Source organism: Nocardia sp. NPDC050713 (assembly GCF_040654315.1).
Taxonomy (GTDB): Bacteria; Actinomycetota; Actinomycetes; order Mycobacteriales; family Mycobacteriaceae; genus Nocardia.
Window position 1 is genome coordinate 229030 of the sequence record NZ_JBFAHS010000003.1, and the last position, 225730, is coordinate 454759.

Sequence of the window (225730 nt, forward strand, 5' to 3'; positions counted from 1 at the left end):
CGGGCCCACCAGACCGCTGCCGAGCGCCGACCCGCTCGAGCCAGGACCCAGCGGACCACTGCCTGTCGCGCTCCCCAGCGCCGAGCCGAGCGCGAGTGCCGCGCTGCCGGTACAGGCCGTGCGGACGCTCCCGGCGTCGAGGCCGAGGGTTTCGGCGGGAGTGGCGGCTGGTTCGAGAGCCAGGTCGGTATCCGTGACGGGAATCGGCTCCGGCTCGTAGCCCAGGGAGCCTGCGACTGTCGCAGGCTCGCGCATCGGCGAGCCATTCGACGGCACGAGAGCCAAAGGAAGTGCGGCGAACGCACTTCCGGTATCGATCGCTGTCAGATCCGTGATGGCGCTACCGGAGTCGGGATGTTCGCCGACGAGAAGCGCCCCGCCCGCACTGCCGGTGGCGATGCCGGGTGGCGTTAGCGGCTCGGCGAATGCCGGGATCGGTTGCGTCAACAGGGCTGCCGCCACCGGCAGAGCGACGAATCCGGCTCTCGCGCAACGACTCTTCGAGCCGGGATCGTTCCCTCGCGCACCGGCGCGGCCGGGCTTACCGGTGCGGAACATCGCCTGCGCCGATCGCCGTGGCCGGTGCGGACTTCGCCGATCGGTCACCGATCTGCTCGAAGCGAGACTGCGCGTATTCGTAGGCGTCCCTCGGGACGACGTTGCCGCCGGAGAAGGGTCGGTCCAGATTGTGGATGGCGAGCACGGCGGCGCCGACCACCACGCCGAGCAGCGCGGTCATCGCGACGCTGCGTTTGGTCACCCGCAGGCCGGACAGCACCGGGCTGAGCAGCAGGAGAACCGTGCCGAAGAACAGTGCGAGATAAAGGAATCGGGGGACGCCACGGTCGGCGTCGACGGCTCGATCGTGCCGGGCCTGGGCGACCTGGTCGAGTCCGGCGAGCGCTTCGGCGCGCGTATCGTTCGTCGCGGTGTCACTCGAGGACACCGCGGTGACGCTGGCGCGCAGCGTGTCGAAAGTGTCCTGGGTGACCGGGCTCAGCTTGCGTTCGGCGTCCATCACCGCCCACTCGCCGCCGACGACCTGCTCGGTGTACGCGCGAACCAGACCCTGGACGCGCTGCCGGTCGGTGTCGGGCAGCCCCTCCGCGGCAAGGTAGGTGTCCACCAGCGCTTTCGATTCCGCGACGGTGTGGTTGTGCGCGTTCTGATATTGCTGCCAGCAGATCACCACGACGAACGCGACGACCGCGGTGAAGAAGGTCTTGATGAGGTCGAGCACGAGGGTTCCGGACGCCTCGTCGCTGGTCTGCCGCCAGGACTCCGGGCGAAGCCGGTCACCCACCACGAACACCGTCAGCGCCAAGACCGCCGCGGCAACCGGAAAGATGAATTCCAAAGCCATATCGAGCACCGCCTTCCGCACAACTGGGCCGCCGGGGTGACACCCCGGCGGGTGGCGTGATCGCGGACAGCAGCGATCATCAGTGATTCGGGGCGGCGCAACGGGCGGATGAGATCCCTTGGCGTGTCGCGCATTCGGTGAGTCGCGGTGCGGCGGCCGGGATTTCGGATGTCGTCGGCCCCTGCCGTCCAGGCCGAGCGGTCGGTACTGTGGCCTCATGAGAATTGGGGGAATCGATTGGCGGCGTGGGGCGCCGAGGTGGTGGGTCGGCTGGACGCTGGGCACCGCGGTACTCGCGGCGGCATGCTCACTCGGTCTGATCGTTCAGGAGGTGACCCAGGACGACAGCGACGACCGCACGATACTTCTACTGTTGGGGCTGCTCACGGCCGGAGTGTTGTGGCTGGTCTGCGGCGTGATCGGTTTGATCGCCTACGACAACGCACGATTGAGTGCGGTCGCGCCGCTGGTCGTCGTCGTCGCGGTCGCGCTGTTCACGTGGGAGCTACCGGAACGCCTCGGGTGGTGGCTGTCGAAGGGCAGCCTCGACCGGGCGGCCGTCGACTGTGTCCCCTCCGAAACGAGCACGCGCTATGGCGCCTACACGATCTTCGAGGTCGAGCCGTACGAGGGCGGGTGTCTGTTCAGCACGGGGCGTGGTTTGTATACGAGGGAGGGCTTCGCCTACATGCCGAACGGAGCGCCGCAGCCGAAACACCGATACGACTATCACTTCGACCCGTACGACGGTCCTTGGTACCGCTACTGAATCGGTGCGGACCGTCCTCGGCCCTTCCGGAGCGGCGGGTCGTTCAGCGGTATTCCGCCGCGAGCTCCGGGTAGTCGGCCCAGTTCGGAAGCGGCTGGAACTCCAGGTAGGCGGTGAGCCGGTCCAACAGGTACTGCCAGCGCGGACCGACGGAGCTCGCTTCAGGATGGCAGAGGTGGCGGCGGACGAGTTCCAGATTGGTGACGACGCCGACCTGGGTCAGGCGCAGCTCGACGATGCAGCCGTCGACGTGCACGACCAGTTCGTGCGGCGCGACGCAGTGCTCGACACGGACCGCGATCGGACCCGCGACCGGACCGTCCACCGGCTCGATCGTGTAGTTGCCGCTGCCGCCCGTCACCGCGCCCAGCCAGCGTTCGAGTTGGCTCCGTGACGTGCACGCCGACCAGACGTCCAGCACCGGCTGACGGTAGGACCGCAGGTAGTGCAGCAGCACGCGAGCGTCGCCCTCGGTCGCGTCGTGCTCGGGTCGCACCTCGCCCAGGATGGACATCGTGGTCATCGTCCTGCCCTTTCGCCGCTGGTCACCATTGCCTGTCCAGGGTATTTCCCGCCGCCGCCCATCGAACCGCGAACACGCGGATCCGCGCCGACGCGTACCTCCGCTTCACTCCGACGGACTTCGTCCGCCAGCGCCGGTCAGGAGAGCAACTCCGCCGCGGCCTTCTCGATACCGGTCTCGTCCAACAGCACGGTGTCCGCCGCGGGCCCGAGCGGGACGAAGCTGTCCGTGCTGGTCACCCGCGCGACGCGACCGGCGAAACCGGCATCGATCAGCGCGGTGCACACCGATTCGGAAACGCCGCCGCTGTGGCGGGTTTCGTCGGCGACGAGGACACGGCCGGTGGCACGAGCGTGCGCGAGCAGATCGGCGACCGGCAGCGGATTGAGCCAACGCAGGTCGAGCACGCGGGCGCGGACACCGCGCGCCGCGAGCCGGTCCGCCACCCGCAGGCTCATCGGGACGCCGTTGCCGAAGCTCACGATCGTGAGGTCGCCGCCGTCGCCGTAGACGCGGGCGCGGCCGATTTCCACGTGCGGCCCGGCGGCGGGGGCCAACCACGCGCCGTCGCCGGGATGCAGGTCCTTGGTGTGGTACAGGGCGATGGGTTCGAGGTAGACGCATACCCGTCCGTCCACCCGCGCCGCCGAGACGCAGGTGCGCAGCAGCGCCGCCGCGTCGTCGGCGCGGGACGGCACCGCGATCACCAGCCCGGGGATGTCACGAAGCGCCGCAACGGAATTGTCGTTGTGGAAGTGCCCGCCGAAGCCCTTCTGGTAGGCCAGCCCCGCGATCCGCACCACCATCGGATTGCGGTAGCGGCCGTGCGAGAAGAACTGGAGGGTGGCCGCCTCGCCGCGCAACTGGTCGGCGGCGTTGTGCAGGTAGGCGAGGTACTGGATCTCCGGAATCGGGACGAAACCGGCGAGCCCCGCGCCGAGTGCGGTGCCGAGCACGCTCTGTTCATCGAGCAGCGTGTCGAAGACGCGGCGCGCGCCGAAACGCTTCTGCAAACCCTTGGTGACGCCGTACACGCCGCCTTTGCGGCCGACGTCCTCGCCGAAGACCAGCACGTCGGGGTCGCGCGCGAGCAGGTCCGCCAGGGTGTGGTTGATCGCCTGCGCGACGGTCGTCCCGGGGTCGCTCGCGGGCGCGGTGGTGCGGGTCGTGCGACGGTCCGGACCCGTGAGGCGCGCGCCGTACCGGGATGCCGTGCCGCGTGCCTCGGACCGCGAATCCGCCTGCTCGTGCGGCGCCGTCCGCCCAGGGGGCGCGCCGACCGCATCGGAAGCATGCCCCGGCCCCTCAGAGGGCGGCGCGTCGCGCAGCACGTCGGCCCGCACCGCCTCGGGACGAGCGGGCGCCAAGGGCGCGGTGACGGCCGCCGTGGACGTCAATTTCGGTTCCCGCCAGACCAATTCGGCCATGGCGGTCACCCGGTGCCCGATCTCGTCGTAGAACGCGACCACCTCGTCGGGCTTGGACAGGCCCCGTTCGACGAGCAGCCGGGCCGTCGCGACGACCGGGTCGCGCACCAGATCGGCCGCGATGTCGGCGGGACGGCGGTACGCGGCCTCCATGTCCGAACCGGCATGACCGAGCAACCGCACCGTGCGCAGCCGCAGGAACGCGGGCTTGCGCTGCTCGCGCACCCAGCGGACGGCGCGTTCGGACACGGTGAGCGCGTCGATCGGATCGCAGCCGTCGGCGTCGAAATAGGCCAGCCCCGGCCGTGTTCCGTACGCGTTCTCGATCCAGTCCGGAGGGGTCGGCACGCTGATGCCGATGCCGTTGTCCTCGCAGACGAACAGGATCGGCACCGGAATCCCTTGGTGCGCGGTGTGAATCGCGGCATTGACGGCACCCGCCGCCGTCGAGTGGTTGGCCGAGGCATCGCCGAAAGTGCACAGCACCACCGAGTCTCGCGGCCATTCCGACGGGATGCGGAGCCGCCCCGCCCGTTCGATCGCGAAGGCCAGCCCGACCGCTCGCGGCAGGTGCGAGGCGATGGTGGAGGTCTGCGGTATCACGTGCGCCGATTTGCTGCCGAAGACCTTGTGCCTGCCGCCGGAGATGGGGTCGACCGCCGCGGCGACCACGCCGAGCAGCACGTCGCGAATCGGATCCAGCCCCGGCACCCGGCGCGCGCGGTGCACGAAGAACGCGCCCGACCGATAGTGCAGCAGCGCCGGGTCGGTGGCCCGCGTCGCGACCGAGAGCGCCGCGTTGCCTTCGTGACCGGACGAGCCGATGCTGTAGTAGCCGCGCTTGGCCACGCCGAGCGCGCGCGCCGCCAGATCGAGATGCCTGCTGGTGGCCTGCGCGTCGAAGACCTCCCACAGCGTGTCAGGGGAGAGGCCGGGGCCGAGGTTGTCGTCGCGAATATGTCGCGGCGCCAGCGTGCCGATCTCGGCGCGGAACCGCTCGTCCAGTGCCCGCGCCGGATCCGCGCCGGATACCGGCGCCGCCCCGCTCATCGCTGCCCCGCGCGCGGCGAGCACGGCGGATCGGCGTGGGCCGCGCGACCATGCCGCCGGTCCATCGAGCGACCGGTGGGGTTGTCGACGAGCAGGTGCGGCACCCGACCTCCGTTGTCAGCGCAGCGCGCTCGCGGCTTCTCGATCCAGCAACCAGATGGTGGATTCCCGACCCGCCGCGCCCGCGGCCGGGATGTCGACCGGCTCGGCGCCGCCGACCGCCGCGGCGACCGCTTCGGCCTTGCCCGCCCCGGCGACGACCAGCATCACGTGTCGCGAGCGCCGCACCGCGGGCAGCGTCAGCGTGACGCGGACCGGCGGCGGCTTGGGGGAATTCGTCACGGCCACAACGAGTTCGTGCTCCTCGCGCACCGCGTCGGTGTCCGGGAACAGCGAGTTGATGTGCGCGTCGGGGCCCATGCCGAGCAGGTGCAGGTCGAACGCGCCGTGCTCGGCGAGGTGGGCGTGCACCGCCGCCGAGTACTCGGCCGCGGCCTCGACCGGATCGGGGTACTCGCCGTCGGACGTCGCCACCGGATGCACCCTGGCGTGATCGACCGGCACATGGTCGAGCAGCGCCTGCCTGGCCTGCAGCTCGTTGCGCTCGGGATCGCCAGCGGGGACAAAACGCTCGTCCCCCCAGAAGATGTCGAGCCGCGACCAGTCGATGTCGCCGGGCGCCTTGCGCACCTGCTCGAGCATCGCGATGCCGGTGCCGCCACCGGTCAGCACCACCGACGCCGAGCCGCGCTCGGCCTGGGCGGCCGTGACCACCTGCACGAAGCGGGCGGCCGCCGCGGCGACGAGCGCGTCGGCGTCGGGGTGGACCTCTACGGTGTCGCGGGGAGTCTCACTCATAGGTCACCTTCTCGATTCCGGCGAGGGCTTCGTGATAGATCTCGTCGGCGTCGAGCCGACGCAGTTCCTCGGCGAGGCAGTCGCGAGTCTCCCTCCGCGCCAAAGCGATTCGCTGATCGGGATCACCGGTGCGGGTGAGCGTCGCGGTGCGCCCGGTCTGCGGGCGTTCGATGGACATGGACGCCGACGGGCGGTTCACCTCCACCCGCAGCGCGCCCGAGCGTCTGCGCACCGGGCAGCCCAGCCGGGCGGCCAGCCAGCCGGCGAGCATGTCCAGCGCGGGCTCGTCGCGCAGCCCCGACACGGTCACCGACTCGACCGGTTCGAAGGGCGGCTCGTCCAGCGAGGCGGCCAGCAGTGCCCGCCAGTAGGTGATCCGGCTCCACGCCAGGTCGGTGTCGCCCGAGGCGTAGGAGGCGCGCCGCTTCTTGATCGTCGCCTGCGGGTCGGCGGCGAAGGTGGCATCGGTGATGCGCCGGGTCGCCAGGCGTCCCACCGAGTCCTTGGACGGGAACTCCGGCGCGCCACGCGGCCACCACGCCACCACCGGGGTGTCGGGCAGCAGGAACGGGATGACGACGCTGCTCTCGTGGCTCACCAGCTCGCCCTGCAGGCGCAGCACGATCACCTCGGCCGCGCCCGCGTCGCCGCCCACCCGGATCTGCGCGTCCAGCTTGGTCTCCGCCTCGCGGTCGCCGCGCGCGAGAACCACTACGCGACAGGGATGTTCGCGGCTGGCGTCGTTGGCCGCGTCGATGGCGTCCTCGGCTTCGGAGCTGTCCAGCGTGCACACCACCAGGGTGAGCACCCGGCCCATGGTGATGACGCCGTTGCTCTCGCGCAGCTGCACCAGGCGCTTGGTGACCGCGCCGGTCGTGGTGTCGGGCATGTCGATGATCACGGGCGCCGCCATTCCCGGCCGGTGCGCTCGAGCATCTCGTCGGCCGAGGCCGGACCCCACGTGCCCGCGGGATACGGATCGGGCTTGCCGTCCGCCGCCCACCGCTCGAGCACCGGATCCAGGATGCGCCAGGACAATTCGACCTCCGCGTTCACCGGGAACAGCGACGGCACCCCGAGCAGCACGTCGAGGATCAGGCGTTCGTAGGCCTCGGGGGAGGACTCGGTGAACGCCTCGCCGTAACTGAAATCCATGTTGACGTCACGCACTTCCATGCCCGAGCCCGGCACCTTCGAACCGAAGCGCATGGTGATGCCTTCGTCCGGCTGCACCCGGATGACCAGCGCGTTCTGACCGAGCTCCTCGGTCATGGTCTGGTCGAAGGGCAGGTGCGGCGCCCGCTTGAAGACGACCGCGATCTCGGTCACCCTGCGGCCCAAGCGTTTTCCGGTACGCAGGTAGAACGGCACGCCCGCCCAGCGCCGGGTGTCGACCTCGAGGGTGATCGCCGCGTAGGTCTCGGTCTTGGACTCCGGGTCGAAACCCTCCTCGTCGAGCAGGCCGACGACGTGCTCGCCGCCCTGCCAGCCCTCCGAATACTGCCCGCGCGCCGTGGTCTCTTCCAGCGGCTCCACCAGCTTGGTCGCCGAGAGCACCTTGATCTTCTCGGTCTGCAACTGCTTGGGCTCGAAGCTGATCGGCTCCTCCATGGCGGTGAGCGCGAGCAGCTGCAGCAGATGGTTCTGGATGACGTCGCGCGCCGCGCCGATGCCGTCGTAGTAGCCCGCACGTCCGCCGAGGCCGATGTCCTCGGCCATGGTGATCTGGACGTGGTCGACGTAGTTGGCGTTCCAGATCGGGTCGAACAACTGGTTGGCGAAGCGCAGCGCCAGGATGTTCTGCACCGTCTCCTTGCCGAGATAGTGATCGATGCGGAACACCGTCTCCTCCGGGAACACCCGGTTGACCAGCTCGTTGAGCTCGACGGCGCTGTCCAGGTCGTGCCCGAACGGCTTCTCGATCACCACCCGCCGCCACGGCCTGCGCCCGGCGATATCGGTGGTGCTCGGCTGCGCGAGCTTGTGCTCGGAGAGCTGGTCGAGCACCACCGGGAACATGTCCGGCGGAATGGACAGGTAGAAGGCGTGATTGCCGCCGGTGCCGCGCTCCTTGTCCAGCCTGCCGAGGGTGTCGGCGAGCCTGGCGAAGGCGGCGTCGTCGTCGAAGGTGCCCTGCACGAACCGGATTCCCTCCGCCAGGTGGTCCCAGACCTCCTGACGGAAGGGCGTGCGGGCGTGCGCCTTCACCGCGTCGAGCACGACCGCGGCGAAGTCCTCGTCCGCGTAATCGCGCCGCGCGAAACCGACCAGCGCGAAACCCGGGGGCAGCAGCCCCCGGTTCGCCAGGTCGTAGATGGCGGGCATCAGTTTCTTGCGGGACAGGTCACCGGTGACACCGAAGATGACCATGCTGCACGGTCCCGCGATCCGCGGTACCCGCTTGTCCCGCTCGTCGCGGAGTGGGTTCTTCCAGACTGTCGACGTTTTGGCCGAGCCTGCCATGGGATTCAGTTGCCCCCGGCCGACGACGCTGCGCCCAACTCCTCGGCGGTGGCGGAAAGCAGTTCCTCCCAGGACTTCTCGAACTTGTCGACGCCCTCGCGCTCGAGCACGTCGAACACGTCGTCCAGGTCGATGCCCACCGCGGCGAGCTTGTCGAAGACCTCCTTGGCCTCCGCAGCGGTGCCGCGGACGGTGTCGCCGCGGACCTCGCCGTGGTCGGCGACCGCCTCGAGCGTCTTCTCCGGCAACGTGTTCACGGTGTTCGGGGCGACCAGCTCGGTGACGTAGAGGGTGTCGGAGTAGTCCGGGTTCTTGACGCCGGTCGACGCCCACAGCGGCCGCTGCCGGTTCGCGCCGACCGAGGCCAGGTGCGCGTAGGTGGAGGTGTGCTTGCCGCCGTCGAACACGTCCTGGTACTCGGCGTAGGCGAGGCGGGCGTTGGCCACACCGGCCTTGCCGCGCAGCGCGAGCGCCTCGTCGGAGCCGATCGCCTCCAGCCGCTTGTCGATCTCGGTGTCCACCCGGGACACGAAGAACGAAGCGACGGAATGGATCTTGGCCAGGTCGTAGCCCGCGGCCTTGGCCCGGCGCAGACCGTCCAGGTAGGCGCCCATCACCGAGCGGTAGCGCGCCACCGAGAAGATCAGGGTGACGTTCACGCTGATGCCCTCGGCGATCACCGCGGTGATGGCGGGCAGGCCCGCCTCGGTCGCGGGGATCTTGATGAACAGGTTGGGGCGGTCCACCGTCTTCCACAGGTCGATGGCCTGCGCGACGGTCTTCTCGGCGTCGAAGGCCAGCCGCGGGTCGACCTCGATGGAGACCCGGCCGTCCACGCCGCCGGAGGACTCGTACACCCCGGCCAGCACGTCGCAGGCCGCGCGCACGTCGTCGGTGGTGATGGTGCGGATCGCCGCGTCGGCGTCCGCCCCTTGCGCGGCAAGCGCTTTCACCTGCGCGTCGTAGGCGTGACCCTTGCTGAGCGCGCCCTGGAAGATCGTCGGGTTGGTGGTCACGCCGACGACGCTGCGGGTCGCGACCAGCTCGGCCAGGTTGCCGGACTGGATCCGGTCCCGCGACAGATCGTCGAGCCACACCGAGACGCCCGCCGCGGCGAGTGCGGCGAGGTTTTCGTTCTGTGCCATGAGGTCTTATCCCTTCACGTTGTCCAGCGTGCGCTGCGCGGCGGCAACGACCGCGTCTTCGGTGATGCCGAACTCGCGGAACAGGGTCTTGTAATCGGCCGAGGCGCCGAAGTGCTCGATGGACACGATCTCGCCCGCGTCACCGGCGAACCGGTGCCACGGCATCGCGATACCGGCCTCGACGACGACGCGCGCGCGGATCGCGGGCGGAAGCACCTCGTCCCGGTAAGCCTTGTCCTGCGCGTCGAACCACTCCACACACGGCATCGAGACCACCCGGGTGCCGATGCCCTGCGCCTCCAGCGTAGTGCGCGCGGCCACGGCGAGCTGCAGCTCCGAGCCCGTGGCGATCAGGATCACCTGCGGGGTTCCGGTGGACGCCTCGGCCAGGACGTAGCCGCCCTTGGCGACGCCCTCGTAGCTGGTGCCCTCCTGGATCGGCAGATCCTGGCGGGTCAGCGCCAGCGCGGAAGGGCCGTCCTGGTGCGGCATCTCCGACACCGAGAAGTGCGAGGCGTTCTCGGCCGATTCACGCTCGAGGATGGTGCGCCAGGCGTAGGTGGTCTCGTTGGCGTCACCGGGACGCACCACGTTCAGGCCCGGGATCGCGCGCAGCGCGGCCAAGTGCTCGATCGGCTGGTGGGTCGGGCCGTCCTCGCCGAGGCCGATGGAGTCGTGGGTCCAGACGTAGATCGCGGGCACCCGCATCAGCGCCGCGAGGCGGACCGCCGGGCGCATGTAGTCGCTGAACACCAGGAAGGTGCCGCCGTACGGCCGGGTCGGACCGTGCAGCGCGATGCCGTTGAGAATCGAGCCCATCGCGTGCTCGCGCACACCGAAGTGCAGGGTGCGGCCGAACGGGTTGGCCTTCCACATGCCGGTCGAGATCGACTCGGGGCCGAAGCTGGGCTGGCCGGGCATGGTGGTGTTGTTGGACTCGGCGAGGTCGGCCGAGCCGCCCCACAGCTCGGGGAGCACCTCGGCGAGCGCGGCGAGCACCTTGCCGGACGCCTTGCGCGTGGCCATGCCCTTGGGGTCGGGCTCGTGCACCGGCAGGTTGTCGGTCCAGCCCTCCGGCAGCCTGCGCTCGACGAGCCGGTCGAACAGCGCCTTGTTCTCCGGGTTGGCCGCGGCCCACGCGTCGAACTGCCGCTGCCATTCCGCGTGCGCCGCCTTGCCACGCTCGACGGCCTTGCGGGTGTGCGCGATGACGGCGTCGTCGACTTGGAAGCTCTGCTCGGGATCGAAGCCGAGGATCTTCTTGGTGGCGGCCACCTCGTCGGCGCCGAGCGCCGCGCCGTGCGAGGCTCCGGTGTTCATCTTGTTCGGGGCCGGGTAGCCGATCACGGTGCGCAGCACGATGATCGACGGCTTGCCCGTCTCGGCCTTGGCGGCCTCGACGGCGGCCTCGATCGCGACGACGTCCTCGCCGCCCTGCACGGTCTGCACGTGCCAGCCGTAGGCCTCGTAGCGCGCGGCCACGTCCTCGGTGAAGGCGATGGTGGTGTCGTCCTCGATGGAGATCCGGTTGTCGTCGTAGAAGACGATCAGGTTGCCCAGCTGCTGGGTGCCCGCGAGCGAGGACGCCTCGGAGGTGACGCCTTCCTCGAGGTCGCCGTCGGAGGCCACCACGTAGACGAAGTGGTCGAAGGGGCTGGCGCCCGGCGCGGCGGCCGGGTCGAACAGGCCGCGCTCGCGGCGCGCCGCCATCGCCATGCCGACCGCGGAGGCCAGACCCTGGCCCAGCGGGCCGGTGGTGATCTCGACGCCGTCGGTGTGCCGGAACTCCGGGTGGCCGGGGGTGAGCGAGCCCCACTTGCGCAGGTTCTTCAGGTCGTCCAGTTCCAGACCGAAGCCGGTCAGGTAGAGCTGGATGTACTGGGTGAGGCTGGAGTGGCCGCACGACAGCACGAAACGGTCCCGGCCGACCCAGCTCGGGTCGCTCGGATCGTGGCGCAGCACCCGCTGGTAGAGGGTGTAGGCCAGCGGAGCCAGGCTCATGGCGGTGCCCGGGTGGCCGTTGCCCGCGTTCTGCACCGCGTCGGCGGCTAGGACGCGGACAGTGTCGACGGCCTTGGTGTCCAGATCCGTCCAGTCGTCCGGGTAGTTCGGCTGAGTGAGGGCGCGGATGTCGTCTGTGACTGACACGACCGAGATTCTCCTGACATTGGTCTCGTCGACGGCGGTGTGCTTGGTAACGGCGGTGGGAACGCACGGCAGCTGTGGCATGCATACCGGTTGTGTATCCAACCACCCTAGATGTGCCCGCTGAGCGCCATGCCGGGAACCCGCTTTAACGGCGCATCTTCGCCTCCGATCCGGCCGTGCGCGGGCTGATGGAGGACCGCATCCGGCTGCGTCCCTCGGGCGCGTCTCGGCCTCGGCCGGGACCGTGCGCGGAGTGTGTCGGGGCGCACTGATCGGGCGTCGGGGCCTCGCGCCGGGCGGGGCTCGCGGCGGAGCGATGTCGGCGGGGGTCTACCATCCTCTGTAGTAGTAGCCGCGCCGCATTCGGCTGTAGGGCGCCGAGGCGGACGGACGTCCGGCTCTCGCGCATCCGTGACAGCGGGTCCGAGCGAGCTGCTCGTTCCATTGCCGGATGCGATGCACAGCGTGCGAGGAGAGACAGTGCGGATTGGGCAACAGCCGGGTGGCGATGGCGCACACGGCTCCTCCGCGACGGTGCTTGCCGACCGTTTCACTGGTCCCGGCCTACCGTCCCGGCTCATGCGACGGGTGCTCGCCTACATCGCGTTGACCAAGCCGCGCGTCATCGAGCTGCTGCTCGTCGCCACGATCCCGACCATGCTGCTCGCCGACCGCGGCAGCGACGTGGACATGCCGCTGATCCTGGCCACCCTGTTCGGCGGCTGGATGGGCGCCGCGAGCGCCAACACGCTCAACTGCGTGGCCGACGCGGACATCGACAAGGTGATGAAGCGCACCGCCAAGCGCCCGCTGGCCAGGGAGGCGGTGCCGACCCGCAACGCGTTCGTCTTCGGCGTCGCGCTCGGCATCGGATCCTTCGCCTGGCTGTGGTGGCAGGCGAACCTGCTCGCCGGCGCGCTCGTCGTCGCGACCATCCTGTTCTACGTCTTCGTCTACACCCTCGGCCTGAAGCGGCGCACCTCGCAGAACGTCGTCTGGGGCGGCGCGGCGGGCTGCATGCCCGCGCTGGTCGGCTGGTCGGCGGTCACCGGCGGCATCGGCTGGCCCGCGATCGCGCTGTTCGGCGTCATCTTCTTCTGGACGCCGCCGCACACCTGGGCGCTGGCCATGCGCTACAAGGAGGACTACCGCGCGGCGGGCGTGCCGATGCTGCCGGTGGTCGCCACCGAGCGCACGGTGACCAAGCAGATCGTCATCTACACCTGGCTCACCGTGCTCACCACGCTGGCGCTGGTGCCGGCCACCGGCGTGCTCTACGCCGCGGTGGCGCTGGTGGCGGGCGCGTGGTTCCTGCTCATGGCGCACCAGCTGTACGCGGGCGTGCGGCGCGGGGAGTCGGTCAAGCCGCTGCGGCTGTTCCTCCAGTCGAACAACTACCTGGCCGTGGTGTTCTGCGGTCTGGCGGTGGACTCGGTGCTCGGCTGGGAGACCATCGGAAGCTTCTTCGGGTAGTCGCCCGGATTCGAGAAAGGCCGACGCGTCGCGCGTCGGCCTTTTCGTCGGTGCGATCAGTCGCGGCGGCCGAGGTGTCCGTCGGGACGCACTAGGACTCGTTCGCCATCGACGGCGGCGTACGCCGAGAACGCGTGCCCGTCGACATCGACAACGTACGGTTCGGCGGTCGTCACGCCGGGGCGCAGCACGGCGTAACTCCGCGCGCCCGGTTCGGCGGGCAGCGGACCCGTCGCGCCGAAGCAGAGCAGCGTCGCGTGCGGTCCGCGGAACAGGTCGAACAGCCGCACCTGGCGTCCGTCGGCGTCCTTCACCGGCGCGTCGGGCGCGCGGTCGCCCACCGCCAATGCCCGGTGATCGCCGGGCGCCCGGTAGCTGATGTCCAGCTGGCGGGTCTCCTCGCCGCGTTCGAGCGCGTCCTCGTCGCCCTGGGTCAGCTTGTCCAGCAGCGCGGTGCTGAGGCCGAGCACTCGCGCCGCCACCGCCCGTCGCTCGGATTCGTAGCTGTCGAGCGCGGATTCGTCGCCCTGGAGCGCGGCGGCGAGCTTCCAGCCGAGGTTGTAGGCGTCCTGAATGCCGGTGTTCATGCCCTGGCCGCCGGTGGGCGGGTGCGTGTGCGCGGCGTCCCCGGCGAGGAACACCCGGCCGTCCCGAAAGCGCTGGGCCAGCCGGATGTTCGGCCGCCAGACGGTGACCCAGGCCAGATCGGTGAGCACGATGTCGGAGCGGCCGCTGTGGTGGTCGACGTAGCGCTGCAGCAGCGTGAGCGTCGGCGCGGCGTTCTCGGTCAGCGGCGCGGCGACCTGGAAGTGCGCGCCGCCGGGCAACGGCGCCAGCACGATGCCGTCCATCGGACGTTCGGCGTCGGCGGCGAACCAGTAGCCGTACTCGTGGTCGAGGGCGTCGGCGCGCACGTCGCCGAGCAGCATGCGGAGGGAGTCGTCCGTGCTGCCTTCGAACGGGATGCCCAAGCCCTTGCGCACCGTGCTGCGACCGCCGTCCGCGCCGACCAGGTACGCCGCCCGCACGGTCTCCCGCGCACCGTCGCGGTCCAGGATCGCGGTGACGCCGTCGTCGTCCTGCTCGAACGACACCAGGGCGGTGCCGGTCTGCACGCGTACGCCGAACTCGGCGAGCCGGTCGCGCAGGATCGCCTCGGTGCGTGACTGCCCGAGCGTCCACCCATTGGGGTAGGGGACCGCGGGCGTCGGCGCGACGGGTTCGGCCATCCGGCGTTCCCCGACGAACTCGCCACCGAGGTAGGCGCGTAGCACCGGGATGGGCGCGCCCGCCGCGAGCACCGCGTCGAGCACACCGAGATCGTCGAACACCTCGAGCGTGCGCGGCTGGATGCCGTCGCCGCGTGACCCCGCGAAGAATTCGGCGGCCTGGTCGACGATGCGCACCGGCACGCCGCGGCGGGCCAGATCGATGGCGAGGGTGAGGCCGGTCGGTCCGGCTCCCGCGATGAGTACTTGCACGATGACTCCAATACTGAATTTCAATTCACTGAATCCGAATTCAGTATTGGAGTTGGTACCTTGTCCTGTCAAGGAGGTGGCGCGGTGGCGACGAGCCGCAAGGAGAGATCGGTCGAGACGGAGCAGGCGCTCAAGGCGGCCGCACTGCGGGTCTTCGCCGAACGCGGGTATCTGAACACCAAGATCACCGACATCACCGCGGCCGCCGGACGGGCGGCGGGCTCCTTCTACAACCACTTCGCGAGCAAGGAGGCCCTGCTCACGGCGCTGTTGCGCGATATGGCCGACGCGGGTGACGTACGCGCCGAAGGGGAGGACCACGACCCGGATTTCAGCCGTCCCGAGGCGGTCCGGTACCACATCGAGGGCTACTGGCGTTTCGCGCGCGAGCACGTCGCGGTGCTGCGCGCGGTCGAGCAGGCGGCCTTGGTCGATGTCGAATTCGGCCGCAGCGCAGGACAATTCGCCAAGGATCAGCGCGCCGACATCGCCGATCACCTGGCCGGTTTCGCCGCCGCCGGTTTACGGTTGCCGAGCACGCCGGACGCGAGCCTCGCCATGATGTTCCTGCTCACGCAGGGGCTGCTGGGTGCGGTGGCGGACGGCAACGTCGAGCTGGACGACGACGAAGCCGTGGAAGGGCTGACCCGCTTCATCTATCGCGGGTTGACCGGCCGGGACTACTGAACCGGAAGTCGTTGCGGGCGGACGGGCCGGAAATGCTGAACCGGCCACGCCACCAACGATCGACGACTCAGGGCAGCAGCACGATCGACCCCGTGGTCTTCCGGCCTTCCAGATCACGGTGCGCCCGTTCGGCTTCCGCGAGCGGATAGGTCGCACCGACCCGGACGCGCAGCGTGCCCTTCGCCAGCGCCGCGAGGATATCGCCAGCGCGCCAGAGCAATTCGGCCCGATCGCGGGTGTAGTGCGCCAGCGACGGACGGGTCAGGAACAGCGAGCCACCGGCGTTCAACCGCTGCGGGTCGAACGGCGGGACCGGGCCGCTCGCCGCGCCGAACAGGGCCACCGTGCCGCGCACGCGCACCGAGGCGAGGCTCGCGTCGAAGGTGGACTTGCCGACGCCGTCGTAGACCGCCGCCACACCGACCCCATCGGTCAGCTTGCGGACCTGGTCGGCGAGGTCGTCGCCGTAGCGAAGCACCTCCGCCGCGCCCGCCTCGCGGGAGAGCGTCTCCTTCTCGTCGGAGGACACGGTCGTGATGACCCGCGCGCCCCGCGCCGCGGCCAGCTGCGTCAGGATCAGGCCGACACCGCCCGCGCCCGCGTGCACCAGCACCGTCTCGCCGGGTTCCGGCGTGTAGATCGACTCGATCAGATAGTGCGCCGTCATGCCCTGGAGCAGCGCCGACGCGGCGACCGGGGGATCGACGCCGTCCGGCACCGGGATCGCGACGGCGGCGGGGACCACGACCCGCTCGGCGTAGCTGCCCGGCGCGGCCGCCCACGCGACCCGATCGCCCACCGCGAACTCGGTGACGCCGGAGCCGACCGCGGACACCACGCCGGTGCCCTCGGAGCCGGGCACGTAGGGGACCGGCTGCGGGTAGGTCCCCGTGCGGATGTAGGTATCGATGTAATTGACGCCGATCGCCTCGGTGGTCACCAGCAGCTGGTCCGGCCCGATGCTCGGCTCCTCGACCTCCGTGTACCGCAGGACCTCGGGACCACCGTGTTCGGAAACCTGAATGGCGCGCATGAGATTCAGTTCTACACCCGCCGGGTCTGGACCACCTCCTACCGGTCGGTAAACTCGCCAGCATGAGCGTTGAGACCGCCCCGCCCCCGGTGAAGGTGTCGAGTTCCCTCGTCGACTCGGTGAAGGGATTCCTCGCCGATCACGGTGGTTCGGCCACGGCCGTCCTGCAGCCGATCGGCCGCATCGGCGTGCGTGTCACCCTGGTCGGCGCCGACGGCATCCTCGGCGACCGCGTCGTCGCCGATCTGCCCACCGCCAAGCGGCTGGTCGAGGTCGTCGACGGTCTGACCGAGGCCGACGAGTGGGACCGTGAGCTCACCTCCGTCGTCACCCCGCGCAAGAGCCACTGGGCGCAGATGGCGGGCTGGGTAGCTCGGCAGACCCGCTTCCCCAAGGCGCGCAACGAGAAGTGATGCGGCGGCCCGGCCGGTCTCAGGCCCTGCGCGTCTAGGATTCGGCGCGGGCCACCAGCACCGGGCATGGCGCGTGGTGCAGCAGGTTCTGGCTCGTCGAGCCGAGCAGCAAGCCGGTGAACCGGTTGCGTCCGTGGCTGCCCGTGACGATCATCTGAGCGTCCGCTCCGTGGTCGAGTAGCGCGCGCGTCGCCGGGCTCTGCAGTACCAGCTTCTCGACCTGCAGGTCCGGGTATTGGCTCGACCATCCGGCGAGCCGCTCGCTCAACAACTCTCGCTCCTGCTGCGCCAAGATCTCCCACGCATCGGGTACCGGCGTCCATTGCAGCAGGTCGGGATCGTTCCATGCGTGTAGCGCGATGACGCGCACGCCGAGCCGTGCGGCCATTTCCAATGCGTGGCCGACCGCGGCGTTGCTGGCGGGACTACCGTCGACACCGACCAGGATCGGGCGCTCATCGGGCAGCGGATTGTCGACGTCGCCGCGCCACACCACCACGGGACAGTGCGCTTTGTTCGCGACCCGCAGCGCGGTCGAACCGAGCAGCAGGGTGGTGATCCGGTCGTCGGTGGTGGCGGCCACCACCAGCAGCAGCGCCGTCTCGCTCGCCTCGACGAGTTCGTCGCCAGGAACGCCCTCCACCACCGTTTGGGTGATCTCCAGGTCGGGCTGGTCGGCGCGCACCGCGTCGACCGCGGCGGCGACGTGTTTCTTGGCCACGAAGCGCAGCGTCGGAAGGATGTCGGCGTCGGCGACGATGGCGGCGGTGATCCGGTAGTCGATGGTCGGCACGATGCTGAGGACGACCAGCCGCACCCCTTCGCGCGCGGCGACGGCGCCCGCCCAGCGCGCGGCAGCCAGCGCGGAGCGGCTGCCGTCGACGCCGACGACAATGGACTGCTGGTTGGCGAACCTGGTCATCTCGCTACCCTCCGGTGGTCTCGACGCTGTGTCATTCCTCGGAGCTGTGTCATCACTCGGAGCTGTGTCATTCCTCGGAGCCGAGTCTTCGCTCGGCGCGGCCGTTGTCTCGGCTCGGTCTCCGTTTCTCTCTTACCCATCGTGGCAGTCGCCACCGGATCGCCGATCGAGGCACGCGGCGCGGTTTTGCCGCACGTCTCGGTCCGTGGGTAGCGTCGCGGCGTGACTGAAATGGACGAACTGGACATCCATGAGCGGTACGAGGCCCAGATGTGGGCGCTGCACGACGATGTCTGGAACGCGTGGGGGCGACTCGATCAGGAAGTGTCGGCCCCGCGCTACCAATCGAGATTCCTTCCGACCGAGCTCTGGGCCAACATGGGCATCGACGAGCCGGAGCCGCCCAGCATCGACCACCCGAGCTACCGGGTGGTGCGTCGCCAGTACGGGCTGGTGGTGACCAGCCTCGGCCTGTCGTTCCCCACCGCCTGGTCGGACGCCGAGCCGACCAACGGTATCGAGGTCGAGGTCTACGCGGCCGCCACCGACATTCCGGCGGACGCGCCGTTCGCGGACGTGATGGGTTCCTGGCTGGGGCAGGTGGTGATGTCGGTCGCGCAGACCGCCTCGCAGCACGGATTCCGTTTCACCAGGAATCTGGAACACTATGGGACGCTGTCGATCTCGCTCCCGGGGTTGGACTTTCCCCCGGAGGCGGCGAGTAGCTATGTCGACGAGGACGGGCTCGTCACCGTGCTGCTGGGCATGAACGGCGAAGGTTTCCCCGACGCGGTCACCGGTCCGCTGTCGGAGATTCGCATGGTCAACATCAAGCTGCTCACCGTCGCCGAGACCGCGTTCTGTGTCTCGGGTACCAGCGGCGTCACCGACGCGCGCGCCGAGCTCGCGAACAGGCTTGCCGCCCAGGGTGAGCCGCTCTGGTCGAGCCTGACGCGGCCGTCGGTGGTCTGACCCACGCCCATTCCGCGCGGTTCCGCCGCGAACCGCGCGGGATCAGGCCGACTGAATCGCCGGGTCGGGCGCGACGGCGGGCACCGGTTCGCGGGTGCGCAGCGCGGCCCACAGGGCGGCGGTCGCCGCGGTGCACGCGGCGGCCCCGGCCACGTGGGTGACGACCAGCGCGGCGGGAACATCGGTGAAGTACTGGACGACGCCGACCAGCGCCTGCGCGCAGACCACGCCGAGCAGGACGAACAGGCGGGTGCGCACCGTGCGGGAGATGCCGACGGCGAACAGTCCGAAGCCGAGGCCGACCAGTAGCGCCAGGTAGCCGACCAGCAGCTGTGAGTGCAGGTGCACCAGCGTGACGATCTCGATCTGCAACCGCTCGACCGGCCGTTCGATGCTCTTGTCGCCCGCGTGCGGTCCGGCGGCGGTGACCAGGGTGCCCGCGATCAGGACGCCGGCCAGCGCGACACCGCTCAACGCGGTCAGCCAGCGCAGCGGCGCGGGCGCCTGGACGGTCTGGACGCCGTCGTCCGGCTCGCAGATTCGCGCGTAGAGCACCGTGGCCAGCCACACCATCAGCATCGACGCCAGCAGGTGCACCGCGACTGTCCACCACAGCAGACCGGTGCGGACGGTGATGCCGCCGATGATCGCCTGCACCACGGTGCCGCCCGGCATCAGCCAGGCGTAGAGGAGCACTTCGTTTCTGCGCCGCGCGCGCGTCACCGCGAGCACGATCAGCCCGGCGAACAGGGAGACCACGAAGGTCAGCAGCCGGTTGCCGAATTCGACGGCCTGGTGCACGACCGCCACCTCGGACACGCCGATCGGGGTGAAGCTGCCGGGGAAGCACTGCGGCCAGGTCGGGCAGCCGAGGCCGGAGGCGGTGACCCGGACGACCGAGCCGGTCACCGCGATGCCCGCCTGGGTCAGCACGACCGCGAGCGCGATCAGCCGCTGCGTCCGCAGCGAGGGGAGCGGGAGCTTGTCGACGAGTCGCAGGAATGCGCGATACAGCACGCAACGATGGTAGCGACCGGCGATCGGGCCGCCGCACCCGGACTACTACATACCGTCGTTTGTACCGACGCTCACTCGAAACGGAACCAGCGCGCGGCCAGCGCGCCGCAGGCCACGCCCCACACCCCGAGCACCGCAAGGCCGAACCAGTCGACGCTGCTGCGCAGCGCGTGCTCCAGGGTGACCGCCAGCGCGCCGGAGGGCACCAGCCTGGCGAGCACGTCGACGGCGGTCGGCAGCTCGTCGGAGGCGAACACCACGCTGGCGATGCCGAGCATGACGAACCAGAGGATGTTCGCCAGCGCCAGCACGATCTCCGCCTTCAGCGTGCCGCCGAGCAGCAGGCCCATCGCGGCGAACGTGGCGGTGCCGAGTGCGATCACCACCGCGCCGAGCAGCAGCCCGGCCGGACCCGGCCGCCAGCCGAGCGCGAAACCGATGGCGCCCAACAGGATCGCCTGCAGGACCACGACGATCAGCACCGCGGCGCTCTTGCCCGCGATGATGCCCCACCGCGGCAGCGCGGTGGCCCCGAGGCGCTTCAGCGCGCCGTAGCGGCGATCGAAACCGACGGCGATGGCCTGTCCGGTGAAGGCGGTGGACATGACCGCCACCATCATCACGGCGGGCACGATCTTGTCCACCCGGTCCTGGCCGAGACCGCCGAACGGCAGCAGCGTCAACCCGACCAGCAGCGTGATCGGGATGAACATGGTCAGCAGCAGCTGTTCGCCGTTGCGCAGCAACAGGATCAGCTCGAGCCGGGTCTGCGCGGCGAGCATGGCGGCGCGGGTGGTGGGACGCGGATCGGGAGCGAAGGTGCCCGGCGCGAAGCGGTTGGGTTCTGGCTGAGTCATCCGCGTAGGTCCCGTCCGGTCAGCTCCAGGAAGACGTCCTCGAGGCGGCGCTGGTCGATCCGGATGTCGGTGGCCAGCACGTTCAGCCGCGCGCACCACGCGGTCACGGTGGCCAGCACCTGCGGGTCGATCTCGCCCTCCACCAGGTACGAGCCCGGCGACGTCTCCCGCGGCGAGAAGCCCTCGGGGAGCGCGGTTTTCAACAGTTTCAGGTCCAGCTTGGGCGGTGCGGTGAAGCGCAGCTGCCCGGCGGCGCCGTGCGCGGTCACCTCGGCGGGCGTGCCGGAGGCGACGATGCGTCCGTGATCGATGATGACGAGCTGATCCGCGAGTTGCTCGGCCTCGTCCATCATGTGCGTGGTCAGCACCACGGTGACGCCGTCACGGCGCAGCGCGTCGATCAGCTCCCACACGATCAGCCGGGCCTGCGCGTCGAGGCCCGCGGTGGGTTCGTCGAGGAACACGATCTCCGGTCGTCCGACCAGCGCGCAGGCCAGCGCCAAGCGCTGCTGCTGGCCGCCGGAGAGCCGCCGGTACGGTGTGCGGCGATTGTCCTGGAGCCCGAGGGTGCGCAGCAGCCACTGCGGGTCGAGCGGATCGGCGGAGTACGCGGCCACCAGGTCGAGCATCTCGCCCGCCCGCGCGCCGGGATAGGAGCCGCCGCCCTGCAACATGACGCCGATGCGGGAACGCAGGCGGTCCGAATCGGCGATCGGGTCGAGTCCGAGCACCCGCACCGAACCCGCGTCGGGACGGACGAAGCCCTCGCACATCTCGACGGTCGTCGTCTTCCCCGCGCCGTTGGGCCCGAGCAGCGCGAGCACCTGCGCCCGTTCGACATCGAAGGTCAGGCCGTCGACCGCGGTGGTCTCGCCATAACGCTTGACGACGCCGTCGACGCTAACGGCGGGTCCGGAGGCAGCGGTCACGAAGAGACACCGTAAGACGTCGGCTGCTGTGACGGAGCCGACACCCCCGCCTGAGCGCGCCACGGCAGTGAGTTACGCGTGATCACGATGAACAGCACGCCGACGATGACGGTGGCGATGGCGGCGCCGACGATCTGGAACACCTCGAGATCGGCGCCGCGCGGCATCTGCAACACGCTCACCACAGTGGAGAACGCCACCGCTGGAACACGGAATACGGGCCGGGTCGCCCAGGCCGCGAGCGGCACGATCGCCCATAGCAGATACCACGGCTGCACCACCGGGAACAGCAGCACGATGGCGCCGAGGGAGACCCCGAGCGCGCCGACCGGATGCAGTCGTCCGGTGCTGGTGGCGATGAGCATGCGCACCGTCACGAACGCGGCGACACTGATGGCGATCGGGCGGGTGATGCTGAGCAGTGCGGTGGTGTGATCGCCGAGACCGAGCAGCACGCCGCCGAAGCCGGTGATGATGCCGAGCGCGGTGGGTAACGACATCCAGCTGCGCACCGCGCTCGCGGTGTTGAGCGTGTAGATCCACCCGAATCCGAGCCCGCTCGCGGAGCTGACCACCAAAGTCGTGCCGAGCGCTATCGCGCCGAGCATCGCGGCCGCAGTCAGGACGGGCCGCCAGCCGCCGCCCCAGCGGCGGGCGAGCGCCATTCCGACGAAACCCATCGCGATGATCGAAGTGATCTTGATCGTCGACGACAGCGCGATGAGCAGCGCACCGGTGATCAGCAGCGCGTAGGCCCGTCCGTCGAACGGGTGGGTGTCCTCGATCGCCCGCAGCGCGAACTCGAGTCCGGCCAGCATCAGACCGATCATCAGCGCGTCGTTGTGCACGCCGCCCACCAAATGGAACAGCACCAGCGGATTCGCCGCGCCGAGCCACAGCGCGCTCACCCCGGCGACACCGCAGCGGACGGACAACCGCGGCAGCGCCCAGACGATCAAGGCCACACCCGCCAGCGCGAGCACCCGGTGCACCCAGACGCCGAGAATGATGTTGTCCCCGGTCAATTCGGCGATGCCACGGCCCATCCACAAGAACAGCGGCCCGTACGGGGCGGGCGTATCCCGCCAGATGGTCGGGACGTTGTTGGTGAGGACGTTGTCGATTCCGAGACCGGCGACGGGGCCTTCTTTGTAGGGATCGATGCCGCGCGCCGCGATCTCGCTCTGCGCCAGGTACGAGTACACGTCGTTGCTGAACAGCGGCGGGGCCACGCTGAGCGGGATGATCCACAGCAGCAGGGTGCGGTCGAGCTGCGAGCGGGTCAGCCGGTGCCGCGGGGAGCCGCCGAGGCCGCCGACCGCGAAACGGCCGAGCAGCAGCCAGGCGAGCACCACGACGACGGCGCCGATCATGCACATCGCCAGCGAGCCGGTGTGCGCCCTGGCGAAGATACCGAGCACGCGCAGGCCGGACGTCGGGTTCTGCTGCACCGGCTGCGCGCCGATGCCCAGCGCGCTGATCGCCATCAGGACCGTGCCGGTCGCGCCCATGAGCCGGATGCGGTCGAGCTGGACCAGCTCTCTGCGGTCGAGTTCGGGCACCTCGGATTCGTCGCGGTGCAACACCGCGATAGTGTGATCGGCCGCGGGCACGTCCAGACCGAGCGCCCGGCGCCCGAATACCACTGCCTTGCGCCGCGCGCCCTCCAGTACCGCCACGAGACGCAGCCTAGTGGGCGCTGCCGGACAGAGTCCGTCAACAGCCCGCGCACGGCCGAAGGGTAGGGCGGAGGTACCGCTAGCGGGCGTCGTTGGACAGAGTCCGTCGACAGCCCGCGCCCGGCCGGGCGTCGGTCTCGTACCGCACCGAGTGGCCGACGGGATCGAGCATCGCGACTCGTCCGTAGATATTTACGAACGATATTCATGTGTACTCACCCGAGTCTCTCGAGCGAGTGTGGCCAATGTCGCAGCAGGTCCGGATCTCGCATCGCCCGGGTGTGCCAGCGGCACGAAAAGGTGCGGGACTCGGCCCGGGACGGAAGGGGGCGGACGCGGGTCGCAGCGGAAAGCTCCAGGTTGGAGCCGCGCGAACCGTGTGGAGGCGGAGGGGCGGTTGTCCGGTTTGCTGAATCGCGCCCTTGTTGCCCGAAGGAACGGGCGCTGCCACCGCCCCGGTCACGCAGGTCGAGCCCTGTTCTACTCAGGGCACCCTTATTAGATTTCGGGAACGAATTCCGCCACACTGATGTTGTGAAAACCGTGGGTTTGCGGAAGAACGACGAGAGGTCCGGTCGCAAGACCGGTGCCGCGCCGTCCGCTGCCGTCGCCACGGTCGGGGCCGAGGGGCATCACACCCGTGCCGCCATCGTCCAGCTGCTGCTGGAGGAGGGGCCGATCACCGCGACGGCGATCGGCAACCGGCTGGGGCTCGCCCCGGCGGGCGTGCGCCGCCACCTGGACGCCCTCATCGATTCGGGGCAGGCCAGGGCCAGCCGGTCCGCGCCGTGGCAGCAGAAGGGGCGCGGCCGTCCGGCCAAGCAGTATCAGCTGACCGCTGCGGGTCGCGGCAAGCTCGGGCACGCCTACGACGACCTCGCGGGCGCGGCGATCCGCCAGCTCGGCGAGATCGGCGGCGACCAGGCCATCACCGAGTTCGCGCGTAAACGGGCACGCACTATCGTGGCCGGGATCGAACCCGTCGGGGAGCACACCCCGGAGACCACCGAGGCCAAGGCCGAGGAGATCGCCGAGGCGTTCACCGACGCCGGGTTCGCCGCGTCCACCCGCAAAGTGGGCGCGGGCGTGCAGATCTGCCAGCATCACTGCCCGGTCGCGCACGTCGCCGAGGAATTCCCGCAACTGTGCGAGGCCGAACTCGAGGCGTTCCGCGATCTGCTCGGCACCCATGTGCAACGGCTCGCGACGATCGCCAACGGCGACTGCGCGTGCACCACGCACGTTCCGCTGCTCGTATTACCGATTACCAATTCCCAAGACGCACAACCAGCCGCCGCACAGCCCGCGACGGTACGAACGAACGACTCCGGAAGGAGTGCCGAATGACGACGACCACCGACCAGGTGCAACCGCTCACTCAGGAAGAGACCATCGCTTCGCTGGGCAAATACGGTTACGGCTGGGCCGATTCGGATGTGGCCGGTGCCAGCGCGCAACGAGGCCTGTCCGAGGCTGTCGTCCGCGACATCTCGGCCAAGAAGAACGAAGAGCCGTGGATGCTCGAGCAGCGGCTCAAGGCGCTGCGCATCTTCGACCGCAAGCCCATGCCGAACTGGGGCTCCAACCTCGACGGCATCGACTTCGACAACATCAAGTACTTCGTGCGCTCGACCGAGAAGCAGGCCGAGAGCTGGGAAGACCTGCCCGAGGACATCAAGAACACCTACGACAAGCTCGGCATCCCGGAGGCGGAGAAGCAGCGGCTGGTCGCCGGTGTCGCCGCGCAGTACGAGTCCGAGGTCGTCTACCACCAGATCCGCGAGGACCTGGAGGCCCAGGGCGTGATCTTCCTGGACACCGACACCGGTCTGCGCGAGCACCCGGAGATCTTCCAGGAGTACTTCGGCTCGGTGATCCCCGCCGGTGACAACAAGTTCTCCGCGCTGAACACCGCCGTGTGGTCGGGTGGCTCGTTCATCTACGTGCCGCCGGGCGTGCACGTCGACATCCCGCTGCAGGCCTACTTCCGCATCAACACCGAGAACATGGGCCAGTTCGAGCGGACCCTGATCATCGTCGACGAGGGCGCCTACGTGCACTACGTCGAGGGCTGCACCGCGCCGATCTACAAGTCCGACTCGCTGCACTCCGCGGTCGTCGAGATCATCGTGAAGAAGGGCGGCCGCTGCCGCTACACCACCATCCAGAACTGGTCGAACAACGTCTACAACCTGGTCACCAAGCGGGCCAAGGCCGAGGCGGGCGCGACCATGGAGTGGATCGACGGCAACATCGGCTCCAAGGTCACCATGAAGTACCCGGCGGTCTGGATGACCGGCGAGTACGCCAAGGGCGAAGTCCTCTCGGTCGCGTTCGCGGGCGAGGGCCAGCACCAGGACACCGGCGCGAAGATGCTGCACCTGGCGCCGCACACCTCCTCGACCATCGTGTCGAAGTCGGTGGCGCGCGGCGGTGGCCGGGCGTCCTACCGCGGCCTCGTCCAGGTCAACAAGGGCGCGCACGGCTCGAAGTCGACCGTGAAGTGCGACGCGCTGCTGGTCGACACGATCAGCCGCTCGGACACCTACCCCTACGTCGACATCCGCGAGGACGACGTGACCATGGGCCACGAGGCGACCGTCTCGAAGGTCTCCGAGGACCAGCTGTTCTACCTGATGAGCCGCGGCCTCACCGAGGACGAGGCGATGGCGATGGTGGTGCGCGGCTTCGTCGAGCCGATCGCCAAGGAACTCCCGATGGAGTACGCGCTGGAACTCAACCGCCTGATCGAACTGCAGATGGAAGGAGCCGTCGGCTGATGGCCGTCGAGAACGTTGCCGAAGCCGCTGAGGCTCGTACCCCGGCGATCAATAAAGGCGAGGTTTTCACGTCGTTCGACGTGAACGCCTTCGAGGTTCCGCACGCCAAGGACGAGGCGTGGCGGTTCACCCCGCTGCGCCGCCTGCGCGGCCTGCACGACGGCACCGCGACCCGGGACGGCAAGGCGCAGGTCGAGGTCGCGCCGGCCGAGGGCGTCACCGTGGAGACGGTGGACCGCACCGACGCGCGCCTCGGCCAGGCCGGTGTGCCCGCGGATCGCGTCGCGGCGCAGGCGTACTCCGGTTTCGAGCAGGCCACCATCGTGTCGGTCGGCTCGGAAGTCGAAGTGGCCGAACCGGTCACCATCACCATCACCGGCCCTGGCGAGGACAAGACCGCCTACGGTCACTTGCAGATCCGGCTCGGGAACTTCGCCGTCGCCACCGTCGTCATCGACCAGCGTGGCAGCGGAACCTACGCGGAGAACGTGGAATTCGTGCTCGGCGACAGCGCCAAGCTGGTCGTCGTCGCGGTCCAGGACTGGGCCGACGACGCCGTGCACACCACCGCCCACCACGCCATGCTGGGCCGCGACGCCACCCTGCGGCACACCGCGGTGACCCTGGGCGGCGACCTGGTTCGCCTCACCGGCACCGTCAAGTACGACGGCCCCGGCGGCGACGCCGAACTGCTCGGCCTCTACTTCGCCGACGCGGGACAGCATTTCGAGCAGCGCCTGCTCGTCGATCACGCGGTGCCCAACTGCAAGTCGAGGGTGCTGTACAAGGGTGCGCTGCAAGGCGACCCGGCTGGGTTCGATGGGCGCTCCGCAAGCTCCGCGCACGTACCCAAGGGCGACGCCCGCACGGTCTGGGTCGGCGACGTGCTGATCCGCGCGGCCGCCGAGGGCACCGACACCTTCGAGGTGAATCGCAACCTGGTGCTCACCGACGGCGCGCGCGCCGACTCGGTGCCGAACCTCGAGATCGAGACCGGCGAGATCCTGGGCGCCGGACACGCCTCGGCCACCGGCCGTTTCGACGACGAGCAGCTGTTCTACCTGCGCGCCCGCGGCATCCCCGAGGACGCCGCCCGCCGCCTGGTGGTGCGCGGCTTCTTCCACGAGATCATCCAGAAGATCGCGGTCCACGAGGTCCGGGAGCGGCTCGAGACGGCCATCGAGGCCGAGCTCGCCGCGATCGGCGTCTGATCACCGAAACTCTTACCCCGCAAAGGAACTCCATGACCACCCTGGAAATCAAGGACCTGCACGTCGAGGTCGCCAACCCCGACGAGACCGGCGAGCCCATCAAGATCCTCAAGGGCGTGAACCTGACCGTGAAGTCGGGCGAGACGCACGCGATCATGGGCCCCAACGGCTCCGGTAAGTCGACCCTGTCCTACGCGATCGCCGGCCACCCGAAGTACACGGTGACCTCCGGCTCGATCACCCTCGACGGCGAGGACGTGCTCGAGATGTCGGTCGACGAGCGCGCGCGTGCGGGCCTGTTCCTGGCCATGCAGTACCCGGTCGAGGTGCCCGGCGTCTCGATGTCGAACTTCCTGCGCACCGCCGCCACCGCGGTCCGCGGCGAGGCTCCCAAGCTGCGCACCTGGGTCAAGGAGGTGAAGGAGTCGATGAACGAGCTCGAGATCGACGCCGCCTTCGCCGACCGCAGCGTGAACGAGGGCTTCTCCGGCGGTGAGAAGAAGCGCCACGAGATCCTGCAGCTCGGCCTGCTCAAGCCGAAGATCGCCATCCTGGACGAGACCGACTCCGGCCTGGACGTCGACGCGCTGCGCATCGTCTCCGAGGGTGTCAACCGCTACAAGGAGCGCGAGGACGGCGGCGTCCTGCTGATCACGCACTACACCCGCATCCTGCGCTACATCCAGCCGCAGTTCGTGCACGTCTTCGTCGGCGGTCGCATCGTCGCCGAGGGCGGCCCCGAGCTGGCCGAGGAACTCGACGCCAACGGCTACGTCCGCTTCACGACCGCTGCTACCGCTGGAGCCTGACATGACCGCTACGGTCCGCACCCTCGACGTCGCCCGCATCCGGGCCGACTTCCCGATCCTGAGCCGCACGGTTCGGGACGGGAAACCGTTGGTGTACCTGGACTCCGGCGCGACATCGCAGCGGCCCCTCGCGGTGCTCGACGCGGAACGGCGATTCCTGACCGAGAGCAACTCGGCGGTGCACCGCGGCGCGCACCAGCTGGCCGAGGAGGCGACCGACGCCTACGAGGGCGCCAGGGCCGACATCGGCCGGTTCGTCGGCGTCGACGCCGACGAGATCGTGTTCACCAAGAACGCGACCGAATCGCTGAACCTGGTGACCTACTCGTTCGCCGACGACCGGTTCCCGTACCACGTCGGCCCCGGCGACGAGATCGTCATCACCGAGCTGGAGCATCACGCGAATCTCGTTCCGTGGCAGGAACTCGCGCGGCGCACCGGCGCGACACTGAAGTGGTACGGCATCACCGCGGACGGCCGGATCGACCTCGATTCGCTCGAATTGTCGCCCGCCACCAAGGTCGTCGCGTTCACGCACCAGTCGAACGTCACGGGCGCGGTCGCCGACGTGGCCGAGATGGTGCGCCGGGCAAAGGAAGTCGGCGCTCTGGTGGTGCTGGACGCCTGCCAGTCGGTGCCGCACATGCCGGTGAACTTCCGCGAACTCGGCGTCGACTTCGCCGCGTTCTCCGGGCACAAGATGCTCGGCCCGTCCGGTGTCGGCGTCCTCTACGGCCGTCGCGCGTTGCTCGCGGAGACCCCGCCGTTCATCACCGGTGGCTCGATGATCGAGACGGTCACCATGGAGGCAAGCACCTACGCCCCGCCGCCGCAGCGGTTCGAGGCGGGCGTGCCGATGACCTCGCAGGTGGTCGGATTGGGCGCGGCGGTGCGGTATCTCGACGAGATCGGCATGGAAGCCGTTGCGGCCCATGAGCACATGCTGGTCGGCGCCACCCTCGAGGGTCTCGGCGCGATCGACGGCGTGCGCATCGTCGGCCCGACCGAGAATGTGGATCGCGGCGGCGCGGTGTCGTTCGTCGTCGACGGCATCCACGCTCACGACGTCGGACAGATTCTGGACGACGAAGGCGTCGCGATCCGGGTCGGCCACCACTGTGCCTGGCCGCTGATGCGCAGGATGGGCATTCCGGCCACCGCCCGGGCCTCGTTCGCGGTCTACAACACGCTCGACGAGGTCGACGCGTTGGTCGCCGCGGTGCGGAAGGCTCAGAGCTTCTTCGGAGTTGCATAAGACATGCGCATGGAGCAGATGTACCAGGAAGTGATCCTGGACCACTACAAGCACCCGCACCACCGCGGGCTGCGGGAACCGTACGGCGCCGAGGTGCACCACGTGAACCCGACCTGCGGTGACGAGGTGACCCTGCGCGTCCAGCTGGACGACAACGGCGATGTCGCCGACGTCTCCTACGACGGCCAGGGCTGTTCGATCAGCCAAGCCGCCACCTCGATCCTCACCGATCAGGTCATCGGGTTGCCGGTGCAGCAGGCGCTGAAGGTCGTCGACGCCTACAACGAGATGATCTCCAGCCGCGGCACGGTCGAGGGCGACGAGGACATGATCGGCGACGGCATCGCGCTGGCCGGTGTGTCCAAGTACCCGGCGCGGGTCAAATGCGCACTGCTGGGCTGGATGGCGTTCAAGGACGCCGTGGTCCGGATAACCTCCGCGGAAGAGACCAAGCGCACGATGGGCAGCGCCCTGCCGAAGAATGGGGAACGTCATGAGTGAGTCGACGCCGACGACGGAAACGGCCGAGCAGGTCGAACTCTCGGCCGAGGAGATCAAGCACCTCGAGGACATCGAGGAGGCCATGCGCGACGTCGTCGACCCCGAGCTGGGCATCAACGTCGTCGATCTCGGCCTGGTCTACGGCATCAAGGTCGAGAACGAGGTCGCCAAGCTGGACATGACGCTGACCTCGGCGGCGTGCCCGCTCACCGATGTCATCGAGGACCAGTCCCGCAACGCCCTGGTGCGCAGTGGTCTGGTCGAGGATCTCGAGATCAACTGGGTCTGGATGCCGCCGTGGGGGCCGGACAAGATCACCGAGGACGGCCGCGAACAACTGCGCGCCCTCGGTTTCACCGTATAACGCTCTTCGATATCGGGCCCGGATCGCGATGATCCGGGCCCGATTCGTTTCTAGCCCCGAGAAGGGTCGACTTTCGAACTTCCATGCCGTCGGCAATGATTGCGGGGGCTCCGATTCCGGGGCCGATCCGAACAGGAAGATAAATCGATGAGATTGATGGGTAAGGTCGGCTTCGCCGTCGCGGTGAGCAGCCTTGCGGTGGGGTCGGTGCTGGGTGCCGGTTCCGCGAACGCGGCGAGCTTGCACGCGGCGATCGCGGTGAACCCCAACACGTTGGTGTACGGGTTGAGTGTCAACGCGGCGAGCACCGCCGACGCCGACGCCGCGGCGATCGCCGACTGCGGCACGGACGGTTGCGAGGTGGCTGCCTCGTGGGCGAACGGCTGCGGTGTGCTGATGGAGAGCAACGACGCCGCCGTCGTGGCGACCGGCGCGACCAGGGCGGATGCCGAGCGCGCCGGCTACCAGAAGATCGCGGAGGTCACTCCGACGGCGTTTCTGGCCAACGTCGGCTCCGCCAATCTGAGCGGCGTGCGGATCGTCGAGGTCGTCTGCACGGCGAACGCGCGCTGATTCGCTTCGCCCGTGATCGTCCCCGACGTCCAGATCTGCTGGGGCCGTTGACGTTCGCGATCCGCTGAATATCTGGACAAACCGGGCACGCTCGGCAAGGATCTCCCCGTTATCGCTTCTGAAACGGGGAGATCCTGTTGTCTGTGCTGCGCAAGTCGGCTCTTGCCGTCGCCGTGTCCTCCACCGCCGCCCTCGGGGTCGTCGCCGCCGGTGCGGCCGAGGCGGCGCCCAAGCTCTACGGAACGCTGGCGTTCTCGCCGAGCACCGGCCGGGTGGTTGCCGCGATGGACCATCCCAGCCGCGTGCAGGCCGACGCCGCGGCCATCCGCGAGTGCAACGTCTACGACTGCGACCTGGTGCTGAACGTCGTCGACGGCTGCGGCGCCATCGCCCGCGGCGCCGACGGCCGGTTCGACTGGGCCGCCGCGGGTTCCCGCGAGGAGGCCGAGCGGATCGCGGTGACCTCGCTCGGCCAGAGCGCGCCGCCCTTCCCCGATCTCGGCAGCGCGTCCCCGCGGGCCGCGCAGGTTGCGGTGTCGGCCTGCACGAAGAATGTCGGCTGAGAGCGGTTCACATCGCTCGCGCGGCGCGGGACGTTCTCGAAATGAAATACTCACAGCGAGGGAACAATTCGTAGCCGAGCGCGCCACGACCGCGTTCCCGCGGCAAATTTGGACATTTACGAATTCGTGGACAATGATCTGACCCGAATCGTTTCTGAAACGGGGAGGAAATTCAATGTCGTTGTCGCGCAGTATCTTCGTGGGCGCGATCGCCGCGGGCGCGGTGGTCGCCGGTGCGGGGCCCGCCGCTGCCGAGCAGGCCGAGCCGTGGGAGACCCGGATCGGTGATCTCTACGGTGCCATGGCCATTTCGCGCAGCACCGGTGCGGTGTCCTACGCGGTGAACTACAACAGCCTCGCCGCGGCCGACGCCAACGCGATCGATGAGTGCGGCGCCCGCGACTGCCAGGTCGTCGTGCACTTCCGCAACGCCTGCGGCGCGGTGGCGCAGGGCGCCGACGGTCGCGTCGGCTGGGCCTGGGACCACACCAAGAGCGGCGCCGAGCGCGCGGCGATCCAGGTGCTCGGCCTCAGCGCGCCGCCGTTCCCGGACCTCGGCAGTGCCTCGCCACGCCCGGCGAGCACGGTGCTCTCCGCCTGCACATCCAACGTCGGCTGAGGTCCGCTGCCCGCTTTGTGGCGAAATCTCCGGGATGTCGGTTGCCGAATCGTGATCTTGTTGACGATTATGGAGTGGTGCAGCTATCCGACGGCGTGATCGCGCTGCGACCGATCACGGTGGCCGATGCCGAGGCGCATCTGGCCGCCGCGGAGCCCGAGCGGGTCCGCGGGCTCGACGGCGGTCCCGGCACGCTCGAGAGCGTGACGGCCCACTTCGAGAAGTGCGTGGCGGACTGGGCCGCGGAGGGACCCGAGCGGATGTTCGCGATCACGGCGGAGAACGGGGCGGCCCTCGTCGGCACCCTGGATATCCGGACCGATCGGATCTACTTGGCGGCGGGCCAGGCCGACCTGTGGTTCGACATCTACCCGGCCTGGCGCGGCCGCCGTCTGGCCACCAGGGCGGTCATCCTCGGTTGCCGGTACCTGGCCAGCACAGGTCTGGCCGACGAGGTGGTGCTGCGGATCGATCCCACGCACGCCGCCTCGGTCGGCGTGGCCCGCCGGGCCAGGTTCCACTACCTGCGCAGCAGCGACGAACCCGGCGTCGGCCCGCTCGACTGGTACATCCAGGCCCTCTGACCGGTTACCTGCGCAGCACCTTGCGCGCCAGCCAGTTGCCGAGGAACTGGATGCCCTGCACGCCCGCGATGATGATCAGGGTGGCGACCAGGGTGACCTGCCAGTCGAAGCGCTGGTACCCGTACACCAGGGCGAAATCGCCGAGCCCGCCGCCGCCCACGATGCCCGCCATCGCGGACATGTCGACGATCGCGATCACCACGAAGGTGTAGCCGAGAATCAGCGGACCGAGCGCCTCCGGGACGAGCAGCGTCAGAATGATCCGCAATGGTCCCGCCCCGACCGCCCGCGCCGCCTCGATCACGCCGGGATCGACGGTGACCAGGTTCTGTTCCACGATCCGGGCGATCCCGAACGAGGCCGCCACGATCATCACGAAGGCGGCCGCCTCGGTGCCGATCGTGGTGCCGACCACCTCCAGCGTCACCGGCCCCAGCGCGGCGAGCAGGATGAGGAACGGGATCGGCCGCACGATGTTGACCACCACGTTGAGCAACACGTTGACCGGCGCGTTGGCCAGCAGTCCGCCCTTGCGCGTGGTGTACAGGGCGGTGCCGAGAAAGAGCCCGATCAGCCCGCCCACCACGAAAGTGATCAGCACGAGGTAGACGGTGGTGCCGATCGCCTCGGTCAGCACCGGCCGCAGGCGCTCCCAATCCGTGTGCACGGTCCGCTCACCTCCGTTCCAGTTCGTCGATCACCTTCGCCACCGCGTCGTCCGGCCCGTGCAGGGCCAGCGTGACGCTGCCGAAGGTCTTGTCCTGCAGCGTGCTCACCCCGCCGTACACGACCTCGAACCGCACGTCGGCGTGCGCCGCGCCGGTCAGTGCCGCGCCGAGGCCGCGCTCGTCGTCGACGTCGACGGTGACCAGGGTGCCGCCGTGGCGTTCGCGCAGCCGGGCCAGTTCGCCGGAATCGGGCCGGTTGTGCAGCACGGTGCCGACGAACGACTTGGTAGGCGTGGCTCGCGGCGCCGCGAAAACATCGAAGGTCTCGGCCAATTCGACGATCCGGCCCTCGGCGAGCACCGCGACCCGGTCGGCCACCGCGCGGATGACATCCATCTCGTGGGTGATCACCACGATGGTGACGCCGAGTTCGCGATTGACCTTCTTCAGCAGGCGCAGCACCTCGCCGGTGGTCTCCGGGTCCAGCGCCGAGGTGGCCTCGTCGGCCAGCAGCAGCGCGGGCGAAGTCGCCAACGCCCGCGCGATGCCGACCCGCTGCTTCTGCCCGCCCGAGAGCTGGTCCGGATAGCTGCGCGCCTTCTCCGAAAGGCCGACGAACTCGAGCAGTTCGGCGACGCGCGCCTTGCGCTCGGCCCGCCGCCACCCGGCGATCTTCAGCGGGTACTCGACGTTGCCCGCGACCGTGCGCGAGCGGAACAGGTTGAACTGCTGGAACACCATGCCGATATCGCGCCGGATCCGCCGGACCCGGGCTTCCGGTACATCGGTGATCGGTGTGCCGGAAACCAGGACGGTGCCGCTCGTCGGCTTCTCCAGCGCGTTGATCAGACGCACCAGCGTGCTCTTGCCCGCGCCGGAATAGCCGATGACGCCGAAGATCTCGCCACGCTCGATCCGCAGATCTATGCCGTCGAGTGCGACATGGCGGTCGGCGCCCTTACCGAAAACCTTGGCGACGCCGCGGAATTCGACTGCGGCCGCGCGCTCGTCTGGCTCGGTCGCCGAACTCACTTGCCGTCGCGGATGGTCTGCTGCACCCGCTGCAGGATCTGTTCCAGCTCCGGTGCGGGGCGGGTCACCTCGACCGCGGTGTTCTTGGTCGACTCCGCGTGCGCCGCTTGCACTTCCGGGTCCTTCCAGACGTCGACCACCTGCTTGTAGAGCGGGTTGTTTTTGTCCTCGGCCCTGGTGACGATGACATTGATGTACGGCTCGGCCGCCGGATTCTTCGGATCGTCCTTGTATAGCGCCGAATTCGGGTCGATGCCGGAGCGCTCCAGGAAAGTGTTGTTGATGACCGAGCCATCCGTCGAGGCCAGCGACAGCGCCGTCTGCGCCGCGTCGACCGGCGTCACGGTGACCTTGGACGCGGCCTTGTCGATGTCGGCGGGGGAGGGCTGGCGGCTGTCGCCGGACAGCTTCAGCAGTCCGGCGGCCTGCAGCACGAACAGCGCCCTGGCCTGATTGGTCGGGTCGTTCGGGATGGCGATCTGGCCGCCCTGCGGGATGTCGGCCAGCGATCGGTGCTTCTTCGAGTACAGACCGAGCGGCACGATGTAGGTGGAGCCGATCGGGGTCAGCGTGTCGTTGTTGGACACGTTGTACTGGCCGAGGAACTGCAGGTGCTGAAACAGGTTGACATCGATCTGCCCCTGCGCGAGCGCGAGATTCGGCTGCTGGTAGTCGGAGAAGTTGGTGATCCGCAGGGTGATGCCCTGGTCTTTCGCCTTGCGCTCGAAGACGTCCCAGACCTGATCCCGGTCGGTGGTGCCGATGCGCACCACTGTCCCGGAGGACGCGTCGTCGGTGCCGCACGCCGTCAGGGTGAGGGCCGCGGTGGCTACCAGGACCGGGATCGCCAGTACCCGATGGAATTTCACTCGTGCTCCCGAATGCTCGTCGCAAGGTGGCGGGGCAGCGCGTCGTCGCCGTCCCGCCTTTTCTGAACCCGGCAATCCAAGCGGCGCGGCACGGTGACCGACAAGGATTTCGCTAGTGGTGAGCGGAACCCTCGCGCAAAGTTGGACAGTCGTCTAGTTTGACTGTCAACCGAACCTCGCGCGTCGGGTGCGGGCGGCGGACCGCCGTGAGGGGGCGGTCCGCATCGGCCGCGGGACCGGTGACGTGCTGTGTTTGCCCGGGGACTCGTCGGGTAGGCGGTCGGGGAAGCGCACCGGGGATTCCGGCTCTCGACCCGCAGACCGCTCGAAGGGACGTCCCATGCACTACGTCGACACGGCCAAGGGGCAACTGACCGAACTCGTCGAGAAATTCCTCGAATCCGCCAGCCGGACCGGACCCAGCCGGACGGTGACGATCTCCCGGTCGCGGGCCGAGGTCGAACGGTTCTGCCGCGACGCGGACAACCTGTCCCGGGTGCTCGGCGATCTCGGCGACGTCCGCGCGACCGGCCCCGCCGCCTACGAATGGACGCTGCTGCGCGGTGACGACGAGGCGCTGACCTGGCAGACCACACTGGTGACCGAGGCGGACGGCCTGCGTTTCGTCGGCGCCGCCCCCGACGGCTCCGCTCGCGAGCGTGGACCCGAGATCGGCTTGTTCTTCGCCGACGCGCCGCACGGCCTGGGCACCGAGGTGACGATGCGCGCGTCGGCGCCGGTCCCCGGTTTCCTGATCGGACCCGCGGCGTTCAAGGCGCTCTACCGTGCGCGCGCACTGCTGCAAACCGGTGAGCTGCCCACCCTCGAACACAACCCCAGCGCTCGCTGACCGAGGAGACGACATGCGCGCACTCTGCTGGAACGGCGTCGACGACCTGGCGGTGGAGACCGTCGACGAGCCGAGGCTGGTCAATCCGCACGACGCCATCGTGCGAGTCCGGTTGACCACCACCTGCGGTTCGGACCTGCACTTCATCGACGGCTACCTGCCGGGCATGCGCGAAGGCGATGTGTTCGGTCACGAGTTCATGGGCGAGATCGTGGAGGTCGGCAAGGAGGTCGTCGCGCGTTCGGTCGGCGAGCGGGTCGTCGTACCGTCCTTCATCGGCTGCGGCTCGTGCTGGTACTGCGACAACGACCTCTACTCGCTGTGCGACACGACGAACCCGAACGCCGAGCTGCAACAGCCGATCTTCGGCTATCCGACCGGCGGCATCTACGGGTACACCCACCCGTTCGGCGGCTATCAGGGCTCGCACGCGCAGTACATCCGGGTGCCGTTCGCCGACGTCAACTGTTTCACCGTCCCCTTCGGGGTGACCGACGAGCAGGCGCTGTTCCTGTCCGACGCGGTGCCCACCGGGTTCATGGGCGCCGACTTCTGCGACATCTCGCCCGGCGACACGGTCGCGGTCTGGGGGAGCGGCGGCGTCGGGCTGATGGCCGCGCACAGCGCCCGGCTGCTCGGTGCGGAGCGCGTCATCGTCATCGATCGGCTCCCCGAACGGCTCACCCTGGCGCGCGAGAACATCGGCGCGGAGACCATCGACTACACGGCGGTGGGCAGCGTGCTCGACGCGCTGCGCGAAGGCACCGGCGGGCGAGGACCGGACGCCTGCATCGACGCCGTCGGGATGGAAGGGCACGGCACGGGTCTGCAACAGATCTACGACCGCGCCAAACAACTGCTGCGCATGGAGACCGATCGCGCGACGCCGCTGCGCGAGGCGATCCTCGCCTGCCGCAAGGGCGGGACCGTCGCCGTGCTCGGCGTCTACGGCCTCACCGACAAGTTCCCGATGGGCGCCGTGACCAACAAGAACCTGACCATCCGCACTGCGCAGCAGCACGGGCAGCGGTACGTGCCGCGATTGCTCGACTACGTTCAGCGCGGAGAACTCGACCCGACATATCTCATCACCCACGACATGCCGCTCGAGGATGCGGTGACCGGATACGACCTGTTCAAGAACAAGCGGGACGGCTGTGTCCGAGCGGTCTTCCGTCCGTGAGTTCGGCACGCCGGCACGTTGTCACACCGGTGGTCCGGCGGACGAGTAGAAATCGAGCCTCGGGCAGGAAATAGCCCCCTGGTTGCCGCACGCGAGTAGCTCGCCGCGTGCATTCAGCCGTGAAAGAGCGCATTCTGTGTTATGGGTCGGGTGCTCGTAGTCATGACGTACTTCGGAACGGGAACTACGCATCATGTCCACGCCACAGGGACAAAAAGCGCTGGGTAATGGATCGTACTCGGCAGCATACGAGCGTGCGCGGCGACAGCCGGCCGGTTGTGCCACGCTGTCCCATCGGGACCGGCACGGGGGCTGGCGTGAGATTCCACTCGATCACGGCGCGACCCGGATGACGATCGGGCGGTCGGACGCCGCGGACATCATCGTGGCGGCCGACGCGACGGTTTCGCGCCTGCACGCCATCATCGAGCGAGTGGGCGGCTGCTGGGTCGTGATCGACAACGGTCTGTCGATGAACGGGACTTTCGTCAACGGCGAGCGCGTCGGCGGATTTCGGAAGCTCGAGTCCGGCGATTCGGTGCGCCTCGGGAAATCGGTGTTCGTCTTCACCGACGGCCAACCGTCCGACGACGGGAAAACGGTCGTCCAGATGCGGCTGCCGACCCGGAATGCACTGACCGAGGCACAGTATTCGATTCTGGCGGCGCTGTGTCGCCCATATGATTCCGAGACCGCGTTCACCTACCCCGCGTCGAACTGTCAGATCGCCCAGGATCTGTGTCTCAGCGTCGCCACGGTGAAAACCCATATGCGAGCGCTGTTCAAGATATTCGACGTCGAAGCCCTGCCGCCGAATCAGAAACGGGTGTTCCTTGTCGAACGTGCCATCGAGAGTGGCGTGATCGACTATCACGATCGGTAGGGCCGCGGAGTACCGGCGCCGCGTGCGCAGCGGCGACTCCTTTCGGCGCGGTGGACCTCAGATCGGGTCGAAGCCCGCGCCGACGCCACCGCGTGCGTCGATATCGGCGATGATGGCGGCCATGTTCCCGCCCAGCTGCGGTCCGAGGCACGGCACGTACAGGTAGCCGTTGACCATGCCGACCAGCGTTGTCCCGACCACGATCGGCCCGCCGGAGTCGCCGGGCAGGACGCAGATCTGGGTCCAAGCCCAGTTGTTGGTCTCGAACACGTCGCCGTAGGCCAGACCGCAGGTCTGGCCCGTGGTGTAGCCCTGCTTACAGGCGATTTCCGGGAACCGCACCGGCCCGCCCACCGCGGTGATCGTCGTATTTCCCACGCGATTCACGGGGACGACTCGGTCCGGATCGAACTCGATGACGGCGTAGTCCATATCCGGGTTCGTGAAGGCGAAGGTGCCGACTTCGCCGGCGTCACGGTTGGCCTCGGCGGTGATCGAGGTACCCGCCGCATCGCAGTGACCCGCGGTGAGACCGACCAGCCGACCCGCGGCGTCGTGCCCGATCGTGGTGAGCGTGCAGACGCCCTGGTCGCCGACGACGATGCCGGAGCCGCCGCCGAGCACCGCCGGGGCCGCGGCATGCGCGATGCCTGCTTGCGCCCCGGCCGGCAGCACGCCTGCCGCGAGTGCGAAGACGGCCACTGCGAGTTTCCTGAACATAGTCCATCCCATCGCTGGGGCCGCGATGCTCCCGTGCGGCGCTATTGACGTTGGCACCTCCTCGAGCACTACTGCTACAAGTCACCACACCACAGGAGTGTGTGACGCGCGGCGTTTTCGGCATTGTCGCGTTGCGATTACGTCATGCGAGGCAGATGCCCGTACCGAACGGGAAGATCGGCGGTACGAAGCAGACCCACCACAGGAATGGGTTCCACCACAGCAAAGCCGGCTCGACCTCAGCGGGAACTTGGTCGGAGGCGGGCGCCACCTGAACGGGCACAGGGGGTTCGACGGCCGGGGCCGAGGTCGCAACGCCTGAGCCGAGGGCGATCATAGGTGCGATCGCTACCGCTGCGACGGCTGCGCGCATTTTGGTTGATTTCATGATCTTTCCTTCAACTGAGCGCTTTTCGGGACACCCGGAAGGCGTCCCGGAATGACACCACCAACTCTTCTCGCAGACCGCGCGGAAGATCTTCCACCTGCGGGTTGGAAATGCTCAGACCTCGGGTTGGAGTGCGCGTCGCTGTTCGGAAACGGCTACGCCCTGTTCGTCACCGAACGGGGTGGTCGCGTCCGAGCGGTCTTCCGGCTGTGTGCGGGAGCGGGGGAGGGGAACGCCTGGGTCTGATGGGTGGGGTGCCCGAGTCGGGGTCGCGCGCGAGCGGGCGCGAGCGGCGGGCTGTCTCCGGTTCGGCGCGTGCGAAGTCCCTCGGCGAGTTCGGCGGCGACCGCATCGGCCGGGTGACGCGGTGCCCAGCCGAGTTCCCGGCGCGCCTTGGCCGTGTCGATCAGGCACGCCCTGTCGGCGAGCTCGAGCCAGCCCGGATGCAGCGGCTGTACGCCGAGTCGCCAGCTCGCCCACGCCGCGGCGGTCAGCGCGGGCAGCGGCACCGGAAGGCGAAATCCGCCGAAGGTGGCGGCCAGTTCGGCGGTTGTCAGCACCGGCTCGGCGGCCAGGTTGTACGGGCCGCTCGCCTGCCGGGTCAGGATCAGCCGGAGTGCCGCGGCGACGTCTTCGCTGTGTACGAGCTGCAACCGCAGGTCCTTCCACAGCGGGATCGGTAGCCAGCGGTGACCGATCAGGATGCGCGGCAGCCACGGACTCGACGCCCAGTCGGCGAGTTCGGCGGCCGCGGCGGCCTGCGTCACGCCGCACGGCCGGATCCGCGCGACCCGCACGCCGGGGTGCTCCACCGCGAAACCGTCGAGCAGCGCTTCGAGCACCGCTTTGCCCCGGCTGTAGGCGCTGCCGGGAACCCCGCTCGACGGCCACGCCTCGTCGACCCGCTGCCAGCGCGGCGCGGGCGCGTACGCCGCGACCGAGGACGCGCACGTCAGATGCCGCACGCCGCAGTCCGCAACGGCCCGTAGCACATTCGCGCTACCGGCCAGATTCGTCCGCTCCATCAGCGGCTCCCCGCTACGTGGATGGATCGCCCACGCCAGATGCACCACCGCGTCCGCGTCCGCGAACGCCTCGCGCAGCACCCCGACGGCCCCCGGCGCACCGATATCGCACCGCACCCAGCGGGCCCGCGCGTACGGTCCGCGCTCCGCGGGCGGTCGGCGAACGACACCGACGATCTCCCAGTCCTCGGCGCGCAGCGCCCGCAGCAACGCGGTCCCCACATTGCCGCTGGCCCCGGTGACGACAACCTTCACCAGCCGCGTCCTTCGAAGCTTCGTCCGGACATGCCCCCGCCATACCCGCAACCGCACGAGTCACACGATCGGCTCCGCGTCGACGGTGTCGCGGACCTCGGTCCGAGTCACGCGGAACTTTTTCGGGTGGAGTGTCCGAGAAATTCCGCCTCGAGCTGGGTCCACTTCTGGCTGTTCCTCTTCACCGCTGGAATCGGGAACATCGCCTACGCCTGGTATGCGATGGATTGGAACCGCAAGCGGGGACTGTAGCCATCAGCACCCGATCTGCGATAACGACCGGCGAGAGGTAGTCGCACAGGGCGGTGGAATCGAATTCCGCTGTTTCGCGGACCTTACCCGCGAGGTGAGCCAGGTCGGCGATGTCGAGGAACTGGTCGACGTGGGTGAGGATTAGGATCCTGCGGCATGGCCCGCGGACGATCCACCGGCATCGAAACCCGGCCAGCCACAACGAGATTGCCCGACGTGCCCGCTTGGAGAACGCATTGAACAGCCCGTACTCACCGGTCGACGAGCTCAACCTGCTGATGGAATTGCAGGACAGGATCGGTTACGAGAATTACGCCGACGGGTTCGGTCTCACGGACTTCGGTGACATCTCGGGCCTGGTGGCGGGCTGGTCGAAAGATCCGGAGTTCACCGACCGGCTGATTCCGTTCGCGCAGGCCAACGGTTCCGGTTCGTTCTACGCGCTGTGGCGCCTCGACGACCGGGCCGATCTGGCGACGCTGCCGGTAGTCGTCTTCGGAGACGAGGGCGGTCAGCACGTCGTCGCTCGCCACGTGCGGGAGTTGTTCCAACTCCTCGGCTTCGACTCGGAGATCCGAGTCGACTGGAAAGAGGTGTACTTCTATCGCGAGGAGGACGAGGCGCACCGCGATTGCCACGACGAGTTCGTGGCGTGGCTCGACGAGAACTTCGGCCTGCCCCCGGCGGAGGACCCGGCAGCCGTACTCGCAGCGGCGCAAGCGGAGCTGGGGGAGCGGTTCACCGACTGGGCGAAGCCGTTCCTCTCCTGAATCCTTCCTGGCCCCTGAGTGCTTGCGGCCGAAGGGCATTCGCGACGCTCCTGGACACCGTACGATTCGTCGAGGACTCCCGCTGAGCAGATCGGTAGCACCACAATGATTCTCGCGACCGCCATCGACGTTCTGGCGCAAGTCGGCAACCCCACTCCGGAGCCGCCGCCCGATTCGGACAGATACCTGCAACTCGTCCGGTATCTGATCTGGTTCGCCATCCTCGGCGCGGTCGCGCTGGTGGTGATCGGTATTCCGCTGATCGTCGTGTTGGTGACCCGCCGGTCCAACCGTCGCGCACCGGGTGGGCCGGGGGCGGGCCCGGGCTACGGCGGCCCGCACCAGCCGGGGCCGGGCGGTCCCGGCGGCAGTGGTCCGGCGGGTGGTGGATACGACGGCTACGGTGGCGGTGGTCCGAGGGTCTGAGCGCCAGCCGTCGTCGACCCTTCGAGAACGGTGCGACCAGCCCACCGCGATGTCCGACAGCGGTAGCCGGTCACGCCATCGCCGAACCGGTCGGCGGCCCGGCCGTGATGGCGACGGCGGATTCATGTCTCGAGCGCCTGTTCTGTAGTTTTACGGGGCAGCGGTTGGGCGTGACGGCCGAGGCGCACATATTCGGCCGGTCGGTCGCAATAGGGAGGAATTTCGAAACATGGCGCGCACCAAGGAATTCGACCCAGACGTCGTCTTGGACCTCGCCATGGATCTGTTCTGGCAGCGCGGGTTCGAAGCGACCTCGATGTCCGATCTGGTCGAGCATCTCGGCATAGGCAAGGCCAGTATCTACGCTGCCTTCGGCTGCAAGCGCTCACTGTTCATCAAGGCGCTGCAACGCTACCTGCAACTCGCCGACGAGCGGCTCACCGGCGCGCTCTCGCGACCGGGCCCGGCCGTACCCGCCCTTCGAGCGCTCATCGCTCACTTCGTCGCCGAAGCCCGCGACGAACACCGCTACCTGGGCTGCCTGGTGTCCAATACCGCCGTCGAACTCGCCGACCGAGACCCCGAAATCGCCGCGCTGATCGAATCGGGTTGGGCAAGCTGGGAAGATACGTTCACTTCGGCGTTCACGCGCGCCCATGCGCAGGGCGAACTGGCCGCCGACCGCGATCCACGTGCGCTGGGCCGTTTCCTGCTGGTCTTCCTCCAAGGCGTCTGGGTCTTCGAACGCACCCCCAACGCCGCCACCCGCCTGCAAGAGGCCAGCGAAATGGCCGCGGCGTACCTGTTCGATCACCCCGCACCAGCTCCACTGGCCCCGCACTAGCTCCATCGGCTCGGAGCGGAGCCGTCGCACCTTTCGAGTCCCGCGACGTGGAGCCAAACATCCCATCAATCAGCTGACCGCGGGAAATCCCGGTCGAACCCGGGTCGACGGCTCGGCGCCGTCGCGTCCGCATATTCGCGGCGATCGTGGGTAGGCGGCAACTGATCAGCGATTCGCGAGACCCGAGGAGGTGATCGCGATGCCCGGTATGTGCGAGCGGATGATGGACATGTTCATGGGTCTGCTCAACATGCTTCCCGGCATGCCGATGATGATGTGATCACTGGAAAAGTCGGCCTCCAGGGCGGATCAGCACCCTGGAGGTCGTTGCCCGACCGAATGCCCGATTCCCAAGTCGACAATCCCTTCCCGACTCACCTCGAGGAGCACATCATGGGTATCGCAGCACTGATCACCTGGCTGTTGACCGCAGGCGGCGGCGCGGTCCTGCTCGGCACCTGGATCGCCAAGGGCGGCGCGCGACAGCCAACCGCCAGCCATCTGCCGCCGCCGGTCGTTTTCGGTCACTTCCTGCTAGCCGCGGCTGGCCTCGTCGTCTGGATCATCTACCTGGTAGTGGACTCGACGGCGCTGGCCTGGATCGCGTTCGCCCTGCTGGTGCCCGTCGCCGCCCTCGGATTCGCCATGCTGTTGCGCTGGCTGCCGGTCTATCGCTCCCGCACCGCCGCCGCGGCCGAGGTCATCGACTCCGCTCCGCCGGAACGCCACTTCCCGGTCCCGATCGTGGCCGCGCACGGGGTACTGGCCGTCACCACGGTCGTCTTGGTCCTGCTCACCGCCCTGGGTGTCGGCTAGACATGAGTCGCGCCGCCCTCCGCTACCTGGCCAGCGCATCGTCGGGCTGTCCGAACTCGCCCGCGTCGTCGAGCACTTCTCCCGCGGCCCGCAGGTTCCTTCCGCTGGCGCCACGATCGCTCCCGACTCGCGCCGACCACGGCCGAGGTGCCGCGCGGGTGCGTCCCAGCGGCGCCGTCCATCGACGGAGGCGGGGCGAATCCGCCGACCTGCGGGTGCGTTCATGACGGAGGGCAACCGATCGAGGAGTGGTTACCTCGCGAGCCTGGTGATGTACGCGCTCACCGTGATCGCGGTGGCGATCCTCGGCAGGCTCACCCACCGGAGACTTCCGGAGGCCATGAGTGTGCAGGACCTGGTGACGACCGCGTTCGCGGCCCACAAGCTCTCCCGAACCGTCACCAAAGACGCTGTCGTCGCACCGCTTCGGGCCCCGTTCACGCGCCCGGCCGGCAACGGCGGCCCCGGCGAGGTGATGGAGCGCCCCAAAGCCGAGGACGGCGTCGCGCGCGGCATCGGTCAGCTGCTGACGTGCCCGTTCTGCTTGGACGTCTGGGTGGTGACGGGCTTCACCGTCGGCCACGTCTTCGCGCCGCGCGCGACCCGAATGATCGGTGAATCCCTGGCCGTACTCGCCGGTGCCGACTTCCTGCACCTCGCGTACGCGACCGCCCAGCAGATCGCCGAGCAGTAGACGCTCGATGGGGTCCAGCGGCTCGGCCGCGGCCTGGCGCCGCGGTGCCTGCCTCGGCGCTACGGTCGGACCGCGACAGCGGACAAGCCTGCAAGCGGCAGACACGCGGTGACTCGCGGCGACGGCGGCGTGTGTCCATTACTGTCCCCAGGGCACCCCGGCCCCTCGAGGAAGCAGGTCGATGGACACCGTGCGAAGGCTGCTCGTCTGTCTGGTTTCGGTCGCGCTCGGTCTCGGCGTTGTGGGCGGACCCGCCGCCGCCGAGCCGGTGCCCGGTGCCGCGCGGAACCCGGTCCTGGTGATCGGCGGGTTCGACGCGAACGTCGGCAAGCTCGAGACCCTGCGGGCCTGGTTGGGCTCGCGCGGCTACACCGCGTACGCGATGGTGCTGCCGGGCACGCCCGCCGCGACCGCGCCGCTGGTCGACTCGGCGCGCGCCGTGGCGGACAAGGTCGCCGAGATTCGTCGCGAAACAGGTTCGGCGCGAGTGGATCTCGTCGGCCACTCGATGGGTGGTCTGGCCCAGCGTCACTACGTGAAGTTTCTCGATGGGCGCGCGGCGGTGGGCATCTACCTCGACTTCGGCACGCCGGAAAACGGCGTGGCTCTCGCGGTGCTGTGCGCACCGTTCTACCCGGGCTGCCGCGACCTGACCCCTGGTTCACCGTTCCTCACCGCGCTCAACGCCGCACCGGCGATTCCCCCCGACCTCCCCGCCTACCACCTGTTCTCCGAGGACGCGGGCGAGGAACGCGAACCGCTGCCCGGCGCGACGAACGCGAGCGTGCAATCGTTGTGCCCGGGCCGCCGGGTGACGCACGCCGACGAACCGATCGACGGCGCCTTTCAAGAGTTGATCGACAGCGCACTGCGCGGCGAACCCCTGGCCACCGGCTGTCCCTGAGCCGTCGAAAGATGTCCGAAGCCGCTTCTACAATCCCCGCGTGACGCTTACCCTCGCCGACCTCGTCGGCTACACCGATCGTGACCTCGACGCCGACCTGGCGCGGTGGTTTCCCGATGCGACTCCCGTCCAGGTGCCGGAGGAAACCCCGCCGGTGGCAAGGTTTCTCGCGCGCCTCGCGCCCACGGACGCCGCGGCGCTGGCTGCGCTCGACCGCCGGGTGCGCTCGGGCCGCTTGCCGCAGTTCTTGGACATCTTCTCCTGGTCCTACGGTTTCGACTTCGGCGGAAACGATTGCGGGCTCCTCGATTCGGACTACACCACCGAGCTCACCGACGACGACGTCTACTCGATCGGCGCGGACGGCGGCGGCAATCTGTACGTCGTGCTCACCAATGGTCAAGTGGCCGTGTGGTTTCACGAAGAGGAGGTGCTCGAAGGCGGCACCCGCTTCGACAACCTCGATGTCTTCCTCTGGTCGTTCGTGCGCTACCGCGCCGTACGCGCGGGGAAACTCGCGCTCTCGGCTGTGGAGGCGGACTTCGTGGCGCTCGGCCAGGACGGCGCGCTCGAGCCGAACCTCGGCCTGCTGAAATACATGAAGTAGGTACGCCCGTTTGTGCGCAACGACCCGGTGAATCTATAGTGGTCGCAATCCGATTGGTGCTCCCAAGAAGTACAGCCGCAGAACGGGAGACCACGCCTCGATGATCCAGGCGATGGAGTGGGCGGTGCTGTTTGCCCACCCATTTTTCTGGAGGAATCCCATGCATATCGGACTCGGATTGCCGATCTCCGACCCCGTTCTTCTGCTCGATTGGGCGCGGCGTGCCGACGCGGGGCCGTTCTCGACGCTCGGCTTGCTCGACCGCCTCGTCTACGACAATCCCGAACCGTTGGTCGCTTTGTCGGTCCTCGCCGGAGCGACCAGCCGCGTCAAGGTACAGACCGAGGTGCTGCTGGCCCCGCTGCGGGATACCGCGCTGCTCGCCAAACAGGTTGCGACACTGGACCGTATGTCCGGCGGCAGGCTGGTGCTCGGGCTCGGCGTCGGTGGACGCGCCGACGACCATCTCGCCACCGGCGTCGAGCTGCGCACCCGCGGCCGTCGGATGAACGAACAACTCGCGCACCTGCGCGGCCTGTGGTCGGGAGAGCCGTTCGGCGCGGAGTGCGGTCCGATCGGCCCGGCTCCGGTGCGGCCGGGAGGTCCGCCGATCCTGTTCGGCGGCTTCAAGCCCGCCGCCCTGGAACGCGTCGCGCGCTGGGGCGACGGTTTCCTTTCCGCGGTCCCGCCGAACTGGGCGGGCGGGTTGTTCGACTCCGTCCGCAAGTCCTGGCACGACCACGGACGCGACGGCGACCCGCGGCTCGTCGCGCAGGTCAACGTCGCCCTCGGTCCGCAGTCAGTCGTCGACGAAGCCCGCACGGCGATCGGCGCCTACTACGAGTTCAGCGGCTGGGCCGACAACATGGTCGCGGGTCTACGCGCCACTCCCGACGAGATCCGCGCGACCATAAGGCAATTCGCCGACCTCGGCGCCGACGAGGTGATGCTCTACTGCTACGGCTCCGATCCCGGACAGGTCGACCGCATCGCCGATGTGATCGGCTGATCGAGCACCCGGGCCCGTCGGCGGTATTGTCGACGGGCCCGGAACGCCGCCGCCGGTCCCGGCTCCGGGCGCGGCGCCGTCTGTCAGAACATGCTGTAGCCGCCGTCGATCAGCAGGGTGTCGCCGGTGTGGTAAGCGCTGGCCGGGCTCGCGAGATAGACCGCGACCGCCTCGAAGTCCTCGGGCGAGCCCCAGCGCCGCACGGGAATTCGCGGCTGAACGCGTTCCCTGAAGCGGTCCCAGGCGAAGATGTGCTCGGTCATCGGGGTATCGATCCAACCGGGAAGCACGGCGTTGGCGCGGATGCCGTGCTTGCCGAGTTCGACGGCGATCGAGTTGATCACCGCGATGATGCCTGCCTTGCTCGCGGCGTAGGACTGGCCGCGAGGCACGCCTTGCCTGGCCGCCAGGCTGGCGGTGGCGACGAGGCTGCCGCCCGTGCCCTGGGCGACCATCACCTTCGCGGCCTCGCGCAGGGTGACGAAGGCGCCGTCCAGGTTGACCGAGGTGACGCGGCGGAACTCCGCCAAACCGGTGTCCAGGAAAGGCGTCATACCTTGCGCCACACCGGCATTGACGAAGCAGGAGTCGATGCGCCCGAGTTCGGCGGCGGCGCGCGCGACGGTGTCCACGATCTGCTGCTCCTCGGCGACGTCGCAGACGAGGGGAAGCACGCGGCCGCCGAACTCGCGCAACTCGGCGGCGGCCGTGGCGTTGCGTTCGCCATCGCGACCGACGATGCAAACGTCGGCTCCCGCGCGGGCCAGGCCGCGGGCGAAACCGAGCCCGATCCCGGAGTTGCCGCCGGTGACGACGGCGACCTGGCCGCTGAGATCGAAGGGGGAGGCGTCGGTCATGCGTGGGTCCTTCCGTCGGCGACACTGCCTGTGCTCGAAGGTACCGGTGGCCGACGGGACGGTGACGGCCCCGACGCGGTGCCGGGGCCGTGCGGTCGGTCAGGCGCCTACCGACGTCAGCAGCATGTTCAATGCGTTCTGCATCTGGGCGCGCCAGGCGGGCCAGTCGTGGCCGTCACCCTCGACGTAGCGCTCGTCGACGGTGGCGCCGAGTTGCTGGAGGCGGTCTACGAAGCGGTAGTTCTGTTGATAGACCGCTTCTTCCACGCCGCCGCTGCGGCCGTAGGAGACGAAGAGGGGCTTGCCGGTGAGTTTCGCGGCTTGGCTGTAAGGGTTGTTCTGCTCCCAGATCGCACGCTGGGCGGGGATGTTGTAGTCACCCCAGACGCGTTTCCAGTCGGCGGCGCAGCCCTGGCCGGGCTTGTCCGGGTCGCCGGGGGCGCCGGAGGCGTGCAGCGGGTCGACGTTGCCGCTGAAGGAGGCCGCGGAGCGGAACATGCCCTGGTACTCGGCCGCGAACTTCATCGCGCCGAGGCCGCCCATGGAGTTGCCCGCGATGGCGCGGGTGGTGTTGGCCTTGTAGGTGGATTCCAGGATGGTGCGCACGTCTTCCAAAAGGTACTTCTCCCAGGCGGGAGCGCCCCAAGCGCCGTTGTTGTACCAGTCGGAATAGGCGCTGCACCAACTGGTTTCGGGCAGCACGAAGATGGCGTTGGCGTCCTCGGTGAGCGCTTCGAGATCACCCTTGTCGGTCCAGGACTTGTGGTCGTCGAAGCCGCCGTGCAGCACCCAGACCGTCGGCCAGGTGCGATTGGCGTCCTTGGACCAGCCGGGCGGCAGCAGCAAGCGGACGACCTTGACCGACCAGTCGGGGCCTTCCAGGTTCGGGGAGGAGATGCCGATGTCGAGGATGCGGTCGCTCACGCGCGCCTCCCAGCGCACGATGCCCGCCGCGGCGGCGGGCGTTCGAGGGACGAAAGTCGATGCGACACCAGCCAATACGGCGACGACCGCGAGCGCGATCCGGATCGGTCGAGACACAGGGGATCCTTTCGGTACGAGCTGTCGCAGAGGAAGGTAGTCGAGTACCCGGTTCTGCGAATAGCAGTGTTCGTGAAACTGTGAACACTCACCAGACGCGAATTCCTCTGGGGGCTCAGCGCGCCACGCTCGGATGCCGACGAGTCGTCGGCACAAGTTCGCAATCCTCGCGCTGAGCAGAAACGCGGCAGTTGATCGGCGTGTCCGGGGGTCGTGCCGTCGAGTCGCTGGTGCCGTTCACTGGGCAGACGCCCGGACGGCGTGGTAAACGATGTCCATGCGTGGCGCGAAAAGCACGAAGCCGCAACGGGTTCAGAAGCTGCCATTGGTCATTGCGGCTGCGAGCATTCTGTTGATCGGCGGCGCTGCTGCTGTCACGGTGGTGTCGGTGACTTATAGCACCCGCGCCTTCTGGACTATTGCGGCGCAACCGCTCGCAACCGTCTTTACCGGCGCCGGTGCGGTCACTGCCGCCTGTCTCATCTTGCTCAATGGCCACCTCGTCCGCAGACAGGAAGACAAGCATCATCGCGAGACGGCTGCACGCGAAGGAGAGATCGCGTTACGGGATCGCTATACATCGATCGCGGGCCAGCTTGCCGACAACAGTCCCGCCGTCCGCATGGCGGGTGTGTACGCCCTCGTTGCGCTGTCCGATGATTGGCATGCGTTCGGAAACGATCAGGAACGTCGCGTCTGCGTCGATCTGCTTCGTGCTTACATACGGGTTCCGATGCTCGAACCGGTCGATGCGCCGGACGGCCTCAGCGGTGCAGGAGAACGCGAAGTGCGTCAATCGATCGTGCGGTCGATCGCCTACCGCCGACAGCTCGCTCAGGATGACGATCGGTCATGGTCATCGATCAAGACAACCTTTTGGAGGTCGATTCTCCCGGGGTGCGCCCTGCAGGACTGCAAGATGCCTGGATGGCAGCTCACCGGAGCCGTTCTTACCGAGGCCAGTTTGGCTGGTGCAGACCTATCCGCAGCGATATTGCGCAGTGCTCGACTGGAACGGGCGGATCTCACAAAAGCGAATCTGCAGGGCGCCGACCTTCGAAACGTGGCGGCGGCTGGGTCGAATTTCGAAAAGACCGATCTGAGTGGTGCGGACCTGTCGGAGGCAGATCTGTCAGGTGCCAATCTGACCGAAGCTCGATTGAGCACTGCGGCTCTGCCTGCGGCCAGGTTGGCTGGCGCAGACCTGACGAGTGCGGATTTGTCCGGAGCAGATCTGCGAGGCGCCGACCTCGCTGGAGTGATCTACTCGGCGGACACTCGGTGGCCGGATGGGTTTCGTCCTCCGCCGGGCGGCAGCAGCGGTTCCCCTAGCTCGACCGAAACGACAGTTGGTAGACAGCCGTTTGCTTTCGGTGGGTTGGATCGAGTGTGGCAGCGTCTCGACCGCCGCTGATCGCGCGGGCGGCGTCGATCAGCGCCCCACCTTGGAGGTCGGAGCGGGAAAACATTCTTCGCCGAACACGCTGGAAACACCACCTAGTCGCGGTCCTCGGGTTCGTAGCGCGGGCCGAGCAGGGCGATGGCGGTCTCTACGGCGACCTCGACGAGATCGGAGACGTCCTCGCCGTCCTCCACGGCGGAGGCGATGAGTTCACGGTAGCCGCCGTAGAGGATGGTGGCGGTTCTGCGAGTCGCTCGATGCACGCCCGGTGCGCCGAATTCCGGTGTGGCGGTGAGGTTCTGGATCAGGCCGACGAACGCGTCGGCGGCCTCGCGGTGCAGTCGCCGCGCGTCCTCACCGAGCGCCGGGGTGTCACGGATCCAGGCGAGGGTGATCGTCCGGTCGGTCTTCGACGCGTCGATCCACGCCTCGATGGCCTGGCGGACCTGCGTTCGCCAGGGCGCGCGAGGATCGACGGCGTCGTAGATCCGCTGAATGGTCTCGTTGTTCCGTTCGGTCAGCAGCGCGATGAAACAGTCCTGCTTGCTGGTGAAGTGCTCGTAGAAGGTGCGCCGCGAGGTGCGCGCGGCCCGGACCACGTCGGCCACCGTGGCGTCGCGGTATCCGCGCTCGCGAATCGCCTCCGCCATCGCGTCGAGCAGCCTGCGCCGGAAGCCGGATTCCGGCGCGGTTTCGGCGGCGGTGGTGGCGGGCTCGGCGCGGGTCACATCGACCAGATTAGTGACCGCCCGGCTCCGCGAGCACGTCGGACCCGGCGCGGTGCGGCGTCGCTCGGGCGAAGCGGAGGGTGCCGTCGTCGATCCGGCCGTGCCGCAGGGTGAGCACGTCTTGGGCGTAGTTCATGCCGAGCCGCCACGGCGCCCGCGTTCCCGCTTTCGGGAACCGGTCCAGCGAGCGCAGGACGTAACCGGCCTGGAAGTCCAGCAGCGGTCTGGCGTCCATCGCCGGGTCGGGCACCGGCACGCAGTGGTCGTAGCCGTGCGCGTCCATATGGCGCAACAGCCGACAGACGTATTCGGCGACCAGATCGGCCTTCAACGTCCACGAGGCGTTCGTGTAGCCGATGGTGAACGCGAAATTCGGCACCCCGCCGAGCATCATGCCTTTGTAGGCCATGGTCTGCGGCAACGGGACCTCCCGCCCGTCGACGGAGAGCCGGATGCCCCCGAGCGCGAGCAATCGCAGACCCGTCGCGGTCACCACGATGTCGGCCTCGATCTCCGTGCCGGAGGCCAGCCGCAGCCCGCGTTCGGTGAACCGGTCGATCCGGTCGGTGACCACCGACGCGCTCCCGTCGCCGATCACCCGGAACAGATCGGCGTCCGGAACCAGGCACAGCCGTTGGTCCCAGGGGCCGTAGCTGGGGTTGAAGTGGACGTCCACGTCGTAGCCAGCGGGCAGATGCTTGATCGTCTGCTCGCGGATGAACTTGCGCATCATCGCGGGCCGCCGCCGGCTGAGCTGGTAGATGAGCGTGCTGATGAGCACGTTCTTCCACCGGGTGACGGCGTAGGCGCGGCGCGGACCGAGCAGCGCGCGCAAGCGGGTGGCCACGGCGTCCACGGTCGGGGCGGGCAGGATATAGCTGGGCGAACGCTGCAGCATGGTGACGTGGGCGGCCTCCCGTGCCAGGGCCGGGACCAGCGTCACCGCCGTGGCGCCGCTGCCGATCACGACGACGCGCCGACCCGCGTGATCGAGGTCGTCGGGCCAGTGCTGCGGGTGCACCACCCGGCCGCCGAAATCCTCGACACCGTCGAACTCGGGGGTGTAGCCGCGGTCGTAGTGGTAGTAGCCGCCGCAGACGTACAGGTACGAGCACGTCATGGTGACCGTCGCGCCCGCGTGCTCTACGGTGAGGGTCCAGCGCGCCGTCCCGCTGTCCCAGGACGCGTCGACGACCTTGTGCCCGAAGCGGATTCGCCGATCGATGCCCGCCTCGGTCGCGGTCGCGCGCACGTAGTCGAGTATCGCAGGTCCGTCGGCGATCGCCTTGGCGTCGGTCCACGGCCGGAACCGGTAGCCGAGGGTGTGCATGTCCGAATCCGATCGCACGCCCGGATAGCGGAACAGGTCCCAGGTGCCGCCGATCGCCTCGCGCGCCTCCAGCACGAGGTAGGTCCGGTCGGGGAGAGCCGTCTGCAGGTGGTGGGCGGCGCCGATGCCGGACAGGCCCGCGCCGACGATCACCACGTCGAGATGTTCGGTCATGCCAGCGCCTCGCTCCGGCCCCTGGCCCGCAGCCGACGCTCCAGCATCGCGATCACGGCGTAGTAGTGGGTGGGCGTGATCCGTGCCAGCGCGTCGATGAGGTAGGCGTCCGGCCCGACCAAGATCCGCGCCTTGCCCTGTTCGACGCCTCGGGCGATGATGTCGGCGGCCTTCTCGGGCGACGTGAGGGTGGCCGCTTCGAACTCGGTCGCCAGCTGCTCCTTGCTGCGCCCGAGGCCTTCGGGATCCTTGCGCACCCTGGCATTTCGCGCGATGTTGGTGGTGATGCCGCCGGGGTGCACGTTCACCGCTGAGACGCCGGTGCCCCGAAGTTCTTGGCGCAGCGCGTCGGTGAAGCCGCGAACGGCGAATTTCGCGGCGCAGTAGGCGCTTTGGTTCGGCATGCCGACCAATCCGAACACGCTCGACATATTGACGATCACGCCGCTGTCCTGCTCGACGAGCAGCGGCAGGAAGGCGCGCGTGCCGTTGACCACCCCGTCGAAGTTGATCTGGCGCAACCACTCGTCGTCCTCGGCGTTCGCGTCGAGCACCGACGCGGACACCGCGACCCCCGCGTTGTTGAACACTGCCGCCAAGGGCGCGGTCAGCCAGGCCCGCACCTCGTCGGCGAACGCGCGCTGATCGGCCGCGTCGCGAACGTCGAGCACGCGGGTGAGCACGGGACCGGAGAGCGATGCGGCGGTCTCCTTCAGTCCCGCCGCGTCGATGTCGGCGATGGCGACCGGCGACCCCCGGCGGGAAAGATGCTGGGCGAGTGCGCGTCCGATGCCGGAGGCGGCGCCGGTGATCATCGCCGGGTGACCGGACAGGGGTCTAGCGGTTCGAGGCATCGGTGCTCCTGGTTACTGCGGTGCGAATGTGTTCGTCGATGAGGTCGGCGAGTGTCGGCCAGATGCCTTCGGGCAGGTCGTGACCCAAGCCGGTGAGCGTGCGCAGGCGCGCGCCCGCGATGGCGCGGGCGGTGACGGCGCCGCCGGTGGGCGCCACCATCAGATCGCGATCGCCGTGCAGCACCAGCGTCGGCGCGGTCACCGCGCGGAGTTCTCGAGTTCGGTCGCCGGACTTCAAGATTCCCGCGAGCTGGCGGCCGACGCCCGCCGCGGGCCGCGGGTCGCGATCCCACACGAGCGCCGCCGCCGCGCGCACGGCGGCCTCGTCGAACGGATAGCCCGCGGACCCGATGTGCCGGTACATGCGGACGGCGGCGTCCACGTGCTCGGCGCGGGTGCGCGGTGGTCTGCCGAACATGCGCCGCCACGTCGAGAGCGCGGGGCGGCCGACGCGCGGCGCACCGGTCGTGGACATGAGGGAGATCAGCGAGGCGACCCGCTCGGGATAACGCGCGGCGACGGTCTGCGCGACCATGCCGCCCATCGACATGCCGACCAGGTGTACGGAGCCGAGATCGAGCGCGTCGAGCAAGCCGACGGTGTCGGCGGCCAGATCGCCCAGCTCGTATTGCTCGGGATGCCACCGCTTGCGCAGGAAGTCGAGCGGACCCGGCGGTGGGAAGGTCAGATGCGTCGACTCGCCGACATCGCGATTGTCGAAGCGCAGCACCGGATGACCGCGTTCGGTGAGCAGGCGGCACAGGCCGTCGGGCCAGATGTGCAGCTGCTGGCCGAGTCCGGCGGTCAGGACGATCGGCGTCCCTTCCGAGTCGCCGAGCCGCTGGTAGGCGAGGTGGACGCCGCGACCGACGTCGACGCGACCCTCGATCATGCCGTCACCTCAGCGGCCTGCGTGTCGGCCGGGACCGCGGGGCGCGGCGGTCGCCTGCGCACGACCGCCCGGCCCTTCTTGGCGGGCACCAGCGCCACACCGCGGAAGTGCGCGCGCTCGTCCGGCGCGGTGGTCGTCTCCAGCGTGAAATCCCTGAGAAGCGTGCGCAATACGACGTTCATCTCCATCGTGGCGAAGGCCGCGCCGATGCAGCGGCGCGAACCGCCGCCGAACGGGATCCAGGTGAAGGTGCCCGGTCGCACCCCGAGGAACCGGTCGGGGTCGAAGGTGCGAGCTCTTGGGAAGAGCTCCTCGTTGTCGTGCATGAGCCGAATGCTCACCAGCACGTTCTGCCCTTTGGGCAGCGTCCAGCGTCCCAGTGTCATCGACTCGGCACGCACCTTGCGCGCGGTCGCGTCGATCACCGGCCGCACGCGCTGCACCTCGAGCAGTGTCGCTTCGCGCAGCTCCGAGCCGCCCGCGTCGACCTCGGCGACCAAGCGCCGCAAGATCTCCGGATGCCTGCGCAACCGCTCGACGGTCCAGGCCAGCGTCGTCGCGGTGGTCTCGTGCCCGGCGGTGAGCAGGGTGAGCAGTTCGTCGGCGATCTCGCCGTGCGTCATCGCGGAGCCGTCGTCGTAGCGGGCCTGCAACATCATCGACAGCACGTCGTCGCGATCACCCAGATCGGGGTCGGCGGCGGCGCGGGCGATGAGTCGCGCGACGATCTCGTCGTAGTGCTCGCGGTGCGCGGCGAATCTGGCCCATGGCCCGTAGCGGCCGAGGAACTTCCGCGGCACGGGCAAGGCCGCCAACGCCGATCCGACGAGAACCAGCCGGGGGAGCAGGACGCGCAGCTCCTCGAACTCCCGGCCTTCCGCGCCGAACACCGCGCGCAGGATCACGTTCAGGGTGATCCGCATCATCGAGTCCATCGTCGCGAACTCGACGCCCGAGGGCCAGGTCGCCAGCTCCCGCTCGGTTTCCTCTTCGATGAGCGCTTCGTACACCGCGAGCCGCTTGCCGTGGAAGGGCGGAGTGAGCAGCTTGCGCTGCTTGCGGTGTTCGGCCCCGCTCAATGCGAAAAGCGAACCGGGACCGAGGAATTGGCCGAGGTTGACATCCAGGTTGTCCGCGACGTCGCTGCCCGCGGTGAACAGCGCCTTGACCTCGGCGGGTTCGGAGATCACCACGGTGCGACCGAATCTGGGCATATAGACCGTGAACGCGGAGCCGTACTTGCGGCGCCAGTGCCGCCAAGCGCGGGTCCGGCCTGCCACGATCGCGAGGCTCTGGACGAGCGGTGGCGTGGAGGGTCCTTCGGGCAGTGTCACGGTGCTCATGCGCCATCTCCCAGCGTGGTACTTCGGCGTACCATTTGCACGGTACGCGCATGTACCAGCCTGTGGCAAGGGTCACATCGGTGCTCACCGTGCCCGACACGGCGTCGGCGGCACCTCGAATCGAAAATCAGCCCTGGCCGATGCTGACGACAGCGCCGGTGCGGGCGTCCACGTCGACCTCGACCTCCGAACCGTTGGCGCGGACCAGTTCGATCTGCCAGATCAGCAACCCGTCCCGGTTGGTGTCCAGCTCCATCTCGACCAGCTTCGCGCCGGGCTCGCGCTCCGCCGCGGCTTCCAGTGCGCGACCGGCGTCGAATGTCGCGGACTCGACCTTGGCCACGTCGTCGCTGGGCTCGTCGGACCGGCTCTGGGCGACGACTTGTTCGCCGAGTTGGTCGACGAGCACCTTCACCTCGTTGCCGTCGGAGGCCACTTTGACGTCGAAGACCTGTTTGCCGTTGCTGGTCTCGATCTCCACGTCGAAGGCGCGGCCGTTCGGCACGGCGTCGGCCGCGGTCCGCAGCGCGCGCTGCGCCGCCGAGATCGAGGCGGTCTCGGCGGAGCCCTGGCTCGCGGAATCCTGCGTGGTCGGGGTGGCCGGGGTCGCGATCGGAGTCGTCGGAGTGGTCGGGCTCGCGGTCGCGCCGGTATCGCTGTCGTTGTCACCGCATCCGGTGAGTCCGAGCGCGCACACCGCGACTCCCGCTCCCGCGATGATCTGTCGCCACTGACGCATCCCGCACCTCCCGGTCCACACGACCCGCTCGTTGTCGCCCGCGTACCCAGCGAAGGCGGCATCAAACGGGCGTCCGCGCTCCGGAGACGATGACCGGAGGCCGGTTCCGGACGGCGCGTCGCTGACGAATAGGACGGACTCCGGTGGGCACCATTGCTGGTATGGGAGATCCGAGGTCGGAGCTGACTTATGTGGTCGAGATCTCGCTACCGGGCCGATTGGAGGAACGGTGGTGGCGGGTCAGCAATTCCGGCACGCCCGCGCAGACGGCGGCGGCGCTGTCGGAGTTGGCGACGCGGATCTACCGTGATCTGCTCGGGCCGGGCGCGGGCGGTCTGCACCGAGGTCGGTGCTGGTATCACTGCCTGGTGTGCGGGCCGGACGGCACGGTGCTCGACGAGGTCGAGGGTTTGGTGCAGGCGTTCCTGCTGTCCGGGGAGTTGCGGACGGTGTCGGCGACGATCACCGCGCGGGCGCGCCGCCTGCGCGCCCAGCGGCGCGACGTCGGCTGACGCGCCGATCACCGCGCGAGTCGAGGAACCGGCACGGGCTCCCCATTCGGTTCCGGAGCATCGGCCGCAGTGGCCACCCACCCCGCGACCACGGCCATCCCGCTCGGGCGGTGGACGGCGAGGAAGCCGAACGGCCGGTCGAAGTCCACCTCCAACACGGTGGTGTGGCGCTGCTCGGGCAGGGCGGGCGGCCCGCCTGGCGCCACCATGAACGCGGTGACGGCCGCGGCCTCGAACCCCTCGCGATCGAACTTGGCGAGCACGTCCTGGGCGCCCTCCGCGATCGCCAGTGGCGCGGGCGACATTCGCGGGAAATGTCCGCTGCCCTTGTCGCTCGCCGCGCGCAAGCCGAACAGGGCGGCCTGCTTCATGAGGTCGTGCTCGGAGCGAATCGCGAAGGGCGGCAGGCGAACCTCGAGGCGGTCGCGCTGTTCGTAGCCGAACACCTGACGCGCGGTCAACCCCGGCGCGACGGGCCCCGGCTCGAGCCCGGTGCGGTAGGGCACCGACCCGCCGAGCGCGGCCAACCCGGTGGCGAGGACCTCGGCGGGACTGTCGGAGCCGATGAGCAGATGCACGTCGAGATCGGCCTTCCCGGCCACGACCAGCCGTGTCACCGGCCGTTCGTCGTCCAGCACGGCCACCTTGCGCAGGTCGTGGTCGGTGCGGGTGAGCGCGACGAGTCGGCGGCCCCGCCACGGACCGGCTTGCGGTGACATGACGGTGTCGCGGAACGGCAAGCGCCAGCTCGTTTTGGCGGCCAGCGCGGTGGCCAGGACCAGCAGCGTGTCGGAGGTGACGTTCAGCGGAAAGCGTTCGATCAAGCCGTTGGTGTGCCGCCGCGCCCACTCGTCCAGCTCGGGCTGACCGGTCAGCAGGTCGACCGTGCCGACCGGCAGCGCGGCCAGCCACTCGTCGCGCAGCGGAAGGTCTCGACGGACCCAGATACCCAGCGCCGCGGACAGGTCGACGGCGTCGGCGAGGATGTCGAGCGTCCGCAGTGCCGCCTGCAGCGCCGTGTCGGCGGGCAGGCCGATGGCGGCTTCCAGTTCCGATCGCGCGGGTTCGTCGGCGGCGTCGGCCAGCAGTGCGAGCAGTGGCCAGAGCCCGGCTCCGGAGACGACGAAATCGCCCTCGCCCGCGGCGGCGCACCACCGTGCGGTCAAATCGTTGACGGCGCCGACGTGTGGCGTCGAAAAGGTCTGCACCGCACCACGATACCGATTTCTCGCGGAGTCCCGTACGCGTCGCCTCGCGCCCGACCCAAGCGGCTCGTCGGGCGTCGCCGCAACTGCGCGCGACGGTCCGATGATCGCCGACCGCACCCGTTCGCCGACAGCGCGTCATATGCTGCCCGCGATCGCCGGGAAAAAAAGTTCGGCGCCGATGTCGATCCGTGGCGATCCCCGTTCGACCTATGGGCGAGAGGGTCCACGAGGGACCCGCACAGCACAGGGAGACAGACCATGAAGTACATGCTGATCATGCGCGCCACCGACGAGGCCTACAAGGCGATGGGCGAGATCGACTTCGACAAGATGCTCGAGACCATGGGGCGGTTCAACGACGAGCTGATCCGCGCGGGCGTGCTGCTGGCCGCGGAGGGCCTCGAGGACGCCGCCGAAGGCGTTGTCGTCGACCACTCCTCGGAGACGCCCGTGGTCACCGACGGCCCCTACGGCGAGACGAAGGAACTGTTCGGCGGCTTCTACATCCTCAACGTGGCGTCGAAGGAAGAGGCCATCGAGTGGGCCAAGCGGTTGCCGATCACCGGCCCCGGCTTCAAGACCGAGATTCGCCGTGTCCCGACGATCGACGAGTTCCCGCAGGACAACGTGTGGATCCAGAAGGAGCGGGCGTGGCGCGAAGCCACCGGCCAGCTCTGAGCGGGCCGACCGGCGATGGTCGACCACACCGGCCGTGAGGCCGTCGCCGCCGTCTGGCGGATCGAGTCCGCGCGGATCGTCGGCGCGCTCGCGCGCTACACCGGCGATTTCGCGCTGGCCGAGGACCTCGCCCAGGAGGCGCTGGCCGAAGCGCTGGTGACCTGGCCGCGCGAGGGCGTGCCGCGCAACCCCGCCGGATGGTTACTCACTGTCGGCAGACGTCGCGCCATCGACGCGTTCCGCAGGCGTTCCGCCCTCGACCAGAGGTACGCCGCCCTGGCCGGTGAGCTGGGCGAGGGCGGCGCCGCCTCGGGCGGCGCGCCCGCCGAGCAGGCCGGGGACGTGCTCTGGGACCCGGACCAGATCGATGACGACGTACTCGCGCTGATGTTCATCTCCTGCCACGAGGTGCTGCCGCGGGAGGCGCGAATAGCGCTCACGCTGCGGGTGGTCGGCGGTCTCACCAGCGACGAGATCGCCAAGGCGTTCCTCGTCCCGACCGCGACCGTGCAGGCGAGGATCACCAGGGCGAAGAAGACCCTGGCTGCCGCGCGAGTGCCGTTCGCGTTGCCCTCGGCCGAGGAGCGGCGCGCGCGGCTCGGATCGGTGCTCAGCGTGATCTACGTGATCTTCACCGAAGGGTCGACGGCCAGTTCCGGCGACGATCTGATCCGGCTCGACCTGGCGAGCGAGGCGCAGCGCCTCGCGCGGGTGCTCGCCAGGCTGGTGCCGAACGAACCCGAGACGCACGGCCTGCTCGCGCTGCTCGAACTGACCGCGGCGCGGTTCCCCGCCCGCACCGGCCCCGACGGGCAGCCGGTGCTGCTCGAGCACCAGGACCGCCGTCGCTGGGACCACGGCGCGATCCGGCGCGGCCGCGCCGCCCTAGCCCGTGCGGAGCGGCTCGGCCGCGGCCTCGGCGCCTACGGGTTGCAGGCGGCGATCGCGGAATGCCATGCCGTCGCGCCGTCGGTGAACGAAACGGATTGGGAACGTATCGTTCTCGTCTACGAGGCGCTCGGCAGACTCGCGCCGTCCCCGGTGGTCGACCTCAACCGGGCGGTCGCGGTCGCCATGGCGCAGGGGCCCGCCGCGGCGCTGCCGATCGTGGACGAACTGGTAGCCGCTGGGGCACTGGCGAATTCGCACCTGCTGCCGAGCGTGCGCGGCGAACTGCTCACGCGGCTCGGTCGGGCGGACGAGGCCCGCGACGAACTGAAGCGCGCGGTGCGGCTGTGCGCCAACGAACGGGAACGGTCGGTGCTGGAAGACAAACTCGCCGCCCTGGGGTGAACGAATTCCCGACGGGCGCGGCGGGATTCACTCCGGCAGCGGCGGCAGTTCCAGATTCGCGCGGAACGTGTCGCCGACGTAGTCGGTGCCGACGATGCCGCGGCGGCGCAGCTCGGGCAGCAGTCCGTTGCGGAGGAAGTCGCTGGTGCGCGGGTCGTCCAGGCCGCCGAGGGCGACGACGTCGAGGACGCCCGCGTCGTAGCGTTCCGCGATGGCGTCGGCGAGCTGCTCGGGGGTGCCCGCCGCGGCCCAGTGACCGGTGTCCTTGGCGGCGAGGATCAACTCCCGCAACGTCTTTCCGGACCTGGCGAAGCCGGTGAAGATCTCGACGCGTCCGCGTCGGCGGTGCACCGCGCCGACGTCGGGCAGCAGCCGCTCGGGGATCGGTTTGTCGAGCGGAAGCTCGGACAGGTCGATATCACCGCCGAGCATGTCGGCCAAGGCGATTCGCCCCGCCTCGAAGTCGGTGGCCTCTTCCCGCTCCTGGACCGCAGCGCGCGCCTCGGCGTCGGTGGCGCCGTAGGTGGCGTGGAAGGAGCTCATGACGAGCGGAAGCCCCTCCGCGCGACCGAGTTCGGCGGCGCGGGCCCGGATCCGCTTGGTGTAGGTGACGGCGTCTTCCAAGGTGGGTAACGAAGTGAAGACCACCTCCGCGAAGCGGGCGCCGAGCTCGACGCCGCCCTCGGATTGACCGGCCTGGAACTGCACCGGCCGTCGCTGCGGCAGCGGCGGAATGTTCAGCGGACCGCGCACGGTGAAGTACCGGCCCGCGTGGTCGACCGGTCGCACGAGTTCGGGACGCAGCACCGCGCCGCCGCGGCCGTCGGGAGTCAGCGCCCCCGGCGCCCAGCTGTCGAACAGGGCGTTGACCACCGCGAGCGATTCGGCCGCCCGCGCGTACCGTTCCTCCGGGCTCGGCAGCTCCTGGTCGCCGTAGTTCTCCTCGCCCACCGAGGAGGTCACCGCGTTCCATGCGGCGCGCCCGTTGCTGACGTGGTCGAGGGTGCCGAACAGGCGGGCCAGGTTGTACGGGTGGTGGAAGGTGGTCGTCACCGTCGCGATCAACCCGACGTGCGAGGTCACCGCCGCCAGCGCGGACACGAAGATCAGCGGTTCCTGCGCGCCGATCGCGCCCTGCGCGCCGAAGCTGAGCAGGTCCGCGGCGAACAGCGCGTCGAACTTCTCGGCCTCCGCGAGCTTCGCGATCTCGACCGCCTGCGCCAGCGTGGACCGTCGCGGATCCACCGCCGCGGCGTACACCTCGGGCGAGCCACTGACCCCGGTGACGAGTTTCAAAGGCCGTCGTCCGCGCACGCTCATGGGTCCGACGCTATTGTCGCGCACGCGCACGGGCACGGGTTCCGCTCATCGAGAGTCCAACCACCGCAACATAATCGGGTGTGTCAGTGCGGTCCCCGGTCGATGAGCGCGAACGCCTCGGCGCGCGTGCAGATCTCGGGCAGCTGGCGCAGCCACCAGGTGGCTCCGGCCCGCTCGTAGGCGTCGCGTTCCTTGTCGCGCTCCGGCAGGACGGCGATGGCCACCTCGTAGCCGGTGAGGTCGGTGCGGTAGTCCGCGATCACCGCGAGCATCTCGGTGAGTTCGCCGGGCGACGCTTCCGGGCACAGACCGTCGTAGCGCGCGGCCCGGCGCAGAGGCGCGCCGCGCACGGACTGCGCCGCCACCCAGATCGGAATGCGGGGGCGCCGCACCGGACGGGGCAGGAAACGCAGATCGTCGACGCGGTAGCGGGGACCGTCGTGCCGGATCTCGTCGCCGCTCCACAGCGCGGTGATCACGTGCAAACTTTCGTCGAGCAGCCGGGCCCGCTCGCGCGGCTCGGTGGCCTCACCGAGCTTGCTCAATTCGCCACCGGTATCCGCACCCGAGCCGACGCCGAGCACGAACCGGGCGTCGCTGAGCTGATCGAGCGCCACGGCCTGCCGGGCGACGTCGTGCGGCCGCCGCCGCGACAACGGCGTGACCCGCGGCCCGATCGTCACGCGACGGGTCGCCAGAGCCATGGCGGCCAGCGCGATCCACGCGTCGCACACCGCGAGTCCCGGCCGGTGCGGACGCACCACGTGATCCCAGACGAAGACGCCGTCGAACCCGGCCTGCTCCGCCTCCGCCGCGAGATCGGCCAGCACCCGCGGGTCGGCGAGCTCACCGAACGGCGGCAGATACACCCCGCACCGAAGGCTCATGGCGCCAGCATAGGCACCGGCGACCGCGCCGATCTCACCCGAAACGTGTGAAGCGCCGTGGCGTCGGCGGACTTAGCGTCGACCACGGCGGCGCATCGAAGAGCGGAGGAGCGCGCATGGCTGGACACCCGACCGCGATCGCGGGGGAGGTCGTCGCGAGTTGACCGAAGGCGGGCCAGGGGAGAAGCGATCGCCTCGAACCGGACAGCCGCGGAACGCCGAACCACCGGCAGGGACCGCGGGAGCCTGGGCGATCCCGCGCGGCCTCATCGTGCTGCTGGCCGCGGCGAGCGCCGTAGGCGCGATCGCGGGCATCAAGATCTTCGCGAGCATTCTCGCCCCGGTCTTCCTCGCGCTGATGCTGACCATCGCCGTCCAGCCCCTCCAGTCCTGGGCGCGGCGGCGTGGCTGGCGGCCCTGGGCCGGAATGATCGTGGCACTCATCGCTGTCTGGTCGATCCTGATCGTGCTGATCGGCGCGTTGGTGGTGTCGGCAGCGCAGCTGGCCACCGAACTGCCCAACTACACCGACCGGGTCGACGAGCTGCTGGACGGCGTACGCCGCGCGCTGGCCGACGCCGGGGTGAGCCCCGAGGAGATTCAGAACCTGCTGAGCTCGGTCGACATCGGCAAACTCGTCGAAGTGCTGGAGTCGGCACTGCGCGGTCTGCTCGCCGTCTTCTCCAACCTGTTCTTCGTACTCGCGTTACTGGTGTTCATGACGCTGGACGGCATGGCCATCGGCGCGAAGATGGCGGTCGTCGAGCGCGTCCGGCCCGAGATCGCCTACGCCATCGAGGCCTTCGCGCAGGGGACGAGGAAATATCTGATCGTCTCGACGGTGTTCGGTCTCATCGTCGCGGTGTTCGACGGCATCGGACTGTGGTTGCTCGGCGTGCCGCTACCGATCCTGTGGGCGCTGCTGTCGTTCATCACGAACTACATCCCGAACATCGGATTCATCGTCGGGTTGGTGCCGCCCGCGCTGCTCGCCCTGCTCGACGGCGGTGTCGGGCTGATGATCTGGGTGATCGTGCTGTACAGCGTGATCAATTTCGTCATCCAGTCGGTGATCCAGCCGAAGTTCGTCGGCGACGCCGTGGGGTTGAGCGTGACGGTGACGTTCCTGTCGCTGGTGTTCTGGTCCTGGGTGCTCGGCCCGCTCGGCGCGCTGCTGGCCATCCCGCTCACCCTGCTGGCCAAGGCCGCCCTGCTCGACATCGACCCCACCACGCGCTGGGCGAACGTGCTGATCGCCGAGAAGGCCCCCGACGTCGAGGATCCGGAAAGCGCCGAGGACCGGTCCACCTGACGTGCGATTTCACCCGCGACGTGTGACGAACAACCGGTGAAACGCCCTCAGCGTGGCCAGGATGGCCGAAGTCCTTGGCGATTTGCTTCCGCTGGCGACCGGAGTCGCGATCTCGCCGATTCCGATCATGGCCGCGATCCTCATGATCCTGTCGACCAACGCGGCGGGCGCGGGCAATGGATTCGCGATCGGATGGGTCGCGGGCATTGTGGTCGCGACATCGGTCGTCGCGCTCGCCGCGGGTTCGCTCGGCGCCTCCACCGAACGCGAGCCGTCGGCGGCTATGTCGTGGGTCAGAGTCGCCCTCGGCGTCCTGCTGCTGGTGCTCGCGGGGCAGCAGTGGCACAACCGGTTCGACACGGCGACGCCGGGCTGGATGCGGGCCATCGACCAGCTCACGATCGGGAAGGCGGCCGGGTTGGGCGCGGCACTGGCCGCCGTCAATCCGAAGAATCTCCTGCTGTGCCTGTCGGCGGGGGTCGCGATCGGCTCCAGCGGTCTCGGGTCGGGGGAGAAGGTGGTGGCCGTTGTCGTCTTCACCGTGCTCGCCGCCGCGAGCGTGCTTGTCGTGGTGCTCGGCTACGCCCTCGCCGCCGATCGGCTGCGCGGCGTGCTCGACGACACGCGCGTCTGGCTGCAATCCAACAACCACGCCGTGATGGCGATCGTGCTGCTGATCATGGGCGCCCTCGTGCTCGGGAAAGGCATCGGCGGAGTATGAGGGCGGCGAAGTCGGTTACGAAGAGCTGGCCGGTTTTCGAGGACCGATGAGATCGGGCGGCGGCTCAATCCTTCGCGACGCGGAAGCCGAGGTTGCCCGTCGAGGAGACCGGTTCGCTGCCCTGACGCGCGGAGACGCGGTACCGGCGGCAGTAGGAGAGGTGGCAGAGGTAGGAACCGCCGCGCATGACGCGTCCGGCTCCCCTGGTGGGTCCGGTCGGGTTCTCGCTCGGGCTGTGCCGGTAGTAGCCGGGGGCGAACCAGTCGGCGCACCACTCCCACACGTTGCCGGTGACGTTGTGCAGGCCGAAGTCGTTGGGCGCGAACGCGTCGACCGGCATGGTGCCCAGATGCGCTCCGGGGTCTGTGCGCGGGAAGCGGCCGTGGAAGACGTTCATCCTGTGCTCCCCGCCGGGCTCGAGGTCCGGTCCCCAGGGAAACGGATCGGCGGACCCGGCGCGCGCGGCGTACTCCCACTCGGCCTCCGTCGGCAGGCGCGTGCCCGACCACACGCAGAAGGCCTGGGCGTCGTCCCAGGAGGCGTGGACCACCGGGTGGTCCCCAATGTCATCGATGCCCGAATCCGGCCCGAAGGGGTGCCGCCAGTCCGCGCCCTCCACCTGCCGCCACCACGGCGCGCCGACGACGCTTCGCGTCGGCGGCGCGTCCTCCGGCAGCTGACCCGCGAAGACGAACGACCAGCCGTAGCGTTCGGCGTCGGTGCGGTAGCCGGTGGCGTCGGCGAACGCCGCGAAACCGGCATTGGTGACGGTGTATTTGTCGATGGCGAACGCGTCGACGGTCACTTCGTGGCGTGGCCCTTCGCCGTCGCCCGGATAGGCCCACGCGCTGTCGTCGCCCATGAGGAACGTCCCGCCGGGGAGGGGCGCGAGCGAGGCGGGAGGACGGCCACCTTCGTGCGCGGTGGGCGTGGCGGTCTCGGTCGACCGTCGAGCGGTCGGTGCGCAGCAGCCCGCGGTCTGGTTGTCGAAGCGGTGTTCCATGGCCGTCCTCTCCCGCTTTTCTGCGGACCAGACCGTCCCGTCACACTGTCGCGGGTCGGCGGCCGAGCCATGGAAGGCCGGTCCACACCGGGCGGAATCAGGTGAATCCCGTCGAAACAGCAACGTCGCCAGGATAGTAGCTCGGAGTGCGCTGCATAGGCGTATGCCGACGCTGTGCAGCAGGTTCTGGCGCGGTACCGCGAGAGCTGACCTTCGACACGACAGCACCCCGGGATGGTTGTCCCGAGGCGCTGCCGTTCCCTACCCGGCCCGAGTGTCCCTTCCGATGACCAAGTGGTAGCTGTGTTCGCGCACCGGCGAATCGGTCAGACGGCGGCGAAACCGGTGCGCAAGTCGGCGAGGATGTCGTCGATGTGCTCGATGCCGACGGCGAGCCGGACCAGGCCCGGGGTGACGCCAGCGGAGAGCTGCTCCTCGGGAGTCAGCTGGGAGTGGGTGGTCGAGGCCGGGTGGATCACCAGCGAGCGCACGTCGCCGATGTTGGCGACGTGGCTGTGCAACGTCAGCGCCTCCACGAAGCGCTTGCCCGCGTCCACTCCGCCCGCCAGTTCGAAGCCGACCACCGCGCCGACGCCCTTCGGCGCGAGCGCGCGGCCCCGCTCGTACCACGGCGAGGAGGGCAGACCCGCGTACGACACCGAGGTGACTTCGGGGCGCGCCACCACGAATTCGGCTACGGCTCGGGCGTTCTGGACGTGCCGTTCCACGCGCAAGCTCAGCGTCTCCAGCCCCTGGCTGATGAGGAACGCGTTGAACGGCGAGATGGCCGCGCCGAGATCGCGCAGCAGCTGCACGCGGGCTTTCAGCGCGTAGGCGGGCGCGCCGAGGTCGGCGTAGCGGACGCCGTGGTAGCTGGGGTCGGGTTCGGTGAAGCCGGGGAATCGGCCGCCGGTCCAGTCGAACGTGCCGCCGTCCACGATCACGCCGCCGATGGCCGTGCCGTGACCGCCGAGGTACTTGGTGGCCGAGTGCACCACGATGTCGGCGCCGTGCGCGAGCGGCTGAATCAGGTACGGCGTCGCGACCGTGTTGTCGACGATCAACGGGACGCCAGCGCCGTGCGCGACCACCGCGACGCCGGGGATGTCGAGGATGTGGTTCTGCGGGTTGGAGATCGTCTCGCCGTAGAGCGCCTTGGTGTTCGGCCGGATCGCCGCACGCCACTGGTCGAGATCGTCCGGATCCTCCACGAAGGACACCTCGATGCCGAGCTTGGGCAACGAGTACCGGAAGAGGTTGTACGTGCCGCCGTACAGGCGCGGGCTGGACACGATGTGGTCGCCCGCCGAGGCCAGGTTCAGGATCGCGAAGGTCTCCGCGGCCTGCCCGGAGGCCAGCAGCAGTGCGGCGACACCGCCTTCCAACGCCGCGATGCGCTGCTCCACCGCGTCCTGGGTCGGGTTCATGATGCGGGTGTAGATGTTGCCCGCTTCGGACAATCCGAACAGCGCGGCCGCGTGCTCGGTGTCGCGGAACGTGTACGAGGTGGTCTGGTAGATCGGCAGCGCCCGCGCGTTGGTCGTGCCGTCGGGCACCTGGCCGACGTGGATCTGCTTGGTTTCGAAGCTCCACGCCTGGGTGGGGTCGGCGGGCTGCGGGGATGCGGTCATCGAGTGCTCCAATGCGAGAAGGTCCGAATGCGGGCGGAAGGTCAGGCGGTGATGAGCGTGGTCTCGACCGGGGTCGGCGCGGTCGAGAGATCCAGGACCGGGCAGTGCGCGTCCACGGCTCGCTGGAGTTCGGCACCGCGTTCGGCGGTCTGCGGCCCGGTGCTGCGGACCGTGACGCGCACGGCCTGGAAGCCGCCGACCGTTCCTTCCGGCACACCCGACGCACGAAAGACCACCCGCGAGTCCTGCGCGACCGCCCGCGCGGTGGCTTCTTTGATGTCGTTCGACGACGTGCTCACATTCGCTGTCACGGCTACCGACGGTAGGAACCGGCCCGCGTCGTGGCGAGAGTTACATTCCCCGTGAGCTGAAAGGTAGCTGCCGGCGCTTCGCCGCGCCTTGCGCACGTCGTCGGCGAGTTGCCTTGCGAGCCAGGCGCTTTGCCGCAGCGCTCAGCGGTGCCCGCCGTGATCGTGGGAGCAGGTGTCGGTGCGACGACCGTCCGCGCCGGTGGCCGCCTGCCCCGCGCCGTGACCTTCCAGAGCCGCGAACGGCCCGCACTGGTGGGCGGTGATCCAGACATGGACCATCGGATTGCCCGCGCCGGGGTTGACCGAGTTGGGCGGGCAGTTGCCCTGGGCGTCGGTGACCCCGGCGACCTGCGGACCGTTGTCGCCCGCCCGCCAGCAGAGGTTGTCGTGGACGTGCCACTGCATCAGCGGCCCGCCGTAATCCACCAGCTCGGGGTCGTCGATCTTCTTCCCCTTGGCGATGTACATCGCCGAGACCAGGGTTCGATCGGCGCCGTCGACCCGGTAGACCAGCGACTCCGGGTAGGCGGCGTCGAGGAATCGGTCGTCGCGGATGTAGCCGGTGTTGATGTAGTGCTCGTAACCGGTGGCCGAGTCGCCGATGGAGCGGAAGCCCAGTGCGCCGATGGAATCGACGTCGGCGAACGCGGGCAGCTGGTCGAGGGTGCTGCGAATCAGGGCGGTCGCGCGCTGCTCCTGCGCGGCGGTCACGCCCGGCACGCCGGACACGTCGATCGGGGTCGCCGGATCCCACGGCCGCGGCCATGCGGCGCCTGTTCCGTGGTCGTGGTCGCTGTGCTCGCCGCCCGCGGCATGGGTGTGGTCGCCCTCGCCGTGGCTGTGCACGTGTCCGGCGCCGCCGAGCATCGCCGCGACGGCTAGGACACCGGCCAGACCGGCGGCGGTCGCGGTGGTTACCGCGGGCAATGTCGTCCCGGGGCGAACCAGGGCGACGGCCGCACCGGCGATCGCGAGCACCCCCAGCGCCGCGCACGTGCTGTCGAGGAACTGCGGCGCCTCCGCCGTGCCGAGACCGTCAGGCCACGGCAGCCCCGCGAACCGGGTGTACCCCCAGATCCCCACCGCGACGAGATTCACCCCGATCACCGTGAGCGGCACGGCCTTTCGCGCGCTCACCGACGCCAGCAGCCCGGCCGCGCACTGTGCCGCCGCCAGCACGACCATCAGCCGGGCGAGGGTGGCGTGCTCGGTGTGCAGTCCCGCGGCGAACAGGTGCAACGCACCCGCCCCGACCGACGCCACACCACCGAGCAGCAGGAATCCGTTCCGCCCACCAGCCATGCGCCTCTCCTCTCGTATTCCGCGGATGCTACTGCGCCGGATCGCGTTCTGGCTCCGAGAACTCGTGAGAGAACTCTGTGGTTTCCGAGCCTAGGCCGGGGAGGTTGCAGAACGTGGACTGCAGGCAGGGGCTTCCGGAGTGGGTGGTGACTGTCGATCGAATCGGTGCCGTCCTGTCGCGAAGGGGCGGCACCCGGGAGATGCCCGGATGCCGCCCCTGTCGGGAACAGGTTGGTGCTCAGTGCTGCAATGCTCGCACCTTGTCCTCGTTCCGATCGACCGTCGCTTCGGTGACCGGGGGAGTGTCCTCCGCGTTCGCACGCATCGGATCCAACGCCGGATCGATGTCGATCGTGTTGCGCAGCGGGCGATTCGGCAGCAGTGCGGTGGCGATCAGCGCGACGGCCGTCGCCAGCGCGGCGATCAGGAAGATGCGGCCGGTCGCGTCGCCGTAGGAGGTGCGCACGATCGTCGCGACGGGTCCGGGCAGCGCGTCGAGATTCAGGTTGCTGCCGCCGGAGGCGCCGGTGTGGATGCCCAGCTTGGCGAATCCCTCCGTGGACAGCTCGCTCACCCTGGTGGCCAGCACCGAACCCAGAACCGAGACGCCGATCGCACCGCCGAAGGTGCGGAATAACGCGACACTGCTGGACGCCGCGCCGATGTTCTGCACGCTCACCGTGTTCTGCACGGCGAGAACGAGATTCTGCATCATCATGCCGACGCCGAGACCGACGATGACGGTGTACGCGCCCACCAGCCACAGGTTCGTCGCGTGGTCGATGGTCGACAGCAGCGCGAACCCGACCACGAGCAGCGCGCCGCCCGCGACCACGAACCGCTTCCACTTGCCGAAGCGGGTGATCAGCTGTCCGGAGCCGACCGAGGCGATGAGCATGCCGATGACGAGCGGGATGCTCAGCACGCCCGCCGCGGTCGGTGAATAGCCGCGCGCCGTCTGGAAGTACTGGCCGAGGAAGGTAGTCGCGCCGAACATGCCGACACCGACCGCGATCGACGCGAGGATCGCCAGGCCGGTCGTGCGTTCGGTGACGATCGGCAGCGGGATGATCGGCGACTTCGCGCGGGCCTCCACCCACACGGTCGCCACGAGCAGCAGCACGCCCGCGCCGACATACAGCGCCGACTCCCGCGAGACCCACTCGTAGTAGCCCGCCTTGCCCGCGAACGACACCCAGATCAGCAGCACCGAGACGCCAGCTGTGAGCAGCGCGGCACCGAGCCAGTCGATCGAGACGTCCGTTTTGCGTTCGGTGGGCAGCCGCAGGGTCCGGTGCAGCAGCACCAGGGCGATCACGGCCAGCGGCACGCAGACGAAGAAGCACCAGCGCCAGCCGAGCGGGCTGTCGACGATGACGCCGCCGAGGATCGGGCCGCCGGACATCGACACCGCCATCACCGCGCCCATGTAGCCGGAGTACCTGCCGCGTTCGCGCGGCGCGACGATGGTGCCGATGATCGCGACGGCCAGCGCCGTCAGTCCGCCCATGCCGACGCCCTGGATCACCCTGGCGACCAGTAGCAGCGCCACATTGTGGGCGAATCCGGCGATGATCGAGCCGATCACGAAGATGACGATCGCCGACTGCACGAGCAGCTTCTTGTTGAACAGGTCGGAGAACTTGCCCCAGATCGGGGTGGATGCCGCGTTGGCCAGCAGGGCCGTGGTGATGACCCACGCGTATGCCGTCTGCGATCCCTCGAGATCGCCGATGATCGTGGGCAGCGCGGTGGCGACGATCGTGGTGCTCAGCAGAGCGGTGAACAGCGCGGCCAGCAGGCCGGTCATCGCCTCGAGGACCTCGCGATGGGTCATGGCGGCCGGATCGCGCCGCACGGGCGTCTCGACTGAACTAGACATCTGCTCCCTGACTCTCCTTCGAAACCGGCTGGGGGTGCGCCGTTCCCGCGTGCTGCGCGTGCGCGGCGAGCGAATTCCTGAGCTTGCGTACCGACTCGCAGGCCTGCTCGGCGTCGTCCTCGCTCCAGTCAGCGAGAGCGGTTTGCAGGCCGCGCGCCCGCGACGTCCGCACCCGGCCGAGCAGTTCGCGCCCCTCGTCGGTGACCTGGATGAGGGTGGCCCTGCCGTCGCTCGGGTCGGCGTGGCGGCTGATGTAGCCCGCTCCGACCAGCTCGGTGACGTGCCTGCTCAGCGCGGACGCACTGATGCACAGGTCCACGGCCAGGTCGACCTGGCGGCAGAGCCCCTTCGATTCGAGCGTGCCGAGCACGCCGATGCCGCCGGGTAGTAGTTGCCCTTCTTCCGGATGGAGTAGGGCGATCCGGATGGCCCTGCCGATGAGGTAGAGCTCCTTGATCAGGCTTTGCGCCGTATCGGGTGATACCGGCATGTTCGCTCCCCGCACGAGAAAGTTTGCTTGCAGTCAGCAACTATATTTCATTTGCTTGAGCTAAGCAACTAAATCTGTGACTTCGGGCCGGTGGGGGAGCCGGGCTACGGTGGGTACCGCACTCGTGCACCGATCGACCCTCGGGAGGCGTCTTGCGCACCATCGCCCGCGTACTGCTCGTTCTGCTGGCTCTCGCGTGCGGCATGCCGCCGACGCTGCCCGCGGCGGTGGGGGCGCCGAACATAGACGACGTCAGCGCGCGCAAGATCGATGAGCTGCTGACCTTGCGCGCGACTGTGCCCGGGGCGACCAAGGGGGAGCTGATCGAGTTGCTGTCTAGTCGCTTCCTCGGCACGCCGTATCAGGCGAACATGCTGGTCGGCTCCGCGACCCAACCGGAGCAGCTGGTCGTCGATCTGCGGCGGGTGGATTGCTTCACCTATCTCGACTACGTGGAGGCGCTGACCAGATCCGTCGATCGCGACCAGTTCGTGGCGAACCTGATCGAAACCCGCTACGCGGGTGGGCAAGTCGACTTCCGCAACCGCAAGCACTTCTTCACCGATTGGGCGCACACGCCGAGAATCGCCGCAGCCGACATCACCGCGACCCTGACTTCCGCCGCGGTCACCGTCGGCAAGCAGCTCAACGCGAAAGGCGATGGGGGGACGTATCTTCCCGGGTTGCCGGTAGTCGCCCGCGACATCACCTACATTCCGAGCGCGGCGGTGGACGAGCACGTCATCGGACAGCTCCGCACCGGCGACTACATCGGCGCGTACGCCGACCAGCCCGGTTTGGACGTCACCCATGTCGGCATCTTCGTGATGACGCCGAACGGTCCGGTCTTCCGGAACGCGTCCTCGCTCGCCGCGAACAACCAAGTGGTGGATTCACCGTTGATCGATTACGTGCGGTCTACGCCGGGAATCGTGGTGCTCCGGCCGCAGTGACGTTCGGCGACTCCGCCGCTCAGGTTCGGGGCGTGCGGTGGAGGCGGTGCAGTTCCCGCATCGCGCCCGCCAGTTGGGGTGCGGGGCCGTCGGTGGGGATCCCCGGCGCGACCTCGTTGATCGGGAGTGAACGAACGGGGGCGGGTGGAACTCCCAGGTCGCTGAGCCATTCGGTCAGCTGCGCCGCCGAGCTGGCGTAGACGATCCGACCCAGACCGGCCCAGGCGTGGGCGGCCGAGCACATCGGGCAGTGCTCGCCGGAGGTGTAGACGGTCGCGGCCGCGCGGGCGGCGGGGTCGAGGTTGGCGATCGCCCAGTGGGCGAGTGCGAGCTCGGGATGCCGCGTCGGGTCGCCGCCACCTTCCTCGTTCCTTGCCTCCGCGACGATCCGGCCCCTGCTGACGAGCAGTGAGCCGAACGGCGCGTTCCCGGTGTCGAGCGCCTCCCGCGCCAAGTCCACGCAGCGCCGCAGGTAGCGGAGATCAGCATCGTCGACCATGCTCCGAGCCTAAGCGTCCGCATTGTTTGCCGGTGGTGAACTGTGGCTGATCCACGCGCTGTAGCAACCGGGTTGTTGACGCCGGTAGCTACCGAGGACCGGTGCAGGCCTCGGCAGAGCCGCGCTTCATTGCACTATCTGGATATGCGCATCCATCGATGTTGGACCGCCGCCACGCCTTCGTCCTCATCGCCATCCGCCGGTAGTACTACGCAAGGAGGGGAGAGGTCAGTCCGACGTGCGCCGAGTGGCAGTAAGCGAGCCGAGCAACGCCAGCGCCTCGGCACTCGGCGACGACGGCTCGGCGTGGTAGACGACCAGCTCCTGCCCGGGGCTGGAGCGCACGTCGAAGGTCTGCATGGTCAACTCGAGCGGTCCGACGTCGGGGTGGTTGAACCGCTTGCGCGCCAACGCTTTCCCGCGCGCGTCGTGCCGGGCCCAGAGTTCGGTGAACTCGGGACTCGCGTCGAGCAGTTCGGTGAGCACTTGGCCGACGCGCGGATCATGCGGCGCCGCACCGTATCCCAAGCGGAAACCGGCGACGACGTTGCGGGTGACGGCGGACCAGTCGCGATAGAAGGTCCGCGCGGCCGGGTCGGTGAACACCAGCCGCAGCAGGTTGCGTGAATGACTCCAGCCGCAGAACAGTGCGTCGGCGATGGCGTTGGCGGCGAGGACGTCGTAGGCGCGGTTGTAGACGACCGCAGGATTGTGCGGCCAGGCGGCGACCAGTTCGAGCAGGCTCGGGTCGACGCGGTCGTCGTCGGCTTCTCGGGTCCGCGGGCTCAGTCCGGCGAGCCGGAATAGGTGCTTGCGAGCGTCCTCGCCCAATTGAAGCGCCGCGGCCAGTGCGTCGACGACCTGCGCCGACGGCCTGCGCTCCCGTCCTTGTTCGAGACGGGTGTAATAGTCAGCGCTCATCCCGGCGAGCAGCGCCACCTCCTCACGTCGCAGACCCGGTACGCGCCGATATCCGCCCGCCATTGGCAGGCCGGTTCGCGACGGTGCGACTTGTTCGCGCCTGGCCCGTAGATAGGCGCCGAGTTCGGTACCGGTCATATTCGCATCGTAGGGCGCGGACGTCCCGGGTTCGGGGGTGCGTTACTCCCAGGAACGTTTCGGTCTGCCAAAGGGTGATGCAGGGCGGTTCACGACGGTTCGGGTACGGGAAAGTCGTTGGCACCCATCCGATTACCGGCGATGACGTTCTTGACCGGTATGCGTTGCGGGAGACCGAGGTTGCTGTTCTGTGTGAAGGGCGGGATCGGATCGTCAACGGGGAGTCGCAGACCACGATCGTCACCGACTGGAACGCTCGGGGTATGACCACGTCCGAGGGCAAGCTGTGGCGGGTGGGCAAGCTCAGTGAATTGCTGCTGTTGGAGGCGTATGTCGTCTACGACCTGGGTGAGCACACCGACGCGAACGGGCAGCGGTGCGAGTGTCTGGACAACCCGGAGGGCAATGGGATTCGGGTGCATGAGCGTACCGGGACCCGGCATCGGGCGCGGTGGCCTGCTGTGTTCACCCGTGCCGAGCATGACGTCATGCGAGCGGCGATCAAGGCACACAGCCGGGCGAAGGATCCCGATCGCCCGCGTGCGCGCAACGGTCAGTATTGGCTGACCGGATTAGCCGAATGTGGCGGTGTGGCCAGAGGGCGGCGAGCGGGCCGGGCAGCGGTGCGGTAGCTGGTTGGTGGGTTCGCAGTTGGAGCGTGAACGCAAGAAGGGCACCGTTGTTCAGCGCCGGTATGTGTGTCGGGCGAAGGATTCGGCGAGGGTGGCGTGTGGGTGCGGGCGGGTGTTCCGGGATGCGGGTGCGTTGGAGATGTACGTCGCGCAGCAGGTGATCGCCGCCTACGAGCACCCGGAGATTCTGGCGCGGCTGGATCGCGGGAACGACAATGCCGGGCGCATCGCGGAACTGCAACAGCGTATCGAGACTACGGCGGGGAATCTGGATGCCGAAACCGACCGCCGCACCGAGGTGCTGACAGGTGTCGGTGACGCCGACGACTTGCGGGTGATCGAACGGACCATCGCGGGGCTGAAGCAGACGCTGAAAGCGCTTCGTGGGGGGTTTCGACATCTGGACTCGCCATCGCCACGATCGGCCGCATGCGACTATCGTTTGCCCCCGAACGTCTATGGCACGGAGTCGATCGCACCGTGTTCCGAGCCGAGGTAGCAGGGGGAACCGTGTCTGAAACCAACATTGAGCAATCACGGAAACTCGCGCCCGCATTGGATGAGGTGTCGGTCGCGATCGAGACCCGATCACGCCCACTGCTCCACATCGCACTCAGTCAAATACGGCTGCCTCTGTCCCGAGAGTTGAAGCGGACTCGGGTTGTGGTGGCGATGATTGCCCCCCTGCTCTCGGCGATGCTGGCGGGTTGCGGTCCGCCCGAAACAGCGAGCGGCGAAGCGCCGCAATGGGATCCCTGTGCAGCCTTCCCCGAATCGGCCATGCAGCAACTCGGGTTCGATTACAAGTCTCGAGTGCAATCACCTGGCAGAAAATGCGCCTGGGTGAACTCGGCAACGGGCTATGCGCCGGAAGTGCAGTACCAGACGAAGGATCGCCTCGATGACTGGAAGTCGGAGACCGATGCTCTTACCGAGGTCGACATCGGCACATACGCGGGCTACCGCTACCGCTTTGCAGGCGTCGAGCCTCAGTTCATGTGCGCTGTGCGTCTTGAGACAGAGAACTCGAATGTTGTATTCAACGTAATCAACCAACTTGCTGGAGAAGAAGATCCCTGCATCGTCGCCACTCATGTAGCGACCGCGCTGGTCAGCTACCTACCGCCTGCTGGATAGTGCCGCTTCCACTTGAAGCTAGATTTGGCATACTTTCCCCGTCATAGCCATCCGCCGCACTCGAGGTGGTCGGGCACCTCGTGGTTAAGCGTGTCACGGGCGCTCTGAGCTCAGAGCCACTCGATCGCCCTGGAATCGGCATTTGAGGAGTGTGCAACCGATATGTCACCCCGGCGGGCAGCGCGACCTCCTCACGTCGTAGACCCGGTACGCGCCGATATCCGCCCGCCATTGGCAGGCCGGTTCGCGACGGTGCGACTTGTTCGCGCCTGGCCCGTAGATAGGCGCCGAGTTCGGTACCGGTCATATTCGCATCGTAGGGCGCGGACGTCCCGGGTTCGGGGGTGCGTTACTCCCAGGAACGTTTCGGTCTGCCAAAGGGTGATGCAGGGCGGTTCACGACGGTTCGGGTACGGGAAAGTCGTTGGCACCCATCCGATTACCGGCGATGACGTTCTTGACCGGTATGCGTTGCGGGAGACCGAGGTTGCTGTTCTGTGTGAAGGGCGGGATCGGATCGTCAACGGGGAGTCGCAGACCACGATCGTCACCGACTGGAACGCTCGGGGAATCACCGCCTCCGAGGGCAAGCTGTGGCGGGTGGGCAAGCTCAGTGAATTGCTGCCGTTGGAGGCGTATGTCGTCTACGACCTGGGTGAGCACACCGGCGCGAACGGGCAGCGGTGCGAGTGTCTGGACAACCCGGAGGGCAACGGTATTCGGGTGTATGAGTGTCCGGCACCCGGCACCCGGCACCCGGCACCCGGCACCCGGCACCCGGCATCGGGCGCGGTGGCCTGCTGTGTCACCCGCGCCGAGCATGACGACATGCGAGCGACGATCGTACTGAAGCAGACACTGAAAGCGCTTCGTGCCGAACAGGATTCGTTGCATGGCGCGCAAGCTCTCGCGGTGCTGGCCGATATCGGGTCCACACCGGGCGAGTCGCGTCAGGCCGTGGGATACGAAGGGTTCGCGCTGGCGGCACGAGGCTGCTGCGCGGCTGGTCGAGAAGGTCATCGTCGAACCCGCGCGGGTGTATGCCGCGAAATGGGTCGATCAGAACGGCAAGGCGTGGCGGTTCGACACCTCCTCGGTCGAGATCGTGTGGCGGGATCATCGGTCAGGAGTCATCGGAAGCGGTGATCGATTACCTCGCGTGGAAGCTGTTCGGGGGTCGGGTAGGTGATCAGCACGCGGCAACCATCCGGGTCGACGCCGTCGACGAAACTGATCCCGTTCGCGGTGCTGGTATGGGTACTGGGGTAGTGCGCGCGCATTCGGTGTTCGATGCGATCCAGTTCTGCTTTGCTGTCGGTGGACCAGATGAGGTGCACGACGCCCAGGTCACCGACGTAGCGCCTGGCAGGCATCCCGCTCACCCGTAGATACAGCTGGAAGCCTTCGGGTGTCAAGAGCAGCGCGGCGTCCGGCTCGTGAATCGAGACATGGCATTCGAGCACGTCGCAGTAGAAGCGGATCGAACGATCCAAATTCGACACTTCCAGCAAACACGACGCGGCACGCACAGTACCCATCTGGTTACCTTTCAGTAGCCTCGCCCAATCCCTACGCTATCTGTGCTGTGCTGGGCAAGCTGCTTCACGTCATCGAGCGCCGATAGCTGACATGGCGTCAAGAACGCCCACATCTCTCGAGCAGTCGTACTCGCCGATCTCCTTGCGCGACCGGACAGATCCGCCGAACCGTGACCGGCCGAGACGAGACACAGGCGGGCCGCGGAAGCCTCTCGCCGAACACAGCGCACGCGTCTACGGCTCGAGTCCATTATGGAAGGCGGTCCGGCGTCTTGGTCCACGACCTTCCTGGTCGGGTCGGGTCGTCTGATCGTGCTGACGTCGATTCGACACAGGAGCGGCCGATGGTGACATTGGATCGGTTGGCGAACATTCTGGGTGGTTACGGGGTCCGTTTGAGGTTGGGTTCGGTTCCTCGATCCACCCCATTGCGCAGCGTGGTGATCCACGGTGCCGATGAGGACACCGCGGAAGTGGGTGATGTGCTGCTGGGGATCGGGGCACGCTCGGTCTCGGAGGTGGTGGACTGGGCAGTGTCGGCACGGGCTGTTGTCGCGCTTGTACGAGGGGGTGCGGAGACCGAGGACGAGCCGCGGGTCGAGGGTGTGGCGGTGATGGTGATCAGTCGCGAGGTGGCCTGGAGCGAGGTGGCCGCGGTGGTCTATGGGTTGGTGCTGGAAGGCCGTGAGACCGAGGCCGGGCGGGGCCCGACCGATCTGTTTGCCTTGGCCGACAATCTGGCCGACGCAGTCGAGGGGGCAGTGACGATCGAGGATCGTCAATCTCGGGTCCTGGCCTATTCCAGGGGGCCTCAGCAGCATCTCGACCCCGCATGGGTCGAGACGATCCTGGGCCGGGAGATGCCGCCGTGGTTGCGGGCTCTGTTGGATGCTCACGGTGTTTTCGCGCATTTGGCAGCCTCGGTAGAACCGTTGTTCGTTCCCGCGCAGGCGGAACGCGGTCTCACGGGGCGGATGGTCGTGGCGGTACGTGTGGGTCGGCAACTGCTGGGCTCGGTATGGGTGTCGTGCCCAGCACCGTTGCGGGGGGCTCGGCGCGCGGCTTTGGTCGATGGGGCGCGCACGGTGGCGCTGCACCTGTTGCGGTCGCGGGCCAGCGCGGACCTGGAGCGTCAGGTGGAATCCGACCTGGTGATCGGTTTGCTGGAGGGTGCCGCGGACGCGGCGACGGTGGCCAGCAGGCTGGGGTTGGCGTTGGAGAGTTTGCGGGTGATCGCGCTGCGAGCTCGGATCGGCGACGAGCAGCATGCCGCACTGCTGCAGGTCTTCGAACGCGCGACAACAGGATTCGGCTGGTCACGTCCGAGTCGCAGCGCCCTGGTCGGCGACACTATCTACACCGTGCTGCCCGCTGATCAAGCGGTGACGGCGCGCCGCTGGATGAGCGAGCTACAGACGGCGCTGCCCGAGCGGATGACAGTGCTGGCCGGTATCAGCGGTGTTGCCCGGGCCACGGAGTTGGCGTTGGCGCGTCAAGAGGCTGAGGAATGCCTGGCGCTGCACGAGGCACGCTCGGCGGATACCGCACCGCCTGCTTATGACGAGTCGTGGGACGAAATCTTGCTGCAACGCCTTCGTACCGCAGGGCTTTCCGGGCGCACCCCCGCACGGGGGCCGGTGTCGGAGTTGCAGCGCCACGACCGCGCGAACTCCACCCAGTATGTGGCGACTCTGCGCGCCTGGTTGCAGTCCCAAGGCGACCCCGCCGAGGCGGGCGCCCTACTCGGCGTGCACGAGAACACCATCCGTAACCGGCTGCGCAAGATGGCCGAGGTGACCACCCTCGACCTGGACGATCCCCGCAAACGCCTGGCGATGATGATCGAACTCGCCGCCACCGACAACGTCTGACAACCCTGCGTTGTGCCCTCGCCACAATCTCGACGCCTCGATTGTCGGAATAGCGCAACTGATCACCTCGGCAGCCACGCCATCATTGGAGGTGTGAGCAGAAGTCGCAGGTAGGAGCAGCGAAATGGTGGGCATCGATCAGATCGACAACCGACCGTGGCCAGCCATCGTCGTCAACACACCCTACGGACCTGACGCGCCGCGCGAATCCGATCGCTGATTCGGCACTGACCCGCGTAGCCGTGGGTCCGAGCGACTGAAAAACCCGGCCCGCTCTCAGAGCCCGCGCGTTGTCAGGGGCGGTACGCCGCCCTGGCCCGCCCGCCCCTGCCGATACCTCCCGGCCCCAGCAGGAAGGAAACCTACATGACCAGCACCGCAGGCGTCTGGATGACCCCTCGAGCCTATGACCGGCTTCGGACCGAATTACTCGAGCTCCACGCGCAACGCGACGCCGAAATGTCTGATGAGGGCAGTGACGACTACGCACTGGGCCAGGCTCTGCGTTCCGCGCGCCAAGCACGTATCCGCCGGATCCACCAGCTGCTGAGCAACGCCCTCATCGGTCAGAACCCGCCCGACGACGGAGTAGCCGAACCCGGCATGGTCTTGACCGTCCGCTACGACGACACCGGAGAGGTCGAAACGTTCCTGCTCGCGGTACGCGAGGCCCAAGACAGCGAGATGGAGGTCTACTCCACGCACTCGCCACTGGGCAGCGCCATCGCCGGAGCGCGACCGGGCGAACGCCGCACCTACCGCGCCCCCACCGGCGCCACCATGGCAGTGACGCTGCTACGCGCGGTCCCCTACCTGCTGACCGACCCAGCCTCCGGCGAGCACGAGGACAGCCCAACCATGGATCTGTCCTCTCGCGCCGAGCTAGCAGCCAGTTGAACGGAGTTGAACGGAATGAAGGACATGCAGGTGAGCGAGGTGATGCAACGACCGATCATCGCCTTGCGGCACAACAACACAGCACGCGAGGCGGCGCTGATGCTTGCCGAACTGGGTTACGCGGCGTTGCCTGTTCTCGACCAGAACGATCGCCTCGTTGGGATACTCAACAGCGGTGACCTCTTGCGGGCCGGTGAACTCGATGACACCGTCGCCGCGGTGATGACCACGCCGGCGGTGTCGGTGCCCGGTGGCGCGGCACTGGTCGAGGCCTTGAACAGGCTGATTGCGCACGGACTTCGCAGTCTGCCGGTCGTCGATGCCGACAGCCGCGTGGTCGGCATGTTCAGCCGCGGCGACGCGTTGCGAATCATGCTCACTCCCGACGACACACTCGCTGCCGAGGCACAGAATCGCCTCGATCAATACACCGGCGCACGGCGCTGGCGTGTCACCGTCGATGAAGCCGACGCCACCGTCTGCGGCCGGTTCGCCGACGAATCCGAACGGCGCATCGCCATCGCCCTGACCCGCACAGTGCCCGGCATCCGCACCGCAACTATCGCGACCACACCGGCCGCTGCGGTCACATCCGTGCATTGACCTGACAATCACAACAGCGGACAAGCGGTTCAGCATGAGCGTAATCCCTGTCCGCCTGATCGGATCCACGCCCGCGCGGCTGCTGCGCCGTGCCCGCTGCCCGGTCACCGTCGTGCCTTGACAGCGGGGCCGTCGACCTCGTGAGCCGATCGGGTGGAGCACCCACGGCTGGCGGCGCCGATAAGTGCCTGGGCGCTACACGGGGGACGTTCCGCGGATCGTGTCACTCGGCCTACGACCCTGCCTTGGGCGACATCTTGCTGCAGCGTCTGAAGACGGCGCGCGGGCAAGCAGGACCCCCGGAGCGTGGAGAAATCGGACAAGTTACGCACCGACAATTGGCGCAGCCGGACAGGCGCAGCCATCCGGTGTAAACGATCCTGGGGTTGTCAGCGAATATTCCGATCGCGTGGAGGTGGTTATGCACCGGGCGCCGCCAGGGCGGTCCCTTCCTTCTCACGTGACCACATCTCGAACAACTTTCCAAACCATCAGCCCCGGAGATCCGGATGACCTACGCACACCCCATCTCACCCGCACGCCTCAACGATCACCTGCCCGCCCTGCACGCCAGACTGAACCAGCAACGCCGCTTCCGCCTGCAGCAGTTGGCAGAACTCGAAGCCGAACTCGACCGCGCCGCACCCACGAACGCGGCTGATGCCGCCAGGCGTGATGTCACCATCAAGTTGGCCAAGGCAGCACTACAAGCGTTGGCCGACATCGAGAACACGCTCACGCTCATCGCTACAGGCCGTTACGGCCGTTGCCGCCGCTGTCACGCCGAGATACCGATTCACCTGCTGCAGACCATCCCTGCTACCCAGTGGTGCCTGGATTGCCGAAGGCATGTCCCTGCCTCCGACGGTTCCCGCCCGATACGCCGCCAGCCGCCCCGCGCAGCCGTCCGAACGCCGCGACGCGACTTGCTCGTACACGCCCGAGGCCACACCCGACCATTGAGCAAGCGCCTCAGCCAGACCGCTCTCGAGTAGATCCTGTATTGCCGCTGAGCGCTCGGCTGCGCTAACGGGCCGACGTCGCGCTGGGAGGCCCCTCATGCCGGTGAGCGCGCCCGATCATCGGTTGCTCTGGCGCGCCGAGAAGGGCAGGCGCCGTTTATAAGTCGGAGTCGACCTGGTCAGCTTCCGTCGACTACCTCGTCCAGCGCCGCACGTGCCACATCAATGAACTCGTGACGCGCGGCCATGTAGCTCAGTCCAGTCGCTTCGGCCGCCCAGGCTCGTTCATGAGCGTCTTCTGCCGCAGCCGCGTGTGCCTGGCCGAATTCTCGAACCTCTCGGACCAAGTCGGCCTGCACTTCGATCAGTTTGCGAGCTGCCTCAGCCACGCCCGATGGGCCTTCGAGCAAGACCCTGTTGCCGCGTTGTTCCGCGTCTTCGAACAGATGCCGGACCTCCGCTACCCGCGCTTGCTGAACAGGTACAGGTTCGGTCGCGGCGGCCCGGCGGTCGCGGAAGTACAGCTGAATGGCTCGGTCTGCGGCGTCGACGGCATCGAGGAAGTCGAGGTAGGCGGATTGGCGGCGTTCACGTCGCCGATTCACTCAGCGCCCAGGAGGTATTTCGAGTGCCAGACAGGCTGTCCGACCGCGCGATAGGCGGCTAGCGGACGTTCATTGTGGATGAAGAAGATCGCTGTCGTCAGAACTGCTGGAGCGCACCGTTTGCGGTCGAGGCCGCTCGACCCGACCAGTCGGCCCGGATGGTTTGTCAGGACCTACTCGGCTTTCGCTGCCGCTCGCCTGCCGAGGTTCATCTCCCGTCACATCGCATGGAAACTCGATCCGCTGTTACTGCGACTCACGCGTGGCCGCATGGCAACAACCCTCATCTTCCCGACTGCGATCCTCGAGACCGAGGGCGCCAGGACGAAAGCTCCGCGACGCAACGCCCTCATCTACTTCCTGGACGGTGATCGCCTTGTCATCGCGGCGTCCAACGCGGGCAGCGCGACCAATCCCGGTTGGTACTACAACCTTCTGTCCAATCCCGACGTCGTATTCGCTGGGGCCCCGATGCGGGCGACCGTGATCCACGACGAGGCCGAGCGCCAACGACTCTGGACCATCGCCGATCGGGTCTTCCCGGCGTACATCTCATACCGCCGGGAGGCGGACCAGGCGGGCCGAACCATCCCGATCATTCAACTGACCTCGACGAGACCTGGTCGACCCGCCTTCTGAAAGACTGCCGCAACCCGACACCGAAGTCTCTGTCCAGCTGGTGCAGATGCTCGCTCATCGGCATGGTGGTGCATTCGGCCGGCCCAGGTGGGCGATCCGAACTTGTAAGCGGCTATTACAGGATGGCCGCCCCAGGGCCGTGCTGCAACGCTCTTTGGCAAAGTTATCGTCTGCCGTCGGCAAGCGCGCGCGGTTCACCACCGAGCAGCGGATCGCCATGGCCCGCAAGGTCACTGGCGAATATTTCGAGCGTTCGTGCAAGCATCCGCGGCTTGATCAGGCGGTGCCGGTGTCGTAGCTGGCTCGGTTGTCGAGCACGTCGTCCATGTGTATCTCGGCCCAGCTCTTCACCCCACGCATCATCTGGCGCAGTGAGAGACCGAGTTCGGTCAACTCGTAGCAGACCGTGACGGGCACAGTCGGCGTCACGGTGCGGGTGATCAGACCGTCTCGTTCCAAGGAGCGCAGTGTCTGGGTGAGCATCTTCTGGCTGACGCCGGCCAGTTGGCGGGACAGCTCCGAATAGCGCATCGAACCACCGTCACCGCCGAGCGCACACAGGATCAGCGTGACCCATTTGTTGGAGATCCGGTCGAGCAGTTGGCGGCTCGGGCATGCCGCCAGGAATGCGTCGTATTGCGCCTTGGTCTGTGCCCGTTTCTGCGCCGCTGTCTGTGTTGCCATCGACCGCTCCTGTGATCCGCGAGTGCATTACGCACTTCGAAGTGCGTACTTCCTATCGGAGAGTTACACCTCCATTCTGGAGCAACGTTCAGTTGTGCACCACCAACCAGCTCGATACGAAAGGAACAGTCATGGGCATGCAGTCCACCGCGCTTCCCGGCGGTACTTGGTCCCTGGGGGATCTGACCGTCAGCAGATTCGGTTACGGCGCAATGCAATTGGCCGGTCCGGGGGTCTTGGGGCCACCGGCCGACCACGACGGCGCACTCGCGGTCCTTCGCGAGGCGGTGGACCTGGGCATCACCCACATCGACACCGCCGATGCCTACGGACCGCATGTCACCAACCGGCTGATCCGGCAGGCGCTGCACCCCTACCCCGAGTCACTGCACATCGTGACCAAGGTCGGCGCGATCCGTGACCGGCAGGGCGGCTGGCCCCCGGCCCGAGAGCCCGACGATCTGCGCCGCGCCATCGACGACAACCTCGAAACCCTCGGCGTCGAGGCGCTCGACCTGGTCAACCTCCGACTCGGCGATGCCCAGGGGCCCCAAGCCGGCTCGCTCGCCGCGGCGTTCGAGACGCTCGTCGAACTCCAGCAACAGGGGCTGATCCGGCACCTCGGGGTCAGCAACGCGACCACCGAGCAGGTCGCACAGGCGCAGTCGATCGCCCCGATCGTGTGCGTGCAGAACATGTACAACCTGGCCTACCGCCACGACGACGAGCTGATCGACCGGCTCGCCGACGAAGGCATCGCCTACGTTCCCTTCTTCCCGCTCGGCGGATTCAGTCCCCTTCAGTCCTCGGCACTTTCGGCCGTAGCCGCCAGGCTGGACGCGACGCCGATGGCAATCGCTCTGGCCTGGCTGCTACAGCGGTCGCCGAACATCCTGTTGATCCCGGGTACCTCCTCGGTCGCGCATCTGCGCGAGAATGTCGTCGGCGCGAAATTGCCGCTCTCCGATGAGGAGCTCGTCGAACTGGACAAGATCGGCCACTAGCCACCGATCCGCTTTCACCGCAGCCAAACAACAAGGCAGGAAAAGCGTCCCATCGCCGACAGCCGACTACACACCATTCGGCTAGTTGGAGGCTGGTGCCAGGGTCAACCGAGATTTCACCCCGGCGAGCAGGGCCGACTGCGCACTCCTACAGGCCCGGAACAGCCCGCGCGATCAGCGGCTTTACCGAGCGTCCGGGCTGCTACCTATGGGTTTTGGTATTGGCCGTCGGCGGCCGCGGTGAGTCGGCGGGCCAGGGCGCGTACGGCGTCGTTGAGTGTGTCGGGGTGCTCGATGATGAACGGGCGGTTCAGGCCGGCGAGCAGGGCGGGAATCCAGTCGAGTTGTTCGGCGCGGATTCGGATCCGGACCCACGGTTCGGTGTCAGCGGGCTGCGAGTCGATCTTATGCACGGTCGCGATCGTCGCAGGGAGCAGCGGGCGGACCTGAGTGAGTGTCCCCATGACTCGGATCGATACCTCGTGCCGATAGGGCGCGTTGGCCAATGCGGACAGCAGATGAGCGGCTGGCTCGAATCCGGCAGGCGGAGCGAACGTTCCGGGCTGTGTGCTCACCGCGGTGATGCGGTCCAGCCGGAACTGGCGTAGTTCGTCACTGCTGCTGTCCTCTCCCGTCAGGTACCACCGGCCGGAGTGCTCGACGAGCCCGTACGGGTGCACGGTCCGCTGGCTGGACCGCCCGTTTCGGTCGGTGTACCCGATTGCGACCGGTCGGTGCTCGCGGGTGGCCTCGGCGAGCCGGAGCAGGACGGGGGTCTCGACAGCCACTTCCGGGCGCGCGTCGGCGGTGAATTCGACGGTGTCGATCAGTGCGTCCAGCCGGGCCGTCAGACGTGGGGGTAGGACGCGGCGCAGTTTGGCCGTCGCGCTGTCGGCCGCGAAGGTGGCAGTTGTCGACCGGCTGGTGAGAAGTCCGAGCAATACGGCCACCGCCTCGTCGTCGGTCAGCATCAGCGGTGGCATTCGGTATCCGGGAGCGAGCCGGTATCCCCCGTAGCGGCCCCGCACCGATCGGACCGGGATATCCAGGTCGGTGAGATGGGTGACGTATCGCCTGACGGTGCGTTCATCGACGCCGAGCCGTCCGGCGAGTTCGCCGACGGTATGAGTACCGCCGGTCTGCAACAGCTCGAGCAAGGCCAGGACTCGGGCGGTGGGGCGCGTCATCGGGAAATTCTCGCATCCATACTGGGCGGAAACTGTCCGGTATCGGCTCTACCGTGGCGTGCGGCGGTGGAACCCCCGCCTCATCCGACAGCAGGAGCACACAATGAAGCTCGTCTCGATCCGTCTGATCACTGACGACATCCAGCGGCTGGTCAGTTTCTATCACCACGTGACCGGCGTCGAAGCACACTGGGCTACACCGGATTTCGCCGAAATCGTCACACCGGCCGGCACCCTCGCGATCGGAAGCACCCGCACCGTGGCGCTGTTCGCGGCAGGCAGCGCGCACCCAGCCGACAATCACACGGCGATCATCGAATTCCTGGTCCCCGACGTCGATGCCGATTACCGGCGGTTGCGAGATACGGTCGAGGATTTCGTCAACGAGCCCACGACGATGCCGTGGGGGAACCGGTCTTTGCTGCTTCGCGATCCAGACGGCAATCTGATCAACCTCTTCACCCCGGTCACCGCGCAGGCCGCCGCGAAGTTCGCCGGTTGACATCGGGGCTGCGGCACGAACAGGGGACAGTGGTGACCTGGCGCGCCGATTGGGTTCCGGTCGAGGTGGCAGCGGTGATGGGTGTCTCTGATCGACTCATCGAGAGTGACCCGGTCGGCGGGATCATCCGGGGTGGAACTGTCTCGCCATTCCGACCGGCTCGGTGCCGGCTCTGGAATCCATTCGCCCACGTACACCTGACATTCCGGACGGCTGTGTCGTCGGAAGGTCGTGACACTGTCAGCAAAGCAGGAGTTCTGAAAATGATCAGAATCGGCATCATCCTCGGCAGGAGTTGACCATGGCCATGACCAACGTTTTCCAGCGTGCAACCGATGAGAAGTCAGCCACCGTCGCACGAAACAACCGGAACTCGAGCCGGATCCGATCCATCGCCTTTTGGGTCACCACGCTCGTCATCGTCTTCGAATTGGTTGCGGGATCGGTGTGGAACCTTGTGCCGATCGAATGGATAGAAATCCAGTTGCAGCATCTGGGATACCCGCACTTTCTCGCCTACGTGCTGGGTGCGTGGCAGGTCGGCGCCGCCGTCGCGATCATCGCGCCCGGGCTCCCCCTGATCAAGGAATGGGCGTACGCGGGCGCTTTTTTCCTGTGGTCGGGTGCCGTTGCGTCCCATCTGGCAGTCGGTGACGGTATCGAGTCGTGGTCGGGGGCAATGATGTTCGCGATCTGCGCCATCGCGTCGTGGATGCTGAGACCGGCCGACCGGCGGCTCCCGCGGACGCGCCTACGTCCGGACCGCACTGCTGACGCTGGACAGGACGGGGCGCGTTTGCCGGAATCCAGTGTTCGAGGTTGGGCCGTTGCGATCGGGGTCCTCGTTGTTCTGTATGCGGTTTCGTTCCTCACGCTGCCCGTAGTCGAAGACGTCATGCACGAGAACGCGATTCAGCTCGGCTGGATCGAGGACTAGCGTTGCCCGCCGTAGCGGACGTCACCAGCGAGTGAGCAGTCGAGCACGGCTGGTTCGAGGGCAGCGGCCGGCAATGTGGCCGCTGCCCAGGGTGTTCACGTTTCCGTAGCCTGAACCGGTTGGAGTTGTGAATATCGGCTGCGGACCCGGTTCGAGGTGGGATTTCGCGGGTCGGTCCGCCGCGCCGTCGGTTGCTGCGATCATCGGATACCGCGATGTGGGTGGCGCTGGGTTGGGCTTGCGGGTTGCCGCGACGACGGCGGTCGCCCTGGTGATCGAGTTCGGGGGTCGCGAACTGATTGCCGACGACGCTGGCGAAATCGTCTCTGGCGCAGTGTGACAGGTCGACGCGGACGCCGGATCCCGAGGTGATCGCCGCCTGGCATCGCATACTCGCCTCCGGTGGCCAGGCGAAGGTCGGCGAGCTCGCCGAATCCTCGGATGGAGCCGTAAACGGCTATGGGGTACCGGGCCTGGGGAACATTTTTCCAATCCCCGGCCTGACCGATCGGTCGATAGTGGTGTTCTCCTCGGGTGCGGTCGGCGAGCCGAACGCAACTCGAACCCCCACACTGATCGACGACAAAAGGACACGTGTCGTGACCGACACCCTCAGCCCTGAAACCACAGCACGAAATACCGGACAGCAGTCAGCGGCAACGCGAATACTGCTGGCCTGTGGAATCATCGCTCCACTGCTCAACATCAGTGTCGTTCTCGTCCTCGGGGCGATACGCCCTGACTACAACGCCTTGGTGGTCCCCGACAGCAACCTCGAACTGGGGCCTGGTGGGTGGATGCAGATAACCAACTACATCGTCACCGGAGCGCTCCTGCTCGCTTTCACCGTCGGAGTGAGGCGGCTGCTGCGTAGCGGACGTGGAAACACCTGGGTCCCCATCCTGCTCGGCATCTATGGCCTCACCTTCGTCGCCATCGGGCCTGTCCTGCCCGACCCTTCGCTGGGGTACCCACCGGGAGCGTCGGAGGAGCTGACCATTCACGGCGCCATCCATAGTCTCCTCGGTCTGGTTCAGTTCACTTCGCTGACCGCGGCTTGCTTCGTGCTCGCACGACGCGACGAGGCACTCGGAAGCCGCGGCTGGTCCCGATATTCGAAAGCCACCGGCCTTCTGGTCGCCACCTCATACGTCGCCTTCGCCCTCACCGCCAAATTGGTGGACGGGGGACCCGCAGGGCTCATTGAACGGATCGGGATCATCGCCTGCGGCATTTGGATCGCTCTGTTGGCGATCCGCCTGAGATACGCACCGAGTTCGGCACCGGTCATATCCGCATCGTAGGGCGCGGACGCCCCGGGTTTCCGGGTGCGTTACTCCCAGGAACGTTTCGGTCTGCCGGGGGCGGTCGAGGGCTTCGAGAGTGGAAGTCGCGTCGACCGATTGGCGATGCCGGTGTCTCGCCGATGTGGCGGTCACCGTGACCGACCCAAGGGAGAGAACATGACCGACTCCGTCGCCTTCGTCACCGGTGCGAGCAGCGGCATCGGACGCGCCATTGCCCGTCGGCTCGCCGCCGACGGTATGCGCGTTGTCGCCGCGGCGCGGCGTGTGGACTTATTGCACGCGCTCGCCGACGAGAGCGGAGGCGCGATCGAGCCGTGCGAACTCGACGTCACCGATCGGGAGGCCGTTCGTTCCGCCGTCGACGACGTTGTGGCGCGGCACGGCCGACTCGATGTCCTGGTCGCCAACGCAGGTGTGATGCCGCTGTCGCGGCTGGACGCGGGCCTCGTCGATGAATGGGATCGGATGATCGACGTCAACATCCGCGGTCTGCTGCACGGCATCGCGGCCGCGCTGCCGCATTTCCTCGCCCGAGACAGCGGCCATCTGGTGACGGTGGCGTCGATCGGCGCGCACGCGGTCAGTCCGACCGCGGCCGTGTATTGCGGGACCAAATACGCCGCGTGGGCGATCACCGAGGGTCTGCGGCTGGAGGCGCCGCCCGGAATCCGGGTCACCACGATCTCGCCGGGTGTGGTGACCACCGAACTGGCCGAGTCCATCAGCGACCCGCAGGCCAAGGCGTTCATGGCCGAGTACCGTCGCGACGCGATCGCACCCGAGTCGATCGCCGATGCGGTCGCCTACGCGGTCGGCCAAGCGCCGGACGTCGACGTCAACGAGATCGTCGTCCGGCCGGTTCGCCAGCGCTGAGGCGTCAACTCTGCGGTCGCCGTCTACCGGGCCAGTAACGGGCCTGCACCCGAACACGATTCGACCGGTAGACATCGGCGCGCGGAGGGGACGAGCATGATGATCGACCCGCGATGCGGTGGGGCCTCGCCTCGGTGCGGCTCCACCTCGCGCTCGCTTTCCGCGTTCAGCACATGATCAGCGCGCGGTCGGCATCCGGGATCCAGCTGGAGTCCCCTCACCGCGCAAGTGTGCGACTCGGCGTGCATATCCGCGCCGGAACCTGGTCCTGAGCTCGCCTCAGACCGGAGGTTTCGTGTTCGGCTCGGCCAGCTATCAACGTGCGATCTTCGAGCCGGTCGTCCACCTGGTCAACGGCATCGAGCTGCTCGAATCCCAGGGCTGGGAGCTGGTCAGCGTGGTCGAACGGAACATCGAGAACGTCTACTACATGCTGGCGTTTCATGCGCCGGGCCTGATGTAGGTCGTTCGAGGGAGGGTGTCTTCCGGCTGGGCTATCGCCGATGCGAAGGTGCTGTCGCGCTCGACGGCGCGTGATGGATCAGTCCCGGTAGATCGTCACGTAGGCGTTCGTCGCGGTCCCGATGCTCAGCGGGCCCATGCACGAGGCCGTGCCCCGGCCGGACGGGCCGAAGGAGCCACTCCACGAACCCTGGTAAGGGCCGATGGCCATGAGCGGAAAGGCGTTGGGCACACCGTGCAGGCCGAAACACTCGACGATCAGGGCGTACTCCCGCCCGGCGGGTCCGTCGTCGTGGCACGTCGCCGTCGCGCCGACCAGGTCCCGCGTGACAACGCAGTCCTGCGGCGCGGCGTGGGCCGCACCGGATCCGAGCGTGGTAGCGAAACCCGAAACAACGGCGGCGGCAACGACAGTTGTCGTCCTTCTCATGCGAAATCCTCTCTGCCACATTGCTTCGCTGTCACCTGACCATCGATTGCCCACCGTGCGGCGTTACGGAGCACAGGGAGCGCCGGGTCTCCGGGCTGACGCGTTACCGGCGGCACGTCAACCCATGACTTCAGGTCGATGTTCGAGGTCTCGGTGACCGGCACACGCCGTTATGGTGGACCGATGGCATCGGTCAAGCAGGTCCAAATCACTTTCGACTGTGCGGAACCCGAGCGCGTCGCTCGTTTCTGGTGCGAGGTGTTGGGCTACGTCGTACCGCCGCCGCCGGAGGGGTTCGCTACGTGGGACGAAGTCGATCGCTCGCGTCCGCCTGAGCGTCAGGGTTCGTCGTTCGCCTGCGTCGATCCCTCGGGAGCGGGCCCGCGACTGTACTTCCAGCGTGTTCCCGAAGGCAAGGTCGTCAAGAATCGGGTGCATCTCGATGTCCGGGTCGGCACCGGCCTCGTGGGTGAGAAGCGCCTCGCCGCACTGGAAGCCGAGTGCGCACGACTGGTCGCCCTCGGCGCGGTACGCGTGCGGCTACTGTCCGCCGATGGCTACGACGAGTCGTGCATCGTGATGCAAGACATCGAGGGCAACGAGTTCTGTCTCGACTGAGGTGGCCGCCTCACAGGCTGTCGATGAATTTCATGAAGCGCGGAATCACCTGGTCCGGATTGGCCCACAGCAGATCGTGTCCAACGCCCGGGTAGGTTTCGACCTCGACGGTCGGGATGCAAGCGTGGGCACGAGCGGCCCCGTGCACCGGATCGCTGACGATTGTCTCGGCGCCGTAGAGGATCAGGCTCGGCGCGGCGATGGCGGCCAGCTGTTCGTCGGTGAACGGCCGATCCCACGGCACTCCCGACCGGAACTTCGTCGTCGCCATGGCTACCGCGAATTCTTCGTCGGTGTGCTCGAGTCCTGGCATCAACCACTTGGTGAGCTTTCGCATGCGTTCGGGAGTCGGCCGCATGCCCGCCATCAGGAATTTGACCAGCAGCCCCACCCTCGGCCTGGCGAAGGTGGCTCCACTGGGCTCGATCATGGTGAGACTGGCCAGGCGTTCGGAGTGGTACACCGCGACCACGCCGGCCAGCCAGGCGCCGTAGGAATTTCCTGCGAGGTGCACTCGATCCGCACCGAGACCGTCGAGGACCGCGACCAGCCAAGTCGCGATGTCCTCCGCATCGCGCAGCGGCGCGGTCTGCTCACACCGCCCGGCCCATCCGATGACGTCCGGCGTGTAGACCACACGGTCGCGCGACAGATCGCCGATGAATCGGTGCCACGCCATGCCGTTGCCCCCGATGCCGGGCAGCAGCACGATCGGCGCGCCCTCGGCGGCTCCTGATTTGCGGACTCGTGTTGTGCCGAAAGGTGTTTCGACATCGATGTCGATCGAGGGCACTGGCCATCGCGCTGCCACGGTGTCGTAAGCGCGAAAGAAATCCGCCTTCGCTTCGGCGCTGGTGAATCGCCCGATCTTCGGCACGAGCCTCCCCTTCGTCCTCGTTGTGGTATGTACGTATCATTTAATGCGGTACGAAGGTACCATGGATGCGATATGTGCGTACCATTTAGATCCGTTGGGGCCGTCCGCGACTCGGGTGCCGCGCCCCGACGAAGCCCTCTGGGCGGTATCGACCGAACTTTGCCGCTCGACGATCAGCGCGGAGGAAAGCTCTTGTGCTCGGGCCTTCGGCTGGGCGGCCGTTATCGATGGATCGGCGTGGTGGGCGGTTCGGTGTCGGTCGAGATGGCTCGGGGCGGGTGTGGGGGCCGAAGTCGGGACACCCGCCGTGGTGACGGCGCGGGGTCGGGACCGAACACCGCGGGCAGCTGTGTGGTGACCGGATCGGTGACCGGTGTGGTGCGGATCAGATCGACCGGGTTGGCGTTACGAGGATGCGCGTCATCGAGGACTGGTTCGCCGAGGCCGACCTTCTGCTGAATGCGTTTCAGCCATTTCGGCGCCCACCAGCAGTCGTCGCCGAGCAGTTTCATGGTCGCTGGGACCAGCAGCATGCGCAGGACCGTGGCGTCGATGACCAGCGCCGCGATCATGCCGACGGCGATGTACTGCATCATCACCAGGTCCGAGAACGCGAACGCGCCGACGACCACCAGCAGGATCAAGGCGGCGGCGGTGATGATGCGGCCGGTGTGCGCGGTGCCGATGCGCACCGCCTCGGTGGTCGAGGCGCCTTGGGCGCGGGCTTCGACCATGCGGGAGAGCAGGAAGACCTCGTAGTCGGTGGAGAGACCGTAGATGATGGCCATGATGACCACCAGCACCGGCGAGGTGATCGGTTGCGGGGTGAAGTTCAGCAGCGTCGCGCCGTGGCCGTCGATGAAGATCCAGGTCAGGATTCCGAGGGTGGAACCGAGGCCGAGCGCGCTCATCAGTGCGGCCTTGATCGGCAGCACCAGCGATCCGAAAGTCAGGAACATCAGCACCGTCGTGACCAGCACGACCAGGGCGACCATCCACGGTATCCGCGACAGCAGAGTGTCGACACTGTCCTTCTGCAGGGCGGGCATACCGCCGACGAGCATGCGCACGGACTCGGGCTGTGGCAGGTCACGCAGGTAATCGATGGAGGGCCCGGCGTCGCTGGAGTCGGTGAGCGCGGCGGTGGTGCGGAAGACCTCGGGTTGTGTGGTCGATGGGGTCGGCACGCCGAAGGGCGCGGCCAGGCCGGGTGCGGTGTTGGCTTGTTTCCACAGCGCGCCGACCGCGTTGGTGTCGTCGGAGACGAAGACCAGTTCGAGGGGATCGGATTTGCGGAGCGGGAACAGCCGGTCGAATTCCTGTTGGGCCAGGCGTGTCGGATTGTCCGGCGGCAGGTACTTCTCGCTGAGTCCGCCGAATGCCAGATTGCCGATGGGCAGGATCAGCAGCACGAGCCCGAGCACCAGTGGGACCAATACCTCGACCGGGTGGCGCGTGACCCAGCGGGTGCTGCGACCCCAGAACCCGTTCTCGACCTCCTCGGCGGGTCTGGTCCGGCGAAACCGCTTGATACCCAGCATGTCCACGCGCGGACCGAGGACCGCCAGCATCGCGGGCAGGATCGTGATGGCGGTCAGGGCCGCCATCGATACCGTGGCGATCGCGCCGTAGGCGAAGGATTTCAGGAATCCTTGGGGGAACAGCAGCATTCCGCCGACGCTGGCGACGATCATCGTCGCGGAGAAGACAACGGTGCGCCCCGCGGTCATCACGGTGCGCCGCACGGCGGCGGGAGTGTCGTAGCCTTCGGCGAGTTCTTCGCGGAACCGGCTGACGATGAACAGTCCGTAATCGATGGCGAGGCCGAACCCGATCATCGAAACCACCGCGGAGACAAACGAGTTGACCTCGGTGAACTCGGTGAGGAACTTGACGATGCCGAAGGCGCCGAAGACCGTCAGCCCGCCCACGACCAACGGCAGCGCCGCGGCGACGAGACCGCCGAAGACGAAGAACAACAGCAGCCCGACGACGGGAAAGGCCAGCAGCTCCATCCGGTGGATGTCGTCGGCGATGGTGTCGTTGAGTGCGCCGGCGACCGGCTGCAACCCGCTCACCCGCACATCGACGCCTGCGATGTCGAAGGCGCCTTTGACAGCTCGGTAGTTGCGGATCATCGTCGTGTCGTCGTCGCCGCGCAGGGCGATGGCCGCGAAGGCGTGCCCGCGATCGTCGGTCGCGAGCCGGGGGCCACTGATCTTGCCGGTTTCGGTACGCCAGTAGGCGGCGGTGATGCCGGAGATCTGCTCCGGGTATCGCCGCGGTAGGTCGTTGAGGCTTGCGACGACCTTGGCCGCGAACTCGGGGTCGTCGACGGTCGTTCCCGGGGGCGCGGTGTAGCGGACGAGCACATCACCTTCGTGGTTGCGCCCGAACGCCGCATCGGCCAGCCGCGCGGCTTCCGAGGACTCCGAGGTCGGGTCGAACATTCCGCCCGAACTCAGATGATCCGTGAGCCCGGCCCCGTAACCGGCCAAACCGAGCATGCCCGCGGCCACCACCCCGATGACCACGAACCGGATCCGCGAGACCAAGCCACCCCACCACGCGAACACTCAGACCACCGCCACAATGCGCGCGGTAAGCACTCGTTCGATGCGTTCTGCAACGGCGATACCCCCGAAACGCACCTTTTCGATCGTGCCTATCCGCATGAGGCCAGCACCCTTCCCGCCGTTGAACCCACCCGATGTGCTTCCCCGCCAACGGCTCTCACAATTTTCGAGTTCCCAGGAGGCCTGCATTCTCAGGAAAGAATCAGGGTTACCGGCCGCATGGACAGGCGCTCACGAGGCTCGCCGCAGGAGCGCTGCGGACACCGCTGAAGGCGACTTCGAAACATCGACCGCCGATCGTGCGGTGGGAAATCGCGGACCGGAGGGGGCTACCTCGAGCGCTCGACATGAGGGAGGCTGGGGGTGGGACTTCGGACGTTCGAGAACTGTTCGCTCTGTATCCGATCCCTGTGATCGCCGGATTCACGTCGGTGATCGCGGTGGGGTCGGGGGAGAGGGGAGATCATGCGCTGGTTCGTGGTGGCGGTCGTTCTGGTCGCGTCGATGGTGTGGGCGGGGCCGAGTCCCGTCGGGGCGGAACCGGGGGTCGAGGCGAATTGGCAGTCGGAGCTGGATCGGGTCGTGGTCGCCTCGGGTGTGCCGGGCGCGCAGCTGGTGGTGAGCGGCGACTCGGGCGAGACGCGGCTCAACAGCGGGGTGGGCGATCTCGGCACCGGGGCCCCGTTCCCCGACGACGCGCGGGTGCGCGTCGCGAGCAACACGAAGTCGTTCGTGGCCGCCGTCGCCTTGCAGCTGGTCGGCGAGCGGCGTGTCGAGCTGGACTCGCCGATCGATGCCTACCTGCCCGGCGTGGTCACCGGGCCCGGGGGCGACGGGCGCCGCATCACCGTGCGCAATCTGCTCCAGCACACCAGCGGCATCCCCGATTACCTGGACGAGGTGGACCTCGACAGCGTGGCGGGCATGCAGCGGTACCGTCCGGCGTCCGAGCTGATCCGAACCGCGTTGGACCGACCGGCCGAGTTCGAGCCGGGCGCCCGATGGGGTTACTCCAATACCAACTATCTGATCATCGGCTCGTTGATCGAACGGCTGACCGGTCTGCCGGTAGGCGTCGAGGTGACGCGCCGGATCATCCTGCCGCTCGGACTGCAGGAGACCTACTGGCCGCTGTATCCGCTGGAACAGGTGGTGCGGGGGCCGCATCCCCGCAACTATCTCGTCGTCGGAGGGGAACGCGTCGACATCACCGACATCGACCCGAACTGGGGACTCCCCGACGGCGCGATCGTCGCCAGCGGACGGGACTTGAACCGCTTCTTCATGGCGCTGATCACCGGCCGGGTTGTCGCGCCCGCGCAGCTCGAGCAGATGCGCACGACGATTCCCAGCGGGGTGCCGTTGCTCGACCAGGAGGTCGGACTCGGGCTGTTCCGCAGGGTGAATCGGTGCGGCATCGAGACGTGGGGCCACGGCGGCTCGATCGCGGGCAGCAGCGTGGTGGGCGCGGCCACCGACGGGCACGCGGTCACCATCGCGATGAATCAGCTCCCCAACATCATCACCGCGCTCACTCCGCACGGGGGAGTGCAGGACGTGATCGACATGGTCCTGTGCGACCTCGCCCGGTGAGCGCCGCGCGAGACGCGATGCGGCGAAACCGCTGTGCGCCGATCCGCGACGGCGCATGATGCGGGAGTGGACGAGGCAACGTACCGGGAGACCAGGAACTCCCTGCACGGGACGGCGGAGCTGCTGATCGCCGGGCCGCAGTACCGGCGCGACGGCACGATCCGGTTGCGGGTGGTGCTCGGCGGGTTCGGCGGGGCGCGGCTGCCGGTGTCGGTGGTCGGCGCCAGCCTGGTCGGACCGTTCGGCCGCGCGCCGTTGACCGGCACCTACCGCCAGCTGGCCGACGCGGCGAACCTCGAGCCGGGCGCACCCGAGGGCGTGTACGCCGACACCACCGGACGTGGCCTCGACGACGAAGTGCGCGTCGAGGAGGAGGCCGCGGCCGTGATCGCCGACTGGTTCGCCACCGGAGACGCCGCCCTGCGCTGCCTCGCGCCCGACATCACCCCGGTTCTGTGGCCCGAGCATTTCGACCTGTCCAGCACGCTGGACGAGGTCAATTTCGGTGTGTCCCCAGGGGATTCGTCCCACCCGGGCCCTTACGCGTATGTCGGCCCGTGGACCCCGCGCACCGGCCCCTACTGGAACGAATCGTTCGGCGCCTCGCGCCCGCGCGACCAGGTGCCCACCGTCGCGCGATTACTGGATTTCTTCGAGGAAGGCAGAGCTCGCGCCGTCGCGACCGACTAGCCGAGGCTGAACGGCGCGCCCCAGACGGTGAGGTGGGAGGCGACGTTCGCGGTCTCGATCTCGACGCGGATGAAGGCTCGGGCTTGGGCGTAGCCCGCGCAGCCGGTCAGTGCGATGGTGGAGTCGGCCCAGGTGACCGAGGCGGTGTTGCCGCGAAAACGGTTGACGGGCTTGTGGTCTTCGTTGCCGAAGTCGTCGGGGACCTCGACGTCCAGCAGGTAGAACGAGCGGGTCTGGCCGGGGCCGAGCGAGAGCGCCCCACCGGACTCCGCGCCGACGTTCGGGCGGACGTTCTGCGGATCGCGCCAGCTGAGGCCGCCCTCCACGCCCCCTTCCACCCCGCCGCCGGAGATGTCCACCTGACAGCCGACGGTGTAGCCGGGGATGAGTTTGCCGCCCGGCCGGTCGCCCGCGCCGGTCACCTCGACGTGCGCGCTGCCGGACACCCAGGCGTTGCGGTGCAGCGGCGTCCCGCCGAGCGAGGGGTTGATGGTCACCGATTCGCCGGTCAGGCGCACGGTGACCACCGTCCCGTCCATGAGCGTCTGCACTTGGTGGGCGCCGGGTAGCGGCACCACCACGTCGGCGCCCGCGGTGCCGTAGGCCAGCGCGGCGACACCCGTCGCCACGACCGCCGTGGCTCGTCCGATCTGTTTGCGGCAGTTCATGATTCCCCTTCGATCTCGGCCCGCCCGTCAGGGCAGGGCGGGTGCGTCGTCGTGTTCGGGTGCGGCCGGATCCTGGACGAAATCCTGGCGGCGGATCAGGAAAAGCGCGGCGGCGCCGACGATCACGCTGGCCAGCCCGCCGATGGTCGCCACGGCGTGCAGGCCGGACACGAAGGCCCGGTGCGCGGCGTCGGTCAGCTCGGCCGCGTGGGCGGCCGAGCTTTCGGTGGTGAGCCGGTCGATGGATCCGGCCGCGACCGCGTCCACCGCGGCGGCGGGCACCGGCTGGCCGGACAGACTGTCGGCGATCCGCGCGTGCGCGACCGCGCCGAGCGCCGCGACGCCGAGTGCCGAACCCACTTGCTGGAAGGTCTCGTTCACGCCCGAGCCCATGCCGGAGTCCTCCGGCGCGACGATGGCGACCGAGGCGTTGGCCCGCGGCGGATTGAACAGCCCCATACCGATACCCGCGACCAGGAACGGCACCAGGGCGGCGGTCCAGTCGTCCTCCGGGCCGATGGCGTTGAGCAGCAGGAACCCGATACCGGTGAGGATCAGCGCCGCGCCGATCAACCGGTTGGTCGCGACCCGCACGCTCAACACGCCGCCGAGCACGCCCGCCACCAGCAGCATCGCGGTCAGCGGCAGGAAGCGCAGTCCGGTCTCGATGGCGGAGTGGCCGAGCACGCCCTGCATCCACAGCACCCCGAACAGGATCACCGGGATGACAGCGAAATTCAGGACGAACGTCGCGGCCGAGAGCGCGTCGAAGGTGCGGTTGGCGAACAGCCCCAGATCGAGCATGGGATGCCTGCCGCGGCGCTGCACCAGCACGAACGCGGCGACCAGCACGACGCAGCCGGTGAAGCACAGGATGGTCGAACCCGCCGTCCATCCGGCGACCGGACCGCGAATGATGCCGTACACCAACAGGAACAGCGCCGCCGAGAACAGCACGAGCCCGGCCCGATCCACCGGCCTGCCGCCCCGGCGCGCGCTCTCGGGCACCTTCGCCAGCACCACTAGCAATGCCACCAGCCCGGTCGGCACGTTGAGGTAGAACACCCAGCGCCAATCGATTTCGGTGAGCGCACCGCCGACCAGCGGACCGGCGGCGACCGAGATCCCGGTCGTCATGCCGAACAGGCCGAACGCGGTACCGCGCTCCTTGCCGGTGAAGGCCGCGGCGAGCATGGCGGGGCCGACCGCGTAGAGGATCGCCGCGCCGACGCCCTGGACACCACGAGAGAGGTTCAGCAGCAAGGGAGTTCCCGCGACGCCGCAGGCGACCGACGCGGCGGTGAACACCACGAGACCACCGGCGAACAAACTGCGCCTGCCCATTCGGTCCGCCAGTGAGCCGCTGGTCAGCAGGAACGCGGCCATGCCGAGCGCGTAGGCATCCACCACCCATTGCAGCGCGCCGAAGCTCGCCGACAGATCGGCCTGGATGGCGGGCAGCGACACGTTCACCACCGTGATGTCCAGGGTGAGCATGAACGTGGAGACGCAGACGGTGGCGAGCACCCACCACCGGCTCGGATCGCGAATCGTCTCGAGCGCCGCCGAACTCGCCGCGGGGCGGGTGGTGGTCATGGGGTCTCGCTCCAGCCGTGCAGTAGGAAGACGGGGTGTCGGTGCGCCTCGGCGGTGAACACGCCGGGCGCCGAGCGCGACGAGGCGTCGAAGTACGGCATCGTCACCGGCGCCTTCTTGACGTACTGGTGCAGCACGTGGCCCGCGCGGTCGCCGTGCACCGATTCCGCCCACACCCGCTGTTCGTCGTGGCCGCGGCGCAACACGACGACGTCGCGTTCGCGCAGGTTGTGCACCCAGCCCACCTCCCCGTAGGGGGAGACGAGCCACCGCTGTCCGTCGAATTCGATGATGCGCACCGGGTTTCGGCGCGTGAGGCCGCTGCGCCGTCCGATGGTCTCGAGGATGTACATGCCGTCCGGTCCCGCGCCGCGCGCGGCCAACGCCATCACGACGCGGTTCAGGATCTTGCGGACCGGACCGGCTTGGTACTTCGCTGCCATGAGCTATGTCCTTCCGGGGCGGCGGGCCCGGCCAGAGGAGTCGACCGGGCCCGCCACGAAACCGACGATCACCGCGACAGCGCTGTCGAGGTCGCCGCCGTGGTGCCGAGCGCATCTGCCGGTTCGATGCCACTCGGCCGGCCGGCACCGTCGGGTTCCGGAGCCGCGTCGGCTCCAGGTTCGGGAATTCCGTACTTCTGCCACCAGGCGGCCAGCGGCTTCGGCGCCCACCAGGCCTTGTCGCCGAGCAGCCGCATCGTGGCGGGCACCAGCAGGCCGCGCACGATGGTGGCGTCCAGGAAGATGGCGAGCACCAAGCCGACGCCGATCATCTTCACGATGGTGATGCCGGAGAACACGAAGGCGCCGAGCACCACCGCGAGTAACAGCGCGGCGCTGGTGATCAGTCGCGCGGTGTGCCGCACGCCGAAGGCCACCGACTCCACCGGATCACCGCTGCGCAGGTAGTGCTCGCGGATGCGCGCCAGCAGGAACACCTCGTAGTCCATGGCCAGACCGAAGGCGATCGCCATGATCATCATCGGCATGTTCGCGTCCATGAAGCCCGCCGGAACGAAATTCAGCGGGCCGGAAAGGAATCCGTACTGGAAGATGAGCGCGACGATGCCGAAGGTGGCGAACAGCGACAGCAGGTTCATCAGCACCGACTTCAGCGGAAGCAGCACCGAGCCGAAGGCGAGGAACAGCACCGCGAACGAGACCACCGTGACGATCAGCAGCATCCACGGCAGCCGCTCGGCGAGCATGTCGAGCAGGTCGGCCACCGCCGCCGGGCGGTTGGTGAACGACGCGGTCGACTCGGCGGGCGGTTCGACGGCCCGCAGCTCGCGCACCACGTCGCGGATCGGCGCGTCCATCGAGTCCAGCGAGTAACCGAGCGTGACGCGGGCCAGGTCGCCCGCCGTGCCGGTGACGGCGGCGCTGTCCACGCCCTGCACCGCCCGCAGGCGGTCGAGGTAACCCGAAAGCGCCTGCTGGGCTTGCGGACTCGCGGCATCACCGGGCATGTCGACCACCGCGGTGATCACCTTGGTCGGATCGAGCGGGAAGTCCCGATCGAGTTCCTCGGAGACGACCCGGCTGTCGGTGCCCGCGGGCAGCGCCCAGTCGGCGGGCCGCGACCAGGTCGCGCCGAACAGCGGCAGACCGAGCAGCACCAGCACCAGGCCGATGCTGCCCGCGGCGAGCACCGGACGGCGCATGACCGCGTGCGCGACCTTGTACCAGCGCGTGCCCGGCTCGCCGCCGCGCTTGCCGAACGACGGCAGCGGGATCCGCAGCGAGTTGATGCGCAGGCCCGCGAAACGCAGCAGGGCGGGCATCACGATGAGCGCGCCGAGCACCGCGAACAGCACCACGCTGACGCCGGAGTAGCCGAGCGAAGTGAGGAACCGCGACGGGAAGATCACCAGGCCGCCGAGGGTGACCGCGACGGTGATGCCGGAGACGGCGACGGTGCGACCCGCGGTGGCCATGGTGGTGCCGATGGCGTCGTCGACCGTGCGGCCCGCGGCCAGCTCGTCACGGAATCGGTTGACGATGAGCAGCGCGTAGTCGATGGCCAGACCCAGACCGAGCAGGACGACCAGGTTGATCGAGAAGGTGGACAGGTCGGTGAACGTGCCGACCACCCGCAGCACCGCGAGCGAGCCGACCGAGACCACCACGCCGACCGCGAGCGGCAGCGCCGCGGCGATCGCGCTGCGGAAGATGACGATCAGCAGGATCAGCAGCAGCGGGAACGAGATCAACTCGGCGCGCGCGAGGTCTTCCTCGGTGATGTCGTTGAACTGGTCGTTCACCGCGACCAGGCCGCCGAAGCGGACCTCGAGACCGGGCTGGTCGAAGAGGTGCTCGATCTCGCGCCACACCACGACCCGGTCTTCCTCGATCTGGCCGGGCAGCTGCATGGAGATGTAGGTCTTGTGCCGGTCGGCGGAGACGAAGTCCGGGGAGCCGGTGGTCCAGAACGTCTCCAGCCAGGTGTAGGAGCTGCGCGGGACCTTGGCGACCGCGTCCTCGACCCGCGCGCGGTAACGCGGATCGTCGACGGTCATCTCCGCGCTCTCGTACATGACCACCACGTCGGCGACGTGCCTGCCGAGGGTGGTCTCCAAGATCTCGTCCGCGTGGGACGACTCGCTGGTCGGATCGTCCAGCCCGGCGCCGCCGCCGAGCAGGTTTCCCGCGCCCGAACCCCAGAGACCGCCGAGCAGGATGAACAGAACGGTGCCTACCACCACCCATCTGCGATGGGCGGCGGACCACCTGCCGAGTTTCTCGAACACGATTCCTCCACCTATATAGAGTCGAACTATCCACTACAGGTAGTGCTGCTATCTATTTCTGGAATGCTACGGCGGGTTGCCAAGCGCGGCAACAGCAATCAGACGAAGGCCAGCGCCCGCACCGGCGCGCCGAAGCCGCCACGCAGCTTCGCGGCGCCGACCACGAGGGTCGCTCCGCGTTCCGGGACCGTGTCCAGGGCGGCCAGGTTCTCGATGCCGTACCGGCCGGAGCGCAGCAGCATTCGGTGCACCATCGGCTCGAATCGGGTGCCGACGTCCAGGCTGCTGGTGTCGGTGCCGAAGCCGACGATGGAGCGTTCGGTGAGCAGGAATTCGGCGGCGTCGGGGCCGATGCCGGGAATCAGCAGGGCCAGCCGCAGCGGGTCGAAGGGCAGGTAGGCGGCGGGATCGTGGACGCGGTGATACCAACCGGTGTCCATCGCGACGAACGCGCCGTCGGGGATGCGGCCGTTGCGCCGCTCCCAGTCGAGCAGGTCCTCCACGTGCAGTTCGGTGGTGGTGTCCTGGGCCGCCCGCTCGGCGATGCGGACGACGCACAGCGGCGCGACCAAGTTCTCCACCGGGATCGCGTCGGCGCATGCCAGGCCGCGCTGGGAGTGGGCGGGCACGTCGATGTGAGTTCCGGTGTGCTCGTTCATGGTCCACTCGGCCGTGTTGAAGCCGATGATCTCCTCGAACATCACCTGACGCTGCACCGGCTGGCGCACGTACAGGTTGAACACCGGGAAATCCGGCCCCACCGCGTGGGTCAGGTCGCGCACGGAGAAACCGCTCAGGTTCAGTGGTTGCGCCTGGGCGCGCGGCGCGCCGATCGCCCCGGCGGCGGCCGACGCGCCCGCAATGCCGAGCGCCGCGCCCAGTGCGGTGCGCAGCGCGCGGCGACGGCCCACGCCCTCGGCGGCGACCGCGCCGCGGCTGTGCGTCACCGAGGCACTGTGCTCATGCGGAACTCGCGCTCCGTGCTCGTTGTGCGCGGCCGTGTGGTGTCCAGGGGGATCGACAGCGTCGTGCTCGTTGTACGCGGCGGTGCCGTGATCTCGGTGCGCGACCGCGCTGTGCTGGTGGTCCGCGGTAGCACCGTGTCCGTTGTGCGCGGCGCTGTGGCCGTGGTGTGTGGCGGCGCTGCGCTCGCGGTGCGATGGGGCGCTGAGTTCGTGGCGCGCGCCCGCATCGTGCCCGTGGTGGGCGGTGGCGTGATCGTGGTGCGCGCCTGTGCCGTGTCCGGGCCCGCCGCACAGGTCGTCGTGCGGCGGCGCCTCGGCCAGGGCGGCGGCGAGGATCTGCGGGGAGCACATGTCAGGAGACCTTCCGTCCGAGCAGGGTGGGCGCGGCATCGTGCGGTGCGCGGAACCCGGGTAGCTTGCCGAGCAGGTCGTCGAGGTCGAGTGTGGGTGAGGCGTCGGCGACATAGCCGTCCGGTCGGATCGCGATGAGCTTGCAGCCCGCGAGCTCGTGCTTCGGTGCGAAGCCGGGCGGGGCGTAGAACACCTCGCCGAGGTCGGGCGCGGTCGTCGCCGACGGGTCGCCTGGTACGACGACGTGCAATCGGAACGGCAAGCCCGACTCGTGGATTCGCGCGCGCAGCGTCGACACCCGCCGGGCGTCGTCCGCCGACGGCGTCGCGTCGAGCGCCGCGAGCAGCACGTGGCCCGGGGCGGAGAGCAACCGGCGCAGGCCGGTCGCCGCGCCGTCGGGGCCGATGAGCGCCGCCTCCGGAATCGCGCGCCCGAGCGCCCGGCGGCCGCCGCGCTTGCCGACGGCGGGGCTGTGCCGGTAGTCGAGCTCGTACTGGGCCAGCGAGGGCACCAGCCGCTTCTCCAGCAGCCCACTGCGACTCAGGGTCCCGAGCACCAGGTCGCGCACCGCGCGCCCCGGACGCGAACCCACGGTCCACAGTTTGGTCTGGCGGTCGGCGGCCTGGATCACCTCGCGCGCGATCGGCATCCGCTCGGACTCGTACCCGGCCAGCAGCACGTCGGCGTCGGCGCCGCCGCTGATGATCGCCGCCAGCTTGCCGCCGAGATTGGCCGCGTCCTGGATGCCGGTGTTGAGGCCTTGGCCGCCCGCCGGACTGTGCACGTGCGCGGCGTCGCCCGCCAGCACGCAGCGGCCCTTGCGGAAGGCGGCCGAATGCCGCATATGCACCAGAAACCTGGTGGCCCACTGGAGTTCGTGGATGCGGATGGGGTAGGGCGCGCGCTTGTCGGCCAGCTGTTGCAGGTCGTCCACGGTGGGCGCGGCGTCCGGGTCGCCGCCGATGCCGCTGGCGTCGGCGAAGACGCGTACCTGACCGTCCGGCAGCGGCACGACCACGAGCACACCGTCGGGGTGCAGGTGGTAGTGCGCCTCGCCCGGCGGCACCGGCGCCGTGATGACGCCGTCGCCCAGCGTGTAGGACTGCGGATAGGTGCTGCCCTCGAAGGTGATGCCGCTCAGGGTGCGCACCGCGCTGTGCGCACCATCGCAGCCCACTACCCACTGGGCGGTGAGTCGTTCGGCTTCCTCGCCGCGGCGCAGCAGCACCTCGACGTGCTCGCCCCGATCGGTCAGCTCCGCCAGTTCGGTGCGCCACTCCACCGGCACGCCGAGCGTCCGAAGGTGCTCCACCAGAACGGATTCCACCGACGGCTGGGTGATGATCAGCGGCTCGGCGTCGTTGCCGGTCTCCGGTCCGAAACGCACCTGCGCGACGGGACGTCCGCCGGAGAAGTAGCGGGCGGCGGTCATCGGCAGGCCTCGCGCGCGCACCGCGTCGCCGGTGCCGTGGCGGTCGAGCACATCCAGCGCGCCGTCCCACATCGTCAGTGCGCGAGCCTGATTCGCGGGTCTGTCGACGGCGCGATCGATGATCCGGCAGGTCAGTCCGTGCCTGCGGAGTTCGGTGGCCAGTGCCAGACCGGTCGGCCCCGCGCCGACCACCAGCACGTGCAGTGTGTCACTCATGACGGCTGCTCCGTCCGGTTCAGGTAGCTGTCCTCGCAACCGGTCAGCTCGGCGAGCTCCAGCGTGCCGACGGTGAGGACCCGGTCGAACTGGCGCAGTTCCAGATCGATGCGGGCCGTGCCCGGCCGGGTCGGATCCAATGGCGTGCAACGGCATTCGATCGGCGCGCCGAACTCGGCGAACTGGGTGAAGCGGGACGAGCAGGACACGACCGTGGCGTTCGGCGTGCCGAGCATGCCCTCGCGGACCGCGGTGTCCAGCGCGGCCTGCCGGAACGCCTCGATGATGAACGGGCCCGGCACGTGGTCGTAGTCGTGGTCGAACAGCGCCGGGTGGCGGCGATCGGGCAGCAGCGGATAGTCCCAGGCGGGACCGACCGCGACCGGCGCGCCGATCACCACGTTGCGCGAGTCCCGCCGCCCGACGGCCGCGGCGGGCAGCGGCGCGGCCGTGTAATCGGGCCCGCCCGCGGGGACCCGCCCGAGCTGGTACGCCCGCAGCGCCTCGTAGTCGGCGCGGGCCAGGAAGACCACATCGGCGCTCAATTCCATGGCGGCCCGGCCCCCGACGACGAGTTCGCCCGCCAGCGTCAGGTCGCTGAAATCGGCGCCGCGATCGACCCGCGAGACGATCTCGTAGCGCAGAATGCCCTCCAGCGGCGACTTCTCGTCGTCGCGGAAGGCCTCCCGGTCGGTGACCGCGAAGTCGTAGCGCTGCATGCTGAACGGCAGCCCCACCGGGACGCCGACGTGCCGGTGCAGGACCACGAACGAGCCCTGCCGCGCGGCCTCGGCCATCGCGAACGGGTCGTGGTAGACGGTGGTCCTGTCGTACCAGAGGCTGTGCGCGCGCGGGATCTGCAACGCCGTGTAGAAGGTGGAGTCGCCGTCGGCGACCGAGTCGGCGACGAACACCTCACCGAGCGCGCGGCGATGCGCCTCGGCCCGCGGTACGGTGCGATCGAAACTCAGCGCGGAAGACGCTGCGGGGAAACGGATCTCGGTCTCTGTCATCGTTATGCTCCTTTGCCCATCGGTGCGTCGAGCGCGCGGCGGATCGTCCGGAGCACGCCCGCTTCGGACTCGTCGAGATAGAAGTGGCCGCCGGGGAACTGACGCCACCGCGCCGCCGCGGTGGTGCGGTCCTGCCAGGCGGCCAGCTCTTCGGTCGGTGTCATCGGGTCGTCCACGCCCCCGAGGGCGGTGATGGGGACCGTCAGGGTGCCCGCGCCGCGATAGCGGTAGTCGGCGCCGAGCATCAGGTCGGCGCGCAGCGTCGGCGCGAAATGCTCGGCCAGTTCGGGCGAATCCAGGATCGCCTCCGGCACCCCGCGGTAGACCCGGTCGACCAGCCGAAGCAGTTCCGTGTCGTCCTCGGGCAGGTCGAGGGTGAACTGCCTGCGCGGGTGCGCACGGGCCGACACGAACAGGTGCTGCGGCGGCAGGTCGGCGTCGGTGAGCCGCAGCGCGACATCGTAGGCGAGCAGCCCGCCGAGGCTGTGCCCGAACAAAGCGACGGGACGCGGAACGTGCGCCACGATCGCCTCGCAGATGTCGGCGACCAGCGGTTCCCATGTCCTGGCGTGCGGTTCGCGCCACCGCGGCCCGCGCCCGGGCAGGGTGACCCACCACAGCTCGATCTCGGGGGCGAGCTGATCGACCCACCGCTGATACATCCGCGGATTCCCGCCGGAGTGGGCGAAGCACACCAACCGGATCGCCGGATTCGTTTGCGGCCGTGGGCAGGTCAGCACACCGCGATGCCCGGTCGGCAGCGGCGCCGCGGAAACGCCGACGACTCCGCCGTGCTGACGCCCGTTCACAGCGGCCCGCTTCCGACTTCGTCGCCCGTCACCGCCGCGGCGGATTCGGCCTCGACGATTACCTTGGCCAGGTCCCGCGCGCTGCCTTGTTCGAGGGTCTCGAGCAGCTGGGCCAGCGGCACGACGGTGCCGGACTCGGCTTCGATCTCGTTCTTCATCTCGACCACCACCAGCGATTCCAGCCCGTAGTCGCGGATCGGCGTCGCCTCGTCGATCTCGGTGATGGGTTTGCGCAGCGCACGCGCGATCCGTTCCCTGACGAATCCGGTGAGCGCGTCGAGCCGGGTCGGCCGGTCGACGTGGTGGGCGCGGGTCAGCGCCACCGGGCCGGATCCCCTGCGCTTGGCCGTCGCGGGGCGGACGGTGGCGTGCACGTGCTGCTCCTCGACGGCCCGCCGTTCCGGCAGCCAGTGCCTGCTGCGGTTCCAGGGGTAGTGCGGCAGCGGCGGCCGTCCGCTCGGCGTGCCGAGCACCGCGGACCAGTCCAGCTCGTGGCCACCGAGGTAGAGCTCGGCGACGCTGTGATCCAGGGACGCGGACCGGGACTGGCCCCGGCGCAGGCTCGCCGCCAGGATGACCGAACGGTCGAGTTCGCCTGCCGCCGAGGCGATGTCGCGGATCAGCACCGGGTGCGGGCCGACTTCCAGCACGGTGGTCAGCGCGTGGTCGTCGGCCAGCGCCGCCTGGAGCGCGGGCGCGAACAGCACGGCGTCGGCGAGGTTGGCGGCCCAGTGCGCGCCGGTGAGATGGTCGGCGGTGACGCGCTTGCCGGTGACGGTCGAATACATCGGGATCGATCCCGGCGTGGCGCGCACCGCGTCGGCGTGCGCGGCGAATTCCGGTGCGCACGCGGCGAGCAGCGTGCTGTGGAAGCCGTACTCGACCGGCAGGTCCTTGACCGACGCGCCGCGAGCGCTCGCCTCCACCGCGATGCGGCGCACGCCGTCCGCCGGGCCGGTGATCACGGTCGAGCGCGGGCCGTTCACGGCGCCGATCGTGACCTCGGATTGTCCGGCCAGCAGCTCGGTCACCGCCGCGGCGGGCAGTGCGATGCTGCACATCGCGCCGCCGCGGGCATGCCGCTCGGTGAGCGCCGCTCGGCGCACCAGGATCTCGAAAGCCTGCTCTCTGCTGAGCATTCCGGCGACGGTCGCGGCCACGATCTCGCCCATGCTGTGGCCGACGACGGCGGCGGGCCGCACGCCCCAGGACTGCCACAGCGCGGCCAGCGCCAGCTCCACCGCGGCAATGCACACCTGCGCGACATCGGTGCGGTGCAGCTTGCTGTCGGGCTCGGCCGCCAGCAGCTCCTCCCACAGCGACCAGCCCGCCAGCCGCCGCACGAGCGCGTCGCAGGCGTCGAGCTCGGCCCTTGCCACGGGTTCGTCGGCGAGCAGGCGGCCCATCTCCGGCCACTGCGAACCCTGCCCGCTGAACACGAACAGCGTCCGGTGCCGCGCCGCCGCGCCGATGTGCCTGGCCGCCTTGGCGGTTCGCGCGCGGTCCACCAGCGCGTCGACCGTGTCGCCGGTGAGGCACAGCCGTACCGGAAGATGCGCGCGCCGGGTGGCCGCGGCCGCGCAGATCTCGGCCGCGGTCGCGTGGTCGGCGGCCGCGAGCAGATCGGCGTAGCGCCCGGCCAGTGCCCGCGCGGAGGCCGCGCTGCGGGCCGAAATGGGAAGCACCAGAGCGCCTTCCGCGTGCGGGTCGACTTCCTCGCGCGCCGCGGCGGCGAGCACGGCGTGCACGTTCGCGCCGCCGAAGCCGAACGAGCTGATCGCGGCCAGCTTCCGTCCGTTCCCGCCACCGAGCGGGGTGCGCTCCCTCGGTAGACGCAGCCGGGTTCCGGTGAGATCGAGCTCCGGATTGGGCCGCTCCAGGTGCAGGTTCGGCGGAACCTCGTCGTGTTCGAGAACCAGCATCGCCTTGACCAGACCCGCGATGCCCGCCGCGGCCTCCTGATGCCCGAAGTTGGTCTTGACCGCGCCGACGGGGCACGGCTGCTCGCCCGCGCCGTACACGGCGCGTAGCGCGTCGAACTCGATCGGGTCGCCGAGCGGGGTTCCGGTGCCGTGCGCCTCGATGTAGACCACCTCGGCGGGGTCGGCGGCCGCATCGCGCAGAGCGCGGCGCAGCAGGTCGGTCTGGGCCCGCGGACTCGGCGCGGTGAGGCCGTTGGTGCGCCCGTCGTGGTTGGCGGCGGTACCGCGGATGAACGCGCGCACCGGCCTGCCCTCCGCCTCGGCCAGCGACTCCCTGGTGAGCACCACCATGCCGCAGCCCTCGGCGCGCACGATGCCCTCCGCGCCCGCGTCGAAGGTGCGGCAGCGCCCGCCGGGCGCCAGCGGCAGCACCTTCTCGGTGACGGTGGTGGACAGCGGCGACAGGATCGTGTTGACGCCGCCGACCAACGCGATGTCGCAGTCTCCGTTGCGCAGCGCCCGCACCGCCAGGTGCACCGCCATCAGCGAAGAGGAGCACGCTGTGTCCACCGCCAGGCTGGGGCCGGACAGGTCGAGCAGGTAGGACAGCCGGTTGGCGACGATGCTGTGCGCGCCGCCCGGCGCGGTGTAGGCGTTGATGCCGGACGGGTCGGCGAACTGCATCATCAGGTAGTCGCTGCCGTACACCCCGAGGAAGACGCCGGTCGTCGCGGCGCGCAGCTCGGCGGGCGTCAGCCCGGCGTCCTCCATGGCCTCCCAAGCCACCTCGAGCACCAGCCGCTGCTGCGGATCCATCCGCTCGGCCTCGGCGGCCGAGATGCCGAAGAACTCCGCGTCGAAGCCGTCGACCTCGGCGAGCAGCCCGGCGTAGCGGCCGGTGCCCGCGGCGTGCCCGGTGCGGCGGCCGTCCTCGCTGTCGACCAGCGGCGTGATGGCGTCGCGTCCGTCTCGCAGCGCTGACCAGTAGCCGTCGAGATCCTCGATGCCCGAGGGCATCCGCACCGCCGCGCCGAGAATCGCCACCGGCTCGGTGCGGCGGTCGACTTCGGCTCGCAGGCTGCGGATCTCGTTGAGCGCCTTGCGTAGTAGCGCGCGGCGATCGTCGGTGGTTTCGGTCGTCATCGGGTGTCCCCTTCGGTGGAAAGATCCAGTTCCGCCGATAGGAGATCGGCGAGTTCGTCATCGGTGGCCTGGTCCAGGTCCGCATCGATTTCGGGCCGGGCGTGCCGCTGTGGCGGCGTATCGGACGCGGGCTCCCGCGGCGGGAGCATCCGCTGCGCCAGCTCCTCGACGAGCTGGTCGACGGTGGGGTGGGCGAAAATGAGGCTGGCCGGAATACGTTGGCCCAGCCCGGTTTCCAGTCGGTTGCGCAGATCGACCGCCATCAGCGAGTCGAAGCCGAGATCGCGGAAGGGCATGGTCGGGTCGACCGGCCGCGAGGTTCCGACGATCGTCGCGACCTGGCCGAGCACGAAGCCGCGCACCAGCTCCAGTCGTTCGGCGGGATCGTCGATCTCGTGCAGCGACAGCGCCTGCTCGGCCGGGCCGCCATGACTCTCGTCGTCGGGCAGCAGGTTCGCCAACAGCTCGCGCGCGGCCGGTGGCGTGCCGGGACCGGCCAGCGTCGGCAGGTCGAAGGCGGCCGCCGCGAGGACCGGGCCGGGATCGGCCAGTGCCGCCTCCAGCAGGTCCATCGCCGCTCCGGTTTCCAGCGCGGGCACGCCCATGGCGGCGAGGCGGCGTTCGCTGCCCACTGCGGCGGCCAAGCCGATCGCCGCCCAGGGACCCCAGGCGATGCTGTGCGCGGGCCGCCCGTGCGCGGCGCGCGCTGCGGCTAGCGCGTCCAGGTAGGTGTTGGCCGCGGCGTAGGCGCCCTGGCCCGGCGAGCCGAAAAGCCCGGCGAGCGAGGAGAACAGCACGAAATGCGCGAGCGGCTGGTCGAGGGTGAGGTTGTGCAGGTGCCAGGCGCCGCGCGCCTTGCCGGCCAGCGCGCGGGCCAGCCTGGCCTCGTCGAGATCCGCGACGACCACGTCCTCGAGCACACCGGCGAGGTGGAAGACACCGCCGATCCGTCCGGCTTCGGCCAGCACCGCGGCGAGCGCGGCGCTGTCGGCCACGTCGACTGCCGCCACGGTGACTCGGACGTCGCGCGCTCGCAGGTCGGCGATCGCCTGTTCGGCAACGGCGTCCGGCGCGGAACGACCGAGCAGCAGCAGGTTTCGCGCGCCGCGTGCCGTCAGCCAGTCGGCGACGCGCAAGCCGAGCGCGCCGAGGCCGCCGGTGACGACCTGGCACAGGTCCGGATCGATGGACACCGAGGTGTGGGCCCGCGGCACCGGAACCAGCCGGGGAGCCAGAACCGCTCGGTCGATCGAAACCTGCTGCGGTGCTCGCGGATCCCGCAGGACCGTCACCAGCCGATCGATGTCGGCGCCGCTGGGAGCGGCGGGCAGATCGAGGACGCCGCAGGCCGTTTCGGGATGCTCGGTGGCGATCACCCGGCTCACGCCCCACAGGCTCGCCGTGGACAACCGCGACGGACGCACCGCGCGCTGGGTGTCCGGGGTGAGCAGCCACAGTCGCGGCGTCTCGCGCCAGGTGCGGCCGATCAGGAATGTGGCCAGCTCCACCGAGTCCGCCGTGTAGGCGGCCGACTCGACCGGGTCTTCGCCCGCGCTCGAATAGGCCCGCGCGTCGATGACGCCGCGCAATCCCTCGATGGTTCCGGCCAATTCGGCCGCCGCGGTCTCGTAGTCGGCGGCCTCGTGCGCCGCGGTGCGCACGACTCGGTCGCCGCGCGCGGTGAGGCGTTCGGCCAGCGCGTCCAGCGCCGGATGCGCACCGCCGACGATCAGCCAGCCGCCGCGCGGCGCTCGCCCGCCCTGGGATTCCCACGGCTGCCAGGCGAGCCGGTACAGCCTGCCGCGCTCGGCGGTGGCGGTTTCGGCGGTGGTGACGCGGAAGTCCATGGCCGAGCACAGGACTCGGCCGTCGGCGCCGAGCACGACGAGGTCGGCGATCAGATCCCGTTCCCCGTACTCCACGATGCGGGCATGGCACCAGACGTCGGTGACGGGCGCGGCTGAGGTGGCGAACTGCACCCGGGTGGCGCCCGCAGGCAGGGCGAGCGCGTCGGTCAGCCGCGGTCCGGCGGCTGCCGCGACGGTGTGCAGGCAGGCGTCGAGCAGCGCGGGATGCAACCCCGCGCCCGCCGTGAGTTGGATTGGCAGCGTGAGCTTTCCGACGGCTTCGTCGCCGCCGCGGGAGAGCTGGGTCAGCGCGCGGAAGGCCGGTCCGTAGTGCAGCCCGTTCCCCGCGAGGCGCTCGTAGAACTCCTCGATCGGCAGTGGCTCGGCGCACCGGGCCAGCAGTTCCCCGATCTCCGGTGCGGGTCGATCGGTGAGCGGGGCCTGCGCTTGGTCGAGCCAGCCGCGCGCGTGCGTGACCGCGGCGCCGTGCGAATCGGAGACGATCACGAATTCCGAACGCCCGCCCGCCGATTCGACGACCAGCTGGAGTGACGAGGCCGTACCGGGCAGCAGAACGTGCGGCGCTTCGAAGGTGACGTTGGTCAGCACCACGGTCGGCGTGCCGCCACCGGCCAGATCGCGCGCGGCCTGCGCCGCCGCGTCGAGCCAGTACGCGCCAGGGATCACCGGCACCTCGTCCACCACATGATCGGCGAGTTCGGGAGCGGCGTCCGGCCGTAGCGGCCACACGCCGAGCTCAGGGCGGGTGGCGATCCGCACACGCGGGCCGAGCCAGCCGCCGACCGGCGCGACTACGGCCGCGGCGCTCTCGGCGCGAATCAGCGGGAACCGCTGGGTGTTCCAGCCCTGCGAGGGAATCGGCACCGGGGTGCCAGGGCGGTAGAGCCGCGTCCAGTCCAGGTCCGCGCCGCGGGTGTAGAGCACGCCGAGCGCGTGCAGGAAGGCGAAGACCTCGTCCTCGTCGCGCCGGGCCGAGGACACCGCGACCATGTCCGCGCCGGGCGCGTTCGCGGTCGCGATCTCCGTGAGCGAGCGGGCCAGCACCGGATGCGGCGCGATCTCGACGAAGGTGTCGTGATCGGCGGCGAGCAAGGCGGTGATCGCCGTGTCGAACAGCACCGGTTCGCGCAGGTTGCGCGCCCAGTAGTCGGGGTCGACGAGCGTGTCGGTCAGCGGGCCGCCGGTGACCGTCGAGTACAGCGGCACGCTGGGCTCGCGCACCGCGATGTCGCGCACGGCCTCGCGCAGCCGGGGCCGCAGCGGCTCGACGGCGGGGCTGTGCGCGGCGAAGTCGACCGCGATGCGCCGGGCGAAGACCCCGTCGGCCTCCAGCCGCGCCACGATCTCGTCCAGCGCTCGCGGCTCACCGGAGATGACGGTCGCGCGGGGACCGTTCACCGCCGCCACCGACACTCGATCGCGGTACTCGGTGAGCGCCGACTCCACCTGCGCCGCATCGAGTTCCAGCAGTGCGAGGCCGCCGCGACCGGAGATCTCGGTGAGCAGCGCACTGCGCACGCAGACGATGCGCGCGGCATCGGCCAGCGACAGCGCGCCGCTGACGTGCGCCGCCGCGATCTCGCCCATACTGTGCCCGCAGACCGCGGCCGGTTCGATGCCGAAGGACTTCCAGGTCTCGGCGAGCGCGACCTGCATGGCGAACAGCGCGGGCGGCACCTGCGCGGTGCCGTGCGCGACGATGCCGCGCTCGGTCGACCACAGCGACACCCCGAGCAGGCGCTCCAGCTCGGTTGCGCAGCGCCGCATCGCCTCGGCGAACGCGGGCACCGACGCGGCCAGCGCGCGGCCCATGCCGTCCCACTGCGAGCCCTGGCCGGGGAAGACCAGCGCAGTCCGCCGGGCGCGACGGCTCGGCGCGTGCGGTTCGCAGACCCCGCGGACCAGTTCGCCGTCGGCCAGCGCGGTCAGGCCGTCGATCAGTTCCTCGATGTCGCGGGCCACCACCGCGGCGCGGTGACCGTCGTGGTCGCCGCGCAGCGCTGCGGTGGCGGCCGCCCTGGCGAGCCAGGTCGAATCCTCGCGGTTCTGCTCGGCGGTGCGTGCCCAGCCGCGCGCCCGCCGCCGCAGCCCCGCCGCGGAGCGCGCGGTCACCGGGAACAGCACGAAATCCGTTGCGCCGGAGTGCTCGTCCGGTTCGGTCGCCGGTGCGGTGGACAGCACCACGTGCGCGTTTGTCCCGCCGAAGCCGAACGAGCTCGTCCCGGCGATCGCGGCGCCGTCGGCGTCGACGGGCAGCGCCTCGACCACCGCTTGCACCGCCACCGGAGCCCTGTCCAGCTCCAGCAGCGGGTTGGGCCGCCGGTAGTGGATGGTCGGCGGCAGTTCCCGATGATGCAGGGAGAGCGCGGTTTTGATGATTCCGGCGACGCCGGCCGCGGCCTCCAGGTGGCCGAGGTTCGATTTCGCCGAGCCGACGCGCAGCGGCTTCTCGGGATCGCGGCCTTGGCCGAGCACCGCGGCGAGCGCACCCACCTCGATCGGGTCGCCGACCGCGGTGCCGGTGCCGTGCGCCTCGACGTAGGCGACCCGGGCCGGGTCCACGCCGGCGGCGCGGTAGGCCGCGCGCAGCACCCGCTCCTGCGCGGGACGGCTCGGGGCGATGAGCCCGTTCGTCCGGCCGTCCTGATTGACTGCGCCGCCGCGGATCACGGCGTAGACGCGGTCGCCGTCGCGGCGGGCCCGCGCGAGCGTCTTCAGCACCACCACGCCCGCCCCCTCACTGCGGACGTAGCCGTTGGCGCGCTCGTCGAACGGCTTGCAGCGCCCGTCCGGCGCCATCAACCGGCCTTTGCTGAAGCTCAGCGCCACCCGCGGCGCCGCTATGACGTTCACGCCGCCGGCCAGCGCCAGCTCCGATTCGCCCGCGCGCAGCGACTGGCAGGCCAGATGCACCGCGACCAGCGAGGACGAGCAGGCGGTGTCCACCACCATGCTCGCGCCCGCCAGGTTCAGGCAGTAGGACAGCCGGTTGGCGACGATGCTCAGCGCCGAGCCGGTGCCGTCCTGCGCCGACACCTCGGTGCCTGGCGCCAGCACGGCCACACCGTGGTCATAGGACGACGCGCCGAGGAAGACTCCGGTCGAGGTGCCCGCCAGCCTGCTCGGGCCGATGCCCGCGTCCTCGATCGCGTGCCAGGCGACCTCGAGCAGCAACCGCTGCTGCGGGTCCATCCTGACGGCCTCCTTGGCCGCGATGCCGAAGAACTCCGCGTCGAAATGCTCGACGTCGTCGAGGAATCCGCCCCACTTGGTGGTCATCCGGCCCGGCGCGTCCGGGTCGGGGTCGTACAGCGCCGCCGCGTCCCAGCGGTCCGCGGGGACCTCCGTGATGGCGTCCACGCCCGCGCGCAGCAGATCCCAGTACTCCCGTGGGCCGTCGGCGCCGGGAAATCGGCAGCCGATCCCGACGATGGCGATGGCGTCGCCGGTATCGGTGGCGATCGCCGCCTGTTCCACCGTCTGGCCGACGCCGCCGAGCGCGGCGGCCAGCGCGGCGGCCGCGGCGGCCACGCTGGGATGGTCGTAGGCGAAGGTCGGCGACAAACTCGTCTCTGCCCAGCGCTGGAGATCGTCGGACAGCTCCACCGCTTGCATGGAGGACAGGCCGAGCGCCGCGAACGGCACGTCGACCGGGAGACCGGCCGGATCGACGCCGAGCAGTTCGGCGATCCTGGCGACCAGCCAGGCTTCGATGTCCGCCGCTGATCTCATGGCCGCACCGCCTCGGTCGCGGCGGGGGTGATCTCGTCGAGCGTGCCCGCCTCGAACGCCGCACGGGTCGCGCGCCGCTGCAACTTGCCGCTGGAGGTCTTGGGCACCGTGCCCGCCCGCACCAGGACCACCCGCGCGGGGGTGATCGAGTGGTCGACGCTGACCGCCGCGCGCAATGTCGCGGTGAGCGCGGCGATGTCGGGATCGGTGTCCGCCTTGACCTCGGCGACCACGATCAGCTCCTCACCGCGTTCCCGGTCGACCGCGAACGCGGCGGTGCAGCCGCGCCGGATCCGGGGGTCGGCGTTCTCGACGGTGTGCTCGATGTCCTGCGGGTAGTAGTTGCGCCCGCCGATGATGACCAAGTCCTTGCGCCTGCCGACCACGTACAGCTCGCCGTCGACCAGCGCGCCGAGGTCGCCGCTGCGCAGGTACGGACCCGACTGCGGCGCAACGGTTTCCGCGCGGAACGTCTCCTGGGTGGCGTCCTCGTTGCCCCAGTAGGCCAGCGCCGCGTCCGGCCCGCCGATCCAGATCTCGCCGACCTGCCCGTCGGGCAGCGGCATCCTGGTGTCCGGGTCGACGATCAGCAGCTCGCGGTGCAAGGTCACGCGGCCGGAACCGACCAGCGTCTGATCCGGGCCAGGCGTGAGGCGGCCCTCGGCCAGTTCGTCGCGGCTCACCGTCAGCGTGACCGCGCCTGCGCCGCGGTGCGAACCGGTGGTCATGAGGGTGGACTCGGCCAGCCCGTAGCAGGGGTAGTAGGTGCTGGAATCGAAACCGTGCCCGGCGAATTCGGCGGCGAACTTGGCGAGGGTCTCCGCGCGGATGGGCTCGGCGCCGTTGAACGCGACCTCGAGCGAGCTGAGGTCGATGCCCGCCCGATCGGCGGCGGGGATGCGGCGGCAGCACAGCTCGTAGGCGAAATTGGGACCGCCGGTGATGGTGGCCTGGTAGCGGGTCACCGCGCGCAGCCAGCGGACCGGTCGCTGCACGAAGGTCAGCGGCGGCATCAGCACCGTGCGGCTGCCCGCGTAGACGGCGGGCACCACGATGCCCATCAGGCCCATGTCGTGGAACAGCGGGAGCCAGCCGACGATGCGCGATTCGGCGCTGTAACCCATTGTCCGGCAGAGCAATTCCTGGTTGTGCATGAGCGCGTCATGGGTGACGACCACACCCTTCGGCGCGGAGGTCGACCCGGAGGTGTACTGGAGGAACGACACATCCGCGCCGGTCACCGGCACCGGTTCGAAGTCCGCGGCGCCGTCCGTGTCGGCCACGATGCCGATCCAGCGCAGGCGGTCCAGTTCCGGGGCGGCCTCGACCAGCAAGCCTCGGGTCTGCTCCGGCGCGGCGCACAACACCGCGGCGGCGTCGCAGTCCGCGGCGATGGTGCGCAGGGTCTCCACCCGGCGCGGCGAAGTCACCGGGAACGGCGGGTACACCGGCACCGCGACCACGCCGGCGAACTGGCAGGCGAGGAACGCGAGCACGAAGTCCGCGGAATCCGGCGCTACGATCAGTGCCCGGTCGCCGGGCACGGCCTCTCGAGAAATGCGCGCGGCAAGTGCGCGGGTCAGTTGCTCCAGTTCCGCGAAAGTCCAGGAATGCGATTCTTTTTCACCGTCCGGCAAAAAGGTGTACGCGATTCTGTCGGCAGCGTCGGCGGCGCGCTGCGAAATTGCCTCGGCGAGCGTTCGAGCCCGGAGTTCGGTTTCCATCGCAATCCCTCCTCGATCAGCCGGCAGCCATCACGACGGTGCCGACAGAACAGGGACATTACGGGCGGAGGCGGCGAAATGGACAGGCTCAGAACGTGGTCCGAAGGGCGACACGCGGGGAATCGGAAGACATATCACTTTCGGACGGAAAACTCTCGGAAGGAATAGTCCGGAGGGATTGTCACCTTTGTGTAATGGCGATCGGCGCAGTCTCGCAGATACGTTCCCGCTGCACCGAAGAATTGCCGAACACAGAGCGGAGTAGAACTGTGACGAGCAGCACAGCGCGGGAGCGCATCGCCATTTGGTCGGATTTCGGGGGAGTGCTCACACCGCCGGTAGCCGAGACATTCGCGGCATTCTGCGCGAAGACGGGATTGGCGCCGGATCCCTTGCGCCGCGCGATCGCGGAAGTCACCGCGACATTCGGCACCGAGGACATGATGCTGCCTTTGGACACGCCGCTGATCGGCGAGGACGAATGGCTGGATCTGGTGCGCGCGGCGCTGCGCAGGCAGGGCGTGCACACCGCGGTGCCCAGCCTCGCCGAGACCTGGTTCGACGGGCGAAAAGCCAACGCGCAGTGGGACGACGCGCTGCGGCGCTACCGAAGCGCCGGACATTTCGTCGGCATGCTGTCGAATATGCCGCCCGCGTGGGAAGCGCACTGGCGGCGGATGGTCGTCGCGGAGGAGTTGTTCGAGGAGATCGTCAACTCGGCGCAGGTCGGCTGCCGCAAACCCGATCCGGAGATCTTCGAGCTGGCGGCCGCGCGCGCAGGCGTCGAACCGAACCGCTGCGTCCTGATCGACGACCTGCCGCAGAACTGCGCGGGCGCCAGGGCGGCCGGTTGGCGCGCGGTGCTGTTCCGTGACGCCGCGACCGCGACCGCCGAGGTGGACGCCGAGCTGCGTCAGCTCGTCGCCGAGGGCGTCGCGATATAGGCCGAGGCCGCGTCCTCGTGCGCCAGCCGGCGCAGAGCGCTGAACATCGCGTCGCCGAGCGCCGTCCAGACGACGAGCGCCTCGGCCATGCTCTCCGCGTTCGGCTGGCGCAGCAGCGTGTCGATCTCCTTGGCCGCGATCCGTTCGGCCAGCTCGGCGTAGTCGTCGAGCAGGTCCCAGTGCTGCTGTCCCAGCCTGCCGAGGGTGGCGAGCACCGCGGCGAGGGTGCCGCGCGCCGGGTTCGTCTCGCGGACCTGCCAGCCGCGGCGGGCGAGCAGATCGCGGACCTGATCGGCGGCGGCCAGCTGCGCGTCGTCCGGCTCCGCGGCGGGCGGCTTGCTCATCGCGAACTGCGCCTTGCCCGCGGATTCCAGCACGGTCATCCCCGGCGTCCGCATCTTCTCCAGGACTTCCCTGGTCGCCGCCACCGACAGCCCGCCGACCTCGATCAAGGCCCGAACCAGCTTGAGCCGCCGCACATGTGAGTCGTCGTACTGCATCTGGTTGGGGCTGGTCCGTTCACCGGGAAACAGCAGCCCCTCGCGCATGTAGTACTTGATGGTGGGTGCGGGCACGCCCGAGACCTTGCTCAATTCGGCGATGCGCATATCCGCCTCCCGTCCGTGGCTACTACTGGTCGCCCAAGTGTAGGTCAGACGGATAGCGACCAGTTCCGGTTGCTGTTCGACTGCTCCGGCCGTCAGGACGCACTTTCGTGTTCGCGACGGCCGTGCGCGAGCTTCGGAAAGATCGACTCCGACGGCATCGTCACGCGGAATCCTGCTGGCCGATGTGCGCCCGATACCGGTTCACCGCGTCGATGCGGGAGACCGCGCCGAGCTTGTCGAAAATACTACGCAGATGCCGTTTCACGGTGCCCTCGGTGATGGACAGCGCATTGGCGATCTGCCGATTCGTCATGGCCTCGGACACCAGGCGCAGCACCTGTTCCTCGCGCGCCGAGAGCCTGCCCCGATTGGCCCCGGCGCCGGTGAGAAAATCCCGCGGCACGCTGACGGTGATCTGGTCCTCCACCGAGGCGATCCCCCGGATCGCGCTGACCAGCTCGCTGCGCGAGATCTTCTTGTGCAGGAAGCAGCGCACGCCCGCGTCGAGCATGTCGTACAGCAGGGTCTCGGTGCCCGTCGAGCTGAGCACCACGACGGCCGCGGACGGACAGGCCCGGGTCAGCGAGCGCACCATTCGCACGGTGGCGCTGCCGATCTCGTCGTTGTCCAACACGATGACATCCGGATGCGCGGCGGCGGCGAGATATCCGGCCTCGTTCCAGGACACGTCGCCGACTACCGTGAAATCAGCTTCGGAATTGAGGAAATCGCACAACATCTCGCGCGTCAGGAAGTTGTCTGTGACAATCTGAATGTGGACGACGCGCTGCGGCAGACCGTTTGTCGGTATCACCGAGACGAGGCGCGGAGCGGAGCATTCCGAAACGGCGTCCGTTATCGCGCTTTCCACGTCTGCCGTGCGTTTCATTCGGGCGGTTCCGCTCATTTCCACCATCCACCTCGGGGTTGCTGAGTCGGACCCGGCGGTCGTCCCAGACGACTTCCGGCGCGTAACCGACCCGTCGGCCGATGCCACGACAGCACGCGGCATCAACCCGCTGGATTTCGTTCACCGATGAACCAGAAAACCGGCCCCGCCCGGATCGGTATCGAAACGACTACCGACACTTGGCTTTTGGAACCTGAGACCGGTTATAGGAAGTGACCCTATCCGTAAACGGTGCACTCCACAAGCCGGTTGTTCCGCAGCGCACAATTAGGCTTCGAGTGTTCCCGATCCGTTAACACTTACCGCAAGGATCGGAAACGTGGTTGTGAGAAGCCGGTACGGCAATTGGTGGTCAAGACACGAAAAACAGGGGCACGCAAGGGGATTCGCGGAAAGTCGAGCGTGCTCAGCGACCACCGCGTCCCTCGCCCGCGAGCCTGCCGCGGCGGATGAGATCGCGTTTGGTGCCGGGGGCGATCGGCGGCAGCGCCGCGTCGGCGTCGGCCTCCGGCTCGTCGGGGTTCGGTCGCACGAACAGGGTGACGGTCGCGGCGGGACGGAAACCGCTGCGGGTCATCAGCGTCGCCGAGGCGGTGTTGTTGTTCTCCACGTCGGTGACGATGCGCCGCGCGCCGCGGGTGAACAGCGCCGTCGAGCACGCATCGACCAGCCTGCGCGCGATGCCGTGCCCTTGCATGTCGGGCGCGACCGCGATCCACTCCAGATAACCCCAGTCGTCGCGCAGCTCGAATTCCATTGAGCCGAGCACGAATCCGACGACTCGATCGGAATCCAGCGCGACCCAGCACGCGTTGTCGGGGCTGTCCAGGTGCTCGGCCACGCTGGTCAGCGACCAGGAGGTGTAGGGCTTGGTGCCGGTGTCGAAGACCTGGTGGCCGAGATCGAGCACCTGGCGCAGATGGCCGAGGCCCATGGGGACGATCACGGTGGCGGTGTCCATGGCGCACAGTTTGCCAGGAGCTAGCCGCTCTGCCGCTCAATGGAGGCTCATCGCCGCCATTCCCGCAGTTCCAGGTCGACGATCACCGGATGCATCAAGGTGGAGACCGGCGCGCCGGTGTCGCGGCGGTCGGGCGCGAACACCGCCGCGGCCGCGAGCGTCGCCTCGTCGAGCGAGCGCAGCGGCGCGGGCGGGTCGAGGCGCAGGCGCGGTTCGGCCTCTCTGGTCGCCAGCACGAAGCCCCAGTCGCCGAAGCTGGGCACGTCGACGTGGTACGGCAGCGTCCGCAGGCCCGCCGCGCGAATCGTGTTCGCGATGCACCAGTACGAGCGCGGTGCGAAGAACGGCGAACCGGACTGGACCGCTAGCGTGCCGCCGGGGGCGAGCACATGGGCGGCCATCGCGTAGAACTCCTTGGAGTACAACTTGGCGATCGAGGTCTGGTCGGGGTCGGGTAAGTCGACGAGCACCGCGTCGTACGCGCCGGGCGAGCCGCGCAGCCAGGAGAACGCGTCCTCGTTGACGACCCGCACCCGCGGATCGTCGAAGGCGTTGTGGTTCAACGTGTTCAGCCGGGCATCGGTGCGGGCCAGCCGGATCATCTCCGGATCCAGCTCCACCAGGGTGATCGTCTCGACATCGGGGTAGCGCAGGATCTCGCGCAGCGCCAGACCGTCGCCGCCGCCGAGCACGAGCACGTCGCGGCGCGGACCGGCGAGGGCCGGATGCACGAGCGCCTCGTGGTACCGGTACTCGTCCACCGAGGAGAACTGCAGATCGCCGTTCAGGAACAGCCGGGTGTCCGGGGTGCCGAACGGTGAGATCGACTCGGTGAGGACGATGTTCTGGTACTTGGTCCGCTCGTGCAGCACGATCGGATGGGCGAACAGCGCCTGCTGCGCGGTCGCCTCGAACCGGTCGGCGTAGAGGTAGGTGCCGAACAGCGTCGCCGCGACGAGCGCGGTCAGCGCGCCGAAGCCCCACCGCGCCCGCGGCCGGAGTTCGGTGCGGAACAACAGGAACACCAGCGCCAGCCCCGCCGCCGCGTTGACCACGCCGACGATCAGGCTGCCGCGGATCTGGCCGAACACGGGCAGCAGCAGGAACGGGAAGGCCAGCCCGCCGAGCAGCGCGCCCACGTAGTCCGCGGCGAACAGGTCGGCCACCGCGCTGCCCGGCTCCTGTTTGCGAATCCGCTGCAAAAGCTCCATCAGCAACGGGATTTCGGCGCCCACCAGAATGCCGAGGACGCTCGCGATCGCGATCAGCGCCGTGGTGTAGATGTTCAGCCAGGCATAGGCGGCGTAGAGCATCAGCACCGAAAGCCCGCCCAGCAGCGCGAGGATCAGCTCCACCGCGACGAACGCCGCCGCCGCGTGCCGCCGCAGCGGTTTCGCGGCCAGCGCGCCGATGCCCATGGCGAAAACCATGACGCTCAACGTGATCGAGGCCTGCGCCGCGGTGTCGCCGAGCAGATAGCTGCCCAGCGTCACCAGCGACAGTTCGTAGACCAGGCCGCAGGCCGCGCAGACGAACGCGGTGACCAGCAGCGCGATTCGGGCCGGGCGGCGCCGCAGGCGCGGCGGTAGCGGTGCGGTCTCGGTGTCCGCCCCCATACTCAGGACAGGCCCGCGGCCACCACGAAGGACACCGCGAGGTGCAGCGCCGCGGTCACCCAGACGGCCGGGTGAATCGCGCCGTCCGCGACCACATCTCGGAACTGGCCGGGCGTGAGCAGGTCCAGCAGCAGGAACGACAGCGCCATCGCGCCGAGACCGATCACGCCGTACACCGCGCTGGCCAGCAGCGCCTCACCGATCGCGCCCTGGGAGGTCCAGATCGCCATCGCCACGATGATCCCGACGCCGAGCAGGTTCGACGCCACGAGCAGCGACGCGTTCCGGTTCCGCTCGACCCAGATCTGCTCGCGCAGGTTGCCGGGCGTGATGACGTCCACCAGCACGAAACCGAGCGCCATCAACGCGATACCGACGCCGGTGTAGGCGAGCGCCGCGCCCGCGTCGGCCGCGAGGTCTGCCAGCATGTGTTTCTCCTTCTATTTGCCGCTCTGGCCGCGGTATTCGCTGCCCGGCGGCTGGCTCGGCCAGCCGAAACTCGACACCGTCGACTGGTGGCGCCGGTATCCGTTGCCGTACTGGTCGACGAGGATCATCGAGCCCGTCCCGTGCGGGGCGACGGTGATGATGTCGTTGCGATACTGCAGATAGGTGCGATCGCCGACGCGGCGGTTGTCCAGCGGCTGCGAGGCCGCGACGATAGCGCTGCCGACGGCGGCGGGCGCGAGGGCGGCGGTGTAGGCGCGGCCGTCGTTCGCCTGGTCCAGCGAGGTGGCCCGGGAATACTTGGCGGCGACGAAATCGCGCGCGCTCTCGATGTCGTCGCCGCAGCCGACGACCGAGAGCAGCAGCGCGGCCACCGCGACGAAACCGATGACCGTCCTGCCGAGGTGGTGCATGCGTCCCCCCGTAGAGCGCCGGGCCGTACCCGGTAGGTGATACGTCGAGTCCTCTATGTCGAAAACTCGTCGCGCACTGTATCACCGACGCGGCCACCCGCGTCCAGTCCTCGACGCGACAGTGCGCTACGCGCCCTTGCGGGCGGGGGTCTTCTTCGCGGCTTTCTTGGCGGGCTTCTCCGCGGTCTTCTTGGTCGCCTTGGCGGTCTTCTTCGCTGGCGCGGCCTTCTTGGCGGCCTTCTTCTGCGCGCCGCCACCGGAACTCGCCGCGCGCCTTCCGCTGGCCTCGAGGCTGCGTTGCAGCGCGGCGACCAGATCGACCACCTCGGCGTCCATCTCGGCGGGCGCGGCCTCGGGCTTGGTGGTCACCCGGTCGCTGCCGCTGGCGATCGCCTCGTCCAGGATCTTCTGCAGTTCGATCTGGTACTCGTCGGTGAACTGGCTCGGATCGAAATCGTCGGACATGGACTCGACGAGCGTCTCGGCCATCTTGATCTCCTGCGGCCGCGGCTCCGAGGCGTCCTGCAAGGACTCGAACTCGACCGCGCGCACCTCGTCGGGCCACAGCAGCGTCTGCAGCACGAGCATGCCCTCGCGCACCCGCAGCGCGGCGAGCCGGGTCTTCTGGCGCAGCGTGAAGTGGACCAGCGCGGTCCGGTCGATGCGCTCGAGCGTGGTGGCCAGCAGCACGTAGGCCTTCGGCGTCGTGGAGTCCGGCTCGAGGTAGTAGCTCTTGTCGAACAGGATCGGGTCGATCTGCTCGGACGGCACGAACTGCAACACCGGGATCTCGTGCTTCTCCGCGGCGGGCAGCCGGGCGAAATCCTCGTCGGAGAGGATCACCCGCTCGCCCTCGGGCGACTCGTACGCCTTGGCGATGTCGACGTACTCCACGGGTTTGTTGTCGACGGTGCAGACGCGCTGGTATTTGATCCGGCCGCCGTCCTTGGCGTGCACCTGGTGGAATTTGATGTCGTGGTCCTCGGTGGCGGTGTACACCTTGACCGGGACGTTTACCAGCCCGAATGCAATCGAGCCCTTCCAGATAGCTCGTGCCATCACTCCATGATGGCCGAACCATCCCGCCCGCGCGAGCGAACCGGAATCCCCGAGGTCGCGGCGGCGATTCGGATGCGCGATCCGGTGGGAAGCGCCGCGAACAGCGCGCGCATGGCCGCGACGGTGCCGGCGAGATCGGTGCGGCCGGACAGGTAGGCGCGTTGCAGCGGCGCGGGCAAGTCGAAGAAGGCGTCGAAGAACGCGGGGAGGTCAGCGGGCGGCAGCGCGAGCAGCGCGCGCAGCCCGGCCGTGCGCAGGGCCCGCACCGCTCGGGCCGAGGGCGGCCACAGGTCGGCGCCCGTCGCCGCCGCGTCCGCCGCGGCGAGTGCGGACGCCACGCTGTATCCCGTTGCGGGATGGGTGAATCCGCCCGCCGCGCCGAATGCGCGCTGGCCCGGTCGGCCGCCCTGCACCGGGAAGCGCACTCGCTCGACGGGCTCGTCGCCGTGGAGCGCGATGCCGCGGGCGCGCAACCGGTGCCGAAGGCGGGTGCGCAGTTCGCCGGTGTCCAGCGCGGGCCGCCCGGCCAGACAGGTCTCCTCGAGCAGCATCGCGCCGCCGCCCAGCGGAACCGCGTACAGGAACGAGCGCGGCGCGGCCGGATGCGCGCCGTTGTCGGCGCGCCAGTCCATGAACAGCGGCTCGATGCCCGCGGCGACCGTGTCGCCGACGAGCACGCCGTAGGCGGTTTGTTCGGCGCGGGCGGGGGAGCGGGCGATCCCGCGCGCGTCGATCACCCGCTCGGCGGGCAGCGTCCGGCCCGAGGCCAGCGTCACGCCGTGCCGTTCGAGCCGCACGGCGCGCTCGGCGACGATCTCCGCGCCCGCCAGGTCCAGCGAGTTCTGCAACCGCCCCGTGTCGAGCACGACGTAGGCACGATCGAGTTCGTGGCGGCGCGCGCCCCACGCGGTGGGGCGGGCGACCGTCGCGGCCGTGACCGCCGGGTCGAGCCATCCGGGCAGTTCGTCCGCCCAGGCGGCGTAGGTCGCGGTCCACGGCCGTGCGGGCGCGGGATCGACCACGGTGACCGCCATGCCGCGAGCCAGGCAGCGGTGCGCGAGCGCCCGCCCGCCGGGGCCGAGACCGCAGACGACGATGTCGGTCACGACGGCCGCCATCGCTCAGGCTCGATCGGCCGCCGCCCTGCCGGGTGCGGCCGCTGTCGCCCGACGATGACCGGCTGCCGTCGCTCGCCGTCGATCAGATGCCGCCGGTGGAGAGCAGGCCGCCGTCGACGCGCACGGTCTCGCCGGTGATCCACGCGGCCTCGTCCGAGACCAGGAACGCGATCAGCCGCGCGACGTCCTCGGGCACGCCGAGCCGCTTCATCGGGTACGCGGCGGCGGCTCGCTCCTCGTCGGCGGAGTAGAGCGCGTCGGCGAACTTGGTCTTGACCACGCCCGGGGCCACCGCGTTCACCCGGATCTTCGGGCCGAGCTGCCAGGCCAGCTCGTCGGTGAGGTGGATGAGCGCGGCCTTGGAGGCGCCGTAGGCGGCGATCACGCCGCTGGACCGGATGCCAGCGACGCTGGCGACGTTCACGATCGCGCCGCCGTTGTCGCGCATCCAGGCCTTGTACGCCTCCTGGATGTAGCCGAGCGCGGCGACCACGTTGACGTCGAAGATCTTGCGCACCGCGTCCAGGTCCGCGTCCATCAGCGCGCCGTAGATCGGGTTGATGCCGGTGTTGTTGATCAGGATGTCGAGCGAGCCGAACTCCGAGACCGCGCGCTCGACCGCGGCGGCGCGGCTCTCCGCCTCGCCGGAATTGCCCGCCAGCGCGACGACCTGGCCCTGGTGGCCGAGGGCACGCAGCTCGGCGGCCGCCTCCTCCAGCGGTTCCGGTTTCCGCGCGGTGATCACCACGTTCGCGCCGCGGCGCAGCAGCTCGGCCGCCACGGCCTTGCCGATGCCCCGGCTGGCCCCGCTGACCAGCGCGCTTTTGCCCAACAGATCGGTACTCATGCCATCGCACGCTACCGAAGCCGGTCGAACGGCAGTTATCGCGGTCACACCGGCTTCCTCGGCTGCGGGGCCCGTCGCGGGCACAGGTAAAATCGGTGGTTCTTGTGCATCGAGGGGCGCACAATCGAGCAGCGACTGCCCGGCCCCGCCATGCCACGACCACCACCATCCGTGAGGAGCCCATCTGTGATCACCGCGACCGACCTCGAGGTTCGGGCCGGAGTCCGGACCCTGCTGTCGGCGCCCGGTCCCGCGCTGCGGGTACAGGCCGGTGACCGCATCGGACTGGTCGGGCGCAACGGCGCGGGCAAGACGACGACGCTGCGCATCCTCGCTGGCGAGGGCGAGCCGTACGCCGGAAAGATCCTGCGCTCCACCGAGATCGGTTATCTGCCGCAGGATCCCAAGGAAGGCAACCTGGACGTGCTCGCGCGCGACCGGGTGCTCTCCGCGCGCGGGCTGGACACGCTGATCCGCGACATGGAGAAGCAGCAGGCGCTGATGGCCGAGGTGGCCGACGAGAAGGAGCGCGAGAAGGCGGTCCGCAAGTACGGCAGGCTCGAAGAGCGCTTCTCGGCGCTGGGCGGCTATGTCGCCGAGAGCGAAGCCGCGCGGATCTGCCACAGCCTGGGGCTGCCCGACCGGGTGCTCGGCCAGCCGCTGCGCACCCTCTCCGGCGGTCAGCGCCGCCGAATCGAGCTGGCGCGCATCCTGTTCTCCGCCTCCGACGGCAGCGGCGGGCGCTCGGATCGCATCCTGCTGCTCGACGAGCCGACCAACCACCTCGACGCCGACTCCATCACCTGGCTGCGCGGGTTCTTGCAGAACCACGACGGCGGCCTGATCGTGATCAGCCACGACGTCGAACTGCTCGACGCGGTGGTCAACAAGGTGTGGTTCCTCGACGCCGTGCGCGGCGAGGCCGACGTCTACAACATGGGCTGGAAGAAGTACCTCGACGCCCGCGCCACCGACGAACAGCGCCGCCGCCGCGAGCGCGCCAACGCCGAGAAGAAGGCGTCCGCGCTCAAGGCGCAGGCCGCCAAGCTCGGCGCCAAGGCGACGAAAGCCGTTGCGGCACAGAACATGGTCAAGCGCGCCGAGCGACTGCTCAACGAGCTGGACGACGTGCGCGTCGCCGACAAGGTGGCCAGGATCAAGTTCCCCGAGCCCGCCGCCTGCGGCAAGACGCCGCTGATGGCCGAGAACCTGACCAAGATGTACGGCTCGCTGGAGATCTTCACCGGTGTGGACCTGGCGATCGACCGCGGCAGCCGGGTCGTGGTGCTCGGCCTCAACGGCGCGGGCAAGACCACGCTGCTGCGCCTGCTCGCCGGGGTGGAGCAGCCGTCGGCGGGCGGGCTGGTGCCGGGGCACGGTCTGAAGATCGGCTACTTCGCCCAGGAGCACGACACCCTCGACGACGACGCCACCGTGTGGGAGAACATCCGGCACGCGGCGCCGGACGCGGGCGAACAGGACCTGCGCGGCCTGCTCGGCGCGTTCATGTTCACCGGTCCGCAGCTCGACCAGCCCGCGGGCACCCTCTCCGGCGGTGAGAAGACCCGCTTGGCGCTGGCCGGTCTGGTGTCCTCGGCGGCCAATGTGCTGTTGCTCGACGAGCCGACCAACAACCTGGACCCGGTGTCTCGCGAACAGGTGCTCGACGCGCTGCGCACCTACGCCGGGGCCGTCGTCCTGGTGACCCACGATCCGGGCGCCGCGGAGGCTTTGTCGCCGGAGCGGGTCATTCTCCTCCCCGATGGCACCGAGGACCACTGGTCCGCGGAATATTTGGAACTGATTCAGCTCGCGTGAGTTTCATCACACGAACCCGTTGATCAAGGCCTGTTCAGTGCTTAGCCTGGAATGACGCGCTGCTCGGCGACTCGGAGGAAGCCATGAGCGACAGGGCCACACAAAGCAAGGCCACATTGGGTAAGGGCACACGCGTCACGGGGAAATCGCGTGACCGTCTGCAATCGCAGCTGAAGAAGCAATACGAGGCGGGCGCCAGCATCCGTTCGCTGGCGCGCTCGACGGGACGCTCCTACGGTTTCATCCACAACGTGCTGGTGGAGTCGCATGTGCAGCTCCGCAGCAGGGGTGGTGCGAACCGGCGTAAGAGCCCCGGCAAGTAACGCCGACGCTCGCTCGAATCCGGCGGCTGCGCACAGTCTTTCGCAGCCACCGCGGGAAATTCTTCGCGTCGGCGTCGTCCCTTCGCCGGGACGGTGCCGACGAGAGGAGGAGCGGGAGACCCGTACCGGCGGTCAGTAGCCGGGAACCATGCCGTCGCTGTGCACGAGCAGGTTGGACAGGCTCTGGAAGATCGGCATGCCGGTCTTGATCTCCAGGTAGGCGAACTGCCCCTGGGGGTTGACCTCCAGGAAGTAGTACTCGCCGTCCAAGCCGAGGCGCAGGTCGAGGACCCCGAAGCTGAGCCCGAGCGCGCCCATGAGCGTGGCCAGGGATTTGCTGACCGAGGCGGGCAGCTGGTCGCGGGTGAACTCGACGGAGGTGTCCAGCCGGGAGTCGACCCGGCCGACGCCCGCCTGGGAGTCGATGCGCACCGTCCAGGCGATGCCGTCCACCCACACCACCCGCAGGTCGCATTCGGCCTGGATGTAGTCCTGGAAGGTGGTCGGCGCCGACCGGATGCCCGCCAGCTTGCCGAAATCGGCGGCGGTGATGATCCTGGTCTCGGCGAATTCCGCGCGTCCCGTGCCGGTGCGCTTGTAAACCACTGCGCCGGGCCGTGATTCGACGAAGCTGCGCGCCTCGTCCGGATCGTTGGTGATCAGCGTCTCCGGGATCGCGAACCCGGCGCGCTGTGCCGTCTCCAATTGGACGATCTTGCGCGCCGCGGTGCGGTCGGCGCCGGGATCGTTGATCCAGAACGCCGGGATCGACCACAGCAGGCCCTGGATGAAGCCGTCGCACTCGGCCTGGCGGTAGGCGTCGTCGGAGGCGCGCACGCCGCCGGGCACCTGGCATGGGTGCGGTCGCCGCCACCACACCGAACGGACGGTGTCGAGCCCGATGACGTGCGAGAGCGAGCGCGTGGTGCCGAGCCGGTCCAGCCGGAAACTGCCCGACTCACGCGGGAAATCGCGCAGGTCGAGGTGTATCGGACTGAGCCCGTGGTGTTCTCGCAATGTCGCCGCCATCGCCGTGGCGTGCAGATCATCGGATTCGGACACGATCAGGACCGAGCCTGGGAGCCGGCTCACCATCGGCGGGTCCGCTCAGTCGAGGCTGTCGCAGTTGATGCCGTCGTCACTCGTCGCGAACGATTTCGTCTGACAGTAGGTATAGGTCGCACCGGTGCCCGCCGGATAGTCCACGAGCCGAAGTCGATCGGCCCAGGTGGCCGTGAGTTGTTGCAGCAGTTCGTCTCCCAGCGCTTCCGAGGGTGCGGCGGCGATGGTCATCGGCCGGTCGACGAGGTCGATGCGCAGCCGCTGGGTGAAGTCGGCGGTGGCGCCGGGGCGGATGTCCACCAGAACCGGTCGGCCGTCGCCCGCTTGGTCGTCGGTGACGTTGTCGAGCATGCGGAGCACATCGTCACGGCGGAAGGTCCACGTGCCCTCGGCGACACGGACGGTGATCTCGCGTTCCGACTCGGCCACCAAGAGGCCCTGCAGTGCGGGTACGCGGTCTTCCGTCGACGTGACACCGGGTCGGTGGATTGCGTCGGCCATGGTCTGCTCTCCGATCTGCTCGCGATTTGCCAGGACCCCCGAGCGTGAACTGGATCATAACGCGGAAGGGGTCGGCCCCGGCCCGGATCGAAAGATTTCACGGCCGTTGGCAAACCGGATCCGGACACGGAAGGCGCTAGCGCCGAAAGATTTTCGGCAGTCCGAAAATAGCCCTACCGCAACCTTCTAGCTACTTTCGATTGGGGGTAGCCGACGGGTATTGCCCAAGATTGGCGGCCATGTCGACCGCCGCGCCACGCTACAGGTCGAGCAGATCGGGTCGTTCGGCGAGGGCTCGGAAACGCTCGCCCGGATCGGCGACCAGCTTGCGCTCGGCCAGATCGAGCAGGCCGCCGACGACGGCGACCTCGGCCGACACCGTACCGTCGAGCTTGCGGATCTGCTGGCGCATCCGGAAGATCTTGCCTTCGGTCCAAGCGAATTCGCAGCTGATCGTCACCTCGTCGCCGCCGCGCAGTTCACGGAAGTACTTGATGTTCGTCTCCAGGACCACCGGCCCGACACCGGCCTCGACGAGCTTGTCCTGGGCGACCCCGGCGGCGCGCAGCAGTTCCCAGCGGGCGTGCTCGGCGTACTGGAGGTACACCGCCTGATTCAGGTGGCCCTGGGTGTCGAGCTCGTAACCGCGGACGACGACGGGGACGGAAAAGGTCATATCGAAGCGAACCCGTCGCCGTCCGTTGTTGTTCCCGTTCCGCGCTGACGTCCGCGCCACACTCCGGTGCGCGAACGCATCACCGCCGGTTGGCGGTTCGCTCGGCCCACCACCGCGGAGCGTCCACGAAGTGATTGTCGAATTCCTCTTGGGTGGCGGCGAGATCGGCGAGCGTCGCCTCGCCCCTGCCGAGGCGGTCGAGCAGGCGGAAGTACTCGAAACGTTGGACGCCGGGCATGAGCGCGATCAGCAGCCGGGCGGTGCTACCCGGCGCCGCGCCGAACGCGTGCGGCATGAACTTGGGCACCACCAGCGCGCCGCCCGCGCCCACGGTGACGATCTCCTCCCCGGCCAGCACCTGCAGCTCGCCCTCGGCCACGTAGAACAGCTCGTCGGACTTGGTGTGGTAGTGCGGCGCGGCGCCGTCGGCGCCCTCGGCCAGGGTGACCTCCAGGCTGCTGACCGACCCGCCGGTCTCGTTCGCGTCGATCAGCAGGCGCATCCGGACGGTGTCGGTCCGCAAAATCTCCGCGTCGTGCGGCTGACGGAGGGCGAATTCGCGGCGAGGAAGGGCGGCGGTCATGACGACTCCTGTAGTTCGGCGGTTGATAATTCGCTACCGAACTATATCCCGGCGAATAGAATCTTGTCCATGACCGAAGTGAAACCCGATCCGGTGGACGCCATCGCCGAACAGTGGCGGCGCGAGCGGCCCGATCTCGACCTGGAGGCGATGGCGATCGTCGGGCGGCTCTGGCGGCTCATGGTCGTGGCGCAGCAGGCGATCGAAGCGGTCTTCACCGCACACGGATTGCAGCGCGGCGAGTTCGATGTGCTTGCGGCGCTGCGCCGTTCGGGCGAACCGTTCCAGCTGAACCCGTCCGTGCTCGCCGACACGCTGATGCTCTCCCGCGCGGGCATGACCGGTCGCCTGGACCGGCTGGAATCGGCGGGACTGGTGCGCCGCATCGCCGACGCGGCCGATCGGCGCGCCGTTCGGGTGGCGCTCACCGACGCGGGCCGGGAACTGGTCGACACCGTGGTGACGGCGCACACCCGCAACGAGACCCGCATCCTCTCGGTGCTCTCGGCGCAGGACCGCGAGGATCTCGACCGCATCGCGCGGAGTCTGCTCGCCAGTCTCGAAAACGACGACTGACATTCGGCCCGGGCGCGTCGGGGAAACCGTCGCGCGAAATCGAGTAGTGCGCTACTCGTGTGCCGGGCGGCGCGCGGCCCTACGGTGTGGCTCTGCTTTCAGACCTCTAGGCGGGCAAGGAGAAACGATGATCGACATCATCACCCTCCGGGGCACCGGCGAGCCCCGCAATCCGGACGGCGCGCCCGCGGGCATGCTGCGCGACGTCACCAAACTGCTCGACCCGGAGAAGTTCACCGCGTTCGAGCCGAACTGGCCCGCCTCGGTCGGGCCGGCGCCGGAGGTGTGGGGTCCCTCGCTGGAGACCTCGGTCCGGCTCGGCGTCGCCGCCGGGGTGCGCGCCATTCAGGATTCGCCGAATGTCTGTGGGCTGCTGAGCTATTCGCTCGGCGGTATCTGCGCGAGCCGGATATTGGAGGGTGTGCGGTCGGGCAAGTACAAGAACTTCGACGGCTCGCCGCTGGAGATCGCGTTCGTGGTCAACATCGCCAATCCGGTGCGCAAAGCGGGTCAGTCCGTGGGGAATCTGTGCCCGCCGTCCACCTACGGACTGCACGGCCAGCGCGGCGCGTGGCCCAGCCTCGACGTCCGGGAATACGCCAATCCCGGCGACATCATCACCTCCTCGCCGCCGGATTCCCCGCTGCGCGTGATCGATGCCGGCATCTCCCCGTTCTCGTTCGTCGAGGGCGCTCGCTTCGGCAACGTGACGCCGCTGATCTTCGAGGAACTGCTGCGCTTCCTGTTGCGGAACCCGCTGGCCAATCTGAACCGCTACACCGCCGCCGTGCAGGGCGTCATCGGCTACCTCACCCCGTGGCCCGACGGCCAGCACGTCCTGTATTCCGGCCACAACATGCCCGGCACGAACGTCCTCTGGACCACCCACGCCGCCGACTACCTCAACGACACCTACTGACGCCGCCGTCGACCACCCTGCGCCCGCCCTCGGCGTACAGTCTCTCGCGAGACACCGCGAGCCCGAAAACCTCTGCGAGACAGTGCGCTCGGGCTCGACAGTCGGATCGGGCAGCAGGGAGAGCGGACGTGACCGAGATGAACCGCGGGCAGTTCCTGACGTGGTTGGCGGGCAGCGCCGTCGGCGCGGTGACCGGTGGCGTGCTAACGGGCGCGATCGCCGAGGCGGAACCGAACGCGCCGGTGACGGTCCTGGTGGGGGCCACGGTGATCGACGGGACGGGCGGGCGGTCGCAACCGGACACCACCGTAGTGCTGGCGGGCGATCGGATCGTCGCGGTCGGGCGTTTTCCCGACCTGCCGACGCCGCCGGTGCGGACCATCGATCTGCGCGGCAAGTTCGTCATCCCCGGTCTGTGGGACATGCACACGCACGTCGCCACGGCGGAGCGGACCTTTCCGCCGATGTATCTCGCATACGGCGTCACCGGCATTCGCGAGATGTGGGGCTTCCCGGAGACGCATTCGCTGCGTCGGCGCATCGAGGGCGGTGAACTACCCGGACCCCGGATGCTGGTAGCCAGCAGCATCATCGACGGCCCGCCCGTTATCTGGCCCGGCTCGGAAGGCGTGGCGACCGACGCCGAAGCTCGTGCGGCGGTCCGCAGGGCACACGGCACGGGCGCGGATTTCGTCAAGGTGTACTCCCAGCTGACGCGGGAGACTTTCGGAGCCATCGCCGACGAGTCGCGCCGGGTCGGACTGCGTTTCGCGGGCCACGTGCCCTATCGCATTCCGGTCGAGGAGGCCGTCGAGACGGGTCTGTACACCCTCGAGCACATGTACGGCATGCTGACCGCCGCGTCCGCGCGGGCATCGGAGCTGCAAGCCGAAATCGACGCCATGCCTGCCGATCCCGGGCACCCCGAGGGCTGGCTCGCGCAGCGTGCCTGGCTGGAGCGCGAGGCGGCCGAGACCTACGACCCGGCACGTGCGGCGCGACTGTCCGACCTGATGATCCGGCTCGGCTGCTGGCAGTCGCCGACCCTCGCCGTGCAACGCCGGCTCGTGACCGGAAGCGGATACCCGCCGCCGGACGATCCGTCCGCCGAGGACATGCTGCGGCGCTACATGCCCGAGAGCATCCGGCAGTTCTGGACGGGCTACCGAACCGCTCCGTCGACGCCGGAGCAAATCGCCGAGCGGGAGTTCGCCTTCCGAGTGCGGCTGGATCTGCTCGCGGCGATGGCCGAGGCCGGTGTCGGGATCGTCGCGGGCACCGACGCCGGAAATCCCTATGTGTTCCCCGGCTATTCGTTGCACGAGGAGCTGGAACTCCTTGTGCGAGCGGGCCTGGCGCCGATGCGGGCGTTGCAAGCCGCCACGCGCGACGCGGCCCGCTGCGCGGGATGGGAACACCTGTCCGGCACCGTCGCACCGGGGAAGTTCGCGGATCTCGTTGTGCTGGACGCCGACCCGCTGGCGAGCATCGGCAACACTAGAAGTATTCACGCGGTCGTCAGCCGGGGCCGTTACCTGTCCGGCGCGGACCGGGAACGGATGCTGCGGGAGGTCGAGGTGGCCGCGCAGGAGCCGTCGCCGGCGTTCGTCCCCGGTGGTTCGCTCGGACGGTGCTGCGGCTGATCGCGGCTCAGTCTTTGCGGCGGAGCTCAGTCTTTACGGCGGACCGAGGCTTCGACGAGGTCGAGGACCGCGGAGAGGTTCTCGTTGGTGTGGCCGGAGGCGATACGGGCGATGAGGCCGTCGAGGACGAGGTCGAGATAGCCGAGCAGGACGTCGGTGGGGACGTCGTCGCGCAGCGCGCCCGCGGCCTTGCGCCGCTCCAGGCGGGCCAGGGTGGCCGCGGTCAGCTCGGCGGAGCGCTGGGTCCAGCCCGCGCGGAACTCGGGATCGGTGCGCAGCCTGCGCGCGATCTCCAAACGGGTGCCGAGCCAATTGAATTGCTCGGGGTGGGCGAGCATATCGCGCATCACCTGCACGATGCCCTGGTTGGCCGCGACGTCGGCCATGCGCTCGGCGTCCTCCTGCGCGAGCGCGAGGAACAGCGCGTCCTTGTCGCGGAAGTGGTGGAAGATGGCGCCGCGAGACAGTCCGATGGCCTCTTCCAGGCGACGCACGGTGGCGCCGTCGTAGCCGTATTCGGCAAAGCAGCGTCGCGCCCCGTCGAGGATCTGACTGCGCCGGGCGGCGAGGTGGTCATCGCTGACCTTGGGCATGGGCGTGGCTCCTCCGAAAGAGTGACGCTGCGGGATGCGGAGAGGTCCGCGCACCGCCGTGGCGATGCGCGGACCTTCCGCACTGGCGACGAGCCGGCTACCCGGCTCGGCCGCGAATCATCGGTCGACCCCGCGTGTGCGGGGAACGCTCGAGGATCAGCCGCGAATCATGTTCCGCAGCACGTACTGCAGGATGCCGCCGTTGCGGTAGTAGTCGGCCTCACCGGGGGTGTCGATCCGGACCACCGCGTCGAAGACGACCTTCTCGCCGCTCTCCTTGGTGGCGGTCACCTTCAGGGTCTTCGGAGTCACACCCTCGTTCAGCTTGGTGATGCCCTCGATGTCGAAGACCTCGGTGCCGTCCAGGCCCAGCGACTTGGCGCTCTCACCGGCCGGGAACTGCAGCGGGACGACGCCCATACCGATGAGGTTGGAGCGGTGGATGCGCTCGAACGACTCGGTGATGACCGCCTTCACGCCGAGCAGGCGGGTGCCCTTGGCCGCCCAGTCACGCGACGAACCCGAGCCGTACTCCTTGCCGCCCAGCACGACCAGCGGGATGCCCGCGGCCTGGTAGTTCTGCGAGGCGTCGTAGATGAAGGCCTGCGGGCCGCCGTCCTGGGTGAAGTCGCGGGTGTAACCGCCCGAGACGTCGTCGAGCAGCTGGTTGCGCAGCCGGATGTTGGCGAAGGTGCCGCGGATCATCACCTCGTGGTTACCGCGACGCGAGCCGAGGGAGTTGTAGTCCTTGCGCTCCACGCCGTGCGAGTCCAGGTACTGCGCGGCCGGGGTGCCGGGCTTGATCGGACCGGCCGGGCTGATGTGGTCGGTGGTGACCGAGTCGCCCAGCAGCGCGAGGACGCGCGCGCCCTTGATGTCGGCGACCGGCGACGGCTCCATCTCCATGCCGTCGAAGTACGGCGCCTTGCGGACGTAGGTCGAGTTCTCGTCCCACGCGAAGGTGTCGCCCTCGGGGGTGGACAGGTTCTGCCAGCGCTCGTCGCCCTTGAAGACGTCGGCGTAGGACTTGGTGAACATGTCGCGGTTGATCGCCGACTTGATGGTGTCGTCGATCTCCTGCGGGGACGGCCAGATGTCGCGCAGGTAGACGTCGTTGCCTTCGGTGTCCTTGCCGAGCGAGTCGGTCTCGAAGTCGAAGTCCATGGTGCCCGCGAGCGCGTAGGCGATGACCAGCGGCGGCGAGGCCAAATAGTTCATCTTCACGTCGGGGGAGATGCGACCCTCGAAGTTGCGGTTGCCGGAGAGCACCGCGGTGACCGAGAGGTCGTTGTCGTTGATCGCCTTGGAGATCTCCTCCGGCAACGGGCCGGTGTTACCGATGCAGGTGGTGCAGCCGAAACCGCCCACGTAGAAGCCGAGCTTCTCCAGGTACGGCCACAGGCCGGCCTTCTCGTAGTAGTCGGCGACGACCTGCGAGCCAGGGGCCATGTTGGTCTTGACCCACGGCTTGGAGGACAGGCCCTTCTCCACCGCGTTGCGGGCCAGCAGGGCGGCGCCGAGCATGACCGACGGGTTGGAGGTGTTGGTGCAGGAGGTGATGCCCGCGACGACGACGGCGCCGTGATCGAGCACGAAGTCGCCACGCTCGGGATCGGAGACCTTGACCGGCTTGGTCGGGCGGCCCTCGGAGCCGTTGGCGGCGGTCGGCAGCACGGCGTCGTCCTCGGCGAAGGACAGCACGGCCGGATCGCTGGCCGGGAAGGACTCCTCGACGGCCTCGTCCAGCTGGGTGTGCGGCGCGGTGTCACCCTCGGTGACGTAGTTGCAGATGTCCTTGCGGAAGGCGATCTTGCTCTCCGACAGCAGGATTCGGTCCTGCGGGCGCTTCGGACCGGCGATGGACGGCACCACGGTGCTCAGGTCCAGCTCCAGGTACTCCGAGTAGGCGGGCTCGCGGTCGGCGTCGTGCCACATGCCCTGCTCCTTGGCGTACGCCTCGACGAGCGCGAGCTGCTCGTCGGTGCGGCCGGTGAGGCGCAGGTAGTTGATGGTCTCGGCGTCGATCGGGAAGATCGCCGCGGTGGAGCCGAACTCGGGGCTCATGTTGCCCAGGGTTGCGCGGTTGGCCAGCGGCACCTCGGCTACGCCCTTGCCGTAGAACTCGACGAACTTGCCGACCACACCGTGCTTGCGCAGCATGTCGGTGACGGTGAGCACCACGTCGGTCGCGGTCACGCCGGGCTGGATCTCACCGGTCAGCTTGAAGCCGACGACGCGCGGGATGAGCATGGAAACAGGCTGGCCCAGCATGGCCGCCTCGGCCTCGATGCCGCCGACGCCCCAGCCCAGCACGCCGAGGCCGTTGACCATGGTGGTGTGCGAGTCGGTGCCGACGCAGGTGTCGGGGTAGGCCTGGCCGTTGCGGACCATGACGGTGGGGGCCAGGTACTCGATGTTGACCTGGTGCACGATGCCCATGCCCGGCGGGACGACGCGGAAGTCGTCGAAGGCGCCCTGGCCCCAGCGCAGGAACTGGTAGCGCTCGCCGTTGCGCTCGTACTCGAGCTCGACGTTGCGCTCCAGCGCATCGGCGCGGCCGAAGACGTCCAGGATGACCGAGTGGTCGATGACCATGTCGGCGGGGGAGAGCGGGTTGACCTTGTTCGGGTCGCCACCGAGGGCGGTGACGGCCTCACGCATGGTGGCCAGGTCGACGACACAGGGCACGCCGGTGAAGTCCTGCATGATCACGCGAGCCGGGGTGAACTGGATCTCGGTGTCCGGCTCGGCCGACGGATCCCAGTTCGCGATGGCGCGGATGTGGTCGGCGGTGATGTTGGCGCCGTCCTCGGTGCGGAGCAGGTTCTCCGCGAGGACCTTCAGTGCGTAGGGGAGTTTCTCGGTGCCGGGCACGGCCGAGAGACGGAAGATCTCGTAGGAGTTGCTTCCGACCTCGAGGGTGCCCTTGGCGCCGAAAGTATCGATACTTGTCGTCACGTCAGCTCCACTCGTCTGTGAGGGTTGGCCACCGGCGGGGCTGTGCCGGCGACTCGAGTCTTTGGAGGGGCTCCTGCGCCTGGGAGAGCGCCGGTTCCTCGCGCCACGACTCTAACAGTACGCTTGTCCTGTGAAATACGCGGGGGCCGGTCGGCGTGGCGGGTGGCAGCGCCCGAACATCGGGTCGCGTACTGTGCTTTCGAGCTAGCCGGGGTAGTAGTTAGCTCACCCTGCAGTGTTGGATGCCCGTCGCAGCGCCCGCTGACGCGGCTGGACAGACCGGATGGATGATGGCCCCTTCGTACACCTCGGTGTTCTCCCCCATGGCCGCGGAGCTGCCGCCCACCATCAACGACAGCGCGTTGCGGACCATCAAGGCCGACGTCGCCGACAATCACGTGGCGGCGCCGAAGGGGAAGGACCAGTCGGGACTCGAGGCGATCGTGGCCGAGGCGCGCGCCGACGGGATCCCGCTCAGCATCGTGGTGATTCCCGGCAATCCCGGTCACGACTCCAATCTACGGGACCTGGCCACCGAGATCGGCAAGACCGAACACGGCACCGTCGTGGTGCTCAGCGACGACTGGGTCGGCACCTACAGCGATTCCATCAGCCGGGTGAAGCTGGAGTGGGCCGAGGACGCCGCCAAGAGCAAGCAGGGCAACTCGGTCGAGGCCGCGCGAATCTTCGTCGGTCGCCTCGAAGAGCCGGAAACTTTCTCCTGGACCGCGATCACCAGCGTGTTGCTGGCCGGTACCGCGATCGTCATCGCCGGCCTGTACTGGGTGAAGTCCCGGCGTGCCGCGGCCGAATCCGCCGCCGTCGCGGTCGCCGAACGTGACGACCTCGGCACTCCCGCTCGATAAGCGGTCTCTCTTTCACCACTTTTCATAACGATCGGTTCGTTTTCTTCCCCTAACGCCGATCGGCAATCCGGCTAATTCTTGGCTATGCGCAAATTACGTGCATGTCATTATGTTGCGGATGTTTTCTTGGTGAAAGAAGTGTCGTACGGTTCAAGTAGTTACCGATGGGGAAAGAGTGTTGTCGAGGGTTGCCCGCCGCCCACTGAGCTTGATGGGGCGGTTGGGGCTCGTGAGGCCTAGCCGCGTTCGAGTCCTTGGGAGGTGCGATGCACAAAAAAGGTCCGACCGGTCGGTCGCGTGGCCTATCGGTCGCTCTGGGGTTGCTCGTCTCTGTCGCCGTGGTGTTGACCGCGGGACCGACCACCGCTGTCCCGCCCGCGCCGCCCAATCCGAGCGACGGTGAGATCGCCGCGGCGGGCGCCCGCGTCGACGCGGGCGTCACCGAGGTCGGCGCGCTGATCAACCAGGTGGGCACGGTGAATCAGCAGCTGCAGGAACTCGATGACGCGGTGGCGCGCAAGCGCGAGGAAGTCAACAAGGCGCTCGTCGATTTGCAGAGCGCGCGGGACGCCGCCGACGCGGCCGCCGCCACGGTCGCACAGACCAGGGAAGACCTCTCCGTCGCCGGGACGAAGGTCGCGCAGGCGCGGCGCAATTTCGACGAGTTCGCCACACAGGCCTACACCAGGCCGTCCTCGGGCTCGATGGTCACGTACCTGGCGGCCTCGTCGCCCGGCGGCGCGATCGATCGCTCCCAGGTGCTCGGCCTGGTGACGAAGAACCAGCAGCAGGTGCTCGACGCGCTGCGCCGCGCCCAGATCGAGCAGGGCAATCGGAATTCCACTGCGCGCCAAGCCAAATCGGAGGCCGACGCGGCCGCGGCGATGGCCGAGCAGAAGAAGAACGACGCCGAGCACGCCGTCGCCGCGGCCAAGACCGAGCTCGACCAGCAGACGGTGCGGCGCGACACCTTGCTGCGCGAGCGCGACGCCGCGCAGGGCAGGCTCGACATCGCCCGCGCCAACGTCGCCGGACTGCAAGGCCAGCGCGAGGCCTTCCTGGCCTGGGACGAGCGGCGCCGCGCCGAAGAGGCCGCGATCCGCGCCGCCGCGGCGGCCGCGGCCGAACGCGCCGCCGCCGATCAAGCCGCGCGCGACCGAGCCGCCCAGGCGGGCGACGGCAGGCGCCCGCACACCCAGCTCGAGGACGCCCCCGCCCCGCGGCAGAGCACGCCGCGACCCAGCGGACCGGCGGCACGCGGCTCGCAAGCGGTGGAAATCGTGGTGGACCGGGCGCTTTCGCAATTGGGCGTGCAGTACGCCTGGGGCGGCGGCGACGAGAACGGCCCGACGCTCGGCATTCGCGACGGCGGCGTGGCCGACAGCCACGGCGATTACAACAAAGTCGGCTTCGACTGCTCGGGCCTGATGATCTACGCCTTCGCGGGTATCGGCGTCTCGCTGCCGCACTACAGCGGCTATCAATACAACGCGGGCACCCGCGTTCCGGTGGACGAGCGAGCCCGCGGCGACATGCTGTTCTGGGGGCCGAGCGGCAGCCAGCACGTGGCCCTCTACCTGGGCAACGGACAGATGGTCGAGGCGCCGCAGTCGGGCGACGTGGTGAAGGTTTCGCCGGTGCGGGAAAGCGGCATCATGCCCTACGCGGTGCGCATCGTCTCCTGAGAATCGGCCGCCGATCCGGCGCGAATTCCACTGATACCGGAGCCGGTTGCGGCATGCTGCGCGAATACCTGGAATAGTTGGGGCGAGCACGCACGAGACCAAGGCGAAAGCGGGGATGTTGGTGACTTCGACGGACAGCGTGAGCGGGGCGGATCTGGCGAAAGGTGCGCCGGAGCCCGCGTCGGGCACCCTGGAGCGTGACGTTCAGACCCTGGAGAAGGCGATCTACGAGGTCAAGCGGGTCATCGTGGGCCAGGATCGGCTCGTCGAACGGCTGCTCGTCGGTGTCCTCGCGCGCGGCCACGTGCTGCTCGAGGGCGTGCCGGGCATCGCGAAGACCCTGGCCGTGGAGACCTTCGCCAAGGTCGTCGGCGGTTCCTTCTCTCGCGTCCAGTTCACCCCCGATCTGGTGCCGACCGACCTGATCGGTACCCGCATCTACCGTCAGGGCCGCGAGGAGTTCGACACCGAACTCGGGCCGGTCGTCGCCAATTTCGTGCTCGCCGACGAGATCAACCGCGCGCCCGCCAAGGTGCAGTCCGCGCTGCTCGAGGTGATGGCCGAGCGGCATGTGTCGATCGGCGGCAAGACCTACCCGATGCCGGATCCCTTCCTGGTCATGGCGACTCAGAACCCGATCGAGAGCGAGGGCGTCTACCCGCTGCCCGAGGCGCAGCGCGACCGCTTCCTGTTCAAGGTCGTCGTCGACTATCCCTCCGTCGAGGAGGAGCGCGAGATCATCTACCGGATGGGCGTCACGCCGCCGGAGGCCAGGCAGGTCCTCGGTCCGGAGGACCTGATCCGGCTGCAGAAGGTCGCGGCCAACACCTTCGTGCACCACGCGCTGGTCGACTACGTGGTCCGGGTGATCGCGGCGACCCGCAAGCCGCTCGACTTCGGCATGGCCGACGTGGCGAACTGGATCGCCTACGGCGCCTCGCCGCGCGCCAGCCTCGGCATCATCGCCGCGGCCCGCGCGGTGGCGCTGATCCGTGGCCGCGACTACGTGGTGCCGCAGGACGTGGTCGAGGTGATCCCGGACGTGCTGCGCCACCGCCTGGTGCTGTCCTACGACGCGCTGGCCGACGAGGTCAGCCCGGAGGACGTCATCAAGCGGGTGCTGCAGACCGTCGGCCTGCCGCAGGTCGCTCCGCAGGCGGTGCATTCCGGCAGCCAGTCCGCACCCGCGCCCGCCGCGCCGCAGCCCGCGAGCCAGCAGCAGATTCCGCAGCCGCCGCAGCAGGGCCAGCCGCAGATGGCCCCGGCCGCCGGCAACCACCAGACCAAGTGACGGCCGCGTCGGCCGCGCCCGAGGTTTCCCGAGTGACAACGTCATCGCACGCACCGCCGTCGTTCCGGGCCGGAGAACTGACCGACCCGCGGCTCTCGGCGGCGCTGAGAACCCTGGAGCTGACCGTGCGCAGGCGCCTGGACGGCGTGCTGCACGGCGACCACCTCGGCTTGATCCCCGGACCGGGCTCGGAGCCCGGCGAGTCCCGGATGTATCAGCCGGGTGACGATGTGCGCCAGATGGATTGGTCGGTCACCGCCCGCACCACGCATCCGCACGTGCGGCAGCTGATCGCCGATCGCGAGCTGGAGACGTGGATGGTCGTCGACCTCTCGGCCAGCCTCGACTTCGGCACGGCGGCCTGCCAGAAACGCGATCTGGCGATCGCGGCCGCCGCGGCGATCACCCACCTCACCAGCGGCGGCGGCAACCGGATCGGCGCGGTCGTCGCCACCGGCGAGCAGCTGGTGCGAATTCCTGCGCGCAGCGGGCGGATTCACGCCCAGTCGCTGCTGCGCGGCGTGGCGACCACCCCGCACGCCCGCGACGGCGTGCGCGGCGATCTGCGCGGCGGCATCGAGTCGCTGCGCCGCCCGCAGCGCAAACGCGGTCTCGCGGTGATCATTTCCGACTTCCTCGGCGATATCGATTGGCAGCGTTCGCTGCGTGCCATCTCCGCGCGGCACGATCTGCTCGCGGTCGAGGTGCTCGACCCGCGCGATCTGGAGCTGCCCGACGTCGGCGATGTGGTGCTGCACGATCCCGAGAGCGGCCGCACCCGCGAGTTCAGCGTGACGCCCACGCTGCGCACCGATTTCGCGGCCGCCGCCCAGCGACACCGCGAGCAGGTCGAGCAGGCGCTGCGCAGCTGCGGCGCGCCGGTGCTCACCCTGCGGACCGACCGGGACTGGATCGCCGACGTGGTCCGGTTCGTTTCCACCCGGCGTCACAGCTTCGGCGCCCCGACCGGGCGGGTGCCGCGCCAGTGAGTATTTCGCATTTCACCGCACTGATCTGGCTCGGTTTCCTCGCGGTCGTCGTGCTGATCGCGCTCGGCTACGTGCTGGTGCAGCGCAGCAGGCACCGCCAGATGCTGCGCTTCACCAACATGGAACTGCTGGAGAAGGTCGCGCCCGCTCGGCCGAGTCCGATCCGGCACGTGCCGATCGCGCTGATGCTGGTCGGCCTGGTGTTGCTGACCGTCGCCGCGGCCGGACCGACGGCGGTCAAGAAGGTGCCGCGCAACCGCGCGACCGTCGTTCTGGTGATGGACGTTTCGCTGTCCATGGAGGCCACCGACGTACCGCCGACCAGGCTTCAGGTGGCCCAGGAAGCTGGCAAGGAGTTCGTCGACGGCCTGACCCAGGGCATCAACCTCGGCTTCGTCACCTTCGCGGGCACCGCGTCGGTCATGGTGTCGCCGACGACCAACCGGGAATCGGTCAAGGCCGCCATCGACAACATCAAGCTGGCCGAGCGCACCGCCACGGGCGAGGGCATCCTGACGGCCCTGCAATCCATCGACACCCTGGCCACCGTGCTCGGCGGAGCGGAGACCCCGCCGCCCGCGCGGGTCGTGCTGATGTCCGACGGCAAGCAGACCGTGCCGGACGACAAGGACGTCGACAACCCGAGGCACGCGTTCACCGCCGCCCGCCTCGCCAAGAACAAGGGCATTCCGGTGTCCACGATCTCCTTCGGCACCGAATGGGGTTCGGTGGAGATCCCGGATCAGGACGGCCAGGGCTCGCAGCGGGTCAAGGTGCCCGTCGACAACGACTCGTTGCGCGAGATCGCCCAGCTGTCCGGCGGCGAGTTCTACACCGCCTCCAGCCTCGAAGAACTCACCGCCGTCTACGACACTCTCGAAGAGCAGATCGGCTACGAGACGACCCGCGGTGACGCGAGCAGGCCGTGGCTGTTGCTCGGCATGCTGGTCGTCGCCGCGGGCATCGTCACCGGCTTGCTCTATCGTCAACGCCTGCCGTAGCGCCGCGCTCGCTGTGGCATCGCACAAGGTTGCGGTGCCCCGAGCCCGGCGCACGAACCCGAACAGATAGGTTGATGCTTATGTCGAACATCACATCCCGGTCGGTCCTGGTCACCGGTGGCAACCGTGGCATCGGACTCGCTGTCGCGCAGCGCCTGGCAGCCGACGGCCACAAGGTGGCCGTCACTCATCGCGGATCGGGGGCGCCGGAGGGGCTGCTGGCCGTCAAGTGCGATGTCACCGACACCGCCTCGGTGGAAGAGGCTTTCGCGGAGGTCGAGGCCAAGCAGGGGCCGGTCGAGGTGCTCGTGGCCAACGCCGGCATCGTCGACAACACGCTGCTCATGCGGATGAGCGAGGAGCAGTTCACCCGCGTCATCGACGCCAACCTGACCGGCGCGTGGCGCTGCGCCAAGCGCGCCAATCGCGCCATGCTGCGCGCCAAGTGGGGCCGGATCATCTTCCTCGGCTCGGTCATGGGCACCTTCGGTGGTCCGGGCCAGGTCAACTACGCGGCCTCCAAGGCTGGTCTGATCGGTATGGCCCGCTCGATCACCCGCGAGGTCGGCAAGCGCAACATCACCGCCAACGTGGTCGCCCCCGGCTTCATCGACACCGACATGACCAGGGAAGAAGCCAACGAGGAGCTCAAGGAACTGGTCCTCAAGGTGATCCCGGCGGCCCGGATCGGCGATGCGTCCGAGGTCGCGGCGGCGATCAGCTTCCTCGCCTCCGACGACGCCTCCTACATCAATGGCGCGGTCATCCCGGTCGACGGCGGCATGGGCATGGGCCACTAGTACTTTCGTTTCCGGGCACGCTGCCCCGAACACCGCGGCGCCGCGCGCCGGGACGATGTCCCGCGCGCGGCGGGGCGACAACTCGACTTTCAACTTCAGGAGAACCGAGAACTCATGGGCGGACTGCTCGAAGGCAAGACCATCCTGGTCACCGGCATCATCACCGACGCGTCGATCGCGTTCCACGCGGCCGCGGTCGCGCAGGAGCAGGGCGCCAAGGTCGTCATCACCGGCATCCCGGAGCGGCTGCGGCTGATCGACCGGATCGCGAAGCGGCTGCCCCAGGAGGTCCCGCCCGCCATCGGTCTCGACGTCACCAACGAAGAGGATCTGGCCGGGCTGGCCGACAAGCTGCGTGAGCTGGCGCCGGAGGGCATCGACGGCGTGCTGCACTCGATCGCGTTCGCGCCGCGCACTCTGATGGGCCCCGAGGCCCGTCCGTTCCTGGACGGTCCCGGCCCCGACGCGGCCAAGGCGTTCGAGATCTCGGCGTGGAGCTACGCCTCGCTGGCCCGCGCGGTGCTGCCGGTCATGAACGAGGGCGGCTCGCTCGTCGGCATGGACTTCGATCCGCGCACCGCGATGCCGTACTACAACTGGATGGGCGTGGCCAAGGCGGCGCTGGAGTCGGTGAACCGCTACGTCGCCCGCGAGGTCGGCGTCGCCAAGCGGGTCCGCTCCAACCTGATCGCCGCGGGCCCGATCAAGACCCTGGCCGCCAAGGCCATCGCGGGTACCGCCACCGACGACGCGGCCAAGCTGAACCAGCTCAACACCTACTGGGACGGCGCGTCGCCGATCGGCTGGGACGTCGACGACCCGACCGTGGTCGCCAAGTCGATCGTCGCGCTGCTCTCGGATTGGCTGCCGGGCACCACCGGCTCGATCATCTACGTCGACGGCGGCGCCAGCCACAACACCTGGTTCCCGGAGAACTGGTCGGCCAACTGAGTTCGTAACAGAGGAGATGCCGTGGCACCGGCCGTCGACGCACTGCTGCTGCTGTCCTTCGGCGGCCCGGAGCGGCCCGAGGACGTGATGCCGTTCCTGGAGAACGTCACCCGGGGCCGCGGGGTGCCGCGCGAGCGACTCGAAGAGGTCGCGCAGCACTACCTGCACTTCGGCGGCGTGTCTCCGATCAACGCGCTCAACCGCGACATCATCGCCGCGGTCGAGCGCGAATTCGCCGCCGCGGGAACGGAATTGCCGGTGTACTTCGGCAACCGCAACTGGCATCCCATGGTCGAGGACACCGTCGCGCGGATGGCCGCCGACGGTGTCCGCACCGCCCTGGTGTTCCCGACCTCCGCGTGGGGCGGCTACTCCGGCTGTCTCCAGTACCACGAGGACATCGTCAGGGCGCGAACGGCTTTCGGCGAGGACGCGCCGGAACTGGTGAAGCTGCGCCAGTACTTCGACCATCCGCTGCTGATCGAGGCGTTCGCCGACGCGATCCGCGCCGCGGTGGCCGAGATTCCCGCCGAGCGCCGCGACGAGATCCGTTTGGTGTTCACCGCCCATTCGATCCCGGTGTCCGCCGACGCCACCGCGGGCCCGCCCGCCGGGGGCGGCGGACTGTACAGCCGCCAGGTCGCGGAGGCGGCCCGGTTGTGCGCGGCCGCAACCGGATTCGGCGACTACGACCTGGTCTGGCAGTCGCGCTCGGGTCCGCCGCAGGTGCCGTGGCTGGAGCCCGACATCGTGGACCACCTCGAGGAGCTGTCCGGCAAGGGTGTATCGGCCGTGGTGGTCTGTCCCGTCGGTTTCGTGTCGGATCACCTCGAGGTCATCTGGGATCTCGACAACGAGGCCAAGGACAAGGCCGCCGAACTCGGCATGGCCTTCGCTCGCGCCGCGACGCCCGGCACCGACCCGCGATTCGCGCGACTGGTGGTGGAGCTGATCGGTGAGCAGATCGGCGGCGTCGAACCGCGACGCCTCGGTGCGGTGCCGGGTTACGGCTGCACCCGCAACGGGGAGCCGTGCGCGGTGGGTTGCTGCGCACCGGCTCGCGGCGGTCGGCCCGCGCGGAGCTGAGCCCGATCGGGGTGCAGTCCGTGTGGTTCGATAGCGCTCCGCTCTGAATCGCCCTGGGCCACACCGGTTTCGGTGCGCACTTTGCTCTGCGGTAGCATCGGGGCCGGCCTTCGGGAGGAGGGCCGACCATCAACTCTTACCGGGGAGGCCCTTCGTTGTACTCCGAGCTGCTAGCTGCGACCGATCTGATGGCGGAGAGCGCCGTCTGGACTACGGCGCTGGATTCCTACGAGGCCCGGCGCGGTGGCGGCGGAAGTTCCAGCGGCGACGGCGACGTCGAGGTCTCCGACTACATCGGGGGCATCATCTGCCTGATCCTGGTGATCGTCGCGATCGTCCTGCTCGTCTGGTACTTCGGCAAGAAGGGCAACGACGCGCCGCCGCCGCAGCCGCCGCACCAGCTGCCGCCGCAGTATCCGCAGCAGCCGTACGGTCAGGACCCGTACGCGCAGCAGTACCAGCAGGCTCCCTATCCGCAGCAGCCGCAGTACCCGCCGCCCTATCCGCAGCAGCCCTACCCGCCGCAGTACCAGCAGCAGCCGCATCCGCAGCAGTACCCGCCGCGTTACTGACCGCCACCCAGCTTGATGCCGCGCCTGGTCGCGGCGAACATGCGGCCCGGCAACTCTTCCGGGCTCGGTCACTGGGTCCGGAGGGCGAGGTGTTGCCGGATCGCAAACCGCACTCGGTCGCGGCTGATGTCCGGCCCGGCAACCCTTTCGAAGTCCGCCACTGGGTGCGACGGAGGGCCGGATGCGATCGGATCGCAATCCCGCGCTCGTCGCGGCGAATATGGCTGCCCGACAGCCGATTCGACGTCGGTCCAGTATGCCCTGGACACGCTGGGTGCTACCGGTTCGCGAAAGCCGGACGCTCGGGCGGGACGGGCCCCACCCGAGCACGACCGAAACCTACTGCGCCGCTTCCAGATACACCGGCAGCGTGCGATGCCCGTTGGAGACGAAGCTGCCCACCGGCAGGAGCTCCGACGGGTCGACGGCCAGCCGCATCTCCGGGAACCGCTGGAAGATCGCGGGCAACGCGATTTCCGCTTCCAGCCGGGCCAGTGGCGCGCCGAGGCAGTGGTGCGCGCCGTGGCCGAACGCGAGGTGGTCCTTGTTCGCGCGGTGCACGTCGAACTCGTTCGTCGTCGCGCCGTGCACCTTCGGGTCGCGGCTCGCCGCGGCGTAGGACGCCAGGATCGCCTCGCCCTTCGGGATGCGGATGTCGCCGATCTCGATGTCCTCCACCGCGTAACGCAGCGGCAGGTGCGCGACGGGCGACTCGTAGCGCAGCGCCTCCTCCACCACGTCCGACCACGGCACCCGGCCCGCGACGACGTCCGCGCGCTGGTTCTCGTGCGTGAGCAGGGCGAAGATCGCCTGGTCGAGCAGGTTGACCGTGGTCTCGTGCCCGGCGTTGATCACCAGCATCAGGGTGTCGACCAGTTCCTTCTCGGTCAGCTGGGAACCGTCCTCGTCCCGGGTGGCGATCAGCACGCTGGTGACGTCGTCACCCGGGTTCTGCCTCCGGTGTTCCACCAGCTGGCTGACGAGCCCGTACATCTCCAGGTAGTTGGCGACACCTTCCTCGGGTCCGAGCGAGGTGTCGAAGAATCCGTCGACGCACTTGCGCAGGCCGGGGCCGAGGAACTCCGGAACACCGAGCAACTCGGTGATCACCTGGATCGGCACGGGATAGGCGAAACCCTCACGCAGGTCGGCGGATTCGCCACGCGGGGTGGCGGCGAGCGCGTCGAGCAGCTGAGTGGTGATCTCCTCGATGCGCGGTCGCAGCGCCGCGCTGCGCCGATGGGTGAACGCGGGCGCGACCAGTTTGCGCAGGCGGCGGTGGTCCGGTCCGTAGGCGGTGAACATGTTGTCGACGGCCACCCACGGGTGCAGCGGCCACGCCTCGGTGATCTCGCCGTTGATGAACGCCGACCAGTGCTGCCGCGCGTCTTTCGAGACCCGCGGGTCGGCGAGCAGGCTCTTGAGCACGGCGGCGTCGGTCACCGACCACGCGGGCACGCCGCCGGGCAGTTCCACGAGCGCGGCGGGCCCGCGCTCACGGATCCGTGCGGACTCGCCCTGGATATCGCCGCCGGTCAGATCCAGGACTATCGGTTCGTACTCCATCGGTGGCTCCTTACACCAGATTCAACGGAGGGGACGGGGGAAAGACGACCGGTAGCGCCGTCATGGCGCGGTGGAAAGGCCCGGGCCGCCAGGCCAATTCGGCGGCGGGCACGGCGAGCTCCAGCTCGGGCAGCGCGTCGAGCAGCTGATCGATGGCGTCCTGCACCACCAAGTACGCCACCGACCGCGCCGGGCAGGCGTGCGGTCCGGCGCCCCACGCCAGGTGCGAGCGGTTGCCGGTGCGGTCGCCGCCGCGCACGTCGGGATCGTTGTTGCTCGCGGCGAGGCTGATCAGGACCGGCTGGTGCGCGGGCAGCCAGGTGTTGTCGATCAGGATCGGCTGGCGCGGGTAGGTGATGGAGAAGTTCGCCATCGGCGGGTCGTTGAACAGCACCTCGTCCAGCGCGTCGCGGGTGGAGAGGCTGCCGCCGAGCACGTGTCCGCCGAACCGGTCGTCGGTCAGCATCAGCAGCAGGGTATTGGTGATCAGGTTCTGCTGCGGTTCGATTCCCGCCCCGTAGAAGCTGATCAGCTGACAGAGCATCTCCTCGTCGTCGAGCTTCGCGGGGTGGTGCGCCAGTCGGGAGGTGACGTCGTCGCCCGGGTCCGCGCGCCGCAGCGTGATCAGCTCCATCAGCGCCGCGCTGAGCATCTCCATGCCGCGCGCGGCCTCGACGGTGTCGAAGAGCATCGCCATGCCGGTCGCCACGCGCTGACCCAGTTCGGTCGAGCAGCCGACCATCTGGTTCAGGACCTCGAAGACGAGCGGGAAGGCGTACTGGGTGACCAGATCGGCCGAGCCCGCCTCGCAGAAGGTGTTGATCAGCGGGATGGCGATCTTCTCGACGGTGGCGTGCAGCGCGTGCAGGTCGATGCCGTCGATGCTCGCGACGTAGGCCTGCCGGTAGCGCGCGTGCACCGCACCCGCGTTGCGTAGCGCGTTCGGGTACCACTCCATCATGGGTTTGACGGGGCAGTCGTCCGCGATGTCCTTCTGCCACATCCGCGGGTCGGCGGGGAAGTGGTCCGGGTCGTTGAGGATGCGCAGCGCGGTGCCGTACCCGATGATCAGCGTCGCGGGGACGCCCGGCGCCAGTTCGATGGGGACCACCGAACCGTACTGGCGGCGCATGTCGTCGTAGGCGCCGTGCGGGTCGGCGGCGAATTCCGGTGCGTGCAGCGGGATCCGAGGGCCGTCGGCGCCGACCGGGGATCCGTGCTGGACCGGGCAGACTCCGGGTGCGGTGACGTGCGGCGCGGTGACCGCGGACTGTGACGTGGTCAAAAGACGGTACTCCAGACGAGGGACATGAGCTCCGCGTCGAGTGGCCGGAACTCGGGCGCGGCGCACCGTGATTCATCGCGGTGACCGCACAGTGCCTGCCGGACAGGCGATCTGGGCTGCGATCACCGTCGACCCCGACAAGCTCTGACCCAAGCGTCCAGAACTCGACAACTCGCCCACGTTAGCAGCAATGCGAGAGGTTCTGTCTCGTTGTGACAAAAATTTGTTAGCACACGAAAGTAACGCGCGGCCGAAAACGCCTGGTCGCAAGGGGTGTATAAGGTGGCGGCCGAAAGTCGCTGCGGCTAACCGGGATTCGTGAGGAGCTACAGGCAGGGCCTAGTTCCCACCGCGCGCGGACGCGTGCACCGCGACGAGCCGGGCGGCGCGGATCGCGTCCCAGAGCGGGCGCAGCAGCGTCTCCTGCGCGCCGATGGCGCTGGCGGAGGTCGGTGCGGACGCCGGTTCACGTTGCGCCACTGTCAATATCGCGGCCACGTGATCGGCCGTGTCGAGAATGCGCTTGGCGCGCAGCGGGATCGAGCTCGGGTAGTCGTGCCTGGCGTAGTCGGCGAGCTCGGCCTCGATGAGTTCGCGGGGATCGGAATCGGCTGCGCCGACCGCGGTGGTGTGCAGCTGCATCAGCGCGTCGGCGGCATCGCGGACGGCCTCCCGCATGGCGTATTCGGCCTCGCCGAGCGACATGTCCGGGCCGGGGGCGGGTGGGATCGGGGTGCTGTAGAGCGTCCACTGCAGGGTGTCGTCGTCGGGCCACCGCGGGATCAGGCCGGTGCCCTCGGTGCCGGGCACGCCGATGAGCAGACCCTCCTCGGCCTCGATGGCGTCGGCGCCGAACACGGTGCCCGGCGGCAGTCCGCGCACATCGCCGGGGACCGGAAGCACCAGGCGCAGCTGCGCGCCGGGCTGGGCCATGGCTTCGCGGATGACCTTGAGCAGAGCCATGACACCGGACCCTGGCAGCATGGTGCGCGAGGACCACGGCAGGTCGGTGCGAGCGCCGGTCATCGGGTCGCCCGCGGCGATGGTGTGCCGCGGCGCCCACGCGTGCAGCGCCTCCAAGACGTCGTCGGGCGCACTGCACCCGGCCAGCCAGGAGCCGGCCCACACCGTCAGCGTGGCACTAGGAGAGCACATAATTATCGAGCATAAACGCTTCGGGCTACCGGTGGGCATCGGCGCACGAGCCCTCGTGAGCTGCGCGCACCCGCCGAATCGGCCCCGCGCGAAGGCGCCCCGTCCACCGGTCGGGCGGCTCGTGCCGGGCTACTCCGGTTCGGTGACGAAGTCGATCAGACGTTCGACCGCACCGATGAGCGGAGCCTCCAGATCACGGAAGGACTCGACCGCGTCGTAGACCCGGCGCCACCCGTCCTGCGGCGTGCCCCAGCCGAGACGCCGGCAGACGCCGGTCTTCCAATCCTCCCCGCGCGGCACCTCGGGCCAGGCGTCGATGCGCAGCGTCGCGGGCCGCACCGCCTGCCACACGTCGATGAACGGGTGCCCGGTCACCAGCACGTGCGGGCCGAGACCAGTGGTGAGCTGGGTTTCCTTCGAGCCGGTGACCAGGTGGTCGACCAGCACGCCGACCCGGCGGCCGGGACCGGGCTCGAACTCGGCCAGCCGCGCGGCCAGGTTGTCCAACCCTTCCAGGTGCTCGACCACCACGCCCTCGACCCGCAGATCGTGGCCCCACACCCGCTCCACCAGGGCGGCGTCGTGCACACCCTCCACCCAGATTCGGCTTGCCTTGGCGACCTGGGCGCGCAAGCCCGCCACCCGGGTGGAGCCGGAAGCGGACCTGGTCGGCTGCTTCGGCGCGGCGACGGCAGGGCGCACCAGGGTGACCGGTCTACCGTCGATGAGGAAGGCCGCCTCCCGCATCGCGAACAGCCGCACCGCACCGCGCGCGTCCTCCAGCTTGACGAACTCGCCGTCGTAGCTGCGATCGAATCCGACCACGGCGCCGCAGAATCCGCTGGCCGCGTCCTCCACCACGAGGTCGCGTTCGGCGGTCACCTGCGGCACCGCTCGCTTCTTGGTCCTCTCGTGCCCGGCGAAGATGTCGCCGTACCTGTCCCGCGTACCCACCCGCCCGAAACTACCGGCCGTCGCGCGGTTTTCGCGGGTGCGACGCGACGTTTTCCGGCGCGGAGAGTGTGCTGTGCGCCGCTGTGCCCGGCGTCGAAACCTTTAGTAGAGCTCGAAGATCGGCTCCCTGCGATTAGAGTGGGTGCGTGGCCGCAATAGCTTGGCTGGTCGCGGGCATTCTGCTCGCGGCCGCAGAGATGCTCACCGGGGACCTCACGCTGCTGATGATCGGCGTCGCGGCCCTCGGCACGGCGGGGGTGAGCGCCACGGCGGACACCTCCCTCGTGGTGGACGCGGTGGTCTTCGCGGTGATCACCGCGGTGCTCATGCTCGGGGTGCGGCCGGTGCTGCGCCGCAAGTTCGGCACGCCGCCGCCGATTCCGACGAATGTCGATGCGCTGCCGGGGAAGTCGGCCCTGGTGTTGGAGGAAGTGGCCGCCCACTCCGGCCGGGTGAAGCTGGGCGGCGAAGTGTGGACCGCGCGGCCGATGAACCCGGACGAGGTGTACGAGCCGGGCGTGACCGTGTACGTCATGAAGATCGACGGCGCGACGGCCGTCGTCTGGAAGGGGCCGTAATGGCTGTATTGATCGTCGCCGCCGTGCTCGTCCTCTTGGTCGTGGTGGTGGTGTTCAAATCGATCGCGCTGGTGCCGCAGGCCGAGGCGGCGGTCATCGAGCGGCTCGGCAGGTACTCGCGGACGGTGTCCGGTCAGCTGACGTTCCTGGTGCCGTTCGCCGATCGGATCCGGGCCAAGGTGGACCTGCGCGAGCGGGTGGTGTCGTTCCCGCCGCAGCCGGTGATCACCCAGGACAACCTGACGCTGCAGATCGACTCGGTGGTGTATTTCCAGGTCACCAGCCCGCAGTCGGCGGTATACGAGATCAGCAACTACATCGCCGCGGTCGAGCAGCTCACCGTCACCACGCTGCGCAACGTGGTCGGCGGCATGACGCTGGAGGAGACGCTGACCTCCCGCGACCAGATCAACAACCAGCTGCGCGGTGTGCTCGACGAGGCCACCGGACGCTGGGGCCTGCGCGTGGCGCGGGTCGAGCTCAAGGCCATCGATCCGCCGCCGTCGATCCAGGAGTCGATGGAGAAGCAGATGAAGGCCGACCGCGAGAAGCGCGCGATGATCCTCACCGCGGAAGGCACCAGGGAGTCGCAGATCAAGACGGCCGAGGGCGCCAAGCAGGCGCAGATCCTGGCCGCCGAGGGCGCCAAGCAGTCCGCCATCCTCGGCGCCGAAGGTGAGCGGCAGAGCCGCATCCTGCGCGCCCAGGGCGAGCGCGCCGCCGCCTACCTGCAAGCCCAGGGTCAGGCGAAGGCCATCGAAAAGGTCTTCGCCGCAATCAAATCCGGCAAGCCGACGCCGGAACTGCTTGCCTACCAGTACATGCAGACGCTGCCGATGGTGGCCCGCGGCGACGCCAACAAGGTGTGGCTGGTGCCGAGCGATTTCGGCAAGGCGCTGGAGGGCTTCGCCAAGAGCTTCGGCTCGCAGGGCGAGGACGGCGTCTTCCGCTACGAGCCGCCCGCCGACGACTCGGCGCCGGTCAAGGTCGAGGACGATTCCGATGTCGCCGACTGGTTCGACACCGCCTCGGATCCCACCATCGAACGCGCCGTTCGCGCGGCGGAGGCCACCGCACGCCAGCCTGTCGAAGGCCTGACGCCCACCCCGCTGCAGCGCTCGCCCGAGCCCTCGCCGCACCAGCAGGTCGTTGCGCCCACCGAGTCCGCGCCCGCGCAACAGGAGCCCGCGCAACCCCCGGCCTACCGCCCGGACGACCCGCACGGCCGCCCGTGGCAGCCCCCGGAGAACTACCGGCAGTAACCGTTCCGGCACCTCGTGCCGCTCCCTCAGTGCACGCCACTCGAATGTTTCGGGCGGCGGCTGCCGTCCACGCTGAGGGTGGTGAGGTGGCTGACTCGGTGGCGATCGCGCGGCCGTGTTCCTGAGTGGTTGGTGTAGATTCTGAGGTCACCAGCTGGAAGGGGGAAGTGGTGACGCAATCCAGTTCAGGGGAATCGCCCTTCGATGTCGTTCCGGCCGACGTGACCGACGCTGGTCGTTATGTGCAGTTGACTGCCGAGGAATTGATCAACGGGGTTCGTTCGCTGGATGCCGACATCACTAGGCTTTTGGAAACCTGGAGCGGCACGTCGGCCTCCGTCTACCGCGCTGGCTGGGACGAAGCCCGCCAAGGTGCAGAGACCGTTTTGGAGTCGTTGGGTAAGTTGGCTGAACTTCTCGGTGTGGTGGCTACCACCCACACCGATCTGGATTCCGGGCGCGCCGCGAACATCAGCTCGCTCGAGCTGCCGTGAGAGTGATGGGGGAAATACACTGTGGCTGAACCGTTTCGTGTGGATCTGACCGAACTCGACGACATCACTGCTCGCGTCGCAGGTTTCGTCGGATTCCTCAACGAGAGTCTGTCCGGGCTGCAGGAACGTACCGCCGCTTTGCAGTCGAGCTGGACCGGTCCGTCCGCGACTGCCGCAAGTGAGGCGTTCGCGCAATGGCTGACTGGAGCACAAGATGTCGCCGACGGCATCGAGGCAATGCGGGCCGCGGCTGTCGCCGCACACGAGCGCTACAGCGCAGCCGTGGCAGCGAATCTGTCCATGCTCGGACGTGGCACCAGAGCCCAGCCGTGACCGTGCTCAAAGTCCCTCCGCAGACGTACTATGACGCCGCTGATATCTGCGCAACAGCAGCCTCCGGGTACTTCAACGCATTCAAGACAGCGATGCGGTCCTTTGGTGACACCACCAACATGGCAGGTAGCGTCGGAGATGGTAAGAAGTGGGCCGAATCCTACGATCAACAGGCCAAAGACGTATACGGCATGTCTATCGATCTGGTGCTCGCCCTTGATGGATACGCGCAAGTACTCAAACAGGCTGGTTACAACCACGCCATCGCCGACTACGACCCGGCAAGTGGCAGGCCTGCACCCGAGGCCCCGAATCTCACCCCTTCGTTCACTCTTTCCCCGCAGGAACTCACCTCGCTCCTTGTTCCGCCGTCGGCAGGTGGACCTGGCAGAGGCTTGGTCGATGACGGTCTCGAGCTGGCGGCCAAGATCGGTGTCCCCGTCCCCGACGGTGACACCGAGAAGTTGTCACACTCCGCTGACGTATGGCACGCCTTGGCGAACAACGATGTAATCACCGCCACTCCTGGCGACCTGGAACGCGCCGCGGCCATGTTCGAACAGGTCACCTCCCCGGATGCGAACTTCATCGATGAAGACCTGCGCGAAATCAAAGCGGCCGCCTCCGATCTCGCTGGCGCCTACGCCGAACTGACCCAGGCCTGTCGTGAGCAGAAGCAAGCTCACGACAAACTCCGCGAGGACCTACACAAAACCCTGATAGCGCTCCGCGATGCCCTGCTCCAGGAACTAGCCATCAATGCTGCGATCGGCGTGGCGTCGTCGTTCGTCAGTTTTGGCGTCGGGGCCGCCCTCGCGGCCGCTAAAACTGCTAAGGCCATCGATAATTTCGTCGACATTCTCCGAGGGGTCGTCAACGCCGCGAAGCTCAAGACCGTCGTCACCATCCAACGCGTCACGGCTACAACCAGGAAAACAATTCAACGCATAAAGGACCTGACTACCAGGCTTGTCGCAAAGATCAACAGTAAGAAGAATGAGACGACCGGCAGGCTTTTCTCGAGATCGGGATCGAAAACCAACAAAGAGATTCTGGAGAGCGGCGACCATCTTCCATTGACAATCGAAACTGTGCGTGAGTACGCCAAAAAAGCTGGTATAGACTTGGAAGGCGTGGAGATCAACTTGGCGATCACGCCAGATGATGTCGCGTACTATGACTGGGCTGGTGCTGGTGCAAGTGCCCAAGGGAATTCGATAAACCTCGCGCCAGGTGCATTTGCCAGCGAAGAAGCGCTGATTCGGAACTTGATACATGAGCGTGTCCATGTGCAACAGTTCCGCGACGGGCGAACTGGCGCCTCGTCGTCGGTCCGTGCATTGGAGGACGAGGCATATGCTGCCGATGAGGTTGGATGGTTGGACTACCAGAAGAGGGCAGGGCGATGAACGGTGAATTCGAGGTACTCGGCGTCTATCCGGTGAGTTTCATGCCGGTTCCGTTCGTTGTCGGAACGCCGAGTTGGGACATGTGTGTTGGCCAGTCGGTGCGCCTTCGCAAGAAGAATGGAGCGATTTTCGACGGCACGATTGAGTCGTTCGACTTCCATCGTCCAACCGAGGATCAGATATCCGTAGTTTTTTCCGCGGGTATATCAAAAAATGCTGAACCTGGCGATGTGATTTCACTGGTTCAAGAGGTGGATTTGTAATCGGTGCCAGTTGCGGCCGTCCGAAGGTCCGCGGGGCGGCCGAATCCGGCACCGACGTGGGAGCCGATTGCCGTCAGCGTCCACACCGCCCCGTCGCTCACCATCGAGCGGCGGGGCGGTTCGCGTGGCGCGACATCGCGTAGCCCAAGGAATCGGGGGCAGTGCGGTTTTCGCCGTGTTCGGCCGAAAACGTCCGGCGCCACGGATAATCGGTGCGTGCTCGTGGGCGAACGGACATCCGGGAGAACATGCTGACGCGGAGGGCCTTGTTGCGGGCGGCGTTGATCGCGCCGCTGGCGGGCTGTGGCACGGGTGTGCTCGGCACACCGGGCGCGGCGCGTATCGCCGTGTCCTGGAGCGGTTCCGAGCTCGCGGCGTTCCGCGCGGTGCTCGACGCGCTGCACCTGTCGGGCTCGGTCGACGTGATCCCGCTCGGCGACGAGATCGAGACGGCGTTGACCGGTGGACGGTCGGCGCCGGAACTGGTCATGCTGCCGCAGGCGGGGCGGGTGCGCGAACTGGCCGAAGACGGCGTGCTGCGTGATGTGCCTGAATCGCTGTGGCTCGACGAGGTCGAGAAGCGTTGCTATTCGGGGGTCTGGGCGGAGTTGCTGTACCACGACGGACGCCCGTACGGCGTGCCGTTCAAGGCGACCGACAAGTCGATGGTCTGGTTCGACCGGGAATCGGCGGTCGAGGCCGAGGTCGGAACCCCGGCGCTGTGGACGCTGGATTTCTGGCTCGACCGCATCGAGTTCCTCGCCGGGAAGGACCGGCGGCTGCTCGCGCTGGCCGCGGCGGACGGGTGGGCGCTGACCGATCTGTTCGAGAACCTGCTGTACGCGCAGGACCCGGAAACCTATGCGGCCCTTGCCGCCCGCGGCCCGACGGCGATCTGGGCGAAGGACCCGGTGCGCGCCGCCCTGCACCTGCTCGGCTCGTGGGCGGCGAACCCCGCGGCCTTCGCCGGCGGGATCGGCACCGCCCTGACCATGCAATTCTCCGACGCCATCCGGGAAGTGTTCGAGCGGAGGCGGGCGGTGATGGTGGTCGCTCCCGATTTCGCCGAGCCGGTCGTGCGCAAGGCCGTCGCGCGATCGGGACGCAAGCCCGCCGAGGTCGTCGGGGTGACGGCCTTTCCCGGTCTCGCGCCGGGTGGACCGCGCCCGCGCATCCTCGGCGGCGACGTCCTCGTGCTCAGCCGCTCGGCGGACGACGGTGCGAAACGAGTGCTGGCCGCGCTGGCCGCGCCCTCGGCTCCGCTGCCGTGGATCAACGGATTCCACGGTTTCCTCGCGCCGAACACCCGAACCGACGCCGCGTATTCGCCGTTTCTGCGGCCGTCGGCCGAACGCCTCGGCGACACCGCGGTATTCGGTCCGCGCGACGAGGTGGTGTTCGACCTGTCCGACCAGATCGGAGCGCTGGGCGGACGAAACGGGTTGTGGCGCATACTCACCGAGTTCCTGGTCGCCGTCGACGGCGACCCGTCCGGCGTCGGTCTCGCGGTGAACGACGCGGTAGCGGCGCTGGCCGGGTGGTGACTCGATGACGACGCCGCCCGGATTCCTCAGCAACGGATTGCATGTGGAACTCGCCACCCGGCGGATGCGCGGTGCGTTGATCGGTGGACGGCAGCCGTGGCGCGGCTGGGGATGGGCGCGGGTGGCGCCCGCGTGGCTGCTCGGGGCGCTGCTGCTGCTCGCCTCGGGCTGGACAGTGGCCACGGCGGGCGCGCGGGTCGGGGTGGCGCTGTCACTCGTCGTCGTCGGCGCCGTGGTCCTGCTCGCGGCGCGGCTGTTCCCGTCCGGCACGCCGCGGGTCGGCGCGGTGGTCGCCGCCGTGATTTCGATGCTGGCCGGACCGCTGCTGTTCGTGGTAGTCGCGAGCAAGGACACGCTGGCCGTCTACGGGCGGACGATGCTGTTCGTGCTCGGCGGATTCGGGCTTATGGCGGCGGCGCTGTTCACCGCGTGGTGGAGTCGCGGCGTGCGGTGGTTGTGGCTGCCGCTGGTCTTGCCGTTCGGTGTCGCGGCTTTCGTCTCGGGTCTGGCGTTCCGGGTCATGTTCGAGGCGGCGGTGCCCGTGGGTGATGTCGCGACGTTCCAGACCGGTTACCGCTGGATGCCGCTGATGGCGTTCTGGTGGACCTGGTTCGGCTTCCTCACCGGCATGTTCTCGGCAGGCCTCCGGGCGATCGAGACCGATCCGGTGCGCTGGGGCTACCTCAACGCCCCCACCGGTCGCTTCCGGTTCGCGTGGATGGCCTGGCGCGGGGTGCGGCTGGTGCACCCGGTGGTGCTGATCGCCGGGATCGCCGCGGTCGTCGCGGCGGCCAGGGTGTTCGACGTCATCCTCATCGGCATCCCCGCCGCCTACCAGTACGACAGCGACAGCGCGACAGTGCGCTGGTGGCGGTTGGCGACCACCGACAGCGCCGCGGCCGAGGTCGCGATCTACTCGGTGCCGTTGGCCGTCCTGGTCGGCGTCTGCGCTTTCGCCCTCGGAAAGACCGGCGGTCCGCGGGAACTTCGCTTGCCGCTGCGCCCACGTTCGCACGAACCGCACGCCGCGCGGCGGCCGGGCAGGCTCGTCACCGGTTTCGCGGTGCTGATGGGTTTCGTCTCCGTCGCGCCGCTGCTGATGCTGGCCGTGGTCTCGATGCGGCAGGCGGACGGTCTGGGCTGGCCCGCGATCGGCCGGGTCTGGGAGGCCGGTCTGCCCTCGACGTTGGGTGTGACCGCCCTGGTGGCGACGGTCGCGACCGTGCTGGCGGTCTCGGCCGCGCTGCCGGTCGCGCGGTGGCTGTCGGCGACGCCGTCGGACACGTGGCGGGTTCGCCTTGCCACGGCCGCGCTGGTGGTGCTCGCCGTGCTGCCCGCCCAGATGTATCTCGGGCCGATCGACGAGGTGAGTGAATCGCTGGGCCTGTCGGGGACGCAGTATCCGCTGATGCTGGTCCACGGCGCGGCGGGACTTCCGGTCAGCGTGTTGATCCTGCGCGGTGCGATGCGTGCGGCCGAGGAGAACCCGAGCTCGGCCGCGCTGCACGGGCTGGCCAGGCCCGGCGCCGTCGCGCGGCGTTTGTGGGACGGTGCGGGGCGCGCCGTGGTCACCGCGGCGGTACTCGAATTCGTATTGGTGTGGAACGACTTCTTCGTCAGCCTGATGATCAGCGGCGCGGGCGCGAGCCCGTGGTCGCTGCTGCTGTGGGGCGAGGCCCGCCAGTACGAGGAGAACTTGCCGCAGCTGGCCGCCGGAGCCCTGGTCTTCGCCATCGTCCCGGTCGCGTTGTTGCTCGCGACCTGGCGCCGGTTCCTGGTGCCCGGGCTGACCGGGGGAGTGCTGCGATGAGCGGGCCCGTCGGCGCGCCGCCGCCCTCGCCCGGGATCGCCGCGCCGCCACCGGCCCTGCTGCGTTTCCGGTTCGGCGGTGGCGCCTTGGCCGCGGCTGTGCTGCTCGGACTGGTGATCAACATCGTGTCGAGCCTGTTCTTGGAGCGCGGCGTCGGCGTGCTGCTCTCGGTGGGGCTGCTGGTGATCGCGTCACTCGCCGTGCTGCTTCTGGTCAGCCGCTGGCTGCGGGCCGAACGGCGCAGGCTTCGCGAAAGCCCGCACACCGCAAGGGAACTGGAACTGCTCAGCGATTTCGACGACGCGCAGACGCCGATCGGCGCCAACCCGAGCGCACCGGCGCCGCCGCTGACGAGAATATTCGGCGCCACCCATGAGGAGGCGGCGGTGCTCGGCGAGCTGCCGGTGCGTGGATACAGTGCGGCCGCGTTGCTGGCGGTGCTCACGGCGATCCTGGACGCGCCCGCCCGCGACCCGTCCGACGGCACGCCGCCGCGAACGACCGCGCCGTTGCTGCTCACCGAGCTGGAAGCGGACGGTTTCGTGCGGGTGGCCGGTGTGCAGCAGTACTGGGTCGTCGCGGTGCCCGATACACCCAGCGGAGCCGACGCCCGGGCCGGATCGCGGTGGAGCGCCGCGATCACCACGCTCGCGCAGCATCACGCCGACCGCGCGGAACGGTGGGCGATCGGTCTGGGAACGCCGCGTTTCGCGGCCGCGGGGCGCGGCTGGTTCGAGGCCGAGGAAGAATTCCTGCGGCACCTGGTGAAGGAGTTCGCATCCCTCGGAGCTCTGCTGCCGCGGACCGCAGTGCCCAGCCTGATCCGGATCGCCGACGCGCTCGACGTCTGGGACGCGCGCACCAGAGGGCACGACGCCGAACTCGCTCGGAAGCTGTGGCCACCCCCACCCGATCCGAACCAACCGCGCGATACACCACTGCCAGGTCTGGACGCGCTCGGCGCGCACGCGGACCACGTGCGGCTGCGCGCGGGCCACCTCGCCGAACCGCCCCGCCGCGGCGGCGACCGTGGTCGTTACGCCGACCTGACCGCGCGCTACCACCACGTCCGTGCGCTGGAGACGCTGGACCCCGCGCTCGAGGAGTTGTGCCGCGCGCTGGATACGCGGCGCCTGGATACGCGGCGCCCGGATACGCAGGCAGCACACCGGGCGCGTTCGGACCGCCGAGTGGCGGAGGCGCGCGGCAAGCTGGAGAACGCGGGCCGCCAACTGGAACGCGTCTGGTGGTTGATGCCGCGCGAGGACATCCCGGGCGAGGTCTGCACGTTGGTGAACCTCGGCATCGTTTTGCTGTGCCAGGGTCGCCTCGACGACGCGCAGGACCGCTTGGAGCTGGCCGAGGCGCTGACCAGGCAGGGCCGCGACCCGGACGGTCGCGCCCACATGCACGAGATCCTCGGCCACGTCTGGTGGGCCCGCGGCGAGGCCGTCCGCGCGCTGCGCTGCTGGCGGCTCTCGCTCACGGCGTACCGCGCGTTGTGTGACGATCACGGAATCGCCCGCTGTCTCCAGCATCTCGCCGCCGCGGTGATCGCCGATCCGTGCTGCGTCGACGATGTGCTCGGTCCGGATCCGTGCCGTCCGCCCGGCCACGCGATCGAGCAGGCGACCGGCTGGCTGGCAGAAGCCCAATCGCTGTATCCCGCCGCGCGAACGGCGAATCACTATCGGGCCCGAGCGCTCCTGCAGTGCGGTGTTTCGCCGCGCTACGCCATCGATCGCTGGCCGCTGCCGCTCGAAGAGAACGTACCGAGCCGATGAGGCGCCGCGTCGACAGCGCTTAATCGGGATCTGTAATATCCCGATTGTGATCATGGGTGAAGGCGTCGAATGGGGGCTGCACTGCTGCCTGGTGCTTGCCTGGCTGGAGGACCGGGCGCCGATCGCGACCGCTCGCCTGGCGCGCATGTTCGAGCTGCCGCCCGACTACCTCAAGAAGCGGCTGCAACCGTTGGTCCGGGCAGGGATTCTGGAATCGACGCCCGGCGCGCGCGGCGGCTATCGGCTCGCCATGGCGCCCGAGCGGGTGACGGTGCTCGATGTGGTCGTGGCGGTGGAGGGGCGCACCGAGGCGTTCGCCTGCAACGAGATTCGCCAGCGCGGCGCGGGGGCGACGGCGGCGGCCAGCGAATTCGCGCGCCCGTGCGGCATCGCGACCACGATGCGCCGCGCCGAGCTGGCGTGGCGGCGCGAACTCGCGGGGCGGACGCTCGCCGATCTGATCGCGGAGAGCCCGCCCAATGCCTCCGTGCGGGCGCGCCGCTTCTACGAGCAGCTCGCCGTCTGATCTTTCGCCCGGTCGCGAGGCCGGGCTTGCTACGAAGGAGATTAGGGACAGTGAATATCCCGATTGTTGCCGAACGTAAGGTCGAGCGAAATGGTGTGGGCCGCATCGCGGTTCTCGCCCTCGGCACGTTCGCGGTCGGCACCGACGCGTTCATCCTGGCGGGCTTCCTGCCCGACACCGCCGCCGAGCTCGGCGTCGACACCGCCGCGGCGGGTCTCGCGGTGAGTGTGTTCGCGGCCGCCTACGCCGTGCTCTCACCGGTGCTGGCCGCCGTCACCGCGCCGCTGCCGCGCCGCGCGCTGCTGATCGGCGCGCTCGTCGTGCTCGCCGCGGCCAACCTGGGCTCGGCCGCGGCGCCGAACCTCGCGGTCCTGCTCGGCACCCGCGTCCTCGCCGCCGCGGGCGCGGCGGCCTACACGCCGAATGCCGGGGCGGTCGCCGCGGCGCTGGCGCCACCCGAACTGCGCGCTCGAGCTCTGGCGACCGTGGTCGGCGGGTTGACCGTGGCCACCGCGCTGGGGGTTCCGCTGGGCAATCTCGTTGGACGCGTGCTGGGTTGGCGTTCGGCCTTGGCGCTGGTGGCGGGGTTGTGCGTCGTCGCCGCGGTATGGCTGGCCGCGGTGCTGACCCCGGCGCGGCAGTCGGCGTCGAACGACGAGGCTGTGGTCGCGTTGTCCGGCGCGCCGCGCGTCCCGGTGCGCGCGCGGTTCGCGGTACTGCGCAGGCCCGGGGTGGCAACGGTGCTACCGCTGACCGTGCTCGGTATGGCCGCCGCCTATGCCGTGTACGCCTACAGCGTCCCCGCGCTCGCGCAGGTCGGTATCGGCTCGGCGGCCACGGCGTGGGTGCTCGCCCTGTACGGTGTCGGCGCGGTGCTCGGCAACACCGCCTCCGGATACGCGACGGACCGCTGGGGTGCGACCCGAGTCCTGATCTGCGGGTACGCGGCCATGGCCGTCGCGCTGGGCGCCCTCGGTTTGCTGGCCGCCACGGATCGTGTCGCGCCCGTGCTCGTCGGCGTGCTCGCCGCGGTGTGGGGCGCGAGCGCGTGGTGCCAGACGCCCGCGCAACAGCACCGCCTCATAGCGGCCGCGCCCGCCGAGGCGAGTCTCGTTGTCGCACTGAACGCTTCGTGCATCTACCTGGGCATCGGCGCGGGCACGCTGCTCGGCGGATTCGCGGTGGGCCACGGCGGCGTCCTCTATGCCGCGGGCGCGGCGCTGGCCGTGATCGCGTTGCTGTTCGCCGCCGGTACGACGCGAAAGGCCTGACGGGGCGTCGGAACCCGCCCGTGGCCGCTGTGTCCGTGTCGGAATCCGGCGTGCCGCCGCTACCCGCGGGTGTTCGTCGGCGCGGGCAAGCAGGCTGGATCCATGACCGACGACATCACCGCCATTCATCACACCGCCGTTCTCACCCGCGACCTGGACGGCCTCGAACGCGTCTACCGCGCTTTGGGTTTCACCCTGAGTCCGCGGTCACGGCACCTGCTGAGCGCGCGGCAAGGGGAGGCGCCGCAGGCGGGATGCACCGCGAATCTGTGCGCCTTGTTCGGCGGGTCCTATATCGAATTGCTCGGCATCGTCGACGAATCCGCACCGGACCCCTGGCACACCAAGTCGATGGCGGATCAGTACGAAGGCTTCCGCATCCTGAACCTCGACACCGACGACGCGGCCGCCACCCACGCACGGCTCGTGGCGCTGGGCATGCGAACCTCGGGCGTGCTCGGCCTCGAGCGCGACGTCGACACCGTCGAGGGAGTGCGCACGGTCCGGGCCCGCGCCGTCCACCTCGACCCGCGCAGCACGCCCGAGGGCTATCTCGGCCTCGCCCAACACCTCACCCGCGAGTACGTGCACCAGCCGCGATACCTGTCGCATCCGAACGGCGCGCGCGGCGTCGCGGCGGTGCTGATCGTGGCCGACGGCGACGAATTCGACGGCATCGCACGGCGATACGCCGAACTGATCGGCGCGGGATGGACCGACGAGGGTCCGCTCTCGGTCCTCGTGCACAAGGACGTCCGCCTGGAACTGGTGCGCGCCGCCGACGCCCCCACCGTGCTGCCCGGCGAATCCGCCCCGGCCCCTTCCTATCTGGCCGCGATGACGATCCGCGTCGACGACGTGACCGCAGCGCGCGGGCTGGTGGAGCGCGGCGGCATCCCCACCCGCACCACCGCGAACGGATTCTTCGTTTCCGGTCACGACGCGTATGGAGCGGGTCTGTTCTTCACCGCGCGGTGAGCGCGGGTGCCGCGCGCTTGGCGTACCGGGTGACCGGGGCGGTATCCAGTCGTTCCACACCCGGCAGTGCGCCAACCCGCTCGACGACGTAGTCGAATACCGCATCCACGTCGCGGCAGATCGCCACGGCGATGATGTTGTGCGGTCCGGTGGTCGCGCCCGCGAACGCGATCTCCGGATCCTCGATCAGCGCCGCGCCGACCGCGGCGAGGTGCCGGGGCGTCACCGTCAGCCACAGCAGGCACTGGAACGCGTAGCCGAGCAGCGCGGCGTCCACCTCGACGTCGAATCGGAGCACGCGCGCCCGCCGCAGCTCGTCCAGCCTGCGCCGCACCGCGGATTCCGACCAGCCGAGCGCACCGGCCAGGCCCGGATAGCTCGCCCGGCCATCGGCGGCCAAGCGGGGCAGCATGCGTCGATCGAGGTCGGTCAAGGCGATCGGCCCGCCGTCGATTGGCAGCTCGGCGTGCAGCGCGGATACCTGATCGGTGTCCAGCGCGGACGTGCGGCCGTGCCAGCGCCTGCGCGTGAGATGGCGGACCAGCCGCTGCGCGTCGACGCCGAGGACGTCGGAATGCCTGGCCAGCGCGGGCAGCGGCGCGGGCTCGGCGGCGGCGGTGCGGAAGACGCAGACGATCTCGGCGCCGCTGGACAGCACCGTCACCCAGGCGGTGTCCGGTCGCACCGCCAGCGCGTGCGCGAGGGCGTCGGCGCGGTGCGGCCGAACCCGCAGGCGCACCACCCACTCCGCGGTTCCGGTGCGTCCACTGTCGGCCACCCCGGTCACCCGGACCGCGCCGGTGGTGGCCAGGCGCGCGAATCGTCGTGCCACCGTCCGATCGGAGACGGACAGGACCTCCGCGATCCTGCTGAACGGCGCCCTTCCGTCCACTTGGAGGGCGTGCAGCAGTCCGAGGTCGACCGCGTCGAGCGCCTCCGTCTTCATGGGCCAAGGATAGGGCGGCGCGACGGGTTTCCGTGGGGTGCGGGCGACGGCGACGATCGTGTTGCTCGAAAATGCGTGCGGCCCCGTCGAATACGCGTCCCAAGCGTGGGGAACCGCACAGTCGCCTCGATTGACGGGGCCCGAGACGCCGGTTACTAATGGACGGTGGCGCGTCTCGCGCCACACAGCAGCCTGACGAGCGAAGCGGGGTGAGCGGCGGATGCCGGATGTCACTATCGGAACGCCGATCGAGAGTTCGAGATGACCAGCTCGCTCGGCACGCCGACCAACCGCTTCGACACCGAAGTGCTCGGTCTGCACTGGATCCCGCTGTCGGCGTCGGACGAGGACACCGCGGCGGTATTGCGCGAACGCCTCGGCATCGACTTCACCCGCACCACCGATCGGATCTGGGAGACGGGTGATTTCGTCTACCTCCCGGTCGCCGCGACCTATCTGCGCGGCGACGCGGTCCGGCGCGAGACGATCGTCTTCGCGCTCGGCGGGGACTTCGTGGTCACCTCGCAATCCGCGGAACCGTTCGCGCCGTTCGATCGCGCCGTCGCCGAGATGGGCCGCCGACCAGCCCTCGCAGGTTCCCCGCACGGCGTGCTCTACGCCCTGCTTCGCTCGCTGAACGAGGCCGCCGAGGGCGTGCTCGGTCGCGCGCGGTCGGGGCTGGAGTCGCTCGCTCGCGAGATGGCCGCCGCCGTCGACGGCGACCGGGCCCACGAGGTCGCCGACCTGCGCGCCGCGGTCGCCGACCTGGACGCCGCGGAGGAAGCCGTCACCATGGTCCGGGACACCCAGCGTGATCTCGCTCGCGCGACCCGCCGCCTGCTCGCCGAATACGGCGACCGTGCCGAGGAACTGAGCGGCGCGATCGGCCACCTGCTCGCCGACATCGAGGACGTGCGCCAGCGCGCGGTCGCCGAACACGACCGCGCCCGCTACCTCCAGCAGGCACTGCTCATCCGCCTCGAGCTGCGGCAATCCCGAACCGTCAAGGTCCTCGCCGTGTCCGCCGCGCTCCTGTCCATCGCCCTGCTCGCGCTCTGCTACCTCGTGGCCCTCGCCTGACGGTGCTGCCGCAGCCCGCCCCGAAAAAGCCACTCTCGCAGCTGAAGTCGGAAACGCGATCCGGCCATGGCCGACGCGGTTCCGGGTAGTATTCGACTGACCCGCGGGTGGGAAGAACGGAGCGGGCCGTGTGTGGAATCAGTGGCCACCTGGCCAGACCGGGCTTCCCGTCGCGCGGTGACCTCGTCGAGACGATGACGGGCGCGCTGCGCCATCGCGGGCCCGATGCGACGGCGATGTACGCCGAGGACTCGATAACGTTGGGCTGCACCCGGTTGGCGATCATCGATCCCGGCGGCTCCGCGCAGCCGCTGCGCAGCGCCGACGGTGCGCTGGTCCTGATCGCGAACGGGGAGATCTACAACTTCGCCGAATTGCGCGACGGCCTGCGGCGACGCGGTCATGTCTTCGCCACCGACGGTGATTGCGAAGTCATCCTGCACCTCTACGAGGAGCACGGCGACCGCGCGGTCGATCATTTGCGCGGCATGTTCGCCTTCGCCCTGTGGGACGGACGGCTCGGTCGGCTGACCCTGGCCCGCGACCGGATGGGGGAGAAACCGCTCTATTACACCGAACGGCCGGACGGACTGCTGTTCGCCTCCGAGGCGAAGGCGTTGACGGTCGCGGGCGTGCCGGTCGAACTCGATCACGGAAGCGTCGCCGACTACTTCCGCCTCGAGTACGTGCCCGAGCCACGGAGCATCCTGCGAGACGTGCGGAAAGTCCCGGCCGGACACGTCGTCACCGTGGACACCCGTCCCTGGCGGGTGCGTCCGTGCGCCTACTGGCGGCTCGAGGACGCGGAGCCGATCGAAGGTTCGAGCGCCGACACACTCGGCGCGATCCTGGCCGAACTGGCTCCGCTGGTCACCAGAACGGCCCAGCCGCTGGGCATTTCGCTCAGCGGCGGACTCGATTCGAGCCTCGCCGCCGCGCTCGCGGCCAAATTCTGCGCCGCACCGGTGCGGGCGTTCTCGGTGGGTTACGCGGGCCGACCGGCGAACGACGAGCGACACCACGCCAGAGAACTGGCCGCCGCGCTCGGCATGCCGTTCCACGAGATCGAGATCGGCGCCGCGCGGGCGACCGCCGACCTGCCTCTCGTCGTCGCCGCGCTGGACGATCCGATCGCCGATTTCGCGGGCGTGTGCTATCACGCGGTGCTGCGCGCGGCGGCCGAGGCGGGTGTCCGGGTGATGGTGCAGGGCCAGGGCGCCGACGAGCTGTTCTGGGGTTACGGGTGGGTGCGGGAAGCCGTCGCGCTCAGCGAGGCGCGCGGGAATCTGGTGTTCTACGAACTCGATCCGGATTTCCGGGAGGCCGAGCGGTTGGCGCCGCGGTACTTCGGCGAAGCGATGCGCGACGCGGCGCCGACCGGTTTCGCGCTGACCGGCGATCGGCCCGATATCGATCTGACCCGGCTGATCGTCGGAACCTACCTGCGGGAGAACGGCATCGCCCAGTGCGACCGGCTCAGCATGGCCAACTCCGTCGAATTGCGCCTGCCCTTCGTGGACCACCGCCTGGTGGAGGCCGTCGTCGGCCTGCGCAGAACCCGACCGGACCATCGAGATCCGCCGAAGCACCGGCTGCGGGAGGTGGCGCACGCGTACCTTCCCGCGCATGTCGCCGACCGACCCAAGCGCAGCTTCTCGCCGCCGCTGCGCGAGTGGCACGCCGCTTACCTGCGGAGCTACGGCGACCTGTTGCCCGGCGGCGAGTTGGTACGCCGCGGGATCTTGACCGAAGCGGCGGCCCGGAGTCTGTCGGTCGCCGACTTCCCGCCGGGTGCCGGCTCTCCGTTCTCGTTCAAGGCCTTGATGCTCGAAATGTGGTGTCGGCACAACGTCGCTCGCGCAAGGAGATGATCGATGCAGGTGGCAGTGGTCGGCATGGGCTACGTCGGGCTGACGGCGGCGCTCGGACTCGCGGCGTCGGGACACGACGTCCTCGGCATCGATCACGACGAGAACCGCATCGCCCTGTTACGCGACCGGCGCTGTCCGTTCCACGAGCCGGACGTCGCCGAAGCCCTGCTCACCACGACGGCGACCTTCGAGCAGGCGCTCGATGTTCCGGTGCAAGCCGTGATCGTCGCGGTCTCCGCGCCGCTGGACCAGGACGGCGCGATCGATCTCCGTCACGTGGAGGCCGTGCTCTCGGAAACGCTGTCGGCCCAAAGGCTTCCGGACCTCGTCGTCGTGAAGAGCACGATCCCGCCGGGCACCAGCGAGCGATGGGCGACGCGGTTTCCGGCGCTGCGCCCGCGCTACGCGCACAATCCCGAATTCCTGAACCAAGGCCGCGCCCTTGCCGATTGGCAGACGCCCGACCGCATCGTGCTCGGCCTGTGGAACCGCGAACTGCTGCCCGTGCTCGGAGCGCTGTACCACGACAAGACGGCGCCGCGGCTGGTCATCGGCCCGACCGAGGCCGAAGCGGTGAAATACGCCAGCAACGCCTTCCTGGCGACGAAGATCAGCTTCGCCAACGAGATCGCCAACTTCTGCGACGAGCACGGCATCGACGTGGACTCGGTGATCGACGGCGTATCACTGGATCCCCGCATGGGACAGGGGTTTTGGCGTCCCGGCGTCGGCTACGGGGACTCCTGCCTCGCCAAGGACATGACCGCGCTGACCCGTTTCGCCAGGCGTTCCGGCCGACCCATGACGCTGCTCGAATCGGTCGCCGAGGTGAACGACCGTCAGCTGCGATTGCCCGTCGAGATCGTGGCGCGTGAGGCGGCAGCGGGCGCACCGCCGCCGGAGGTCGCTGTCCTCGGACTGCTCTACGAACCCGACAGCGACGACATGCGTGAAGCGCCGAGCCGGACCGTGGTACCCGCGCTGGGGGCCGTCGCTGCGGACGTCCGGGTCTGGGATCCGATCTTGAGCGCGGCGGCTTTCGCCGATCTGTTCCCAGGGGTCCGGCGCGCCCTCGGCATCAAGGAAGCCGTGCTGGACGCCGCTGTCGTCCTCGTGCTGACCGAGTTCCCGGAGGTTCTCGCCCTCGACTGGACCGCCGTGGCGCAACTCGCGCGGCCGAATTGTCTTGTCGTCGACGCCAAGAACGCCCTCGATCCGTCCGTCGTCGCGGCGGCGGGGCTGCGCTATCGCGGGGTCGGGCGGGCCGGTGGTCGAGGCGCGCCGGAAGAAAGCGTCGACGCGAAGTAGAAGGGATGTCGCCATGGGGATTCTGGTCCGACCGCGTTCGGAGGGCGGCGGTTACGGCGGCTGGCGATGCGAGGTGGACGACATCGTCCTCTCGGCCGACGGCGCGGAATACACCACCCACGAGACCGACGAGGCGGTGTGCGTTCTCGACGGGTGGCTCTGCTCGGGCGGCGGTGCGGCCGAACTGCTCGCGCTGTATCGCACGCACGGCATGGCGGCCGTGGCCGGGCAGGACGGACAGTACGTCGCCGTCGTGCACGATCGCTCGCGCGGAGAAACGCACCTGGTGGCCGACCCCGGCGGATTCGGGAACGCGTGTTACCGCGCCTCGGGTTTCGGGTTCGGCTCGCGTCCCTACGACCTCGGGACCGGAAGGTTGTCCCGCGAGGGCCTCGCTCTGTATCTGACGTTCCAATACGTCCCCGTTCCCTATTCGATCTTCGACGGAGTACGGCGGGTGCCCCCGGGCGCCGTGGTCACCCAGCGCGGGCGAGACCGCCACGTGCGGCAGCAGACATCGTTTCCCAGCCCGGCCGATCCGTCGGAAGTCGGCGCGGCCGCGCCCGAGGAGTTGGTGGCAAGGGCGCTCGACCTGCTGACCGAGTCGCTGGCCCGCCACGCCGCGCCACACGAGCGATTGGGCATGATGCTCAGCGGCGGGATCGACACCAGCACGAACGCCACCGTGCTCGCCACCAGGCTGGGCTGTCGGCCGCGGGCTTTCACGGCGTCGTTCCGCGAGACCGGGTACGACGAAACCGAATACGCCGCGCTCGTGGCCGAGCGGTTCGGCTTCGACCACGTGGTGGTGCCGGTCGGGCCCGAGGCCGTGGAACGCCTGCCGGATCTGGTGCGCGGCTTCGACAGCCCGAACGCCGACCAGGCGATCGTCGCCACGCAGGTGATCGCCGAACGGGCCGCGCAGCTGTCGTGCACGCACATCGTCACCGGCGAAGGCGGCGACGAGGTGATGGGATTTCCGATGTCGCCGCACGACGACGTCCACCTCGTCGACCTGCCCTCGGGCTCGCGGGACCTGGCGCGGTTCTACCTGGGCCAGATCGCATTGGGCAGCGCGGCGGACCGCGCGCTCGTGCACCGGGCGCTGGGCGTGCCGGAGGACCTCGCCGTCGACATCCTCGCGGAACTGTACGAGGAACACCGCGCGCATTCCGCGCTGGACCGATTGCTGTTCGGTCAGTGGCGAACCTGGTTGACCGAGGGGGTGTACCGCAAGGATCACCACACCTTCCGCGCCGCCGGGCTGACCAGCGTGTTGCCGTTCGCGGATCCGCGCGTCATGTCCTTCGTCGCGGGAATGCCCGCGGGCCAGCGGTATCGAGCCCTCGACGGCAAGGCCATGCTGCGCGCCGGTATCGCGCCGCACTTGCCCGATCGGATATTGAAGCGCAAGAAGCACAAATTCTGGATCCCGTTCGCCGAATGGTTCCGCGGCCCACTGCGCGATCACCTGCACGGCGGCCTGCTCTCCGGTCCGGTGGCGAACGACCTCCTGGACCCGAAACTCGTTCGCACACTTGTCGACTCGCACGAGCGCGGAATCGAGGACAAGAGCGGAATCCTGTGGGCGCTGTGCTTTCTCGACGCGTGGCTGTCCGCACTTCCGCCGCGACCGCAGAGCGCACCCTAGTGGATTCGGCTGCGACGCGGACCACTTCGGTGCGAGTCCGCGAATCCGAGGACACCGCGGGACGAAACTGGCACCATCCGAATGGCGGCCCTTGGAGACAGGATTCGACGCTCGATGGTTACGTGGCTACTCAGCATCGTGTCGGGATTGATCGTCGCGATCACAACGTTCGGGGTGACGAGGTTCTACGACGCGACGCGGGTCCGGCGTAAATCCGGACACCTGAATGTCCTGGCCGAGGGTCAGGACATTCAGATTGTGATCCCCGATTTTCACGCGGGCTGGCTGTCGATCTACGGCACCGACGAGAAGGCGGAGATGCCGCCGAACGTCCGCGTGATGCCGATGGCGGAGGGCGGCGCCATCGCCGAGGCGGTCCTGGCCTGGCGCGGACTCGGCAAACGGAACCGGATCAGTATCAGCACCCAGGACGCCTACCAGGACACCCACGGCCTGACCATTCTCATCGGCGGGCCGAGCGTCAACCGGTTGACCGGAAACCTGCTCAAACGGTGCTTCCCGAAGTTCCAGATCAAATACCCCGAGCACGTGGCGTCCTACGGTTCGATCAGTTACGACGTCACCGCGGACGAGAACGGCTCGCTGCTCGAGGACTACGGATTCATCGCGGTCAGTCGCACGCCGACCGGTAAGCGGTGCGTGGCGCTGTTCGGAGTCTGGGCTTTCGGCACGCTGATCGCCACCCTCGCGCTGCTCGATCGGGTGGCGCGGGGAAACGATATCTGGAATTCGATTCGCGAGAAGAAAGACTTTCTCGTCGTCGTGCACTGTGAATTGGACGGGCTCGAATACAGCAATATTCGAATCATCGGATACGAAGAGGTATAGCGGCGTTCGCCGCTATACCTCGATCGCCCACCTCAGAAGACGAGAATATCTTTGGCGCCGATCCGCGCGTGCGGAACGAATGCTTCGCGAAAACGGTCGAAGGGAATTCGGGTCGTCGTTCCGCCGATGATTCCCGGCCATGCGGCGTCGACCTCGCGCAGGAGTTCGATCGCGTGCTCGAAATGCACCCGTGAGGAATTGACGACGCCGAACAGCACCTGGTTGCGCTTGACCATGGTGCCCAACAGCGCGGCGCCGTCCACGGTGGCCTCTTGGCCGCTCGGCAGGCCGACGACGCAGCAGGACGCGTTCTCCGCGCCGTGCGTCGCCAGCAGTTGCGGCAGAAACGCCACGCCCGCCGCGTCGATGACGACGCGGTGCGCCGCGATCGCCTGATTCGTCACCATGTCACCGGGAGCCAACTGGTGGGACTGATATTCGGCGCCGAAGGACGCGGCCGCTTGGGCGGCGAGCGAACTCGGTGGGGCCGGATCCACGACGGTGACCTTGTGACCGGCCAAGCGCAGGAACGCGGTGGTGAGCAGGCCGATGATGCCGCAGCCGATCACCAAGGTATTGCCGGACGGATCCGACGTCCCCAGTCGCTCGTCCATCTGCCGCAGCGTGTCCAGCGCCTTGACCACGATGGAAGCGGGTTCCACCAGGACGCCGAGGTGGATGAGCTCTTCCGGAACGGGAACCAGCTTGTCCGCGGGCGCGCGCCAGTATTCCGCCATGAAACCGTCCAGTTCGCGAATCCCGCGCTCTTTCCACGAGCCGTTGCTGCACAAGTCCGGCCTGCCGCGGCGGCATTGACTACACGGCACCGGGTCCGGATCGCGGACGACGCAGGTGACCAACTGACCGGCTCGCAGCTCGGGCGTCGCGCTGTGCACCACCCGCCCGAGTACCTCGTGTCCCAGTATCATTTCGTCGGCCGCCGTGGGAAGTTGTCCCTCGGTCCCCGCAACGATTTGGATATCGGTCCCGCAGACGCCCATCTCCAGGGTGCGAACCAGCGGCCCCCGCGGGTCGACGGCATCCAGCGTTCTGATCACCTCGCGCGGTGCGCCCGTGGGATCGGGCGGTACGACGAGGCAACGCGCGCGTATTGTCCGATCCTCGGATGATCCAGCGTAATCCACTTCGCATTACTCCTTGTTCGGAATCGTTGGTGAAGCAGATGATCGAGGCGTGCGGCATTCGGCCGGATGGGCACATTCCGCCACACGGGGAGTTTAACGGACCCGATCGGCGCCGGATCGATGATCGCGATTCGGTGCTGCCTCGTGCGGGAGGTACCCGGCGGTGGTCGATCGGAACGCTGTAACGCCCGGAATTCACTTCGGTTTCGCCCGCGAAAACTGACCGCGCGCCACCTTTCGCGGGCTATTTCACCGCTTGTTCGATCGTGGTAGTGCTGCCGTTGAACGGGCGACTCGCCGTCGCGACGGAATTGTGCAGCCTGGCTTCGAGCGGCCGTCCGGCTGGAGCGTGGAGATGGTCGCGAGCGTGTAGGGGTATTGACGGCCCGGCGTCGATCGCGCTCTCCTGTGACGTCATCGGAGCAGGAAATCGGTTGGGCGACTGGTGACTTCGGTCGCCGCGGACGATCGCCACGAAGACGGTGCGCGGCGCGTCCGGCGGGGGCATCCTGGGAGGTGCTGTTGCCGACGGCGAGAAGGTGGTCGATGTGGACGATGCGATGGACGCGTACTCGCGGACGGTGGTGTCGGTGGCCGAATCGGTCACGCCGCACGTGGCGAGCGTGCGGACCCGGCGGGGGACCGGTTCGGCCGTCGTGTTCACCGATGACGGATTCCTGCTGACCAACGCGCACGTCATCGGCGCGGCGTCGCACGGGGAGGTGGTGTTCGCCGATGGCGTGGAGTCCCGGTTCGACGTGGTCGGCGTCGACCCGCTCTCCGATCTCGCGGTGCTGCGCGCCCGCGGCGGCGGTCCGGGCGCGGCGGTGCTCGGCGACGCGGACAAGCTCGTCGTCGGGCAGCTCGTGGTCGCGGTGGGCAGCCCGCTCGGTTTGGCGGGCTCGGTGACCGCGGGCGTGGTGAGCGCGCTCGGCCGCGCGGTGCCGGTCGCCTCGCGCCGCGCGGGACGGGTGATCGAAGACGTCATCCAGACCGACGCGGCCTTGAATCCCGGCAATTCCGGTGGCGCGCTGGCCGATTCGGTGGGACGGGTGGTGGGCGTCAACACCGCTGTCGCGGGAATCGGTCTGGGACTTGCCATTCCGATCAACGCAACCACCCGTCGCATCATTGCCATCCTGCATGCCGAGGGCCGCGTCCGCCGCGCCTACCTCGGGCTGGTCGGCGTCCCCGCGCCGCTGCCGTCCGAGGTGGCCGAGCGGACCGGTCAGCGAGCGGGCGTGCGTATCGTCGAGGTGGTGCGCGGCGCGCCCGCGGAGGCCGCCGGACTGCGCCGCGGCGATCTGGTGCTCAGCGTCGCGCGCGAGGAGGTTCGCGATGCCCAGGGCATCCAGCGTCAGCTGTTCGCCGACGCCATCGGCCGTCCCGTTCCGGTCACGGTGCTGCGCAACGGCGCGATGGTCGACGTCATCGCCGTGCCGAGCGAGCTGACCGTCGACTAGCTATTTTAGGGCAATACTGCGACGAGCGCGGTGATCCGAACTATCGACGCCCCACAGCGGGCGCGCGACTGCGACTTCCTGGCGAAGTCGCACTAGGCGGGCAGCCTCGAGGCGCTGAGAAATAGCAATATCTGCAGATCAGAACGAGTTTCTGTCGCGGAACGAAAACTCTGGGCGCATCGGTGTTCGCCGTGATCCGCGGTATGCCTCCGGGATCCGGAAATCGCGGACACCACCCAAACATTGCTTGCTACCATCTAGCAAGCATCGAGTTTGCCCGGGGGCCCTGCGTTTGGAGAGGCGGATGGCGATGGTTCCCAAGTGGTGTCGATGGGCCGGGGCGGCGGCGCTGGTGGTCGCGGCGACCGCGGCATGTGGGACGGACGATGGCGGGGAGCCGGCGGCACAGCCGATCACAACGGTGACCGGGACCGCGGACCAGGTCCCGGACACCGGAAAGTTCGTTCCCCGATACGACCGTGCGATGCTCTCCGACGAGGCGAAAGCCGGACGGAGCGTGGCTCAGGACAACAACATCATCGAAGACCTCGCCGAGGCCATGGGGGCGGTGTACCGGCTGCCCAAGGATATCCCCGTCATCGGCCAGGAATGCGGCGGGTTCAACGCGTACTGGGACCCCGAGACGCAGTCGATCGTCCTCTGTTACGAGATGTTCGCCGGCGCCGAGCAGTACGCGAGAGCACAGTCCGAGGGGCGTCCCGACTACTTCAACCTGTACTTCGACGGCGTCACCCGCATGATCACTTTCCACGAGTCCGCGCACATGGCGATCGAGCTGTACGCGCTGCCCACAACGGGACGCGAGGAGGACTCCGCGGACCAGCTCTCCGCCCTGCTCCAGTTGACCGAGCCGGGCCCCAGCGGTGCGGGCGGCGTGGCCGCGGCGGCCGACTTCTGGTTCGACATCTCCGACGAGCCTGCGGTTTTCGACGCCAGCACCTTCGCCGATGAACACTCGCTGTCCCAGGTTCGTGCCTACAACCTGCTGTGCTGGGATTACGGCGCGCTACCCGACGTGCTCGGCGTTCTGGTGACCATCCCGGGTGAGCCGGAGCAGAAGGGGCGCCTGCCCTTGGAGCGCGCCGTGGGCTGCGTCGACGAATACAACCAGATGCAGGCGGCGTGGGCCACTTTGCTGAAGCCCCACATCAAGGTCGAACTCGGTGTCGCCCCTGCCATCGCCACGACCACCCCGGGTGCGCAACCCACCACGACCCCGGCACGGTAGCGGGACGCCCTGCCTGTCCTGATCCATAGTGATCTTCGCGGGTAGGTCACTGGCGGGCGGCGAGCGATTCGGCGAGCGCACGCTCGGACGGGAGGGTTTCGGGCCGCCACCGGGCGTCCACGACGAGCCCGAGCAGGCCGATGGCCAGGCATATGCCCGAGACGACCAGCATCGCGGGATGGGAGCCGCCGGTCAGCGCGTCGGCGAGGACGACGGTGGCGATGGTGCCCGGCGCGGAGCCGACGAAGGTGGCGGCGAGATACGGCCAGAAGCGAATCGAGGAGAGCCCGCAGCAGTAGTTGACCACCGAGAACGGCGCGAAGGAGATCAGCCGCAGCGAACCGACGGCCAGCCAGCCGCGCCGTTCCAGCCGCTCGTCGATGGCGCGCACGGCGGGATGGGTGAGCCGGGAGGCGACCCGGTCGCGGTCCAGCACGCGCACCAGGAACAGCGCCATCCCGGCGGCGACAACGGTGGCCGAGAGTGCGATCGCGGTGCCGAGCAATGATCCGAAAAGCACACCGCAACTGACCGTCAGCACCGTGCGCGGCAACGGCGCCACTGCGAGAATCGAGTAGACCCCGAAGAACAGCAGTGGGAACCACGAGCCGACCGAGTCCGCCCACTGCTGGATCTGCGTCGGACCGGGTAGCGGGACGAGCAGCGCCGCGACGAACAGCGCACCCACACCGACGAGCAGGGCGAGGATACGCGGGTTACGGAGCAGCCTGGTCACCCGCGACAGGTTACCGGTTGGTAGTGGCGGCCAGGGTCAACCGACGCTGCCGCTGCCGCTAGCATCAATGGAAACGGGACGAATGCTCGTTAACCGAAGTGCTCGCTGAGCTGGGCGAATGCGACGGTTCGGGTGCACATCTGTGGGTGCGCTCCGTGGTCGAGTGGAAGAGGAACAGCAGCTATGCCGATTGCTTCAGATCCGCCTCCGGGCGCCGGGCTCGCGGAGCGTCCGGCGGGCACGGATCCGGTTCCCCAGTATGCCGCCTGGCGTAAAGGCGTCGCGGGTGTGCTCGCCAAGGCGCGCAGGGTCGACGTCGCCGAATTGCCGGACGAGCCGGAGCAGCTGCTCGAGCAGACCACCTACGACGGGCTCACCGTCGCCCCGCTCTACACCCGGCGCGACGAGCGGCCGGAGCTGCCGTTGCCCGGCGCCTTTCCCTTCGTGCGCGGCCGCGACGCCGCGCGCGACGTGCATCGCGGCTGGTACGTCAGCGCCTTCGTCGGCCCCGGCGACGGTGCCGCGGCCAAGCGCGAGATTCTTGCCGGACTGGAGAACGGCATCAGCGCGGTCTGGCTCGGCGTCGGCGAGCGAGGTGTTCCCGTCGCCGAGCTGCCCGCGGCGCTGGACGGCCTGCTCTTCGAGCTGGCGCCGCTCACCCTGGACGCGGGCGCGCAGGTGTCGTCCGCCGCCGCAGCGCTTTTCGCGGTGCTCGACGCCTACCAGGCGCCGCAGCGCGCCGATATTCGGCTCTCCCTCGGCGCGGCGCCTCTTACCAGCCGTTTCGCGGGCATCGCCGACGCGGATCTGTCGGAGGCCGTCGCGCTGGCCGCCCAGTCCGTCGCCCGTGCGGAGACGGTGCGCGCGATCACCGTGGACGGCACCGTCTTCCACGACGCGGGCGCCTCGGACGCGCAAGAACTCGGCGCGGCGGTGGCCGCGGGCCTGGAGTACCTGCGGGCGCTGACCGAGGGTCAGGACATCGCGGACGCGCTGGGCCAGTTGGAATTCCGGTTCGCCGCCACCGACGACCAGTTCGCGACGATCGCGAAATTCCGTGCCGCGCGCAAGCTCTGGGCCCGCGTCGCGCACGCCTGCGGCGCACCGGACTTCGGCGGCGCACCGCAGCACGCGGTCACCTCCGCGGCCATGATGAGCCAGCGCGACCCCTGGGTGAACATGCTGCGCACCACGCTCGCCGCCTTCGGCGCGGGCGTCGGCGGCGCGGACACCGTCACCGTGCTGCCGTTCGACTCGGCGCTGCCCGCCGGCGAGCTGGGCGTGTCCAAGTCGTTCGCGGATCGCATGGCCCGCAACACCCAGCTGCTGCTGTTGGAGGAGTCGCATCTGGGCCACGTCCAGGATCCGGGCGCAGGCTCCTGGTATGTCGAGGACCTGACGGCCGAATTGGCTGCCAAGGCTTGGGCTTTCATGCAGGAGCTGGAAGCCGCGGGCGGTTACCTTGCCGCGCTGGAATCGGGTCTGCTCGCCGAACGCGTCGCCGCCACCAAGGCCGCCCGCGATTCCGATGTCGCGCACCGCAAGACCGCGGTGACGGGCGTCAACGAGTTCCCGAACCTGGCCGAGCGGCCGCTCTCCTCGGCGGCACGCACGCCGAGCCGGGTCGCCCGCTACGGCGCGGCCTTCGAAGCGCTGCGCGACCGCTCGGACGAGTATCTGGCGGCCAACGGGTCCCGGCCGAAGGCGCTGCTCGTGCCGCTCGGCACGGTGGCCGAGCACAACGTGCGGGTCACCTTCATCGCGAACCTGCTGGCCTCCGGCGGCATCGAATCGATCAACCCCGGCCCGCTGGACGTGGACGGAATCGCTTCTGCCGCAACGGAAGCCGGTGCACCGATCGCGGTTCTGTGCGGTTCGGACGCGCGCTACGGCGCGGAGGCGGGCGCGGCGGTCGACGCGCTGCGCGCTGCCGGTGTGGAAACGGTGCTGCTCGCGGGCGCGGCGAAGGCCGTCGCCGAGCTGAGCGGCACGCAGCGCCCGGACGGATTCCTCGCCGCGAAGATCGACGCGGTGGCGGCGCTGTCCGGCCTGCTGGAGAAGGTGGGAGCCTGATGACTACGCGTGAGATCAAGCACGTGATCGGCAATTTCGCCGAGGTGCCGCTCGACGAGCACGCGCCCGAACCTGCCGCGGTCGACGCCGCCCAGGTCGAGGCGTATGTGGCGGGCGCTGCGGCGGCCAACAACTACACGCCCGAGCAACTGGTGTGGTCGACCCCGGAGGGCATCGACGTGCCGCCGGTGTTCACCAAGGCCGACAGGGACGCCGTCGCCGCGGCGGGTTATCCGCTCGACAGCGTGCCCGGCGTCGCGCCGTTCGTGCGCGGGCCGTACCCGACCATGTACGTCAACCAGCCGTGGACCATCCGCCAGTACGCGGGCTTTTCCACCGCCGCCGACTCGAACGCCTTCTACCGCCGCAACCTGCAGGCGGGCCAGAAGGGTCTGTCGGTCGCGTTCGACCTCGCGACGCACCGCGGCTACGACTCCGATCACCCGCGCGTGCAGGGCGATGTCGGCATGGCGGGCGTCGCCATCGACTCCATCCTGGACATGCGTCAGCTCTTCGACCACATTCCCCTCGATCAGGTGAGTGTGTCGATGACGATGAACGGCGCGGTGCTGCCGATCCTGGCGCTCTACGTCGTCGCGGCGGAGGAGCAGGGCGTCGCGCCCGAGCAGCTGGCCGGAACCATTCAGAACGACATTCTGAAGGAGTTCATGGTCCGCAACACCTACATCTACCCGCCCAAGCCCTCGATGCGGATCATCTCCGACATCTTCGCCTACACCAGCGCGAAGATGCCGAAGTTCAACTCGATCTCGATCTCCGGCTACCACATCCAGGAGGCCGGAGCCACGGCCGATCTGGAGCTCGCCTACACCCTCGCCGACGGCGTGGAGTACATCCGGGCGGGCATCGACGCGGGCATGGAGGTCGACAAGTTCGCGCCGCGGCTGTCGTTCTTCTGGGCCATCGGCATGAACTTCTTCATGGAGGTCGCGAAACTCCGTGCGGGACGGCTGCTCTGGAGCGAGTTGGTCGCGAAGTTCGAGCCGAAGAGCGCGAAATCGCTGTCCCTGCGCACCCATTCGCAGACCTCGGGTTGGTCGCTGACCGCGCAGGACGCCTACAACAACGTGGCGCGCACCTGCATCGAGGCGATGGCCGCGACCCAGGGCCACACCCAGTCGTTGCACACCAACGCCCTCGACGAGGCGCTGGCGCTGCCGACGGACTTCTCCGCCCGCATCGCGCGCAACACCCAGCTGCTGATCCAGCAGGAGTCCAACACCACCCGGCCGATCGACCCGTGGGGCGGCTCGTACTACGTCGAGTGGCTGACCCACCAGCTGGCCAACCGCGCCCGCGCGCACATCGCCGAGGTGGAGGCGCACGGCGGTATGGCGCAGGCGATTTCGGAGGGCATCCCGAAGCTGCGCATCGAGGAGGCCGCCGCCCGCACCCAGGCGCGCATCGACACCGGCCAGCAGCCGGTGATCGGCGTCAACAAGTACCAGGTGGAGGAGGACCACGAGGTCGAGGTCCTCAAGGTCGAGAACTCGCGGGTGCGCGCCGAGCAGATCGAGAAGCTGCGGCAGCTGCGGGCCGACCGCGACCCCGCGGCCGTCGAGCGGGCACTGAACGAATTGACCCGCGCGGCAAGGTCTTCCGAAGGTGGCATGGAGAACAACCTCCTGGCGCTGGCGATCGACGCGGCGCGCGCCAAGGCTACCGTCGGCGAGATCTCCGACGCGCTGGAGAAGGTCTACGGCCGCCACCAGGCCGAAATCCGCACCCTCTCCGGCGTTTACCGCGACGAGGCAGGGAAGGTCACCAACATCACCACGGCTAGCGAACTCGTCGAGGAATTCGCCGAGGCCGAAGGTCGTCGGCCGCGCATCCTCGTCGCGAAGATGGGTCAGGACGGACACGACCGAGGGCAGAAGGTGATCGCCACCGCCTTCGCCGACCTCGGCTTCGACGTCGACGTGGGCCCGCTGTTCCAGACCCCCGAAGAGGTGGCGCAGCAGGCGGCCGACAACGACGTGCACGTCGTCGGTGTGTCCTCGCTGGCGGCAGGCCACCTCACGCTGGTGCCCGCCCTGCGGCAGGCGCTGGCCGATGTCGGGCGACCCGACATCATGGTCATCGTCGGCGGTGTCATCCCGCCCGGTGACTTCGACGAGCTCTACCAGGCGGGCGCCGCCGCGATCTTCCCGCCCGGCACCGTCATCGCCGACGCGGCGATCGATCTGCTGAAGAAGCTCGCCGCCGAGCTCGGTCACGAGATCGGCAGCGGCGCCGCGGAGTCCGCCGCCGAATGAGTGAAGCAGGTTCTCCGCGTGGGGGAGCGGTGCGCCGCACCATCGATGTCGACGCACTCGCCACGGCGGTCCGCAACAACGAGCGGGCCGCCCTGGCGCGGGCCATCACCCTGGTCGAGTCGACAAGGGCCGACCATCGGGCGCTGGCCCAGCAGCTGCTGCTGAAGCTGACGCCGGAGGCGCAAGGCTCCGCGAACGCGGTGCTGTCGAATCGGGTGGGCATCACCGGTGTTCCCGGCGTCGGCAAGTCGACGTTCATCGACGCGCTCGGCATGTACCTGATCGGCAAGGGGCATCGGGTCGCGGTGCTCGCCGTCGACCCGTCCTCGACCCGCACCGGCGGCTCCATCCTCGGCGACAAGACGCGGATGGCGCGACTCTCGGTGGAGCGCAACGCCTATATCCGGCCTTCGCCCACGGCGGGCACGCTCGGCGGCGTTGCCAAGGCGACTCGCGAGACCATCGTGCTGCTGGAAGCGGCGGGCTACGACGTGATCCTGGTGGAGACCGTCGGCGTCGGCCAGTCCGAGGTGACGGTCGCCAACATGGTCGACGTGTTCTGCTTCCTGACGCTGGCCCGCACCGGAGATCAGTTGCAGGGCATCAAGAAGGGCGTGCTCGAGCTAGCCGACCTCGTCGCGGTGAACAAGGCCGACGGCAAGCACGAGATCGAGGCCAAGGCCGCCGCGCGCGAGCTCACCGGTGCACTGCGCCTCATCCACCCACACGACGCGCTGTGGCGGCCTCCGGTGCTCACCATGAGCGGCCTGGAAGGCGTTGGCCTGGACAAGTTCTGGGACACGGTACTGAAGCACCGGCGGGTGCTCACCGACGCGGGCGAGTTCGACGAGAAGCGCCGCCGTCAGCAGGTCGACTGGACCTGGACGATGGTGCACGACCAGCTGCTGCGCAGGTTGGCCGACAACTCGAACGTGAAAGCGATTCGCGCACAAGTGGAAAAGCAGGTGCGCGAGGGGACGCTCACCGCGGCGTTGGCTGCCGAGGAGATTCTCGACGCCTTCGACACCGCTGGCGACTAGCGACTCGGACTGCACCACGAACCCGGGTGTAGCCGCCCAGCCGAGGTCTGACACGGCATCATCGACAACCTGCGGCCTGACAGGCCTGTCCGGTTGAGGTACAACAGCCGGTGCTGCGGCTGCCGTGGTCTCGGCGCCGACGGCTGCGGCGTGGCCCGCGTGCAGGTTCGTAGCGCCCGAACAGCCCGGACCTTATCCGATCCCGGCGGCGTTCACCTGTGCTCGGTGAAGCAGCCACGGGTCGTGGGCGTTGACGAGGAGGAGCTCGGACTCTGTCGACGCCCAAAGTTCCGCGAGCCGTTCGTGATTGGCCCGGACCCGGGGACGATCGTGGGCGATGAACTGTTCCATGGCGGTCAGTGCGTGCGGCACGTGACCGGTGCCGTCGACCTGGCCGTGGTGGTAGAAGGCGTCGCCCGCGTGCAGGATCCACCGTTCGCCGGTGTCGATGGCGATGGCGGCATGTCCGCGGGTGTGTCCCGGCAGAGCGATCATGACGAGTCCGGGTGCGATGTCGCTGAGTTCTTGCGCGGCGGAGAAACCGTGCCACGCTTCGCCGTCCGGTGTGTGCCGGACGAGGATCGGTTTGTGGTCGCGCTGTGTGGGCAGGTAGCGATTTCTTTCGATCGGTCCTCTGGGATGTAGCGCGGCGACGGCCTCGTCACTGGTGAGATGGACGTTGGCCCAAGGGAAGTCGGCGAGGCCGCCGGTGTGATCGGCGTCGAAGTGGGTGAGCACGATATCGCGGACGTCGCGGGGGTCGTAGCCCAGGCGTTCGACCTGCCGGACTGCCGCCTCGCTCTCGTCGAACGCCGGGCGGACATAGAACCGGGCGGGTCCGAACCGGGGAGCGGGATCCGCGGCATCGCGCAAACCCAGCCCGCTGTCCACGAGGACCAGCCCGGTATCGGTCTCCAACAGCAGCACATGACACACCAGGCCGCCCGGCGTGCGTGGTGGGCGCATGGTGCCGCAGTTGAGGTGATGGACTTTCATCCGAGCGCTTCCAGCATCGCGGCCATGGCGGCGGGGTCGCCGCCGAGCAGGGCCGTGTCGATGGTCTGGATGGGGTTGCTGCCATCCCAGTGGGCCGCGGCCGTCTTGACGAGGTCGAAGACGAACTTCTTGGTGCCGCCGACGTCGGAGATCTCGATGACGGTGCCGGGGTGGTGCTCGGTCTCCAGATACGCGAATCTGCCGTCGGCCCCACCGATCCGGCCTTCCTGACCGACAGTGAAGCCCGCCGCGATCGCGCGGTCGTAGAGCTCCTGATAGTTCTCGCTCCAGTAGGCGATGTGTTGCACTCCCTCGTTGCCGGCATCGAGAAAGTCCCGGTACATCGAGGGAGCGTCGTCGACGGGGCTGATGAGCTCGATCTGGATGTCACCGCTGTTGGCGACCGCGACGTCCATCGCCATGGGCGAGGGCTCGCCCTTGTAGGTGAAGTTCTCCGGTCGGACACCGCGCAGGTAGAACCAGGGACCGATACCGCACGCGACGAAATTGCGCATGGATTCCTCGATGTCGCGCACGACGTACCCGATCTGGGCGATGCTGCCGAACATGTTGGCGACCGCGCTCGGCGTGGGAGCCGCACCGGTGTGGGCGTCGGCGAACGAGAGGACGATTTTTCCGGTTGCCGCGTTATCACGTAGGCGCCGGGCGGCGGTCTCGGCCGCGTCGGCGGCGTGCACGCTGTCGAGCCGAGGAGCGATCTTGCCTTCGGCCACGGCGGGCAGGACCCGGTCGGCCAGCGCCGCGACCACCTCGGCGAGTTCGGCACGGGTGCGGATGCTGAAGGTGGTGCCGAGTAGCCGCTGCCGTCGAAAGGCGATGGTGTTGAGATCGATTCGCGTCCCAGGGCCCGCGAGCCTGCCGATGCTGACGATCGTGCCGCCGATCGCCGTGGCGCCGGGAAGCTGGGTGAAGAGTTCACCGCCGACGTGGTCGAGGGTGATGACAGCGCCCTTACCGCCGGTGGCCGCGAGCACGGCGGCGGTCAGATCCTCGGCGGACGTATCGACCGCGACATCGGCCCCGGCTTCGAGCAGGGCCGCGCGCTTGCTGTCGCTGGTGGTCGTCGCGACGATGGTGCCCGCGCCGAGCGCCTTGGCGAGTTGGATGCCGATCAGGCCGATCGAACTGGTGCCGCCGACCAGGAGCACGGAGTCGCCCGAGCGGAAACCGGCCTGGGTGACCAGGGCATCGTGCTCGGTGATCAGACCGACCGGCAGAGTCGCGGCCTCCTCGAAACCGAGGCGGTCAGGGATGGGCACCACCAGCCGTGGGTGGCACAGGGCGTAGTCGGCGAAAGCGCCGACCGTGATGCCCATGACACGGGTGCCCACGGGCAGGTGCGGGGCGAGCGGACTGGACGTCTCGACCACTCCCGCAATCTCCATCCCGGCGGTGAAGGGGCCTTCGCCCTGGGAATTCGCGGTGTAATCGCCTTCGAGGGCATAGAGATCGGCGCGGTTGAGGCCCGCGGCCATTACTTGGACGCGGATTGCGCCCAATTGCGTTGGGAGGCCGCGTTCTTCGAGGACCCAATCGGGTCCTTTGCCGCCGATGAGTGCGCGCATTGTCATGGTCTCCTTGGTTCGGTCAGTCGCCCAGGTCGGGCGGGGTGGTGGTCAGCAGGCGCGGGTCGGGTTCGGATCCGGCGGTGGCGAGCGCTCCGGCGACGGCTCGGCCGAACTTCAAAAGCCCACGGGGGCTGCGTTTGTCGATTGCGCCGAGCAGCTGTTTCAGGATGGTGAGCTGGTCGAAGTAGATCCGCTCGGTGACGAGGTTCTCGTGTTCGTCGAAGACGAAGTACGCCGTCATTCTGGTGCGGTGCTTGGAGCCGGTCGGCGGGATCTTGCCGAGCGGGCCGAGATGTGTTCCGAGGAGCCAGAATTCGACGACGACCGCGTCGTGGCTGTGACGGAAGGCGATGATCTCGTGGTCCTGGTCGGGGAAGGCGACGCGGGTGTCGCGGTAGTAGTCGCGCACCTCACCGTCGCCGTCGTGGACGAGCATCTGCGCGATCAGCTCGTAGTGCGGGTGCGGGAACGTCGACAAGGTCGCGTCCCAGTCCTGGCGGACTTCGTCGTGGAAGTGATCGAGGACGAGTTTCTCGCGGGCCCGCAACACATCTTCGGGCGGCAGTTCGAATCGTGATGGCACAGAGTCCTCCTCAAAGGCTCGAGTCGTGGGTGATGCGGCCGTGGCTGAAGGTCGGCCGGGTACCGGGATTGGTCCACGCGCCGGTCAGCTCGCTGGACGGGAAGAACTGCAGGAACCGCGAGTCGGCCTGGCTGCGGTCGGCCAGCGTCTTCTCGAGGACGATCGAGTTGTACTGGTCGGCGGTGGTCTCGATCGTGTTCGCGTTGAGCACGACTTCCTGCTGCCACCGCTGCGCCCAGCCCGCCACACCCGGCAGCCGCGAGTGCTCCGGGGTGAGCGCCTCGGCCGCGATCACGTTCTCGCTGCTGACCCAGATCCCGGTCGAGGTGTTGACCACCAGACTCTGGTTGCCGAACACGTGGCCGGGCGTCTTGACGACGGCGACGCCGGGGCCGAGCACGATCGACCCTTCGATGGGCAGGAACGCCTCGGCGGGGACGTCGCGGTAGGCGGCGGGCTGATACCACGGTTTTTGCAGCGGATGCAGTTCGGCCATCGCGGCGAGCTCGTCGCGCTGCACGATCACCTTCGCGTTCGGGAAGATCGCCCGGGGCGTGCCGCCGAGATCGTCCTGATGCGCGGTCGCGCCGATCCAGCGACGCAGGTCTTGGGTGTGCAAGTGGTCGAACATCAGGTAGTCGACCTCGTCCGGCTCGATCCCCAACCGCTCCAGATGCGCGAGCACCGTGCCGTGCTCGCGGACGACCTGTCGTTCGAGGACACGCGGCGTCCGCTGCGACAGGTTGTCGAAATACGGTGTGTACCTGCCGAGTTCGAAGTCCGAAGGCTCGAACAGCAGCGTTCGGCGCCGACCGTCGGAGTCGTGCCAGCGAATCACCAACATTCGGTTGGTGATCGACAGAAACGGCGCGATCGCCCGCGAGGCCCGGAACAAGCCGAACCGCGTCGGATACGGCAGCGTCACCAGATCGCAGGTGGTGACGCTGTCCGGTGTGCCGGTGCTCGGGAACTCACGGCGGAACGACCGTGCCCGTTCACGGGCGAGGCGCAACCGGGCGCCGGGGGTCTCGTCGGCCTTCGCGATATCGGTGAACGTGTCGATGCGGTCCCCGACGGTCGGAAGATCGGCGACGTCACCCCACGGAAAACGCATTCTGAACTCCAAAATCCACGGTGTGGGTTTTACTGCTGCCGCGAATTTATACCCACGGTGTGGATTAATGCAAGAGGGTGCGGAACAATGACGCCATGACCCAAGCCCCCACCGCCCGCCGCGGACGACCGCCCAAAGGCGCCAGTCAGCTCACCCGAGCGGCGATCGTCGAAGCGACCCTTGAAGTCATCGACGCGGAGGGCGTCGGCGCGGTAGGCATGCGGGCCGTCGCCCGGGTACTCGGCGTCGACCCGAAAAGCCTGTACAACCACGTCGACGGCAAGGACGGACTGCTCGACGCGGTCGCCGAGCACCTGTTGGGTTCGATCGCGCTGCCTGCGCGCGAGGGCGACCTCCGCGGCGATCTACGCGCCATCGCCGACGCGTTTCGCGATCGCGCGCTACTGCACCCGGAAGCCGCCGCCCTGGTTCTGACCCGACAGCTCGCCTCGTTCGAGGGTTTGGCGCCGATCCAATCCGTTCTGGCGATACTGCGCGCCGCGGGCTGCCACCCCGAGGAAGCCGTCCACATGCTGCGGACCGTGCTCGCCGCGCTCATCGGAACCCTGCTTCGCGAAGTGAACGCGGGTCCGACCTACGGCACCGACGACGCGGCGGGCATCGCCGCGCGCCGGGCCGCACTCGAGCAGTCGGGACTCCCGGCCGTCGCCGAGGCCGCGCCCTATCTCGCGCGGTTCGACAGCCAGGCGGAGTACGACTACGCGATGGATCTCGCGCTCGACGCGGTCGTCGCCCGGCTGGAAAGGGCGCGGCCGCGCTGACGCGAAATCGTTTGGCGCGCTAACCGACCCGCGCCGCTTCGCGGGCGAGGATGCGCTCGCGTTGTTCTTCGAAACGGACGACGTCGCGGGACAGTTTGTCGAGGTACTCGCCGAGTTCTTCCCGGCTGCGTTCACCGCGTGCGGTGAAGTCGTTGCGGTCGAACACGTCCCAGATGCGCAGGACCGGCAACACGACCTCGTCCTGATGCTGGCGCAGATCGTAGATGCCGTGCTTGACCATCATCACCCCGTTGCGGCGCCAGTTCGGCATGCCGGCGCCCGGCATGGCGAAGTACTTCACGACCATGGTCACCGACTCCATCGCCTGGTCCGGCGCGATGTCGAACGCGGCTTTGGCGATGTTGCGATAGAACATCATGTGCAAGTTCTCGTCTGCCGCGATGCGCTGCAGCATCCGGTCGGCGACGGGGTCGTCGCAGACTCGTCCGGTGGTGCGATGGCTGACCCGGGTGGCCAACTCCTGGAACGTCACGTACGCGATCTGATCGCACACACCGCCGAAGCCCGGCGGCGTGTGCACACCGCGGGTCAGATGCACCATCCGGTCGTTCTCCAAGGCGACGGGATCGACAGCGCGGGTGCAGACCAAGTAGTCGCGCATGGCGATGGCGTGGCGGTTCTCCTCGGCGGTCCAGCGGCCGATCCAGGTGCCCCATGCGCCGTCGCGCGAGAAGTTCTCGGAGATCACGCGGTGGTAGGAGGGCAGATTGTCCTCGGTGAGCAGATTCGTGATCATCGCGATCTTGGCGACCTCCGAGAGCCGTGACTGCGCGGGATCCCAATCCTCGCCGCCCATGGCCGCGAAGTTGCGGCCCTCGTCCCACGGAACGTAGTCGTGCGGACACCATTCCTTGGCCGTCGCCAGATGCCGGTCGATATTGGCCGCGACAACCGGTTCCAATTCCGTCAGAAGTTCGAGTTGCGTCAAGTTCCTTGCCATGCAGCGCCTTTCGATTCGGTGGAAAAACCACGGAACGTACCGCTGATCACGCCTCACTGACTGTGCGGGCCTCGCCGCGCACCCACACACCCTAGACCAGTTCCTCGTCGTCGACGATGTTGGACTCGAGGGGAAGGTGGGGCCAATCCGCGAGGTCGGCGAGCATCTGCCGGTCGTGGGTGGCCACGACGACCGCGGCCGGGGTCTCCGACAGCGCGGCGGTGAGTTCGTCGACGAGGGACCCCGAGAGGTGGTTGGTGGGCTCGTCGCAGAGGAGCACCATCGGGCGGGAGGCGAGCTGCATGGCGAGATGGAGTCTGCGTTGCTGCCCTTGGGACAGTCGGCCCACGGGGGTGCGGTGTGATTGCTTGTCCAGCAGGCCTGTCGAGGTCAGCGGTATCGGTTCGACGTCGTGGTGCAACTCGAGCATGCGGATGTGGCGGTCGTAGAGGTCCTGTGCGGTCAGATCGGGCTCCCATGCCGGAACTTCTTGGCCGACAAGGGCGATTCGGGTGGCGGCATGGTGGTGGGTGCTGCCGGTGGACGGCCGCACTTCGCCGGCGAGCACGGCGAGCAGCGTGGATTTGCCCGCGCCGTTGCGACCAGTGACGACGAGCCGTTCGCCCGCATCCAGCGAAAGCGTGACGGGGGAGTCCAATCGTCCTGCCACGGTGATGTCGTCGCAGCGGAGCAGAGGCGTGCCTGGACGGACGGGTAGATCGGGAAACCGCAGTCGCAGGGGCGGTTCGGGCAGCGTGACGGTGTGCGCCTCGAGCTCGGACTGGCGTCGCTTCAGCGCCTGGACCAGACCCGGAGCTCGGGACTGGCGCTGGTGCTTGCCGTGTCCTTTGTCGGGACGCCAACCGGTGCTGAGCCGGTCGCGCGCGCCCGCGACCGCGTCCCGCAGGCGCGCGCGCTCGGCGAGTTGATCCTCGTACTCCTGTTCCCACCGGTCGCGAGCACGGTGCCGCCCTTCTTGCCAACCCGCGTAACCCCCGGCGAAGAGTTGCGGTCGACCGTCCTTGCTCGGGTCGAGATCGAGGAACTCGTCGGCGACGTCGCGCAACAGCGCGCGGTCGTGACTGATGATCGCCAGCCCGCCGGAGTGGCTACGCAGGCGTTCGGTGAGAAAGTCCAATCCGTCCCGGTCGAGGTGATTCGTCGGCTCGTCCAACAGCAGGATGTCGTGTGGGGCGCCCAGCAAACACGCCAATCGAACTCGATAGCGTTGCCCGACAGACAGCGTCGTCAAGGGGCGCTCTCGGTCCGTGCACGCGCGCAGTGCGGCCAGCGCGATGTCGACTCGGCGTTCGGCATCCCAGGCGTCGAGCCGGGTGGCGGCGTCCAACGCGGCCGCGTAGGCGTCGTCGGCTCCCGGCGCGCTGTCCGCGAGCATGATCGTCGCGGTATCCAGCTCCCGTAATGCCCGCGTGGCCGGTTCGATGGTCTCGGCGACGAGCGCGCCGACAGTCTCCTCCGCGCGACAGGGTATGGCCTGCTGAGCGACACCGATCGTTCCGACTCTGCCGACGGTCCCGCCATCCGGTGGCTGCAGTCCAGCGAGCACGTGCAACAGCGTGGTCTTGCCGCGCCCGTTCTCACCGACGATGGCGAGGCGTGAGCGGGTCGACACCGTGAGGGAGACGTCGGCCAGAACTGGTCGCGACCCGAGGGCCACGTGGACCGAGGTCGCTCGGATGTGTGCGTGCGCACCCGCGGGTAGCGGCTCGGTGGACGAAACGTTCTGGTGATTGGTTGTGGACAGGCCGGATCGGCCCGTGAGGGAAGTAGACACTGGTTCTCCGCGGCTCGAGAGGAAGCCGGGACGGCACGATCACCGCCCGGCACGACTACCCGGACGGCGGCGTCAGAAGATTGTGAGAACTCGGATCGCCGCCGTCAGCGGAGCGACCAAGGCTTCATCATCGCGGTGCCTACATACACGCTCGTGACGATATCCGAGTCGCCCACACGTTGCCAACGAGATTTCGGCCGCCACCACCGCGACACCTCGACCGAACCACATCACTGGAGGCTGAACCGCCTCCGGCTCGAGGTTTTCGAGCATGGGAGCTGCAATGTGGCGGCGCGTTGCCGATCTGACGACCGAACGCACCGTGCCGACGTTCTGACCTGGCGTTTAGGGGCGGGTACCTGGCGTCTTTCCGGTGGTATGTCGGCCGGGCCGATTGTGCTGTAACTTACTGGCCGGGAACAGCGTTCACCGCGAGAGCGGTCGACAGTGCTCTCCGAGTGATTCACCTCGAGCAGTGGGAGTATTTGCCGTGGCAGGTCGGCATCGACGGGTACAGAACTCCGGCGCGCGCAACGCCGTCCGACCGATGGTCGGCGCGGGGACGATCGCGCTAGCCGTGGTCTGCGCGGGGACGGCGACCGCGGACCCGACCGGTGCGCCGACCTCGCCGGGAATCACCCAATCCGAGCAGCCGGTGCAACCGGCGGTCGCGCCGGGGACGCCCATCCAGCCCGGTGTCACCACCGAACCGGTCCAGCCGGTCGTGCCGCCCGCGCCGGAGCAGCCGTCTCCAGAACCGCAGGTCGAGCCCGGACTCGACTACGCCGACCCGGTCGAGGAGCCGGAGCCGGTTCCGCAGAGCGCGCCGGAAGCGCCGCAGGAACCACCCGCGCCCGAGGTGGCGCCGCCGCCCACGCTGCGTGTCGGCTCGTTCAGCGCACCGGTTCCGCACGAGGTGCCCGCCGACGTGCTCGCCGGAGTGAACCACGGTGTCGCCGAGTTCGAAGCCCATGTCGCGGCGGCGACGCAGGGCTTCGGCGTCGACGCGCGCCGGGCGGGCAACATCGCGGGCGGCGCGCTGATCGGCGCGGCGATCGCGGGCGTCCCGGCGGCGGTGGTCGGCGGGGTCGGCGGCGGGCTGATCGGCGCCGGCGTCGGAACCATGGCATGCGGGGTGGGAACGGCCGCGGGTGGCGCGGTCGGCGCCGCGGTCGGCGCGGCCGCGCTCGGCATCCCCGCCGCCGCGGTCGGTGGGCTGATCGGCGGCGCGGTGGGTTCGCAACTCGCCTGATCACAAGTGAGCGGCCCCTCGCCGCCGCGCGGGGTGTGGCGGTTGTCGAGATGGGACTTTTCTCGCAGGGGCGTGGGTTGTACGTGGGGCCGATAATGGCTTTCGGGAAGTACAAGCTGCGAAGGAGGACGCGTGACCGACGCGCGGAAGGCGATTCTGGCCGGCGGATGCTTCTGGGGCATGCAGGATCTGATTCGTAAGCAGCCGGGGGTGCTGTCGACGAGGGTCGGCTACACCGGTGGGCGCAACGATCACCCCACGTACCGGAATCATCCGGGGCACGCGGAGGCCGTCGAGATCGTCTACGACCCGGAGCGGACCGACTATCGGGCGCTGCTGGAGTTCTTCTTCCAGATCCACGATCCGACGACGAAGGATCGGCAGGGCAACGACATCGGCACCAGCTACCGATCGGCCATCTTCTATCTGGACGAGGACCAGAAGCGGACGGCGCTCGAGACCATCCTCGACGTCGACGACTCCGGGCTGTGGCCGGGGAAGGTCGTCACCGAGGTGACCCAGGCCAGCGAGTTCTGGGAGGCCGAGCCGGAGCACCAGGACTATCTGGAGCGCTACCCGGACGGATACACCTGCCACTTCCCGCGTCCGGGGTGGAAGCTGCCGAAGCGGCAGACCACGGCGCAGTAGTAGTCCTGCGTCGAGCCGGGCCGGGTTATGAGCTGGCAAACCCAGGCGGGCACCGAAATATGGTGCCCGCCTGCGTCTTGCAGCGGACCCGACCGTTGCCGAATCGCGGCCGGTCTGTCACCCTTGTCGTCATGATCGTTGGAAAGGACGACACCACCGTCATCCGGTGAGTGTCGACTCGCAGCGGGAAGCTGCCGAAATCCGTCGTCAGTGGCTCGGTCGGATGCTGTCCACCGAACCGGCCGATCGTCCAGCCGCCGAAGCGGCGATATCCGAACTCTACGAATTGGTCGGACTCGACCCACCCCGATTCCGTTGGGTCTCTTCGCCGTTGGTCGCGTTGACGACCGGCGAGCCGGGGCGGTCCGGCCAATTGCAGCAGAATATGGGTGGCCTCGCTCACCCCGTACCGCAGACCCTTTCGTCACTCGGCTTGGAACAATGGCCGCTTGTCGGTGCGACACATCGATTGTTCGAGATGTGGGTGAGCGCGCCGCTGTGGTCGTCGTGGGGCAGCTGCGTGCAGCCCATCATGAACGCGGCGCATGATCGGCCGTCGAGCCTACTGCTGAATTGGCAGGGCGCGTTTCAGGTCGGCTGGCTACCGGCCTGGTCGGAGTGTCTGGTGGGCAGGCGTGACCGTGTGGGGCGGTTGTGGGAATCCTGGGCCGCGACAGCGGCTGCGTGCGGACCGTGGTGGTGGCCGGACGACGGGGTGTGCGTCGTGTCGGACCCACCCGAGACGCTGCGCACCGAGACCGCGGGCGACCTCGACAGGGTGCGACCGCATTGCGCCGACGGCCCCGCCGTGCGCTACCGCGATGGCTGGGAGCTGTACTTCTGGCACGGCACGCGGATTCCCGAGTGGGTGATCACCGCCCCGACCGCCGCCGCCATCGATCGCGAAACCAACATCGAGGTACGGCGTTGCGCCATCGAGAATCTCGGCTGGCCCGCCTATCTCGAGCAGGCCGGGATGCGGCTGCTGGCCACCGCGCCCGACCCGGGTAACCACGGCTCGGAACTGCTCCTCTACGACCTGCCCCGCAATGAACGCGTCTTGGTCGCGGTGAACGGCTCGGTCGAACGCGACGGTACCCGCCGCCGCTACGGACTGACCGTGCCCGGCCATTTCGACGACCCCATCGCCGCGGCCGCCTGGACCTACGGCCTGAGCCGCGCGCAGTACTCCCAGCTCCTCCATCGCACCTGAGGTGATACTCATGACCAATTCCCTTGCCCTCGAACAGCTCGAGCAGTCGCTGCGCATTCCGATCATCGACGGCATGCACGCCCAAGGCGACCTTCTCGTCATTCCCGCGCGAATGGCGGATGAGGTGACTCTTCGAACCGACGCGAGATGGCGCGACGTTCCGCCGAGCGGAATCGAGGTGCTTCGGGGCGCCGCGGGCGGCAACCCGCACACGCTAGTGGCGGAACACGGCACCTGCCTGTGGACGCCCGCGCTCAATGATCCGACCGGCTTGGCGCTGGGGATGTTCGACGCCCTCGGAGTCGCTTATCTGATGCATCCCGAACACGGAGCCACCGGATCCGCACCGGGGTGCTACGTGATTCGTCGCCAGCGCGAGCACGGCAACTACCGGACCCGCCTGGTGGCCGACTGAAAGCTAGCAGGAGCGGCGCGCGCTCACGCGGTGTCGGACATGCCGATTGCGGAATAGTTTAGCGTTGAGATAAATTACTTAGCGCTAAGAGATTCTTGCGACGAGGAGGTTCTGACGATGCGGATCACGGTGTTCGGAGCGGCGGGGGAAGTCGGCCGTCGGGTCGTTGCCGAGGCGCTCGCCCGCGGGCACGAGGTGACGGCGGTGGTGCGCAACCCGGAACGGGCGACGGGCCTACCGGCGGAAGTCGAGGTCCGCGCGGGTGACGCCGCGAAAGTGGACGATGTCGAATCTCTCAGTGCGGGGCAGGATCTGGTCATCACCGCCACCCGGCCCGCGCCCGGCCGGGAAGCCGATCTGCCGGAGACGACGGCGGCGATCCTCGCGGGCGTGGCGCGGACCGGGGTGCGGCTGTTGGTGGTCGGCGGCGCGTCGACGTTGCTCGTTCCCGGCGCCGAGGGGATGACCTTGCACGAGATGCCGGATTTCCCAGCGGAATTGCGCCCGATCGCGCAGGCCTGCGCGGAGCAGCTCGCCGTGTGCCGTGCGGCGCCGACCGCGAACTGGAGCTACCTGAGCCCGCCCGCGGAACTGTTGCCCGGCGAGCGGACCGGTGACTACCGCCTCGGCGGCGACGAACTGCTCAGCGATCCGGACGGCGTCTCCCGAATCTCCATGGAGGACTTCGCCGTCGCACTGCTGGACGAGGCGGAGCGCCCAGTGCACGGCGGCGCCAGGTTCACCGTCGCCGCGGCGTGAGAAGTAGTGCCGGGCGTGCGGAGTGGTGCCGCGCGTGCGGAGTGGCGCCGCGGCGTGAGAAGTAGTGTCGCGCGGTGGGATCGGTGCCGAGGCCGCGACTACCTCGGCGCCGAATTTCCCTGATCCGCCGCGAATCAGTGGTGTCCGGGCGGCGGCAGCGGCTTGCCGTCCGGGCCCAGCGGCGGCGGGCACGGCTTGCCATCGGCGTCGAGCGGCGGGGGCAGCGGCTTACCGTCGGGACCCAGCGGCGGGGGCAATGGCTTGCCGTCCGCTCCCAGCGGGGGCGGCGGGCAGCCGTTGGCCGGGTGGGACGGGTCGTGGTCATGGTGAGCCGTCGGCGCGAGGTGGGCCAGCGGCTCCGCCGCGACCGGTCCCGCGGTGACCGCGCCGAAGACCGCGAGCGCGGCGGAAACGAGGAGGGTGGCGGTTCGAAGCTTCAATGCGTCGTCCTGTCTCGAAATACGTTGTCCGTCCTGGCATTGGACGTCGCACATCGAATTCGGTTCCCTCCGGGCCGAATTTGTGACTGGCGTCACGGTCGCGAGACCTCTATCCCGTGATCTCCCGAATCCGGGCGGCGAACTCCGCGTCGGTTCGCTCGAACGTCTCGCGGATGACGCCGAACAACGTTCGGATCTCATCGACAACCGCTACGTACTCGCCGATCGTGTCGTAGGCACTGCCGGGCCCGCCGAAAGCCTTCTCCCGGAACAACTCCACCAACTCGATCGCCGACCAGAGTCGCGGATTGTCCTCGCCGAGCCCCCAGGCGCCGAGTTCACCGAGCGACTGTGCGTCGTGTCGCGCGCCTGTCAGCGCGTCGGCCAGCTCCTGGCAGGCGCGATCCAGGTCGACGAAGACCTGCGGTTCCAGACGCACTTGTAGCGCACCGGTTCTGGCGCCTTCGATGAATGCCCCGAACGGGCTTGCCACGGCCATAGCGGTCGCCCCTTCCACTGGTTCCGTCGATGAATGAGACGCACTGGCGCCGGAACCGGTTCCATCGAAACACGAATTCGCCCCGGGGATCGCGGAAAGACGCCGCGGCGGCTCAGTCGGCGTCGTGGGCGATGATCACCGGGCAGTCCGCGGAGAGCATCAGCGACTGGCTGGTCGAGCCGAACAACATGCTGGTGAACCCGCCGCGCCCCCGCGTGCCGACCACCAGCAACTGCGCGTCCTCGGAACGTTCGCGCAGCACGCGTTCCGGCCGATCCTTGACGACCTCCCGGTGGATGCGGACGTCGGGAAAGCGCTCCTGCCAGCCCGCGAGGCTCTCGGCCAGCACGTACTCCATGTCGGCGGCGCTCGCCTCCGGGGCCGATCCGTAGCGTTCGGGCAGCTCGACCCCGGTCCAGACGTGCAGGGCGACGACGTCCACCTCCCGCGCCGCCGCCTCGGCCAGCGCGATGCCGATCGCGGGCTCGCTCACCTCGGTGCCGTCCACGCCGACGATCACCGGCCGCGCCCGCACCTCCGGCGAGAGCTCGATGCCCTCGCGTACGACCGCGACCGGGCAGTGCGCGCGCCGCGCCAGCACCGAACTGACCGAACCGAGCAGCGCCCGCCGTAAGGTTCCGCGCTCCCTGGTGCCCACGACGACCATGAGGGCGCCTTCGGTGTGCTGCAGCAGGGTCGGTGTGGTCACCGCCTGCACCAGCTCCGTGCCGACCGCGACACCACCGAACTCCGCCGCGGCCTCCCCGGCCTGCTTGGCGGCGGTGTCGAGCAGCGTCCGGCCGTGCTCGGTGAGCAGCGCGTAATCGGTCGCGGTGAGCGGCTCGGTGGCGCCGGGACCGTAGTCGGCCACCACGTCGACGATGTGCAGCAGGTGTAGCGGCGCCCGACGCCGCGCGGCGGTCTGCGCCGCCCAGATCACCGCCGCCGTCGACCCCGCGGAACCGTCCACGCCCACCAAGACCGCCGGTTTCTCCGCCATGACCGTCTCCTCCCGTGTGCCGCGCGTATGCCTGACCTCGAGAAAACCGCGGTGGACCGAAGTCACCTCCCGCGACGATACCGCGCGCGGTGGCAGGTGTTCCGGTGTCGAAGATCGCGCTCGCTCAGGAGGACGTGGCCGCGGGCTCCCCGGTCTTCTCCAGCACGGTGGCGACGTGGCGGCGCGGACGCTTCGCGCCCGGCACCCACCAGTTGGCCTCGCCCATCAACTGCACGAGCGCGGGAACGAGCAGCATCCGCACCAAGGTCGCGTCGATGACGAGGGCGATGATCATGCCCAGGCCGAGGAACCGCATCGGCGTCAGCGGCGAGAGCGTGAACGCGCCGGTGACCAGGACGAGCAGCACGGCGGCCGCCGTGATGACGCGTGCGGTCTTGACCGTCCCGATGCGCACCGCCTCGGCGGTGTCCGCGCCGGTGTTGTGCGCCTCGACCATCCGCGAGAGCAGGAACACCTCGTAGTCGGTGGACAGTCCGAAGACCACCGCGATGATCAGCACCAGCATGCCCGCGGCGATCGGCCCGACGCTGACGCCCAGCGGTCCCGCGAGGTGGCCGTCGGCGAAGATCCAGGTGAGCACGCCGAAAGTCGCGGCGAGACTGAGGAACGCCATACCGACCGCCTTGAGCGGCAACATGATCGATCGGAAGGCGGCGAGCAACAGGCCCATGGTCGCCAGCACCATGGCCAGCACCATCAGCGGCATCCGCGCCACGATGGAGTCGACGCTGTCGCGAGTGGCCGCGGTGTCGCCGCCGACCCGAATCACGGTGTCCGGCGGGGGCTCCAGGGCGCGGATGTCGAGCACCGCGGCCGTGGCGGCCTCGCTGCGGTCGGTGGCGGTCAGGAAGACGTGCAGCACCACGAAATCCTCGGCACGCCCGACCTGCAGCACCGAGCGCACGCCGGGCACCTCGCCGAGCGCGCGCAGCGTCTCGTCGACCGCGGCGGCGTTGGGCACCGAGCCGTCCACCCCGCGCAGCACCGCGGTGACACCGCTGCTCGCGGCGGGGAATTCGGCGGTGAGCCGTTCGACCGTCTCGCGCATCGCGTGGCCTTCGGGCAGGGCCCGGTGATCGATGTCGCCGAGCCGGATGCCGCTGAGCGGCGCGGCCAGCGCGAGCAATACCGCGCCCACCGCGATCGTGACCACACCCGGTCTGCGCAGCACGGCGCCGACGACGCGACCCCAGAACCGTTCGGTGCGTTCGGATGTCCGCGCGCGACCGATGCGGGGACCGAACAAGGCGAGCATCGCGGGCAGCACGGTCAGCGAGAGCGCGGCGGCCAGCGCGACGGCCGCGATGGCGCCGAAACCCAAGGAGCGCAACACCGCCTGCGGGAAGACGAAGGTTCCGGCGAACGCGCAGATCAGCAGAAGCGCGGAGAACGCGACGGTGCGGCCCGCGGTCGCGCAGGTGCGTTCGATCGCTTTCGGCACGTCGCGTCCGTCGGCCATCTCCTCGCGGAACCGGTTGACCAGGAACAGCCCGTAGTCGATCGCCATGCCGAGCCCGAGCAGCGAGGCGATGTTGACCGCGAAGGTGCTCACCTCGGTCACTTCGCTCAGCACCCGGATCGCGCCCATCGCACCGGCGACCGCGAGCATGCCGACCACGACGGGCAGCGAGGCCGCCGCGACCCCGCCGAACACCAGCACCAGCACCAGCAGCGTCACCGGCAGCGAGATCGACTCGGCCACCAGCAGATCTCGCTGCGACTGCGCGGTGATCCCGGTGGACACGGCGCTGTAGCCGGACAGTTCGGTCTCGATGCCGGGAACGCGCAGCGCCGCTTCGAGCTTCGGATAGGCGGCGACGCGCTCGGTGTCATCGCCCGCGGTGAACACCACCGCCAGCGCCTGCCGCTCGTCGGGCGAGCGCAGGAAGGTGGTGCGCGGCGGGACGCTGTTCCAGTAGCTTTCGACCGGCCGCGCCAGCAGCGCGGGGTCGATGGCGGCGATCGCCGCGCGCACCCGCGGCCCGATGTCGGCGAGTGTCTGGCCCTCCGGGGCCGTGTAGATCGCCACCACGTCGGGATTCTGCGGGCCGAAGTGCTCGGTGACGAGCCGGTCGACCAGCGCGGACTCGCTGTTCGGGTCGATGAATCCGCCCGCGCTGAGCTGCTCGGCGGCACTCGCACCGAACAACCCGCACAAACCCATGACGACCACCGCGACGCCGAGCACCGTGCGCGGCCGCGCCATCACGAATCTGGCCCACGCGATCATCGCGGACCCGCCCGATGGTCGTCCCCCGGAACGAAAGGATGGGTGTGGCTCATCGGAAACTCCTGTGCCGCAGTGGTTGTGCCGTAGATGCCGGAGTCAGCGCGCCGACGATGCCGCGAGTTCGCGTTCCAAGGTGGCCACGAGGCGATCCAGCAGCGCCTCCAGCCGCTGCTCGACCCCCGCGCCGTTGCGGCACGACACCGTGATCTCCAGCCGCCCACCGGATTCCACGATGCCGAACAGCAGCGGCATCATCCCGCTGTGCTGCGGCAGCACCCGGACGGACACCGGGGTATAGCCGGGCACCGCCATCTCCGTGAGGTCGAAGACGCCCACGTGGGTCACCGTGGCGGAGACGAGATTCCGGCCGAGGCGGGCGCCGACCCAGTTGCCCGCGCGCATCACCCCGCGCACCACCGCGGACGGGAACGCCGTCAGCCCGCCGTTGTCCATCTGGTTGAGCTCGCGGTTCTCCCGGAGGCCAGCGCGCAACTGGTCGTTCACGGACTTCCAGTCGTCGCCGGGAGCGACGTCGAGGAACAGCGGCAACGCGAGATTGGCGGTGGACCGCAGCGCGGGGTCGTGCCTGCGCAGGTCGACCGGAATCATGAAGCGAGACTTGGCCTGCGCCGCTTCGGCGAGCACCGCCGCCACACGCGCGACGATGCCCTTGCCGGTCGCATCGATCGTGCGGTGCCGCAGCAACCAGCGTGACGCGCCCGGGTCCTGCTTGCCGCGCCCGGCCGCCGAGGAGAAGAGCGGCAGCAGCAGCGAGGGCTTGCCGGGAGCGCCGATGCGCGCGACCAGTTCCGCGTCCGCGACCGGGTCGGGCGCGCCGAACGGCTCGACGCCGCGCAGCGCGCGGAACACGTCGTCCACCCACATGCGCATGCCCATGCCGTCCATCACGCCGTGGAAGGCGCGAAAGACGATGGTCACCGGATCCGCGGTGAGCAGCAGGACTTCACAGGTGCGGTCGGGCGTCGGACCGATCGGGCTGTTGAGGACGGGGTCGTTCTCCAGCTCGGGGTAGGTCAGGGTGTGGCCGTGGACGACCCGCACGGTGGGCGCGAGGCCCGAGTCCACCCATTCGACGCCGTCGCGGACGAGCCGGGAGCCGGGGATGGCCGCCGCGACGGTGTCGACCGCACGCTGGAGTTCGGCGGGGTCCAGCGTGCCCTGCCCGTGCACCGCCACCTGCATCAGGAACGGCGGAGCGAGCTCTCGCGCGGCGAAGTACAGGCGCTCGGTCGGGGTGATGGGACGACGAAAGGTGGTGTCGCTGCTCATGTTTGCCTCCGGGTCAGCGCAAATGCCTGGTCAGTTCGCGGACGCCCCCCTGAGTGTCGAGCCAGGCGAGGAAGCTCGCCAGCCCCGTGGCCCGATCGACGATCGGGCGGTAGCCGAAGTCGCGGGTGGCCGCGCCGGTGTCGTAGGTCGCCGAGCGGGTCATCAGCGCGACCGCGTAGCGGGACAGCGGCGGCGACCAGCGAGTGGACACCGCGGGAATCCGCCAGACGGCCTCGATCACGGCCACCACCGCGTCGAGCACCCGGCGGTTCGGCTGCCTGGTCGGCGGTTGGTAGCCGAGTTCGGTGGCGACCTGCCCGAGGAACTGCCACACGTTCGTCTTCTCGGCGTCGGCGATGAAATACGGCTTGCCGCCGACATTCTCGGTGTCCAGCGCCAGCACGACGGCCTCGACGATGTTGTCGACATGGCACAGCGACGCGTACACCTCGCGTCCGAACGACAGATCCGGCAGCTTGCCTTCGGCGGTGCGGCCGAGCAGCCGCACGATCGGGCCCGACCGGTCGCCCGCGCCCCAGATCGCCCGCGGCCGCAGCGCGCAGGTGGTGAAGCCCGGTGCGTTCGCGGCGAGTACGGCGCGTTCGGCCGCGGCCTTGGTCTCGGAGTAGAGATTCAGGTAGCGGCGCGGGTAGGGGAGGGACTCGTCGACGTCGAGCAGGTCGCCGCCGTGGTAGTCCATCATCGCGCTCGGGCTGGAGATGAACACGAACCGCGACGCCCCACCTCGCTTGGCCGCGTCGAGCAGCCGCTGGGTGGCGCGGACGTTCTCCTCCCAGAACTGCTCGCGGGTGCCGCGTTCGTCGACGCGCGCCGCGCTGTGCACGACCGCGTCGATGCCGCCGGTCGCCTCCACCAGCGACGGCGCGTCGGTGAGATCGCCGTAGACGATCTCCACCCGCTCTCGCGCGTCGCCGAGATCGTTGAGATTGCTGGTGCGCCGCACCAGGATTCGCACGTCGTGCGCTCCGTCGGCCACCAGCCGCCGCACGAGTGCGCCGCCGAGGAAACCCGACGCTCCGGTCACGAGAATCTTCATCGCTCGCCCTCTCGATGATCGCTGGGTAGTCCGTCGCCCGACCCGGCGCCCAAGCTCGCGCCGTACCAGGTCAGGCCGAAGATCTGGGTCAGCACCGCGGTCTTCCACGGTGAATGCCCGGTGCCGCGGGTGGCGCGCAGCGCGACCGGAATCTGCGCCGCGTGCACCACCACGCTGAGAAACGCGTCGATCCACCACACGGCGCGCAGCCACCGGTTGCGCGGCGCCTGTCCGGTGCGCGCCGCGACCAGACCGGCCGCCAGGTAGAGCCAGCCGAGGATCGGAATCGCGCGTAGCGCGGTAGTTTTCATCGTCGCGCCTCGGCTTTCCACTGCTTGTCCGCCCACACCGCGAGCTGTTCACGGCCGATCTTGGCGTTGTGCCGGATGTCCACCGGGAACTTCGGATGCACGAGCACATCGGAGATCGGCTTGGTGAGGTCGAATTCGGTGGCGCGGGTGCGCAATTTCAGCTCGACGGCGGTGCGGTCCGCGCCCGGCTTCAGCTCGACGCACAGCACCGGCCGTTGCGCGCCGCGCTCGCCGACGCCGACCAGCGCCGTGCGGGCCACGCCGGGCACCGTGTTGAAGATCTGCTCGACCTGCACGGTGAACATCGGTCCGTCCGCTGTCACCACCCGCTGACTCTTGCGCCCGCAGAACCAGATTCGGCCCTGTTCATCGATCCAGGCCAGGTCGCCGGTACGGTGCCAGATCCGCGCGCCGTCGACGATCTTGCCTTGGCGGTTCGCCTCCCCCGGCCAGTAGTACTCGGTGCTCACGTTCGGACCCGAGACGACGAGTTCGCCGACGCCCCTTGTCTTCTCGAGTTCACCCGCCAGTTCCTCGGCGTGCGCCCAGGTGGGGATCGGCGCGTCGGTGATGGCCACCAGGCGCGCCTCGACCCGGTCCGACGGCCGCCCGATGCAGGTGCCGTCGCCCTGGTGCGCCCTGGTCACCAAACCATCGAGCAGTTCCCGTGATTCGATGGTGGACATGGGCAGCGCCTCGGTGGAGCCGTAGCCGGCGAAGATGCGCACGTCCTCGGCGAGTACCTCGCGCAGACCGGCGATGCACCAGTCCGGCACCGGCGCGCCGCCGGAGTAGATGCTGCCGAGCGTGGGCAGCGCCGTCGGCTGCTGCTCCAGGTGGCGCAGCAGCGGGATCAGCACCGCGGGGGAGGCGAACATGGTCCGCACCCCGAACTTGGCGATGGCGTCGACCACGTGCGCCGGATCGGTCGAACCGACCTTGCTGGGAATGAGCGGCGGCAGCACGCAGCGCGCACCGAGCAGCAGATCGAGCACGCCGACCAGCGGCAGCGTGATCAGCGAGGTGTCCGGCGGGACGTGGTCGCGCGCGGTGTCGACCTGCTCCACCATCGCGGCGAGATTGCCGTGGGTGAGCTGAACCGCCTTGGCCGGGCCGGTGCTTCCGGTCGTGAAGGCGATGAGCAGCAGGCTCTCCGGGGAGGCCGGGGTCCGCTGCGGCAGCGGCCGCTGCGGGCGGCGGCCCCAGTCCGCCAACCGCTCGCCGCGCCAGAACCACTGCTTGCCGACCGTGACCGCGACGCGCACGCCGCGGAAGCTGTGGCGGAACAGGACGCGCAGCGCGTGCGCCTGCGGGATGCCGATGAACGCCTCGGCGTCCACCGCGCGCAGGCAGCGCAGCATCTTGCCCACACCCATGCCCGGGTCGATGACCACGGGCACGGCGCCGATCTTCAACAACGCGAACATGATCGCGTAGAGCTCGGGGCTCGGCAGCACCAGCACGATGGTGCGGGTGCCGGTGCCGACACCCGAGGCGGTGAGCCGCTCGGCGATCGCGTCCGACCACTCGTCGAGTTCGCGATAGCTGATGTGCCGATAGGCCGGCAGGCCATCGGGATTCTTCCCCTCGGGGTAGATCACCGCTTGGCGGTCCGGCTCCGTGCGCGCGAACGCACGGAACCGGTCGATGGCCTGCCAGTAGTTCCCTTCGGTCACGCGGGCGCCCCGACGAGGGCGGGCAGCCGGTACAGCACCGCCGCCGCCGACGGACCCGCGCCCGCCGCGACGAACAGCACCCGCGTGTGCGCGCCGAGCGTCTCCTGCGCCACCGCGCGGTCGTAGGCCAGCGGCAGCGCGGCGGTGTGCGGGTCGCCGTAGGACAGGTCCGGCGTGCGCACCGAATCCCGGGCGATGCCGAGCGAATCCGCGAGCCGCAGCGGGAATTCCGCGCTCGGTGTGGAGGCGATGAGCACCGTTCCCGACAGGTCGGCGTCGCCGGCGTCGGCGAGCGCCGCGCGCGCGGTCTCCAGCGCGACCTCGAGCAGGCGGTCCTCGAAGCCGGGCTCGCGCTCGACGGTCATCAGGCCGCGGCCGACGGTGCCCATGGTGGCGGTGTCGACGTAGGCCTCGATGGCCGGGGTGCCCTCGGCGGTCGCGGTGTGCACGCGGCCGAAGCCCTCGGGCTCGTCGGTGCGCTCCAGCAACAGAGCGGCACCCGCTGTGGCGTAAGGGAATTCGTCGTCGGCTACCGCGCGGGTCAGCGACGGATGGGTATCGCCGGAGACGATCAGAACGTGCTCGGCGCTGCCGGTCTCCAGGATGGAGGTGGCCACCTGCACGGCGTTGAGCACACCGATCGCGCCGTTCATCAGATCGAAGGAGAACGAGGTCGGATCGTCCTTCTGGTACTCCAGGCCGATGCCCGCCGCCTTCTGGATCAGCGCGGACACCGCCGGTTCCACGATGTTCGAATCGCGGTGCACGCCCGCGTTGATCATCACACCGACTTGCTCGGGCTGAATGCCCGCCCGTTCCATCGCGCGCTTCGCGGCGCGACCGCTGTGCGTGATGATGCTGTGGGTGTCGCCCGTCCGGCTGACTCCGGTGGACTTGATACGCACGCCCATGTCGATACCTCAGACCTTCAGGGAGGAGATGGTGGTGGACAGGAAGCCGGTCACGACGCCGGAGGCCGCCGGAATCATCAGCAGTTTCGATCCCGCCGGGATGTTCTGATCGCTGAGCTGATCGTGCAGCACAATGAAATGCGAAGTGGTGGAGGTGTTTCCGTACTTGTGGATGACATTGAGGTCCGGCGGCATCGGCGTGCCGAGCTCGCGCGCGGCGATGGCGTTGGCGTACGGGACCGCCGCGGCGCCGAACTGGTGGTGGATGATGTAGTCGAACTGCTCGTCGGCGAAGGTCGTGCCCTGCTTCTCCAGGTAGCTGCCCTGGGTGTTCGGCCAGAGCATGAACCGGGCCTCGTTGTGCATCTTGCGGTTGTCGGTGTAGAGCGCGACGCCCGGGGTCCGGCCGCTGGGCATGCCGAGGCACAGGTGCGAGTGCTCCGAGGCCGTCGTCATCTCGATGTAGTGGATCTTGTCGGCATCGTCGACCGCCTCGTCCAGCACGAGTGCGCATCCCGAGTCGCCGACCGACAGCGAGGCGAACTGAAGATCGTATTTCTCGGAAATCTCGTTCACCGCGGTTTCGGAGATCGGTGTAATTGCCTCACCGCTGACCACCATGCCGTTTCGGACGATGCCCGCGCGGATCATCCGATCCAGGATGTAGGTGCCGGAGAGCATTCCGGCACACGCGTTCGAAATATCGAAAGTGATCGCTTTTCGAGCGCCGACGTGCTTGGCGATCGAGGAGGCGAAAGAGGGCTCCATGTATACCCGGGTACCGTGCTTGCTGCGGGTGATCGAACTGGAGATGATCACGTCGAGATCGGCAGCGGAATACCGTGACCTGGACAGACAGTCCTCGGCGGCCTTGATGGCGAGCGCAAAGGAATCCTCGTAACTATCCGGACGCGTATCGTGCACCCGGCGTTCCTTGATTCCTGTGATTCGCTCGAGATCGAACGACGGCGGCACTTTCAGCCGCCCGATCAGCTCCTCGGTGGTGACGACTTTCGAGGGCAGATATGCGCCGATGGATTCGAAGCGAGAATGCGACACGTGAGCTCCTGGGAATCGTTGACAGTTACGGTTCCGGATCTTCTCTGATCGTCGGTGTGACGGAACACTACCGGAGAGTAACTAGAAATGGGTACGGCCCGAAATCGCGAATCCTTCTGGGACAGTTGGGCGTTCGAACTATCTGTTTCGTGCGGTATCACTAACTGGTCACCGTCCGGCTATGGCGGCTCGCTATGGTGGCCGGTCGGGGGCGCCGCACCGTTCTGACACCCGTTTCCGGGCGTGCCGTGCGACGGGGGCGAGCGGCGGCGCGGCGAGGGTCCGTTGTGACGGCGAACAATTCGCTAACGGAGCTTCGGAGTAGCTGGACGGGTCGGCGCGCGGGCGATGTGCGGGCCCGTGTGAGTGAGTTCACGCGGCGGCGCCCGCGCTTGTGCGCGGGAACCGTCGGCCGATGCGCCGGGGAGCGCCGACTACGCTCGACCTATCGCGGATGCGGCGCCGCACCCGTCCGCAGGAGATTGGAGGAGCCGTGTGATGACGACCGAGGCCGGGCACGTCGATGTACTCATCGTCGGGGCCGGACTGTCCGGCATCGGTGCGGCGTACCACGTGCGGCAGGCGTTTCCCGGGCGCAGCTTCGCCGTCCTGGAGAGCCGCGCGGCCCTCGGCGGGACCTGGGATCTGTTCCGTTACCCCGGAATTCGCTCCGACTCGGACATGTACACCCTCGGCTACCGCTTCCGTCCCTGGCTGGGGGACAAGGCGATCGCCGACGGCCACACGATCCTGGACTACCTGCGCGACACCGCGCGCGAGAACGGCATCGACGGACACATCCGCTACCACCACCGTGTCGTGCGCGCCGAGTGGTCCTCGGCCGACAACCGCTGGACCGTGCGCGTCGAACGCACCGACACGGGCGAGGTGGTCACGCTGACCACCGGCTTCCTGTGGTGCTGCTCGGGCTACTACCGCTACGACGAGGGCTACACGCCGGACTTCGCGGGCACCGAGCGCTTCGCCGGTCCGATCGTTCATCCGCAGCACTGGCCGGACGAACTGGACGTGGCCGACAAGCACGTCGTGCTCATCGGCAGCGGCGCCACCGCGGTGACGCTCGGCCCCGCGCTGACCGAGCAGGGCGCGCACGTCACCATGCTGCAGCGCTCGCCCAGCTACATCATCTCCGCGCCGGAACGCGACGACCTTGCCCACCGGGCGCGCAAATGGTTGCCCGCCAAGGCGGCCTACGCGGTGGCGCGCGCGAAGAACGTGGCCATCGCGACCGCGATCTACCAGCTGAGCCAGCGCTACCCGGACCGCATGCGGGCCAGGATCCGCGGCTGGCAGCAGCGCTGGCTGCCGCCGGGCTTCGACATCGACACCCACTTCACGCCGAAGTACAACCCGTGGGATCAGCGCCTGTGCCTGGCGCCGAACGGCGATTTCTTCCGCGCCATCCGCAAGGGGCGACTCGACATCGTCACCGATCGCGTCGAGACCTTCACCGAGCGCGGGCTCGCGCTGGCTTCCGGAAACCACCTCGACGCCGACATCGTCATCACCGCAACGGGTTTGAACCTGCTCGCCTTCGGCGGCATGGAGCTCGTGGTGGACGGGACGCCGGTCGACATGGCCGATCACCTCGCCTACAAGGCGATGATGCTGTCCGGGGTGCCGAACTTCGCCTTCGTGATCGGCTACACCAACGCGTCGTGGACGCTCAAGGCGGACTTGGTCAGCGAGTACGTGGTGCGGCTGCTGCGGCACATGGACGCGCACGGCTACGACCGCTGCATGCCGGTGCGCGATCCCTCGGTCGGCAAGGCGCCGCTGTTCACCAATTTCATGCCCGGCTACGTGCTGCGCGCCGCGACCATGTTCCCGATGCAGGGCGATCGCGCGCCGTGGACACTGCGCATGAACTACGTGCGCGATCTGGTCACGTTGCGCCACGGCGCGATCACCGACGGAGCCATGCGATTCGAGCGCGCCGCGCTCCGCGACCGGGTGGCCGCCGAGTAAGGGTGCTGCTGGACGGAGTCCGTCCACGGACCACGCACGGCCGCAGTTCGGAGACCGCCGACCGACCCCGCCGCCGGACTTCGAGACAGGGACTAAGCGTCGGAAGACCTGATCGGCGCGATGGCGGTGAGCAGGCGGGCGGCGTGCTCGTCGAACCGCTCGCGCGGGACGTCGATCGTGCCGTCCAGCCACGGCCGGTACAGGTAGGCCAGCGCACCGAAGATCGCGTTCGCGTTGAGCACGCTGTCGAGGTGGTCCGGTCCGGGTTCGCGGTAGTCGCCCGCGCCGATGGTCATGGCGATGGGCGCGGTGAACAGTTCGATGAGTTCGTCGCCGCGCTGCGCGAGCACGGGGGTGGACTGCGACTCCACGAACATGATCCGGCCGCGCCGCCGATCCTCGGTCAGATAGTCGGTGAAGGCCGCGACGACGTGGCGGAACATCGCCTCGCGTTCGATCGGCGCCTCGGTCAGCGCGTCGAGCAGGTGGTCCCGCGCGCCGACGACCACCGTCTCCAGCACGGTGGTGAGCAGCGCGTCCAGATTCGGGAAGCTCTCGTAGAAGTAGCGCTCGGTCAGTCCGGCCTGCCTGCACACCCCGCGCATGGAGATCTCGGACGCGCCGACGGTCGCCATCAATTCGGCGGCGGCTTCGACGAGTTGTGTTCTGCGCGTGGCGATTCGCTCGGCGGGGGCCAGCCCACGCCAGTTGCGCATTCGGGCGAAGGATTCGTCGGAATCGGCGACCATCCCTCGATCCTCTCATGCCCGAACAGGCCCCGGCGGGGGTCGACTTCCGGCCTCGGGCCGTATCAGGGAGGCGTCGGCGCTTCGGGGAAGAGGTTCGGGATGTCGAGGGCGTATTCGATGTCGGCGCGGGTGCCGAGCGTGGTGAGCAGGACGCGGATCATGGTGAGCCGCGCGGCGTCGACGGTCTCGGCGTCGGGTTCGGCGCCGGGCGCGGTGCCCGCGGAGATGCGGTAGACGACGTATTCGCAGACGTGCAGCGCGGCGTCCAGATCGAGCGGCGAGGGCACCGGCCTGCCCAGCTCGGTGAACGTCTCGCGGACGGTCGCGCGGATGTCGTCGAGCGCGCGCTCGCGATAGGCGGAGACCGGCGAGGCCGGATCGTGCAGTTCGGCGAACAGCGGGCGCAGCATGGGGCCGTGGCCGCGGGCCCAGTCCAGGTAGGCGTCGATGAGCCGGATGCCGAGCTCGACGGGTTCGTCGGTGCCGGTGAGCGCGGCGCGGATCCCGCCGACCAAGCCCTCGTTGGACGCGGCCAGCAACACGTGCAGCGGTTCGGCGGCGTTGCCGAAGTATCGGTAGAACGTCGGCCGCGCCAATCCGGCCTGCTCGATGATCTGCGCGACGCTCAGGCCGCGAGAACCGTTGCGGGTGAACACTTCCGCGGTCGCGAGCGCGATCCTGGCTTTGACCTCCTCGGCCTGCTCCTTGGTCTGCGGCGGGCGGCCGCGGCGGGTCGGCGCGTCAGCGGGCATGGTGAGGCCTCACAGCTGGATGGCGGGCATGTCTGTGCTGCACAACGGAGAGCTTGACACGGGACGCGTCACGAGGATTAATCTAACACCACTGTTCAGTAAATGCTCTGGACGCGCGCATCCGAATCCGTCCCACGAGAGGGCCGACAATGACGACCGCCCCGAAGCTGGCCGAACCGGCCGCACTGCCCGCCGACCTGGTGCGGCCGCTGCTCGAGCACGCCGTCGCGGGCGGCGCCCCAGCGGTCGAGGTCTTCGCGCCCGCGACCGGGCGGTTCGTCACCGAGCTGCCGCAGTCCGGCACCGACGACATCGAGCGCGCCTTCGCCACGGCGCGGGCCGCGCAGCGCGAATGGGCCCAGCGTCCGGTGCGCGAGCGCGCCGCCGTGCTGCGCCGCTTCCACGACATCGTGCTCGCCGAGCAGGACGCCATCCTCGACATCGTGCAGACCGAGACCGGCAAGTCCCGCGCGCACGCCTTCGACGAGGTCGGCGATGTCGCGGTGAATGCCAGGTACTACGCCTCGGTCGCCGAGAAGCTGCTGGCGACCCGCAAGCCGCGCGGCGTGCTGCCGGTCCTCACCCAGGTCGATGTCCGGAACCGGCCCAAGGGCGTCGTCGCGGTGATCTCGCCGTGGAACTACCCGCTCGCCTTGGCCGCCTCCGACGCGCTGCCCGCCCTAGTCGCGGGCAACGCCGTGGTCGCACGGCCGGACAACCAGACCGCGCTGACCGCACTGTGGGCCATCGACGCCGCCGTGCGCGCCGGACTGCCGCGCGGCTTGTGGCAGGCGGTGCTGGGACGCGGGTCGGTGATCGGCGGCGAGGTCATCGCGCGCGCCGACTACGTCGACTACACCGGCTCCAGCGCCACCGGCCGCACCATCGCCCAGCAGGCGGGCGAGCGGTTGATCGGCTACTCGCTGGAACTGGGCGGCAAGAACCCGCTGCTGGTGCTGGCCGACGCCGACGTGTCCCGGGCCGCCAAAGTCGCCGTCCGCGCCTGCTTCTCCTCGGCGGGACAGCTGTGCGAATCCATGGAGCGCGTCTACGTGCACGAGGCGGTCTACGACCGGTTCGTCACCGAATTCGTCGCGAATGTGCGCTCGATCGAGCTGGGCGCGGAGCTGAACTACGCCAGCGACATGGGCTCGCTGACCTTCCAGCGTCAGCTGGACACCGTGCGCGCGCACGTCGACGACGCGGTGGCCAAGGGTGCGCGGGTGCTCGCGGGCGGCCGTGCGCGCCCCGATCTCGGTCCCTTCTTCTACGAGCCGACCGTGCTCGCCGACGTGCGCCCCGGCATGACCGTCTACCGCGAGGAGACCTTCGGCCCGGTGGTCTCGGTCTACCGCGTCGGCAGCGACGAGGAGGCCATCGAGGCGGCCAACGACACCGCCTACGGCCTCAACGCCAGCGTGTGGACCAAGGACGCGGCGCGCGGCCGGGCGGTGGCCGCCCGCATCAACGCCGGATCGGTGAACGTCAACGAGGGCTTCATCGCCGCGTGGGGCAGCGCCGACGCGCCGTCGGGCGGGCTCGGTATCTCCGGCACCGGACGGCGGCACGGCCCCGAGGGCCTGCTCAAGTACATCGACACCCAGACCATCGCGGTGCAGCGCGTGCTGCCGATCGCGCCGCTGCCCGGGATGTCGGAGGAGCTGTGGGCCAAGACCATGACGCTCTACTTCAACGTCATGAAGGCGCTGCGACAGAAGTAGGCGGCGCCGAGAAACCGCCGTCGTCACGAGCGACGTCACCGGAAACGAACGCAGGGATAGGGAACGGATGAAGCTGGACACGGTCGCGGGCAAGAAGATTCTGGTCACGGGCGCCGCCATGGGGCTGGGCAAGTTGTTCGCCGAGCGCGCGGTGCGCGAGGGCGCCGCCGCGGTGGTGCTGTGGGACATCAATGAGGTCGCGCTGAAGGGCACCGCCGCGGAACTCGCGGGCCGCGGCTCGGAGATCCACCACTACGTGGTGGACGTGTCGGATCGGGACGCCATCGCCGAGACCGCGACCGCGGTCCGTGAGACGGTCGGCGACATCGACATCCTGGTGAACAACGCGGGCATCGTGCGCGGCAACACCTACTTCTGGGAGACCGAGAACCGCGCCGACATCGACAAGACGATGGCGATCAACTCGCTCGCGCCGATGTACATCACCCTCGAATTCCTGCCCGCCATGGTGCGTGGAACCGGCCAGGCGCGGGTGCTGAACATCGCCTCGTCCGCGGGCCTGGTGGCCAACCCGCGCATGTCCGTCTACGCCGCGTCCAAGTGGGCGGCCCTCGGCTGGTCCGACTCGGTGCGCCTGGAACTCGAGCAGGCGGGCCACGACCACGTCAAGGTCACCACCGTGTGCCCGACCTACATCAACACCGGAATGTTCGACGGCGCCAAGGGTTTCTGGCTCACCCCGATCCTCGAGCAGGACGCGGTCGTCGACACCTCGTGGAACGAGATGAAGCAGGGCAACGCGCTGGTCGTGCTGCCGTGGACCTCCCGCCTCAACCGGGCGCTGTCCGGCATCCTGCCGCTCAAGCTGCGCGATCTGTTCCTCGACACGGTGGGCGTCTACCACTCGATGGACGAATTCACCGGACGTAAGAAGTAGGCCCGGACGACGAACGACCGCGCGTTCCAGGGGGACGCGCGGCCGTCCGCGGCTTGTGCCCACGGGTGACACTCAGGGACGCGTGCCGATGACGACGGTCGCGTAGTGCTCCTCGGACTCCGCGACGCGGGCGAGGAGGCCGCGCTCGTTCAGGATCTCGGTGGCGACGATCGCCTGCTCCGGGCTCGATTCGACGAGCAGGTGTCCGCCGGGAGCGAGCCAATCGGGCGCGTCGGCGACGACGCGACGGAAGATGTCCAGACCGTCGGCCCCGCCGTCCAAGGCGGTGCGCGGCTCGTGGTCGCGGGCCTCGGGCGGCATGTCCGCGATGTGGTCCGAGGGCACGTACGGGGTGTTGGCGAGCAAGAGGTCGACGCGACCGCGCAGGGCGGCGGGCAGCGGCGCGAACAGGTCGCCCTCGTACACGGCCGCGCCGAGCGGAGCGAGATTGCGGCGGGCGCACTCGACGGCGGCGGGTTCGATATCGGCGGCCGACAGTTCGACCGTCTGCCCCTGGGCGATCAGCGCGGTGGCCAGCGCCATACCCAAGGCGCCGGAGCCGCAGCACAGGTCGACCACCACGGGCGTCGGCTCGATCGCGTTCGCGAGTGCGAGCGCCTCCTCGACCAGGAAAGCCGTGCGCTGCCTCGGCACGAACACACCCTGCCCGACCGCCACCCGCAACCCGCGGAATTCCGCCCAGCCCAGCAGGTGCTCGAGTGGCATCCCGGAAACCCGTTCCGCCACAAGGCCATCGATATCGCGTCCGGTCTCTTCCGCGGCATAGATCAACAGCCGCGCCTCCTCCTCGGCGAACACACACCCCGCCACCCGCAGCTGCGCCGCCACCTCGGCGACCTCCACACCAGACACCCGGCCATCCTGCCCCAGGCCCTGTCTCGAAGTCCCCTCCGGCGCCTCCTCGGCCCGGATCGCCGCCTGGCCGCGTTGTCGTCGTCACCGATACAACCCCGGGTATCGGCACGAGACGTTCCGCGGCCCGACCGAGAACGTCTCGATCGGGCCGCGGGCCGCGCGTGTCTAGCGGGAGGTGGCGAGTTGGAAGGTGCGGGTGGCGTCGAGGTAGATGCCGCGCTGGGCGTGGCGGGCGGGTGGAGGGAGCTGGGAGACCAGCTGCTCGAGCGACGTCATGGCGCCGACGACGTGGGTGCCCGCGACGATGAAGTCCGCGACCGCGCGGCGAATGTGGTTGGGCGAGGTCACCACGACCGCGCTGGTGGCGCCGACGTCGCGGAGCAGCTTGCTGCTGTACAGCGCGTTCTGCACCGTCGAACCCGCGCGGTTCTCGGCGTGCACGCGCGAGGCCGGGATGCCGCGCTCGACCAGCCAGTTGCGCATGGCCTCGGCCTCGGTGATCCCGTTCTGCGGGTTGCCGCCGGTCACCACGATCGGCGAGAACGGCGACGCGACGGCCTGGATCCACGCCGCGGTCAACCGGTTCACCAGCTCGGGGCGCAGCGCGCCGTCGGGCAGCAGACCGTAACCCAGCACGACGATCCCGGTCTGCGGGCCGACCAGCGCGGGCAGCGGATTGGGCAGTGTGCCGACCGCGGCGCTGATCGCGTGCAGCACGTGGCCGGTGCCCGCGGCCAGCTCGGGATCGGCGATCTGCAACCGCCCCATGGCGTCGGCGAGACCGAGCAGATCGTTGGCGTAGTGCGACCAGATCGCCTGGAGCGAGAGCGCTTCGGTGTCATGGGGATCGGCGCCGATCAGCGCCCGCAGATCGGCGAGGCCCGCGCCGTCGTTGCCGTCGACGAAGTGGCGCTGGGCGGAGTTGTAGAGGGCGTCGGTTTCGGGGGACGCCTGGGCGGGCGCGCCCGCCAGGCCGGTGAGGGTGAACGTCGCGAACGCTGTCGCGACCAGGATTCTCCAATGCCTCGAGATATTCACTACAGTCGACACCTTTCCACGCGTGAAACGGGGTTTTCGGTACGTCAGCTGGCAGTTGGCCGGGCAAAGCTCTCCACACGATACGACCGGACCCCGCCGCAGCCCGGTAATTGCGTGGCCGAATCGCCCGGTCGATTCGCGCGGCCGTCCGAGCTCGACCCGGCCAGCGGGTTGCTGACGGAATGCGTGCGGCCGCGCCCATTAAGCTGTCACCCCGTGGACACCCTTTCGCTGACCGGCAAGGAACTCGCCGCCGCCATCAACGCCGACACCAAGGAGCGCACCGCCGCGCTCGCCGCGGGCATACACGCCCCGCGGCTGGCCCTGGTCGTGGCCAACGACGATCCGGCCAGCGCCTGGTATGTCAACTCGCTGCGCAAGGCCGCCGAGCGGCTCGGAATCGCCTGCGAGCGTATCGATCTGGGCGCCGACGCCACCGCGGAGCAGATTCGGGAGGAACTCACCGCGCGCAGCGCCGACACCTCCTACGACGCGATCATGCTGCAAACCCCGTTGCCCGCCGGTGTCTCGCTGGACGACGTGAGCTCGGCGATCGCCGCGGACAAGGACGTCGACGGGGTCAGCCCGCTCTCGCTCGGCCTGCTCGCCGCGGGTCTGGACGGTTTCGTGCCCGCCACCTCCGAGGCCGTGGTGGAACTGCTGAAGCACCACGAGATCCCGCTGCGCGGCAAGCTGGTCGCGGTGGTCGGCCGCTCGAACATCGTCGGCAAGCCGCTCGCGCAACTGCTGCTCGCCGAGGACGCCACCGTCATCGTGTGCCATTCGCGCACGGCCGACCTCGCGGCCGTGACCGCGACCGCCGACGTGGTGGTCGCCGCCGCGGGCCGGGCCGGGCTGGTCACCGGCAAGCACGTGCGCGAGGGCGCGGTCGTCATCGATGTCGGCACCAACGAGGCGCCCGACGGCGGCATCGTCGGCGACGTGGACGCGGACTCGGTGCGCGGCAAGGCCGCCGGACTCAGTCCCGTCCCCGGCGGCGTCGGCCCGGTGACCACCGCGCTGCTCATGCGGCACGTGGTCGCGGCCGCCGAGAAACTGCGCGGCTGAGAGGTGTAGGAAGCGCCGCCGTCGAACAGGGCCGCGGCACCAGTTGCCACGGCCCGCCGCGAGCTGTCGTACCTCGGCTCAGCCCGCCGCGGCGATACTCGTGATCAGGGTGCGGTCACCCGTCCGCGCCACGCTGACCAGCTGGGCGTTGTAGGTCATCGGGTCGCGGCCCGGCCGGTTCTCGGTGATCACCACGCGATACTGGCCCGCGAAGGCGCCCGGCGTGATCGCGACGCAGTGCGTGGTGCCCGCGGGAATGCTGTCGATGCCGTGCTGGATGGCCGCCACCGTCGGCACCGAGGCGTTCGGCGCGACCACGGCGCGCGCCTGTTCGGCGGAGCGCGTCACGTAATACGCGTACTGGAAGGCGAAGATCGCGCCCGGCCCGGAATCGGTGCCGCCGTCGCCGTTTCCCTGGATCTTGTTGCCCACGCGCTCCGCGGGGCATCGGGTGGCGGGAGCCACCGGCTCGGCTGTCGGGACCGGGCTGTTGGCGGCGGTGGGCTGCGGTGCGGGATCGCCGCGGAAGTACAGGAACGCCGCGGCGGTCATCGCCAGCGCGGCGACGGAAGCGACGAGCGCGGGAGCCCAGCGCTTGATGGGCGGGCGCTTGGGGGAGCGGTCGATCATCCGCGCGAAGACGTCTTCCTCGGGGAAATGCGCTGGCTCCGGGACGAATTCGGCCTCGGGTTCCCATTCGGGCTCGGCCGCCGAGTCGTACGGTCGCCGCGGCACCCAGTCCGCCCACTCGCCGCGATAGTCGGTTTCGCCGTGATAGTTCTGTTCGCCGGGCCACGGCGGCGTCCCGGGCGCGGCGGGGCGCGGCATCATGCCCCGTCCGGGTCGTGTCGTCATGTCCGGTCGTTCCATCTCCCCGCCTTCATCAGGTCACGCCGTCGGGTGCATCCCACATCGAAACCAGCTCCCCGGCACGATACTGCCAGGGAACTGGCTTCCGCGAAACGTCCGGGGCGCGTCGCGAGGAGAGGAGAACCTCCGAACGCGGCCTCACCAGTGCACGTTCACCGGGTCGCCGATGCCGACCGTCTCGTAATACCAAGCGGCGTCGTCGGGCCCGAGATTGATGCAGCCGTGGCTGACGTTGGCATAACCCTGGGAGTCCACCGACCACGGCGCCGAATGCACGAAAACACCGCCCCACGTCAGACGTTCGGCGTATTCGCCGTTGATCAGGTATCCCTCCGGCGAACTCAGCGGGATGCCGATGGTGCGGGAGTCGAAGACCACCGAGCGGAACTTCTCCAGCACCGGGTAAGTGCCCGTTGGTGTTTCGAATCCGGGCTTGCCCATGGACGCGGGCATGCTCCGCACGACTTGGCCGCCGATGCTCACGGTGAACGTGTGCGCGGACATGTCGGCCTCGGCGTAAACGCCTTCGTTGGTGCGGAATTCGGTGCGGGAGTTCCCGAATCGCACGGTGATGTCGGAGCGCGCGGGCAGGAAGTCCGTCGGCGTCCAGGTGAGTTCGCGGTCGTTCGCCCACGCGAACGTGCCGTCGAGCGGGCCTGCCGAGCCGATGCTCACGAGGCGCTCGGCGCGAGCGCGGTCAGTGACCGGTGCGGTGAACTGGATGGTGACCGGGTGCGCGACGCCGACTTCCTGCCCGGCGGTCGGCGTGATCGCCGTGATCCTGTCGGCGAATGCCGGGCCGATCAGCGTCGCCGCCGCCGCGCCCGAGCCGAAGACGGCCACAGCGACGACAACGGTCGCGAGGAACAGGTTGCGAAGAACGCTCCGCATGGCTCCACCCCTTTCGAGATGGTGTGGTACGCGGAAAACTATCCTACGCCTTCATGATCAACCCGGCTTGCCGAACATGTGAGGCATGATTCCGGGGAGATATTCATAAAACCGGTCGGTTTTTTCCGCAACACCTGCTCGCCCGCGCCGCAGATCCACAGCCCGGGATTCTCGACCTCGATCGCGACCGGCACCACGTCGGGTTGCCCGTCCGGATCCACCGTCGCCAGCCTGGCCAGCGGCTGGGCGCGCAGGTAGGTGATCTCTTGCTCGGTGAACGCCACCGCGGCCTCCTCCTCGTCGTTCGCTACGCCTGCGGCGCGCCGCCCAGCGGACGGATCGGCCGGGATTCCGGCTTGGGTGTGGCCGGAGGACGGGACATGCGCCCGCCCAGCCGTTCCTGCACCGTGAAACCGTGCGCGCGGCACCAGCGGGCCAGCGCGGCGACCGTCGCCTCGTCGTCGCGGAAGGTGGGCAGCAGTTGACCGGCGATGTGCAGGTGGTGCGCGTCGGCCGTGCGGCACAGGTGCACCAGGCCCGCAGTGCCGAGGCCCATGCCGCGCAGCGCGGGCGTGACCGTGATGCCGTCGAGTTCGATTGTGCTGGTGTGGATCTCGAACTCGATCTCGATCGGTCCCGGCCCGCTCCTGCGCAACCGCATGACATCGGAAGGAATCGGGCGCAGTTCGCCGGGCAGGTGATCGACGAGCCGCTGCCGCGCCGCCTCGGACGGCGCGAGTCGCACGGCCTCCGCCAGTCGATAGGTGAGTTCGTCGACGGACGTGCGGTCGCCCTCGGCGGCCTGCTCGCGCACGTAGGGGCAGTCACGGGCGAGGGCGCGCAGCTGCCGCGCCCACTGCGGCGCGATCATCGCGAAACGCGGCGCGACGGCGGCGATCGTCGCCTCGATCCCGACCACGCCGCTCAGCGTGGTGGTCTCCCCGCCCGAGAGCACGCCCCACGAATGCTCGTCGGCGCCGACGCCGTGCCTGCCGAGTTCGCGACGGAGCCGGTCGAGCCGCCGTTCCGCGCGCTCGTACGGCCCGCCCGGCAGCCGGCCGAGCCACTCGGGCCTGCCGCGCAGATTGGTCCGGATGCGCAGATCCGCCAGCGCGATGCGCGCGGCACGGTAGTTGCTCCAGGCGTGCGCGCGTCGCTCGCGCACCTGTAGCGCCGGGTCGCCGGGCGTCTCGGAGGACGGGGGAGCGTCACTCATGACCATCAACCGTAGATCCGGCCATGGTGACCCGGGAGACCCTTCGGTACGAAGGTTCGCGCATCCGCCGACACGCCGCTGGTCAGGGCCGCCACACCGGAATGTTGTCGGCGTGTCTTCCTATCGGCGTGTCGCCGACGGGATTCAGCTGCGGACGACGTGCACGACCTCGGCGTGCAGGGCGTCGGCGCGCGCGGTGATCTCCTCGATGCGCAGCAACGCGGGCGCGAACTTGTCGCCCAGCGCGGCGGGCAGCGAGGCCACGTTGATCTCGATGTTGAGCTGCGAGCTGGACGCGGCGGCGCGGGCGGCGTCGGCCGCGGCGCCGATATCGGTCACGACGTTCGGGTTGCCGATCGGCAGCAGCTCCGCGGCCAGGGACAGCACCTCGTCGGCCTCGTCCACCACCGCGGCGGGGACCCGCGCGGCCTCGACCAGGGCGGCGTTGATGGCCTCGGTGCGTGCCGCGGTCTCCTCGTCGGTGTCCTTCGGCAGCTTGTACGCGGCGCCGACGGCGGTGAACGCGGCCGCGTCGGCGTCGGCGAGGGCCAGCGCGCGGTCACGGGCGGCATCGGCGGCCTCGATGATCCGGTCCACGATCGGCCGGTGCTCGGCGTCCTTCGCGCGGGTCGTGTACCGGGCGACCATGGCGATCAGCGCGGCGCCCTGCGCGGCGTGCAGCGCGGCCACCGCGCCGCCACCCGGCGCGGGGATCTTGGCGGCCAGATCGGTCAGGTACCGCGCGAGGGTGACCTCACCGAAGGAAGACGCGGTTTCCTGGGACGACGTGCTCGGCTGCGACACGGGTGGCCTTTCGTTCTTCGGCGGCGTGAACTGATGATCACGCTACCGCTTGCCGCCGCGCGCACCCTGGCCGGACCGCCGCGTCGGACAGCCGGTGCGCGGCCGGTGCAAACCTGCGGTTATGTTGAGCACATGCGGATCGGATTGGGCATCAACTACTCGGGCGGCTTCAAGGAAGCGGCGGCGGAAGTGGCCGACCTGGAACGGGCCGGACTCGACACGGTCTTCGTGCCCGAGGCGTACTCCTTCGACGCGGTCAGCGCGCTGGGGTACCTGGCCGCGAAGACCGAGCGGCTGCAGTTGGCCTCTGGCATCTTGCAGATCTACACCCGCACCCCGAGCCTCACGGCGATGACCGCCGCGGGCCTCGACTTCGTCTCCGAGGGCCGGTTCCTGCTCGGCCTCGGCGCGTCGGGTCCGCAGGTGATCGAGGGCTTCCACGGCGTGCCCTACGACGCGCCGATCGGGCGCACCAGGGAGCTGGTGGAGATCTGCCGCAAGGTGTGGCGCCGGGAACGGCTCGAGTACCAGGGCAAGCACTACCGGATCCCGCTCCCCGAAGGCGAGGGCACCGGTCTCGGCAAGCCGCTCAAGCTGATCAATCACCCGGTGCGCGAACGCATTCCGGTGTTGCTCGCGGCGCTCGGCCCGAAGAACGTCGAGCTGGCCGCCGAGATCGCCGAAGGCTGGCAACCGATCTTCTTCCTGCCGGAGCGGGCCAAGGACGTCTGGGGCGCGTCGCTGGACGCGGGTCTGGCCAAGCGCGATCCGGCCCTCGGCGAGCTGGAGGTGTTCGCCGGTCCGGCGCTGGCCATCGGTGAGAACGTGACGCCACTGCTGGAGTTCGTCAAGCCGCACCTGGCCCTGTACATCGGCGGCATGGGCGCCAAGGGCAAGAACTTCTACCACACCCTCGCCACCAAGTACGGCTACGGCGCCGAGGCGGACCGCATCCAGGAGCTGTACCTGGCGGGCCAGAAGGAAGAGGCCGCCAAGGTCGTGCCGGACGAGCTGGTCCGCGACATCTCGCTGGTCGGTCCGGCCGGTTTCGTCAAGGAACGCGTCGCGGCCTTCCGCGAGGCGGGCGTCACCGCGCTGAACGTGGTGCCGATGGCCGCCACGCCCGCCGAGCGGGTCAAGCTGATCGAGCAGCTGCGCGAGCTGGTCTGACGAAAACGACGGCGTCCCGGCCTGCGTGCCGGGACGCCGTCGCGTTCGGGTCTGGTGGTGTCGCAGCTCGGTCGAGTCGCGGCTGGGTCGCCTCGCGGCTCAGTTGGATCGCAGCGAGGACAATGCCGCCTCGAGCGTCGAGTGCAGCGCGAAGACCTGATCCAGGCTGGTCATCTTGAGCTGACGACTGGTCGCCGGTCCGTCGGCGACCACCGCGATGGTCGTAGCCTCCCCGGCCCGCTGATGCGCCGCGACCAGCGCCGCCATCCCCGCCGAGGCGAGGAAGCTGACCGCGGTCAGGTCGATGATCAATGCCGTCGGCTTGCTCGCCAGGATGCCCTCGATCGCGGTTTCCAGTGCGGGCGCGGTCGCAAGATCGACCTCGCCGGCCACCGTGAGCACGGTCGCACCGTCACGCACTGCGACGGAGGTGGTCATCGTGTCCGCCATGGGATACGCGTCTCCGGAAGTGTTGGTCACACAAAACAATCTGCCATGAACCGCCCGATCCTGCCGCATCGTCCCGCAGATTCCGACGGTTCGCGCCGCTCGGTGGGGGCACCGAGGGCGCTTTCGTACGGGTCGACCCTACAGCAACCGCGCTATACGGTCAGGCGGGACAGTTGCTCGGCGCCTGCTCGCCCGCGAAGCGGTCGGCCGCCCACGCCGGGAAGAGTTCGGCGCCACGAGCGACGACGCTCTCGTGGTCGAGGCCGGGGTATTCGTTGTACTCGACCGCCGAACCGGCCTTGCACAGCGCGGTGCGCTCACGGGCGGTGAGTTCGGCGGGGGTGGTGATGTCCTCGGCGCCCTGGTAGATCGTGAACGGCATGGCGCCCGCGGGACGGAAGTCGTCGGCCGCGGCCATCGCGTTCGACCAGGGAGCGCCCGGCGCCATCGCCTCGGGCTTGTAGTAGTCGCGCAGCGGCTGGGCGGCGGTCCACATGTCGAAGCAACCGTCGGCGAGTACCGGCAGCATCTCCATCGCGTTCGGGTTCAGGAAGTCGGCGTAGCGCAGGTCCGGGTTGGCGGCCTTGATGCCGGGCAGGGTCGCGATGACATAGCCCGCGTTCTCGGGGCCCTTCATCGAGTTCAGGGTCAGGTCGCGGATTCGGACCGCCGGGGCGATGAGCCCGGCGCCCATTCCTTCGAGTTCCGGCGCGTAGCCGCGGGCGATCGACTCGACATGCATGGTGGTACCGCCGCCCTGCGACCAGCCGTACTCGACGTATCGATTCGAGGTGTTCAGTTCGGGCAGCGTGCGGACCGCACGCAGCATGTCCAGGGACGCACGGGCGTTCACGTCGCCGACCATGTAGTACGTGGCCCCGGGCAGGCCTTGGCCCGGGTAGTCGCTCATCGCGACCACATTGCCCTGGGCGAGCAGCGCTTCGATGCCGGGCACCCTGGACTCCTCGCCCGCGCCGAGGCTGCGTCGCGACGGGGCGCAGTTGTCGGCCAGTCCGGTGGTCTCGTGGTTCCACAGGACCAGGTCGCGCGGGCTGTCGGAGCGGCCGACCGGCGCGTAGATCTCGCCGGAGACGTAAGCCTTGACGCCGGGGCGGATCTCGGAGACGTAGACGACGTTCCAGCCCTGGGCGCCTGCCGGTGCATCTGATCGTGGTTGGGCCCAGTAGATCTCGCCCGGCTCGGCATCGGCGGGCGGCTGGTCGGTGATGTCCCAGAACGTGGTGCCGGCCGGGCCTGCCTTCGCCGTCAGCTGGACCGGGGTCGCGTCGTCGTTCGAGCTGCCGCATGCGGTCAGGGAGAGGGCGGCGGCGAGGGCGAGCGCGGTGCTCACCATGCGAAACGCGCCGCGTCGGTGGCCGGTCATCTGATGCTCCTACTGGTCCGGGAATGGTGCGGGTCACAGCACATCATCGATGGGCGATGCCGCCGCGCCCGGTTTCCATTGAATGGAAGGCGGCATGGTGTCGCGGCTGGTAGCGGGGACATTCTAGGCCTCACCTACCAGCCCAGATGAGGAGTTCGAACCATCATGCGAACCCGAGTCGCGATCATCGGATCCGGTCCGGCCGGGCTGCTGCTTGCGCAGTTGCTCGACCTGGCGGGCATCGATTCGGTGATCGTGGAACGACAGACCGCCGACCATGTGAGTTCCCGCATCCGCGCGGGGATCCTCGAGTCGGGCACCGTCGACGTGCTCAGGAAAGCGGGTGTGGGCGAACGGCTCTCGGCCGAGGCCATCGAGCACCGCGGAATCTATCTGCAGTGGCCGGGGGAGCGCAGGCATATGGACTTCGTCGAGTCGGCCAATCGCGCGGTCTACGTCTACGGGCAGACCGAGGTGACCAAGGATCTGCTCGCCGCGCGCGAAAAGGCAGGTCAGCAGGCGTTCTATCAAGCCGGTGACGTCGCGCCGCACGATCTGACGACCGACCGGCCCTACGTCACCTTCCGTGACGCCGACGGTGTCGCGCGGCGGATCGACGCGGACGTGGTCGTCGGCTGCGACGGCTACCACGGGCCGAGCAAGCAGGCCATGCCGCAGCGCCGCAGCTGGGAGCGTGCCTACCCGTTCGCGTGGCTCGGCGTGCTCGCCGAGGTCGCGCCCTCGACCGACGAGCTGATCTACGCCTGGCACGAGAACGGTTTCGCGCTGCACAGCATGCGTTCCGACACCGTCAGCCGGTTCTACCTACAGGTCGACCCGGCCGAGCGGATCGAGGAGTGGTCCGACGACCGGATCTGGGAGCAGCTGGCGACCCGGCTGCACCTCGACGGCTGGGACCTGAAAACCGGTCCGGTGCTGGAGAAGAGCGTGTTGCCGATGCGCAGTTTCGTCACCACCCCGATGCGACACGGCAGGCTGTTCCTGGCCGGCGACGCGGCCCACATCGTGCCGCCGACCGGGGCCAAGGGACTCAATCTCGCGGTCGCCGACGTGGCCTTGCTGGCCGAGGCGCTGGTCGCGCTGCTCGCCGACGGTTCGGCGGAACTCGCGAATAACTACTCCGACACCGCATTACGCAGGGTCTGGCGCTGCACGCACTTCTCCTGGTGGATGACCAGCATGCTGCACCGCCACGGCGACGACTTCGACGCCCAACTACAGCTCGCACAGCTGCGCCGGGTCGCGGACTCCCCCGCGGCGGCCAGGGAACTGGCCGAGAACTACGCGGGCCTGCCGATCGGAGGAGGCAGCCATGGCTGAGATCATGTCGCTGGCCGATGCCGTGCGCGCGCTGGTGCACGACGGCGACACCGTCGCGCTGGAAGGTTTCACCCATCTCATTCCGATGGCGGCGGGTCAGGAGATCATCCGGCAGGGCCGTCGCGATCTGACGCTGGTGCGGATGACACCGGATCTGGTGTACGACCAGCTGATCGGGGCCGGCTGCGCGCGCAAGCTCGTCTTCTCGTGGGGCGGGAATCCGGGTGTCGGCTCGCTGCACCGGTTCCGCGAAGCGGTGCAGCGGCAGTGGCCGCGCGCGCTCGAGATCGAGGAGCACAGCCACGCGGGCATGGCCAACCGCTATGTCGCGGGCGCGTCCGGGCTGCCGTTCGCGGTGCTGCGCGGTTACGCGGGCACCGATCTCGCGCGGGTCACCTCGACCGTCGCGTTCATCGACTGCCCGTTCACCGGGGAGCGGCTTGCCGCGGTGCCCGCGCTGAACCCCGACGTCACGATCATCCACGCGCAACGCGCCGATCGGCACGGCAACGTGCAGCTGTGGGGGTTGCTGGGCGTGCAGAAGGAAGCGGTGCTCGCCGCGCGGACCGCTCTGGTGACCGTCGAGGAACTGGTCGACGAGCTGACCCCGATGCCCGGTGCGATCGTGTTGCCGCACTGGGTCATCGGTGCGGTGGCCGTCGTCCCCGGCGGCGCGTGGCCTTCGTACGCGCAGGGCTACTACGAACGCGACAACGACGCGTATGCCGAGTGGGATCCCATCGGACGAGACCGAGAAGCGTTCCAGCGGTGGCTGAAAGAACTGACCGATGGGGAGGCGACGGCATGACAACGCTCGAATACGCCGCGGACGAGATGATGTCGATCGCCGCGGCCCGTGCGCTCGGTGGTGGTCAGCGAGTCTTCGTCGGCATCGGCTTGCCCTCTACCGCAGCCAATCTGGCACGGCGCTTGCACGCACCCGATCTCGTCCTGATCTACGAATCCGGCGCGATCGGCGCGAAGCCGGACCGATTGCCCGCCTCCATCGGTGACGGGATTCTCGCCGACACCGCCGATGCCGTGGTCGGCGTGCCGGAGATGTTCAACTACTGGCTCCAGGCCGGGCGCATCGACGTCGGCTTTCTCGGTGCGGCGCAACTGGATCGGTACGGCAATATCAACACCACGGTGATCGGGGACTACGCCGACCCGGCCGTCCGCCTGCCCGGCGCCGGTGGCGCACCCGAGATCGCGGCCTCGTGCGGCGAGGTGTTCGTGGTGACTCGCCAGAGCAAGCGCAGTTTCGTCGACCGGGTCGACTTCGTCACCTCGGTCGGACATGGTCGCGGACTCGGCGACCGCGCGAAACTCGGCCTGCCCGGCGCCGGCCCGACCACCGTGATCACCGATCTCGGTGTCCTGCGGCCTGATCCGGAGACCGCTGAGCTCGTCCTCACCGCGTTGCACCCCGGCGTGACCGTGGATCGGGTGGCCGCCGCCACCGGATGGGAACTCCGCGTGGCACCCGAGCTGTCGGTCACCGCACCACCTACCGCGGCCGAGCTCTCGGCCCTGCGGGCGCTGCAGGAGGCGTGATGAACCGAACGGATTCGCCGAACACCCTCGCCTACCGTCCCGATCCGCCGGGTACGCACCCGGCGTTGGACGAGCGGGCCTACCGCTCCACCGCGCTGCGGCATCCCACCCGGCCGCTGGTCGTGCTGCCGCACCTGCTCACCGAGGTGAGCGCCCCCGCGCTCGGTGCGGACCGCCTCGGCCCGAACGACGCCGATCTCACCAGGCAGCACGCGGGTGAGGCGCTGGGTCAGCGCATCATCGTCTCGGGCAGGCTGCTCGACGGCGACGGCACACCCATCCCGCACTCGCTGATCGAGATCTGGCAGGCCAACGCCGCTGGCCGCTACCGGCACACCGGTGATCGCTGGCCAGCTCCGCTCGATCCGAACTTCAGCGGCGCGGGGCGGACCCTCACCGACGGCCAGGGCCGCTATTCGTTCACCACGATCAAGCCGGGCGCCTACCCGTGGCGCAATCACGACAATGCCTGGCGGCCCGCGCACATCCACTTCTCGGTGTTCGGCCGCGCGTTCACCCAGCGGCTGGTGACCCAGATGTACTTCCCCGACGACCCGCTGTTCGCCCAGGACCCCATCTTCAACGCGGTGCCGGAAGCGGCGCGGCCCCGCCTGATCTCCCGGTTCAGTCTCGAAGGGACACAGCCGGAATGGGCGATGAACTTCGAGTTCGACATCGTCCTGCGCGGGCGCGACGCCACCCCGTTCGAGGAGCCGCACGATGACTGAATACCTGCTCTCGACGCCATCTCAAACGGTCGGGCCCTATCTGCACATCGGATTGACCTGGCCCGACGGCCCGTTCGCCGCGCCGGTGGGCACCGCGGGCGCGGTGTGGATCCGCGGACAGGTCTTCGACGGCGCGGGCGAGCCGATCACGGACGCGCTGGTGGAGACCTGGCAGGTCGACCCCACCGCGTTCGCCGAGCCCGGTCGATCCCGTTCGGCGCGTGCCGGTTTCGGGCGCAGTGACACGCGCGACGGCGGGTACGCCATTCATACGGTTGTCCCGCCGGAACTTCCGGCTCGGGGCACGGCGGTGCAAGCGCCGCATCTGGATGTGTCGGTCTTCGCCCGCGGACTCCTGCACCGCGTCGTCACCCGGATCTACTTTCCGGAGTTCGACTCCGCCAATGCCGCCGACCCGGTGCTGAGTTCGATCGAACCGGCCCGCCGGGAGCGGCTGCTCGCGCGGCGGACCGGCGACGGTTATGTCTTCGACATTCACCTCCAAGGTGAGCTCGAGACGGTGTTCTTCGATGTCTGAGCTGTTCGGGCCGCTGCGTGCCGCCGGACCGGTGGCCGCCGAGACCGGCGATGTCGCCTGGCTGACCGCCCTGCTCGACGTCGAGGCGGCCCTGGCGGGAGCGCTCGCCGACGCGGGGGTGATCGCCCCGGAGCACGCCGAGGCGATCGCCGCCGCCTGTAGGCCGGAGCTCTACGACGCCGCCGAGATCGGCGCGGCGGCAACCGGCGTCGGCAACCCCGCGGCGCCGGTGGTGCGAGCATTGACCGCGCGGGTCGCGGATCCGGCCGCGGCAGGCGTGGTCCATCTGGGCGCGACCAGCCAGGACATCATGGACACCGCGGCGATGCTGATCGCCGCGCGCTCCATCGACGCCCTGCTCGTGGATCTCGCCGCCTGTACCGAGCTGCTGGCGCGGCTGACCGAACAGCACGCCGCGACCCCCGCTGTCGGCCGGAGTCTGCTGCAGCAAGCCCTGCCGATCACCTTCGGCCTCACCACCGCCGGTTGGCTGTCGGCACTCGGGGCCGCGGCCGACCGGATGGCCCAGGTGCGGGTCGAACAGCTGGCCGTCCAATTGGGCGGTGCGGTAGGCACTCTGGCGTCCCTCGGCGCGCACGGTCCGGCGACGTCGGCCGCCTTCGCGCGGCGCCTGAACCTCGCCGAACCCGAACTGCCGTGGCACACCGACCGCACCCGGATCACCGAGATCGCCGGTGCGCTGGGCACTCTCGCCGCCGCCGTGGCCAAGATCGGCCGCGACCTCACACTGCTGTCGCAAACCGAGATCGGCGAGGTGTCCGAACACGCGCCGGGCCACGGTGGTTCGTCGACCATGCCGCACAAACGGAACCCGATCGCCGCGGTCTGCGCCGTCGCCGCGGCCGCGCAAGCCCCCGGCCTCGTCGCCACCCTGTTGGCCGCCGCTCCCGACCTGCAACGGGGGGCAGGGTCGTGGCATGCCGAATGGCAGCCCTTCACCGAACTGCTCCGCAGCACCGGATCGGCGGTGTCGTGGCTGCGGGCCAGCCTGTCTCGCTTGCGGATACACCCGGTGCGGATGCGCCGCAATCTGGCTGCCACCGGCGGTGCGTTGCTGGCCGAACGGGTGAGTACCGCGCTGATACCCCAGCTGGGCAGGCTGGCAGCACACACGGTGGTGGAGGAATGCGTGGCTCGAGCCGACGACCGGCTCACCTTCGCCGACGCGTTGCGGGCGCACCCGAGACTGGCCGGGCTGCTCGATCGCGCCGAGATCGAGGCACTCGTAGAACCGTCCACCTACCTCGGCAGCACGCGGTTCTTCCTCGGGCGAGCTCTGGCCGAGCACTCGGGCCGACAGCGCGATGGCGGCGGGCCGCGCACAACCGGGCCGGTCGACCTGCGGAGCGAGAGTTACGGCGACGGCTCGGGCGAGGCGGTGTTGCTCGTCAACGCCCTCGGTAGCGACCTGTCGATCTGGGACGACTACGTGCGGCCGTTGGCCGACAACGGGTTTCGGGTCATCCGGTGTGACACCAGGGGCCACGGCGATTCGCCGGTCCCGCTCGGACCGTACTCGCTCGCCGATCTCGGCGGTGACCTCGAAGCGGTTCTCGATCGGCACGGGGTGGAGTCGGCGCACGTCGTCGGGATCTCGCTCGGTGCGATGACCGGCTTGTGGCTGGCGCGGCACCGGCCCCAGCGGGTGCGGCGGCTGGTGGCCTGCTGCACGTCGGCTCGGCCGGGGAATCCGCCGCGGTGGCGCACTCGGGCCGCGCAGGCGCGGGCCGAGGGGATGGCCGCCATCGCCACCGCCAGTGCGCGGCGGTGGTTCACGCCGGAGTTCGCCGCAGCGCACCCGAGGGTCGTCGCCGAAAAACGGCTGCTCACCGCGGACACGCCCGCCGAAGGCTATGCCGCCTGCTGCGAGGCGCTCGCCGAGATCGACCTGTTCGACGACCTGCCCGCGATCACGGCGCCGACCCTCGTGTTGTCGACGGCGCAGGACCCGGCGTTCCCGCCGGACGACGGCAAGGCGATCGCCGATCGAATCCCCGGCGCCCGGTTCCGCATCATCGGCGATGCCGCGCACCTGGGCACTGTCGAACAGCCCGGCTCGTTCCTGACCGCCATCACCGACCATCTCCAGGAGTGCTCGTGACCAGTGATCCGAACAACGACGCCGCCATGGCCGTGCGGCGGGCCGTCCTCGGGGACGCGCACGTCGACCGGGCGCAGGCCAGAACCACCGAATTCACCCGGCCGTTCCAGGAATACCTGACCGCGGCCGCGTGGGGCGGTGTGTGGACCCGCGACGGCCTCGACCGCCGCACCCGCAGCGCGATAACGCTGTCGGTGCTCACCGCGCTCGGCTGTCATGACGAGCTCGCCATGCATGTGCGGGCCGCGTTGCGCAACGGCCTCACCGAAGCCGAGATCGCCGAGGTGCTCCTGCACACCGCCCCCTACTCGGGAATTCCCAAGGCCAACAGCGCTTTCGCCATCGCCGACCGG

General features: G+C 68.9%; 214 protein-coding genes and 2 pseudogenes (2 of these 216 running past the window's edge). 107 read left to right on the forward strand and 109 right to left on the reverse strand.

The window, feature by feature from the left end; genetic code table 11:
• Together AB0H49_RS07545 and AB0H49_RS07550 are read right to left on the reverse strand one after the other, a co-directional pair.
• On the reverse strand, nucleotides 1-447 hold the 5' portion of the coding sequence (locus AB0H49_RS07545; RefSeq protein ID WP_357248413.1) for a hypothetical protein. 429 nt of this gene lie to the left of the window's left edge; the window shows 447 of its 876 coding nt (coding positions 1-447); the start codon lies at nucleotides 445-447; its stop codon lies off the left edge, out of view.
• 94 nt (nucleotides 448-541) lie between these two features.
• Nucleotides 542-1363 (reverse strand): DUF4239 domain-containing protein, encoded by an 822-nt coding sequence (locus AB0H49_RS07550; RefSeq protein WP_357248416.1) that lies wholly within the window; start codon nucleotides 1361-1363, stop codon nucleotides 542-544.
• A gap of 217 nt (nucleotides 1364-1580) precedes the next feature.
• Between AB0H49_RS07550 and AB0H49_RS07555 the strand changes: the two genes are divergently transcribed.
• Complete coding sequence (locus AB0H49_RS07555; RefSeq protein WP_357248419.1) at nucleotides 1581-2132, forward strand: hypothetical protein; 552 nt, start codon at nucleotides 1581-1583, stop codon at nucleotides 2130-2132.
• A 43-nt stretch (nucleotides 2133-2175) separates the two neighbouring features.
• Here the strand turns inward: AB0H49_RS07555 and AB0H49_RS07560 are convergent, their stop codons facing one another.
• From AB0H49_RS07560 to tkt, 7 genes are all read right to left on the reverse strand, one after another.
• The gene (locus tag AB0H49_RS07560) at nucleotides 2176-2655 is read right to left on the reverse strand and encodes an SRPBCC domain-containing protein (protein WP_357248422.1); all 480 of its coding nucleotides are present in this window, start codon (nucleotides 2653-2655) and stop codon (nucleotides 2176-2178) included.
• A gap of 137 nt (nucleotides 2656-2792) precedes the next feature.
• On the reverse strand, nucleotides 2793-5132 hold the full coding sequence (locus AB0H49_RS07565) for a thiamine pyrophosphate-dependent enzyme (protein WP_357248425.1): 2340 nt from the start codon (nucleotides 5130-5132) through the stop codon (nucleotides 2793-2795).
• 117 nt (nucleotides 5133-5249) lie between these two features.
• Nucleotides 5250-5990: a 6-phosphogluconolactonase gene (gene pgl / locus AB0H49_RS07570; protein ID WP_355002268.1), complete on the reverse strand. Its 741-nt coding sequence runs from the start codon at nucleotides 5988-5990 to the stop codon at nucleotides 5250-5252.
• Complete coding sequence (opcA, locus tag AB0H49_RS07575) at nucleotides 5983-6891, reverse strand: glucose-6-phosphate dehydrogenase assembly protein OpcA (RefSeq protein WP_355002269.1); 909 nt, start codon at nucleotides 6889-6891, stop codon at nucleotides 5983-5985. Before opcA ends, pgl begins: the two co-directional genes overlap by 8 nt.
• Nucleotides 6888-8453: a glucose-6-phosphate dehydrogenase gene (gene zwf, locus AB0H49_RS07580; protein ID WP_357248429.1), complete on the reverse strand. Its 1566-nt coding sequence runs from the start codon at nucleotides 8451-8453 to the stop codon at nucleotides 6888-6890. The genes opcA and zwf overlap by 4 nt, the downstream gene beginning before the upstream one ends.
• A 5-nt stretch (nucleotides 8454-8458) precedes the next feature.
• On the reverse strand, nucleotides 8459-9598 hold the full coding sequence (gene tal / locus AB0H49_RS07585; protein WP_355002271.1) for a transaldolase: 1140 nt from the start codon (nucleotides 9596-9598) through the stop codon (nucleotides 8459-8461).
• A gap of 6 nt (nucleotides 9599-9604) precedes the next feature.
• A complete protein-coding gene (gene tkt, locus AB0H49_RS07590; RefSeq protein WP_357248433.1) occupies nucleotides 9605-11746 on the reverse strand; it encodes a transketolase in 2142 nt (713 codons plus the stop codon).
• 579 nt (nucleotides 11747-12325) lie between these two features.
• On the opposite strand from tkt, the gene AB0H49_RS07595 reads away from it, so the two are divergent.
• Nucleotides 12326-13219, forward strand: coding sequence for a heme o synthase (locus AB0H49_RS07595; RefSeq protein ID WP_355002273.1), 894 nt, complete (start codon nucleotides 12326-12328; stop codon nucleotides 13217-13219).
• 56 nt (nucleotides 13220-13275) lie between these two features.
• Here AB0H49_RS07595 and AB0H49_RS07600 read toward each other — a convergent pair whose 3' ends face one another.
• On the reverse strand, nucleotides 13276-14700 hold the full coding sequence (locus tag AB0H49_RS07600) for an FAD-dependent monooxygenase (RefSeq protein ID WP_357248435.1): 1425 nt from the start codon (nucleotides 14698-14700) through the stop codon (nucleotides 13276-13278).
• A gap of 84 nt (nucleotides 14701-14784) precedes the next feature.
• Between AB0H49_RS07600 and AB0H49_RS07605 the strand changes: the two genes are divergently transcribed.
• A complete protein-coding gene (locus AB0H49_RS07605; RefSeq protein ID WP_357248438.1) occupies nucleotides 14785-15387 on the forward strand; it encodes a TetR/AcrR family transcriptional regulator in 603 nt (200 codons plus the stop codon).
• Nucleotides 15388-15454: 67 nt separating this feature from the next.
• Here the strand turns inward: AB0H49_RS07605 and AB0H49_RS07610 are convergent, their stop codons facing one another.
• Nucleotides 15455-16420, reverse strand: a complete 966-nt coding sequence (locus tag AB0H49_RS07610) for a quinone oxidoreductase (protein WP_357248441.1) — start codon at nucleotides 16418-16420, stop codon at nucleotides 15455-15457.
• A 62-nt stretch (nucleotides 16421-16482) separates the two neighbouring features.
• Between AB0H49_RS07610 and AB0H49_RS07615 the strand changes: the two genes are divergently transcribed.
• Nucleotides 16483-16833 carry a hypothetical protein gene (locus AB0H49_RS07615; RefSeq protein WP_357248444.1) on the forward strand — a complete coding sequence of 117 codons (351 nt, stop codon included), beginning with the start codon at nucleotides 16483-16485 and terminating at the stop codon, nucleotides 16831-16833.
• A gap of 34 nt (nucleotides 16834-16867) precedes the next feature.
• Here AB0H49_RS07615 and AB0H49_RS07620 read toward each other — a convergent pair whose 3' ends face one another.
• Nucleotides 16868-17755 carry a universal stress protein gene (locus tag AB0H49_RS07620; protein WP_355002278.1) on the reverse strand — a complete coding sequence of 296 codons (888 nt, stop codon included), beginning with the start codon at nucleotides 17753-17755 and terminating at the stop codon, nucleotides 16868-16870.
• Between the two features lie 222 nt (nucleotides 17756-17977).
• On the opposite strand from AB0H49_RS07620, the gene AB0H49_RS07625 reads away from it, so the two are divergent.
• Nucleotides 17978-18727: a hypothetical protein gene (locus AB0H49_RS07625; RefSeq protein WP_357248447.1), complete on the forward strand. Its 750-nt coding sequence runs from the start codon at nucleotides 17978-17980 to the stop codon at nucleotides 18725-18727.
• 42 nt (nucleotides 18728-18769) lie between these two features.
• Here AB0H49_RS07625 and AB0H49_RS07630 read toward each other — a convergent pair whose 3' ends face one another.
• The 4 genes from AB0H49_RS07630 to mptB form a co-directional block, all read right to left on the reverse strand.
• On the reverse strand, nucleotides 18770-19744 hold the full coding sequence (locus tag AB0H49_RS07630) for a heme A synthase (protein WP_355002280.1): 975 nt from the start codon (nucleotides 19742-19744) through the stop codon (nucleotides 18770-18772).
• A 71-nt stretch (nucleotides 19745-19815) separates the two neighbouring features.
• The gene (locus tag AB0H49_RS07635; protein ID WP_355002281.1) at nucleotides 19816-20601 is read right to left on the reverse strand and encodes an ABC transporter permease; all 786 of its coding nucleotides are present in this window, start codon (nucleotides 20599-20601) and stop codon (nucleotides 19816-19818) included.
• Nucleotides 20598-21530, reverse strand: a complete 933-nt coding sequence (locus AB0H49_RS07640; RefSeq protein WP_355002282.1) for an ABC transporter ATP-binding protein — start codon at nucleotides 21528-21530, stop codon at nucleotides 20598-20600. Before AB0H49_RS07640 ends, AB0H49_RS07635 begins: the two co-directional genes overlap by 4 nt.
• A complete protein-coding gene (gene mptB, locus AB0H49_RS07645; RefSeq protein WP_357248452.1) occupies nucleotides 21527-23209 on the reverse strand; it encodes a polyprenol phosphomannose-dependent alpha 1,6 mannosyltransferase MptB in 1683 nt (560 codons plus the stop codon). Before mptB ends, AB0H49_RS07640 begins: the two co-directional genes overlap by 4 nt.
• A gap of 534 nt (nucleotides 23210-23743) precedes the next feature.
• Between mptB and AB0H49_RS07650 the strand changes: the two genes are divergently transcribed.
• From AB0H49_RS07650 to AB0H49_RS07700, 11 genes are all read left to right on the forward strand, one after another.
• On the forward strand, nucleotides 23744-24556 hold the full coding sequence (locus AB0H49_RS07650) for a metalloregulator ArsR/SmtB family transcription factor (RefSeq protein ID WP_355002284.1): 813 nt from the start codon (nucleotides 23744-23746) through the stop codon (nucleotides 24554-24556).
• Complete coding sequence (gene sufB / locus AB0H49_RS07655; RefSeq protein ID WP_357248455.1) at nucleotides 24553-25989, forward strand: Fe-S cluster assembly protein SufB; 1437 nt, start codon at nucleotides 24553-24555, stop codon at nucleotides 25987-25989. Before AB0H49_RS07650 ends, sufB begins: the two co-directional genes overlap by 4 nt.
• A complete protein-coding gene (gene sufD, locus AB0H49_RS07660) occupies nucleotides 25989-27200 on the forward strand; it encodes a Fe-S cluster assembly protein SufD (RefSeq protein ID WP_357248458.1) in 1212 nt (403 codons plus the stop codon). The genes sufB and sufD overlap by 1 nt, the downstream gene beginning before the upstream one ends.
• 32 nt (nucleotides 27201-27232) lie before the next feature.
• Nucleotides 27233-28009: a Fe-S cluster assembly ATPase SufC gene (gene sufC, locus AB0H49_RS07665; RefSeq protein ID WP_355002287.1), complete on the forward strand. Its 777-nt coding sequence runs from the start codon at nucleotides 27233-27235 to the stop codon at nucleotides 28007-28009.
• 1 nt (nucleotide 28010) lies between these two features.
• Entirely contained in the window at nucleotides 28011-29264 is a 1254-nt protein-coding gene (locus tag AB0H49_RS07670; protein WP_355002288.1) for a cysteine desulfurase, read from the forward strand.
• 3 nt (nucleotides 29265-29267) lie between these two features.
• A complete protein-coding gene (sufU, locus tag AB0H49_RS07675) occupies nucleotides 29268-29765 on the forward strand; it encodes a Fe-S cluster assembly sulfur transfer protein SufU (protein ID WP_357248463.1) in 498 nt (165 codons plus the stop codon).
• Nucleotides 29758-30129: a metal-sulfur cluster assembly factor gene (locus AB0H49_RS07680; RefSeq protein ID WP_355002290.1), complete on the forward strand. Its 372-nt coding sequence runs from the start codon at nucleotides 29758-29760 to the stop codon at nucleotides 30127-30129. The genes sufU and AB0H49_RS07680 overlap by 8 nt, the downstream gene beginning before the upstream one ends.
• Before the next feature lie 147 nt (nucleotides 30130-30276).
• The gene (locus tag AB0H49_RS07685; protein ID WP_357248466.1) at nucleotides 30277-30702 is read left to right on the forward strand and encodes a DUF4189 domain-containing protein; all 426 of its coding nucleotides are present in this window, start codon (nucleotides 30277-30279) and stop codon (nucleotides 30700-30702) included.
• A gap of 143 nt (nucleotides 30703-30845) precedes the next feature.
• Entirely contained in the window at nucleotides 30846-31265 is a 420-nt protein-coding gene (locus AB0H49_RS07690; RefSeq protein WP_357249040.1) for a DUF4189 domain-containing protein, read from the forward strand.
• A 175-nt stretch (nucleotides 31266-31440) separates the two neighbouring features.
• Entirely contained in the window at nucleotides 31441-31884 is a 444-nt protein-coding gene (locus tag AB0H49_RS07695) for a DUF4189 domain-containing protein (RefSeq protein WP_355002292.1), read from the forward strand.
• Between the two features lie 74 nt (nucleotides 31885-31958).
• Nucleotides 31959-32468 (forward strand): GNAT family protein, encoded by a 510-nt coding sequence (locus tag AB0H49_RS07700; RefSeq protein ID WP_355002293.1) that lies wholly within the window; start codon nucleotides 31959-31961, stop codon nucleotides 32466-32468.
• Nucleotides 32469-32472: 4 nt separating this feature from the next.
• On the opposite strand, the gene AB0H49_RS07705 is transcribed toward AB0H49_RS07700, so the two are convergent.
• The 3 genes from AB0H49_RS07705 to AB0H49_RS07715 are packed head-to-tail and all read right to left on the reverse strand — an operon-like array spanning nucleotide 32473 to nucleotide 35004.
• Complete coding sequence (locus AB0H49_RS07705; protein WP_357248471.1) at nucleotides 32473-33135, reverse strand: methionine ABC transporter permease; 663 nt, start codon at nucleotides 33133-33135, stop codon at nucleotides 32473-32475.
• 7 nt (nucleotides 33136-33142) lie between these two features.
• The gene (locus tag AB0H49_RS07710) at nucleotides 33143-34168 is read right to left on the reverse strand and encodes a methionine ABC transporter ATP-binding protein (protein WP_355002295.1); all 1026 of its coding nucleotides are present in this window, start codon (nucleotides 34166-34168) and stop codon (nucleotides 33143-33145) included.
• Nucleotides 34165-35004 carry a MetQ/NlpA family ABC transporter substrate-binding protein gene (locus AB0H49_RS07715; protein WP_357249043.1) on the reverse strand — a complete coding sequence of 280 codons (840 nt, stop codon included), beginning with the start codon at nucleotides 35002-35004 and terminating at the stop codon, nucleotides 34165-34167. The genes AB0H49_RS07710 and AB0H49_RS07715 overlap by 4 nt, the downstream gene beginning before the upstream one ends.
• 373 nt (nucleotides 35005-35377) lie before the next feature.
• Between AB0H49_RS07715 and AB0H49_RS07720 the strand changes: the two genes are divergently transcribed.
• The 3 genes from AB0H49_RS07720 (at nucleotide 35378) to AB0H49_RS07730 (ending at nucleotide 37953) form a co-directional block, all read left to right on the forward strand.
• Nucleotides 35378-35887 (forward strand): hypothetical protein, encoded by a 510-nt coding sequence (locus tag AB0H49_RS07720; protein WP_357248476.1) that lies wholly within the window; start codon nucleotides 35378-35380, stop codon nucleotides 35885-35887.
• A gap of 13 nt (nucleotides 35888-35900) precedes the next feature.
• Nucleotides 35901-37070 carry a zinc-dependent alcohol dehydrogenase gene (locus AB0H49_RS07725; protein ID WP_355002297.1) on the forward strand — a complete coding sequence of 390 codons (1170 nt, stop codon included), beginning with the start codon at nucleotides 35901-35903 and terminating at the stop codon, nucleotides 37068-37070.
• 349 nt (nucleotides 37071-37419) lie between these two features.
• Nucleotides 37420-37953 (forward strand): FHA domain-containing protein, encoded by a 534-nt coding sequence (locus AB0H49_RS07730; protein ID WP_355002298.1) that lies wholly within the window; start codon nucleotides 37420-37422, stop codon nucleotides 37951-37953.
• 57 nt (nucleotides 37954-38010) lie between these two features.
• Here the strand turns inward: AB0H49_RS07730 and AB0H49_RS07735 are convergent, their stop codons facing one another.
• The 3 genes from AB0H49_RS07735 to AB0H49_RS07745 form a co-directional block, all read right to left on the reverse strand.
• The gene (locus tag AB0H49_RS07735; protein WP_357248479.1) at nucleotides 38011-38673 is read right to left on the reverse strand and encodes a S1 family peptidase; all 663 of its coding nucleotides are present in this window, start codon (nucleotides 38671-38673) and stop codon (nucleotides 38011-38013) included.
• 142 nt (nucleotides 38674-38815) lie between these two features.
• On the reverse strand, nucleotides 38816-39061 hold the full coding sequence (locus tag AB0H49_RS07740; protein WP_355002300.1) for a hypothetical protein: 246 nt from the start codon (nucleotides 39059-39061) through the stop codon (nucleotides 38816-38818).
• Between the two features lie 155 nt (nucleotides 39062-39216).
• Nucleotides 39217-40341, reverse strand: coding sequence for an NAD-dependent epimerase/dehydratase family protein (locus tag AB0H49_RS07745; protein WP_357248483.1), 1125 nt, complete (start codon nucleotides 40339-40341; stop codon nucleotides 39217-39219).
• 476 nt (nucleotides 40342-40817) lie between these two features.
• Here AB0H49_RS07745 and AB0H49_RS07750 point away from each other — a divergent pair, with 476 nt between their 5' ends.
• From AB0H49_RS07750 to AB0H49_RS07785, 8 genes are all read left to right on the forward strand, one after another.
• Nucleotides 40818-41363, forward strand: coding sequence for a hypothetical protein (locus tag AB0H49_RS07750; RefSeq protein WP_357248486.1), 546 nt, complete (start codon nucleotides 40818-40820; stop codon nucleotides 41361-41363).
• A 105-nt stretch (nucleotides 41364-41468) separates the two neighbouring features.
• A complete protein-coding gene (locus AB0H49_RS07755) occupies nucleotides 41469-41789 on the forward strand; it encodes a hypothetical protein (RefSeq protein ID WP_357248489.1) in 321 nt (106 codons plus the stop codon).
• A 229-nt stretch (nucleotides 41790-42018) separates the two neighbouring features.
• Nucleotides 42019-42633 (forward strand): TetR family transcriptional regulator, encoded by a 615-nt coding sequence (locus AB0H49_RS07760; protein ID WP_355002306.1) that lies wholly within the window; start codon nucleotides 42019-42021, stop codon nucleotides 42631-42633.
• A gap of 393 nt (nucleotides 42634-43026) precedes the next feature.
• Nucleotides 43027-43449 carry a hypothetical protein gene (locus AB0H49_RS07765; RefSeq protein ID WP_355002307.1) on the forward strand — a complete coding sequence of 141 codons (423 nt, stop codon included), beginning with the start codon at nucleotides 43027-43029 and terminating at the stop codon, nucleotides 43447-43449.
• Between the two features lie 223 nt (nucleotides 43450-43672).
• Nucleotides 43673-44143, forward strand: coding sequence for a DUF1360 domain-containing protein (locus AB0H49_RS07770; RefSeq protein ID WP_357248493.1), 471 nt, complete (start codon nucleotides 43673-43675; stop codon nucleotides 44141-44143).
• 181 nt (nucleotides 44144-44324) lie between these two features.
• The gene (locus AB0H49_RS07775) at nucleotides 44325-45047 is read left to right on the forward strand and encodes an alpha/beta fold hydrolase (protein ID WP_357248495.1); all 723 of its coding nucleotides are present in this window, start codon (nucleotides 44325-44327) and stop codon (nucleotides 45045-45047) included.
• 40 nt (nucleotides 45048-45087) lie between these two features.
• The gene (locus AB0H49_RS07780; protein ID WP_355002310.1) at nucleotides 45088-45654 is read left to right on the forward strand and encodes a hypothetical protein; all 567 of its coding nucleotides are present in this window, start codon (nucleotides 45088-45090) and stop codon (nucleotides 45652-45654) included.
• A 160-nt stretch (nucleotides 45655-45814) separates the two neighbouring features.
• Nucleotides 45815-46663 (forward strand): LLM class flavin-dependent oxidoreductase, encoded by an 849-nt coding sequence (locus tag AB0H49_RS07785; RefSeq protein ID WP_357248500.1) that lies wholly within the window; start codon nucleotides 45815-45817, stop codon nucleotides 46661-46663.
• Nucleotides 46664-46746: 83 nt separating this feature from the next.
• Here AB0H49_RS07785 and AB0H49_RS07790 read toward each other — a convergent pair whose 3' ends face one another.
• A complete protein-coding gene (locus tag AB0H49_RS07790; RefSeq protein ID WP_357248503.1) occupies nucleotides 46747-47520 on the reverse strand; it encodes an SDR family NAD(P)-dependent oxidoreductase in 774 nt (257 codons plus the stop codon).
• Between the two features lie 99 nt (nucleotides 47521-47619).
• On the reverse strand, nucleotides 47620-48561 hold the full coding sequence (locus AB0H49_RS07795; RefSeq protein ID WP_357248506.1) for an alpha/beta hydrolase family protein: 942 nt from the start codon (nucleotides 48559-48561) through the stop codon (nucleotides 47620-47622).
• Between the two features lie 271 nt (nucleotides 48562-48832).
• Here AB0H49_RS07795 and AB0H49_RS07800 point away from each other — a divergent pair, with 271 nt between their 5' ends.
• Entirely contained in the window at nucleotides 48833-49975 is a 1143-nt protein-coding gene (locus AB0H49_RS07800; RefSeq protein WP_357248509.1) for a pentapeptide repeat-containing protein, read from the forward strand.
• A gap of 83 nt (nucleotides 49976-50058) precedes the next feature.
• Here the strand turns inward: AB0H49_RS07800 and AB0H49_RS07805 are convergent, their stop codons facing one another.
• The 6 genes from AB0H49_RS07805 to AB0H49_RS07830 all read right to left on the reverse strand — a co-directional run bounded on the left by AB0H49_RS07805 (nucleotide 50059) and on the right by AB0H49_RS07830 (nucleotide 56023).
• Nucleotides 50059-50691, reverse strand: coding sequence for a TetR/AcrR family transcriptional regulator (locus tag AB0H49_RS07805; protein WP_357248512.1), 633 nt, complete (start codon nucleotides 50689-50691; stop codon nucleotides 50059-50061).
• 10 nt (nucleotides 50692-50701) lie between these two features.
• Nucleotides 50702-52195, reverse strand: a complete 1494-nt coding sequence (locus AB0H49_RS07810) for an NAD(P)/FAD-dependent oxidoreductase (RefSeq protein WP_357248515.1) — start codon at nucleotides 52193-52195, stop codon at nucleotides 50702-50704.
• Nucleotides 52192-53049, reverse strand: coding sequence for an SDR family NAD(P)-dependent oxidoreductase (locus AB0H49_RS07815; RefSeq protein WP_357248519.1), 858 nt, complete (start codon nucleotides 53047-53049; stop codon nucleotides 52192-52194). Before AB0H49_RS07815 ends, AB0H49_RS07810 begins: the two co-directional genes overlap by 4 nt.
• Nucleotides 53033-53941 carry an alpha/beta hydrolase gene (locus AB0H49_RS07820; protein ID WP_357248522.1) on the reverse strand — a complete coding sequence of 303 codons (909 nt, stop codon included), beginning with the start codon at nucleotides 53939-53941 and terminating at the stop codon, nucleotides 53033-53035. The genes AB0H49_RS07815 and AB0H49_RS07820 overlap by 17 nt, the downstream gene beginning before the upstream one ends.
• Nucleotides 53938-55284 carry a cytochrome P450 gene (locus tag AB0H49_RS07825; RefSeq protein ID WP_355002318.1) on the reverse strand — a complete coding sequence of 449 codons (1347 nt, stop codon included), beginning with the start codon at nucleotides 55282-55284 and terminating at the stop codon, nucleotides 53938-53940. Before AB0H49_RS07825 ends, AB0H49_RS07820 begins: the two co-directional genes overlap by 4 nt.
• 127 nt (nucleotides 55285-55411) lie before the next feature.
• The gene (locus AB0H49_RS07830; protein ID WP_357248527.1) at nucleotides 55412-56023 is read right to left on the reverse strand and encodes a PepSY domain-containing protein; all 612 of its coding nucleotides are present in this window, start codon (nucleotides 56021-56023) and stop codon (nucleotides 55412-55414) included.
• A gap of 161 nt (nucleotides 56024-56184) precedes the next feature.
• Here AB0H49_RS07830 and AB0H49_RS07835 point away from each other — a divergent pair, with 161 nt between their 5' ends.
• Entirely contained in the window at nucleotides 56185-56535 is a 351-nt protein-coding gene (locus AB0H49_RS07835) for a hypothetical protein (RefSeq protein ID WP_357248530.1), read from the forward strand.
• Nucleotides 56536-56543: 8 nt separating this feature from the next.
• On the opposite strand, the gene AB0H49_RS07840 is transcribed toward AB0H49_RS07835, so the two are convergent.
• Nucleotides 56544-57743, reverse strand: a complete 1200-nt coding sequence (locus AB0H49_RS07840; RefSeq protein ID WP_357248533.1) for a serpin family protein — start codon at nucleotides 57741-57743, stop codon at nucleotides 56544-56546.
• Nucleotides 57744-58001: 258 nt separating this feature from the next.
• Here AB0H49_RS07840 and AB0H49_RS07845 point away from each other — a divergent pair, with 258 nt between their 5' ends.
• Both AB0H49_RS07845 and AB0H49_RS07850 read left to right on the forward strand, forming a co-directional pair.
• The gene (locus tag AB0H49_RS07845) at nucleotides 58002-58421 is read left to right on the forward strand and encodes a YciI family protein (RefSeq protein WP_355002322.1); all 420 of its coding nucleotides are present in this window, start codon (nucleotides 58002-58004) and stop codon (nucleotides 58419-58421) included.
• A 15-nt stretch (nucleotides 58422-58436) separates the two neighbouring features.
• Nucleotides 58437-59714: a sigma-70 family RNA polymerase sigma factor gene (locus tag AB0H49_RS07850; protein WP_357248536.1), complete on the forward strand. Its 1278-nt coding sequence runs from the start codon at nucleotides 58437-58439 to the stop codon at nucleotides 59712-59714.
• 27 nt (nucleotides 59715-59741) lie between these two features.
• Here AB0H49_RS07850 and AB0H49_RS07855 read toward each other — a convergent pair whose 3' ends face one another.
• Both AB0H49_RS07855 and AB0H49_RS07860 read right to left on the reverse strand, forming a co-directional pair.
• Nucleotides 59742-61034: an NtaA/DmoA family FMN-dependent monooxygenase gene (locus AB0H49_RS07855; RefSeq protein WP_357248539.1), complete on the reverse strand. Its 1293-nt coding sequence runs from the start codon at nucleotides 61032-61034 to the stop codon at nucleotides 59742-59744.
• 83 nt (nucleotides 61035-61117) lie between these two features.
• Nucleotides 61118-61921: an LLM class flavin-dependent oxidoreductase gene (locus AB0H49_RS07860; RefSeq protein ID WP_357248542.1), complete on the reverse strand. Its 804-nt coding sequence runs from the start codon at nucleotides 61919-61921 to the stop codon at nucleotides 61118-61120.
• A 253-nt stretch (nucleotides 61922-62174) separates the two neighbouring features.
• On the opposite strand from AB0H49_RS07860, the gene AB0H49_RS07865 reads away from it, so the two are divergent.
• Together AB0H49_RS07865 and AB0H49_RS07870 are read left to right on the forward strand one after the other, a co-directional pair.
• Nucleotides 62175-63233, forward strand: a complete 1059-nt coding sequence (locus AB0H49_RS07865; RefSeq protein WP_355002656.1) for an AI-2E family transporter — start codon at nucleotides 62175-62177, stop codon at nucleotides 63231-63233.
• Between the two features lie 61 nt (nucleotides 63234-63294).
• Nucleotides 63295-63954: a GAP family protein gene (locus AB0H49_RS07870; protein ID WP_357248545.1), complete on the forward strand. Its 660-nt coding sequence runs from the start codon at nucleotides 63295-63297 to the stop codon at nucleotides 63952-63954.
• A 64-nt stretch (nucleotides 63955-64018) separates the two neighbouring features.
• Here the strand turns inward: AB0H49_RS07870 and AB0H49_RS07875 are convergent, their stop codons facing one another.
• The 6 genes and pseudogenes from AB0H49_RS07875 to AB0H49_RS07900 all read right to left on the reverse strand — a co-directional run bounded on the left by AB0H49_RS07875 (nucleotide 64019) and on the right by AB0H49_RS07900 (nucleotide 70573).
• Complete coding sequence (locus AB0H49_RS07875; RefSeq protein ID WP_357248548.1) at nucleotides 64019-64957, reverse strand: formylglycine-generating enzyme family protein; 939 nt, start codon at nucleotides 64955-64957, stop codon at nucleotides 64019-64021.
• A 326-nt stretch (nucleotides 64958-65283) separates the two neighbouring features.
• Nucleotides 65284-66588 (reverse strand): bifunctional o-acetylhomoserine/o-acetylserine sulfhydrylase, encoded by a 1305-nt coding sequence (locus tag AB0H49_RS07880; RefSeq protein WP_357248551.1) that lies wholly within the window; start codon nucleotides 66586-66588, stop codon nucleotides 65284-65286.
• Between the two features lie 41 nt (nucleotides 66589-66629).
• A pseudogene (locus AB0H49_RS07885) lies at nucleotides 66630-66782 on the reverse strand (OsmC family peroxiredoxin); the annotation flags it as partial.
• Nucleotides 66783-67040: 258 nt separating this feature from the next.
• A complete protein-coding gene (locus AB0H49_RS07890; RefSeq protein WP_357248553.1) occupies nucleotides 67041-68201 on the reverse strand; it encodes a hypothetical protein in 1161 nt (386 codons plus the stop codon).
• 238 nt (nucleotides 68202-68439) lie between these two features.
• Complete coding sequence (locus AB0H49_RS07895; protein WP_357248556.1) at nucleotides 68440-70083, reverse strand: MDR family MFS transporter; 1644 nt, start codon at nucleotides 70081-70083, stop codon at nucleotides 68440-68442.
• Nucleotides 70076-70573 (reverse strand): MarR family transcriptional regulator, encoded by a 498-nt coding sequence (locus AB0H49_RS07900; RefSeq protein WP_357248560.1) that lies wholly within the window; start codon nucleotides 70571-70573, stop codon nucleotides 70076-70078. Before AB0H49_RS07900 ends, AB0H49_RS07895 begins: the two co-directional genes overlap by 8 nt.
• A 152-nt stretch (nucleotides 70574-70725) precedes the next feature.
• On the opposite strand from AB0H49_RS07900, the gene AB0H49_RS07905 reads away from it, so the two are divergent.
• Complete coding sequence (locus AB0H49_RS07905; protein WP_357248563.1) at nucleotides 70726-71526, forward strand: DUF1460 domain-containing protein; 801 nt, start codon at nucleotides 70726-70728, stop codon at nucleotides 71524-71526.
• Nucleotides 71527-71545: 19 nt separating this feature from the next.
• On the opposite strand, the gene AB0H49_RS07910 is transcribed toward AB0H49_RS07905, so the two are convergent.
• On the reverse strand, nucleotides 71546-72025 hold the full coding sequence (locus tag AB0H49_RS07910) for a nucleoside deaminase (RefSeq protein WP_355002332.1): 480 nt from the start codon (nucleotides 72023-72025) through the stop codon (nucleotides 71546-71548).
• 228 nt (nucleotides 72026-72253) lie between these two features.
• Nucleotides 72254-73084: a helix-turn-helix transcriptional regulator gene (locus AB0H49_RS07915; RefSeq protein ID WP_357248566.1), complete on the reverse strand. Its 831-nt coding sequence runs from the start codon at nucleotides 73082-73084 to the stop codon at nucleotides 72254-72256.
• 77 nt (nucleotides 73085-73161) lie between these two features.
• Here AB0H49_RS07915 and AB0H49_RS07920 point away from each other — a divergent pair, with 77 nt between their 5' ends.
• The 3 genes from AB0H49_RS07920 (at nucleotide 73162) to AB0H49_RS07930 (ending at nucleotide 74853) form a co-directional block, all read left to right on the forward strand.
• A complete protein-coding gene (locus AB0H49_RS07920) occupies nucleotides 73162-73716 on the forward strand; it encodes a recombinase family protein (RefSeq protein ID WP_357248568.1) in 555 nt (184 codons plus the stop codon).
• A 139-nt stretch (nucleotides 73717-73855) separates the two neighbouring features.
• Nucleotides 73856-74215: a hypothetical protein gene (locus AB0H49_RS07925; RefSeq protein ID WP_357248571.1), complete on the forward strand. Its 360-nt coding sequence runs from the start codon at nucleotides 73856-73858 to the stop codon at nucleotides 74213-74215.
• Between the two features lie 11 nt (nucleotides 74216-74226).
• Nucleotides 74227-74853, forward strand: a complete 627-nt coding sequence (locus AB0H49_RS07930; RefSeq protein ID WP_357248574.1) for a DUF3558 family protein — start codon at nucleotides 74227-74229, stop codon at nucleotides 74851-74853.
• Nucleotides 74854-75016: 163 nt separating this feature from the next.
• Here AB0H49_RS07930 and AB0H49_RS07935 read toward each other — a convergent pair.
• Nucleotides 75017-75160, reverse strand: a pseudogene (locus AB0H49_RS07935) (transcriptional regulator); the annotation flags it as partial.
• Nucleotides 75161-75237: 77 nt separating this feature from the next.
• On the opposite strand from AB0H49_RS07935, the gene AB0H49_RS07940 reads away from it, so the two are divergent.
• Nucleotides 75238-75999, forward strand: a complete 762-nt coding sequence (locus tag AB0H49_RS07940; RefSeq protein ID WP_357248577.1) for a hypothetical protein — start codon at nucleotides 75238-75240, stop codon at nucleotides 75997-75999.
• Here AB0H49_RS07940 and AB0H49_RS07945 read toward each other — a convergent pair.
• A complete protein-coding gene (locus AB0H49_RS07945) occupies nucleotides 75984-76391 on the reverse strand; it encodes a VOC family protein (RefSeq protein WP_355002335.1) in 408 nt (135 codons plus the stop codon). The two genes, AB0H49_RS07940 and AB0H49_RS07945, sit on opposite strands and share 16 nt — an antisense overlap.
• Nucleotides 76392-76735: 344 nt before the next feature.
• On the opposite strand from AB0H49_RS07945, the gene AB0H49_RS07950 reads away from it, so the two are divergent.
• The 4 genes from AB0H49_RS07950 (at nucleotide 76736) to AB0H49_RS07965 (ending at nucleotide 80757) form a co-directional block, all read left to right on the forward strand.
• Nucleotides 76736-78262 (forward strand): helix-turn-helix domain-containing protein, encoded by a 1527-nt coding sequence (locus tag AB0H49_RS07950; RefSeq protein WP_357248580.1) that lies wholly within the window; start codon nucleotides 76736-76738, stop codon nucleotides 78260-78262.
• A gap of 366 nt (nucleotides 78263-78628) precedes the next feature.
• Nucleotides 78629-79159 carry a GreA/GreB family elongation factor gene (locus tag AB0H49_RS07955; protein WP_357248583.1) on the forward strand — a complete coding sequence of 177 codons (531 nt, stop codon included), beginning with the start codon at nucleotides 78629-78631 and terminating at the stop codon, nucleotides 79157-79159.
• A 15-nt stretch (nucleotides 79160-79174) separates the two neighbouring features.
• Complete coding sequence (locus AB0H49_RS07960; protein ID WP_357248586.1) at nucleotides 79175-79762, forward strand: CBS domain-containing protein; 588 nt, start codon at nucleotides 79175-79177, stop codon at nucleotides 79760-79762.
• Between the two features lie 509 nt (nucleotides 79763-80271).
• The gene (locus AB0H49_RS07965; RefSeq protein WP_355002339.1) at nucleotides 80272-80757 is read left to right on the forward strand and encodes a TraR/DksA C4-type zinc finger protein; all 486 of its coding nucleotides are present in this window, start codon (nucleotides 80272-80274) and stop codon (nucleotides 80755-80757) included.
• A gap of 146 nt (nucleotides 80758-80903) precedes the next feature.
• On the opposite strand, the gene AB0H49_RS07970 is transcribed toward AB0H49_RS07965, so the two are convergent.
• A complete protein-coding gene (locus AB0H49_RS07970; protein ID WP_357248589.1) occupies nucleotides 80904-81329 on the reverse strand; it encodes a hypothetical protein in 426 nt (141 codons plus the stop codon).
• Nucleotides 81330-81599: 270 nt separating this feature from the next.
• Between AB0H49_RS07970 and AB0H49_RS07975 the strand changes: the two genes are divergently transcribed.
• Nucleotides 81600-81968: a nitroreductase/quinone reductase family protein gene (locus AB0H49_RS07975; RefSeq protein ID WP_357248592.1), complete on the forward strand. Its 369-nt coding sequence runs from the start codon at nucleotides 81600-81602 to the stop codon at nucleotides 81966-81968.
• Between the two features lie 276 nt (nucleotides 81969-82244).
• On the opposite strand, the gene AB0H49_RS07980 is transcribed toward AB0H49_RS07975, so the two are convergent.
• Nucleotides 82245-82652 carry a helix-turn-helix domain-containing protein gene (locus AB0H49_RS07980; protein WP_357248595.1) on the reverse strand — a complete coding sequence of 136 codons (408 nt, stop codon included), beginning with the start codon at nucleotides 82650-82652 and terminating at the stop codon, nucleotides 82245-82247.
• Between the two features lie 137 nt (nucleotides 82653-82789).
• On the opposite strand from AB0H49_RS07980, the gene AB0H49_RS07985 reads away from it, so the two are divergent.
• Nucleotides 82790-83656 (forward strand): aldo/keto reductase family oxidoreductase, encoded by an 867-nt coding sequence (locus AB0H49_RS07985; protein WP_357249047.1) that lies wholly within the window; start codon nucleotides 82790-82792, stop codon nucleotides 83654-83656.
• A 206-nt stretch (nucleotides 83657-83862) separates the two neighbouring features.
• On the opposite strand, the gene AB0H49_RS07990 is transcribed toward AB0H49_RS07985, so the two are convergent.
• Nucleotides 83863-84843 (reverse strand): YafY family protein, encoded by a 981-nt coding sequence (locus AB0H49_RS07990; protein ID WP_357248598.1) that lies wholly within the window; start codon nucleotides 84841-84843, stop codon nucleotides 83863-83865.
• Nucleotides 84844-84946: 103 nt separating this feature from the next.
• Between AB0H49_RS07990 and AB0H49_RS07995 the strand changes: the two genes are divergently transcribed.
• The 5 genes from AB0H49_RS07995 (at nucleotide 84947) to AB0H49_RS08015 (ending at nucleotide 88925) form a co-directional block, all read left to right on the forward strand.
• Nucleotides 84947-85345 carry a VOC family protein gene (locus tag AB0H49_RS07995; protein ID WP_357249050.1) on the forward strand — a complete coding sequence of 133 codons (399 nt, stop codon included), beginning with the start codon at nucleotides 84947-84949 and terminating at the stop codon, nucleotides 85343-85345.
• A 301-nt stretch (nucleotides 85346-85646) separates the two neighbouring features.
• Complete coding sequence (locus tag AB0H49_RS08000) at nucleotides 85647-86282, forward strand: DoxX family protein (RefSeq protein WP_357248601.1); 636 nt, start codon at nucleotides 85647-85649, stop codon at nucleotides 86280-86282.
• Between the two features lie 368 nt (nucleotides 86283-86650).
• Nucleotides 86651-87586, forward strand: coding sequence for a DUF998 domain-containing protein (locus tag AB0H49_RS08005; RefSeq protein ID WP_357248604.1), 936 nt, complete (start codon nucleotides 86651-86653; stop codon nucleotides 87584-87586).
• Nucleotides 87587-87745: 159 nt separating this feature from the next.
• Entirely contained in the window at nucleotides 87746-88462 is a 717-nt protein-coding gene (locus tag AB0H49_RS08010) for an SDR family oxidoreductase (protein ID WP_357248607.1), read from the forward strand.
• Between the two features lie 295 nt (nucleotides 88463-88757).
• The gene (locus AB0H49_RS08015; protein WP_357248609.1) at nucleotides 88758-88925 is read left to right on the forward strand and encodes a hypothetical protein; all 168 of its coding nucleotides are present in this window, start codon (nucleotides 88758-88760) and stop codon (nucleotides 88923-88925) included.
• 78 nt (nucleotides 88926-89003) lie between these two features.
• Here AB0H49_RS08015 and AB0H49_RS08020 read toward each other — a convergent pair whose 3' ends face one another.
• Nucleotides 89004-89354 (reverse strand): hypothetical protein, encoded by a 351-nt coding sequence (locus AB0H49_RS08020; protein WP_355002350.1) that lies wholly within the window; start codon nucleotides 89352-89354, stop codon nucleotides 89004-89006.
• Between the two features lie 183 nt (nucleotides 89355-89537).
• Between AB0H49_RS08020 and AB0H49_RS08025 the strand changes: the two genes are divergently transcribed.
• A complete protein-coding gene (locus AB0H49_RS08025) occupies nucleotides 89538-89972 on the forward strand; it encodes a VOC family protein (protein WP_357248612.1) in 435 nt (144 codons plus the stop codon).
• Nucleotides 89973-89982: 10 nt separating this feature from the next.
• Here the strand turns inward: AB0H49_RS08025 and AB0H49_RS08030 are convergent, their stop codons facing one another.
• Together AB0H49_RS08030 and AB0H49_RS08035 are read right to left on the reverse strand one after the other, a co-directional pair.
• Nucleotides 89983-90849 carry an alpha/beta fold hydrolase gene (locus AB0H49_RS08030; protein ID WP_357248615.1) on the reverse strand — a complete coding sequence of 289 codons (867 nt, stop codon included), beginning with the start codon at nucleotides 90847-90849 and terminating at the stop codon, nucleotides 89983-89985.
• A 221-nt stretch (nucleotides 90850-91070) separates the two neighbouring features.
• Nucleotides 91071-93425: an MMPL family transporter gene (locus AB0H49_RS08035; protein WP_357248618.1), complete on the reverse strand. Its 2355-nt coding sequence runs from the start codon at nucleotides 93423-93425 to the stop codon at nucleotides 91071-91073.
• Between the two features lie 465 nt (nucleotides 93426-93890).
• Here AB0H49_RS08035 and AB0H49_RS08040 point away from each other — a divergent pair, with 465 nt between their 5' ends.
• Together AB0H49_RS08040 and AB0H49_RS08045 are read left to right on the forward strand one after the other, a co-directional pair.
• The gene (locus AB0H49_RS08040; protein ID WP_357248621.1) at nucleotides 93891-95018 is read left to right on the forward strand and encodes a serine hydrolase domain-containing protein; all 1128 of its coding nucleotides are present in this window, start codon (nucleotides 93891-93893) and stop codon (nucleotides 95016-95018) included.
• Nucleotides 95019-95084: 66 nt separating this feature from the next.
• Nucleotides 95085-95708, forward strand: coding sequence for a hypothetical protein (locus AB0H49_RS08045; protein ID WP_357248624.1), 624 nt, complete (start codon nucleotides 95085-95087; stop codon nucleotides 95706-95708).
• Here the strand turns inward: AB0H49_RS08045 and AB0H49_RS08050 are convergent.
• The 11 genes from AB0H49_RS08050 to AB0H49_RS08100 all read right to left on the reverse strand — a co-directional run bounded on the left by AB0H49_RS08050 (nucleotide 95705) and on the right by AB0H49_RS08100 (nucleotide 115899).
• A complete protein-coding gene (locus AB0H49_RS08050) occupies nucleotides 95705-96376 on the reverse strand; it encodes an MspA family porin (protein ID WP_357248627.1) in 672 nt (223 codons plus the stop codon). The genes AB0H49_RS08045 and AB0H49_RS08050 overlap by 4 nt on opposite strands.
• 27 nt (nucleotides 96377-96403) lie before the next feature.
• Nucleotides 96404-97972: an MFS transporter gene (locus AB0H49_RS08055; protein WP_357248630.1), complete on the reverse strand. Its 1569-nt coding sequence runs from the start codon at nucleotides 97970-97972 to the stop codon at nucleotides 96404-96406.
• The gene (locus AB0H49_RS08060) at nucleotides 97969-98415 is read right to left on the reverse strand and encodes a nitroreductase family deazaflavin-dependent oxidoreductase (protein WP_357248633.1); all 447 of its coding nucleotides are present in this window, start codon (nucleotides 98413-98415) and stop codon (nucleotides 97969-97971) included. The genes AB0H49_RS08055 and AB0H49_RS08060 overlap by 4 nt, the downstream gene beginning before the upstream one ends.
• A gap of 68 nt (nucleotides 98416-98483) precedes the next feature.
• Nucleotides 98484-100724, reverse strand: coding sequence for an MMPL family transporter (locus AB0H49_RS08065; RefSeq protein WP_357248636.1), 2241 nt, complete (start codon nucleotides 100722-100724; stop codon nucleotides 98484-98486).
• A gap of 98 nt (nucleotides 100725-100822) precedes the next feature.
• Nucleotides 100823-102040 (reverse strand): cyclase family protein, encoded by a 1218-nt coding sequence (locus AB0H49_RS08070; protein WP_357248640.1) that lies wholly within the window; start codon nucleotides 102038-102040, stop codon nucleotides 100823-100825.
• Between the two features lies 1 nt (nucleotide 102041).
• Nucleotides 102042-103688: an FAD-dependent monooxygenase gene (locus AB0H49_RS08075; RefSeq protein WP_357248642.1), complete on the reverse strand. Its 1647-nt coding sequence runs from the start codon at nucleotides 103686-103688 to the stop codon at nucleotides 102042-102044.
• Nucleotides 103685-104701: an AfsA-related hotdog domain-containing protein gene (locus tag AB0H49_RS08080; protein ID WP_357248645.1), complete on the reverse strand. Its 1017-nt coding sequence runs from the start codon at nucleotides 104699-104701 to the stop codon at nucleotides 103685-103687. The genes AB0H49_RS08075 and AB0H49_RS08080 overlap by 4 nt, the downstream gene beginning before the upstream one ends.
• A 2-nt stretch (nucleotides 104702-104703) precedes the next feature.
• Nucleotides 104704-105510, reverse strand: a complete 807-nt coding sequence (locus AB0H49_RS08085) for an alpha/beta fold hydrolase (protein WP_357248648.1) — start codon at nucleotides 105508-105510, stop codon at nucleotides 104704-104706.
• Nucleotides 105507-108575, reverse strand: coding sequence for a beta-ketoacyl synthase N-terminal-like domain-containing protein (locus AB0H49_RS08090; RefSeq protein WP_357248651.1), 3069 nt, complete (start codon nucleotides 108573-108575; stop codon nucleotides 105507-105509). The genes AB0H49_RS08085 and AB0H49_RS08090 overlap by 4 nt, the downstream gene beginning before the upstream one ends.
• A complete protein-coding gene (locus AB0H49_RS08095; protein ID WP_357248654.1) occupies nucleotides 108572-114175 on the reverse strand; it encodes a type I polyketide synthase in 5604 nt (1867 codons plus the stop codon). Before AB0H49_RS08095 ends, AB0H49_RS08090 begins: the two co-directional genes overlap by 4 nt.
• Complete coding sequence (locus AB0H49_RS08100; protein WP_357248656.1) at nucleotides 114172-115899, reverse strand: fatty acyl-AMP ligase; 1728 nt, start codon at nucleotides 115897-115899, stop codon at nucleotides 114172-114174. The genes AB0H49_RS08095 and AB0H49_RS08100 overlap by 4 nt, the downstream gene beginning before the upstream one ends.
• 269 nt (nucleotides 115900-116168) lie before the next feature.
• Between AB0H49_RS08100 and AB0H49_RS08105 the strand changes: the two genes are divergently transcribed.
• Entirely contained in the window at nucleotides 116169-116843 is a 675-nt protein-coding gene (locus tag AB0H49_RS08105) for an HAD-IA family hydrolase (protein ID WP_355002365.1), read from the forward strand.
• On the opposite strand, the gene AB0H49_RS08110 is transcribed toward AB0H49_RS08105, so the two are convergent.
• From AB0H49_RS08110 to AB0H49_RS08150, 9 genes are all read right to left on the reverse strand, one after another.
• Nucleotides 116813-117451 (reverse strand): MerR family transcriptional regulator, encoded by a 639-nt coding sequence (locus tag AB0H49_RS08110; protein ID WP_355002366.1) that lies wholly within the window; start codon nucleotides 117449-117451, stop codon nucleotides 116813-116815. The two genes, AB0H49_RS08105 and AB0H49_RS08110, sit on opposite strands and share 31 nt — an antisense overlap.
• A 160-nt stretch (nucleotides 117452-117611) precedes the next feature.
• Nucleotides 117612-118340 carry a response regulator transcription factor gene (locus AB0H49_RS08115; RefSeq protein WP_355002367.1) on the reverse strand — a complete coding sequence of 243 codons (729 nt, stop codon included), beginning with the start codon at nucleotides 118338-118340 and terminating at the stop codon, nucleotides 117612-117614.
• Nucleotides 118341-118767: 427 nt separating this feature from the next.
• Nucleotides 118768-119322 (reverse strand): GNAT family N-acetyltransferase, encoded by a 555-nt coding sequence (locus tag AB0H49_RS08120; protein ID WP_355002368.1) that lies wholly within the window; start codon nucleotides 119320-119322, stop codon nucleotides 118768-118770.
• A gap of 47 nt (nucleotides 119323-119369) precedes the next feature.
• Nucleotides 119370-120938, reverse strand: coding sequence for a polyamine aminopropyltransferase (locus AB0H49_RS08125; RefSeq protein WP_357248660.1), 1569 nt, complete (start codon nucleotides 120936-120938; stop codon nucleotides 119370-119372).
• 2 nt (nucleotides 120939-120940) lie between these two features.
• Complete coding sequence (locus tag AB0H49_RS08130; RefSeq protein ID WP_067780720.1) at nucleotides 120941-121366, reverse strand: DUF350 domain-containing protein; 426 nt, start codon at nucleotides 121364-121366, stop codon at nucleotides 120941-120943.
• A gap of 12 nt (nucleotides 121367-121378) precedes the next feature.
• Nucleotides 121379-121798: a DUF4247 domain-containing protein gene (locus tag AB0H49_RS08135; protein WP_097244348.1), complete on the reverse strand. Its 420-nt coding sequence runs from the start codon at nucleotides 121796-121798 to the stop codon at nucleotides 121379-121381.
• Nucleotides 121799-121924: 126 nt separating this feature from the next.
• Nucleotides 121925-122857 carry a Ku protein gene (locus AB0H49_RS08140; RefSeq protein ID WP_357248663.1) on the reverse strand — a complete coding sequence of 311 codons (933 nt, stop codon included), beginning with the start codon at nucleotides 122855-122857 and terminating at the stop codon, nucleotides 121925-121927.
• Nucleotides 122857-123975: a lycopene cyclase family protein gene (locus AB0H49_RS08145; protein ID WP_357248667.1), complete on the reverse strand. Its 1119-nt coding sequence runs from the start codon at nucleotides 123973-123975 to the stop codon at nucleotides 122857-122859. The genes AB0H49_RS08140 and AB0H49_RS08145 overlap by 1 nt, the downstream gene beginning before the upstream one ends.
• Nucleotides 123976-124057: 82 nt before the next feature.
• The gene (locus AB0H49_RS08150) at nucleotides 124058-124822 is read right to left on the reverse strand and encodes an SDR family oxidoreductase (protein WP_355002372.1); all 765 of its coding nucleotides are present in this window, start codon (nucleotides 124820-124822) and stop codon (nucleotides 124058-124060) included.
• 186 nt (nucleotides 124823-125008) lie between these two features.
• Between AB0H49_RS08150 and AB0H49_RS08155 the strand changes: the two genes are divergently transcribed.
• Together AB0H49_RS08155 and AB0H49_RS08160 are read left to right on the forward strand one after the other, a co-directional pair.
• Entirely contained in the window at nucleotides 125009-126640 is a 1632-nt protein-coding gene (locus AB0H49_RS08155; protein WP_355002373.1) for an ABC-F family ATP-binding cassette domain-containing protein, read from the forward strand.
• A gap of 83 nt (nucleotides 126641-126723) precedes the next feature.
• Nucleotides 126724-126963 (forward strand): helix-turn-helix domain-containing protein, encoded by a 240-nt coding sequence (locus AB0H49_RS08160; protein WP_067780848.1) that lies wholly within the window; start codon nucleotides 126724-126726, stop codon nucleotides 126961-126963.
• Nucleotides 126964-127095: 132 nt separating this feature from the next.
• Here the strand turns inward: AB0H49_RS08160 and AB0H49_RS08165 are convergent, their stop codons facing one another.
• The 4 genes from AB0H49_RS08165 to AB0H49_RS08180 form a co-directional block, all read right to left on the reverse strand.
• A complete protein-coding gene (locus AB0H49_RS08165) occupies nucleotides 127096-128025 on the reverse strand; it encodes a hypothetical protein (protein ID WP_355002374.1) in 930 nt (309 codons plus the stop codon).
• 45 nt (nucleotides 128026-128070) lie between these two features.
• Nucleotides 128071-128526, reverse strand: a complete 456-nt coding sequence (locus tag AB0H49_RS08170) for a hypothetical protein (RefSeq protein WP_355002375.1) — start codon at nucleotides 128524-128526, stop codon at nucleotides 128071-128073.
• 259 nt (nucleotides 128527-128785) lie between these two features.
• Nucleotides 128786-129202, reverse strand: a complete 417-nt coding sequence (locus AB0H49_RS08175) for an acyl-CoA thioesterase (RefSeq protein ID WP_357248673.1) — start codon at nucleotides 129200-129202, stop codon at nucleotides 128786-128788.
• Nucleotides 129203-129281: 79 nt separating this feature from the next.
• Complete coding sequence (locus AB0H49_RS08180; RefSeq protein ID WP_357248676.1) at nucleotides 129282-129785, reverse strand: cupin domain-containing protein; 504 nt, start codon at nucleotides 129783-129785, stop codon at nucleotides 129282-129284.
• 69 nt (nucleotides 129786-129854) lie between these two features.
• On the opposite strand from AB0H49_RS08180, the gene AB0H49_RS08185 reads away from it, so the two are divergent.
• The 3 genes from AB0H49_RS08185 to AB0H49_RS08195 all read left to right on the forward strand — a co-directional run bounded on the left by AB0H49_RS08185 (nucleotide 129855) and on the right by AB0H49_RS08195 (nucleotide 132923).
• Nucleotides 129855-130361 carry a MarR family transcriptional regulator gene (locus AB0H49_RS08185; RefSeq protein ID WP_357248679.1) on the forward strand — a complete coding sequence of 169 codons (507 nt, stop codon included), beginning with the start codon at nucleotides 129855-129857 and terminating at the stop codon, nucleotides 130359-130361.
• 127 nt (nucleotides 130362-130488) lie between these two features.
• On the forward strand, nucleotides 130489-131280 hold the full coding sequence (locus AB0H49_RS08190) for a hypothetical protein (protein WP_355002378.1): 792 nt from the start codon (nucleotides 130489-130491) through the stop codon (nucleotides 131278-131280).
• Nucleotides 131281-131417: 137 nt separating this feature from the next.
• On the forward strand, nucleotides 131418-132923 hold the full coding sequence (locus AB0H49_RS08195; RefSeq protein ID WP_357249053.1) for an amidohydrolase family protein: 1506 nt from the start codon (nucleotides 131418-131420) through the stop codon (nucleotides 132921-132923).
• A gap of 26 nt (nucleotides 132924-132949) precedes the next feature.
• Here the strand turns inward: AB0H49_RS08195 and AB0H49_RS08200 are convergent, their stop codons facing one another.
• Together AB0H49_RS08200 and acnA are read right to left on the reverse strand one after the other, a co-directional pair.
• Nucleotides 132950-133516: a TetR/AcrR family transcriptional regulator gene (locus AB0H49_RS08200; RefSeq protein WP_011210017.1), complete on the reverse strand. Its 567-nt coding sequence runs from the start codon at nucleotides 133514-133516 to the stop codon at nucleotides 132950-132952.
• Between the two features lie 156 nt (nucleotides 133517-133672).
• Complete coding sequence (gene acnA / locus AB0H49_RS08205; protein WP_355002379.1) at nucleotides 133673-136474, reverse strand: aconitate hydratase AcnA; 2802 nt, start codon at nucleotides 136472-136474, stop codon at nucleotides 133673-133675.
• A 287-nt stretch (nucleotides 136475-136761) separates the two neighbouring features.
• Here acnA and AB0H49_RS08210 point away from each other — a divergent pair, with 287 nt between their 5' ends.
• From AB0H49_RS08210 to AB0H49_RS08250, 9 genes are all read left to right on the forward strand, one after another.
• Entirely contained in the window at nucleotides 136762-137340 is a 579-nt protein-coding gene (locus AB0H49_RS08210; RefSeq protein ID WP_355002380.1) for a DUF6676 family protein, read from the forward strand.
• 266 nt (nucleotides 137341-137606) lie between these two features.
• Nucleotides 137607-139025: an NlpC/P60 family protein gene (locus AB0H49_RS08215; RefSeq protein WP_357248684.1), complete on the forward strand. Its 1419-nt coding sequence runs from the start codon at nucleotides 137607-137609 to the stop codon at nucleotides 139023-139025.
• A gap of 115 nt (nucleotides 139026-139140) precedes the next feature.
• Complete coding sequence (locus AB0H49_RS08220) at nucleotides 139141-140316, forward strand: MoxR family ATPase (protein ID WP_357248687.1); 1176 nt, start codon at nucleotides 139141-139143, stop codon at nucleotides 140314-140316.
• A gap of 32 nt (nucleotides 140317-140348) precedes the next feature.
• Entirely contained in the window at nucleotides 140349-141305 is a 957-nt protein-coding gene (locus tag AB0H49_RS08225; RefSeq protein WP_357248690.1) for a DUF58 domain-containing protein, read from the forward strand.
• Nucleotides 141302-142306, forward strand: coding sequence for a VWA domain-containing protein (locus AB0H49_RS08230; protein WP_355002384.1), 1005 nt, complete (start codon nucleotides 141302-141304; stop codon nucleotides 142304-142306). The genes AB0H49_RS08225 and AB0H49_RS08230 overlap by 4 nt, the downstream gene beginning before the upstream one ends.
• Before the next feature lie 80 nt (nucleotides 142307-142386).
• On the forward strand, nucleotides 142387-143106 hold the full coding sequence (gene fabG1 / locus AB0H49_RS08235; RefSeq protein WP_357248693.1) for a 3-oxoacyl-ACP reductase FabG1: 720 nt from the start codon (nucleotides 142387-142389) through the stop codon (nucleotides 143104-143106).
• Between the two features lie 114 nt (nucleotides 143107-143220).
• On the forward strand, nucleotides 143221-144057 hold the full coding sequence (gene inhA / locus AB0H49_RS08240; RefSeq protein ID WP_355002386.1) for an NADH-dependent enoyl-ACP reductase InhA: 837 nt from the start codon (nucleotides 143221-143223) through the stop codon (nucleotides 144055-144057).
• A 21-nt stretch (nucleotides 144058-144078) separates the two neighbouring features.
• Nucleotides 144079-145143: a ferrochelatase gene (locus AB0H49_RS08245; protein WP_357248696.1), complete on the forward strand. Its 1065-nt coding sequence runs from the start codon at nucleotides 144079-144081 to the stop codon at nucleotides 145141-145143.
• A 188-nt stretch (nucleotides 145144-145331) separates the two neighbouring features.
• A complete protein-coding gene (locus tag AB0H49_RS08250; RefSeq protein ID WP_357248698.1) occupies nucleotides 145332-145715 on the forward strand; it encodes a hypothetical protein in 384 nt (127 codons plus the stop codon).
• Nucleotides 145716-146054: 339 nt separating this feature from the next.
• Here AB0H49_RS08250 and AB0H49_RS08255 read toward each other — a convergent pair whose 3' ends face one another.
• From AB0H49_RS08255 to AB0H49_RS08270, 4 genes are all read right to left on the reverse strand, one after another.
• Complete coding sequence (locus AB0H49_RS08255; RefSeq protein WP_357248701.1) at nucleotides 146055-147281, reverse strand: cytochrome P450; 1227 nt, start codon at nucleotides 147279-147281, stop codon at nucleotides 146055-146057.
• A gap of 10 nt (nucleotides 147282-147291) precedes the next feature.
• Complete coding sequence (locus AB0H49_RS08260) at nucleotides 147292-148566, reverse strand: cytochrome P450 (RefSeq protein WP_357248704.1); 1275 nt, start codon at nucleotides 148564-148566, stop codon at nucleotides 147292-147294.
• A 339-nt stretch (nucleotides 148567-148905) separates the two neighbouring features.
• Nucleotides 148906-149721 (reverse strand): hypothetical protein, encoded by an 816-nt coding sequence (locus AB0H49_RS08265; RefSeq protein ID WP_357248707.1) that lies wholly within the window; start codon nucleotides 149719-149721, stop codon nucleotides 148906-148908.
• A gap of 129 nt (nucleotides 149722-149850) precedes the next feature.
• Nucleotides 149851-150675, reverse strand: coding sequence for a DUF3097 domain-containing protein (locus AB0H49_RS08270; RefSeq protein WP_355002392.1), 825 nt, complete (start codon nucleotides 150673-150675; stop codon nucleotides 149851-149853).
• 146 nt (nucleotides 150676-150821) lie between these two features.
• Between AB0H49_RS08270 and AB0H49_RS08275 the strand changes: the two genes are divergently transcribed.
• The 12 genes from AB0H49_RS08275 to AB0H49_RS08330 all read left to right on the forward strand — a co-directional run bounded on the left by AB0H49_RS08275 (nucleotide 150822) and on the right by AB0H49_RS08330 (nucleotide 162927).
• Nucleotides 150822-151253: an NfeD family protein gene (locus tag AB0H49_RS08275; protein WP_355002393.1), complete on the forward strand. Its 432-nt coding sequence runs from the start codon at nucleotides 150822-150824 to the stop codon at nucleotides 151251-151253.
• The gene (locus tag AB0H49_RS08280) at nucleotides 151253-152515 is read left to right on the forward strand and encodes an SPFH domain-containing protein (protein WP_357248711.1); all 1263 of its coding nucleotides are present in this window, start codon (nucleotides 151253-151255) and stop codon (nucleotides 152513-152515) included. Before AB0H49_RS08275 ends, AB0H49_RS08280 begins: the two co-directional genes overlap by 1 nt.
• Nucleotides 152516-152685: 170 nt before the next feature.
• Nucleotides 152686-153009 (forward strand): WXG100 family type VII secretion target, encoded by a 324-nt coding sequence (locus AB0H49_RS08285; RefSeq protein ID WP_355002395.1) that lies wholly within the window; start codon nucleotides 152686-152688, stop codon nucleotides 153007-153009.
• Nucleotides 153010-153030: 21 nt separating this feature from the next.
• Nucleotides 153031-153342, forward strand: a complete 312-nt coding sequence (locus tag AB0H49_RS08290; RefSeq protein ID WP_355002396.1) for a WXG100 family type VII secretion target — start codon at nucleotides 153031-153033, stop codon at nucleotides 153340-153342.
• Entirely contained in the window at nucleotides 153339-154751 is a 1413-nt protein-coding gene (locus AB0H49_RS08295) for a hypothetical protein (RefSeq protein ID WP_355002397.1), read from the forward strand. The genes AB0H49_RS08290 and AB0H49_RS08295 overlap by 4 nt, the downstream gene beginning before the upstream one ends.
• Complete coding sequence (locus AB0H49_RS08300; protein WP_355002398.1) at nucleotides 154748-155014, forward strand: hypothetical protein; 267 nt, start codon at nucleotides 154748-154750, stop codon at nucleotides 155012-155014. Before AB0H49_RS08295 ends, AB0H49_RS08300 begins: the two co-directional genes overlap by 4 nt.
• A gap of 248 nt (nucleotides 155015-155262) precedes the next feature.
• On the forward strand, nucleotides 155263-156558 hold the full coding sequence (locus AB0H49_RS08305; protein ID WP_357248715.1) for an ABC transporter substrate-binding protein: 1296 nt from the start codon (nucleotides 155263-155265) through the stop codon (nucleotides 156556-156558).
• A gap of 4 nt (nucleotides 156559-156562) precedes the next feature.
• Nucleotides 156563-158368, forward strand: coding sequence for a hypothetical protein (locus AB0H49_RS08310; RefSeq protein ID WP_357248718.1), 1806 nt, complete (start codon nucleotides 156563-156565; stop codon nucleotides 158366-158368).
• Nucleotides 158365-160152 carry a hypothetical protein gene (locus AB0H49_RS08315; RefSeq protein ID WP_357248721.1) on the forward strand — a complete coding sequence of 596 codons (1788 nt, stop codon included), beginning with the start codon at nucleotides 158365-158367 and terminating at the stop codon, nucleotides 160150-160152. The genes AB0H49_RS08310 and AB0H49_RS08315 overlap by 4 nt, the downstream gene beginning before the upstream one ends.
• A 52-nt stretch (nucleotides 160153-160204) precedes the next feature.
• The gene (locus AB0H49_RS08320) at nucleotides 160205-160678 is read left to right on the forward strand and encodes an Rrf2 family transcriptional regulator (RefSeq protein WP_355002660.1); all 474 of its coding nucleotides are present in this window, start codon (nucleotides 160205-160207) and stop codon (nucleotides 160676-160678) included.
• A gap of 50 nt (nucleotides 160679-160728) precedes the next feature.
• Nucleotides 160729-161949: an MFS transporter gene (locus AB0H49_RS08325; protein ID WP_357248724.1), complete on the forward strand. Its 1221-nt coding sequence runs from the start codon at nucleotides 160729-160731 to the stop codon at nucleotides 161947-161949.
• A gap of 102 nt (nucleotides 161950-162051) precedes the next feature.
• Nucleotides 162052-162927, forward strand: a complete 876-nt coding sequence (locus tag AB0H49_RS08330) for a VOC family protein (RefSeq protein WP_357248727.1) — start codon at nucleotides 162052-162054, stop codon at nucleotides 162925-162927.
• Here AB0H49_RS08330 and AB0H49_RS08335 read toward each other — a convergent pair.
• A complete protein-coding gene (locus tag AB0H49_RS08335; protein ID WP_357248730.1) occupies nucleotides 162914-163873 on the reverse strand; it encodes an AsnC family transcriptional regulator in 960 nt (319 codons plus the stop codon). The two genes, AB0H49_RS08330 and AB0H49_RS08335, sit on opposite strands and share 14 nt — an antisense overlap.
• A 261-nt stretch (nucleotides 163874-164134) precedes the next feature.
• Between AB0H49_RS08335 and AB0H49_RS08340 the strand changes: the two genes are divergently transcribed.
• From AB0H49_RS08340 to AB0H49_RS08360, 5 genes are all read left to right on the forward strand, one after another.
• Nucleotides 164135-164953 carry a CorA family divalent cation transporter gene (locus AB0H49_RS08340; RefSeq protein WP_355002405.1) on the forward strand — a complete coding sequence of 273 codons (819 nt, stop codon included), beginning with the start codon at nucleotides 164135-164137 and terminating at the stop codon, nucleotides 164951-164953.
• Between the two features lie 128 nt (nucleotides 164954-165081).
• Nucleotides 165082-166824 carry an asparagine synthase (glutamine-hydrolyzing) gene (asnB, locus tag AB0H49_RS08345; protein ID WP_357248734.1) on the forward strand — a complete coding sequence of 581 codons (1743 nt, stop codon included), beginning with the start codon at nucleotides 165082-165084 and terminating at the stop codon, nucleotides 166822-166824.
• A gap of 3 nt (nucleotides 166825-166827) precedes the next feature.
• Nucleotides 166828-168132 carry a nucleotide sugar dehydrogenase gene (locus tag AB0H49_RS08350; RefSeq protein WP_357248737.1) on the forward strand — a complete coding sequence of 435 codons (1305 nt, stop codon included), beginning with the start codon at nucleotides 166828-166830 and terminating at the stop codon, nucleotides 168130-168132.
• Nucleotides 168133-168145: 13 nt separating this feature from the next.
• Nucleotides 168146-169783 (forward strand): asparagine synthase C-terminal domain-containing protein, encoded by a 1638-nt coding sequence (locus AB0H49_RS08355; RefSeq protein ID WP_357248740.1) that lies wholly within the window; start codon nucleotides 168146-168148, stop codon nucleotides 169781-169783.
• 114 nt (nucleotides 169784-169897) lie between these two features.
• The gene (locus tag AB0H49_RS08360; protein WP_355002409.1) at nucleotides 169898-170632 is read left to right on the forward strand and encodes a hypothetical protein; all 735 of its coding nucleotides are present in this window, start codon (nucleotides 169898-169900) and stop codon (nucleotides 170630-170632) included.
• A gap of 32 nt (nucleotides 170633-170664) precedes the next feature.
• Here the strand turns inward: AB0H49_RS08360 and AB0H49_RS08365 are convergent, their stop codons facing one another.
• Nucleotides 170665-171690: an alcohol dehydrogenase catalytic domain-containing protein gene (locus AB0H49_RS08365; protein WP_357248743.1), complete on the reverse strand. Its 1026-nt coding sequence runs from the start codon at nucleotides 171688-171690 to the stop codon at nucleotides 170665-170667.
• Nucleotides 171691-172337: 647 nt separating this feature from the next.
• Between AB0H49_RS08365 and AB0H49_RS08370 the strand changes: the two genes are divergently transcribed.
• Entirely contained in the window at nucleotides 172338-173240 is a 903-nt protein-coding gene (locus AB0H49_RS08370; RefSeq protein ID WP_357249056.1) for a trypsin-like peptidase domain-containing protein, read from the forward strand.
• Nucleotides 173241-173661: 421 nt separating this feature from the next.
• Complete coding sequence (locus tag AB0H49_RS08375) at nucleotides 173662-174489, forward strand: DUF4344 domain-containing metallopeptidase (protein WP_357248746.1); 828 nt, start codon at nucleotides 173662-173664, stop codon at nucleotides 174487-174489.
• 46 nt (nucleotides 174490-174535) lie between these two features.
• Here AB0H49_RS08375 and AB0H49_RS08380 read toward each other — a convergent pair whose 3' ends face one another.
• The gene (locus AB0H49_RS08380; protein ID WP_357248749.1) at nucleotides 174536-175225 is read right to left on the reverse strand and encodes a TVP38/TMEM64 family protein; all 690 of its coding nucleotides are present in this window, start codon (nucleotides 175223-175225) and stop codon (nucleotides 174536-174538) included.
• Nucleotides 175226-175408: 183 nt separating this feature from the next.
• On the opposite strand from AB0H49_RS08380, the gene AB0H49_RS08385 reads away from it, so the two are divergent.
• The 3 genes from AB0H49_RS08385 to meaB are packed head-to-tail and all read left to right on the forward strand — an operon-like array spanning nucleotide 175409 to nucleotide 180614.
• Nucleotides 175409-177298, forward strand: a complete 1890-nt coding sequence (locus tag AB0H49_RS08385; RefSeq protein WP_357248752.1) for a methylmalonyl-CoA mutase family protein — start codon at nucleotides 175409-175411, stop codon at nucleotides 177296-177298.
• The gene (scpA, locus tag AB0H49_RS08390) at nucleotides 177298-179574 is read left to right on the forward strand and encodes a methylmalonyl-CoA mutase (protein ID WP_357248755.1); all 2277 of its coding nucleotides are present in this window, start codon (nucleotides 177298-177300) and stop codon (nucleotides 179572-179574) included. The genes AB0H49_RS08385 and scpA overlap by 1 nt, the downstream gene beginning before the upstream one ends.
• Entirely contained in the window at nucleotides 179571-180614 is a 1044-nt protein-coding gene (gene meaB, locus AB0H49_RS08395) for a methylmalonyl Co-A mutase-associated GTPase MeaB (protein WP_357248757.1), read from the forward strand. Before scpA ends, meaB begins: the two co-directional genes overlap by 4 nt.
• A 192-nt stretch (nucleotides 180615-180806) precedes the next feature.
• On the opposite strand, the gene AB0H49_RS08400 is transcribed toward meaB, so the two are convergent.
• From AB0H49_RS08400 to AB0H49_RS08415, 4 genes are read right to left on the reverse strand one after another with little or no spacing between them, the layout of a single operon-like run.
• The gene (locus AB0H49_RS08400; protein WP_357248760.1) at nucleotides 180807-181610 is read right to left on the reverse strand and encodes an MBL fold metallo-hydrolase; all 804 of its coding nucleotides are present in this window, start codon (nucleotides 181608-181610) and stop codon (nucleotides 180807-180809) included.
• Nucleotides 181607-183196 (reverse strand): zinc-binding dehydrogenase, encoded by a 1590-nt coding sequence (locus AB0H49_RS08405; protein ID WP_357248763.1) that lies wholly within the window; start codon nucleotides 183194-183196, stop codon nucleotides 181607-181609. Before AB0H49_RS08405 ends, AB0H49_RS08400 begins: the two co-directional genes overlap by 4 nt.
• Nucleotides 183197-183218: 22 nt before the next feature.
• On the reverse strand, nucleotides 183219-183782 hold the full coding sequence (locus AB0H49_RS08410; protein WP_357248766.1) for an ester cyclase: 564 nt from the start codon (nucleotides 183780-183782) through the stop codon (nucleotides 183219-183221).
• A 10-nt stretch (nucleotides 183783-183792) separates the two neighbouring features.
• Entirely contained in the window at nucleotides 183793-184896 is a 1104-nt protein-coding gene (locus AB0H49_RS08415) for a hypothetical protein (RefSeq protein ID WP_357248769.1), read from the reverse strand.
• A 95-nt stretch (nucleotides 184897-184991) separates the two neighbouring features.
• On the opposite strand from AB0H49_RS08415, the gene AB0H49_RS08420 reads away from it, so the two are divergent.
• Nucleotides 184992-185678 (forward strand): TetR family transcriptional regulator, encoded by a 687-nt coding sequence (locus AB0H49_RS08420; RefSeq protein ID WP_357248772.1) that lies wholly within the window; start codon nucleotides 184992-184994, stop codon nucleotides 185676-185678.
• Nucleotides 185679-185697: 19 nt separating this feature from the next.
• Here the strand turns inward: AB0H49_RS08420 and AB0H49_RS08425 are convergent, their stop codons facing one another.
• Together AB0H49_RS08425 and AB0H49_RS08430 are read right to left on the reverse strand one after the other, a co-directional pair.
• Nucleotides 185698-186639 (reverse strand): acyl-ACP desaturase, encoded by a 942-nt coding sequence (locus AB0H49_RS08425; protein WP_355002419.1) that lies wholly within the window; start codon nucleotides 186637-186639, stop codon nucleotides 185698-185700.
• Between the two features lie 91 nt (nucleotides 186640-186730).
• Nucleotides 186731-188434 carry an ABC-F family ATP-binding cassette domain-containing protein gene (locus tag AB0H49_RS08430; protein ID WP_357248775.1) on the reverse strand — a complete coding sequence of 568 codons (1704 nt, stop codon included), beginning with the start codon at nucleotides 188432-188434 and terminating at the stop codon, nucleotides 186731-186733.
• A gap of 490 nt (nucleotides 188435-188924) precedes the next feature.
• On the opposite strand from AB0H49_RS08430, the gene AB0H49_RS08435 reads away from it, so the two are divergent.
• The 5 genes from AB0H49_RS08435 (at nucleotide 188925) to AB0H49_RS08455 (ending at nucleotide 192721) form a co-directional block, all read left to right on the forward strand.
• On the forward strand, nucleotides 188925-189686 hold the full coding sequence (locus AB0H49_RS08435) for a hypothetical protein (RefSeq protein ID WP_355002421.1): 762 nt from the start codon (nucleotides 188925-188927) through the stop codon (nucleotides 189684-189686).
• A 132-nt stretch (nucleotides 189687-189818) separates the two neighbouring features.
• Nucleotides 189819-190334, forward strand: coding sequence for a peptide-methionine (S)-S-oxide reductase MsrA (msrA, locus tag AB0H49_RS08440; protein ID WP_355002422.1), 516 nt, complete (start codon nucleotides 189819-189821; stop codon nucleotides 190332-190334).
• A gap of 532 nt (nucleotides 190335-190866) precedes the next feature.
• Complete coding sequence (locus tag AB0H49_RS08445) at nucleotides 190867-191547, forward strand: DUF6745 domain-containing protein (RefSeq protein WP_355002423.1); 681 nt, start codon at nucleotides 190867-190869, stop codon at nucleotides 191545-191547.
• Between the two features lie 10 nt (nucleotides 191548-191557).
• Nucleotides 191558-191962, forward strand: coding sequence for a hypothetical protein (locus AB0H49_RS08450; protein ID WP_355002424.1), 405 nt, complete (start codon nucleotides 191558-191560; stop codon nucleotides 191960-191962).
• A 117-nt stretch (nucleotides 191963-192079) separates the two neighbouring features.
• A complete protein-coding gene (locus AB0H49_RS08455) occupies nucleotides 192080-192721 on the forward strand; it encodes an NAD(P)H-binding protein (RefSeq protein WP_357248780.1) in 642 nt (213 codons plus the stop codon).
• A gap of 134 nt (nucleotides 192722-192855) precedes the next feature.
• Here AB0H49_RS08455 and AB0H49_RS08460 read toward each other — a convergent pair whose 3' ends face one another.
• The 10 genes from AB0H49_RS08460 to AB0H49_RS08505 form a co-directional block, all read right to left on the reverse strand.
• Nucleotides 192856-193161, reverse strand: a complete 306-nt coding sequence (locus tag AB0H49_RS08460) for a hypothetical protein (RefSeq protein ID WP_357248783.1) — start codon at nucleotides 193159-193161, stop codon at nucleotides 192856-192858.
• A 109-nt stretch (nucleotides 193162-193270) separates the two neighbouring features.
• Nucleotides 193271-193660 carry a hypothetical protein gene (locus tag AB0H49_RS08465; protein ID WP_355002427.1) on the reverse strand — a complete coding sequence of 130 codons (390 nt, stop codon included), beginning with the start codon at nucleotides 193658-193660 and terminating at the stop codon, nucleotides 193271-193273.
• Nucleotides 193661-193772: 112 nt separating this feature from the next.
• The gene (locus AB0H49_RS08470; RefSeq protein WP_357248786.1) at nucleotides 193773-194660 is read right to left on the reverse strand and encodes a universal stress protein; all 888 of its coding nucleotides are present in this window, start codon (nucleotides 194658-194660) and stop codon (nucleotides 193773-193775) included.
• A 124-nt stretch (nucleotides 194661-194784) separates the two neighbouring features.
• Nucleotides 194785-196911, reverse strand: a complete 2127-nt coding sequence (locus tag AB0H49_RS08475) for an MMPL family transporter (protein ID WP_357248789.1) — start codon at nucleotides 196909-196911, stop codon at nucleotides 194785-194787.
• A gap of 96 nt (nucleotides 196912-197007) precedes the next feature.
• Nucleotides 197008-198201: a peptide synthetase gene (locus AB0H49_RS08480; protein WP_355002430.1), complete on the reverse strand. Its 1194-nt coding sequence runs from the start codon at nucleotides 198199-198201 to the stop codon at nucleotides 197008-197010.
• A 13-nt stretch (nucleotides 198202-198214) separates the two neighbouring features.
• The gene (locus AB0H49_RS08485; RefSeq protein ID WP_357248792.1) at nucleotides 198215-199258 is read right to left on the reverse strand and encodes an NAD-dependent epimerase/dehydratase family protein; all 1044 of its coding nucleotides are present in this window, start codon (nucleotides 199256-199258) and stop codon (nucleotides 198215-198217) included.
• Nucleotides 199255-199569 (reverse strand): hypothetical protein, encoded by a 315-nt coding sequence (locus tag AB0H49_RS08490; protein ID WP_357248795.1) that lies wholly within the window; start codon nucleotides 199567-199569, stop codon nucleotides 199255-199257. Before AB0H49_RS08490 ends, AB0H49_RS08485 begins: the two co-directional genes overlap by 4 nt.
• A complete protein-coding gene (locus AB0H49_RS08495; protein WP_357248798.1) occupies nucleotides 199566-201245 on the reverse strand; it encodes a fatty acid CoA ligase family protein in 1680 nt (559 codons plus the stop codon). The genes AB0H49_RS08490 and AB0H49_RS08495 overlap by 4 nt, the downstream gene beginning before the upstream one ends.
• Nucleotides 201242-202156 carry a 3-oxoacyl-[acyl-carrier-protein] synthase III C-terminal domain-containing protein gene (locus AB0H49_RS08500; RefSeq protein ID WP_357248801.1) on the reverse strand — a complete coding sequence of 305 codons (915 nt, stop codon included), beginning with the start codon at nucleotides 202154-202156 and terminating at the stop codon, nucleotides 201242-201244. Before AB0H49_RS08500 ends, AB0H49_RS08495 begins: the two co-directional genes overlap by 4 nt.
• A gap of 9 nt (nucleotides 202157-202165) precedes the next feature.
• Complete coding sequence (locus AB0H49_RS08505) at nucleotides 202166-203215, reverse strand: 3-oxoacyl-[acyl-carrier-protein] synthase III C-terminal domain-containing protein (RefSeq protein WP_357248804.1); 1050 nt, start codon at nucleotides 203213-203215, stop codon at nucleotides 202166-202168.
• Nucleotides 203216-203713: 498 nt separating this feature from the next.
• On the opposite strand from AB0H49_RS08505, the gene AB0H49_RS08510 reads away from it, so the two are divergent.
• On the forward strand, nucleotides 203714-205204 hold the full coding sequence (locus tag AB0H49_RS08510) for an NAD(P)/FAD-dependent oxidoreductase (protein WP_357248807.1): 1491 nt from the start codon (nucleotides 203714-203716) through the stop codon (nucleotides 205202-205204).
• 92 nt (nucleotides 205205-205296) lie between these two features.
• Here AB0H49_RS08510 and AB0H49_RS08515 read toward each other — a convergent pair whose 3' ends face one another.
• Nucleotides 205297-205953, reverse strand: coding sequence for a TetR/AcrR family transcriptional regulator (locus AB0H49_RS08515; RefSeq protein ID WP_355002437.1), 657 nt, complete (start codon nucleotides 205951-205953; stop codon nucleotides 205297-205299).
• Nucleotides 205954-206015: 62 nt separating this feature from the next.
• Nucleotides 206016-206705, reverse strand: a complete 690-nt coding sequence (locus AB0H49_RS08520; protein ID WP_357248811.1) for a TetR/AcrR family transcriptional regulator — start codon at nucleotides 206703-206705, stop codon at nucleotides 206016-206018.
• A gap of 149 nt (nucleotides 206706-206854) precedes the next feature.
• Here AB0H49_RS08520 and AB0H49_RS08525 point away from each other — a divergent pair, with 149 nt between their 5' ends.
• Both AB0H49_RS08525 and AB0H49_RS08530 read left to right on the forward strand, forming a co-directional pair.
• The gene (locus tag AB0H49_RS08525) at nucleotides 206855-208426 is read left to right on the forward strand and encodes a succinic semialdehyde dehydrogenase (RefSeq protein WP_357248814.1); all 1572 of its coding nucleotides are present in this window, start codon (nucleotides 206855-206857) and stop codon (nucleotides 208424-208426) included.
• A 67-nt stretch (nucleotides 208427-208493) separates the two neighbouring features.
• The gene (locus AB0H49_RS08530) at nucleotides 208494-209324 is read left to right on the forward strand and encodes an SDR family oxidoreductase (RefSeq protein ID WP_357248817.1); all 831 of its coding nucleotides are present in this window, start codon (nucleotides 208494-208496) and stop codon (nucleotides 209322-209324) included.
• Between the two features lie 72 nt (nucleotides 209325-209396).
• Here AB0H49_RS08530 and AB0H49_RS08535 read toward each other — a convergent pair whose 3' ends face one another.
• Both AB0H49_RS08535 and AB0H49_RS08540 read right to left on the reverse strand, forming a co-directional pair.
• Nucleotides 209397-210197, reverse strand: a complete 801-nt coding sequence (locus AB0H49_RS08535; RefSeq protein ID WP_357248819.1) for a putative protein N(5)-glutamine methyltransferase — start codon at nucleotides 210195-210197, stop codon at nucleotides 209397-209399.
• Nucleotides 210198-210365: 168 nt separating this feature from the next.
• On the reverse strand, nucleotides 210366-211238 hold the full coding sequence (locus AB0H49_RS08540) for a YdcF family protein (protein ID WP_357248821.1): 873 nt from the start codon (nucleotides 211236-211238) through the stop codon (nucleotides 210366-210368).
• A 216-nt stretch (nucleotides 211239-211454) separates the two neighbouring features.
• Between AB0H49_RS08540 and AB0H49_RS08545 the strand changes: the two genes are divergently transcribed.
• Nucleotides 211455-212306, forward strand: a complete 852-nt coding sequence (locus AB0H49_RS08545) for a bifunctional 5,10-methylenetetrahydrofolate dehydrogenase/5,10-methenyltetrahydrofolate cyclohydrolase (protein ID WP_355002443.1) — start codon at nucleotides 211455-211457, stop codon at nucleotides 212304-212306.
• A 78-nt stretch (nucleotides 212307-212384) separates the two neighbouring features.
• Here the strand turns inward: AB0H49_RS08545 and AB0H49_RS08550 are convergent, their stop codons facing one another.
• The 5 genes from AB0H49_RS08550 to AB0H49_RS08570 all read right to left on the reverse strand — a co-directional run bounded on the left by AB0H49_RS08550 (nucleotide 212385) and on the right by AB0H49_RS08570 (nucleotide 216087).
• Entirely contained in the window at nucleotides 212385-213161 is a 777-nt protein-coding gene (locus AB0H49_RS08550; protein WP_355002444.1) for a hypothetical protein, read from the reverse strand.
• Nucleotides 213162-213314: 153 nt separating this feature from the next.
• Entirely contained in the window at nucleotides 213315-214067 is a 753-nt protein-coding gene (locus tag AB0H49_RS08555; RefSeq protein ID WP_357248824.1) for a L,D-transpeptidase, read from the reverse strand.
• A gap of 38 nt (nucleotides 214068-214105) precedes the next feature.
• Entirely contained in the window at nucleotides 214106-214351 is a 246-nt protein-coding gene (locus AB0H49_RS08560) for a pyridoxamine 5'-phosphate oxidase family protein (protein WP_357248827.1), read from the reverse strand.
• 23 nt (nucleotides 214352-214374) lie between these two features.
• Complete coding sequence (locus tag AB0H49_RS08565) at nucleotides 214375-215283, reverse strand: hypothetical protein (protein WP_357248830.1); 909 nt, start codon at nucleotides 215281-215283, stop codon at nucleotides 214375-214377.
• Between the two features lie 144 nt (nucleotides 215284-215427).
• Nucleotides 215428-216087 carry a cyclodeaminase/cyclohydrolase family protein gene (locus tag AB0H49_RS08570; protein WP_355002447.1) on the reverse strand — a complete coding sequence of 220 codons (660 nt, stop codon included), beginning with the start codon at nucleotides 216085-216087 and terminating at the stop codon, nucleotides 215428-215430.
• Nucleotides 216088-216219: 132 nt separating this feature from the next.
• On the opposite strand from AB0H49_RS08570, the gene AB0H49_RS08575 reads away from it, so the two are divergent.
• On the forward strand, nucleotides 216220-217257 hold the full coding sequence (locus AB0H49_RS08575) for an LLM class F420-dependent oxidoreductase (RefSeq protein WP_355002448.1): 1038 nt from the start codon (nucleotides 216220-216222) through the stop codon (nucleotides 217255-217257).
• Nucleotides 217258-217356: 99 nt separating this feature from the next.
• Here AB0H49_RS08575 and AB0H49_RS08580 read toward each other — a convergent pair whose 3' ends face one another.
• Nucleotides 217357-217695: an STAS domain-containing protein gene (locus AB0H49_RS08580; RefSeq protein WP_355002662.1), complete on the reverse strand. Its 339-nt coding sequence runs from the start codon at nucleotides 217693-217695 to the stop codon at nucleotides 217357-217359.
• Nucleotides 217696-217867: 172 nt separating this feature from the next.
• Complete coding sequence (locus AB0H49_RS08585; protein WP_357248834.1) at nucleotides 217868-219091, reverse strand: lipase family protein; 1224 nt, start codon at nucleotides 219089-219091, stop codon at nucleotides 217868-217870.
• Between the two features lie 165 nt (nucleotides 219092-219256).
• Here AB0H49_RS08585 and AB0H49_RS08590 point away from each other — a divergent pair, with 165 nt between their 5' ends.
• The 7 genes in view from AB0H49_RS08590 to pcaC are tightly spaced (at most 26 nt apart) and all read left to right on the forward strand, a layout consistent with a single transcriptional unit that may run on beyond the window.
• The gene (locus tag AB0H49_RS08590) at nucleotides 219257-220432 is read left to right on the forward strand and encodes a 4-hydroxybenzoate 3-monooxygenase (protein ID WP_357248837.1); all 1176 of its coding nucleotides are present in this window, start codon (nucleotides 219257-219259) and stop codon (nucleotides 220430-220432) included.
• The gene (locus AB0H49_RS08595; protein WP_355002451.1) at nucleotides 220425-221240 is read left to right on the forward strand and encodes a CoA transferase subunit A; all 816 of its coding nucleotides are present in this window, start codon (nucleotides 220425-220427) and stop codon (nucleotides 221238-221240) included. Before AB0H49_RS08590 ends, AB0H49_RS08595 begins: the two co-directional genes overlap by 8 nt.
• Nucleotides 221237-221989 (forward strand): CoA-transferase subunit beta, encoded by a 753-nt coding sequence (locus AB0H49_RS08600; RefSeq protein ID WP_357248841.1) that lies wholly within the window; start codon nucleotides 221237-221239, stop codon nucleotides 221987-221989. The genes AB0H49_RS08595 and AB0H49_RS08600 overlap by 4 nt, the downstream gene beginning before the upstream one ends.
• Nucleotides 221989-222717: a protocatechuate 3,4-dioxygenase subunit beta gene (gene pcaH, locus AB0H49_RS08605; protein WP_357248844.1), complete on the forward strand. Its 729-nt coding sequence runs from the start codon at nucleotides 221989-221991 to the stop codon at nucleotides 222715-222717. The genes AB0H49_RS08600 and pcaH overlap by 1 nt, the downstream gene beginning before the upstream one ends.
• A complete protein-coding gene (pcaG, locus tag AB0H49_RS08610) occupies nucleotides 222710-223255 on the forward strand; it encodes a protocatechuate 3,4-dioxygenase subunit alpha (protein WP_357248847.1) in 546 nt (181 codons plus the stop codon). Before pcaH ends, pcaG begins: the two co-directional genes overlap by 8 nt.
• Nucleotides 223248-225377, forward strand: a complete 2130-nt coding sequence (gene pcaD / locus AB0H49_RS08615) for a 3-oxoadipate enol-lactonase (RefSeq protein WP_357248850.1) — start codon at nucleotides 223248-223250, stop codon at nucleotides 225375-225377. Before pcaG ends, pcaD begins: the two co-directional genes overlap by 8 nt.
• A 26-nt stretch (nucleotides 225378-225403) precedes the next feature.
• Nucleotides 225404-225730 carry the 5' portion of a 4-carboxymuconolactone decarboxylase gene (pcaC, locus tag AB0H49_RS08620; RefSeq protein WP_355002663.1) on the forward strand. The gene runs 27 nt beyond the window's last position, so the window shows 327 of its 354 coding nt (coding positions 1-327); it begins with the start codon at nucleotides 225404-225406; the stop codon falls past the right edge of the window.

Excerpts from the sequence above, each read along its gene's own strand:
- AB0H49_RS08160 (WP_067780848.1), top strand. The coding sequence starts at position 126,724 with ATGAGCGACAGGGCCACACAAAGCAAGGCCACATTGGGTAAGGGCACA.
- AB0H49_RS08040 (WP_357248621.1), top strand. The coding sequence starts at position 93,891 with ATGCGCTGGTTCGTGGTGGCGGTCGTTCTGGTCGCGTCGATGGTGTGG.
- AB0H49_RS08145 (WP_357248667.1), bottom strand. The coding sequence starts at position 123,975 with ATGGCGGCCGTCGTGACCGACATCGTCGTCTGCGGTCTCGGCCCCGGC.
- AB0H49_RS07875 (WP_357248548.1), bottom strand. The coding sequence starts at position 64,957 with ATGGAACACCGCTTCGACAACCAGACCGCGGGCTGCTGCGCACCGACC.
- AB0H49_RS08115 (WP_355002367.1), bottom strand. The coding sequence starts at position 118,340 with ATGAAACGCACGGCAGACGTGGAAAGCGCGATAACGGACGCCGTTTCG.
- AB0H49_RS08120 (WP_355002368.1), bottom strand. The coding sequence starts at position 119,322 with ATGGACACCGCCACCGTGATCGTCCCCATGGGCCTCGGCCATCTGCGC.
- AB0H49_RS08300 (WP_355002398.1), top strand. The coding sequence starts at position 154,748 with ATGAACGGTGAATTCGAGGTACTCGGCGTCTATCCGGTGAGTTTCATG.
- AB0H49_RS08310 (WP_357248718.1), top strand. The coding sequence starts at position 156,563 with ATGACGACGCCGCCCGGATTCCTCAGCAACGGATTGCATGTGGAACTC.
- AB0H49_RS08170 (WP_355002375.1), bottom strand. The coding sequence starts at position 128,526 with ATGGCCGACGCAATCCACCGACCCGGTGTCACGTCGACGGAAGACCGC.
- AB0H49_RS07915 (WP_357248566.1), bottom strand. The coding sequence starts at position 73,084 with ATGACCGGTACCGAACTCGGCGCCTATCTACGGGCCAGGCGCGAACAA.
- pcaD (WP_357248850.1), top strand. The coding sequence starts at position 223,248 with ATGTCTGAGCTGTTCGGGCCGCTGCGTGCCGCCGGACCGGTGGCCGCC.
- AB0H49_RS07765 (WP_355002307.1), top strand. The coding sequence starts at position 43,027 with ATGGGTATCGCAGCACTGATCACCTGGCTGTTGACCGCAGGCGGCGGC.
- AB0H49_RS07900 (WP_357248560.1), bottom strand. The coding sequence starts at position 70,573 with ATGCCGGTATCACCCGATACGGCGCAAAGCCTGATCAAGGAGCTCTAC.
- AB0H49_RS08195 (WP_357249053.1), top strand. The coding sequence starts at position 131,418 with ATGAACCGCGGGCAGTTCCTGACGTGGTTGGCGGGCAGCGCCGTCGGC.
- AB0H49_RS08370 (WP_357249056.1), top strand. The coding sequence starts at position 172,338 with ATGGACGCGTACTCGCGGACGGTGGTGTCGGTGGCCGAATCGGTCACG.
- AB0H49_RS07800 (WP_357248509.1), top strand. The coding sequence starts at position 48,833 with ATGTCCATGCGTGGCGCGAAAAGCACGAAGCCGCAACGGGTTCAGAAG.
- AB0H49_RS08010 (WP_357248607.1), top strand. The coding sequence starts at position 87,746 with ATGACCGACTCCGTCGCCTTCGTCACCGGTGCGAGCAGCGGCATCGGA.
- sufC (WP_355002287.1), top strand. The coding sequence starts at position 27,233 with ATGACCACCCTGGAAATCAAGGACCTGCACGTCGAGGTCGCCAACCCC.
- tal (WP_355002271.1), bottom strand. The coding sequence starts at position 9,598 with ATGGCACAGAACGAAAACCTCGCCGCACTCGCCGCGGCGGGCGTCTCG.
- AB0H49_RS07725 (WP_355002297.1), top strand. The coding sequence starts at position 35,901 with ATGCGCGCACTCTGCTGGAACGGCGTCGACGACCTGGCGGTGGAGACC.
- AB0H49_RS08525 (WP_357248814.1), top strand. The coding sequence starts at position 206,855 with ATGACGACCGCCCCGAAGCTGGCCGAACCGGCCGCACTGCCCGCCGAC.
- AB0H49_RS07880 (WP_357248551.1), bottom strand. The coding sequence starts at position 66,588 with ATGACCGCATCCCCGCAGCCCGCCGACCCCACCCAGGCGTGGAGCTTC.
- AB0H49_RS07960 (WP_357248586.1), top strand. The coding sequence starts at position 79,175 with ATGAAGGACATGCAGGTGAGCGAGGTGATGCAACGACCGATCATCGCC.
- AB0H49_RS08100 (WP_357248656.1), bottom strand. The coding sequence starts at position 115,899 with ATGGAAACCGAACTCCGGGCTCGAACGCTCGCCGAGGCAATTTCGCAG.
- AB0H49_RS08530 (WP_357248817.1), top strand. The coding sequence starts at position 208,494 with ATGAAGCTGGACACGGTCGCGGGCAAGAAGATTCTGGTCACGGGCGCC.
- AB0H49_RS08180 (WP_357248676.1), bottom strand. The coding sequence starts at position 129,785 with ATGACCGCCGCCCTTCCTCGCCGCGAATTCGCCCTCCGTCAGCCGCAC.
- AB0H49_RS08210 (WP_355002380.1), top strand. The coding sequence starts at position 136,762 with ATGATGGCCCCTTCGTACACCTCGGTGTTCTCCCCCATGGCCGCGGAG.
- AB0H49_RS08510 (WP_357248807.1), top strand. The coding sequence starts at position 203,714 with ATGACGACCGAGGCCGGGCACGTCGATGTACTCATCGTCGGGGCCGGA.
- AB0H49_RS08130 (WP_067780720.1), bottom strand. The coding sequence starts at position 121,366 with ATGCTGGCAGACCTCGCGGCCGACGCGGGCGCGGCGCTCGCCTACACC.
- AB0H49_RS08500 (WP_357248801.1), bottom strand. The coding sequence starts at position 202,156 with ATGGGCGTGCGTATCAAGTCCACCGGAGTCAGCCGGACGGGCGACACC.
- zwf (WP_357248429.1), bottom strand. The coding sequence starts at position 8,453 with ATGGCAGGCTCGGCCAAAACGTCGACAGTCTGGAAGAACCCACTCCGC.
- AB0H49_RS07980 (WP_357248595.1), bottom strand. The coding sequence starts at position 82,652 with ATGGCAACACAGACAGCGGCGCAGAAACGGGCACAGACCAAGGCGCAA.
- AB0H49_RS07560 (WP_357248422.1), bottom strand. The coding sequence starts at position 2,655 with ATGACCACGATGTCCATCCTGGGCGAGGTGCGACCCGAGCACGACGCG.
- AB0H49_RS08265 (WP_357248707.1), bottom strand. The coding sequence starts at position 149,721 with ATGTGCTCTCCTAGTGCCACGCTGACGGTGTGGGCCGGCTCCTGGCTG.
- AB0H49_RS08110 (WP_355002366.1), bottom strand. The coding sequence starts at position 117,451 with ATGCGCATCGCCGAATTGAGCAAGGTCTCGGGCGTGCCCGCACCCACC.
- AB0H49_RS07910 (WP_355002332.1), bottom strand. The coding sequence starts at position 72,025 with ATGGTCGACGATGCTGATCTCCGCTACCTGCGGCGCTGCGTGGACTTG.
- scpA (WP_357248755.1), top strand. The coding sequence starts at position 177,298 with ATGACTACGCGTGAGATCAAGCACGTGATCGGCAATTTCGCCGAGGTG.
- AB0H49_RS07610 (WP_357248441.1), bottom strand. The coding sequence starts at position 16,420 with ATGCGCGCCATTCAGGTTTCCGAACACGGTGGTCCCGAGGTCCTGCGG.
- AB0H49_RS08455 (WP_357248780.1), top strand. The coding sequence starts at position 192,080 with ATGCGGATCACGGTGTTCGGAGCGGCGGGGGAAGTCGGCCGTCGGGTC.
- AB0H49_RS07940 (WP_357248577.1), top strand. The coding sequence starts at position 75,238 with ATGCAGGGCGGTTCACGACGGTTCGGGTACGGGAAAGTCGTTGGCACC.
- AB0H49_RS08340 (WP_355002405.1), top strand. The coding sequence starts at position 164,135 with ATGACCAGCTCGCTCGGCACGCCGACCAACCGCTTCGACACCGAAGTG.
- AB0H49_RS08075 (WP_357248642.1), bottom strand. The coding sequence starts at position 103,688 with ATGAGTGACACACTGCACGTGCTGGTGGTCGGCGCGGGGCCGACCGGT.
- AB0H49_RS08080 (WP_357248645.1), bottom strand. The coding sequence starts at position 104,701 with ATGACAGAGACCGAGATCCGTTTCCCCGCAGCGTCTTCCGCGCTGAGT.
- AB0H49_RS07790 (WP_357248503.1), bottom strand. The coding sequence starts at position 47,520 with ATGACCGACGCCTCCCCCTTCGATCTCAGCGGCCAGGTCGCCGTCGTC.
- AB0H49_RS07835 (WP_357248530.1), top strand. The coding sequence starts at position 56,185 with ATGGGAGATCCGAGGTCGGAGCTGACTTATGTGGTCGAGATCTCGCTA.
- AB0H49_RS08185 (WP_357248679.1), top strand. The coding sequence starts at position 129,855 with ATGACCGAAGTGAAACCCGATCCGGTGGACGCCATCGCCGAACAGTGG.
- AB0H49_RS08475 (WP_357248789.1), bottom strand. The coding sequence starts at position 196,911 with ATGATCGCGTGGGCCAGATTCGTGATGGCGCGGCCGCGCACGGTGCTC.
- AB0H49_RS07815 (WP_357248519.1), bottom strand. The coding sequence starts at position 53,049 with ATGCCTCGAACCGCTAGACCCCTGTCCGGTCACCCGGCGATGATCACC.
- AB0H49_RS07895 (WP_357248556.1), bottom strand. The coding sequence starts at position 70,083 with ATGTCTAGTTCAGTCGAGACGCCCGTGCGGCGCGATCCGGCCGCCATG.
- AB0H49_RS07760 (WP_355002306.1), top strand. The coding sequence starts at position 42,019 with ATGGCGCGCACCAAGGAATTCGACCCAGACGTCGTCTTGGACCTCGCC.
- AB0H49_RS07685 (WP_357248466.1), top strand. The coding sequence starts at position 30,277 with ATGAGATTGATGGGTAAGGTCGGCTTCGCCGTCGCGGTGAGCAGCCTT.
- AB0H49_RS08095 (WP_357248654.1), bottom strand. The coding sequence starts at position 114,175 with ATGAGATCAGCGGCGGACATCGAAGCCTGGCTGGTCGCCAGGATCGCC.
- AB0H49_RS07550 (WP_357248416.1), bottom strand. The coding sequence starts at position 1,363 with ATGGCTTTGGAATTCATCTTTCCGGTTGCCGCGGCGGTCTTGGCGCTG.
- AB0H49_RS07990 (WP_357248598.1), bottom strand. The coding sequence starts at position 84,843 with ATGACGCGCCCCACCGCCCGAGTCCTGGCCTTGCTCGAGCTGTTGCAG.
- AB0H49_RS08565 (WP_357248830.1), bottom strand. The coding sequence starts at position 215,283 with ATGAGTGACGCTCCCCCGTCCTCCGAGACGCCCGGCGACCCGGCGCTA.
- AB0H49_RS07775 (WP_357248495.1), top strand. The coding sequence starts at position 44,325 with ATGGACACCGTGCGAAGGCTGCTCGTCTGTCTGGTTTCGGTCGCGCTC.
- AB0H49_RS07920 (WP_357248568.1), top strand. The coding sequence starts at position 73,162 with ATGCAGGGCGGTTCACGACGGTTCGGGTACGGGAAAGTCGTTGGCACC.
- sufD (WP_357248458.1), top strand. The coding sequence starts at position 25,989 with ATGGCCGTCGAGAACGTTGCCGAAGCCGCTGAGGCTCGTACCCCGGCG.
- AB0H49_RS07860 (WP_357248542.1), bottom strand. The coding sequence starts at position 61,921 with ATGAGCCTTCGGTGCGGGGTGTATCTGCCGCCGTTCGGTGAGCTCGCC.
- AB0H49_RS07565 (WP_357248425.1), bottom strand. The coding sequence starts at position 5,132 with ATGAGCGGGGCGGCGCCGGTATCCGGCGCGGATCCGGCGCGGGCACTG.
- AB0H49_RS08070 (WP_357248640.1), bottom strand. The coding sequence starts at position 102,040 with ATGTGCTCCCCGCAGATCCTCGCCGCCGCCCTGGCCGAGGCGCCGCCG.
- AB0H49_RS08465 (WP_355002427.1), bottom strand. The coding sequence starts at position 193,660 with ATGGCCGTGGCAAGCCCGTTCGGGGCATTCATCGAAGGCGCCAGAACC.
- AB0H49_RS08595 (WP_355002451.1), top strand. The coding sequence starts at position 220,425 with ATGGCTGAGATCATGTCGCTGGCCGATGCCGTGCGCGCGCTGGTGCAC.
- AB0H49_RS08415 (WP_357248769.1), bottom strand. The coding sequence starts at position 184,896 with ATGCGTTTTCCGTGGGGTGACGTCGCCGATCTTCCGACCGTCGGGGAC.
- AB0H49_RS08320 (WP_355002660.1), top strand. The coding sequence starts at position 160,205 with ATGGGTGAAGGCGTCGAATGGGGGCTGCACTGCTGCCTGGTGCTTGCC.
- AB0H49_RS07635 (WP_355002281.1), bottom strand. The coding sequence starts at position 20,601 with ATGACTCAGCCAGAACCCAACCGCTTCGCGCCGGGCACCTTCGCTCCC.
- AB0H49_RS08590 (WP_357248837.1), top strand. The coding sequence starts at position 219,257 with ATGCGAACCCGAGTCGCGATCATCGGATCCGGTCCGGCCGGGCTGCTG.
- AB0H49_RS07740 (WP_355002300.1), bottom strand. The coding sequence starts at position 39,061 with ATGAAATCAACCAAAATGCGCGCAGCCGTCGCAGCGGTAGCGATCGCA.
- AB0H49_RS07850 (WP_357248536.1), top strand. The coding sequence starts at position 58,437 with ATGGTCGACCACACCGGCCGTGAGGCCGTCGCCGCCGTCTGGCGGATC.
- AB0H49_RS07785 (WP_357248500.1), top strand. The coding sequence starts at position 45,815 with ATGCATATCGGACTCGGATTGCCGATCTCCGACCCCGTTCTTCTGCTC.
- AB0H49_RS07845 (WP_355002322.1), top strand. The coding sequence starts at position 58,002 with ATGAAGTACATGCTGATCATGCGCGCCACCGACGAGGCCTACAAGGCG.
- AB0H49_RS08255 (WP_357248701.1), bottom strand. The coding sequence starts at position 147,281 with ATGGAGTACGAACCGATAGTCCTGGATCTGACCGGCGGCGATATCCAG.
- AB0H49_RS08315 (WP_357248721.1), top strand. The coding sequence starts at position 158,365 with ATGAGCGGGCCCGTCGGCGCGCCGCCGCCCTCGCCCGGGATCGCCGCG.
- AB0H49_RS08200 (WP_011210017.1), bottom strand. The coding sequence starts at position 133,516 with ATGCCCAAGGTCAGCGATGACCACCTCGCCGCCCGGCGCAGTCAGATC.
- AB0H49_RS08470 (WP_357248786.1), bottom strand. The coding sequence starts at position 194,660 with ATGGCGGAGAAACCGGCGGTCTTGGTGGGCGTGGACGGTTCCGCGGGG.
- AB0H49_RS08250 (WP_357248698.1), top strand. The coding sequence starts at position 145,332 with ATGGCGGAGAGCGCCGTCTGGACTACGGCGCTGGATTCCTACGAGGCC.
- AB0H49_RS08190 (WP_355002378.1), top strand. The coding sequence starts at position 130,489 with ATGATCGACATCATCACCCTCCGGGGCACCGGCGAGCCCCGCAATCCG.
- AB0H49_RS08135 (WP_097244348.1), bottom strand. The coding sequence starts at position 121,798 with ATGCACCACCTCGGCAGGACGGTCATCGGTTTCGTCGCGGTGGCCGCG.
- AB0H49_RS08485 (WP_357248792.1), bottom strand. The coding sequence starts at position 199,258 with ATGAAGATTCTCGTGACCGGAGCGTCGGGTTTCCTCGGCGGCGCACTC.
- AB0H49_RS08515 (WP_355002437.1), bottom strand. The coding sequence starts at position 205,953 with ATGGTCGCCGATTCCGACGAATCCTTCGCCCGAATGCGCAACTGGCGT.
- AB0H49_RS08575 (WP_355002448.1), top strand. The coding sequence starts at position 216,220 with ATGCGGATCGGATTGGGCATCAACTACTCGGGCGGCTTCAAGGAAGCG.
- AB0H49_RS07810 (WP_357248515.1), bottom strand. The coding sequence starts at position 52,195 with ATGACCGAACATCTCGACGTGGTGATCGTCGGCGCGGGCCTGTCCGGC.
- AB0H49_RS08360 (WP_355002409.1), top strand. The coding sequence starts at position 169,898 with ATGGTTACGTGGCTACTCAGCATCGTGTCGGGATTGATCGTCGCGATC.
- AB0H49_RS08550 (WP_355002444.1), bottom strand. The coding sequence starts at position 213,161 with ATGACGACACGACCCGGACGGGGCATGATGCCGCGCCCCGCCGCGCCC.
- pcaG (WP_357248847.1), top strand. The coding sequence starts at position 222,710 with ATGACTGAATACCTGCTCTCGACGCCATCTCAAACGGTCGGGCCCTAT.
- AB0H49_RS08335 (WP_357248730.1), bottom strand. The coding sequence starts at position 163,873 with ATGAAGACGGAGGCGCTCGACGCGGTCGACCTCGGACTGCTGCACGCC.
- AB0H49_RS08330 (WP_357248727.1), top strand. The coding sequence starts at position 162,052 with ATGACCGACGACATCACCGCCATTCATCACACCGCCGTTCTCACCCGC.
- AB0H49_RS08555 (WP_357248824.1), bottom strand. The coding sequence starts at position 214,067 with ATGCGGAGCGTTCTTCGCAACCTGTTCCTCGCGACCGTTGTCGTCGCT.
- AB0H49_RS08445 (WP_355002423.1), top strand. The coding sequence starts at position 190,867 with ATGAACGCGGCGCATGATCGGCCGTCGAGCCTACTGCTGAATTGGCAG.
- AB0H49_RS07595 (WP_355002273.1), top strand. The coding sequence starts at position 12,326 with ATGCGACGGGTGCTCGCCTACATCGCGTTGACCAAGCCGCGCGTCATC.
- AB0H49_RS07695 (WP_355002292.1), top strand. The coding sequence starts at position 31,441 with ATGTCGTTGTCGCGCAGTATCTTCGTGGGCGCGATCGCCGCGGGCGCG.
- AB0H49_RS07615 (WP_357248444.1), top strand. The coding sequence starts at position 16,483 with ATGAGCGTTGAGACCGCCCCGCCCCCGGTGAAGGTGTCGAGTTCCCTC.
- sufB (WP_357248455.1), top strand. The coding sequence starts at position 24,553 with ATGACGACGACCACCGACCAGGTGCAACCGCTCACTCAGGAAGAGACC.
- AB0H49_RS08420 (WP_357248772.1), top strand. The coding sequence starts at position 184,992 with ATGACCCAAGCCCCCACCGCCCGCCGCGGACGACCGCCCAAAGGCGCC.
- AB0H49_RS07820 (WP_357248522.1), bottom strand. The coding sequence starts at position 53,941 with ATGATCGAGGGTCGCGTCGACGTCGGTCGCGGCGTCCACCTCGCCTAC.
- AB0H49_RS08280 (WP_357248711.1), top strand. The coding sequence starts at position 151,253 with ATGGCTGTATTGATCGTCGCCGCCGTGCTCGTCCTCTTGGTCGTGGTG.
- AB0H49_RS07890 (WP_357248553.1), bottom strand. The coding sequence starts at position 68,201 with ATGGCTGGTGGGCGGAACGGATTCCTGCTGCTCGGTGGTGTGGCGTCG.
- AB0H49_RS08025 (WP_357248612.1), top strand. The coding sequence starts at position 89,538 with ATGGCATCGGTCAAGCAGGTCCAAATCACTTTCGACTGTGCGGAACCC.
- AB0H49_RS07925 (WP_357248571.1), top strand. The coding sequence starts at position 73,856 with ATGTACGTCGCGCAGCAGGTGATCGCCGCCTACGAGCACCCGGAGATT.
- AB0H49_RS08355 (WP_357248740.1), top strand. The coding sequence starts at position 168,146 with ATGGGGATTCTGGTCCGACCGCGTTCGGAGGGCGGCGGTTACGGCGGC.
- AB0H49_RS08400 (WP_357248760.1), bottom strand. The coding sequence starts at position 181,610 with ATGAAAGTCCATCACCTCAACTGCGGCACCATGCGCCCACCACGCACG.
- AB0H49_RS08405 (WP_357248763.1), bottom strand. The coding sequence starts at position 183,196 with ATGCGCGCACTCATCGGCGGCAAAGGACCCGATTGGGTCCTCGAAGAA.
- AB0H49_RS08450 (WP_355002424.1), top strand. The coding sequence starts at position 191,558 with ATGACCAATTCCCTTGCCCTCGAACAGCTCGAGCAGTCGCTGCGCATT.
- AB0H49_RS08050 (WP_357248627.1), bottom strand. The coding sequence starts at position 96,376 with ATGAACTGCCGCAAACAGATCGGACGAGCCACGGCGGTCGTGGCGACG.
- AB0H49_RS08175 (WP_357248673.1), bottom strand. The coding sequence starts at position 129,202 with ATGACCTTTTCCGTCCCCGTCGTCGTCCGCGGTTACGAGCTCGACACC.
- AB0H49_RS08060 (WP_357248633.1), bottom strand. The coding sequence starts at position 98,415 with ATGGCAGCGAAGTACCAAGCCGGTCCGGTCCGCAAGATCCTGAACCGC.
- AB0H49_RS07720 (WP_357248476.1), top strand. The coding sequence starts at position 35,378 with ATGCACTACGTCGACACGGCCAAGGGGCAACTGACCGAACTCGTCGAG.
- AB0H49_RS07965 (WP_355002339.1), top strand. The coding sequence starts at position 80,272 with ATGACCTACGCACACCCCATCTCACCCGCACGCCTCAACGATCACCTG.
- AB0H49_RS08480 (WP_355002430.1), bottom strand. The coding sequence starts at position 198,201 with ATGAGCAGCGACACCACCTTTCGTCGTCCCATCACCCCGACCGAGCGC.
- AB0H49_RS08125 (WP_357248660.1), bottom strand. The coding sequence starts at position 120,938 with ATGGGGGCGGACACCGAGACCGCACCGCTACCGCCGCGCCTGCGGCGC.
- AB0H49_RS08000 (WP_357248601.1), top strand. The coding sequence starts at position 85,647 with ATGGCCATGACCAACGTTTTCCAGCGTGCAACCGATGAGAAGTCAGCC.
- AB0H49_RS07950 (WP_357248580.1), top strand. The coding sequence starts at position 76,736 with ATGGTGACATTGGATCGGTTGGCGAACATTCTGGGTGGTTACGGGGTC.
- AB0H49_RS08020 (WP_355002350.1), bottom strand. The coding sequence starts at position 89,354 with ATGAGAAGGACGACAACTGTCGTTGCCGCCGCCGTTGTTTCGGGTTTC.
- AB0H49_RS07735 (WP_357248479.1), bottom strand. The coding sequence starts at position 38,673 with ATGTTCAGGAAACTCGCAGTGGCCGTCTTCGCACTCGCGGCAGGCGTG.
- inhA (WP_355002386.1), top strand. The coding sequence starts at position 143,221 with ATGGGCGGACTGCTCGAAGGCAAGACCATCCTGGTCACCGGCATCATC.
- AB0H49_RS07770 (WP_357248493.1), top strand. The coding sequence starts at position 43,673 with ATGACGGAGGGCAACCGATCGAGGAGTGGTTACCTCGCGAGCCTGGTG.
- AB0H49_RS08490 (WP_357248795.1), bottom strand. The coding sequence starts at position 199,569 with ATGAAAACTACCGCGCTACGCGCGATTCCGATCCTCGGCTGGCTCTAC.
- AB0H49_RS07995 (WP_357249050.1), top strand. The coding sequence starts at position 84,947 with ATGAAGCTCGTCTCGATCCGTCTGATCACTGACGACATCCAGCGGCTG.
- AB0H49_RS07825 (WP_355002318.1), bottom strand. The coding sequence starts at position 55,284 with ATGAGCACCGTGACACTGCCCGAAGGACCCTCCACGCCACCGCTCGTC.
- AB0H49_RS08425 (WP_355002419.1), bottom strand. The coding sequence starts at position 186,639 with ATGGCAAGGAACTTGACGCAACTCGAACTTCTGACGGAATTGGAACCG.
- AB0H49_RS08350 (WP_357248737.1), top strand. The coding sequence starts at position 166,828 with ATGCAGGTGGCAGTGGTCGGCATGGGCTACGTCGGGCTGACGGCGGCG.
- meaB (WP_357248757.1), top strand. The coding sequence starts at position 179,571 with ATGAGTGAAGCAGGTTCTCCGCGTGGGGGAGCGGTGCGCCGCACCATC.
- AB0H49_RS07855 (WP_357248539.1), bottom strand. The coding sequence starts at position 61,034 with ATGAGCGTGCGCGGACGACGGCCTTTGAAACTCGTCACCGGGGTCAGT.
- AB0H49_RS07730 (WP_355002298.1), top strand. The coding sequence starts at position 37,420 with ATGACGATCGGGCGGTCGGACGCCGCGGACATCATCGTGGCGGCCGAC.
- pgl (WP_355002268.1), bottom strand. The coding sequence starts at position 5,990 with ATGAGTGAGACTCCCCGCGACACCGTAGAGGTCCACCCCGACGCCGAC.
- AB0H49_RS08150 (WP_355002372.1), bottom strand. The coding sequence starts at position 124,822 with ATGAGTACCGATCTGTTGGGCAAAAGCGCGCTGGTCAGCGGGGCCAGC.
- AB0H49_RS08140 (WP_357248663.1), bottom strand. The coding sequence starts at position 122,857 with ATGGCACGAGCTATCTGGAAGGGCTCGATTGCATTCGGGCTGGTAAAC.
- AB0H49_RS07955 (WP_357248583.1), top strand. The coding sequence starts at position 78,629 with ATGACCAGCACCGCAGGCGTCTGGATGACCCCTCGAGCCTATGACCGG.
- AB0H49_RS08385 (WP_357248752.1), top strand. The coding sequence starts at position 175,409 with ATGCCGATTGCTTCAGATCCGCCTCCGGGCGCCGGGCTCGCGGAGCGT.
- AB0H49_RS08055 (WP_357248630.1), bottom strand. The coding sequence starts at position 97,972 with ATGACCACCACCCGCCCCGCGGCGAGTTCGGCGGCGCTCGAGACGATT.
- AB0H49_RS08520 (WP_357248811.1), bottom strand. The coding sequence starts at position 206,705 with ATGCCCGCTGACGCGCCGACCCGCCGCGGCCGCCCGCCGCAGACCAAG.
- AB0H49_RS08580 (WP_355002662.1), bottom strand. The coding sequence starts at position 217,695 with ATGACCACCTCCGTCGCAGTGCGTGACGGTGCGACCGTGCTCACGGTG.
- AB0H49_RS07870 (WP_357248545.1), top strand. The coding sequence starts at position 63,295 with ATGGCCGAAGTCCTTGGCGATTTGCTTCCGCTGGCGACCGGAGTCGCG.
- AB0H49_RS07755 (WP_357248489.1), top strand. The coding sequence starts at position 41,469 with ATGATTCTCGCGACCGCCATCGACGTTCTGGCGCAAGTCGGCAACCCC.
- AB0H49_RS08305 (WP_357248715.1), top strand. The coding sequence starts at position 155,263 with ATGCTGACGCGGAGGGCCTTGTTGCGGGCGGCGTTGATCGCGCCGCTG.
- AB0H49_RS07620 (WP_355002278.1), bottom strand. The coding sequence starts at position 17,755 with ATGACCAGGTTCGCCAACCAGCAGTCCATTGTCGTCGGCGTCGACGGC.
- AB0H49_RS07680 (WP_355002290.1), top strand. The coding sequence starts at position 29,758 with ATGAGTGAGTCGACGCCGACGACGGAAACGGCCGAGCAGGTCGAACTC.
- AB0H49_RS08215 (WP_357248684.1), top strand. The coding sequence starts at position 137,607 with ATGCACAAAAAAGGTCCGACCGGTCGGTCGCGTGGCCTATCGGTCGCT.
- AB0H49_RS07670 (WP_355002288.1), top strand. The coding sequence starts at position 28,011 with ATGACCGCTACGGTCCGCACCCTCGACGTCGCCCGCATCCGGGCCGAC.
- pcaH (WP_357248844.1), top strand. The coding sequence starts at position 221,989 with ATGAACCGAACGGATTCGCCGAACACCCTCGCCTACCGTCCCGATCCG.
- AB0H49_RS08220 (WP_357248687.1), top strand. The coding sequence starts at position 139,141 with ATGTTGGTGACTTCGACGGACAGCGTGAGCGGGGCGGATCTGGCGAAA.
- AB0H49_RS08090 (WP_357248651.1), bottom strand. The coding sequence starts at position 108,575 with ATGACGACCGAAACCACCGACGATCGCCGCGCGCTACTACGCAAGGCG.
- AB0H49_RS07985 (WP_357249047.1), top strand. The coding sequence starts at position 82,790 with ATGCAGTCCACCGCGCTTCCCGGCGGTACTTGGTCCCTGGGGGATCTG.
- AB0H49_RS08585 (WP_357248834.1), bottom strand. The coding sequence starts at position 219,091 with ATGACCGGCCACCGACGCGGCGCGTTTCGCATGGTGAGCACCGCGCTC.
- AB0H49_RS08600 (WP_357248841.1), top strand. The coding sequence starts at position 221,237 with ATGACAACGCTCGAATACGCCGCGGACGAGATGATGTCGATCGCCGCG.
- sufU (WP_357248463.1), top strand. The coding sequence starts at position 29,268 with ATGCGCATGGAGCAGATGTACCAGGAAGTGATCCTGGACCACTACAAG.
- AB0H49_RS07945 (WP_355002335.1), bottom strand. The coding sequence starts at position 76,391 with ATGGGTACTGTGCGTGCCGCGTCGTGTTTGCTGGAAGTGTCGAATTTG.
- fabG1 (WP_357248693.1), top strand. The coding sequence starts at position 142,387 with ATGTCGAACATCACATCCCGGTCGGTCCTGGTCACCGGTGGCAACCGT.
- AB0H49_RS07975 (WP_357248592.1), top strand. The coding sequence starts at position 81,600 with ATGGCAACAACCCTCATCTTCCCGACTGCGATCCTCGAGACCGAGGGC.
- AB0H49_RS07830 (WP_357248527.1), bottom strand. The coding sequence starts at position 56,023 with ATGCGTCAGTGGCGACAGATCATCGCGGGAGCGGGAGTCGCGGTGTGC.
- AB0H49_RS07555 (WP_357248419.1), top strand. The coding sequence starts at position 1,581 with ATGAGAATTGGGGGAATCGATTGGCGGCGTGGGGCGCCGAGGTGGTGG.